The organism is Cognatiyoonia sp. IB215182 (genome assembly GCF_033963905.1).
Classification (GTDB): domain Bacteria; phylum Pseudomonadota; class Alphaproteobacteria; order Rhodobacterales; family Rhodobacteraceae; genus Yoonia.
Genome location: NZ_JAXBMB010000002.1, coordinates 1 through 223962 on the forward strand (window position 1 = coordinate 1; position 223962 = coordinate 223962).

General features: G+C 58.4%; 237 protein-coding genes, 3 tRNA genes, 1 other RNA gene and 1 pseudogene (1 of these 242 only partly in view). 122 read left to right on the plus strand and 120 right to left on the minus strand.

Going from position 1 to position 223962, the window contains the following annotated elements; all coding sequences use genetic code 11:
• Positions 1-1032: 1032 nt before the first annotated feature.
• Positions 1033-1106: transfer RNA gene (locus tag SLH47_RS03585), tRNA-Cys, on the minus strand.
• A gap of 163 nt (positions 1107-1269) precedes the next feature.
• On the opposite strand from SLH47_RS03585, the gene neuC reads away from it, so the two are divergent.
• From neuC to SLH47_RS03600, 3 genes are read left to right on the plus strand one after another with little or no spacing between them, the layout of a single operon-like run.
• Positions 1270-2397 (plus strand): UDP-N-acetylglucosamine 2-epimerase, encoded by a 1128-nt coding sequence (neuC, locus tag SLH47_RS03590; RefSeq protein ID WP_320237987.1) that lies wholly within the window; start codon positions 1270-1272, stop codon positions 2395-2397.
• The gene (locus tag SLH47_RS03595; RefSeq protein ID WP_320237988.1) at positions 2384-3649 is read left to right on the plus strand and encodes a 3-deoxy-D-manno-octulosonic acid transferase; all 1266 of its coding nucleotides are present in this window, start codon (positions 2384-2386) and stop codon (positions 3647-3649) included. The genes neuC and SLH47_RS03595 overlap by 14 nt, the downstream gene beginning before the upstream one ends.
• Positions 3646-4938 (plus strand): 3-deoxy-D-manno-octulosonic acid transferase, encoded by a 1293-nt coding sequence (locus SLH47_RS03600; RefSeq protein ID WP_320237989.1) that lies wholly within the window; start codon positions 3646-3648, stop codon positions 4936-4938. Before SLH47_RS03595 ends, SLH47_RS03600 begins: the two co-directional genes overlap by 4 nt.
• Here the strand turns inward: SLH47_RS03600 and modC are convergent.
• Genes modC through SLH47_RS03620 form a run of 4 tightly spaced genes read right to left on the minus strand, consistent with a single transcriptional unit; the run spans position 4935 to position 8624 of the window.
• The gene (gene modC / locus SLH47_RS03605; protein WP_320237990.1) at positions 4935-5996 is read right to left on the minus strand and encodes a molybdenum ABC transporter ATP-binding protein; all 1062 of its coding nucleotides are present in this window, start codon (positions 5994-5996) and stop codon (positions 4935-4937) included. The two genes, SLH47_RS03600 and modC, sit on opposite strands and share 4 nt — an antisense overlap.
• The gene (gene modB, locus SLH47_RS03610) at positions 5996-6691 is read right to left on the minus strand and encodes a molybdate ABC transporter permease subunit (protein ID WP_320237991.1); all 696 of its coding nucleotides are present in this window, start codon (positions 6689-6691) and stop codon (positions 5996-5998) included. The genes modC and modB overlap by 1 nt, the downstream gene beginning before the upstream one ends.
• Positions 6688-7428, minus strand: a complete 741-nt coding sequence (modA, locus tag SLH47_RS03615) for a molybdate ABC transporter substrate-binding protein (protein ID WP_320237992.1) — start codon at positions 7426-7428, stop codon at positions 6688-6690. Before modA ends, modB begins: the two co-directional genes overlap by 4 nt.
• A gap of 38 nt (positions 7429-7466) precedes the next feature.
• The gene (locus SLH47_RS03620; RefSeq protein ID WP_320237993.1) at positions 7467-8624 is read right to left on the minus strand and encodes an acetoin utilization protein AcuC; all 1158 of its coding nucleotides are present in this window, start codon (positions 8622-8624) and stop codon (positions 7467-7469) included.
• 100 nt (positions 8625-8724) lie between these two features.
• On the opposite strand from SLH47_RS03620, the gene SLH47_RS03625 reads away from it, so the two are divergent.
• The 5 genes from SLH47_RS03625 (at position 8725) to ptsP (ending at position 13852) form a co-directional block, all read left to right on the plus strand.
• Positions 8725-9132 (plus strand): NUDIX hydrolase, encoded by a 408-nt coding sequence (locus tag SLH47_RS03625; RefSeq protein ID WP_320237994.1) that lies wholly within the window; start codon positions 8725-8727, stop codon positions 9130-9132.
• Between the two features lie 62 nt (positions 9133-9194).
• Entirely contained in the window at positions 9195-9599 is a 405-nt protein-coding gene (locus tag SLH47_RS03630) for a DUF1178 family protein (RefSeq protein ID WP_320237995.1), read from the plus strand.
• Positions 9600-9610: 11 nt separating this feature from the next.
• Positions 9611-10261, plus strand: a complete 651-nt coding sequence (locus tag SLH47_RS03635; RefSeq protein WP_320237996.1) for an SDR family NAD(P)-dependent oxidoreductase — start codon at positions 9611-9613, stop codon at positions 10259-10261.
• Between the two features lie 72 nt (positions 10262-10333).
• Positions 10334-11572, plus strand: a complete 1239-nt coding sequence (locus SLH47_RS03640) for an aspartate kinase (protein ID WP_320237997.1) — start codon at positions 10334-10336, stop codon at positions 11570-11572.
• A gap of 36 nt (positions 11573-11608) precedes the next feature.
• The gene (gene ptsP, locus SLH47_RS03645; RefSeq protein WP_320237998.1) at positions 11609-13852 is read left to right on the plus strand and encodes a phosphoenolpyruvate--protein phosphotransferase; all 2244 of its coding nucleotides are present in this window, start codon (positions 11609-11611) and stop codon (positions 13850-13852) included.
• Here ptsP and SLH47_RS03650 read toward each other — a convergent pair.
• Positions 13843-14649, minus strand: a complete 807-nt coding sequence (locus tag SLH47_RS03650) for an EcsC family protein (protein WP_320237999.1) — start codon at positions 14647-14649, stop codon at positions 13843-13845. The genes ptsP and SLH47_RS03650 overlap by 10 nt on opposite strands.
• 35 nt (positions 14650-14684) lie before the next feature.
• The gene (locus SLH47_RS03655; RefSeq protein ID WP_320238000.1) at positions 14685-15182 is read right to left on the minus strand and encodes an N-acetyltransferase; all 498 of its coding nucleotides are present in this window, start codon (positions 15180-15182) and stop codon (positions 14685-14687) included.
• 70 nt (positions 15183-15252) lie between these two features.
• On the opposite strand from SLH47_RS03655, the gene SLH47_RS03660 reads away from it, so the two are divergent.
• Positions 15253-15861 (plus strand): flavin reductase family protein, encoded by a 609-nt coding sequence (locus SLH47_RS03660; protein WP_320238001.1) that lies wholly within the window; start codon positions 15253-15255, stop codon positions 15859-15861.
• A 97-nt stretch (positions 15862-15958) separates the two neighbouring features.
• Here SLH47_RS03660 and SLH47_RS03665 read toward each other — a convergent pair whose 3' ends face one another.
• Positions 15959-17584 carry a SulP family inorganic anion transporter gene (locus tag SLH47_RS03665; protein ID WP_320238544.1) on the minus strand — a complete coding sequence of 542 codons (1626 nt, stop codon included), beginning with the start codon at positions 17582-17584 and terminating at the stop codon, positions 15959-15961.
• Positions 17585-17752: 168 nt separating this feature from the next.
• Between SLH47_RS03665 and SLH47_RS03670 the strand changes: the two genes are divergently transcribed.
• Both SLH47_RS03670 and SLH47_RS03675 read left to right on the plus strand, forming a co-directional pair.
• Positions 17753-18622 (plus strand): S-methyl-5'-thioadenosine phosphorylase, encoded by an 870-nt coding sequence (locus SLH47_RS03670; protein ID WP_320238002.1) that lies wholly within the window; start codon positions 17753-17755, stop codon positions 18620-18622.
• 11 nt (positions 18623-18633) lie between these two features.
• Positions 18634-19164: an adenine phosphoribosyltransferase gene (locus tag SLH47_RS03675; protein ID WP_320238003.1), complete on the plus strand. Its 531-nt coding sequence runs from the start codon at positions 18634-18636 to the stop codon at positions 19162-19164.
• A gap of 188 nt (positions 19165-19352) precedes the next feature.
• On the opposite strand, the gene SLH47_RS03680 is transcribed toward SLH47_RS03675, so the two are convergent.
• The 10 genes from SLH47_RS03680 to SLH47_RS03725 all read right to left on the minus strand — a co-directional run bounded on the left by SLH47_RS03680 (position 19353) and on the right by SLH47_RS03725 (position 29329).
• A complete protein-coding gene (locus SLH47_RS03680; RefSeq protein ID WP_320238004.1) occupies positions 19353-20765 on the minus strand; it encodes an FAD-binding oxidoreductase in 1413 nt (470 codons plus the stop codon).
• 58 nt (positions 20766-20823) lie between these two features.
• Positions 20824-21948, minus strand: a complete 1125-nt coding sequence (locus tag SLH47_RS03685; protein WP_320238005.1) for a cobalamin-independent methionine synthase II family protein — start codon at positions 21946-21948, stop codon at positions 20824-20826.
• A 79-nt stretch (positions 21949-22027) separates the two neighbouring features.
• A complete protein-coding gene (locus SLH47_RS03690; RefSeq protein WP_320238006.1) occupies positions 22028-22993 on the minus strand; it encodes a cupin domain-containing protein in 966 nt (321 codons plus the stop codon).
• Positions 22990-23640 carry a pyridoxamine 5'-phosphate oxidase family protein gene (locus SLH47_RS03695; protein WP_320238007.1) on the minus strand — a complete coding sequence of 217 codons (651 nt, stop codon included), beginning with the start codon at positions 23638-23640 and terminating at the stop codon, positions 22990-22992. Before SLH47_RS03695 ends, SLH47_RS03690 begins: the two co-directional genes overlap by 4 nt.
• A complete protein-coding gene (locus tag SLH47_RS03700) occupies positions 23640-24623 on the minus strand; it encodes an ester cyclase (protein ID WP_320238008.1) in 984 nt (327 codons plus the stop codon). The genes SLH47_RS03695 and SLH47_RS03700 overlap by 1 nt, the downstream gene beginning before the upstream one ends.
• A complete protein-coding gene (locus SLH47_RS03705; protein WP_320238009.1) occupies positions 24620-25633 on the minus strand; it encodes a LacI family DNA-binding transcriptional regulator in 1014 nt (337 codons plus the stop codon). Before SLH47_RS03705 ends, SLH47_RS03700 begins: the two co-directional genes overlap by 4 nt.
• Positions 25633-26397, minus strand: coding sequence for an SDR family NAD(P)-dependent oxidoreductase (locus SLH47_RS03710; protein WP_320238010.1), 765 nt, complete (start codon positions 26395-26397; stop codon positions 25633-25635). The genes SLH47_RS03705 and SLH47_RS03710 overlap by 1 nt, the downstream gene beginning before the upstream one ends.
• Positions 26398-26464: 67 nt before the next feature.
• Positions 26465-27775, minus strand: coding sequence for a histidinol dehydrogenase (hisD, locus tag SLH47_RS03715; protein ID WP_320238011.1), 1311 nt, complete (start codon positions 27773-27775; stop codon positions 26465-26467).
• A 22-nt stretch (positions 27776-27797) separates the two neighbouring features.
• Positions 27798-28283: an ester cyclase gene (locus tag SLH47_RS03720; protein ID WP_320238012.1), complete on the minus strand. Its 486-nt coding sequence runs from the start codon at positions 28281-28283 to the stop codon at positions 27798-27800.
• Entirely contained in the window at positions 28280-29329 is a 1050-nt protein-coding gene (locus SLH47_RS03725) for a sn-glycerol-3-phosphate ABC transporter ATP-binding protein UgpC (RefSeq protein ID WP_320238013.1), read from the minus strand. The genes SLH47_RS03720 and SLH47_RS03725 overlap by 4 nt, the downstream gene beginning before the upstream one ends.
• A 252-nt stretch (positions 29330-29581) precedes the next feature.
• On the opposite strand from SLH47_RS03725, the gene SLH47_RS03730 reads away from it, so the two are divergent.
• From SLH47_RS03730 to SLH47_RS03745, 4 genes are all read left to right on the plus strand, one after another.
• A complete protein-coding gene (locus tag SLH47_RS03730) occupies positions 29582-30823 on the plus strand; it encodes an ABC transporter substrate-binding protein (protein ID WP_320238546.1) in 1242 nt (413 codons plus the stop codon).
• 72 nt (positions 30824-30895) lie between these two features.
• Positions 30896-31921 (plus strand): sugar ABC transporter permease, encoded by a 1026-nt coding sequence (locus SLH47_RS03735; RefSeq protein ID WP_320238014.1) that lies wholly within the window; start codon positions 30896-30898, stop codon positions 31919-31921.
• 10 nt (positions 31922-31931) lie between these two features.
• Positions 31932-32810 carry a carbohydrate ABC transporter permease gene (locus tag SLH47_RS03740; protein WP_320238015.1) on the plus strand — a complete coding sequence of 293 codons (879 nt, stop codon included), beginning with the start codon at positions 31932-31934 and terminating at the stop codon, positions 32808-32810.
• A gap of 3 nt (positions 32811-32813) precedes the next feature.
• Positions 32814-33803 carry a nuclear transport factor 2 family protein gene (locus tag SLH47_RS03745; protein WP_320238016.1) on the plus strand — a complete coding sequence of 330 codons (990 nt, stop codon included), beginning with the start codon at positions 32814-32816 and terminating at the stop codon, positions 33801-33803.
• 43 nt (positions 33804-33846) lie between these two features.
• On the opposite strand, the gene SLH47_RS03750 is transcribed toward SLH47_RS03745, so the two are convergent.
• The 9 genes from SLH47_RS03750 to coxB form a co-directional block, all read right to left on the minus strand.
• The gene (locus SLH47_RS03750; RefSeq protein WP_320238017.1) at positions 33847-34431 is read right to left on the minus strand and encodes a GNAT family protein; all 585 of its coding nucleotides are present in this window, start codon (positions 34429-34431) and stop codon (positions 33847-33849) included.
• Positions 34431-35699 carry a pitrilysin family protein gene (locus tag SLH47_RS03755; RefSeq protein ID WP_320238018.1) on the minus strand — a complete coding sequence of 423 codons (1269 nt, stop codon included), beginning with the start codon at positions 35697-35699 and terminating at the stop codon, positions 34431-34433. Before SLH47_RS03755 ends, SLH47_RS03750 begins: the two co-directional genes overlap by 1 nt.
• Positions 35696-37081 carry a threonine synthase gene (gene thrC / locus SLH47_RS03760; protein WP_320238019.1) on the minus strand — a complete coding sequence of 462 codons (1386 nt, stop codon included), beginning with the start codon at positions 37079-37081 and terminating at the stop codon, positions 35696-35698. The genes SLH47_RS03755 and thrC overlap by 4 nt, the downstream gene beginning before the upstream one ends.
• Before the next feature lie 4 nt (positions 37082-37085).
• On the minus strand, positions 37086-37763 hold the full coding sequence (locus tag SLH47_RS03765; protein ID WP_320238020.1) for an SURF1 family protein: 678 nt from the start codon (positions 37761-37763) through the stop codon (positions 37086-37088).
• 95 nt (positions 37764-37858) lie between these two features.
• Complete coding sequence (locus tag SLH47_RS03770; protein ID WP_320238021.1) at positions 37859-38662, minus strand: cytochrome c oxidase subunit 3; 804 nt, start codon at positions 38660-38662, stop codon at positions 37859-37861.
• A 28-nt stretch (positions 38663-38690) separates the two neighbouring features.
• Positions 38691-39302: a cytochrome c oxidase assembly protein gene (locus tag SLH47_RS03775; RefSeq protein WP_320238022.1), complete on the minus strand. Its 612-nt coding sequence runs from the start codon at positions 39300-39302 to the stop codon at positions 38691-38693.
• Positions 39302-39505 carry a hypothetical protein gene (locus SLH47_RS03780; protein WP_320238023.1) on the minus strand — a complete coding sequence of 68 codons (204 nt, stop codon included), beginning with the start codon at positions 39503-39505 and terminating at the stop codon, positions 39302-39304. The genes SLH47_RS03775 and SLH47_RS03780 overlap by 1 nt, the downstream gene beginning before the upstream one ends.
• Positions 39505-40437 carry a heme o synthase gene (gene cyoE / locus SLH47_RS03785; protein WP_320238024.1) on the minus strand — a complete coding sequence of 311 codons (933 nt, stop codon included), beginning with the start codon at positions 40435-40437 and terminating at the stop codon, positions 39505-39507. The genes SLH47_RS03780 and cyoE overlap by 1 nt, the downstream gene beginning before the upstream one ends.
• 66 nt (positions 40438-40503) lie before the next feature.
• Complete coding sequence (gene coxB / locus SLH47_RS03790) at positions 40504-41328, minus strand: cytochrome c oxidase subunit II (protein WP_320238025.1); 825 nt, start codon at positions 41326-41328, stop codon at positions 40504-40506.
• Between the two features lie 183 nt (positions 41329-41511).
• On the opposite strand from coxB, the gene tldD reads away from it, so the two are divergent.
• From tldD to SLH47_RS03825, 7 genes are all read left to right on the plus strand, one after another.
• The gene (gene tldD / locus SLH47_RS03795; protein ID WP_320238026.1) at positions 41512-42933 is read left to right on the plus strand and encodes a metalloprotease TldD; all 1422 of its coding nucleotides are present in this window, start codon (positions 41512-41514) and stop codon (positions 42931-42933) included.
• A gap of 304 nt (positions 42934-43237) precedes the next feature.
• Positions 43238-44371: a DNA-processing protein DprA gene (gene dprA / locus SLH47_RS03800; RefSeq protein WP_320238027.1), complete on the plus strand. Its 1134-nt coding sequence runs from the start codon at positions 43238-43240 to the stop codon at positions 44369-44371.
• Between the two features lie 103 nt (positions 44372-44474).
• On the plus strand, positions 44475-47057 hold the full coding sequence (gene topA, locus SLH47_RS03805; RefSeq protein ID WP_320238028.1) for a type I DNA topoisomerase: 2583 nt from the start codon (positions 44475-44477) through the stop codon (positions 47055-47057).
• A 490-nt stretch (positions 47058-47547) separates the two neighbouring features.
• The gene (locus SLH47_RS03810; protein ID WP_320238029.1) at positions 47548-48246 is read left to right on the plus strand and encodes a CoA transferase subunit A; all 699 of its coding nucleotides are present in this window, start codon (positions 47548-47550) and stop codon (positions 48244-48246) included.
• An 11-nt stretch (positions 48247-48257) separates the two neighbouring features.
• A complete protein-coding gene (locus SLH47_RS03815; protein WP_320238030.1) occupies positions 48258-48491 on the plus strand; it encodes a hypothetical protein in 234 nt (77 codons plus the stop codon).
• A 3-nt stretch (positions 48492-48494) separates the two neighbouring features.
• The gene (locus SLH47_RS03820) at positions 48495-49121 is read left to right on the plus strand and encodes a 3-oxoacid CoA-transferase subunit B (RefSeq protein ID WP_320238031.1); all 627 of its coding nucleotides are present in this window, start codon (positions 48495-48497) and stop codon (positions 49119-49121) included.
• On the plus strand, positions 49114-49404 hold the full coding sequence (locus SLH47_RS03825) for a GNAT family N-acetyltransferase (protein WP_320238032.1): 291 nt from the start codon (positions 49114-49116) through the stop codon (positions 49402-49404). The genes SLH47_RS03820 and SLH47_RS03825 overlap by 8 nt, the downstream gene beginning before the upstream one ends.
• A 27-nt stretch (positions 49405-49431) precedes the next feature.
• Here the strand turns inward: SLH47_RS03825 and SLH47_RS03830 are convergent, their stop codons facing one another.
• Positions 49432-50319, minus strand: coding sequence for a lytic transglycosylase domain-containing protein (locus SLH47_RS03830; RefSeq protein ID WP_320238033.1), 888 nt, complete (start codon positions 50317-50319; stop codon positions 49432-49434).
• A 350-nt stretch (positions 50320-50669) separates the two neighbouring features.
• On the opposite strand from SLH47_RS03830, the gene SLH47_RS03835 reads away from it, so the two are divergent.
• The 16 genes from SLH47_RS03835 (at position 50670) to pdeM (ending at position 67193) form a co-directional block, all read left to right on the plus strand.
• On the plus strand, positions 50670-50852 hold the full coding sequence (locus SLH47_RS03835; RefSeq protein WP_320238034.1) for a hypothetical protein: 183 nt from the start codon (positions 50670-50672) through the stop codon (positions 50850-50852).
• Positions 50853-51014: 162 nt separating this feature from the next.
• The gene (locus tag SLH47_RS03840) at positions 51015-51206 is read left to right on the plus strand and encodes a hypothetical protein (RefSeq protein WP_320238035.1); all 192 of its coding nucleotides are present in this window, start codon (positions 51015-51017) and stop codon (positions 51204-51206) included.
• Positions 51207-51659: 453 nt separating this feature from the next.
• On the plus strand, positions 51660-52493 hold the full coding sequence (gene cpaB, locus SLH47_RS03845; protein WP_320238036.1) for a Flp pilus assembly protein CpaB: 834 nt from the start codon (positions 51660-51662) through the stop codon (positions 52491-52493).
• 214 nt (positions 52494-52707) lie between these two features.
• On the plus strand, positions 52708-54159 hold the full coding sequence (locus SLH47_RS03850) for a type II and III secretion system protein family protein (protein ID WP_320238037.1): 1452 nt from the start codon (positions 52708-52710) through the stop codon (positions 54157-54159).
• 15 nt (positions 54160-54174) lie between these two features.
• On the plus strand, positions 54175-54831 hold the full coding sequence (locus SLH47_RS03855; RefSeq protein WP_320238038.1) for an OmpA family protein: 657 nt from the start codon (positions 54175-54177) through the stop codon (positions 54829-54831).
• Between the two features lie 248 nt (positions 54832-55079).
• Positions 55080-56327: an AAA family ATPase gene (locus SLH47_RS03860; RefSeq protein WP_320238039.1), complete on the plus strand. Its 1248-nt coding sequence runs from the start codon at positions 55080-55082 to the stop codon at positions 56325-56327.
• Positions 56328-56338: 11 nt separating this feature from the next.
• Entirely contained in the window at positions 56339-57802 is a 1464-nt protein-coding gene (locus SLH47_RS03865; protein ID WP_320238040.1) for a CpaF family protein, read from the plus strand.
• A 6-nt stretch (positions 57803-57808) separates the two neighbouring features.
• The gene (locus SLH47_RS03870) at positions 57809-58774 is read left to right on the plus strand and encodes a type II secretion system F family protein (protein ID WP_320238041.1); all 966 of its coding nucleotides are present in this window, start codon (positions 57809-57811) and stop codon (positions 58772-58774) included.
• Positions 58775-58784: 10 nt separating this feature from the next.
• Complete coding sequence (locus tag SLH47_RS03875) at positions 58785-59747, plus strand: type II secretion system F family protein (protein WP_320238042.1); 963 nt, start codon at positions 58785-58787, stop codon at positions 59745-59747.
• 12 nt (positions 59748-59759) lie between these two features.
• Positions 59760-60320, plus strand: a complete 561-nt coding sequence (locus tag SLH47_RS03880) for a tetratricopeptide repeat protein (protein WP_320238043.1) — start codon at positions 59760-59762, stop codon at positions 60318-60320.
• A gap of 27 nt (positions 60321-60347) precedes the next feature.
• Positions 60348-61199 carry a tetratricopeptide repeat protein gene (locus SLH47_RS03885; RefSeq protein ID WP_320238044.1) on the plus strand — a complete coding sequence of 284 codons (852 nt, stop codon included), beginning with the start codon at positions 60348-60350 and terminating at the stop codon, positions 61197-61199.
• Positions 61200-61208: 9 nt separating this feature from the next.
• Entirely contained in the window at positions 61209-61736 is a 528-nt protein-coding gene (locus SLH47_RS03890; protein WP_320238045.1) for a prepilin peptidase, read from the plus strand.
• A 126-nt stretch (positions 61737-61862) separates the two neighbouring features.
• Positions 61863-63173 carry an ATPase gene (locus SLH47_RS03895; protein ID WP_320238046.1) on the plus strand — a complete coding sequence of 437 codons (1311 nt, stop codon included), beginning with the start codon at positions 61863-61865 and terminating at the stop codon, positions 63171-63173.
• Between the two features lie 72 nt (positions 63174-63245).
• On the plus strand, positions 63246-64040 hold the full coding sequence (locus SLH47_RS03900; protein ID WP_320238047.1) for an NAD(P)-dependent oxidoreductase: 795 nt from the start codon (positions 63246-63248) through the stop codon (positions 64038-64040).
• 30 nt (positions 64041-64070) lie between these two features.
• On the plus strand, positions 64071-66470 hold the full coding sequence (locus SLH47_RS03905) for a ligase-associated DNA damage response DEXH box helicase (RefSeq protein WP_320238048.1): 2400 nt from the start codon (positions 64071-64073) through the stop codon (positions 66468-66470).
• 39 nt (positions 66471-66509) lie between these two features.
• Positions 66510-67193 carry a ligase-associated DNA damage response endonuclease PdeM gene (pdeM, locus tag SLH47_RS03910; protein WP_320238547.1) on the plus strand — a complete coding sequence of 228 codons (684 nt, stop codon included), beginning with the start codon at positions 66510-66512 and terminating at the stop codon, positions 67191-67193.
• Here pdeM and SLH47_RS03915 read toward each other — a convergent pair.
• From SLH47_RS03915 to ruvC, 17 genes are all read right to left on the minus strand, one after another.
• Complete coding sequence (locus tag SLH47_RS03915) at positions 67147-67890, minus strand: LytTR family DNA-binding domain-containing protein (protein WP_320238049.1); 744 nt, start codon at positions 67888-67890, stop codon at positions 67147-67149. The two genes, pdeM and SLH47_RS03915, sit on opposite strands and share 47 nt — an antisense overlap.
• 61 nt (positions 67891-67951) lie before the next feature.
• A complete protein-coding gene (gene folD / locus SLH47_RS03920; protein ID WP_320238050.1) occupies positions 67952-68845 on the minus strand; it encodes a bifunctional methylenetetrahydrofolate dehydrogenase/methenyltetrahydrofolate cyclohydrolase FolD in 894 nt (297 codons plus the stop codon).
• Positions 68846-68947: 102 nt separating this feature from the next.
• Positions 68948-70624 carry a formate--tetrahydrofolate ligase gene (locus tag SLH47_RS03925; RefSeq protein WP_320238052.1) on the minus strand — a complete coding sequence of 559 codons (1677 nt, stop codon included), beginning with the start codon at positions 70622-70624 and terminating at the stop codon, positions 68948-68950.
• 144 nt (positions 70625-70768) lie between these two features.
• A complete protein-coding gene (locus SLH47_RS03930; RefSeq protein ID WP_320238053.1) occupies positions 70769-71347 on the minus strand; it encodes an MOSC domain-containing protein in 579 nt (192 codons plus the stop codon).
• A gap of 207 nt (positions 71348-71554) precedes the next feature.
• On the minus strand, positions 71555-73456 hold the full coding sequence (ftsH, locus tag SLH47_RS03935) for an ATP-dependent zinc metalloprotease FtsH (protein WP_320238549.1): 1902 nt from the start codon (positions 73454-73456) through the stop codon (positions 71555-71557).
• A gap of 104 nt (positions 73457-73560) precedes the next feature.
• Positions 73561-74826: a tRNA lysidine(34) synthetase TilS gene (gene tilS / locus SLH47_RS03940; protein WP_320238054.1), complete on the minus strand. Its 1266-nt coding sequence runs from the start codon at positions 74824-74826 to the stop codon at positions 73561-73563.
• Positions 74817-75599 (minus strand): tol-pal system protein YbgF, encoded by a 783-nt coding sequence (ybgF, locus tag SLH47_RS03945; protein ID WP_320238055.1) that lies wholly within the window; start codon positions 75597-75599, stop codon positions 74817-74819. Before ybgF ends, tilS begins: the two co-directional genes overlap by 10 nt.
• 55 nt (positions 75600-75654) lie before the next feature.
• Complete coding sequence (gene pal / locus SLH47_RS03950; RefSeq protein WP_320238056.1) at positions 75655-76170, minus strand: peptidoglycan-associated lipoprotein Pal; 516 nt, start codon at positions 76168-76170, stop codon at positions 75655-75657.
• A 76-nt stretch (positions 76171-76246) separates the two neighbouring features.
• Complete coding sequence (gene tolB, locus SLH47_RS03955) at positions 76247-77563, minus strand: Tol-Pal system beta propeller repeat protein TolB (RefSeq protein ID WP_320238057.1); 1317 nt, start codon at positions 77561-77563, stop codon at positions 76247-76249.
• Between the two features lie 102 nt (positions 77564-77665).
• Entirely contained in the window at positions 77666-78772 is a 1107-nt protein-coding gene (locus SLH47_RS03960) for an energy transducer TonB (protein WP_320238058.1), read from the minus strand.
• A gap of 3 nt (positions 78773-78775) precedes the next feature.
• Entirely contained in the window at positions 78776-79246 is a 471-nt protein-coding gene (locus tag SLH47_RS03965; protein WP_320238059.1) for an ExbD/TolR family protein, read from the minus strand.
• A 1-nt stretch (position 79247) separates the two neighbouring features.
• Positions 79248-79922 (minus strand): protein TolQ, encoded by a 675-nt coding sequence (gene tolQ, locus SLH47_RS03970; protein WP_320238060.1) that lies wholly within the window; start codon positions 79920-79922, stop codon positions 79248-79250.
• A gap of 113 nt (positions 79923-80035) precedes the next feature.
• Complete coding sequence (gene ybgC, locus SLH47_RS03975) at positions 80036-80422, minus strand: tol-pal system-associated acyl-CoA thioesterase (RefSeq protein WP_320238061.1); 387 nt, start codon at positions 80420-80422, stop codon at positions 80036-80038.
• A complete protein-coding gene (locus SLH47_RS03980; protein WP_320238063.1) occupies positions 80419-81036 on the minus strand; it encodes a hypothetical protein in 618 nt (205 codons plus the stop codon). Before SLH47_RS03980 ends, ybgC begins: the two co-directional genes overlap by 4 nt.
• Positions 81037-81077: 41 nt before the next feature.
• Positions 81078-82097 (minus strand): Holliday junction branch migration DNA helicase RuvB, encoded by a 1020-nt coding sequence (gene ruvB / locus SLH47_RS03985; protein ID WP_320238064.1) that lies wholly within the window; start codon positions 82095-82097, stop codon positions 81078-81080.
• A gap of 48 nt (positions 82098-82145) precedes the next feature.
• Complete coding sequence (gene ruvA, locus SLH47_RS03990) at positions 82146-82796, minus strand: Holliday junction branch migration protein RuvA (RefSeq protein ID WP_320238065.1); 651 nt, start codon at positions 82794-82796, stop codon at positions 82146-82148.
• Positions 82793-83299, minus strand: coding sequence for a crossover junction endodeoxyribonuclease RuvC (gene ruvC / locus SLH47_RS03995; protein WP_320238067.1), 507 nt, complete (start codon positions 83297-83299; stop codon positions 82793-82795). Before ruvC ends, ruvA begins: the two co-directional genes overlap by 4 nt.
• A 197-nt stretch (positions 83300-83496) precedes the next feature.
• Here ruvC and SLH47_RS04000 point away from each other — a divergent pair, with 197 nt between their 5' ends.
• Together SLH47_RS04000 and SLH47_RS04005 are read left to right on the plus strand one after the other, a co-directional pair.
• Positions 83497-83622 (plus strand): hypothetical protein, encoded by a 126-nt coding sequence (locus SLH47_RS04000; protein WP_320238068.1) that lies wholly within the window; start codon positions 83497-83499, stop codon positions 83620-83622.
• Positions 83609-83818 carry a DUF1127 domain-containing protein gene (locus tag SLH47_RS04005; RefSeq protein WP_320238069.1) on the plus strand — a complete coding sequence of 70 codons (210 nt, stop codon included), beginning with the start codon at positions 83609-83611 and terminating at the stop codon, positions 83816-83818. The genes SLH47_RS04000 and SLH47_RS04005 overlap by 14 nt, the downstream gene beginning before the upstream one ends.
• Before the next feature lie 67 nt (positions 83819-83885).
• On the opposite strand, the gene SLH47_RS04010 is transcribed toward SLH47_RS04005, so the two are convergent.
• From SLH47_RS04010 to SLH47_RS04040, 7 genes are all read right to left on the minus strand, one after another.
• On the minus strand, positions 83886-84236 hold the full coding sequence (locus SLH47_RS04010) for a hypothetical protein (RefSeq protein WP_320238070.1): 351 nt from the start codon (positions 84234-84236) through the stop codon (positions 83886-83888).
• A gap of 97 nt (positions 84237-84333) precedes the next feature.
• The gene (locus SLH47_RS04015) at positions 84334-85212 is read right to left on the minus strand and encodes a 50S ribosomal protein L11 methyltransferase (protein WP_320238072.1); all 879 of its coding nucleotides are present in this window, start codon (positions 85210-85212) and stop codon (positions 84334-84336) included.
• A gap of 30 nt (positions 85213-85242) precedes the next feature.
• Positions 85243-85944, minus strand: a complete 702-nt coding sequence (locus SLH47_RS04020) for an SGNH/GDSL hydrolase family protein (RefSeq protein WP_320238073.1) — start codon at positions 85942-85944, stop codon at positions 85243-85245.
• A 29-nt stretch (positions 85945-85973) separates the two neighbouring features.
• Positions 85974-86807: a PhzF family phenazine biosynthesis protein gene (locus SLH47_RS04025; RefSeq protein ID WP_320238075.1), complete on the minus strand. Its 834-nt coding sequence runs from the start codon at positions 86805-86807 to the stop codon at positions 85974-85976.
• Entirely contained in the window at positions 86800-87450 is a 651-nt protein-coding gene (msrA, locus tag SLH47_RS04030; RefSeq protein ID WP_320238076.1) for a peptide-methionine (S)-S-oxide reductase MsrA, read from the minus strand. The genes SLH47_RS04025 and msrA overlap by 8 nt, the downstream gene beginning before the upstream one ends.
• A gap of 53 nt (positions 87451-87503) precedes the next feature.
• Positions 87504-88733, minus strand: a complete 1230-nt coding sequence (locus SLH47_RS04035) for an MFS transporter (RefSeq protein ID WP_320238077.1) — start codon at positions 88731-88733, stop codon at positions 87504-87506.
• Positions 88734-88763: 30 nt separating this feature from the next.
• A complete protein-coding gene (locus SLH47_RS04040; RefSeq protein WP_320238078.1) occupies positions 88764-91202 on the minus strand; it encodes an EAL domain-containing protein in 2439 nt (812 codons plus the stop codon).
• A 310-nt stretch (positions 91203-91512) separates the two neighbouring features.
• On the opposite strand from SLH47_RS04040, the gene ccoG reads away from it, so the two are divergent.
• The 4 genes from ccoG to ccoS are packed head-to-tail and all read left to right on the plus strand — an operon-like array spanning position 91513 to position 95670.
• On the plus strand, positions 91513-92925 hold the full coding sequence (gene ccoG / locus SLH47_RS04045) for a cytochrome c oxidase accessory protein CcoG (RefSeq protein WP_320238079.1): 1413 nt from the start codon (positions 91513-91515) through the stop codon (positions 92923-92925).
• Positions 92925-93377 (plus strand): FixH family protein, encoded by a 453-nt coding sequence (locus tag SLH47_RS04050; protein ID WP_320238080.1) that lies wholly within the window; start codon positions 92925-92927, stop codon positions 93375-93377. Before ccoG ends, SLH47_RS04050 begins: the two co-directional genes overlap by 1 nt.
• Positions 93374-95521 carry a heavy metal translocating P-type ATPase gene (locus SLH47_RS04055; protein WP_320238081.1) on the plus strand — a complete coding sequence of 716 codons (2148 nt, stop codon included), beginning with the start codon at positions 93374-93376 and terminating at the stop codon, positions 95519-95521. Before SLH47_RS04050 ends, SLH47_RS04055 begins: the two co-directional genes overlap by 4 nt.
• Positions 95518-95670, plus strand: a complete 153-nt coding sequence (gene ccoS / locus SLH47_RS04060) for a cbb3-type cytochrome oxidase assembly protein CcoS (protein WP_320238082.1) — start codon at positions 95518-95520, stop codon at positions 95668-95670. The genes SLH47_RS04055 and ccoS overlap by 4 nt, the downstream gene beginning before the upstream one ends.
• An 86-nt stretch (positions 95671-95756) precedes the next feature.
• On the opposite strand, the gene SLH47_RS04065 is transcribed toward ccoS, so the two are convergent.
• Positions 95757-97970, minus strand: a complete 2214-nt coding sequence (locus SLH47_RS04065) for a hypothetical protein (RefSeq protein WP_320238083.1) — start codon at positions 97968-97970, stop codon at positions 95757-95759.
• A gap of 378 nt (positions 97971-98348) precedes the next feature.
• Here SLH47_RS04065 and SLH47_RS04070 point away from each other — a divergent pair, with 378 nt between their 5' ends.
• The 6 genes from SLH47_RS04070 (at position 98349) to SLH47_RS04095 (ending at position 103942) form a co-directional block, all read left to right on the plus strand.
• Positions 98349-98633, plus strand: coding sequence for a co-chaperone GroES (locus SLH47_RS04070; RefSeq protein WP_320238085.1), 285 nt, complete (start codon positions 98349-98351; stop codon positions 98631-98633).
• A gap of 48 nt (positions 98634-98681) precedes the next feature.
• Complete coding sequence (groL, locus tag SLH47_RS04075) at positions 98682-100328, plus strand: chaperonin GroEL (RefSeq protein WP_320238086.1); 1647 nt, start codon at positions 98682-98684, stop codon at positions 100326-100328.
• Between the two features lie 139 nt (positions 100329-100467).
• Positions 100468-101217, plus strand: a complete 750-nt coding sequence (locus tag SLH47_RS04080; protein WP_320238088.1) for an outer membrane protein — start codon at positions 100468-100470, stop codon at positions 101215-101217.
• 21 nt (positions 101218-101238) lie between these two features.
• Positions 101239-102174, plus strand: a complete 936-nt coding sequence (locus SLH47_RS04085; protein WP_320238089.1) for an NAD(P)-dependent oxidoreductase — start codon at positions 101239-101241, stop codon at positions 102172-102174.
• Positions 102175-102326: 152 nt separating this feature from the next.
• On the plus strand, positions 102327-103163 hold the full coding sequence (locus SLH47_RS04090) for a DMT family transporter (protein WP_320238090.1): 837 nt from the start codon (positions 102327-102329) through the stop codon (positions 103161-103163).
• A gap of 53 nt (positions 103164-103216) precedes the next feature.
• Positions 103217-103942 carry an alpha/beta hydrolase gene (locus SLH47_RS04095; protein WP_320238091.1) on the plus strand — a complete coding sequence of 242 codons (726 nt, stop codon included), beginning with the start codon at positions 103217-103219 and terminating at the stop codon, positions 103940-103942.
• On the opposite strand, the gene SLH47_RS04100 is transcribed toward SLH47_RS04095, so the two are convergent.
• The 3 genes from SLH47_RS04100 to SLH47_RS04110 are packed head-to-tail and all read right to left on the minus strand — an operon-like array spanning position 103943 to position 105776.
• On the minus strand, positions 103943-105013 hold the full coding sequence (locus SLH47_RS04100; RefSeq protein WP_320238092.1) for a 5-(carboxyamino)imidazole ribonucleotide synthase: 1071 nt from the start codon (positions 105011-105013) through the stop codon (positions 103943-103945). It lies immediately after the preceding gene.
• Complete coding sequence (gene purE, locus SLH47_RS04105; RefSeq protein ID WP_320238093.1) at positions 105006-105497, minus strand: 5-(carboxyamino)imidazole ribonucleotide mutase; 492 nt, start codon at positions 105495-105497, stop codon at positions 105006-105008. Before purE ends, SLH47_RS04100 begins: the two co-directional genes overlap by 8 nt.
• Positions 105498-105557: 60 nt before the next feature.
• On the minus strand, positions 105558-105776 hold the full coding sequence (locus tag SLH47_RS04110; RefSeq protein ID WP_320238094.1) for a YdcH family protein: 219 nt from the start codon (positions 105774-105776) through the stop codon (positions 105558-105560).
• Between the two features lie 169 nt (positions 105777-105945).
• Between SLH47_RS04110 and SLH47_RS04115 the strand changes: the two genes are divergently transcribed.
• Positions 105946-106359 carry an Hsp20 family protein gene (locus tag SLH47_RS04115; protein WP_320238095.1) on the plus strand — a complete coding sequence of 138 codons (414 nt, stop codon included), beginning with the start codon at positions 105946-105948 and terminating at the stop codon, positions 106357-106359.
• Between the two features lie 3 nt (positions 106360-106362).
• Positions 106363-106587, plus strand: a complete 225-nt coding sequence (locus SLH47_RS04120) for a DUF1150 family protein (protein ID WP_320238096.1) — start codon at positions 106363-106365, stop codon at positions 106585-106587.
• A 26-nt stretch (positions 106588-106613) separates the two neighbouring features.
• Here SLH47_RS04120 and SLH47_RS04125 read toward each other — a convergent pair whose 3' ends face one another.
• From SLH47_RS04125 to trxB, 3 genes are all read right to left on the minus strand, one after another.
• Positions 106614-108323 (minus strand): bifunctional sulfate adenylyltransferase/adenylylsulfate kinase, encoded by a 1710-nt coding sequence (locus SLH47_RS04125; protein WP_320238097.1) that lies wholly within the window; start codon positions 108321-108323, stop codon positions 106614-106616.
• A 139-nt stretch (positions 108324-108462) separates the two neighbouring features.
• Positions 108463-108975: an RES family NAD+ phosphorylase gene (locus SLH47_RS04130; RefSeq protein ID WP_320238098.1), complete on the minus strand. Its 513-nt coding sequence runs from the start codon at positions 108973-108975 to the stop codon at positions 108463-108465.
• A gap of 3 nt (positions 108976-108978) precedes the next feature.
• On the minus strand, positions 108979-109944 hold the full coding sequence (gene trxB / locus SLH47_RS04135) for a thioredoxin-disulfide reductase (RefSeq protein ID WP_320238100.1): 966 nt from the start codon (positions 109942-109944) through the stop codon (positions 108979-108981).
• Positions 109945-109991: 47 nt separating this feature from the next.
• Here trxB and SLH47_RS04140 point away from each other — a divergent pair, with 47 nt between their 5' ends.
• Positions 109992-111107, plus strand: a complete 1116-nt coding sequence (locus tag SLH47_RS04140; protein WP_320238101.1) for a sterol desaturase family protein — start codon at positions 109992-109994, stop codon at positions 111105-111107.
• Positions 111108-111193: 86 nt separating this feature from the next.
• Complete coding sequence (locus SLH47_RS04145; protein WP_320238102.1) at positions 111194-111694, plus strand: Lrp/AsnC family transcriptional regulator; 501 nt, start codon at positions 111194-111196, stop codon at positions 111692-111694.
• Positions 111695-111706: 12 nt separating this feature from the next.
• On the opposite strand, the gene SLH47_RS04150 is transcribed toward SLH47_RS04145, so the two are convergent.
• The 8 genes from SLH47_RS04150 to ccoN all read right to left on the minus strand — a co-directional run bounded on the left by SLH47_RS04150 (position 111707) and on the right by ccoN (position 120798).
• Positions 111707-112909 (minus strand): DUF1501 domain-containing protein, encoded by a 1203-nt coding sequence (locus tag SLH47_RS04150; RefSeq protein WP_320238103.1) that lies wholly within the window; start codon positions 112907-112909, stop codon positions 111707-111709.
• A gap of 11 nt (positions 112910-112920) precedes the next feature.
• Positions 112921-114996 carry a DUF1800 domain-containing protein gene (locus SLH47_RS04155; RefSeq protein ID WP_320238104.1) on the minus strand — a complete coding sequence of 692 codons (2076 nt, stop codon included), beginning with the start codon at positions 114994-114996 and terminating at the stop codon, positions 112921-112923.
• Between the two features lie 97 nt (positions 114997-115093).
• Positions 115094-116485: an ATP-binding protein gene (locus tag SLH47_RS04160; protein WP_320238105.1), complete on the minus strand. Its 1392-nt coding sequence runs from the start codon at positions 116483-116485 to the stop codon at positions 115094-115096.
• Complete coding sequence (locus SLH47_RS04165) at positions 116466-117140, minus strand: response regulator transcription factor (RefSeq protein ID WP_320238106.1); 675 nt, start codon at positions 117138-117140, stop codon at positions 116466-116468. The genes SLH47_RS04160 and SLH47_RS04165 overlap by 20 nt, the downstream gene beginning before the upstream one ends.
• Before the next feature lie 211 nt (positions 117141-117351).
• Positions 117352-118224 carry a cytochrome-c oxidase, cbb3-type subunit III gene (ccoP, locus tag SLH47_RS04170; protein WP_320238107.1) on the minus strand — a complete coding sequence of 291 codons (873 nt, stop codon included), beginning with the start codon at positions 118222-118224 and terminating at the stop codon, positions 117352-117354.
• A complete protein-coding gene (locus SLH47_RS04175; protein ID WP_320238108.1) occupies positions 118221-118412 on the minus strand; it encodes a cbb3-type cytochrome c oxidase subunit 3 in 192 nt (63 codons plus the stop codon). Before SLH47_RS04175 ends, ccoP begins: the two co-directional genes overlap by 4 nt.
• 14 nt (positions 118413-118426) lie before the next feature.
• Positions 118427-119188, minus strand: a complete 762-nt coding sequence (gene ccoO / locus SLH47_RS04180; RefSeq protein WP_320238109.1) for a cytochrome-c oxidase, cbb3-type subunit II — start codon at positions 119186-119188, stop codon at positions 118427-118429.
• Between the two features lie 14 nt (positions 119189-119202).
• Entirely contained in the window at positions 119203-120798 is a 1596-nt protein-coding gene (ccoN, locus tag SLH47_RS04185; protein WP_320238110.1) for a cytochrome-c oxidase, cbb3-type subunit I, read from the minus strand.
• Between the two features lie 204 nt (positions 120799-121002).
• Between ccoN and SLH47_RS04190 the strand changes: the two genes are divergently transcribed.
• Together SLH47_RS04190 and SLH47_RS04195 are read left to right on the plus strand one after the other, a co-directional pair.
• Positions 121003-121854, plus strand: coding sequence for a universal stress protein (locus SLH47_RS04190; RefSeq protein WP_320238111.1), 852 nt, complete (start codon positions 121003-121005; stop codon positions 121852-121854).
• Between the two features lie 113 nt (positions 121855-121967).
• A complete protein-coding gene (locus SLH47_RS04195) occupies positions 121968-122411 on the plus strand; it encodes a universal stress protein (RefSeq protein ID WP_320238112.1) in 444 nt (147 codons plus the stop codon).
• A gap of 10 nt (positions 122412-122421) precedes the next feature.
• On the opposite strand, the gene SLH47_RS04200 is transcribed toward SLH47_RS04195, so the two are convergent.
• The 3 genes from SLH47_RS04200 to fnrL all read right to left on the minus strand — a co-directional run bounded on the left by SLH47_RS04200 (position 122422) and on the right by fnrL (position 124894).
• The gene (locus tag SLH47_RS04200; protein ID WP_320238113.1) at positions 122422-123342 is read right to left on the minus strand and encodes an OmpA family protein; all 921 of its coding nucleotides are present in this window, start codon (positions 123340-123342) and stop codon (positions 122422-122424) included.
• Positions 123343-123412: 70 nt separating this feature from the next.
• Positions 123413-123970, minus strand: a complete 558-nt coding sequence (locus SLH47_RS04205) for an outer membrane protein (RefSeq protein ID WP_320238114.1) — start codon at positions 123968-123970, stop codon at positions 123413-123415.
• A 204-nt stretch (positions 123971-124174) separates the two neighbouring features.
• Entirely contained in the window at positions 124175-124894 is a 720-nt protein-coding gene (gene fnrL / locus SLH47_RS04210) for a transcriptional regulator FnrL (protein WP_320238115.1), read from the minus strand.
• 248 nt (positions 124895-125142) lie between these two features.
• Between fnrL and SLH47_RS04215 the strand changes: the two genes are divergently transcribed.
• The 4 genes and pseudogenes from SLH47_RS04215 (at position 125143) to SLH47_RS04230 (ending at position 128068) form a co-directional block, all read left to right on the plus strand.
• The gene (locus SLH47_RS04215) at positions 125143-126543 is read left to right on the plus strand and encodes a selenium-binding protein SBP56-related protein (RefSeq protein ID WP_320238116.1); all 1401 of its coding nucleotides are present in this window, start codon (positions 125143-125145) and stop codon (positions 126541-126543) included.
• A 90-nt stretch (positions 126544-126633) separates the two neighbouring features.
• Positions 126634-127309, plus strand: a pseudogene (locus SLH47_RS04220) (hypothetical protein).
• 599 nt (positions 127310-127908) lie between these two features.
• Positions 127909-127983: transfer RNA gene (locus SLH47_RS04225), tRNA-Glu, on the plus strand.
• Between the two features lie 10 nt (positions 127984-127993).
• Positions 127994-128068: transfer RNA gene (locus SLH47_RS04230), tRNA-Asp, on the plus strand.
• A gap of 180 nt (positions 128069-128248) precedes the next feature.
• Here the strand turns inward: SLH47_RS04230 and SLH47_RS04235 are convergent.
• The 4 genes from SLH47_RS04235 to SLH47_RS04250 all read right to left on the minus strand — a co-directional run bounded on the left by SLH47_RS04235 (position 128249) and on the right by SLH47_RS04250 (position 132389).
• On the minus strand, positions 128249-129028 hold the full coding sequence (locus SLH47_RS04235; RefSeq protein WP_320238117.1) for an IclR family transcriptional regulator: 780 nt from the start codon (positions 129026-129028) through the stop codon (positions 128249-128251).
• A 9-nt stretch (positions 129029-129037) separates the two neighbouring features.
• Positions 129038-130396: a TRAP transporter large permease gene (locus tag SLH47_RS04240; protein WP_320238119.1), complete on the minus strand. Its 1359-nt coding sequence runs from the start codon at positions 130394-130396 to the stop codon at positions 129038-129040.
• A complete protein-coding gene (locus tag SLH47_RS04245; protein WP_320238120.1) occupies positions 130396-131058 on the minus strand; it encodes a TRAP transporter small permease in 663 nt (220 codons plus the stop codon). The genes SLH47_RS04240 and SLH47_RS04245 overlap by 1 nt, the downstream gene beginning before the upstream one ends.
• Positions 131059-131159: 101 nt before the next feature.
• Complete coding sequence (locus tag SLH47_RS04250) at positions 131160-132389, minus strand: TRAP transporter substrate-binding protein (protein WP_320238122.1); 1230 nt, start codon at positions 132387-132389, stop codon at positions 131160-131162.
• 91 nt (positions 132390-132480) lie between these two features.
• Between SLH47_RS04250 and SLH47_RS04255 the strand changes: the two genes are divergently transcribed.
• A complete protein-coding gene (locus tag SLH47_RS04255; RefSeq protein ID WP_320238124.1) occupies positions 132481-134091 on the plus strand; it encodes a choline dehydrogenase in 1611 nt (536 codons plus the stop codon).
• 6 nt (positions 134092-134097) lie between these two features.
• Here SLH47_RS04255 and SLH47_RS04260 read toward each other — a convergent pair whose 3' ends face one another.
• Both SLH47_RS04260 and nudC read right to left on the minus strand, forming a co-directional pair.
• Complete coding sequence (locus tag SLH47_RS04260) at positions 134098-134562, minus strand: SRPBCC family protein (RefSeq protein ID WP_320238125.1); 465 nt, start codon at positions 134560-134562, stop codon at positions 134098-134100.
• A 42-nt stretch (positions 134563-134604) separates the two neighbouring features.
• Entirely contained in the window at positions 134605-135555 is a 951-nt protein-coding gene (gene nudC, locus SLH47_RS04265) for an NAD(+) diphosphatase (protein ID WP_320238127.1), read from the minus strand.
• A gap of 90 nt (positions 135556-135645) precedes the next feature.
• Here nudC and SLH47_RS04270 point away from each other — a divergent pair, with 90 nt between their 5' ends.
• The 3 genes from SLH47_RS04270 (at position 135646) to rsgA (ending at position 138881) form a co-directional block, all read left to right on the plus strand.
• Positions 135646-137487 (plus strand): bifunctional 2',3'-cyclic-nucleotide 2'-phosphodiesterase/3'-nucleotidase, encoded by a 1842-nt coding sequence (locus SLH47_RS04270; protein WP_320238129.1) that lies wholly within the window; start codon positions 135646-135648, stop codon positions 137485-137487.
• Between the two features lie 39 nt (positions 137488-137526).
• Positions 137527-137624, plus strand: an RNA gene (gene ffs, locus SLH47_RS04275) — signal recognition particle sRNA small type.
• Between the two features lie 225 nt (positions 137625-137849).
• Positions 137850-138881, plus strand: a complete 1032-nt coding sequence (gene rsgA / locus SLH47_RS04280; protein ID WP_320238131.1) for a ribosome small subunit-dependent GTPase A — start codon at positions 137850-137852, stop codon at positions 138879-138881.
• Between the two features lie 13 nt (positions 138882-138894).
• On the opposite strand, the gene SLH47_RS04285 is transcribed toward rsgA, so the two are convergent.
• Positions 138895-139377 (minus strand): protein-tyrosine phosphatase family protein, encoded by a 483-nt coding sequence (locus SLH47_RS04285; RefSeq protein WP_320238133.1) that lies wholly within the window; start codon positions 139375-139377, stop codon positions 138895-138897.
• Positions 139364-140902, minus strand: a complete 1539-nt coding sequence (locus SLH47_RS04290; RefSeq protein ID WP_320238135.1) for an ankyrin repeat domain-containing protein — start codon at positions 140900-140902, stop codon at positions 139364-139366. The genes SLH47_RS04285 and SLH47_RS04290 overlap by 14 nt, the downstream gene beginning before the upstream one ends.
• 230 nt (positions 140903-141132) lie before the next feature.
• Here SLH47_RS04290 and SLH47_RS04295 point away from each other — a divergent pair, with 230 nt between their 5' ends.
• The 6 genes from SLH47_RS04295 (at position 141133) to SLH47_RS04320 (ending at position 146819) form a co-directional block, all read left to right on the plus strand.
• Positions 141133-142878, plus strand: a complete 1746-nt coding sequence (locus tag SLH47_RS04295; protein WP_413785618.1) for a DNA polymerase III subunit gamma/tau — start codon at positions 141133-141135, stop codon at positions 142876-142878.
• A 56-nt stretch (positions 142879-142934) separates the two neighbouring features.
• Entirely contained in the window at positions 142935-143492 is a 558-nt protein-coding gene (locus SLH47_RS04300) for a hypothetical protein (protein ID WP_320238137.1), read from the plus strand.
• A 91-nt stretch (positions 143493-143583) separates the two neighbouring features.
• The gene (locus SLH47_RS04305; RefSeq protein WP_320238551.1) at positions 143584-143928 is read left to right on the plus strand and encodes a YbaB/EbfC family nucleoid-associated protein; all 345 of its coding nucleotides are present in this window, start codon (positions 143584-143586) and stop codon (positions 143926-143928) included.
• Between the two features lie 24 nt (positions 143929-143952).
• Complete coding sequence (gene recR / locus SLH47_RS04310) at positions 143953-144546, plus strand: recombination mediator RecR (protein ID WP_320238139.1); 594 nt, start codon at positions 143953-143955, stop codon at positions 144544-144546.
• 132 nt (positions 144547-144678) lie between these two features.
• Entirely contained in the window at positions 144679-145983 is a 1305-nt protein-coding gene (locus SLH47_RS04315; protein WP_320238140.1) for a hypothetical protein, read from the plus strand.
• Positions 145980-146819, plus strand: a complete 840-nt coding sequence (locus SLH47_RS04320; RefSeq protein ID WP_320238142.1) for a hypothetical protein — start codon at positions 145980-145982, stop codon at positions 146817-146819. Before SLH47_RS04315 ends, SLH47_RS04320 begins: the two co-directional genes overlap by 4 nt.
• A 65-nt stretch (positions 146820-146884) precedes the next feature.
• On the opposite strand, the gene SLH47_RS04325 is transcribed toward SLH47_RS04320, so the two are convergent.
• Positions 146885-147643, minus strand: a complete 759-nt coding sequence (locus tag SLH47_RS04325) for a DUF1013 domain-containing protein (RefSeq protein WP_320238144.1) — start codon at positions 147641-147643, stop codon at positions 146885-146887.
• 133 nt (positions 147644-147776) lie between these two features.
• Between SLH47_RS04325 and SLH47_RS04330 the strand changes: the two genes are divergently transcribed.
• Positions 147777-148406, plus strand: coding sequence for a ribonuclease T2 (locus tag SLH47_RS04330; RefSeq protein ID WP_320238146.1), 630 nt, complete (start codon positions 147777-147779; stop codon positions 148404-148406).
• Between the two features lie 51 nt (positions 148407-148457).
• Here SLH47_RS04330 and SLH47_RS04335 read toward each other — a convergent pair whose 3' ends face one another.
• A complete protein-coding gene (locus SLH47_RS04335) occupies positions 148458-148772 on the minus strand; it encodes a hypothetical protein (RefSeq protein ID WP_320238148.1) in 315 nt (104 codons plus the stop codon).
• Positions 148773-148912: 140 nt separating this feature from the next.
• Here SLH47_RS04335 and SLH47_RS04340 point away from each other — a divergent pair, with 140 nt between their 5' ends.
• Positions 148913-149515, plus strand: a complete 603-nt coding sequence (locus SLH47_RS04340; RefSeq protein WP_320238150.1) for an HAD-IA family hydrolase — start codon at positions 148913-148915, stop codon at positions 149513-149515.
• Here the strand turns inward: SLH47_RS04340 and SLH47_RS04345 are convergent.
• Positions 149502-150275, minus strand: coding sequence for an alpha/beta hydrolase (locus tag SLH47_RS04345; protein WP_320238152.1), 774 nt, complete (start codon positions 150273-150275; stop codon positions 149502-149504). The genes SLH47_RS04340 and SLH47_RS04345 overlap by 14 nt on opposite strands.
• 65 nt (positions 150276-150340) lie before the next feature.
• Here SLH47_RS04345 and SLH47_RS04350 point away from each other — a divergent pair, with 65 nt between their 5' ends.
• A complete protein-coding gene (locus SLH47_RS04350; protein WP_320238153.1) occupies positions 150341-151819 on the plus strand; it encodes an NAD-dependent succinate-semialdehyde dehydrogenase in 1479 nt (492 codons plus the stop codon).
• A 1-nt stretch (position 151820) separates the two neighbouring features.
• A complete protein-coding gene (locus tag SLH47_RS04355; protein WP_320238154.1) occupies positions 151821-152279 on the plus strand; it encodes a GNAT family N-acetyltransferase in 459 nt (152 codons plus the stop codon).
• A gap of 29 nt (positions 152280-152308) precedes the next feature.
• On the opposite strand, the gene SLH47_RS04360 is transcribed toward SLH47_RS04355, so the two are convergent.
• On the minus strand, positions 152309-153496 hold the full coding sequence (locus tag SLH47_RS04360) for a Hint domain-containing protein (RefSeq protein ID WP_320238155.1): 1188 nt from the start codon (positions 153494-153496) through the stop codon (positions 152309-152311).
• A gap of 140 nt (positions 153497-153636) precedes the next feature.
• On the opposite strand from SLH47_RS04360, the gene SLH47_RS04365 reads away from it, so the two are divergent.
• Positions 153637-154173, plus strand: coding sequence for an RNA polymerase sigma factor (locus SLH47_RS04365; protein ID WP_320238552.1), 537 nt, complete (start codon positions 153637-153639; stop codon positions 154171-154173).
• Positions 154170-155507: a YfbK domain-containing protein gene (locus tag SLH47_RS04370; RefSeq protein WP_320238156.1), complete on the plus strand. Its 1338-nt coding sequence runs from the start codon at positions 154170-154172 to the stop codon at positions 155505-155507. The genes SLH47_RS04365 and SLH47_RS04370 overlap by 4 nt, the downstream gene beginning before the upstream one ends.
• A gap of 19 nt (positions 155508-155526) precedes the next feature.
• On the opposite strand, the gene SLH47_RS04375 is transcribed toward SLH47_RS04370, so the two are convergent.
• The 4 genes from SLH47_RS04375 to SLH47_RS04390 all read right to left on the minus strand — a co-directional run bounded on the left by SLH47_RS04375 (position 155527) and on the right by SLH47_RS04390 (position 158522).
• On the minus strand, positions 155527-156534 hold the full coding sequence (locus SLH47_RS04375) for a serine hydrolase (protein WP_320238157.1): 1008 nt from the start codon (positions 156532-156534) through the stop codon (positions 155527-155529).
• Positions 156535-156595: 61 nt separating this feature from the next.
• The gene (locus SLH47_RS04380) at positions 156596-157288 is read right to left on the minus strand and encodes a YafY family protein (RefSeq protein ID WP_320238158.1); all 693 of its coding nucleotides are present in this window, start codon (positions 157286-157288) and stop codon (positions 156596-156598) included.
• Positions 157289-157654 carry a VOC family protein gene (locus tag SLH47_RS04385; RefSeq protein ID WP_320238160.1) on the minus strand — a complete coding sequence of 122 codons (366 nt, stop codon included), beginning with the start codon at positions 157652-157654 and terminating at the stop codon, positions 157289-157291.
• A 118-nt stretch (positions 157655-157772) separates the two neighbouring features.
• Positions 157773-158522 carry a hydroxypyruvate isomerase family protein gene (locus SLH47_RS04390; RefSeq protein ID WP_320238162.1) on the minus strand — a complete coding sequence of 250 codons (750 nt, stop codon included), beginning with the start codon at positions 158520-158522 and terminating at the stop codon, positions 157773-157775.
• Positions 158523-158680: 158 nt separating this feature from the next.
• On the opposite strand from SLH47_RS04390, the gene SLH47_RS04395 reads away from it, so the two are divergent.
• Both SLH47_RS04395 and SLH47_RS04400 read left to right on the plus strand, forming a co-directional pair.
• Positions 158681-158872 carry a hypothetical protein gene (locus tag SLH47_RS04395; RefSeq protein ID WP_320238163.1) on the plus strand — a complete coding sequence of 64 codons (192 nt, stop codon included), beginning with the start codon at positions 158681-158683 and terminating at the stop codon, positions 158870-158872.
• A gap of 97 nt (positions 158873-158969) precedes the next feature.
• A complete protein-coding gene (locus tag SLH47_RS04400; protein WP_320238165.1) occupies positions 158970-159695 on the plus strand; it encodes a sterol desaturase family protein in 726 nt (241 codons plus the stop codon).
• Between the two features lie 71 nt (positions 159696-159766).
• On the opposite strand, the gene SLH47_RS04405 is transcribed toward SLH47_RS04400, so the two are convergent.
• From SLH47_RS04405 to SLH47_RS04415, 3 genes are all read right to left on the minus strand, one after another.
• On the minus strand, positions 159767-160363 hold the full coding sequence (locus SLH47_RS04405; protein ID WP_320238166.1) for a hypothetical protein: 597 nt from the start codon (positions 160361-160363) through the stop codon (positions 159767-159769).
• 93 nt (positions 160364-160456) lie between these two features.
• Entirely contained in the window at positions 160457-160717 is a 261-nt protein-coding gene (locus tag SLH47_RS04410; RefSeq protein ID WP_320238167.1) for a hypothetical protein, read from the minus strand.
• Positions 160718-160863: 146 nt separating this feature from the next.
• Positions 160864-161439, minus strand: coding sequence for a DUF1285 domain-containing protein (locus tag SLH47_RS04415; RefSeq protein ID WP_320238168.1), 576 nt, complete (start codon positions 161437-161439; stop codon positions 160864-160866).
• Positions 161440-161507: 68 nt separating this feature from the next.
• Here SLH47_RS04415 and SLH47_RS04420 point away from each other — a divergent pair, with 68 nt between their 5' ends.
• From SLH47_RS04420 to SLH47_RS04445, 6 genes are all read left to right on the plus strand, one after another.
• Complete coding sequence (locus SLH47_RS04420) at positions 161508-162515, plus strand: MoxR family ATPase (protein WP_320238169.1); 1008 nt, start codon at positions 161508-161510, stop codon at positions 162513-162515.
• Positions 162512-163381 carry a DUF58 domain-containing protein gene (locus tag SLH47_RS04425; protein ID WP_320238170.1) on the plus strand — a complete coding sequence of 290 codons (870 nt, stop codon included), beginning with the start codon at positions 162512-162514 and terminating at the stop codon, positions 163379-163381. Before SLH47_RS04420 ends, SLH47_RS04425 begins: the two co-directional genes overlap by 4 nt.
• Positions 163381-166143: a DUF4159 domain-containing protein gene (locus SLH47_RS04430; RefSeq protein WP_320238171.1), complete on the plus strand. Its 2763-nt coding sequence runs from the start codon at positions 163381-163383 to the stop codon at positions 166141-166143. Before SLH47_RS04425 ends, SLH47_RS04430 begins: the two co-directional genes overlap by 1 nt.
• Positions 166140-168206 (plus strand): hypothetical protein, encoded by a 2067-nt coding sequence (locus SLH47_RS04435; protein ID WP_320238172.1) that lies wholly within the window; start codon positions 166140-166142, stop codon positions 168204-168206. Before SLH47_RS04430 ends, SLH47_RS04435 begins: the two co-directional genes overlap by 4 nt.
• 6 nt (positions 168207-168212) lie before the next feature.
• Positions 168213-169124, plus strand: a complete 912-nt coding sequence (locus tag SLH47_RS04440) for an endonuclease/exonuclease/phosphatase family protein (RefSeq protein WP_320238173.1) — start codon at positions 168213-168215, stop codon at positions 169122-169124.
• Between the two features lie 274 nt (positions 169125-169398).
• A complete protein-coding gene (locus tag SLH47_RS04445) occupies positions 169399-169713 on the plus strand; it encodes a hypothetical protein (RefSeq protein WP_320238174.1) in 315 nt (104 codons plus the stop codon).
• A gap of 45 nt (positions 169714-169758) precedes the next feature.
• Here the strand turns inward: SLH47_RS04445 and SLH47_RS04450 are convergent, their stop codons facing one another.
• On the minus strand, positions 169759-170097 hold the full coding sequence (locus SLH47_RS04450) for a hypothetical protein (protein ID WP_320238175.1): 339 nt from the start codon (positions 170095-170097) through the stop codon (positions 169759-169761).
• Entirely contained in the window at positions 170094-170792 is a 699-nt protein-coding gene (locus SLH47_RS04455) for a DUF599 domain-containing protein (protein ID WP_320238176.1), read from the minus strand. The genes SLH47_RS04450 and SLH47_RS04455 overlap by 4 nt, the downstream gene beginning before the upstream one ends.
• 89 nt (positions 170793-170881) lie before the next feature.
• Here SLH47_RS04455 and SLH47_RS04460 point away from each other — a divergent pair, with 89 nt between their 5' ends.
• The 6 genes from SLH47_RS04460 to SLH47_RS04485 all read left to right on the plus strand — a co-directional run bounded on the left by SLH47_RS04460 (position 170882) and on the right by SLH47_RS04485 (position 177460).
• On the plus strand, positions 170882-172315 hold the full coding sequence (locus SLH47_RS04460; RefSeq protein ID WP_320238177.1) for an FAD-linked oxidase C-terminal domain-containing protein: 1434 nt from the start codon (positions 170882-170884) through the stop codon (positions 172313-172315).
• A gap of 60 nt (positions 172316-172375) precedes the next feature.
• Positions 172376-173473, plus strand: a complete 1098-nt coding sequence (locus SLH47_RS04465; RefSeq protein ID WP_320238178.1) for an FAD-binding protein — start codon at positions 172376-172378, stop codon at positions 173471-173473.
• Between the two features lie 11 nt (positions 173474-173484).
• Positions 173485-174651 (plus strand): hypothetical protein, encoded by a 1167-nt coding sequence (locus SLH47_RS04470; RefSeq protein WP_320238179.1) that lies wholly within the window; start codon positions 173485-173487, stop codon positions 174649-174651.
• A gap of 10 nt (positions 174652-174661) precedes the next feature.
• The gene (glcF, locus tag SLH47_RS04475; RefSeq protein WP_320238180.1) at positions 174662-175981 is read left to right on the plus strand and encodes a glycolate oxidase subunit GlcF; all 1320 of its coding nucleotides are present in this window, start codon (positions 174662-174664) and stop codon (positions 175979-175981) included.
• Between the two features lie 68 nt (positions 175982-176049).
• Positions 176050-176862 (plus strand): trypsin-like serine peptidase, encoded by an 813-nt coding sequence (locus SLH47_RS04480; RefSeq protein ID WP_320238181.1) that lies wholly within the window; start codon positions 176050-176052, stop codon positions 176860-176862.
• A 130-nt stretch (positions 176863-176992) separates the two neighbouring features.
• Positions 176993-177460, plus strand: a complete 468-nt coding sequence (locus SLH47_RS04485) for an Hsp20 family protein (protein ID WP_320238182.1) — start codon at positions 176993-176995, stop codon at positions 177458-177460.
• Positions 177461-177540: 80 nt separating this feature from the next.
• Here the strand turns inward: SLH47_RS04485 and polA are convergent, their stop codons facing one another.
• Positions 177541-180339, minus strand: a complete 2799-nt coding sequence (polA, locus tag SLH47_RS04490; RefSeq protein WP_320238183.1) for a DNA polymerase I — start codon at positions 180337-180339, stop codon at positions 177541-177543.
• Positions 180340-180399: 60 nt separating this feature from the next.
• Entirely contained in the window at positions 180400-180582 is a 183-nt protein-coding gene (locus SLH47_RS04495) for a zinc-finger domain-containing protein (RefSeq protein ID WP_320238184.1), read from the minus strand.
• 88 nt (positions 180583-180670) lie between these two features.
• Between SLH47_RS04495 and SLH47_RS04500 the strand changes: the two genes are divergently transcribed.
• Positions 180671-181600 (plus strand): ABC transporter ATP-binding protein, encoded by a 930-nt coding sequence (locus tag SLH47_RS04500; RefSeq protein WP_320238185.1) that lies wholly within the window; start codon positions 180671-180673, stop codon positions 181598-181600.
• Between the two features lie 6 nt (positions 181601-181606).
• Here the strand turns inward: SLH47_RS04500 and SLH47_RS04505 are convergent, their stop codons facing one another.
• Both SLH47_RS04505 and SLH47_RS04510 read right to left on the minus strand, forming a co-directional pair.
• Entirely contained in the window at positions 181607-181969 is a 363-nt protein-coding gene (locus SLH47_RS04505) for an HIT domain-containing protein (RefSeq protein WP_320238186.1), read from the minus strand.
• Positions 181970-181977: 8 nt separating this feature from the next.
• The gene (locus SLH47_RS04510; protein WP_320238187.1) at positions 181978-183555 is read right to left on the minus strand and encodes a DUF5928 domain-containing protein; all 1578 of its coding nucleotides are present in this window, start codon (positions 183553-183555) and stop codon (positions 181978-181980) included.
• Between the two features lie 126 nt (positions 183556-183681).
• Here SLH47_RS04510 and SLH47_RS04515 point away from each other — a divergent pair, with 126 nt between their 5' ends.
• Together SLH47_RS04515 and SLH47_RS04520 are read left to right on the plus strand one after the other, a co-directional pair.
• A complete protein-coding gene (locus SLH47_RS04515) occupies positions 183682-184479 on the plus strand; it encodes a sulfotransferase family protein (protein ID WP_320238553.1) in 798 nt (265 codons plus the stop codon).
• Between the two features lie 89 nt (positions 184480-184568).
• The gene (locus tag SLH47_RS04520) at positions 184569-185288 is read left to right on the plus strand and encodes a hypothetical protein (protein WP_320238188.1); all 720 of its coding nucleotides are present in this window, start codon (positions 184569-184571) and stop codon (positions 185286-185288) included.
• A gap of 56 nt (positions 185289-185344) precedes the next feature.
• Here the strand turns inward: SLH47_RS04520 and SLH47_RS04525 are convergent, their stop codons facing one another.
• From SLH47_RS04525 to nth, 3 genes are all read right to left on the minus strand, one after another.
• Positions 185345-186547, minus strand: a complete 1203-nt coding sequence (locus SLH47_RS04525; RefSeq protein ID WP_320238189.1) for a C4-dicarboxylate ABC transporter substrate-binding protein — start codon at positions 186545-186547, stop codon at positions 185345-185347.
• 208 nt (positions 186548-186755) lie between these two features.
• On the minus strand, positions 186756-187745 hold the full coding sequence (locus tag SLH47_RS04530) for an adenosine kinase (RefSeq protein ID WP_320238190.1): 990 nt from the start codon (positions 187743-187745) through the stop codon (positions 186756-186758).
• Complete coding sequence (gene nth / locus SLH47_RS04535; protein ID WP_320238191.1) at positions 187742-188386, minus strand: endonuclease III; 645 nt, start codon at positions 188384-188386, stop codon at positions 187742-187744. Before nth ends, SLH47_RS04530 begins: the two co-directional genes overlap by 4 nt.
• 93 nt (positions 188387-188479) lie before the next feature.
• Between nth and SLH47_RS04540 the strand changes: the two genes are divergently transcribed.
• The 3 genes from SLH47_RS04540 (at position 188480) to SLH47_RS04550 (ending at position 190977) form a co-directional block, all read left to right on the plus strand.
• Complete coding sequence (locus SLH47_RS04540) at positions 188480-189328, plus strand: bifunctional helix-turn-helix domain-containing protein/methylated-DNA--[protein]-cysteine S-methyltransferase (RefSeq protein ID WP_320238192.1); 849 nt, start codon at positions 188480-188482, stop codon at positions 189326-189328.
• Between the two features lie 117 nt (positions 189329-189445).
• Positions 189446-190102 (plus strand): OmpA family protein, encoded by a 657-nt coding sequence (locus tag SLH47_RS04545; RefSeq protein ID WP_320238193.1) that lies wholly within the window; start codon positions 189446-189448, stop codon positions 190100-190102.
• A gap of 104 nt (positions 190103-190206) precedes the next feature.
• Positions 190207-190977: a FadR/GntR family transcriptional regulator gene (locus tag SLH47_RS04550; RefSeq protein WP_320238194.1), complete on the plus strand. Its 771-nt coding sequence runs from the start codon at positions 190207-190209 to the stop codon at positions 190975-190977.
• A 64-nt stretch (positions 190978-191041) separates the two neighbouring features.
• Here the strand turns inward: SLH47_RS04550 and SLH47_RS04555 are convergent, their stop codons facing one another.
• From SLH47_RS04555 to SLH47_RS04580, 6 genes are all read right to left on the minus strand, one after another.
• Positions 191042-191599 carry a F0F1 ATP synthase subunit B gene (locus SLH47_RS04555; RefSeq protein WP_320238195.1) on the minus strand — a complete coding sequence of 186 codons (558 nt, stop codon included), beginning with the start codon at positions 191597-191599 and terminating at the stop codon, positions 191042-191044.
• Positions 191600-191604: 5 nt separating this feature from the next.
• Positions 191605-192150 (minus strand): F0F1 ATP synthase subunit B', encoded by a 546-nt coding sequence (locus SLH47_RS04560; RefSeq protein ID WP_320238196.1) that lies wholly within the window; start codon positions 192148-192150, stop codon positions 191605-191607.
• A gap of 78 nt (positions 192151-192228) precedes the next feature.
• Positions 192229-192453, minus strand: a complete 225-nt coding sequence (locus tag SLH47_RS04565) for a F0F1 ATP synthase subunit C (protein ID WP_008233394.1) — start codon at positions 192451-192453, stop codon at positions 192229-192231.
• 58 nt (positions 192454-192511) lie between these two features.
• Positions 192512-193264, minus strand: a complete 753-nt coding sequence (locus tag SLH47_RS04570; RefSeq protein WP_320238197.1) for a F0F1 ATP synthase subunit A — start codon at positions 193262-193264, stop codon at positions 192512-192514.
• Complete coding sequence (locus SLH47_RS04575) at positions 193254-193589, minus strand: AtpZ/AtpI family protein (protein ID WP_320238198.1); 336 nt, start codon at positions 193587-193589, stop codon at positions 193254-193256. The genes SLH47_RS04570 and SLH47_RS04575 overlap by 11 nt, the downstream gene beginning before the upstream one ends.
• A gap of 178 nt (positions 193590-193767) precedes the next feature.
• On the minus strand, positions 193768-194655 hold the full coding sequence (locus SLH47_RS04580; protein ID WP_320238199.1) for a LysR substrate-binding domain-containing protein: 888 nt from the start codon (positions 194653-194655) through the stop codon (positions 193768-193770).
• A gap of 104 nt (positions 194656-194759) precedes the next feature.
• Between SLH47_RS04580 and SLH47_RS04585 the strand changes: the two genes are divergently transcribed.
• Positions 194760-194951: a hypothetical protein gene (locus tag SLH47_RS04585; protein WP_320238200.1), complete on the plus strand. Its 192-nt coding sequence runs from the start codon at positions 194760-194762 to the stop codon at positions 194949-194951.
• A gap of 42 nt (positions 194952-194993) precedes the next feature.
• Complete coding sequence (locus tag SLH47_RS04590; protein ID WP_320238201.1) at positions 194994-195314, plus strand: metalloregulator ArsR/SmtB family transcription factor; 321 nt, start codon at positions 194994-194996, stop codon at positions 195312-195314.
• On the opposite strand, the gene SLH47_RS04595 is transcribed toward SLH47_RS04590, so the two are convergent.
• On the minus strand, positions 195311-196195 hold the full coding sequence (locus SLH47_RS04595) for a DMT family transporter (RefSeq protein ID WP_320238202.1): 885 nt from the start codon (positions 196193-196195) through the stop codon (positions 195311-195313). The genes SLH47_RS04590 and SLH47_RS04595 overlap by 4 nt on opposite strands.
• Positions 196192-197073, minus strand: coding sequence for a LysR family transcriptional regulator (locus SLH47_RS04600; protein ID WP_320238203.1), 882 nt, complete (start codon positions 197071-197073; stop codon positions 196192-196194). Before SLH47_RS04600 ends, SLH47_RS04595 begins: the two co-directional genes overlap by 4 nt.
• A 107-nt stretch (positions 197074-197180) precedes the next feature.
• On the opposite strand from SLH47_RS04600, the gene SLH47_RS04605 reads away from it, so the two are divergent.
• On the plus strand, positions 197181-197720 hold the full coding sequence (locus SLH47_RS04605) for an FMN-dependent NADH-azoreductase (protein WP_320238204.1): 540 nt from the start codon (positions 197181-197183) through the stop codon (positions 197718-197720).
• A gap of 129 nt (positions 197721-197849) precedes the next feature.
• A complete protein-coding gene (gene gltS, locus SLH47_RS04610; protein WP_320238205.1) occupies positions 197850-199055 on the plus strand; it encodes a sodium/glutamate symporter in 1206 nt (401 codons plus the stop codon).
• Here gltS and SLH47_RS04615 read toward each other — a convergent pair.
• Positions 199030-199776 (minus strand): class I SAM-dependent methyltransferase, encoded by a 747-nt coding sequence (locus SLH47_RS04615; protein ID WP_320238206.1) that lies wholly within the window; start codon positions 199774-199776, stop codon positions 199030-199032. The two genes, gltS and SLH47_RS04615, sit on opposite strands and share 26 nt — an antisense overlap.
• A gap of 91 nt (positions 199777-199867) precedes the next feature.
• Between SLH47_RS04615 and SLH47_RS04620 the strand changes: the two genes are divergently transcribed.
• From SLH47_RS04620 to rimM, 14 genes are all read left to right on the plus strand, one after another.
• A complete protein-coding gene (locus SLH47_RS04620; RefSeq protein ID WP_320238207.1) occupies positions 199868-200224 on the plus strand; it encodes a hypothetical protein in 357 nt (118 codons plus the stop codon).
• Positions 200225-200247: 23 nt separating this feature from the next.
• A complete protein-coding gene (locus SLH47_RS04625; RefSeq protein WP_320238208.1) occupies positions 200248-200718 on the plus strand; it encodes a hypothetical protein in 471 nt (156 codons plus the stop codon).
• A 92-nt stretch (positions 200719-200810) separates the two neighbouring features.
• Positions 200811-201293, plus strand: a complete 483-nt coding sequence (locus SLH47_RS04630) for a hypothetical protein (RefSeq protein ID WP_320238209.1) — start codon at positions 200811-200813, stop codon at positions 201291-201293.
• A gap of 155 nt (positions 201294-201448) precedes the next feature.
• Positions 201449-202942, plus strand: a complete 1494-nt coding sequence (gene ffh, locus SLH47_RS04635) for a signal recognition particle protein (RefSeq protein WP_320238210.1) — start codon at positions 201449-201451, stop codon at positions 202940-202942.
• A 102-nt stretch (positions 202943-203044) separates the two neighbouring features.
• Positions 203045-203593, plus strand: a complete 549-nt coding sequence (locus SLH47_RS04640) for a GNAT family N-acetyltransferase (RefSeq protein WP_320238211.1) — start codon at positions 203045-203047, stop codon at positions 203591-203593.
• Positions 203590-204099 carry a GNAT family N-acetyltransferase gene (locus tag SLH47_RS04645; RefSeq protein ID WP_320238212.1) on the plus strand — a complete coding sequence of 170 codons (510 nt, stop codon included), beginning with the start codon at positions 203590-203592 and terminating at the stop codon, positions 204097-204099. Before SLH47_RS04640 ends, SLH47_RS04645 begins: the two co-directional genes overlap by 4 nt.
• Entirely contained in the window at positions 204096-204599 is a 504-nt protein-coding gene (locus tag SLH47_RS04650) for a GNAT family N-acetyltransferase (RefSeq protein WP_320238213.1), read from the plus strand. The genes SLH47_RS04645 and SLH47_RS04650 overlap by 4 nt, the downstream gene beginning before the upstream one ends.
• A complete protein-coding gene (locus SLH47_RS04655; protein WP_320238214.1) occupies positions 204596-205108 on the plus strand; it encodes a GNAT family N-acetyltransferase in 513 nt (170 codons plus the stop codon). Before SLH47_RS04650 ends, SLH47_RS04655 begins: the two co-directional genes overlap by 4 nt.
• Positions 205105-205611 carry a GNAT family N-acetyltransferase gene (locus tag SLH47_RS04660; protein WP_320238215.1) on the plus strand — a complete coding sequence of 169 codons (507 nt, stop codon included), beginning with the start codon at positions 205105-205107 and terminating at the stop codon, positions 205609-205611. Before SLH47_RS04655 ends, SLH47_RS04660 begins: the two co-directional genes overlap by 4 nt.
• Positions 205608-206171: a GNAT family N-acetyltransferase gene (locus SLH47_RS04665; RefSeq protein WP_320238216.1), complete on the plus strand. Its 564-nt coding sequence runs from the start codon at positions 205608-205610 to the stop codon at positions 206169-206171. The genes SLH47_RS04660 and SLH47_RS04665 overlap by 4 nt, the downstream gene beginning before the upstream one ends.
• Complete coding sequence (locus SLH47_RS04670; protein WP_320238217.1) at positions 206168-206464, plus strand: chorismate mutase; 297 nt, start codon at positions 206168-206170, stop codon at positions 206462-206464. Before SLH47_RS04665 ends, SLH47_RS04670 begins: the two co-directional genes overlap by 4 nt.
• Positions 206465-206503: 39 nt before the next feature.
• On the plus strand, positions 206504-206908 hold the full coding sequence (rpsP, locus tag SLH47_RS04675) for a 30S ribosomal protein S16 (protein WP_320238218.1): 405 nt from the start codon (positions 206504-206506) through the stop codon (positions 206906-206908).
• Positions 206909-206964: 56 nt separating this feature from the next.
• Positions 206965-207111, plus strand: a complete 147-nt coding sequence (locus SLH47_RS04680) for a hypothetical protein (RefSeq protein WP_320238219.1) — start codon at positions 206965-206967, stop codon at positions 207109-207111.
• A gap of 8 nt (positions 207112-207119) precedes the next feature.
• Positions 207120-207623: a ribosome maturation factor RimM gene (gene rimM / locus SLH47_RS04685; protein WP_320238220.1), complete on the plus strand. Its 504-nt coding sequence runs from the start codon at positions 207120-207122 to the stop codon at positions 207621-207623.
• Between the two features lie 62 nt (positions 207624-207685).
• On the opposite strand, the gene SLH47_RS04690 is transcribed toward rimM, so the two are convergent.
• Positions 207686-208873: an elongation factor Tu gene (locus tag SLH47_RS04690; RefSeq protein WP_320238221.1), complete on the minus strand. Its 1188-nt coding sequence runs from the start codon at positions 208871-208873 to the stop codon at positions 207686-207688.
• Between the two features lie 390 nt (positions 208874-209263).
• Here SLH47_RS04690 and trmD point away from each other — a divergent pair, with 390 nt between their 5' ends.
• Positions 209264-210058, plus strand: coding sequence for a tRNA (guanosine(37)-N1)-methyltransferase TrmD (gene trmD / locus SLH47_RS04695; protein ID WP_320238554.1), 795 nt, complete (start codon positions 209264-209266; stop codon positions 210056-210058).
• On the opposite strand, the gene SLH47_RS04700 is transcribed toward trmD, so the two are convergent.
• Both SLH47_RS04700 and SLH47_RS04705 read right to left on the minus strand, forming a co-directional pair.
• Positions 210055-210783, minus strand: a complete 729-nt coding sequence (locus tag SLH47_RS04700) for a hypothetical protein (protein WP_320238222.1) — start codon at positions 210781-210783, stop codon at positions 210055-210057. The genes trmD and SLH47_RS04700 overlap by 4 nt on opposite strands.
• The gene (locus tag SLH47_RS04705; RefSeq protein ID WP_320238223.1) at positions 210776-211294 is read right to left on the minus strand and encodes an RNA polymerase sigma factor; all 519 of its coding nucleotides are present in this window, start codon (positions 211292-211294) and stop codon (positions 210776-210778) included. Before SLH47_RS04705 ends, SLH47_RS04700 begins: the two co-directional genes overlap by 8 nt.
• Before the next feature lie 87 nt (positions 211295-211381).
• Between SLH47_RS04705 and SLH47_RS04710 the strand changes: the two genes are divergently transcribed.
• The 3 genes from SLH47_RS04710 (at position 211382) to rpmE (ending at position 212913) form a co-directional block, all read left to right on the plus strand.
• Positions 211382-211984 (plus strand): YceI family protein, encoded by a 603-nt coding sequence (locus SLH47_RS04710; protein WP_320238224.1) that lies wholly within the window; start codon positions 211382-211384, stop codon positions 211982-211984.
• Between the two features lie 306 nt (positions 211985-212290).
• The gene (gene rplS, locus SLH47_RS04715) at positions 212291-212680 is read left to right on the plus strand and encodes a 50S ribosomal protein L19 (protein ID WP_320238225.1); all 390 of its coding nucleotides are present in this window, start codon (positions 212291-212293) and stop codon (positions 212678-212680) included.
• 11 nt (positions 212681-212691) lie between these two features.
• The gene (gene rpmE / locus SLH47_RS04720; RefSeq protein ID WP_320238226.1) at positions 212692-212913 is read left to right on the plus strand and encodes a 50S ribosomal protein L31; all 222 of its coding nucleotides are present in this window, start codon (positions 212692-212694) and stop codon (positions 212911-212913) included.
• A 111-nt stretch (positions 212914-213024) separates the two neighbouring features.
• Here rpmE and SLH47_RS04725 read toward each other — a convergent pair whose 3' ends face one another.
• From SLH47_RS04725 to SLH47_RS04755, 7 genes are all read right to left on the minus strand, one after another.
• Entirely contained in the window at positions 213025-214644 is a 1620-nt protein-coding gene (locus SLH47_RS04725; RefSeq protein WP_320238227.1) for an EAL domain-containing protein, read from the minus strand.
• A gap of 440 nt (positions 214645-215084) precedes the next feature.
• A complete protein-coding gene (locus SLH47_RS04730) occupies positions 215085-215246 on the minus strand; it encodes a helicase-related protein (protein WP_320238228.1) in 162 nt (53 codons plus the stop codon).
• A gap of 119 nt (positions 215247-215365) precedes the next feature.
• Entirely contained in the window at positions 215366-216061 is a 696-nt protein-coding gene (locus SLH47_RS04735; RefSeq protein WP_320238229.1) for a DNA alkylation repair protein, read from the minus strand.
• Positions 216061-216531: an SRPBCC family protein gene (locus tag SLH47_RS04740; RefSeq protein ID WP_320238230.1), complete on the minus strand. Its 471-nt coding sequence runs from the start codon at positions 216529-216531 to the stop codon at positions 216061-216063. Before SLH47_RS04740 ends, SLH47_RS04735 begins: the two co-directional genes overlap by 1 nt.
• Positions 216531-216857: a metalloregulator ArsR/SmtB family transcription factor gene (locus SLH47_RS04745; RefSeq protein WP_320238231.1), complete on the minus strand. Its 327-nt coding sequence runs from the start codon at positions 216855-216857 to the stop codon at positions 216531-216533. The genes SLH47_RS04740 and SLH47_RS04745 overlap by 1 nt, the downstream gene beginning before the upstream one ends.
• A gap of 140 nt (positions 216858-216997) precedes the next feature.
• On the minus strand, positions 216998-217381 hold the full coding sequence (locus tag SLH47_RS04750; RefSeq protein ID WP_320238232.1) for a hypothetical protein: 384 nt from the start codon (positions 217379-217381) through the stop codon (positions 216998-217000).
• A 226-nt stretch (positions 217382-217607) separates the two neighbouring features.
• Positions 217608-218081: an Lrp/AsnC family transcriptional regulator gene (locus SLH47_RS04755; protein WP_320238233.1), complete on the minus strand. Its 474-nt coding sequence runs from the start codon at positions 218079-218081 to the stop codon at positions 217608-217610.
• 129 nt (positions 218082-218210) lie between these two features.
• On the opposite strand from SLH47_RS04755, the gene SLH47_RS04760 reads away from it, so the two are divergent.
• Complete coding sequence (locus SLH47_RS04760; protein ID WP_320238234.1) at positions 218211-218618, plus strand: DUF2000 family protein; 408 nt, start codon at positions 218211-218213, stop codon at positions 218616-218618.
• A 129-nt stretch (positions 218619-218747) separates the two neighbouring features.
• Here the strand turns inward: SLH47_RS04760 and SLH47_RS04765 are convergent, their stop codons facing one another.
• Positions 218748-220016, minus strand: a complete 1269-nt coding sequence (locus tag SLH47_RS04765; protein WP_320238235.1) for a DEAD/DEAH box helicase — start codon at positions 220014-220016, stop codon at positions 218748-218750.
• Positions 220017-220058: 42 nt separating this feature from the next.
• Here SLH47_RS04765 and SLH47_RS04770 point away from each other — a divergent pair, with 42 nt between their 5' ends.
• The 3 genes from SLH47_RS04770 (at position 220059) to SLH47_RS04780 (ending at position 222883) form a co-directional block, all read left to right on the plus strand.
• Entirely contained in the window at positions 220059-220214 is a 156-nt protein-coding gene (locus SLH47_RS04770) for a hypothetical protein (protein ID WP_320238236.1), read from the plus strand.
• Positions 220215-220337: 123 nt separating this feature from the next.
• Positions 220338-221147, plus strand: coding sequence for a division plane positioning ATPase MipZ (locus SLH47_RS04775; protein ID WP_320238237.1), 810 nt, complete (start codon positions 220338-220340; stop codon positions 221145-221147).
• A gap of 101 nt (positions 221148-221248) precedes the next feature.
• On the plus strand, positions 221249-222883 hold the full coding sequence (locus SLH47_RS04780; protein ID WP_413785619.1) for an FMN-binding glutamate synthase family protein: 1635 nt from the start codon (positions 221249-221251) through the stop codon (positions 222881-222883).
• Positions 222884-222992: 109 nt separating this feature from the next.
• Here SLH47_RS04780 and SLH47_RS04785 read toward each other — a convergent pair whose 3' ends face one another.
• Both SLH47_RS04785 and leuB read right to left on the minus strand, forming a co-directional pair.
• A complete protein-coding gene (locus tag SLH47_RS04785) occupies positions 222993-223958 on the minus strand; it encodes a DMT family transporter (RefSeq protein WP_320238238.1) in 966 nt (321 codons plus the stop codon).
• 2 nt (positions 223959-223960) lie between these two features.
• Positions 223961-223962, minus strand: a 2-nt sliver of a protein-coding gene (gene leuB / locus SLH47_RS04790; RefSeq protein ID WP_320238239.1) for a 3-isopropylmalate dehydrogenase. It continues 1102 nt past the right edge of the window; just 2 of its 1104 coding nucleotides fall inside the window; its start codon lies beyond the right edge, outside the window; only part of the stop codon is in view: it crosses the right edge, with 2 bases visible at positions 223961-223962.

The window sequence follows — 223962 nt, forward strand, 5'->3', positions numbered from 1 at the left end:
CAGCTATCGCTCTCGCGGCCATCATCATCTACTGGCTTTGAAACTCAATGAGTCCAGACACTAGTCTGTCGAGAGAGAAGCGGACTTTCAGGTTTGCCGACTTAGTCCCTTGCCTTTCCGCCGTTTCTTTCAGCCCAATCAAGCCAGTTCTTTGGCCGGCGACTGCCAGGCCCCCATGCTCCAGATTGCAGTAGGTTTGGCAGCGCGCCAGCTTATTCTTGTCTTGCACTGTTGATAGCGGCTTCAAGAGAGAGAAAGAAAACCCGGTTCCGAAAATGGTGAGTGCTGATGCTCGACGATAAAAACCCATTCATCCGCGAACAAGTGGACAGAAGGCCTCATCGTAAGACGGGTTTCAAGGAATAGCTTGATAGAGCGCGAAGAGACTCTGGCGCACAAAAACCCCGAACGAAGCCAGTGATGCCGGACTTGCACTGTTCTTCTGGTATGCCACGACCAACCGGGCCCATGTGTGCGCAACGGTCTCTACGATACACCACGCAATGCCACACTCACGCCACATTTGCCGCTAACTTCCAACTAGTGACTCTTTCCAACAAAATATGGGGCACAGGCTGCGCTGCGGTTTCTCTCTTTTTCGGAACCTGCGCCTTATTCGGGTACTTTCCTGGGGAAAGCCTTGGCATCACGATGTTTGCTCAATTGTCCGAACGGTTCGGTGCCATTGAAACGGGCTTGGGCACCATCTTCGTTGGGCTGATCTTTTCCATCGTGGTCTTTTTTTGGCCTTACGGGGACGCATTTGATGGTAGTCCATGACGCAGTAGATTTTGATCTTTTTGGCGGCGACCAGTTGGATCACCACACCTCTGTGACGTTCGATGTGCCGAATTTGCACATCTGTGTTCTTGATCGAACACCAACAGCAAACTGGCTGAGTGGATAGGCCAGCGAAAGTAGAATATCCCATGTCTTGAGGGACTTAGATAAGATGACAGCTTCATAGGTGGTGTGTCCCACTTTGTGTCACGCCCGACTGATAAGCCGCCAACCCATTGATTTAGAAAGAAATGGAGGCGAGTACCGGAATCGAACCGGTGTACACGGATTTGCAATCCGCTGCGTCACCACTCCGCCAACTCGCCTCGTGACTACGCGTCAGTAAGGCGGCGCGTGAATGCAGTCAAGCGCATAAGAGAAACTCCCAACGCAGAAATCAAATCAACAGAGTTTGCTTTCACCTGTCCACTGGATAGGCTAGCAGTCATCATCCGGCGGGCTGGTCCGGCAACCATCTGATTTGGAACCATGAAACCTCGATCCATCCTTTTTGTGACCGGCACGCGTGCGGATTTTGGTAAGTTGGAACCTTTGGCCGTTGCAGCCCGTGATACAGGCTTTTCTGTCGCCTTTTTCGTCACTGGCATGCACATGCTCGCGCGCTACGGGCTTACAAAGCTTGAGGTACAACGCACTGCCGGCGTTGCGGTGCACGAGTTTCTCAACCAGCGGGATGATGATCCGCAGGATCTGATCCTTGCCAAGACACTGATTGGCTTTTCTGACTTCGTCAAAGAGCATGCACCTGACCTAGTCGTGATCCACGGCGACCGGGTCGAGGCGCTAGCCTGCGCGCTTGTCTGTGCAACCAACTATATCCGCTGCGCGCATATCGAAGGGGGCGAAGTTTCGGGCACGATTGACGAGATTTACCGCCATTGTAACAGCAAACTGGCGAGCCATCACTTTGTCTCCTCAGACGTCGCGGCCCGGCGTGTGATGGCCCTGGGGGAACCGTCGGACAAGATCCACGCGATCGGATCGCCAGAGCTCGATTTCCATGCGGGGCCATCGGGCGTCAGCATCGCAGAAGTCAAGGAACGATACGCCCTGCCTTTTGACACGTTCGGGATTTGCGTGTTCCACCCCGTGACGTCCGAAGCCGCAACTATGGGTGATCAGGCGCAAGCGCTATTTGGGGCCTTGGATGCCTCCGGCAAACATTTCGTTGTGATTGCCCCAAACAACGATCCGGGGACGAGTGAAATCTGGCGCGCCATCGATACATTGCCCAAAGAGCGGTTTCGTGTGCTTCCATCGATGCGCTTTGCGCATTTCTCGGAATTGATGAAACACGCAGCCGCGATGATCGGAAACTCTTCTGCGGGGGTCCGTGAGGCACCGTTTCTCGGCCTTCCATCACTAGATATCGGCACCCGCCAGACAAACCGGGCCCTGTCCCCTTCCGTGTCGTTTGCCGAAGCTTTTGAAACCAAAAAGATCGCGCGGTTCCTGCAAGACGAGTGGGGCAAATCCTATCCGCGGCACGACGCATTTGGTGGGGGAAGTGCGGCGTCCCGTTTTCTCGAAGTTTTGCAAGACGACGGATTCTGGGACGGGTCGCTGCAAAAAACGTTCCATGATGCCGCCCAATAAGATGCATCGTGGTCTATTGCTGCGGCTTTACCTGATCATCACAACTCTTGTTCCAATGATCGCGTCTGTCGTGCTGCGCCGCCGCCTGAGAAAAGGTAAAGAGGTTCCCAAGCGTTGGCGCGAAAAACTGGGGCGCGACCTTGCCCCGCGGCCCGCGGGCACGCTGATCTGGCTCCACGCGGTTGGTCTGGGCGAGGTGATGTCCTTGCGTGGACTGATTGCCCGCCTCACTGCTTTGCGGCCGGATGTGCAGGTATTGGTGACGTCAACCACCGCGATATCGGCAGAGGTGTTTGCAAAGAACCTGCCCTCGCAAACGCTGCACCAATTTCTACCGCTTGACGCCCCATCCTATCGCGCCCGTTTCTTGGACCATTTCCGACCGGACCTTTGCGTGTGGGTGGAACAGGACATCTGGCCCGGTTTCGTTCACGAGCTGAACAAGCGCAGCGTGCCCCAAGCAATGATTGCGACGCGGATGAATGTGGCCTCGTTTCAGTCGCATCAAAGGGCCGCTGGCCTCTATCGTGATCTTTATGGTGCGATGGCTCTCATCACCGCACAGGATGAAACTGCCGCCAAGCATCTGAGGGAGCTTGGCGCCCAACCTAGCGTCTCAGGGTCGCTCAAACCCGCTGCACCCGCTTTGGCTTGCGATGAGGACGCTTTGAGAGACTTGCAGCACATCCTGCAAAACCGACGGGTCTGGGCTGTCGCCCCTTCGCATCCTGATGACGAACGCGTTGCGATCGCTGCCCACGACATAGTCACCCAGGATGATCCCCTCGCCCTGCTGATGATCGCGCCGCGATATCCCGTGCGTCGGGATGAGATTGCGGCACAAATTGCCGAAAGCGTTCCACTTCGATCACGTGACGAAGTCCCGTCGGCTGATCATCGCTTTTGGCTGTGTGACACATTTGGCGAGATGGGCCTGATCTACCGGCTGGCGCAGGCCGTCCTGATTGGTGGCACCTTTGGACCCGTTGAAGGTCATAATCCGTGGGAAGCTGCCGCCCTTGATACTGCCATCCTCCACGGGCCTCGGACAGCGAATTTTTCAAATGATTTTGCGCAGCTGCACCAAGCCGGAGCCGCGCTGAAAGTCGAAAACGCGAAAGAGCTTGCCACTGCGCTTATGCAGCACGACCTGCCGCAACTAGCGCTGAATACACATCGCTGCATCGCTGAAGCAAGCACGCAAACGGATCAATTGGCGCAAGACCTGATCGCCCTGGTGAGGCCCGCATGAACGCGTCGTTTCCCAGCTTGAAAATGCGCATCGCCCTTATCGCCTATGGCGCGCTCTGGTGGGTCATGATGCCGGTCATCCTGCTCTACCTCTGGCGGCGCGGACGCAAGGACCCACTGTATTCAGAGCACATCGCCGAACGATTTGGCTGGTATCGCAATAGGCTCATGAATCCGGTCTGGGTTCATGCGGTCTCATTGGGCGAAATGCGATCGGCCACACCACTGATCCGCGCGCTCCTTGATCGGGGCGAGACAGTGCTGACCACGCATTTCACCCCAGCAGGCCGCCGCGAGGCTGAAAGCACCTTTGCGAGGGAAATCGCCGCCGGACAGGTCCAGACAATTTGGGTGCCATTCGAATACGGATTTTCTTATCGACGTTTTCTAAGTCATTTTGCCCCGAAATACGGGCTGGTCATGGAGATTGAGATCTGGCCGCGCATGATTGCCGCCTGTCATCGCCTTGGCACACCACTTTTCATGTGCAACGCGCAATATCCCAAGAAGAGCTACGATAAGGACACAAAAGGGCTCGGCTTGCGCGCGGGTCTCTTGGCCGGTCTTGCCGGTGGATTTGTCAAATCCGAAGGGCAGCGCGAGCGATTTGCATCCCTGAACATGCCCAATTTACATGTGACGGGAGAGTTGCGCTTTGACCAACCTATCCCGGCGGCGCATCTGGATGCCGCCGCACGTGTCCGTCAGCAGCTCACACGCGGGCGCCCGACATTTACTCTGACGAGCGTGGTGGAGGGTGAAGACCCAATCTACATCCGCATGATTAAAGCCATACCGGACGCATTCTTTGTCTACGTCCCCCGCGCGCCGGAGCGATTTGATGAGGTGGCAGAGATGCTGTCCGCCGCGGGTATTCGTTATGCCCGGAGGTCAGCGGTATTTGACGATGCGCTGGCTCTGCAAGGCGATATTGACGGCATTGATGTCTTGCTGGGCGATAGCATGGGCGAGATGTATTTCTACCTCTCCCTTTGTGACCGCGCCATCGTCGGCGGCGGTTTTGTGACCAAGGGCGCGCATAACGTGATCGAGCCACTCGCCTTGAAAAAGCCGGTCATCGTCGGGTCGCATATCTGGACCATTGAGTATCCCGCGACCGAGGCGATTGCAGCTGGAGTCTGTGCTCATGTGATGACCGAAGAGGCGCTGATCAGTACAGTTCAGAACCCGCCGCCAGTCAGCAGCGATCAGATCACAGCGTTCTATGACGCCCATGCTGGTGGGGTTGAGCGGACGATGGCGGCCATCGAAAAGGCACTGCCCCGCTAGACACCGACATCCTCAGGACCCACGGCAGTGGCCTTGATGATCGCGTAAATCTCTTGCCCCACCGCCAATTGCATGCGCTGCGCGCTGCGCTGGGTGACCCGCGCCAAGAGCCTGTCTTGCCCGGCCAATAATCCAACCGCAACGCCGGGACCGCGCCCGTCTTCCATGCCGGTGATCTGCACTGGCAGGATGTTCAAAGCGCTCAGACCGTTTGGCTTTTCACGGGAGAGGATCACATCTTGCGCTGGGATACGCAGGCGTACCTTCTGCCCAAGCTGCCCCAGATGACCGGGCATCATCAAACGCCCGCCCGAAAACGAAAGCTCCGTCAGGCCATCGTGCAAGAGCCTGCCCGCAACCCGCGTTTCAATGACGGCGCCCGCCGCCCTCACACCGACCAAAGACACGGCATCAGGCCGCGACAGCACGTCGCCAATTGGGCCAGCAATACTCACCTGCCCCGCATCCATGACGACAAGCGTGGTCGCCAGACGGGCGACCTCTGACACGTCATGGCTGACGTACAGAATGGGGATCTGCACCTCATCGCGCAGCTTCTCAATATAGGGCAAAATCTCTGCCTTGCGCCGCGCATCGAGGGCGGCCAACGGCTCGTCCATCAACAATATCTGCGGGTTGCACATCAACGCGCGCCCGAGCGCGACGCGTTGTTTTTCGCCCCCCGACAGCCCCGCCGGTCGGCGCGATAGCAAGTCTTCCAAACCCAGGAGGTCAATCAGATGATCTGCATCATGATCGCCGCCATATCTGAGGTTCTGCTCTACGCTCAGATGGGGGAAGAGCCGTGCATCCTGAAAGACATAACCAACGCGGCGCTGGTGTGTCGGTCGGTTAATCCGCGCGCCACTGTCGAACAGCACGGTCTCACCCACAACAATCCGCCCGGCATCTGGCGCGATCAAGCCAGCAACGGCATTAACCAATGACGTCTTGCCAGAGCCGGATGGACCGAAAATCGCAGTCAGCCCGGTAGGTGCGGAGACTTTTGCCTGCAGCGAAAACGCACCAAGGCTCTTGGTGACATCAATCTCCAGCATCAGGCCGCCATCTGTCGTGCAACCCGCCGTGCCAGCCACTCGGACACAAGCAACGCCCCCATTGCCAGAATGATCGAGACAATCACCAACCCCAGTACGGCAGGCTCGCTGCCGGGTAGCTGCAGCAAGCCGTAGATGGCCGATGGAATGGTTTGCGTCTCTCCGGGAATGGCGGCAACGAAAGTGATCGTAGCTCCGAACTCGCCCAGCGCCTTGGCAAAGCCAAGAATGGCACCGGCAAGGATACCGGGAAAGATCAGCGGCAGCGTGACGGTCGTCAGCACACGCCAACGCGAGGCGCCGAGGGTCGCTGCCGCATCCTCCAACCCTGGATCAACCGCCTCAAATCCCAATCGTATCGCCCGCACCATCAAGGGAAAGGCCATGATACCGGCGGCGAGTGCGGCACCGGTCCAGCGAAAGGCAAAGGTGATGCCGAGTGTGTTATCCAGAAACCCGCCAATCGGGCCCTGTTGCCCGAAGATGACCAGCAGAAGGTAACCAGTGACCACTGGCGGCAGAACCAGTGGCAGATGGACAATGCCGTTGAGCAATTGGCGTCCCAAAAAGTCTTTGCGCGCCAAGAGATACGCCACCCATATCGCCAGCGGCAGGGCGACCAGCGTGGCCACCACCGCAACGCGAAGCGACAGACGGATCGCCTGCCATTCGGCCGGACCCAGGAGATCGGTCATCCGCCCTCCGCGATCGGTGGCAAGAAACCTGACGCGGCCAGTTTTGCTTGGCCCTCATGGCCAATCAGCGCGGCGAGAAACATCTCGGCTCCGGGGTCCGCATCGCGCGTCAGCGCAGCCTGATAGCGGATTTGTGGATGGCTCTCGGCTGGCAGGATAGCCACTTGTCGAACCGTGTCCGTGATCCGCAGATCGGTGGCATAGACGATCCCCAAAGGCGCTTGCCCGCGTGATACAAGGGCCAACGCAGCGCGGACATTGTCGACCTCGGCCAGATGATCAGAAAGCGCCTGCCACATACCTAGCGATTGCAGCGCGGCCTTGGCATAAATGCCTGCGGGCACCGCCTCGGTCAGGCCGACAGCCAAGCGGCCACCGTCAAGCGCTTCTAGAATGGCGTCCGGGGCCAAGGCGACATCTTCGGCCTCGGCGCCCCCGATCAGCACCAGACGGTTGCTCGCAAAATCCACTACGCTGGGTGCCGCAACATGGCCACCATCCACCAGAAAATCCATCCAGTCTGTATTCGCCAGCAGAACGACATCTGCTGGCGCGCCCAGACTGATCTGGCGGGCCATCGTCCCGCTTCCGCCATAGGACACCACGACATCCTCGAACGCGGCTGCGATCTCGTCCACCGGTTCTTTCAGACTGGCGGCTGCAAAGACGAGCACGTCTGCCCGCGCCACAGCACCGCAAAGGCTAAACCAGATCAAGAATGCTATCCGCTGGATCATGGGGCGACTATCTGACCGATCAGAAAGGGGTGCAAGCCTTAGACCCACGCCACGCGACGACTTGCCAGAACTCTGACGCCGTCGCGGATATCAGGGTGTAGGGGGCCTTCTCGGGGGCGATCCCGTAAGGTGGTCACCCAATGCTCTTGCGGCATGATGCGCCGTTGCGGGCCATCCCAATGCAGGGCAGCGAGCACATGCCTTGCAGTCTCCGGCAATTCATCCGGGATGTCGTGGTCATTCAGCACGGCCCAGACGCCAGACCATAATCGGCCGACCGACCAGGGATTGTAGCCACCGCCACCCAGCACCAGATAGCGCGGCGCCAAAGGCCGTAACGCCGCAACAATCGCCCAATGCGCGTTGTTCGACAGGGTCAGGCGCGATTGCGGGTCTTCGGCGACCGCATCGGCGCCACATTGCAGGACAATGGCGTCGGGCTGGAACGCCGCGACGGTAGGTAAAAGCAATTCGTCCCGGACAAAGGCCATGTCGGTGTCGTTCATTCCTGCTGGCACAGGCAGATTATAGACCTGCCCAACGCCGTGGTCGGTCAGCGCGCCGGAACGCGGCCACCTGTTCACCTCATGCACGGAAATCAGCAATGTGTCGGGATCATCCTCAAATGCGAATTCAACCCCATCGGCATGATGCGCATCGATATCAACATAGGCGATACGCTGCGCCCCGTTGCGCCGCAGTGACTGGATCGCAAGCACGGGATCATTGAGATAGCAAAAGCCATTGGCGCGGTCGGGAAGCCCGTGATGCGTACCGCCAGCGGGCGAATAGATGATGCCGCCACGGGCCAAAAGCTCGCCCGCCAGCAAGGATGCACCCGCTGATGTGGCGGGCCTACGATACATCTCCGGGAAGACCGGATTGGATGGGGTGCCCAGCCCATGCCGCTGCCGGACATCGTCGCTGACCACCTGTGCGGTCTCTGCCGCTTGAAGCGCCGCGATGTAGGCCGGCGTATGAAAACCCGTCAAAGCCGCGGGCTTAGCGCGCGGACTGACAACGAACTGCGCGGGCGGCAGCCAACCCATCGCGCGACACAGATCCATCACCGTGGACACACGCGGCACCCGCAACGGATGCCAAGCACCGTAGCTCGAATGCCGATATATCTCGGAACCGATAAATCTCGGCGCGGGGGTTGCCGGACCAGCAGCGACGTGGGAAGTTTGCATCATAAGGGCGGATGTAACTTAAAGTGTAACGGGAACCACGGTGAATATGACTGTGCGACAACTTCCGCTGAAACTCCGTACCGGCCGGAAAACGGACGCGCGCGTGCAGTTTGCAGCACTTTGCTGGCGTCTCAAGAGCGGAAGGCTCGAAGTCTGCCTGATCACCAGCCGCACCCGCAAGCGCTGGATCATCCCCAAAGGCTGGCCGATGCACAAACAAACACCGGCTGCGGCTGCCGCGACAGAGGCTTTTGAAGAGGCGGGGTTAAGCGGTGACGCCGTGGATCAATGCCTTGGCGTCTATACCTACAGCAAGCCGCAGAAGGTCGATAACGCGCCGATTGTGACACTCGTCTACCCGCTACACGTCAAGAACGTGCACAGCAGCTGGCCCGAACAGCATGAGCGTCGTCGCAAATGGTTTACCCAACGTAAAGCGGCCAAGAAGCTGTCTGAACCGGAGTTGAAGCGGATCGTCGCCACGTTCAACCCGAAGAAAACGTTGCGTTAGCAAAACTTGCACCGGTTTTGAAAACGCTTAATTAGTTCAAAGCCGTTAAGAACCGGGATGCGATGATCAAATTTCACCTCAAATGCGACCAGGGTCATGACTTTGAAAGCTGGTTCCAGTCAGGCGACGCTTTTGACAAGCTGGTCGCGACTGGCATGGTGACGTGTACGACATGTGGTTCAGCTGACGTTGCGAAATCCATCATGGCGCCGGCCGTCAGCACGTCATCGCAGATTACCGCCCCCAAACAGGCCGAGGCTGCACTGGCCGAATTCCGCAAGAAGGTTGAAGAAAACTCCGACTATGTCGGGACCTCTTTCGCCAAGGAAGCGCGCGACATGCACGACGGGCTCACCCCGGAACGGCCTATCTACGGTGAGGCGAAGTTTGCGGATGCCAAGAAACTGGTTGATGACGGGATCCCTGTGATGCCCCTGCCCTTCGTTCCGACCAAAAAGACGAACTGAAAGGGTATCCAATGGCCGTTCTGATCACCGGCGCAAATCGTGGCATCGGCAAGGCCCTGTTCGATGGCTACGCAGCGCAAGGCGAAGACGTGATCGGAACGCATCGGCAAGCGGATGCGGGTGCAATGCGCGAACTGGATGTGACCGATCCCGCCGCACATGCGCGGCTTGCCAAGGCGCTGGACGGGACGGCGCTTGATCTACTGATCTGCAACGCCGGCATCTATCCCGATAAAGGCCAGTCGCTTGAGCAGGGATACAGTGCTGCGATGTGGGCCGAGGGGTTTGGCACAAATGTGACCGGCGTGTTTCTGACGATCCAGCATCTGCTGCCCCATCTGCGGGCTGCGCAAGCTGCGAAGATCGCGATCATCTCGTCGCAGATGGCATCGCATACACGCGCGCCAGGGGGCAGTTATATTTACCGTGCCAGCAAGGCCGCGGTGTTGAACCTCGGCCGCAACCTTGCCACCGATCTACGGCCCGAGGGGATCAGCGTGGGCATCTATCACCCCGGCTGGGTCCAAACCGACATGGGCGGCGCGGCAGCTGAGATTGATGCCGAGACCTGCAAACGCGGCCTGATGGCGCGCTTTGCGGCCCTGAACATCCAGACAACCGGTTGTTTTGAGACCTGGGATGGTCGGGCGCACGCCTACTAACCGTTTGCCCTTCACCACCGGCCTCTTTAAAGGAAGCGCGGATAAGTACCGCTGTTGCCTTTAGGATGACCCATGCCGACGCTTGTGATGAAATTTGGGGGCACCTCTGTTGCCAATCTCGACCGGATCGCACGGGCGGCAAAGCGCGTGGCCCGCGAGGTGGCCAACGGCTACGACGTCATCGTCATCGTCTCAGCCATGTCCGGCAAGACCAATGAACTGGTCGGTTGGGTTGAGGAAACCTCTCCCCTTTATGACGCCCGCGAATATGACGCGATTGTTTCGTCAGGCGAAAATGTCACTGCCGGTTTGATGGCGCTGCGATTGCAGGAAATGGATATTCCGGCGCGTTCCTGGCAGGGCTGGCAAGTGCCGCTGAAGACAACCTCCGCCCATTCCAGCGCACGGATCGAAGACATCCCGACCGACAACATCAACGCCAAATTCGCGGAAGGCATGCGTGTCGCAGTCGTGGCCGGTTTTCAGGGCATCAGTTCCGAAGGACGCATCTCAACCCTTGGACGCGGTGGATCGGACACAACTGCTGTTGCCTTTGCCGCCGCCTTTGGCGCGGAGCGCTGCGACATCTATACGGATGTCGATGGGGTCTACACCACCGACCCGCGCATCGCGAGCAAGGCACGCAAATTAGATCGCATTGCCTTTGAGGAAATGCTGGAGCTTGCTTCGCTAGGTGCAAAAGTCTTGCAAACCCGATCGGTCGAACTTGCCATGCGCTACAAGGTACGTCTGCGCGTCCTTTCATCATTCGAAGAACCATCAGAAAGCGCCGGAACGCTTGTCTGTGACGAGGAGGAAATCATGGAATCCAATGTCGTGGCCGGTGTGGCCTATTCCCGCGATGAGGCAAAGATGACCCTGATCTCGGTCGCCGACCGGCCCGGCATCGCTGCCGCTATTTTCGGGCCCCTCTCGGAGGCAGGCGTGAATGTGGACATGATTGTCCAGAACATCTCGGAAGAAGGGCGCACCGACATGACCTTCTCCTGCCCTGTCGATCAGGTCTTGCGCGCCGCACGCGCGATGGAAGAGGCGAAGTCATCAGGTCACATCAACTTCCATGATTTGGTCACAGATGATGCCGTCGCCAAGGTCTCGGTCGTGGGGATAGGCATGCGCAGCCATGCCGGTGTAGCAGCGCAAATGTTTAAGGCACTCCACGATGAGGGGATCAACATTAAGGTCATTACAACCTCTGAGATAAAGATTTCCGTTCTGATCGATCGAAAATACATGGAACTTGCGGTCCAAGCCCTTCATGATGCGTTCGAATTAGAAAAAGCGGCCTGATCCAAAAACGGGGTCTGGCCGCATGACGGGGGGCCAATGCCACATCGGTTCGAAAGCGAAAGCCGCAAGCTTTTGGGGCGTCTGCGTGCCGCCTTGGCAAGCGACACCGAAGGTCAGGCCCGTCTGAATAAAGTGGTCGAACTGATCGGCGATTCCATGCAGACCGAGGTCTGCTCGATCTATCTCTTCCGCGATGCTGAAACGCTTGAGCTTTGCGCGACCAAGGGCCTTCAGGAAGAGGCCGTGCACCAGACCCGCATGCGTCTTGGCGAGGGTCTGGTCGGGCGTACAGCCAAGAACCGGACCGTCATCAACACCGCCGACGCCCCCGCTGAAAAAGGGTTCCGCTACATGCCCGAGACCGGGGAAGAGCGGTTTTCGTCCTTCTGCGGCGTCCCGATCCAACGACTGGGAGAGGTGCTTGGCGTTCTCGTCGTCCAATCCAAGGCGGCACGCGAATACACGCCCGATGAGGTTTACGCGCTCGAGATCGTTGCGATGGTCATTGCCGAAATGACCGAACTTGGTGCCTTTGTGGGCGCGGGTGCTGCCCTTTCAGCCCGTCATCAGCAGCCGGTTCTGCTGCGGGGATCAATCGCGCAAGAAGGGGCGAGCGAGGGCCAGGTGTTCCTGCACGAACCTCGCGTTGTCGTCACAAACCCGATCTCGGACGACCCGGAGACTGAGCATAACCGCCTCGTCGGCGCGATTGACGAGTTGCGCCAATCGATCGATGACATGCTGAAAGGTGCCCGCAGCGTCGACCCCGAACAGGCCAAGGTGCTTGAAGCCTATCGGATGTTCGCCAATTCCGGCAGTTGGTTGCGGCGCATGAAGGCCGACATCGAAAACGGGCTTTCGGCAGAGGCAGCTGTCGAGAAAGAACAATCGCATGCCCGCGCTCGGATGGCACAGTCCGGCGATGCATACTTGCGCGAGCGCCTGCATGATCTTGATGATCTGTCCAACCGGCTACTGCGCATACTGACTGGCCAGGGCGTCGATCTAGAGGCGGATATGCCCGACAATCCGATTCTGGTGGCCCGCAATATCGGCCCCGGCGAGCTGTTGGAATATGGAAAGAAGATCAAAGGGATCGTGCTAGAGGAAGGCTCTGTCGGCAGCCACGCCACTATCGTGGCGCGCGCCTGGGCGATTCCGCTTGTCATCAATGCACGAGGTGTCACCCGTGAGGCGCTCAACGGCGATAAGATCCTTGTGGATGGAGAACAGGGGATCGCGCATTTGCGACCCGATGAGACGGTGCTCGGCGCCTTTCGCGACAAGATTGCGATGCAGACCCGCGCGCAAGAACGCTACGCCTCAATCCGCGATCTGAAGGCACAGGCGAAGTGCGGCAGCGTGGTGTCGCTCCACATGAATGCCGGACTGATCGCCGATCTGCCATCGCTCGAAGGGTCAGGCGCTGAGGGCGTGGGCCTCTTTCGTACGGAATTGCAGTTTCTGGTCCGCAACCAGATGCCGCGCAGGTCTGAATTGTCGGCGCTTTATGCGCGGGTCTTACGTGCAGCCAACGGCAAACGGGTGGCGTTCCGCACCCTTGATATTGGGTCGGACAAGGTCCTGCCTTACATGAAACCCAATGACGAACCCAACCCAGCCATGGGATGGCGGGCGATCCGCGTGGGTCTCGACAAACCGGGCGTGCTGCGGATGCAGTTGCAGGCGCTGTTGCGGGCGGCTGACGGTGCACCGCTAACGGTGATGTTCCCATTCATCACCCAACTCAGTGAGTTCCGCGCCGCGCGGGCCGAGATGGACAAGGCCATCGCCCGCGAAACCAAGCTTGGCCATTCCCTGCCCAGCACCCTTGAAGTTGGTGCAATGCTCGAAACACCGTCGCTTGCATTCGCACCAGAGGCGTTTTTCGAGGAGGTTGATTTCCTCTCCATCGGCGGCAATGACCTCAAACAATTCTTCTTTGCAGCAGACCGCGAGAATGAGCGGGTGCGCAAACGCTATGACACGCTTGATGTCAGCTTCCTTTCGCTGATCGAACAAGTTGTCAAGCGGTGCAAGGCCACCAACACGCATTTGTCTTTCTGTGGCGAGGATGCAGGGCGACCGGTGGAAGCGCTGTGCTTTGCGGCCCTTGGTTTGCGCACGCTGTCGATGCGCCCGGCCTCTATTGGGCCGGTCAAACACCTTTTGCGTCGTGTCAATCTGGATGAGGTCAGGGCAGTGATGGACGAAGCCATCGCCAAGGGCGATCAATCCGTGCGACGCGCCGTGGCGGATTGGCTCGTTTATCAGGTCTGAACAGGGACCTTAGCCGCGGCGAGAACGCGGTGGAATTCGTCCAACACGGCCTCTTCGCCATAGATGCGGGCCAGACTCCGCAGGCCAAAATGGACGTGTGCCATGGCGACGTAATAGTCGATGAACGCGTAGTTCGTGCCCGCACCCGCCGCCGCACCCAGCACAGGCACCGCCTGGCTGGCGAGCTTCTGTGAGAGAACTGCCGCAAAACGCGGCGCAACCCGCCCGATCAATCCGTTCACAGCAGCGCCAGTAATGCTGAGCCGCGCGCCGATAAGTGCCGTGTCAACCCCGTCATCCGCACTGCCAGGTCCACCGGCGCCAAAGACGGCGAGGCATTCCATACGTGTTTCAGGGGCGTCAGGGTCTTCACCATATTCTGTCGCCACATGATGAACGGCGCGGAAGATCACCGTTGTTGTGACCGGCAACTCAGCCAGAGCGGTCGGCAGCCCGCCAAGACCACCCACAGCACCCGACACAGTGCCTACGAGCTTGTGCAGCCTATCGGACCCGATATTGCTGCCAGCACCCTGCCGAGACGCATGTGCGACATCAAAGCTCTGCCGCAGTGCTTTGCGCGCCAGTTCGTCGACCTGCGCCCGTGTAGATTTCGGCAAAAGCTTGAGGCTGTCCTCAACCTGACCACCGACAAAGTTGATGGCCGACATCAGGATGCCATTTGCACGCTTTTGGCGTTGGGCGATTTCGGCAATCTCAGCCCGCGCATCGTCGGTCAAAGGTTGCGGCGGATTGGCCGGATTGACCTCTTTGAGAGTAAGATCAGCATCGCTCATGACACTGACATGGGGTCCAAAGGCTTGAATTTCAATCAACGAATGCGGGTTACCTGCCCTGTGATCCCGGTCCATGCCCCAGCCGCCAGGGCAAGACCCAGCACGCGATCGGGGTTGGTGGGCGGTGGCATGGTGACGCCGTTCAATTTCGTAAAGCCAAATCGGCCATAATACGGCGCATCCCCGACAAGAATAATGCGCTGCCAACCGGCTTGCCGTGCTTTGCTTAGACATTCCCACATCAGCAATGCGGCTAACCCCTCGCCCTGACGTGTGGGATGCACGGCAATCGGCCCAAGCAACACCGCTTCAGCAGAGCCAATACTCACGGGCCAGTTACGCACCGCGCCAGCCAAAATCCCCTCAGGATCGCGCGCTGTCAGACAAAGCGCGCTGATCGGATCAACCCCATCGCGCAGGCGATAGGACGAAAGTGCTGAACGGCCCGGCGCGAAGCACAGATCATAAAGAGCCTCCACTTCCCACCAATCCTCGGGCGTCTCCTCGGCCAACACCATCGCCGTCTGCTGCATCTTGTCTTTCGTCTGGCCAAAGGTCTGAACTGAGGCTACCCCTTGGCAAACCAGACGAAAAGACCGCACCATGTTCTACGAACCGAAAAACGGGCACGGCCTGCCGCACAATCCCTTCAACGCTGTGGTGGCCCCACGACCGATCGCTTGGGTCGCAACAAGAGGGAGCGACGGGCGCGACAACCTCGCACCCTATTCGTTCTTTAACGCCGTCGCCTATGTCCCGCCGCAGGTCATGTTCGCCTCAACCAGCGCCAAGCCGGATCGCGATGGCACCAAGGACAGTGTCGCCAATATTCGCGACACGGGTGCATTTGCGATCAATATTGTGGAATACGCAGCGCGCGATATCATGAACCAGACCTCTGGCCCGTGGGAGCGCGAGACGGATGAGTTCGCTCTGGCTGGTGTAGAAAAGGCAGAATGCGAGACCATTCCCTGCCCACGGGTCGCCAATGCACCCGCGACGCTGGAATGCAAGCTGACACAAATTGTTCAATTGCCGGGTGAGGCGAATTTCGTCGTCTTCGGCGAAGTGACCGGTGTGCATCTGCGCGATGACTGCATCATCGATGGGAAGTTCGATGTCACCACCTACAATCCGCTCACCCGGCTTGGCTATCGCGATTACTCCGTGATCCGCGAGGTGTTCAGCCTGCAAAGACCAGATGACAGCTAAGCCGCACAGCGTGATCCAATTCCTGGCACAGGAATTGGACAAAATCCTACGAAGGATTTTGCTCAGACTTTTCTGAAAAAGTCTGAGCCCACCCGCGTCAATGTCCGCCGATGATCCCTGTGCGCACGCCATAATCGACGGCCAGCGCATAATCGGGATCATCGTCGCTATCGACCATCAGATGCCCCGCCTTGGATAACAATTTGTGGCAATCACGGCTCAGATGGCGCAGTTGGATCGTCTTACCCGCATCTTCGTACTTTTGCGCAACGGCCTCAATCGCCTGCAAAGCTGACTGGTCAGCGACGCGGCTGGCGGCAAAGTCGATGATCACGACGTCCGGGTCACTTGCGACATCGAAGATTTCCATGAACCCATCCGATGAGCCAAAGAAGAGCGGCCCTTGGATTTCATAAACCTGTGCACCCGCCTCGGTTCGGCTTTCGCGCTTGATCGCGTGGATGCGCGTTGCGTTGCTCCATGCATAGGCCAGTGCAGAGACGATGACGCCGACCACAACCGCCGTGGCGAGGTCGGTTGCGACCGTCACGATGGTCACAAGGATCGTCACAAATGCATCTGTCCGGGGCACCTTGCGCAAGATGCGCAGAGAGTTCCAGGCGAAGGTGCCGATCACCACCATGAACATCACGCCGACCAGAGCCGCCAGCGGGATTTGCTCAATCAGGCTGCTGGCAAACAGGATAAAGGCCAGCAAAAACAAGGCCGCCGCAACACCCGCCACACGGGTTCGGCCACCGGATTTGACGTTGATCATCGACTGCCCGATCATCGCACAGCCACCCATGCCGCCGAAGAACCCCGTGACAGTATTCGCCGCCCCTTGAGCCAGACATTCCTGGCTGGCGCCGCCGCGCTTGCCCGTCATTTCACCCACAAGGTTCAGGGTCAGAAGACTCTCAATCAGGCCAATCGCGGCGAGGATCAGAGCATAAGGCAGGATGATCTCCAGCGTCTCCCAGGTCAGCGGGACTACGGGGATATGAAACGGCGGCAACCCGCCCTCAATACTCGCCAGATCGCCGACAAGCGGCGTATCAAGTCCGAAACCGATGACAATGGCCGCCACAACAGCGATCCCGGCTAGCGGGGCTGGCACGGCATTTGTCAGCTTTGGCATGACCCAGATGACCGCCATGGTCAGCGCCACCAGCGCCAGCATCAGATAAAGCGGCATGCCCGACAGCCATTCACCATTGGCCATTCCATGCCCGCCGCCTCCATGCGCCGTGCCCGGTACCTGAAACTGGCCCAATTGCGCAAGGAAAATCACGATGGCGAGGCCGTTCACAAAGCCCAGCATCACCGGATGCGGTACGAGCCGGATGAATTTTCCCCAACGCATGATGCCAACGAAAATCTGAATAAGCCCCATCAGCACCACAGTGGCAAAGAGGTACTCCACCCCGTGCTGCGCCACGAGGCTGACCATCACCACGGCAAGCGCACCCGTCGCGCCCGAGATCATGCCAGGCCGCCCCCCGAAAAGTGCCGTGATCAGCCCGACGATAAAGGCGGCATAGAGACCGACAAGCGGCTCAACACCCGCCACAAAGGCGAAGGCCACGGCTTCTGGCACCAGCGCCAAAGCGACGGTCAAACCTGACAATATCTCTACACGCCATTGCCCCGGCGTCAGCGGCGCATCCGGATCGGAAAGCGAAAGGTTATCGGCGAAACTCGCCAAAAGGGCGCGGGCCATCGGGCATCCTGTCAATTCGGGGATTGTTGCCGCCGCCGTAACCGAGGATGCCCGGTTTGTCACCCATCAATTGATCGGGCGACGCAATGTTGCGGCGCATGGGGCACGCGGGCTTCACATTTCATTCATTCCCATTCAGTGTCCTGCTGACAGGTGAATGCGAGAGGATTGATGCAAACCAAAATCGGAATTATTGGCGGCTCTGGCATTTACAATATGGATGGGTTGCAGAACGCGAACTGGACGCGTGTAGAAAGCCCTTGGGGTGCTCCATCTGATGATGTTCTGACCGGCGTGTTGGATGGTGTCGATATGGTGTTTCTGCCGCGGCACGGGCGCGGGCATGTCTATACGCCCACCACGGTGCCCTATCGCGCAAATATCGACGCGCTCAAGCGGTTGGGCGTCACCGATATCATCAGCGTCAGCGCTTGCGGGTCATTTCGCGAAGAAATGGCGCCGGGCGACTTTGTCATTGTTGACCAGTTCATCGACCGCACTTTCGCACGGGAAAAGTCCTTTTTCGGCACTGGGTGCGTTGCCCATGTCAGCGTCGCGCATCCCACCTGCCCCCGACTTTCCGATGCCTGCGAGAATGCCGCGCGCGACGCCGGGATCAACGTGCATCGCGGCGGCACATACCTCGCGATGGAGGGGCCGCAGTTTTCATCGCAGGCGGAAAGCAAGATGTACCGCGCTTGGGGTTGTGATGTGATCGGCATGACCAACATGCCGGAGGCCAAGCTCGCACGCGAGGCCGAGATTTGCTATGCCCCCGTCGCGATGGTCACCGACTACGACAGCTGGCACCCCGATCATGATGCCGTGGATGTCAACGAAGTTATCAAGACCCTGCAAGGCAACGGTACCAAGGCGCAAGACCTCGTCGGGCGGTTACCCGCCCTTCTCGGCCCCGACCGCGCGCCCTGTCCGCATGGCTGCGACCGCGCATTGGAATACGCCCTCATGACCGCCCCAGACAAACGGGATCCAGCACTTCTCGCTAAACTTGACGCTGTCGCCGGTCGCGTTCTGTAAAAGGTAACCTGATGAAAACTGTACAAGACTACATCCGCACGATCCCCGATTTTCCGCATGAAGGGATCATGTTCCGTGATGTCACAACCCTGTTCGCCGACCCGCGCGGCTTTCGCATCGCCATTGATCAACTACTGCACCCCTATGCCGGCCAACCCATCGTCAAGGTCGTGGGTCTCGAAGCGCGAGGCTTCATTCTAGGCGGCGCGATTGCCCACCAGCTCTCTGTTGGTTTTGTGCCGATCCGAAAGAAGGGTAAATTGCCCGGCAAGACGATCGAGCAAAGCTACACGCTCGAATACGGTGAGGCCATCATGGAAGTGCACGACGATGCCCTGCAGGCCGGTGAGAAAGTGCTGCTTGTGGACGACCTCCTTGCAACGGGAGGCACGGCAGAGGCGGGGATCAAGCTGATCGAACGGATGGGGGCCGAGGTGATTGGCTGCGCCTTTATCATCGACTTGCCCGATCTGGGTGGGCGGAAAAAACTTGAAGCACTGAACATGGATGTGCACGCGCTTTGCGCATTTGATGGCGATTAGGCGTACCCACCGACCATTCAGCGCTGAAAGACGCTTTCAGCATTACGAGCACATGCTTCACCCTCTTTTGGCCAAAAATATCCCCGCCGGAGGCAGCGCAACGGCACCTCACAACTGACGCCAAATCGAAACGCCGCCTCCGCCACCCTGCGTCAAAACATGTCTTGCGCCGAAGGCGCTCCTTTCAATCAGAGCTGCCGCAAAACAGCACCAGGGTTCATGATGCCCAGCGGATCAAGCGCGTCCTTTACCGCCCGCAGCATCGCGCGCTTCGCGGGGTCGGCATAGCGCTCCAGATCCTCCACCTTCAACCTCCCGACACCGTGTTCTGCGCTGACGGAACCCTCCATTTCGTGGACCAAATCGTGGATCACCCGTTTCACCAAAGGCCGCTCTGTCTCGTAATCGGCGCGGCTCAGTCCCCGCGTCGGGAACACGTTGTAATGGAGGTTTCCGTCGCCAAGGTGGCCGAAACAATTGATGCGAAACGCGCCAATCTCGGCAAGAAGCTGCGGCGCACGCTGAATGAAGGCGGGGATGGCGCTTAGGGGCACCGAGATATCGTGCGAACTGACCGACCCAATCCGGCGGTTCGCCTCGGGGATGCTTTCGCGGATATGCCAGAAATCATCACGCTGTCCCATGTTCTGGGCGATCACGCCGTCGTCGACAAGGCCTTGCTCCGACGCCTCCACAAACAGGTTTTCCAGCGCCTCTTCCGGTGCCAATCCGGCAGGCAAACCGACGTCAATCAGCACGCACCATTCTGGCGCGTCGTCGAAGGGCACCCGAACGTCCGGCCCGACTTCCGCAAGAAAATCAAAGCCTTGGCGATGCATGATCTCGAATGCCGAAATGCCCTCGCCAATCTGATCACCCGCCAATGCCAGCAGGTGCAATGCGGCCTCAGGTGATGGCGCGGCCATCATGGCGGAACCCACCCTCGCCGGGCGGGGGCTAAGCTTCAGAGCCGCACCCGTAATGATCCCGAGCGTACCCTCCGCCCCAATCATCAGGTTGCGCAGGTCATAGCCGGTATTGTCTTTGCGTAGCCGGGTCAGCCCATGCCAGATCGACGCGTCCGGGCGCACGACCTCCAACCCCAGACATTGCGTGCGGGCATTGCCGTAGCGCAGCACATTCACTCCGCCGGCATTGGTAGAAAGCAGCCCGCCGATCCGCGCAGACCCTTCCGAGGCAAGCGATAGCGGAAAGAGCCGACCAGCCTCATCAGCGGCCTTCTGTATGTCGGCAAGGATCACGCCTGCGTCACAAACCAGAACGTTTTCAACGGGATAGACCTCGCGAATCCGGTTCATGCGTTCCAGCGACAGGACCACCGGCGCAGGCCCATCCTGCAGCAGTTGGCCGCCGACAAGGCCTGTTCCGCCTCCATAAGGCACGATCCCGATGCGTGCGGCAGCGCAGGCTTTAACGACAGCCGCGACCTCCTCCGTGCTGCCGGGCGCCACGACGTGGCCCTGGCCCGCCCAGCGCCCGCGTGGTTCGCTCAGGTAGGGCGTGCTGTCCTCTTTGAACGCCGCTGCGGGCAGCAAGTCGCGCAGTTTCGCTGCAAAATCATCCGTGACGGGGTTGAGCATTTTCACTGTCCTTTCAACCCTCTACATGGGCCAAAAGAGACACCAGTCCAACCCGATTTCAGGCGGCTTTCGCGGCTCCTTCGGCCAGTGCGCCCAGCTTGGCATAGGCAATCTCAGGATCAACTGCGCCAAAGCCTGCAAAGGTGCCGAAACCACAATCAGAGCCTGCGATGACGCGATCCGCCCCCACGATTTCCGTAAACCTTTCAATACGTTGCGCGACAAGCTCTGGATGCTCGACGAAGTTCGTCGTCGTATCCACAACGCCCGGCACCAGAACCTTACCATCCGGTATATCGCCTGCGCGGTCGCGGAAAACGGTCCATTCGTGGCCGTGACGGGGGTTTGAGGTCTCAAACAGCACGTAACGCGATTTGGTGGACATCAGCGTGTCGAACATCTTGGCCATCGGAATGTCGCAGATATGCGGCCCTTCGTAATTGCCCCAGCAGATATGCACGCGCACCTTGTCTTCGGGTACATCGGCCAGCGCGTGGTTCAGCGCCTCGACGTGGCTGCCTGCGATTTTCAGGAATTCATCATCGGACAAATCGTTAAACAACATGTGACGCGACAGCGCGAGGTCTGGGCAGTCGAGTTGCAGATCAAGGCCAGAGGCGACGATGGTTTCATATTCCGCCTTCATCGCATCGGCCAAGGCAGCCAGATAGGCCTCGCGCGTTTTGTAGAAATCATTCTGCAAAAACAATGAGATCACTCCGGGCGAGGCGGCATTCATGAAGCCGCGTTCAACGCCATGCGCGGCCATCGCCGCCTTGAGATTGGCGATGTCCTTTTCGAGCTCGCCCTGGCCTTTTGATTTCACCTCACCCACACACATTGGCCGTGCATATTGCGGGGTGCCGCCGTCATCGGCCAAGCGCTTGAGAAAGCTGGGGAACTTCTTCAAGTCAGCGGGTGCATTGCGCGGGCTGTCGCCGTCGAAACCGGTATAGCGATCCTTCACGTAGGTCGCGTAGCTGATCTTGGAGGTCTCGCCATCGCTCACGATATCAATCCCCGCATCCACTTGTTTCTTCACGGTTTCTGAGACGGCTTCGGTCATTGTGGCATCGAAGTCGGCCTGATCATAAGGCTTGCCATGCTCACGGGCGAAGATGAAATCGACTACATCCTGTGTGCGCGGCAGAGAGCCCGTGTGAGTTGTTAAGACTTTGGCCATTTGCGGCGCCTCCCTTCGTATTCATTGCGTACAGAACCTGTACAGATGTTGTACGTACAGCTGTCAGACGGCTGCGCCGTTAACCTTTCCAAGTCGGCCCGGCCGGATCATCGGTGGCGATCACGTGAAAAAGGCTCGCCTCACCTGTCATCGCCGGAACGGCGGTGTGCATCAGGTTCTCCGGGACAGAGACTGTGTCGCCGGGGTTCAGCGTCGCCTCTCCCCCGTCCCAGAGCAGCCGCCAGTGCCCGCGCATGGGCATCAGGACGGAGGGGCGGTCATGCTGGTGCATCTTCGTGGTCGCGGACGCGCGGGTGAGAAAGCTGACCTCGAACCCAGGTTTGTCGGGCAGCATCCCGTCTGCGCCGATCACGCGCGCGGGTGCGCGGTCTGCCACGGCCACCATATCCCAATAGCGGGCCACGTGGCGCGGGATCACCTGGGCCGTTGTGGGTTCAGGGTAGGCTTGTAGCTCATCCTCTGTCAGCAGCGGCATGGGGCCGAGACCTGCGGGAAGGTCCTGCCCCTTTTTGCTGTCATAGAGCTTGCCGTTTTCGCAGAGGACCAGCCCGTGATCTCGCGCGTCTTCGATCACCTGCGGCGCCCAGATCACGCCGCCGCCGGCATCATCACCGCCCAGGATTGCCATGATCATCCCGTAGTCAGTGCCGATATTCTCAAACCCCCGAAAGATGCCGGTAGGGATGTTGAAGATATCGCCCTCTTCCAGCACAACCTCGCCCGCCGTGCCATGCCGGCCCCAGAAGAAGCGCCAGCGGCCCTTGAGGACAAAGAACACCTCTGCCGTGCGGTGACTGTGCAGCGAGTTGCGGCACTTTGGCGGCTGGCCTGCGGCGCCAATGTTGAAGCCATGCGGGATCGCGATATGGACATGCTGGTCAGGGCTTTCGGAGACGCCGCCGCCGATGATCGTGAAGTTCTCTTTCTGATCGGACCCCGGTGTATGCGCGTCGATAAAGGCCGTCTTGCAGGGGCGCAGATCGCCGTAACGCACGATGCGGTTTTCCATCTCGGCGGGCGTCATGACTTGTCCTTGGTGTCTTGCAGAAGGGCGGATGGGTCTTCGCCCAGTGCGGTCAGACGGTCCGCCAGAACGCCGATCTGGCGGTTGAGTTCGTTGAGACGGGGCCCCAGCAGGTCGGCGATTTCGGCTTCGGTGAAACGGGGCGTGATGTATTGCGGGCAGTTCCAGTCTTGCGCAACAAGGCGGATGGTCACTAGACGCTCGGCAGGCCCCTGCCCCTCTTGGGCAAGTTTCTGCGCCAGCTCAGGGTTCTCGTCCGCCGCGATCATGCTGGCATGCCCGATCAGCTTGAGCCGCGCCCGGCGTGGGTAATCCATCAGGATCAATGAGACCTTATCATTGGTCTGCAGGTTGCCTGACGTGATGAACTGCTGGTTGCCCCGGTAATCGGCAAAGCCGAGCGTGTCGGTGTCGATCACTTTCAGGAAACCGGCGGGGCCGCCGCGATGCTGGATATAGGGCCAACCGGTTTCGGCGATGCTGGCCATGTAGAAGGACGTGCGGCTTTCGATGAAGGCGATCGCGTCGGGCTGCAATCCATCGGTCAGCCGCGTTTCGTAGACCCGTTCATATTTGTCGCGCATGCCTGCCCCGGCCTGCGCCTGCTTGGCCGCGTCGCTGAAAAGGTGTTTCGCGTAACTGTCCATCATGTGCCCTGCATCAGGATCTGCTTCCAGATCGCCACCTCGTCGTAAAGCGCCCATTCGCGACGGAGGCCGATCCCGTCCGGCCCGTACGGCCCAAACTCTGCATGGGCCATCCCCATGACATGGACCTCGGCCCCCGTCGGCTCTCCAAACGCACCCCATCCGTCATGCGTTCCGTCCAGCGACCAGCGGATTGCAGCACGGGGCGGCATCATGTCGGCATCCATCCCGATCTGGTGATGGATCTTGAATTCGGCATGCGGAAAAGAGGACCGCAGACCGATCCAGAATGCGAGCACGCCATCCCAGCCCAAGGCGCGTGTTGCGCCCGCATATTCACCGATCACAGCACGGTCATAGCTGTCCCGGATATGGGCAAAGTCGTGATCCATAGTCCGGGTGAGCGTGTCGGCATAGCGCTGCCCCCAGGCATTGTCATTGCCTGTCCCATGATAGCCGCCATCGACATCCGCATCTGGCGTGAAGGGCCTGTTGGCTTTTTGCGCCCCGCCCTCTTTCGCGATCAGATCAGCGGCATAGTCACGCGGCGCCATGCCGAGTTGCCGGACGATGCCGCCGTAATCGCGCACCAGCCATTCATCGTAGATCGTGTCCTCTTTCGCGGCACAATCTGCGATGACATAGGCCTGCCAATGGCGCCCGGTGGCAGGGCCGAACTGACCGTCCTGCAGATGGGTCGCCTTGGTGATGATCCGGTGTGAGGAAAGATATCCGACCGCATCATCACCCGACCAGATCACATCTTCCCCCAGCAATTCCCGGTCAGGGAATTCGTTCACCGTGGCCATGGTGGAGGCAATGACGGCCTTGTTGCCACGGCTGACCCCCATTGGTGTCCGCACCGGAATGTCGGGCGCATAGTAATGTGTCAGCGTGCCGATCCCGCGCTCTTCCCAGATCTCTTTCGTGATGCCGATGATGTAATCGGGGAAGTCTTTCCAGCGGTTGGAAAAGCCTTTCATGGGCGCGGTCCTTTGCGTGGGCGGGTGCTGCCACGCTCGATCAGCGGGCTTTCGATTTCGATGTGCCGGGTGGGGCTGGACGGGTCTTCAATCCGGGTCAGAAGCGCCTCAACCGTCGCGTCGACCATGCGGTTCAGCGGCTGGCGCATCGTCGTGAGGTCATAGGCGGCCCAGGCGGCGAGCGGCACATCGTCATAGCCAATTACCGCGACATCATAGGGCACGCGAAGCCCCAGCTTGCCGCGCAGCGTGTCCATCACCGCAAAGGCCATGTGGTCGTTACCAGCGAAGATCGCATCGGGCGGATTGGGGCCTGTAATGAGCGTCTCAGTCGCGTTGGCGGCAACGTCGCGCCGGTACATTCCGTCGATGATCTGCGGTGTGATCCCGGCTTCTGCTAGCCGCGCACAAAAGCCCTGTTGCCGGTCGCGTCCGGTCGATGAGCCTTGCCAGCCGCTGATATGCGCGGGCCGCTGATGGCCGCAGGCGAGCAGGAAATCCGCCGCATCCCATCCGCCCTGCACATTGGCTGAAGTGACGCTGGAAACATCCGCGCCGTCCTGCCCGCGATTGAACATGACGACGGGGATGCCCGCCGCGTTGCAGCGGTCTGTCAGATCATTGGTCATAGCCACGGAGGCGGTGATGATCCCGTCCACCTGATAGTCCAGCAGCTGTTGCATCACCTCTTCGATATCCGCCCTGCTGTTTGCGGCGGTAAAGACCAGGATATGATAGCCCTGTTCTTGCAGCGCATTCGACAGCCGTTCGAGTGCATGCGGGTAGAATTGGTTATCGAGATACGCGACGACGAGCGCGATAATCCGGCTTTTGCCGGTGATCATCGCGCGGGCCATCATGTTGGGGCGGTAGCCGAGTTCCGCCGCCGCCTTGCGCACTTTCTCAATCGTTTTCGCGCTCGCCGACGCGCCGGGCGTGAAGACCCGGCTGACGGCTGACTGACTGACGCCCGCGCGTTCGGCAACTTGGAGGGAGGTGACTTTTTCCATCAATCCGCCGTCCAGCCGCCATCGATCAGCATATGCGTGCCTGTCATCATCGCGGATGCGTCTGAGGCGAGGTAGACCACTGGCCCCATGATATCACTCACCTCGCCCACGCGGCCCAGTTTGATCTTGTCCATGATCCAGGCGACGCGGTCGGGGTTCTGGAAGGTGGGTTCGGTCAGGGGCGTGCGGATGAAGGTGGGGCAGATCGTATTCACGCGAATGCCGTGCTTGCCCCATTCGATGGCCATCGCCTTCGTGAAGCCCTCAACTGCGTGTTTGGTGGCGCAATAGACAGCGCGGTCGATGCCGCCCACAAAGGCCATCTGGCTGGTGATGTTGATCAGGCTGCCGGGTTTGCCTGCATCCGCCAGGCCCTTGGCGACAGCACGGGTCAGAAAATATGCGCCTTTGAAGTTGAGGTTCGCGACGGCGTCGAAGTCAGGCTCCGTCGTCTCCAAGGCTGGCGTGTGGATGGCAAGACCCGCGGCGTTGACGAGGATATCGAAGGGGTCATTTGCAGCGACCGCCTCCTCGGTTGCCGGAATGTCCGCCACGTCGAGAGGAAGGACGTCGGCGGTCAGGCCGGCGTCAGTCATTTGGCTGGCGATGTCCTTGAGTTTATCCTCGCTGCGCGCGGCGAGCGTGACCGTGGCACCCGCCTGCCCCAAGGCCACGGCGCAGCCGAGGCCGATGCCCGAGGAGGCGCCTGTGACCAAGGCGCGTTTGCCGGTCAGGCTGAAGGACGGGGTTTGAGGAAGTGTCATGGGGTATTTCCTGTGGCCGGTGTCGGAGCCTCCGGCGGGAGTATTTTTGGCAAGATGATGATGAGAGCTATTCGGCGGCTGTGCCATAGGCCACGTTTTTGCCGCCATAGCGGCGGACGCGGATGTTGCATTGTTCAGCGTGGCCGACGAAGCCTTCGAGCATGCAGAGGCGGGAGCCGTATTCGCCGACAAGCGTTGCGGCTTCATCGGTCAGCACCTTCTGATAGCTGTGGGTTTTCAGGAACTTGCCGACCCAGAGACCACCCGTGTAGCGCCCGGCCTTTTTGGTGGGCAGGGTGTGGTTCGTGCCGATGACCTTGTCGCCGTTCGCCACATTCGTTCGGGGGCCGAGAAAGAGCGCGCCGTAGCAGGTCATGTTTTCGAGGAACCAATCGTCGCGGTCGGTCATGACCTGGACATGCTCTGACGCGATTTCATCGGCCATCTGCAGCATTTCGTCGTAAGTGCCACATAGGATGACCTCGCCGTAGTCCTCCCACGAGGTCCGCGCGGTTTCGGCGGTAGGCAGGATGTCGAGGATACGGTCGATCTCGGACATCGTGTCGCGCGCCAGTTTTTCGGAATTGGTGAGCAGAACGGCAGGGGAATTGTAGCCGTGTTCGGCCTGCCCCAGCAGATCGGTGGCGCAAAGCTCCGCATCAACCGTCTCATCGGCGATCACCATCGTCTCGGTCGGACCCGCGAAAAGGTCAATGCCGACGCGTCCGAAAAGCTGCCGTTTCGCCTCGGCCACAAAGGCATTACCGGGGCCGACGATCATGTGCACGGGGTCGATGGTCTCAGTGCCCAGCGCCATCGCGCCCACGGCCTGCATGCCACCCAACACGTAGATCTCATGCGCGCCGCCCAGATGCATCGCGGCCACGATAGCCGGATGCGGCGCGCCGTTTTGTGGTGGGGCGGAAGCGATGATGCGGGGGACTTCGGCCACGGATGCGGTCAGGACCGACATATGCGCGGACGCGACCATGGGGAACTTGCCGCCGGGCACATAGCAGCCCACGGATTGGACCGGGATGTTCTTGTGGCCGAGGATCACGCCGGGGAGCGTTTCGACCTCGATATCAGTCATTGAAGCCCGCTGCGCCAGCGCGAAGTTGCGGATCTGGTCCTGTGCGAATTTGATATCGTCCATGTCACGGGCAGAGACTTTGGACATCGCCGCCTCGATTTCGGATTGGGTCAGCCGGAAGCTGGGGGGCGAATACTTGTCGAATTTTTCCGACAATTCCCTCACCGCCGCATCGCCGCGTGTTTCGATGTCTTTCAGCGTGTCCTCGACGATCTTGCGGACCTTGGCGTCGTCCTCGGCGCGCTCAGCCTCTGGCTTGCCGGATTTGAGGTAGGTGATGGCCATCTCGTACGCTCCCTATACCGGATTACTCTGGTGCGGCAGGTGTCGCACTGCCGTTGTCGTAATTCTCCCAGCCGTGACCAGCGAAGACATCGACGCCAATCTGCGCCATTACCGCGGGGAAATCGACCGAGACGGGGTTGTCGGCAATCCGGCCATCTTCGACCCGCCAGAAATCCATATAGGGGATTTTCACCCGCTTGCCGGTGGCGGCCACGCCCATGAACGTACCGGAATGGGTCGCCTCAATATGGCCGAAACAGGCGGCCCAATCACCGTCGGCGAGGAACTTTTCCGTCTTGTAGTCGCGGTCAGTGAACGCGGCGCGTAGCGGCAATTGCCAGTTGCGGCGAAATTCCTCAACCCCTTTTTTGGTGCCGCAGCCCTGATTGCCGCGCCACAGAAAGTCGGGCGTGAAATAGGCGTACATGTCGTTCTCACCGGCGGCGAGCCCGTCTTCCATGCGTTTAACAGCGGCCAGGGTGGCGGCGGATTGGGCATCATGGCTCATGTCAGCCGCTCCCCCGTTTCGGCGTGGAAAAGGTGGCAAATCTCGGCAGGGATGTGTGCGCTGACCGCGTCGTCGATTTCGGCGCGATAATCCTTGGCTGACTTGACCGAGATGATCGTTCCGCCCGCACGCATTGTGACCATCGTCGCTTCGCCCAAGAGTTCCAGCGAATAGACGATGGAATTGACCTCTCCCCCCGCCGCGACCACGCTGGCATCTTCGGCGCGGAAGCCCAAGGTGACGGGGCCATTATGCTGGCTGGGCAGGCCGGGAATGCTGATGTTTTCGCCCATGAAGGTGCCGTTTTCCAACTGCCCGTCCATCAGGTTCATGGCGGGCGAGCCGATGAAACCGGCGACAAAGGTGTTGGACGGTCGGTCATAAATGTCGGTCGGTGTGCCGACCTGTTGGACAACGCCCTTGTTCATGACCACGACACGGTCGGCGAGCGTCATCGCCTCAATCTGGTCGTGGGTCACGTAGATGGTTGTCGTCTTGAGTTCATGGCTGAGGTTCTTGATCTGTGCGCGGGTTGAGACGCGCAGTTTGGCGTCCAAGTTCGACAGCGGCTCATCCATCAGGAAGACATTGGGTTCGCGCACCACGGCGCGGGCCAAGGCGACGCGCTGGCGCTGACCACCTGACAATTCCGCCGGTTTACGGTGCAGGAAATCATCCAGTTCCACCATGGCCGAGGCGCGTTTGACCCGCGCATCGTGCTCCGATTGCGGCACGCCGCGGACCTTTAGCGGAAAGCGGATATTGTCGTAGACGTTCATGTTCGGATAGAGCGCGTAGGATTGGAACACCATCGCCACATCGCGGTCCTTGGGGTCGAGATCGTTGATCCGGTTCCCGTCGACCAGAATGTCACCGCCCGACGCATCCTCGAGCCCCGCGATCATGCGCATGGTGGTGGTCTTGCCGCAGCCTGACGGACCAAGGAGCACGAGGAATTCCTGATCGGCAATGGTCAGGTTGAACTCCTTCACGCCGACGAAAGAGCCCCACCGTTTGGTGACATTGCGCAGTTCGATCTCTGCCATGTGCGACCCCTTGCATACGTTTGCAAAAAGCTTCGCCCGATTCCAGAGATCAGGCAAGCCCCTAATTATCTGTCTTGCGACAGAACAGATTTTTCGAAATGTTTCTTGCGTGCTTATACTATTTGCAGCTTAACTTGCAAACGTATGCAATGCTGCCGCGATTCGACGGCGATGGACAATAATGCGCCAAACGAAGGCGCGATACCGCGCGGGACGGGCCGCGCAGACCAACAACTGGGAGAGTATAAGCATATGACATTTATCAGGAATTTTGCGCTTGGCTCGGCACTTGCCGTACTGAGCACGACAACCGCCTTCGCAGGTGGGCATGCTGATTGTGGTGATGGCCGGCTGAGCATCATTGGCAACGAATTCCCCGCGATCCAGACCGTCGCGGCAGCCGCAGTGGCCTGTGCGGGCGACGGCGCGGAGTCGAATCTGACCGCTGACCACCAATCGCTGAACGTGCCCGGCATGACCGGCAATCCGGCCGAATATACCACGGCGATTGTCGCCAATTCGTCCATCGTTGCGCTGATCAATGAGGACGTGATCCGCCCGCTCGATGACCTCGTTGCCGCGTTCGGGCAGGACATTCCGCGCCAGCAATTGATCACGGTGGACGGCCAGATCATGGCTGTCGCCTTCATGGCGAACAGCCAGAACCTCGTCTACCGCGCGGATGTGCTGGAAGAGATCGGTGTGGACGTGCCCACATCTTACGAAGAGGTCCTGGAGGCCGCTGAAATGATCCGCGCGGCAGGCATTATGGAAAACCCTGTGGGGGGTGCCTATGCGGCGGGTTGGAACCTCGCGCAGGAATTCACCAACATGTATCTGGGCACCGGTGGCGCGTTCTTTGAACCCGGAACAGCTGAGGTCGGCATCAACAATGCCCAAGGTGTTGAGGCGCTGGAGATGATGAAGGCGCTGACCGAATACATGAACCCCGACTACCTGACCCATGACAGCAACGCGACCTCGGCTGAATGGGAAGCGGGCAATGTCGCCTTGATGAATATGTGGGGCAGCCGGACGGGTGTTTTGATGGATGCGGAAGGGTCGGCGCCAGAAGTGTACGAGAACACGATGACTTCCGGTCCGCTGACCGTTGGCGATAGCGGTCGGCCTGCGAACACGCTTTGGTGGGATGGCTGGACCGTGGCCAAGAATATCAGTGACGCCGATGCAGAGACAACATTCAAGGCCATGATGGCCGGTGTCTCACCGGATATCCTGACAGATGAGACGATGGATCAGGCGGTGTGGCTGATGCCGAACTTTGAACCGCAGCCGGTGAATACCGGGGTGCTGGCCTCGGTCGCCGCAGGCTCCACCCCCTACCCGATGGTGCCGTTTCAGGGTCTCTTGCACACGGCACTTGGCGATAACATCGCGGATTTTCTGCAGGGCAATGAAAGCGCGGAGCAGACCCTGGCGGATATCGAGGCTGCCTATACTGCTGCCGCGAGAGAAAAGGGCTTCCTTCAGTAAGCCGAGCTTGTCTGAAAGAGGGTATTTTGCGCCCTCTTTCACTTCTCTTGACCTCACCGGGGCGCTGGTTTGATGAAACACAAGACATTCTTTTGGTTTGTTTTTCCGTCCGTCCTGCTGATGGTCGCGTTCATCGCATTGCCCATCGTCTCGGTCGTCACGCAGTCGCTTTACTCTGAACATGAACAGGTTGTGGTGGTCGTAGAGAACTGCGGCCCGTTCGGCTGCACGGAATCGACCGCCGTCGATCAGGAGGCGACACAAGCCCTGCGCGAGGCAGAGCCGTTGGGGAAATGGGCAGGCCTTGATATCTACACAGACCGCAACCACCTGGCCGTGGCCGAAGTGGCGGGCGCCTGGGTGAATGCCGACGGCTTGCCGGATTTCTGGCGAACGCTGATGAACCTGCCGTTTTACAGCGCGATGGCCTTTACACTGACCTACACCGCCATTGTTACGCCAATGACGATCATCCTGGGGTTCTTTGTTGCTATTGCGGTCAACTCCGTCGCGCGGTCTTTGCGGGGCCCCACGATCTTCCTGTCGCTCTTGCCGATGATCGTCACGCCGCTTGTCGGCGCGCTGATCCTCTTTTGGATGGTCGATGCGCGCGGCATTCTGGGGGCGGGCCTGCAATGGCTTGCCAATGATCCGTCGTTATCGGTGAAGGCGTCGACGCCGCTGATGTGGATCATGCTGATGGTTTACGGCACGTGGAGTTCGATCCCCTTTGCCTTCATCGTCTATTACGCGGGGCTGCAAACCGTGAACACCGACACGCTGGAGGCCGCGATGATTGACGGCGCCAGCCGGTGGGAGCGGATCCGTTATGTCGTGATCCCGCATCTGATGCCGCTGACGACCTTCATCGCGCTGATCCAGCTGATGGACAATTTCCGGGTGTTTGAGCCCATCATCTCGTTTGAAGCGCAGGCGCATGCCCGGTCCCTGTCCATCGCGATCTTCAATGATCTGGGTGGTGAAACGCGGCTTTTGTCTTCGGCGGCGGCGACTTCGGTGCTGACGATTATTTTTGTGGCGATCCTATTGTCGCCGGTGCTGATCCGCACCTGGCGCGACTTTGGCACCCAGAAATAGGAGCGCGCTGATGTCTGTTGCCACACGCCGTTCGCCCAGCATCCGCCTTCTCGCCACCGGGTTTCTGGCCCTGTGGCTGATCATGGCGGCCTTCCCGTTTCTGTGGACACTCTGGGGCTCGTTTAAGGTTGAGGGCGATTTCTTTTCCAAGGCGAATTGGGCCAATTCCATCATTGGCACATTGACGATTGTGGAAACAGGCGCGCGCTTCACGGGCGACGGCTATTATGGTGCTTGGATCCAAGAAGAGTTCTGGCGTGCGGCCCTCAACACACTGATCGTCTGTGTCTGCGTGGTGACGATTTCGCTGACTTGCGGGACGCTTGCGGGCTATGCACTGTCGCGCTCGCCCTATCGCTACGCGTTTTGGCTGCTTCTCTTCGCCCTGATCTTCCGGGCAATGCCGCCGATCACGCTGGTCTCTGGCTATCTGCTACCGTTTTTCGAATGGAACCTGTGGGGGCATCTGTCGACCACGATCATCGTACTCGTGGCGATCAACCAGCCCTTCACCTTGTGGATGCTGCATTCATTCTTCAAGAACATACCCCAAGACCTGGATGAAAGCGCGATGGTCGATGGCTGCACCCGGTTTCAGGCGTTTCGCCATGTGATCATCCCGGTCATGTGGCCAGGCGTGATCACGACGGGGCTGTTTTCGTTCCTGCTGGCGTACAATGATTTTGCGGTGACATCGATGTTGCTGAGCAAGGAAAACCAGACGATGGTTCCGAAGCTGGCGAGCTTTCTGGGCACGACCCAGACGAAGGGGAATGTGATGTTTGCGGTGGCGGCGGTTGTGTCGGTCACGGCACCGCTTTTCCTGATGATCGTGTTCTTTCAGCGGCAGATCGTATCCGGCCTGACTGCAGGGGCCGTGAAGGGCTAGGCGATGAGTTTTCAAGACGAGAAGGCGCTGGTGCGCGCCCATTATGATGCGCTGACGCGGGCAACGTACGAAACGGTTGCAGAGATTCTTTCCGAACGCACCAGCCCCAACTGGCACTGGCGCGGCATGCATCCGTTTCATGAGCAATATGGGGCGGAGGCTGTGGCGGCGAGTTTCTGGTCCCCCTTCCTGCAGTCCATGTCGCGGGTGCAACGGCGGCAGGATATGTTCATCGCCGGGCGCAATGAGATTGACGGCTTTCAATCCGTCTGGGTGATTTCGATGGGCCACCTGATGGGGCTGTTTGATGCGCCGTTTCTTGGGATCAAGCCCAAGGGGCGCATCGCGATGTTGCGTTATGCGGAGTTCAACAAGGTGGAAGGCGGCAGGATTGTCGAGACCGCCTTGTTCTGCGATCTGTTGCACCTGATGCGGCAGGCGGGCCAGTATCCCCTGCCCCCACAGACCGGCATGCATCTGGTGCAGCCCGGCCCGGCAACGCATGACGGACTGCATTTTGACGATGCGGACCCAGCACAGGGCGCCAAGACCTTGGCACTCGTCAACCGAATGATCGGCGACATCAACACCCACCAGAGATACAGCACGCCGCAAGAGGAGCTGGCCCAGACCTGGCACGATGATTTCATCTGGTGGGGACCCGAGGGGATTGGTGCCACCTACACGATTGATCGCTATATCGCGCAGCACCAACAGCCCTTCCGTACGCAGATCAAGGACCGGGTCTATAACGGCCATGTTTGCAGACTGGCCGAGGGGAATTTCGGCGGTTTCTTTGGTTGGGCCAACCTGACGGTAACCAATGCCGGTGGCTATATGGGATTACCGGCTGGAACACCTGCCGAAATGCGCGTGGTCGATCTTTATAGACGCGATGGCGATAAACTTGCCGAGAATTGGATCTTCATCGACATGTTGCATTTCCTGAACCTGCAAGGTTTGGATGTATTGGGGCGCATGACAGATTTTTAGCTAAAAATCTGGCGTGGAAAAAATCTTCGTGACGAAGATTTTTCTACCCCACATCCGTTTTGCCGCGACGGTCGTGCCGCAGATTGGCGTAAAGCACATGGTTGCGCCAGCGCCCGTTGATCTGCAGATAGCTTTGGGCGACGCCTTCATATTTATAGCCGCATTGCTCCAAAAGGCGGCGCGAGGCTGTGTTTTCAGGCAGACAGCCCGCTTCGATCCGGCTGAGGTCCAGAACGGAAAAAGCATGATGGACCACCGCCTTGATCGCCTCGCGCATAAACCCTTGACGCGCATAGGGCGCACCGATCCAGTACCCCGTGATCCCCGATTGCGCGGGGCCGCGTTTGATGTGATCAAGCGTGATCGCCCCCACCAACGCTTCATCAGAACGGCGAAACATGAAGAGCGGCATTGCGGTGCCATTGGCGATAGAGCGTTGCGCCCAATAGACCCGGTTGGTGAAGGCCTTCCGGGTCAGATGATCACTGGCCCATGTGGGCTCCCACGGAACAAGAAAGTCACGGCTTTCCGCGCGCAACGTGCTCCACGCACGAAAATCGCTGTGCATCGGCGGGCGCAGGGTGAGCCGTTCGGCCTCAATCCGGACTTTCCGTTTGGCGCTCAGCATCACGCGGCCAATCTGGCCCGCAATGCATCCAGTGTGGGGGCCGCCTCGGCAGGGCCATAAAGCGCCATGGCAGTTCCGGCTTGGCCCGCCATCTGACCGGCAAAGTCCTTCACGTCGCCAGTTGTCACCGCATCGATCCGTTCAATCGTTTCGTCAAGGCTGGGCACCCTTTCCCAGATCGACAGCAACCGTGCCAGTCGCTCGGCACGGTTTGACGGGCTCTCCAGCCCCATCAGCAGCCCGGCTTTCATCTGCACCCTTGCGCGCGCAACCTCCGCTGCGGTCATATCAGAGGCGGCGCGCTTCATCTCATCCATCGTGATATGGGCAAGTTCGGCGATTTGTGCAGCACTTGTGCCTGCATAGATGGTTGTGAGGCCGGTATCCTCATACGCGCCAGCCTGCGCAAAGATCGTGTAACAGAGGCCGCGGTTTTCGCGCACCTCCTGGAACAGGCGCGAAGACATGCCGCCGCCCATCGCGCTGGCATAAATCTGCGCGGTGTAGATCGCGGGGTCGCGGTAGGTCGGCCCCTCGAGCGCCAAGGCAAAGTGCACCTGTTCCAACGGTTTCATCTCGCGCCGCTCACCGCCCGCAAAAGCGGCAGGTTGCAGCGTATGCGGCGCGCGGGTCACAGGCGCAAGGTGCCCGAACAACGCCTCGGCCTGCCTGACAATCGCGTCGTGATCGATTGCACCAGCCGCGGCAAGGATCATCTGGTTGGGACCGTAATGCTCTGCGACAAAGCTTTGCAGGTCATCGCGGCGGAACGCGCTCACCCGTTCGGAAGCGCCCAGGATCGTCCGTCCCAGCGCCTGATCGGGATAGGCGACCTCTTGCAGCCAGTCGAAGATGATGTCGTCGGGTGTGTCGAGTGCCTGACCGATTTCCTGCAGGATCACGCCACGCTCAATCTCGATCTCCGCAGGATCGAAAACCGGGTTGAGCAGGATATCGGCGATGACATCCAACCCCAGGGCCACGTCATCCTCCAGAACGCGGGCGTAATAGGCCGTCATCTCGCGGCTGGTATAAGCGTTGATATAGCCGCCTACATCCTCGATGGTCTCGGCGATTTGCAGTGCGCTGCGGGTCTTGGTGCCCTTGAACGCCATATGTTCAAGGAAATGCGCGATGCCGTTCTGATCCGCTCGTTCGTGCCGTCCACCGGCCTGCACCCAGATGCCAATGCTGGTCGATTTCAGCCCCGGCATGTCTTCGGTCACGATCCGAAAGCCGTTGGGCAAGGTATGAAGCTCAATCGTCAATGCACAATCCGATCCCTGATGACGGCCTGCAGCGCCGCCAGATCATTGGCCACCGGTGTCAGGCGTTCCGGCCGGTCATACAAATCGGCCATCCGCGGCGGAAGGGGTGCCGCAACGCCGCTTGCCGCCTTGACCGCATCGGGGAACTTGGCAGGGTGCGCGGTGGCGAGTGTCACCATCGGCGTCGCGCCAAGATGCGCCTCGGCCACATGCACACCCACAGCCGTATGCGGGCAGAGGAGTTCACCATGATTTGCCAGATAGCGCTGGATTGCAGCGCTCGTTTCTTCCTCGGAAGCGCGGCCGGATTTAAACGTGTCCTTAAGCATCTGATAGGCGCCCTGGCTGATCTCAAACCCACCTTTCTTGAGGTCATCCATCTGACCGGCGACCGCCATCCCATCACGCCCATAAGCGTCAAAAAGCGCGCGTTCGAAGTTGGAGCTCACCTGAATATCCATAGACGGGCTGATCGTCGGCACCACGCCTTCTTTGGTATAGGCGCCCGTCTGAAGCGTCCGGTGCAAGATGTCATTGCGGTTCGTGGCAACCACAAGGTCGGCAATCGGCAGGCCCATCTGTTTAGCGATGTAGCCTGCGAAGATGTCGCCAAAATTACCAGTGGGCACCGTAAAGCTGACCTCGCGATGTGGTGCGCCGAGGCTCACGGCAGAGGTAAAGTAATAAACCACCTGCGCCAGCACACGCCCCCAGTTGATGGAGTTCACACCGGCCAGCTTCACCTCTTCACGGAAGGCGAAATCGTTGAACATGTCTTTGACTGCCGCCTGGCAATCATCGAAATCGCCGTCAACAGCCAGCGCGTGCACATTCGTCTCAACCGGTGTCGTCATCTGGCGCCGCTGCACTTCGGAGACGCGGCCATTGGGGTAAAGGATGAAGACATCCACCGCCTCAAGCCCACGAAACGCCTCAATCGCGGCAGAGCCGGTATCGCCCGACGTGGCGCCGACAATGGTCACACGGCTGCCCGATCGGCCAAGCGCGGCCTGAAACATCTGGCCGATCAATTGCATCGCGAAGTCTTTGAAGGCGAGCGTAGGCCCGTGAAACAGCTCTAGCAGAAAGTGGTTGCTGTCGATCTGTACAAGTGGCGCGCGGGCGGCATGCCCAAATCCGGCATAGGCCTGATCGATCAACGCCTTGAATTCAGCCTCCGAGAATGTCGCGCCGATGAAGGGGCACATGACATCGAATGCGACTTCTTCATAGGACTTTCCGGCCATGGCCGCGATCTGCGCATGGGTCAGAACGGGAACCTCGGCAGGCACGTAAAGGCCGCCATCGCTAGCCAATCCGGTGAGCATCGCCTCTTCAAAACTGAGCGTGGGCGCTGCGCCGCGGGTAGAAATATAGCTCATCTGCCTAAGCGTCCTTTGCTGCAGTAGTGCGCCGTATCAAGAACAGGGTCATAATCCCCCAAACCAGAGCCAGCAAGAACCATGTGACGGCATATTCAAAATGATCGTTTCGGATATCTGCCGTGTCGACAGGCAAGGGGGTAAGCCGGGGATCAGTTGGCTGGGTTTCCGTGGCAACGACCATCAATGCTTGGGTTCCCAGATGGGCCGCCATGGCCTGGGTATTGCGGGCAAACCAGATGTTTTCGGCAAGATCCGGCTCCGGTGTGCTGCTGTTCTGGTCATCAGGCCATAGCAGGGTGCCCGTCATCTGCATCGGTGCAATCAACGGTGCGGCATCCTTGGCCTCTAGCGGTAACAAACCCTGATCCACAAGGATCGGGCCGAAGGCGGTCTCAACCTTCGAAATCACGCGATATCCGGTCCCCGCCGCAGTGCCCGAGACAAGCACGTGCAACTCATCACCTGTGGGTATACCCGTCAGGGTGACGCGGCTGTATTCATGATCAGCTTCGGTGACATCCAGCGAAAGCGGCGCTGGTGCCGCGGCCAGACGGGTGTTGATATCGGCCAGAATACTCTCTTTCCAGGCCAGACGTTCGACCTGCCAGAGCCCCAGACTGATCAGTACGCCGCAACCGGCGACACCGAGGATCAGCGGGAAAAGAATTTTACGCCACATGCTCTCCCCCTTCTTGGCGCAAAAAACGCGCGAGCAGGCTCGCGCGTTCTATTCTTTGGACCGGATGGCAGCGCCATCGCTAAAGGTCGCGGCAATCAGATGCCCCAGATATAGACGGCGAAGAACAGGAACAGCCACACTACGTCAACAAAGTGCCAGTACCATGCGGCGGCTTCGAATCCGACATGCTTTTCCGGTGTGAAATCCCCGGCCCGCGCGCGGAAGTAACAGACCAGCAGGAAGATCGTGCCGATGATCACATGCGCTCCGTGAAAGCCGGTGGCCATGAAGAAGTTCGAAAAGAACTTGTCGCCGCCAAATGTCCAATCCTGTTGGACAAGCAGATACCAGTATTCATAGCCCTGCAGCACTGTGAAAGCGATGCCGAGAACCACGGCAAGAAGCAGGCCATTTTCCAGATCCTTGCGATTGTTTTCATGCACAAGCGCGTGGTGCGCCCAGGTGACAGCCATGCCAGAGCACAACAGGATCAGCGTATTGATCAGCGGCAGGTGGAAGGCGTCGACCTGATAGAACTCTGCCGGGACATAAGTAGACCCGACATATTCGTCCATCGGGTACATGGCGTGTTTGAAGAACGACCAGAACCAGGCGGCAAAGAACATCACCTCGGACATGATGAACATGATAAAGCCATAGCGCAGCCCGATCCGCACCACGGGCGTATGATCGCCAACGCGGCTTTCGGCCACAACCTCAGCCCACCAGGCGAACATCACGTAGATGACCGCGACAAAGCCCATCAGGAACATCCAAGGACCCGAGCCATGCATCCACAAGACCGAGCCGAATAGCATGACGAATGCGCCAACGCCGCCTATGAACGGCCAGATCGATGGTGGCAGGATGTGATAATCGTGGTTCTTTACATGCGCCATCTGGTGCGTTCCCTCTTGGCTAATCGTCTTAGTACGTGCGTATGGCGTCTGCCGGTTGCGGTGTCAAAGTATCTGGCGCCAATGCCGCCTGCATGTCCTCTTCCGGGACATCGATTTGGTAGAATGTGTAGCTGAGCGTGATTGTATGGACATATTGCCCTTCACGGTCATCAACGATGGCGGGATCAACGAAAAAGCTGACCGGCATCATCACCGTTTCGCCCGGCATCAAGACCTGCTCAACAAAGCAGAAGCATTCGATCTTGTCGAAAAAGGCACCAGCTTCATAAGGCGTCACATTGTAAGCGGCTTGTCCGGCAATGGGGACGTCGAGCGGGTTATGCGCCTCATAAAAGGCCAGACCGGTCTCGCCGATCCGGATCTCCATCTCGCGCACTTCCGGCTTGAAGGTCCACGGCATGTCCCGTTCCAGCGACGCGTCAAAGCGGACCTTGATGGTCTGGTCAAGGATCACATCGCTGCCCGCGTCCGCTACGTTGGTTGCCCCGCCAAAGCCAGTGACGCGGCAGAACCAGTCGTAGAAGGGCACGGAAGCCCAGGCGAGCCCGCCCATCAGGAACACAACGCCAACTGTCTGAACGACCGTGCGCTTTGGCCCTTGAAGACTAGGAAACAGCATTATTCAGACGCCTCCTCTTGCGGGATCAGTTGCGGGCGGGCGACATGGTCAAAACGTTCGAATTGCCCGGCATCGCCCAGTTGAATGACTTTCACGACGGTAAGCCCAAACACAATACCGACGAAGCCCAAAAGTATCAGCCCCACACCGTAATTGCGGCCTTTGCGCCGCTCATGGACCTCATGCTCGACCCGGATCGCCATCACCAGCCTCCTAAGCCATATTGGCGCAAAGCCGCCTCAGCCAGAAGTGCGCCGAAATGGGCGAAGAGATAGTAAAGCGAGATTTTGAACACGCGGATCTCGGTCCGGTGCTTGTCAGCCTCACAGGCCGCATCATCGCGCCGCCAGATATCAAACGCGCCCTTGAGGAACCACGCATTCATCAGCATCGCTACTGCCAGGTAGAGCGGCCCACCGATGGAAGTGAACCCAAGACCAAGGGCCACGGGCACCAGCAGCAGCGTGTAGATCAGGATGTGATTGCGCGTGGCGTCACGGCCATGCGTTTCGGTCAGCATCGGGATGCCAGCGTTGCCGTAGTCCGACTTCACAAAGAGCGCGAGCGCCCAGAAATGCGGCGGTGTCCACATGAAGATCAGCGCAAACATCAAAGCGCTTTCAACGCTGACCCCGCCAGTTGCCACAGCCCAGCCGACCATCGGAGGGAAGGCGCCCGCAGCACCTCCGATCACGATGTTCTGCGGCGTTGCGCGCTTTAGCCACATTGAATAGATGACCGCGTAAAAGAAGATCGTGAAAGCCAAAAGAAACGCCGCGAAAAAGTTTGCAGCAAGCGCTAACATGATTACCGAGAAACCTGACAAGGCCAGACCGATACCCAGCGCCTCGTTCGGTTGTACGCGGCCTGCAGGGATCGGGCGGCCCGCCGTGCGCTTCATGCGCGCGTCTATGTCGGCATCCCACCACATGTTCAGCGCCCCCGAGGCGCCAGCCCCAACAGCGATGCACAGGATCGCCACAAAGCCGATGAACGGATGCACAGGCACCGGTGCAACCAACAGGCCCACCAACGCGGTAAACACCACCAATGACATCACACGCGGCTTCATCAGGGCGAAGTAATCGCCCATGCTGGCCTCTTGCGGGGTTTGGGTGGCAGTGAAATCGCTCATTCAGAACCTTGGCTTTTTTCCGAGTTGCTTACCCTAAGATATGATGCAGGCGATCGGCAGGACGGGTCAGGCTGTACCCTTTTGCTCGGCCAACCACTGGTCATAGACCTCCTGGCTGACCACCTTAACCGTAATCGGCATATAAGCGTGGTCCTTACCGCAGAGTTCGGAACACTGACCGAAATAGATACCCTCGCGCTCTGCCGCGAACCACAATTGCGCCAGACGGCCCGGCACCGCGTCTTGCTTCACGCCAAATGCGGGGATCGTCCAGGAATGGATCACGTCGGCCGCGGTCACCTGCATCACAACTGTGGCGCCAATTGGCACGATCACGGCCGTATCAGTCGCCAACAGGTATTCGGACTGGCTGTAGCCATATTCCTCAAGTTCATCCTCGGCCAGCATGTAGCTTTCGAACTGGATGCCCTCATCAACGTATTCATAGCCCCAATACCATTGATAGCCGGTCACCTTGATGTTGATGTCAGCCTCGGGAATTTCCTGTTGCTTGAACAAGACCGGCAGCGAAAAGGCCCCGATAAAGACAAGAATGACGATGGGCACAACGGTCCAGGCCACTTCGAGTGGTGAGTTGTGTGTAAACGTCGCCGGCGTTGGGTTCTTCTGGGCGTTGTAACGAATGATCACCCAGGCCAGCAGGCCCGTCACAAACAGGGTAATCAGCGTTATGATGATCAAAAGCATGTTGTCCAGCCAAACGACATCACGCGCCAACTCAGTTGCTGAAGGCTGAAATCCGGTCGCGCCGTCAACGGGGCGTCCGACAATCTCAAGATCCTGACCGACCTCTTGCGCGGTCGCGCGGGCCCCTGCCAGAACCAATCCAGTCGTCACCCAAAGCGAGGTTGCAACGCTTTTCAGTCCCATAATTATTCCTCACATCGTTGCACCTGATCTGGTGCTGCTCCCTGGTCCTCACGTCCAGGCTGCGGACGGAATCCCGTTGTATTCGACGCACCGTGTCCCATATCCTGCTTAACAACTCAAGAACCGCTGTTGCGTCAAACAGACGCTTTGCCACTAAATTCTGCCCGCGCAAAGGAAAATTACATGTCCAACGACCCGTTTCGCCCTTTTGAAACCAATCTGGATCAGGAGACTGCATTGCGTCTGCTGAGGGACGCTACGGATGGTGCGGATGATGGTGAATTGTTCCTCGAACGCCGAAAGTCTGAAACACTGTCATTCGATGATGGGCGCGTCAAAACGGCCAGCTTCAATGCATCTGAAGGATTTGGATTGCGGGCTGTCAAAGATGAAACGGCAGGATATGCCCATGCGACCACGATTGACGAGCATGCCCTGAAGCGGGCCGTTTCAACCGCACGCCTGGCCATCGGTGACGGCGGCGGCGTGATGGCCCCGGCCCCGTCCGGCACAAACCGCAGGCTTTACACCGATGCCGATCCGATGATGGAGGCGACGTTTCCGGCCAAGATCGACGTGTTGCGCGAAATCGACGCCTTTGCCCGTGCACTTGACCCGCGCGTTGTGCAGGTCACAGCCACACTTGCGGCATCGCATCAAGAGGTGGTGATCCTGCGGCCCGAAGGCACATTGGTCAGCGATATCAGACCCATGTCGCGCTTAAATATCAGCGTGATCGTTGAGCGGGACGGGCGGCGCGAAAGCGGGATGGCGGGCGGCGGCGGGCGCGCCGGATTGTCGGGGCTGATCGCCCGCGACAATTGGGAACCGGTCACGCGCGAGGCACTACGGATTGCACTGGTCAATCTCGACGCGGAACCTGCACCCGCAGGTGTGATGGATGTGGTCCTGGGGCCGGGATGGCCGGGTATTCTGCTGCATGAGGCGATTGGCCACGGGCTTGAGGGGGATTTCAACCGCAAGGGCTCAAGCGCCTTTGCAGGGCTCATGGGTCAGCAGATCGCCGCCAAGGGTGTCACCGTTCTGGATGACGGCACCATCCTGGATCGTCGCGGCTCAATCACCGTGGATGATGAGGGGACGCCAAGCGGGAAAAACACGCTGATCGAGGACGGCGTGCTCGTCGGATACATGCAGGATCGCCAGAATGCGCGGCTGATGGGTGTGGCACCTACCGGCAATGGACGGCGCGAAAGCTATGCGCATGCGCCGATGCCGCGTATGACCAACACCTATATGCTCTCCGGAGATGCGGACCCCGAGGCGCTTGTCGCTGACCTCAAGGATGGCATTTACGCGGTTGGATTTGGCGGCGGGCAGGTAGATATCACAAACGGCAAATTCGTTTTCAGCTGTACCGAGGCCTATCGCGTCCAGAACGGTGTCGTCGGCGCGCCGGTGAAAGGAGCCACACTGATTGGCGATGGGGCGACCGCACTCAAGCACATTCGCGGCATTGGCAACGACCTGAAGCTGGACCCCGGCATCGGCAACTGTGGCAAGGCTGGACAATGGGTGCCGGTTGGCGTGGGCCAGCCAAGCCTGATGATCGGTGGGCTGACCGTGGGCGGCGCGGCAGCATAATTGCAGTCGTCGCCCAATTGCGGTGCAAGTGATAGGCATATCCGGGCCTACAAATGGTCATGATACGATTCGTGATGAGGCAAAGGCCATTACACTACAATGACCCACTATTTATGGGGAGAGGTCGGACGCGACACCGACAAAACTATGGTTAGCTGAAAACTCTAGCGCACGATAATTAATATATATTATTCAATAGCTTATATTTCCACACCATCATTCCAGAGAATTCGCTGGAAGTTCTTCACACCTCATTAACCCAGTTTGCCTAGCTGTGGTCCGGCAATATGGCGGAGCATACGGGATGGCCGGAACACACATTTCTTCCACTCACCCCCCACTCCACCCCACCACGGAAGACGATGCGGTTAACCGGCTCCGCCTATTGCGCTCTCGCCGGGTCGGCGTGGCAACCTACCGAAGGCTAATGGCCGAGCACGGGGATGCGGGGGCGGCACTTAAGGCACTGCCAGAGATCGCCAAGGCCGCTGGTGTGAAGGGCTATGAGGTGTGCCCCGCTGGCATGGCGAAAGCCGAGATGCAGGCGGCAAAGGCCGCGGGCGCGCAGCTACTGAAAGATGACAGCCCAGATTATCCCTCAAACCTTGCCACGATAGATGATGCCCCGCCGCTCTTGTGGGCACTGGGTGACATTGCCTTGTTGCAAAAGCCGATGATCGCGATTGTCGGTGCGCGAAACGCATCGTCGTTGGGCACCCGCATGGCAAAGCGATTGGCGCAAGATCTGACCGCTCAGGGGTATGTCATCGTGTCGGGTCTTGCGCGCGGCATCGACACGGCGGCCCATCATGGGGCGTTGGATGGTGGCACGATTGCGGTGCAGGCTGGTGGTGTAGACGTCATCTACCCGGCGGAAAACGCTGGCCTTGCCAAAGACATCGCCACCAAGGGTCTGAGGCTTTCCGAGGCACCAATGGGATTGCAGCCACAGGCGCGACACTTTCCTGCGCGCAATCGTATTATCTCAGGTCTTGCCCGTGCGGTTGTGGTTGTCGAAGCGGCTGCCAAATCCGGCAGCCTGATCACTGCGCGCAACGCGCTAGACCAGGCGCGTGATGTGCTGGCCGTTCCGGGCCATCCATTTGATGCCCGTGCGGCGGGGTGCAACCTTCTTCTGCGCGATGGGGCAACGTTGGTCCGCAACGCCGATGATGTGATCGAGGCGCTGGATCCCATCGCCGCCGAAACTGCTGAATTGCCTCTTGTCCCACCACCGTCCTCATCGGCGAAGTTGCGCGACACTGCAGCTTTGCACAACATGATCCTGGCGCGCCTCGGCCCCGCACCCATTGCCGAGGATCAGTTGCTGCGGGATATTGAGGCGCCCGCAACCAGCGTCGCGCCGGTCCTCGTCGATCTGGAACTCGATGGAAAAATCACCCGGCAGGCAGGTGGCCTTTTGGCGCGCGTGGTCTGAAATCGCCCATTTTCACAGGTCTAGAATCGCTCCATTGACATTCTGATCACAGACGCCACATGTTCCGCGACTTAGGTCATTACCCTGCCAATGAAGGATTTCCATGCCAGTCGTCGTTGTCGAATCCCCTGCTAAAGCCAAGAAAATAAACGGCTATCTGGGCAAGGATTACACGGTTCTGGCGTCTTACGGCCATGTGCGTGACTTACCTCCCAAAGACGGCTCGGTCCTGCCGGACGAAGATTTCGACATGAAATGGGAAGTCGCTTCGGACAGCAAAAAGCATATCAAGGCGATTGTTGATGCGCTCAAAAACGACCCCGAACTGATCCTCGCCACCGACCCGGACCGCGAAGGTGAGGCGATCAGCTGGCACCTGACCGAGGCATTGACGGCGCGCAAGGCCATCAAGAAAGACACGCCTGTCAGCCGGGTGGTCTTCAACGCGATTACGAAAGCCGCGGTCACCGAAGCGATGGCCAATCCCCGGCAGGTCGATGCCCCTTTGGTTGAAGCCTATCTTGCGCGTCGCGCACTCGACTATCTTGTGGGCTTTAACCTGTCGCCGGTTTTGTGGCGGAAGTTGCCCGGCGCGAAATCAGCGGGCCGCGTCCAATCGGTCTGCCTGCGCCTGATCGTTGAACGCGAGATGGAGATCGAGGCGTTTCGCCCGCAGGAATACTGGACCGTCAAAGCGCTCTTGCAGTTACCCCGCGGCCAGACATTTGAGGCGCGGCTGACAACGCTCGCGGGCAAGAAGCTCGACAAGTTTGATCTGGGCAACGAAACCCAGGCCGAAATGGCCGTTCAAGCCATCAATTCGCGTGATCTGGTTATCAAATCAGTTGAGGCGAAACCGGCCACGCGCAACCCCTCCCCGCCTTTCATGACTTCGACGCTGCAGCAAGAGGCCAGCCGCAAATTCGGCATGGGCGCCAAGCAGACGATGAGTGTTGCACAACGCCTCTACGAGGCCGGGCTGATCACCTATATGCGGACCGACGGCATTGACATGGCGCCCGAAGCGGTGACCGGCGCGCGCGATGCGATCAAGGCGAAGTTTGGTGACAAATACCTGCCCGACCAGCCGCGCATGTACAAAAACAAGGCCAAAAACGCGCAGGAAGCCCACGAATGCATCCGCCCGACCGACATGGCCGTTAGCACCGAAGGTGCCAAGATTGCCGATGCCGATCAGCGCAAGCTTTATGACCTGATCTACAAACGGACCATGGCCAGCCAGATGGCCGCCGCCCGGCTGGAACGGACCGTTGTGGATATCACCAGTCCGGATGAACAGGTCGTGCTGCGCGCCAACGGACAGGTCATGGTCTTTGACGGTTTCATCGCCATCTATGAAGAAGGCAAGGATGACAGCGTCGTCGATGATGACGACAAGCGCTTGCCGCAACTGGCCGAAGGCGAGCCAGCTGAGAAGAAGAAGGTCGACCCCGCACAGCACTTTACCCAGCCGCCGCCCCGCTACACCGAGGCAACGCTTGTCAAACGGATGGAGGAATTGGGGATCGGGCGGCCATCAACCTACGCCTCAATCGTGACGACCATTCAGGATCGCGGTTACGTCGAAAAGGACAAGAACCGCCTGATCCCGCAGGATAAGGGTCGGCTGGTTACGGCATTCCTGACCAATTACTTCCGCAAATATATCGGGTATGACTTCACTGCCGACCTTGAAAACCAGTTGGACGAAGTCAGCGCGGGCGATGCGGATTACAAGACGGTACTCGGCCAGTTCTGGCGCGATTTCTCCGCAGCAATTGCCGAAACGGCAGATCTGCGGATCTCGGAAGTCCTTGAAAAGATTAACGAGGTGTTGGAGCCGCATCTGTTTCCGCCCAATGAGGATGGCAGCGACCCGCGACTTTGCCCCAATTGCGGTGCGGGGCGCTTGTCGATGCGCACGGCCCGTTCTGGCGGCGCGTTCATCGGTTGCTCGAACTACCCCGAGTGCCGCTATACCCGCCCATTCGGCCCGCCAGACCCGGAGGCCGAAGCGTCGGCGATCCCGCCTGATGGCAAACTCCTTGGCATTGATCAGGGCGACGAGATTCGCGTCTTCAAGGGTCGATTTGGGCCTTATGTGCAACGGGGCCAGGTTACGGACGAGAACAAAAAGCCACCGCGTACGGGTGTGCCCGAAGGCTGGAACCCCGAAGAGATTGGACTGCCCGAGGCCTTGCGTCTTCTGGAACTGCCACGTCTGATCGGCCAGCACCCCGAAGATGGCGTGAATGTTTGGTCCAATCTGGGCCGCTACGGCCCCTACCTGAAGCATGCCGAAAACACATCATTCAAAGGTGGCACCAACGCCAACCTGCCCGCGATCGAGGATGTGTGGACTGTGGGGATGAACCACGCCGTGCAACTTCTGGCAGAAAAGAAGGCACAACGCGGAGGCCGTGGCCGTACCGCAGTGCCGATCCGAGAATTGGGCGAGCATCCCGAAGCAGGCGGGCCGGTCAACATTTATGACGGCAAGTATGGCCCTTACGTAAAATGGGAAAAGATCAACGCCACGATCCCCGAGACTATTGAACCCGCTGACCTGACCATAGCACAGGCCGTTGATTTAATTGATGAACGCGCTGCGAAATCGGGCAAGAAAGTAACGAAGAAGAAAGCCCCAACAAAGAAACGGGCCGCGCCGAAGAAAAAGGCAAGCTAACCAGGCGCTGGTCTAACTCCGCGGCGCTGGTGGCGGCTTTGCCCAGAGGGTAGGTTAAACTGATCGCGCTCTTTGTCGGACCTCTTCGACGGCTACAATTGCATGTGATGCAATCCATGATTGTGTTTGTTTCTACCTGCGGTGATCCGGAATCTGTCGCCAAGGCGCCAGTGGCTGGGAAGCTCGCAAGGCAACTCCAACACAAGACGATGTCTCTGTCTCATTCGGCCGTAATCTGACGTCATCTATGGCCTTGGCGACAGCGAAACGGCCAACCGCCTTGCCCGGGCTCAAATGCGCTATCTCCGGCACGGGGGGGGGGCACGGTCCTATCTATCAGCTGGCATGACGATGACTCTTTTACGTTGTCGACTACCTGGCAACGACCCGCTGGCGCATCATCTCAAATGAACTCTGCTGCAATGCGGCAATTTGTTGACTCTCCTGCAACCGGGCGGCACAACTTCCGCAACGTGAGGGGAGAGTGCGTATGAAAAAAATTTATCCCAACGCAGCGGCGGCATTGGACGGTCTTTTACATGATGGGATGTTCATTGCGGCTGGAGGTTTCGGCTTGTGCGGCATCCCCGAATTGCTGTTGGGCGCCATCAAGGAGGCTGGCACGAAAGATCTGACCTTTGCATCCAACAATGCTGGCGTCGATGATTTTGGGATCGGCATCCTGCTGCAAACACGGCAGGTCAAAAAGATGATCAGCTCCTATGTCGGCGAAAATGCAGAGTTCATGCGTCAGTATCTGTCGGGGGAACTGGAGCTGGAGTTCAATCCCCAAGGCACTCTTGCCGAGCGTATGCGTGCCGGCGGCTGCGGCATCCCGGGCTTTTATACGAGAACAGGTGTGGGCACCGTGATCGCCGAGGGCAAGGACCACCGCGACTTCAATGGCGAGACTTACATCATGGAAGAAGGCATTTTTGCCGACCTCTCCATCGTCAAAGCGTGGAAGGCGGATGAGACCGGCAACCTTGTCTTCCGCAAGACCGCACGCAACTTTAACCCACCTGCGGCGATGTGTGGTCGAACTTGTGTCGTCGAGGTCGAAGAGATTGTGCCAACTGGCACGCTTGACCCTGACCACATTCACTTGCCCGGCATCTATGTCCACCGCCTGATCCAGGGCGAGCATGAAAAGCGGATCGAACAGCGCACAACGCGTCCCGCAGCTTGACAGAGGATGACATGACAGACCCCGCATTAGCGCATGATCGTCACAAACGTGTAGAGGCCGAGATGCACCATTGGATCGTCTCGGCCCGCAGGATGGTCCATGACGATTTTACGGGAAACGAGACTGAGCTACAGCGGCTGGTCATGCAGGCCGCGAGCGCGATGATGATGCAAGACAGGCTCGCCCAGATCCAAGACAGTCTGGACGAGATCAAAACGGCGCTGCACCAGCGCGACGGGAGATAGAGTATGCCTTGGGATCGCAATCAAATGGCCGCGCGGGCCGCGCAAGAACTGCAGGATGGCTGGTATGTCAATCTGGGCATCGGTATCCCGACGCTTGTCTCCAATTACATTCCCGATGGGATCGAGGTAACGTTGCAGTCCGAGAACGGCATGCTCGGCATGGGCCCCTTCCCCATCGAGGGTGAGGAGGATGCGGACCTCATCAACGCTGGCAAGCAAACGATCACCGAATTGCCGCAGACCGCCTATTTTGATTCTGCCACATCATTCGGCATGATCCGGGGCGGGAAGATCGCAATGGCGATCCTTGGCGCCATGGAAGTGGCCGAAAACGGTGATCTGGCCAACTGGACGATCCCCGGCAAACTGGTCAAGGGGATGGGCGGCGCGATGGACCTTGTTGCTGGCGTCGGTCGCGTTGTGGTTGTGATGGACCATACGAACAAGCATGGCGACAGCAAGATCCTAAGAGAATGCACTTTACCGCTAACTGGCAAGGGCGTGGTCGACCGGATCATTACAAATCTGGGCGTTCTGGACGTGACCCATAAGGGGCTGCACATCCAGGAACTTGCGCCAGACGTAACCCGTGAAGAGATGATTTCGGCGACGGAGGCAACCATTGTCTGATGTCACCGTTCACCACGAAAAGGGTGAAAGCAAGGGCCGCTACTTTGTTACGCACGCAGAGGGCGAAAGCGAGCTGACGTATTCCGTCATGTCACCAACGCTTGTGATCGCGGATCATACGAGCGTCGCCGCCGGGCAGGAGGGACAAGGGATCGGTTTGCTGATGCTAGAGCAGTTCATTGCGGACGCCCGCGAAAGCGGGTTTAAGATCATGCCGCTGTGCCCGTTTGTGAATGCCCAGCGGCGCAAACACCCGGACTGGGCCGATGTGTTCGCAACCTGATCATACACAGGCAATTGCTGCCGGCTGCTAGATACCACCGCTATTAAAGACGCATCCGTCGCTGATTAGCTGAGGTGGTGTTCGGCACAATCCCTTGGCCACATGCCACGCCGCGAGCACCTTTGGCACGTAATCGCGCGTTTCGGCAAAGGGCGGCACGCCCTGATGTTTGGCCACGTTGCCCTCACCGGCATTGTAGCCGGCAAGTGCCAGGATCGGATCATCGTCAAAGTGATCCAGCAACCATGTCAGATAGGCTACACCACCCTGAATGTTCTGTGCGGCATCCTTGCTATCTGTCACACCGAACCGGGCAGCGGTATCTGGCATAAGCTGCATGAGCCCCTCTGCCCCAGCCGAACTGACGGCATCAACACGCCCAGCACTCTCAACCGAGATGACGGCCAGCACCAGCGCGGGCGATATGGCGGTCCCAACGGTTTCACGCAGAATATCGGTGCCATAGGTGTTTGCGATGCTTTGTAAGCTTTGAAGACGTGGCATCGGCACACGCTGGCCCGCAGGCGGGTTGCTGATTTGCTCCATTGCATTGGCAAAGCGTGTGGGACCACGCCCGGTCAGATCAGATGAGACATTGCTCCAGAACCATGCCAGATCAGATGGCGGCGGCACCGCGACTGCTCCCCCCGCGGCGGGTACCGGCTCTGGCGCAGGGTCGGCATAGACCGGACCAAGTCGTGGTGCATCTGGGTCTATCTGAACTGTAATGCGCCCAACGGCATCTCCTGTCGGGGCGGCAACACGTTTGAAAGTGAAATCGGGTTGCAGACGCAGAACTTCACGTTCAACTTGCGCTGCCTCCGGCTCCACTGACTCTGTTTCGGGCTCAGCATGTGCTGTGGTCGCAACCAAGATCGCGACCACTGTCACGAGGGACGTTAACTTGCGATTCATTTATGACGGCCTGCTCGTTCTTTTTTCTAAGACCAGAATGGCAGAAATCCGCCAAAAAGCTAGTTTCGGTAAAACAATTACGCATTTTTCCAACGATTACAGGCGATTCCGCAACGAAATCCGGTTAATATTCATCTCGTGTTAAAAAAAATATCTTTTAAAATCATTAAGTTAAGGATTTTCGACTAAAAATCTCGGGTTCGACGAAAAAAGCGCCAAACACGCCAAACTCCCGCCCCATTCCACTGGCTATATAGCTTCATCCAAGACGGGGATCGAATGAGCCAAGCGGTTCTGGAGACCCAGCGAGGAACTAAAAATCTCTAGCGATACCCTGAGGAGGGAACACAATGCTTAACTTTATCAAGAACTTCCGCAACGACGAAGACGGTGCTGTGACTGTTGACTTCGTTGTTCTGACTGCCGCTATTGTTCTGCTCGGCCTGGCTGTTGGCTCTGCAATCGGCGGTGCCGCTCGGAACCTGGGCAACAACATCGCATCGAACATCGCAAGCGTGACGGTTGCACCTTAATCCGAATTCACGATTTGCTGCCGTATAACGCAGTATCGTAATTGACGATTGCGCGGCACCCAGTGCCGCGCAATTTTTTTGCACCGCGAAGACCTGAGATCATTATTCTTTCTTTAACAAGAATGACTTAGACAGACGGCCGGTGGTAGGAGGTTGATAGCAATGGACATAATCAAAACGAAGATAGCTGCGCTCTACGACAGCGAAGAAGGTGCAGTTACTTTGGATTTTGTCGTCCTTGTTGCGACGATTGTTCTTCTGGGCCTCGCCGTGGTCGGCGCGTTCGATGATGAAACACTTGATCTTGCCAACAATATTGCCAGTAACATCGCGTCAGTGCAGATCGCTCCGTAGTCCAATGTGATGATTATGTCTGTACGCGCTACGGACAGATCGCTTGTTACCCAAACTCCGCCTTGGTCACCGGTACAGGTTGATTTGCAAGGATGCCCGCAAGGCAGCATGATCACCTACCAAGGGAGTACGGCATTGGCTTACCAACTTCTCTTTAATAGAATTGATGTATCCGCACTTCTTAACTGCCTTCCGGGCCGGCAGAACGCTGCGGAACCCTTGTGTTCGTTACTTTGCTTTAACTGGCGGCAGTGCTAGGACTACTGCAATGAATGGTCCGGCTTGATGAAACGGTTTGGATCGGTGGCAAAGGTGAGATAGGGACGAAACGTTGAAAGAGACGTTCACCTTGCAACACAGTGACAACGATATCAGTCTCCTCTTTCACTTGTTGACGGTAGAAGCGTAAAATATCGATCACTCCTGACGAGACAAACAAAACGAGGTAAGGTAATGCGCGCAGTTTTTGGTTTGGTTCTCCTGGTTGGCATGGGGCTGGCAGGCTTCGCAGTCTACATGGTCAATCAATATCTTGATCAACAGGCTTTTGCGCTGGAACAAGAACGAGCTCGCGCAGCTAGCATCGTGGCAACCGTTGATGTGTATTCGCCATCCCGTGACATCTCTTATGGCGAGCGCCTTACAATCGACGACGTCAAAGTGATCAAGTATGCGAGCGACTTTTTACCGGAAGGCATCTTCAGGACTGAGGAAGAGTTGTTTCCCGAAGGCGTGAATGTGCCGCGTGTCGTTCGCATTCCGATGCGCGTGAATGAGCCTATCACAGAATCGAAGGTCACCCGTGCAGGTGCACCGCAGGGGATCACGGCACTTTTGGACCCAGGCATGCGCGCCTTCCCACTTCCTGACAGGATCACCGAGGCATTTAGCGGCGAACTGCGTATCGCAGACCTGATTGATCTTTATTGGGTCGGCAATGTCGGCGTTGATCAGGATATCTCTCGCCTCGTCAAAAGCCGCCTTGAAATCATCGCCATGGACGAACCAGATGAAAATGGTGAAGGCGGTGGCAACGGCGTTGTTGTCCAGGTATCGCAAGAGGATTTCGCTGACCTGCAAGCGCTTCAGGCGGCTGGTTCGCTGTCCCTCACACCTGTTGGCAGTAGTGATCTGGCCGCCGGTGACGTAACCATTCAAACCAATATTCGTGACGTTCTTGGCATTGTAGATGCGCCGGAGCCCATCGTCGAAGAAGCGCCCGAAGAGTGCTTCCGCACCGAACGCCGTGGGGTAGATATGGTGCAAATACCGGTCGCATGTAACTAATTGCGGTACAAGTTACCTCCCCAACCACTGATTGAAAGCATCCCGCCCCGGGATGCTTTTTTCGTTCAACACTTCATGTGTTGCGATTTATCCACATCCGGTTTGACCTGTAATGCATTGATTCTTGCAATAAATGCGCATCTGACGCATGGTCCGGAAATCATGGGCGGTTAAGACCCATTAAACGAGGCGTGATCGGAGAGGCAGGTCACTTATGAAGTATGATCGATTTTTGAAAGCCGTTTTAACCGGCTTGGCGTTGTCGCTAACCACAGCGGCACCGATAATGGCACCGGCCGAAACGTTGCGCGTCTTGCGCGGCGCGGCGTCCAGTGCCCTGAGCGTCCCGATGAATCGGGCCGTTGTCGTAGAGAGTGATGTTCCATTTACGGAATTGTCTATCGCAAACCCCGGCATTGCAGATATCTCATCGTTGTCCGACCGCACCATTTATGTGTTGGGCAAGGAACCCGGAAGAACCACGCTGACATTGCTGGGGGCTGATGGCCGCCTGATCACCAATGTCGAAGTTCATGTCTCACCAGACATGGCCGAGTTCAAGGAGCGTCTGACGCAGATCCTTCCGGGCGAAACCATCGAGGTGCGCACTGCCAACGACGGTATCGTGCTCTCGGGTACAGTCAGTTCAATCGCACGGCTCGACCGAGCACTGGATCTGGCCGAGCGCTATGCACCGGGCCGCGTGTCGAACCTGATGATGGTCGGTGGCACGCAGCAGGTTATGTTGAAAGTCCGCTTTGCCGAGATGCAACGCTCGGTTAGCAAGGCCTTGTCCACACAGCTTGGTTTCAACAGCGGTGGAACAATTAATGGCCTAAGCAGCTTAGGCGGGACAAATGGCGGCGGCGTCACCGCCGTTGAAAACCCTGACTTTCCGGGCACCTTCATAAACCTACCTCAGATCTTGACATCAGATGGCGAGAGCACAGGAGCGGTCCTGTTCGGCTTTGACGCCGGTGGTGTAGGTGTCGATGTGTTATTCGAAGCACTCGAATCTCGCGGCATGGTTCGCTCACTTGCAGAACCGAACCTGACCGCACTGAGCGGGCAGGAAGCCACGTTCCTCGCAGGCGGTGAGTATCCGGTACCGGTCAGCAACCTCAACAACGTGATCACCATTCAGTTCAAGCCATTTGGTATCGAACTGAACTTCACACCTCGCGTCATTGACGGTGACATCATCAATCTGGAACTGCTCGCCGCGGTTTCGGCGATTGACCCGGCAAATGGTATCAGCATTGATGACTTCGTCATTGACGCATTTACCCGCCGCGAAACGTCAACCACGGTCGAGATGCGTGACGGCGAAAGCTTCGCAATTGCGGGCCTGCTGACCGACGACTTCCGCGACCTGAACAATCAGGTGCCATGGGTTGGTGATGTGCCGGTTCTGGGGGCATTGTTCCGCAGCGCCGAGTATCAGCGCGAGCAAACAGAGCTTGTGATCATCGTCACACCGCATCTGGTGACACCGACCCGCGGCGATACGTTGGCCCTGCCAACCGACCGTGTGCGGCCACCAACCGAACAAGATCTGTTCTTGTTTGGTCGCGTAGCAGCAACAGACGCACCAACTTCGGGTGGTGCAGGCGAAGTAGCGCGGCAGGACTTCACCGGGTCCTACGGCTATGTCCTGGATGAATGATTGGAGCGCAGGTCAATGAAATACTATATGACAACGGCAATCGCCGCAGCCGCACTCGCAGGGTGCACATCGTCTGACCCAACGTTCTCGGGGTTCTACAACGAAGCAGGCGCAATCGTCGACTCGGGCGATTTCGGCAACTCGAGCATGAACAACTTCCTGGTTCAGACAGGTCAGCAGGATTATACGATCAATCTTGCGCGCCGTTTTGCATCGGATGTGAACTCGACAGTGAACTTTGCCTTTAACTCAACAGCGTTGGACGCAGAAGCACGGGCAACACTGATGCAGCAGGCAAACTGGATCCGTCAATTCCCAGAGGTTCGCTTCAAGGTCTTTGGTCACACTGACCTTGTGGGCAGCCAGGCTTACAACCGCAACCTCGGCCTGCGCCGCGCGCAAGCTGTGGTGTCGTTCCTTGCCTCGCAGGGGATTGAGCGCAGTCGCTTGGAAGCGGTCGTATCGTTCGGCGAAACACAGCCCCTGGTCGTGACTGAAGGGCGCGAGCGCCGCAACCGGCGGACGGTGACCGAGGTATCCGGCTTTGTCGAACGGCATCCGACCCTGCTGAACGGCAAATATGCGCAAGTGATCTTCCGCGAGTATATCACGAGCGCTGTGCCACGAACGCAGACTGTGGATACGGAAATTCAGACAGGTACCGGCGGCTAAATTCCGCCGACCCAATTGGCGCCGGATCATGCATCCGGCGTCAACACTCAACGAGTTTTGCCAAGATCGTCCTATTATATCGCACAATTACGATCTTTTGGTCCAAATCTCGACACGATTCCCCCCAATAAGTAACAAAGGCTGGTATGCTAGGCTCCTCTGGGCGCTAACTGGTGATTCACCGGATACACCTATGGTGCAGCTGTGTCATATTAGCAGAAGCGGCCAAATGATGAGGGCGTCTAACCATGAATACCAGTCCGGTCGTGCAGCACGATCCACCGCCAATTGTCGCCTGCACAATCAGCCGCGATGTGCAGATTTTCGATCTTTTGATCGAGGACATGGAAGCTGCGCTTGGGGATGCGTGGGGTGATCTCAGCTTTGAGGATGCTGCCGCGTTTCTTAGCCAGCCTGAAGCGCGCAGTCTGCAGTTCGTCACCATCGCAATGGACGCGAACGACGAAGACAATCTGAATGGCGTGTCAGAGGTCATCGCGGCAGCGAAGGCCGCCAAGATCAAGGTGATCTTGATCGCAGAGGATGTCAGCCCCTCGGCACTTCATCAGCTGCTGCGCGAAGGTGGCGACGAGTTTGTCCCCTACCCGCTTCCCGAGAACGAATTGGCCCGCGCGATCGAGCGTGTTTTGACCGCCGAAGAAACGCCTGCGGCGCCGGCCGATGGCGAAAAGAAATTCCGCGCAACCGGGACAAAGTCCGGCGTTGTCATTCCCGTCCACGGGCTTGCAGGTGGCACGGGCGCCACGATGATGGCCGTCAACCTTGCGTGGGAATTGGCCAATATTGACAAGGACAACCCGCAAAAGGTTTGCCTGATCGATCTCGACTTCCAGTTTGGTTCTGCATCCACCTATCTCGACCTGCCTCGTCGGGAAGCAGTGCTTGAGATGCTGACCGATACCGAGTCGATGGAGCCTGAGATGTTCATGCAGGCCCTGCTGACTTACGGCGAGAAACTGCATGTGCTGACCTCGCCCACCGATATGATCCCGCTCGATATGATCTCGCCCGAGGATATCGAGCGCGTGGTCGAAATGGCGCGCGTCAATTTCGATTATGTGATCATCGACATGCCATCGACCATGGTGGAATGGTCACAAACAGTGCTTGAGATGGCGCATGTCTATTTTGCGATGATCGAGCTCGACATGCGTTCCGCGCAGAATACGCTGCGCCTCAAGCGGGCACTGCAATCCGAAGACCTGCCTTTTGAAAAAATCCGCTTTGTCCTAAACCGGGCGCCGGGCTTCACCGATCTGAACGGGAAGGCCCGTGTGAAGCGGCTGTCGGAAAGCCTGGGCATCTCCGTCGAGGTTTTGTTGCCAGATGGGGGCAAACCGGTCGCACAGAGTGCCGATCACGGGACGCCCTTGGCGGAAGGTTTGGGAAAGAACCCATTGCGCAAAGAGATCATGAAACTTGCGAAATCAGTGCATGATGTCAATCAGGCCGACGCCGTAGAAGCACGAAGCTAGGAGTTAACTTCATGTTTTCGAAATACAAAAAACCAAGTGCCCCCAAGACACCAGCGGCGAACACAACCGCGCCCGGCGTGCCAAAGATCAATATCGCCCCAGTCGCAACGGCCCAGCCCGAGGAACAGCGTCAGTCTTTGATGAAGGCGATGCCCGCCAAAAAACCGGCAAGCGCGGGCCCAATGGACAAGGAAAAGCGGCGCAAGGAACGGCTGCAGGAAATCAAGCTGGAACTGCACAAATCCCTGCTGGACAACCTCAACCTTGCCGCGCTGGAAACCGCTTCCGAGCAGGAATTGCGGACAGAGATCAACGCGATTGCCAATGAGTCTCTTGAAGAGATGGGCATCGTCCTTAACCGCGAAGAACGTCAATCGCTCAGCCAGGACCTGTTTTTTGAGGTCACAGGCCTCGGGCCTCTTGAGACATTGCTGAAAGACGAAACCGTCAACGATATTCTGGTTAACGGCCCGCAACAGATCTTTGTGGAACGCAACGGTAAGCTGGAACTGACCGATATTACGTTCAAGGATGAGCGGCACCTCCTGCGGATCATTGACAAGATCGTTTCGGCTGTGGGCCGGCGTGTTGATGAATCCAACCCCTATGTTGACGCCCGTTTGGCTGACGGCTCGCGCTTTAACGCGATGGTGCCACCCATTGCGGTCGATGGCTCGCTCGTCTCGATTCGTAAATTCAAAAAAGACAAACTAGGAATTGAAGAGCTGATCAAGTTCGGCGCCTTCACCGAAGAAATGGCGGCCTATCTGCAGGCCGCGGTGTCCACACGTTTGAACGTCATTGTGTCAGGCGGTACGGGTTCAGGTAAGACGACGACGTTGAATGCGCTTTCAGGTTTCATCGACGACGCCGAACGCATCCTGACGATCGAGGATACGGCGGAACTCCAACTGCAACAGACCCATGTGGGCCGGATGGAAAGCCGGCCACCCAACGTGGAAGGCAAAGGTGGCGTTTCGCAGCGCGACTGTCTGAAAAACGCGCTGCGGATGCGCCCCGACCGCATCATTGTGGGGGAAACCCGTGGTGAAGAAGTCATCGACATGCTGCAAGCCATGAACACGGGCCACGACGGGTCGATGACCACAATCCACGCCAACTCTGCCCGCGATGGTATCTCACGTCTGGAGAACATGATCGCGATGGCCGGGATCGAAATGCCGATCAAAGCAATGCGCAGCCAGATTTCCTCGGCTGTGAACCTGATTGTGCAGGCGTCACGCCTCCAGGACGGTTCGCGCCGCATGGTTTCCGTGACCGAGATTACCGGCATGGAAGGCGACGTGATTTCGATGCAAGAAATCTTCCGCTATCAGCGTGTCGGCCTGACCCCTGATAACAAGATCATCGGCCATTTCACGGCAACGGGCGTGCGCAGCCACTTCTCGGAACGGTTTAAGCTTTGGGGATACGATCTGCCACCAGCGATCTTCGAACCCATGGTTGCGGAGTAACAACGGATGATATCTGCTGAACCACTCATCTACATTCTGATCTTCATCGCCGTTCTGGCGCTTGTCCAAGGTGCCTATCTGGTCATCTTTGGCAAATCGATCAGCATGGACGGCAAGGTGAACCGCCGTCTCGACATGCTTGAAAAGGGCGGCAGCCGCGAACAGGTTCTGGAGCAACTCCGCAAGGAGATGACCCAGCATATGCGGTCGCAAAGCATCCCGATCTATTCGATGCTGGCGAACAAGGCGCAGATGGCCAATATCGCCTTCACGCCGATGCAGATCATCCTGTTGATGTTTGTTGTCAGTGCTGCAGCCTTTGGCATGCTGACAATTCTGACCGCTGTCAGCCTCCCGATCCGGATACTTGTTTCCGTGTTGATGGGTGTTGGCGGCGTTTATGTGTGGATCAACAGCAAGGCCAACAAGCGGATGGCCATGATTGGCGAGCAGTTGCCAGAAGCCGTTGAACTTATGGTACGTTCGCTGCGGGTGGGCCACCCGTTCTCCAACGCGATTGCCATCGTAGCCAGGGAAGTACCTGACCCGCTGGGAACGGAAATGGGGATGGTGTCGGATGAAGCAGCCTATGGTCGCGACATGGGTGAAACACTGAAAGCGATGGCAGAGCGCCTCGACAACCAGGATTTGCGGTTTCTCGCGGTTGCTGTGAACATCCAGCAGACATCCGGTGGTAACCTTGCCGAGATCCTGGATGGTCTGGCCAAGGTGATCCGGGCGCGTTTCCGCCTCTTCCGGCGGGTTAAGGCCATCACTGCCGAGGCAAAATGGTCAGGCAACCTTTTGTCGGCCTTCCCGATCCTGGCGCTGATCGGCATTAACGTGGTGCAGCCAAACTACTTTGACGAGGTGATGGAAAGCCCGCTCTTTATTCCGGCCTGTTTTGTCATTGCGGCATTTCTGGTACTCAATATCATCGTCATGCGCTCACTTGTGAACATCAAGGTCTGAGGATAGGCAAATGGAAGCTATTCAAACCATGATAATCGACGTCCTGGGGCCTTTCGGCCCCTTGATGATCGTGGGTCTGCTCGGGGTATTCCTGATCCTGATCACCCTTCCCGTCCTCCTCAAGCGTGAAGTTGACCCGCTTGATAAGTTGCGCGCGTCCAACGCGGCAAGCGTGGGCAAAACGGCCAAGGGTGATAATCTGCGCGCGGCGAGCGGCCGGGACAAGCTGGAAAAGTACTCCAACTTCCTCGAACCACAGAACGAAGAAGAATACTCCGCGTCAAAACTGAACCTCATGCAGGCCGGTTATCGCAGCCCCAACGCGGTGCGTATCTTCCATTTCGTGCAGTTTGCACTGGGTATCTTCGGCCTCGTTGGCGGCACGATTTATGCATTGATCAAGATGTCGCAGGTGACGGTTGAGACGCAGCAACTTGTCATGATGATCGGCATCCCAGGCATTCTTGGATACTTCTTGCCGAAATACTGGGTCACCCGCCGCAAGGCGACGCGCCAGCAAGAAATTACGAACGGTTTTCCCGACAGCCTCGATATGTTGCTGGTCTGCGTGGAAGCCGGTCAGTCGCTGGACCAATCCATCGTGCGAGTCTCTAACGAATTGCGCGCCGGATTCCCGGACTTGTCGGACGAGTTCGAGATTGTCAGCCAAGAGGTCAAAGCCGGCAAGGACAAGAACACCGTCCTGCGGGATATGTCTGAACGTTGTGGCGTGCCTGACATCACCAGCTTTGTGACCGTGCTGGTCCAGTCGCAGCAGTTTGGTACGTCAATCGCCGATGCGTTGCGGGTCTATTCGTCGGAAATGCGCGACAAACGCGTGATGCGTGCCGAGGAAGCAGCAAACAAACTGCCGACCAAAATGACGCTGGCGACGATGATGCTGACCGTGCCGCCGCTTATGGTGATCCTGATTGGTCCATCGATCTATGCCATCGTTAAGAACCTGGCTTAAGCAAGACTGCCCATGCATCTAACACGGGCCATATGCGGCCTTTTCCTGGTCATCCTGGCCGCCTGTGAAACGGGCGGCCTTAATCGTTCGACAAATGGTGTCTTCGCGCCCGGTGTTGCCGGACCAAGTACCGAGGATAACCTGATCGTCGGCCATCGCCTGATGGATGCTGGCGAATATGAACTTGCCCTGAAAGCGTATAATCGGGCGGCTCTTCAGCAGGGGCTGAACGTCGATACAATGTCGGCCATCGGGTCGGCAAACCTGAACCTTGGACGTTTGGGACAAGCCGAGGAATGGTTGCGCCGCGCCGTTGCCGAAGACCCCACTTTTCCGCCAGCATGGAACAATCTGGGCGTGATCCTGATGGAAACGGGCCAAATCGCCGAAGCGAGCGAAGTTTTCCGACGCGCATTTGCCGCAGACAACGGAAATTCAGACGAAATTCGGGATAACTTGCGCTTAGCACTCGCAAAATTGGAAAATCCGGACAATAATGAGATACAACAAAATCAGAACTTCAATCTGATCCGACGTGGTCCTGGCGATTTCGCTCTCACGTCGGACTTATAGGCAAGAGCAGTAAAAGGACGCAGAAACATGCGCCACATGACCATCATGACGCTGAGCGCGGCAGCTCTGGGGCTGGCCGCATGCACACCCCCAAATACTGAGGCAGACGTTGAACGCGCGCTACAGGATCTGAACGTTGTTGATGAAAGCAACCTCAACGAGGTGATGCTCACAGTTGGTGACCCCAATGAGGCGGTCAACTATTTCGCTGGTGCCAACGCGAATGACCCCGGCCGCATCGATCTGCAACGTGGACTGGCGAAGTCACTTATCCGGGCCAAGCGACCGCAAGAAGGCATCGCAGCCTGGCAGGCGGTTGTCGCGCATGGTGAATCGACCAATGAAGATCGGGTTGAACTGGCTGACGCCTATATTCGTGCAAACGAATGGGACGACGCCGCGGCGACGCTGAACACAATCCCGCCCACCTACGAGACATTCAAGCGCTACCGGCTTGAGGCGATGGTGGCAGACAGCCGTCAACAATGGGACAAGGCCGACAGTTTTTATGAAATCGCCGTGGGTCTGACCACACGGCCAGCATCCGTTTACAACAACTGGGGTTATTCAAAGCTGACCCGAGGCGACTACGCGGGGGCAGAGCGGCTCTTCATCGATGCGCTACGCTTCAATGACAACATGTTCACCGCCAAGAATAATCTGGTCCTGGCACGCGGCGCACAGCGTGAATACACGCTGCCTGTGGTTCGGATGACGCAGATCGAGCGTGCCCAATTGATGCACACCATGGCACTGGCCGCGATCAAGCAAAACGACGTCACAATCGGCAAGTCGCTTCTGAACGAAGCGATTGAAACGCATCCCCAGTATTTTGAGCCTGCGGTACGCGCGCTCGAAGCGCTGGAAAACAACGCGTAAGACAAACAGATGGGTTTGACGGCAGCGGCAGCGTACTGGTTTCTTCCTGCCGTCATTCCGATTGCGATTTTCGTGTCGTGGAGCGACATGAAACGCATGAAGATCACTAACCAGTCGATGATGGTTCTGTTTGCGGCCTTTGTCGTGCTCGGTCCATTCGCACTGGGTTTTCCCGACTACTTCTGGCACCTGATACACGGCCCGATCGTACTGGTTATCGGCATGGCGCTTTGGGCGTTGCGGTTGATGGGCGGGGGTGACGCCAAGATGTATGCCGCCATGTCGCCCTATTTCGCTGTTGCCGATTGGCGTCTGATTTTGATCGTCTTCGCCGCCGCCAGCTTTGCCGGGATCATCACGCACAGCCTTTTTCGCTTCACCCCCCTGCGCAGTCTTGCGCCGGATTGGGAAAGCTGGACCGCACGGCGCAGCGACCTGCGCGGGGGGCTCTTCGGGCTTGATCTTGCCTTCCCCAAAGGACTTGTGCTGAGCATGACGCTCTTGTTCTATCTGCTTTTGGTGGCGGTATATCGCTGAGGCTGGAGCAATGCCTCATACTGGAACATCTTTATTCACTATTTGGCCACAATAGGCTGTATTGTGAGAATGTAACGCCGCAGCATGCCTCGGTACGTGATCATTTGATTGACAGGTGGGTCGATTATGAACGTTCAAACCTCCTCCGTGATGGCACCCCCAGCACCGCGTAGCCTTGAAGGGATGCTGTTGCCGATGGCGATGATGCGCGACATCCTGATCAAGACGATGTTCCGCATGAACCTTGACCTGGTATCGGTCATCAGCCGCGCCATCTGCCTGCCGATCCCCGTGACGCAAGAGCTTGTGGATATGGCGCGTGGTCAACGCTTGCTTGAGGCGACGGGTACGTTGAACGCCAATAGCGGCAACGAGATGGGTTATCAGCTGACCGATGCGGGCCGCGCCCGAGCCTTGGACGCGCTCGCCCAGTCCGAATACTACGGTGCGATGCCTGTCCCGCTTGAAATCTACCGCGAGCAGATCCAGCGCCAGTCGATCCGCAATATCCAGATCACCCGCGACCAGTTGCAGACGGCGATGGGGCATCTGGTTCTGCCCGATGACCTGCTATCCAACCTTGGTCCCGCGGTCAGCGCCGGGCGCTCGATCCTGATGTATGGCCCACCCGGTAACGGGAAATCCTCGATCTCGAACGGTATTCGTGACGCACTGGGTGATAAGATCTATGTACCACGTGCTATCGAGTATTCCGGTCAGGTGATCACGGTCTACGACCCGATTGTACACAGCGCTGCCGAAGAGGACGTGGACGACCCCAACAGTCTGCGCCGCACCTCTGGCCGGTTCGATACGCGCTATGTCCGCTGCGAACGGCCCACGGTGATTACCGGTGGTGAATTGTCACTTTCGATGCTCGATCTGGTCTACAACCCGACCGCGCGGACCTATCAGGCGCCGCTGCAGCTGAAATCCACCGGCGGCATCTTTATCGTGGACGACCTTGGCCGTCAGGCTGAACCGCCACAGACCCTTGTGAACCGCTGGATTGTTCCACTGGAAGAAAGCAAGGATATCCTTGCCCTGCAATCCGGTGAAAAGTTCGAGGTACCGTTTGATACTCTGGTCGTCTTCTCAACCAACTTCCACCCGAACGCGATCTTCGACAAGGCGGCCTTGCGCCGGATCTTTTACAAGATCAAGATCGACGGCCCGAACCAGGAAGACTTCCTCAAGATCTTTGCCATGGTCGCGCGCAAGCGCAAGATGCCTCTGGACGAGGAAACGCTCGTGCATCTCTTGAACGTACGCTACCCCGAGATCGACAGCGTCTATGCGAACTATCAGCCGATCTTCCTGATCGATCAGATGATCTCGATCTGCGAATTTGAGGGCATCCCCTACCAGATGTCACCCGAACTGATTGACCGCGCCTGGGCGAACATGTTCGTCAAGGAAGAGGATATCATCCACTAACCGGCTTCCGGACATTCCCAATTCAGAAACCTCCCCCTAATCTGGCGGGAGGTTTTTTGTTGGGGGAGCGGCATGGACGAGATTATCGGCGTTGCCGGTTGCGGACGGATGGGGACCGGCATGCTCGCCAATCTACGCAAGGCAGGGTTTGACGCGCGTGGCTATGATATCCGGCCTATTGACGGCGTGGGAACGGATATCGATGCATTTTGCGATGGGCTGACAATGCTGATCAGCGTTGTGCGCGATGCGGCGGAAACAGATGCTTTGCTTTTTGACGATCAGGCCGTGATCAGCCAGGCAAAGTCTCTACGACATGTCATCATCTGCTCTACGCTTTCGCCGAAATACGTCATCGGTCTAAGAGGGCGTATCCCCGATCACATCGCGCTGACAGACGCGCCCATGTCCGGGGCGCAGGTCAAAGCCGATGCCGGCACGCTGACCTTCATGACCGGTGGTGACATATCCAAGGTGCAGCCGCTGCTGCAGGCGATGGGGCAAGAGATCCATCAGATGGGTGACTATGGCGCAGGTATGACTGCAAAGGTGCTCAACAATCTGCTTGCGGCGTCTCATACCGCGATGACCCGGCTGGTGCTCGATTGGGCTGAAGAGGCGGGCCTTGATGAGGATCGATTGCTCAAACTCATTCACAAAGCCTCGGGCCAGAATTGGCTCGCATCGGGGTTTGATGAGATTGAGTTCGCGCGCGACGGCTATGCACCAGACAACACGATCGGCATTCTGGTCAAGGATGTCGCCGCAGCAATGGACCTGGCCCCGGATGACGCGGCCCTGCCCCAAGCGGTCCAGACCGCCATCCACAATCTCAAACCACGGTCGCGGCTTGCGAATGGGTCTTGACCCGCAGCGCCTGCAAAGCAGTTTAGCCCCATGACCGCCCTACCCCCGCATTTTGAAGACTGGTTTGCACGGCGCGGTTGGAGCATTCACCCTCATCAGCAAGCCATGCTCGATCAAGCGAGTGCGCCCGCCCTGTTGCTCATCGCGCCGACGGGCGGCGGCAAGACGCTCGCAGGTTTTCTCCCGTCGCTGATCGAACTGAGCGGGGGTGCGCATGACGGACTGCACACGCTCTACGTCTCGCCGCTCAAGGCGCTGGCGGCTGACATCCGGCGCAACCTGCGCACACCTGTTGATGAGATGGGTCTGCAAATCCGGATCGAAGACCGGACCGGCGATACCTCATACACGCAAAAGCGACGGCAGCGGGCGGACCCACCGCATATTCTTCTGACCACGCCAGAATCCCTCGCACTTTTGACGAGCTATGAAGACGCACCGCGCGTTTTCAAAGGGCTGGAGCGGATTATTGTCGACGAGATCCACGCGCTCAGCGAAAGTAAGCGGGGCGATCAATTGATGCTGGCGCTCAGCCGGTTGCAAACGCTCGCGCCTAATCTGCGGCGTGTGGGGCTGTCGGCCACGGTCGAAGATCCTGGCGCTATTGCCGCAGAACTCGCGCGCCAGCCCGATCCATGCGCGATTATCAACGCCGATCCGGGACCTGACCCGGACATTTCCATGCTGTTGACTGACGAGAAACCACCTTGGACCGGCGGAGGCGCAAAATACGCGATCGCGGCGGTTCTTGAGGAGGTCAAGAAGCACAAGATCACACTGATCTTCCACAACACGCGCGCACAGGCCGAGATTTTCTTTCACAATCTGTGGCTTGCCAATACGGACGATCTGCCCATCGGCATCCATCACGGCTCTCTCGCGCGGGAACAGCGTGAGCGTGTCGAGGCCGCGATGGTGAATGGTGACCTGCGTGCGGTTGTTTGCACCGGCAGCCTCGATCTGGGCATCGATTGGGGCGATGTCGATCTGGTGGTGCAGGTGGGTGCGCCGAAGAATGTGAAGCGACTCGTACAGCGGATCGGACGGGCCAACCACCGCTACAACGCGCCTTCAAAGGCGCTGTTGGTCCCGGCAAACCGGTTTGAGGTGGTCGAATGCGTCGCGGCCCTCGATGCGGTCAAGGCACACGATCTTGACGGCGATCCCAAGGGGCCGGGGCCGCGCGACGTACTGTGCCAACACATCCTGATCACCGCCTGCACGGGTCCATTTGACGCTGATCTGCTCTTTGCCGAGGTAAAGAGTGTCGGCAGCTTCCGCACCTTAACCCGCGCAGAATTTGACGATTGCCTCGAATTCTGCGCCACGGGCGGCTACGCCCTGCGCGCCTATGACAAATGGAAACGGCTGGTGCAAAACGCCGGTGGCATGTGGCAATTGCGCGACCCGCGTGCGGCGCAGCGCATTCGCATGAATATCGGCACGATCCAGGACACGGACACGTTGAAGGTCAGGATGAAGGGCAATTTCAAACCGCTGGGTGAGGTCGAAGAGAACTTTGCAGCGACGCTCACCCCTGGTGATACGTTCCTGATCGGCGGGCAAGTTGTGCGTTACGAAAGCATGAAGGAAATGACCGTGCAAGTCACGCGGCGCGGCGATAAGACGCCAAAGATTGCCACCTTCATGGGGACCAAGTTCGCCAATTCCACCCAATTGTCGCAGCGCATCTTAGCTATGTTCAAGCAGGATGCCTGGCCCGATCTGCCGGCGCATACAGCCGAATGGCTGCACCTGCACCGTGCGGTCTCAAAACTGCCCGAGGCGGACCGGATCCTTGTCGAGACCTTCCCGCATGAGGGCCGCCACCATGTTTGCGCCTATGGTTTTGCCGGGCGCAATGCGATGCAGACGCTCGGCATGTTACTGACCCAACGAATGGAGGAACTCGGGCTCGACCCGCTGGGTTTTGTTGCCAATGATTACGCCACGCTCGTCTGGGGGTTAGAGCCGGTACACGATCCTGCCCCGCTTTTTCAGGCGTCAAATCTGCGCGCTGATTTCGAAACATGGTTGTCAGGCAACGCGGTGATGAAAAAGACGTTCCGCGCCGCAGCCACCATTGCCGGTCTAATCGAACGGAACCTGCCACAAAGCCGCAAAACCGGACGACAGGCGACGTTTTCGTCGGACATCCTTTACGACACCCTGGCAAAGTACGACCCCGACCACCTTATGCTGCAGATAACGCGCGAAGAGGCGATGCGCGGCCTTGTCGATTTCGGGCGGATCGAGGAAATGCTGGCACGCACGGCAGGCCGCATTGACCATGTACAGCTTGACCGGGTGACGCCTCTCTCCTTGCCGATGTTCCTTGAACAGGGGCGCATCGCCTTGGCCGGTGCCGCGCAGGACCGCATGCTGGAAGAAGAGGCCGAACGCCTGCTAGCCGAGATCGGTGTCGAATAAGGCTTGATGGACGGCCTGCAATCGGCCAAAGAACAGATCATGAACGGCCACAACTTCATCCTTTGCGGCACGCGTTGCACCGCCCTGCCTACCGGCGCGCTCTATCTGCCTGATCAGCGGTGCTTGTGCGTTTCCGATCTTCACTTAGGCAAATCTGATCGGATTGCCCGGCGCAGCGGCTTCATGCTGCCCCCCTATGAAGTGCAGGAAACACTTGAAAAACTGCAGGACGACATTCGGCGCTTGAACCCGCAGACGGTCATTTGCCTTGGCGACAGTTTCGATGATCTGGATGCGGCCCAAAGCCTGCATGAGGACATGCGCTTTCTGTTGACGGGACTGCAGGCCGGTCGCGAATGGATCTGGATCGAGGGCAACCACGACCCCGGCCCGGTCGATCTGGGTGGTGCGCATCTGGCACAGATCAAAATCGGTACGCTGACCTTCCGGCATATCGCCACGCCGGAAAAGGCCGAGGTTTCCGGACATTACCACCCCAAACACCGGCTCACCGGGCGCAGCAGGCCCACCTTTGTTTACGATCAGAACCGGCTGATCCTTCCGGCCTATGGCGCCTATACCGGCGGGTTATCATGCAACGCGCCCGATTTGCGCAAGCTCTTTGGCCCCAAGGCCGTGGCCGTGCTGACCGGACGAAAGGCAATCGCCGTGCCGCTTACAGAAACCCCGCAGCGAGTACATCTTCGCGGTAGGTCTTACTGACAGGCACCTGCGTACCATCGGCCAAAACGACAAATTCGCGGTTCTTCTCTTTGACAGCGCTCGTGATATGCTCGGTCGACACCCAATGCGACCGATGCGTACAAAAACCCGGCGCGCCGTCCATCTCGCGGATTGCATCCGTCAGCCGCATCAGCACACGGTGCTGGGTACCGTCATCGAGATAAACATCGACATAGTGATCATCCACGGTCAGGCGCATGATGGATGCCTTGGTCGGCAACGGCAGACGGTCATAAAGCCGCGCACGGCTGCGCACCTCATCTTCCTTCGCGCCCCAAAAGAAGAACGTCAACACACCCATCGTGGCAGCAAGGCCCCCGATATTGCCTGCAAAGATCACGAACCCGGATAAATCCCACAACCCACCGTCGAAAAGGCTGCTCAGCGCCCATGCAGATGGTGAAAACAGGATGGTAAAACAGATTGCACATTGGGCCAAATGCCCTGCTCGACCACTCACCACACCATAACGCTCCACAATGCGGTGCGTGAGCCGAATGCAAACATCGGCCGCAGCCAGTAAGATAAACCAATAAACGAAGCGGCCCGCGAGGGTCAGAGCCTCATAGGTGCCAAACGGACCCAGTAGCGCAAAGATGATGGCAGCGCCCGTCAGAAGAAGCAGCCTTAATCCCCATGAAGTATATGTTTTCGATGGCGGAAATGCACCTTGCATACGTTTTCATAGCGAACCAAACCTCACCGAACAACGTTAGGGTGTATCGGTTGACGTTTGGTCAAGCAGTCAGGCCCTCGGGCTCGGGCAGCCCATGCGCGCGGCAGCAGGCGGTCACCGTATTCGCCAAAAGACAGGCGATTGTCATCGGTCCCACGCCACCCGGCACCGGTGTGATCGCGCCAGCACGCTCAGCGCAACTGTCGTAGTCCACATCGCCGACCAGTCGCGTACCGCCATCGGGTTTTGCAATACGGTTGATGCCCACATCGATCACAGTGGCACCTTCCTTAATCCAGTCGCCTGGGATCATCTGCGGGCGACCAACGGCCGCCACGACAATATCCGCCTGCCGGACCACGTCAGGCAAATCCGTGGTCCGCGAATGTGCAATCGTCACGGTACAACTGTCGCCCAATAGAAGCTGCGCCATCGGCTTGCCCACGATATTCGACCGGCCCACCACGACCGCATGCTTGCCCGAAAGCGACCCGTGAAGGTCCCGCAGCATCATCAGACATCCCAGTGGCGTACAAGGTACCATGCTCTTCTGACCGGTCCCCAACAGCCCCACATTCGAGATATGAAAGCCATCGACATCCTTGGCCGGATCAATGCGATTGATGACAAGATCGCTGTCCAAATGATCGGGGAGCGGCAATTGCACAAGAATGCCGTGCACCTTCGGATCGTTGTTCAACTGGTCAATGATCGCCAGCAAATCCGCTTCCGTGGTTCCGGCATCCAATCGATGCTCGAAAGAGGCCATCCCAACCTCAACGGTCATCTTCCCCTTGGAGCGAACATAGACTTGGCTTGCCGGATCTTCGCCCACCAGCACAACGGCCAAACCAGGTGTGATCCCATGTTCCTCTTTCAGGCGGGCCACATGTTCACCCACCTGCCCCCGCACCTTGGCCGCAAATGCTTTTCCGTCAATCACTGTCGCTGTCATCGCATTCTTCTCATGTTCAAAAATACCTCCGCCGGAGGCAAATGGGAGGGTGGGCGGGGCGATGTCCCGGGTCCACCCGGGACGAGCGTCGTCCCAACCGACCTAAAACAACCCTTCAATCTGGCCCGCATCATTCAGCATGATCGCCTCCGCCGAAGGCACGCGAGGCAGACCCGGCATCGTCATGATCTCCCCACAAATCGCAACAATGAAACCTGCCCCAGCGCTCAGGCGCACTTCACGGACCGGCACAGCATGGCCGGTTGGCGCCCCACGCAAATTCGGATCAGTAGTGAAACTATACTGGGTCTTGGCCATACAGACAGGCAGATCCCCATAACCCTGCTCTTCCCAGGCCTTCAACTGATCACGGATCTTGCTGTCGGCAATCACCTCATCGGCCCGGTAAATGCGTTTGGCAATCGTCTCGATCTTCTCAAAAAGACGCATGTCATCAGGATAGATCGGCGCAAAATTCGCCTCATCCGCATCGGCAATCTCGGCTACGCGGGTGGCCAGCGCCTTGGTGCCTTCAGACCCCAGTGCCCAATGCTTGCAGAGAATGGCCTCAGCCCCTTGGGTGGTCACATAGGCCTTCACCGCATCAATCTCTGAATCCGTATCGGTGACAAAATGGTTGATCGCGACCACAACCGGCACACCAAAGGATTTCACATTCTCAATATGGCGGCCCAGATTTGCACAACCTGCATTCACCGCATCAACATTCTCCGGCCCCAGATCAGCCTTTGCGACGCCACCATTCATCTTCATCGCCCGCACCGTCGCCACGACAACAACGCAGGATGGAGCGAGCCCGGCCTTGCGGCATTTGATGTTCATGAACTTCTCGGCACCCAGATCAGCGCCAAAACCCGCCTCCGTCACGACATAATCCGCAAGTTTCAGCGCCGTGGTCGTGGCCGTAACCGAGTTACAGCCATGCGCGATATTCGCAAACGGCCCGCCATGCACAAAGGCCGGGTTGTTCTCTAGAGTCTGCACCAGATTGGGTTGCATCGCGTCTTTCAAAAGCACCGTCATCGCGCCATCCGCCTTGATGTCCCGGCAATAGACCGGGCTGCGGTCACGGCGGTAGGCCACGATGATATCGCCGAGTCGCTTTTGCAGGTCTTCAAGATTGCGGGCGAGGCAGAGGATCGCCATGACCTCGGACGCAACGGTGATGTCAAACCCGGCTTCGCGTGGGAAGCCGTTGGCGACACCGCCCAGAGAGGTCGTGATCTGCCGCAAAGCACGGTCATTCATATCCAAGACACGCCGCCAGGTCACGCGACGGATATCGATCTCCAGCGCATTGCCCCAATAGATATGGTTGTCGATCATCGCCGAGAGCAGGTTATGCGCGCTCGTGATCGCGTGGAAGTCTCCTGTGAAGTGCAGGTTCATATCCTCCATCGGCACCACCTGCGCATAACCGCCACCAGCCGCACCGCCCTTCATGCCAAAGCAAGGGCCAAGAGAGGCCTCGCGAATACAAATCGCCGCCTTCTTGCCAATGGCATTCAGACCGTCGCCCAAGCCGACAGTCGTGGTCGTCTTGCCTTCGCCCGCAGGCGTTGGGTTGATCGCGGTCACAAGGATTAACTTACCATCAGGCCGGTCCTGCACGCTGTCGATCAGACGCTGGCTGACTTTGGCCTTGTCGTGGCCATAGGGCAGCAGATCATCGCTTTCGATGCCCAGCTTGGCGCCAATTTCCTGAATGGGCCGTTTTTGCGCCGAGCGCGCAATCTCGATATCGGACTTGTATTCCATGAAAGCCTTCCCTGACCTTGGGGCAAATGCCACGCCTCTCTTGTGGATGCTTCTATCCGTCGTGTGGGGTGACATGCACCGTGATTGCGACATTTTCGCTCCTGGAATCGGCGGGAAAACCCCAGGGCGTTTCGGATGGGAAACCTATGGGCGCCATGCGCGCTGGTCAGGTACGTGCAGCCGCACGCTATCGGCAACTTTCACTCCACCCTCGCGCTCGACCCAGGCGGTTACCCCGCGCTTACCCTTCGCTGCAGCCTTAAACCTGTCGCCAGCACCCGGATGATCAGCATTGATGACCTTTGCGGGCAAATGACATGGGCGGTTTTCCATATCAACAACGATGGTCGCGCCGGACACGAATTGCAGCCGTGAGGACGGAGGCACATGCGTGAAATCGGGGATGCCGCTGATGACCAACGATGCTCCGGCCATGGCCGGGTCAAGCGCGGCGAGGCCGCAGGCATCTGCAATCTCCGCCAGTTCTTCCGCTGACAAGACCGAAAGCTGCCGTACATTCCGAATCTCCGTCCCCTTCGGATATTGGCTGACCACACGTGAACATGATGGCCGGGTCAGGCCGCCATGAGCCTCACCCGGGATACCTGCAAATGTCAGTTGTGCCGACGTTATGGCCCGCGACTTGAGAGATGCATCGCGATCCGGCACCAAACCGATCCACGTGACTTCACCAATAATCTCGGTCGGCACGAGTGCGGGCATCACAAATCCTTTTGAAGCATCCGGCTTTGCGTATGCGCACCAGCCTGTTCGCGCCAGTCGTGCCAGCACCAATCCCGATAGGCAAGCAGTCGCGGCAACTTTGTGGATTTATCAAATCAGTCGGTGCTTCTCTCAATGCAAAGAAGGCGCCAAACGATGCTGATCGTCTCGAACGAAAACGCCGCCCTGTTGGGCGGCGTCTTATTGTTAGACTGATGGCTCTGGTTCGAGCCCCGCATCAGGTTCGCGCGGCGGCTTTTTCGGTTTGGTTTTCGGAATGGCCGTGACTGACGGTGTGCCACCAGATGGTGGTGTCTCATCGGCATCGTCGCCTGCTTGTGGTGGCTCACCACGGATTACACGCTCAATTTCGTCACCGGTCAGCGTTTCGTATTCCAACAGGCCTTGCGCCAAACGCTCGAACTCTTCGTTGCGCTCCAGAATGATCTCACGCGCACGTTCATAGCCCTGCTGAATAAAGCTGCGCACCTCGTCCTCAATCAGCTCCTTGGTGCTGGCAGAGACCGACAGACCTGCCGTATTGCCCTGATAACCTTCATGGGCCTCGGCGTAGTCGATATTGCCCACCTTCTCGGACATGCCCCAGCGCAAAACCATCGCGCGAGCCAGTTGGCTGGCCTGCTGAATGTCACCAGCCGGGCCGTTTGAGACTTCGTCCTCACCATATTTGATGATCTCGGCAGCCTTGCCGGCCATCATCATCGCAAGGCGCTGATGGCACTCATCCTTGAACATGTTCAGGCGGTCCATCTCAGGCAAGCTCATCACCATGCCCAGCGCACCGCCGCGCGGAATGATCGTCGCCTTATAGACCGGGTCGCATTTCGGCAATGTGATCCCGACAATGGCATGGCCTGCCTCGTGATAGGCCGTCATTTCCTTTTGTTCGGCGGTCATGACCATCGACCGACGTTCCGCACCCATCATGACCTTGTCTTTGGCCGCTTCGAAATCGACCATCGTGACAAATCGCCGCCCAACACGCGCCGCCATCAAGGCAGCTTCGTTTACAAGGTTGGCAAGGTCAGCGCCGGAGAAGCCGGGTGAGCCGCGTGCGATGATGCGCAGGTCGACATCGGGACCCAGAGGGATTTTGCGGGCATGCACGCCGAGGATCTTTTCACGCCCTTTGATGTCGGGGTTCGGCACGGTCACCTGACGGTCGAAACGACCGGGGCGCAGCAAAGCAGGGTCAAGAACGTCACGGCGGTTGGTCGCAGCGACGATGATCACACCTTCATTGGCTTCAAAACCATCCATCTCAACCAGAAGCTGGTTGAGCGTCTGTTCACGCTCATCATTGCCGCCGCCGTAGCCCGCACCGCGGGATCGACCCACAGCATCAATCTCATCGATAAAGACGATACATGGCGCGTTCTTTTTGGCCTGTTCGAACATGTCGCGGACACGTGACGCTCCGACACCCACAAACATTTCGACAAAGTCAGAACCGGAAATCGTAAAGAACGGCACACCCGCCTCGCCCGCAATCGCGCGTGCGAGCAGCGTTTTACCGGTACCTGGAGGGCCTACGAGCAGCGCGCCTTTCGGGATCTTGCCGCCCAAGCGGCTGAACTTCTGCGGGTTCCGCAGGAACTCAACAATCTCTTCGAGTTCTTCCTTGGCTTCATCAATACCCGCCACATCATCAAATGTGACGCGCCCATGCTTTTCGGTCAGCAATTTTGCCCGCGATTTGCCAAAGCCCATCGCGCCACCTTTGCCACCGCCTTGCATGCGGTTCATGAAGTAAATCCAGACACCAATCAGCAAGAGGAATGGCAACAGGCTGACGATAAAGGATTGGAAAACAGAGGTTTCCTGGCTACGGGCAGAAACCGGCACATCCGCCTCGATCAGCAGGTTTGTCACCTCCGCATCCTGCGGCATGATCGTTGAATAGGTGCGTCCGCCTTCCTCAAACCGCACATTTTCGCCGTCAATCACCACGTTGGTGACCCGGCCACCTTCCACGGCTTCGACAAATTCGGAATAGCTGCGAGCCTCTGAGTTGGCTGATCCGGGGGGGCTGCTGAAAAGGTTAAACAGCGCCAGCACCATCAGGAACAGGACGACCCAAAAGACCATGTTACGCGCGTTGCCCAAGGGAAAAACTCCTTTGATATCGGGAAATGAGGCGACAGAGTCGCCGCATAAGCGTTTCATCTAAAATAGAGGCAAAACGTTAATCTTCAATGCGCAAACGCATGTTGATGGAAATCCGCGGCAATCTGTGCGGACCATCCGTTACGTAAACCGGCAAAAGGGGCGGCGATCAGTTCATCTCCATGCCAAATGGCCGGTGTTGCGATCAGTGATGTGCGTGGCAAACCGACCTCGCGCCATTCAGTGCAATGATGGATGCCGTCACCAAGGGCCCGCACGACAAGCGTGTGGTCATGGGGTCCGTCGATGGTCCAACGACCATCCCAAAGCTCTGTCGTTTTGCACGCCAGATCGCGCACGGCACTATATTCGCGCGTGATCCGCCAATCATCCGCTTTGCGGGTGATCAGGCAGCCACCCATTGTGGCGCTTCCGTCGTTTTGCAGTGAGGCAACGATATCAAACAAGGTGCTTTGCCGCGGCGGGTAATCGGAACCGTTGATCCACGGGATTGCTGCGCGCCACAGGCGACGCTTGATCTCGGCTGGCAGAGGCCCCGTCAGGCCAAGACGCAGAACCAAATCACCCGCCTCTTGCACGATGTAGCGTCGCGCCTCGATCTGCGCATAGTGATCAAGCGCCAACCGCGCGCCGCGCATGGCATCGCTGACGCTGTTGAGCGCATCGACCGTTACTCCAAGATCAGACAGAATGCTCAGCGCCTTGCGTGCGCGGGCACGGTCAAAACTGTCATCGTCATTTGTTGGGTCCTCAGCCCAAGCAATACCGTGCCGCTGCAAATAGCTGCGCAATTCGGATCGGCTGTGGCCCAACAACGGTCTGGCCCAGGTGACGCCAAGACGATCAAACCGCGCATCCATCTTGGATAGCCCATCGGGGCCCGCTTTCCGGGTAAGGCGGATCAGGAAGTTTTCGGCCACGTCATCAGCCGTATGACCAAGCACAACGGCATCCACACCGCTTGTGGCGGCCCAATCGGCGATGAGGCGATATCGCGCATCGCGCGCCGCAGCCATGAGATTGCCTGCCCCAACCCAGCCGTCCCAGCGCAAGACATGGTGAGCGATGCCCAGATCGGCACATGTCCGGGCGACCAATGCAATCTCCGTTGCTGCTTCAGGGCGCAAGCCGTGATCAACGGTCACTGCTTCCAGCGCCAAGTCATCCGATTTCGTTAATTGGGCAAACACCTGTAAGAGCGCCATGGAGTCGCCGCCGCCAGAGGCGGCGACGGCCACGCGGGCGGGCAGAACAGGATCAAATGCCGCCCGCGCTGCGTTGAGCAAATCGTCATCGCGGATGTCGGATTGGGGGGTGTCGGCTACTGACATCCCAGATTTTGCATCGCAAGCTGCGCATCCGAGACGGCGGCATTGCCCGGAAAGCGGACGCCGACCTCTGCAAGGGTCAAACAGGCATCCTGTGTCTGTCCGATTGACCCCAATGTCGTGCCCAGCTTGAACAAGGCATCAGGCGCCGTGCCACCGGTCGGGTCACCCGAAAACGCCTCAAGATAAGCGCGGGCGGCGTCGGTGAGATTGCCCAGCCCCTCAAGCGCCTCGCCGCGCAGGTAATTCGCCTGCGCCATCAGCGGGCTGCCCGGGTAGGTCGTGCCAAAGGACGCAAGCTGGTCAACGGCGCTGCGAAAGTCACCGGCGGCGAGCGCCTCCTGCGCCCGCTCAAAATCGCCCTGTTCGCCAACGGCCAGGGCAGGACCGCCTGTTGCCGGTGGTAGGTTGGCGGCTGGCACGCCCGCGCCGTTGTCCACACCGCCCAGCGACGGTGTGTCACCCAATTGGCCAATGTCACAATCGCTTTCCAACTCGCAGAGACGGAATTCAAGATCACCAATCCGGTTGGTGCCATCGACAGTGATGCGGTTGATCCGAAACTCCAACTCTTCGGACTTCGATGTCAGGCGCTGCAACTCCGCCTCGATCGCGTTCAGCCGGTCGAGCGGCGTGTTCCCGACGACGCCGGAATTCAGCCCACCTGTGGTGGACAATTCCCGGCGCAACCGTTGCACATCCACATAAAGCACCGTCAATTGTTGTCGGATGTCGGCCAGTGTCTCATCCTGCGCCACGGCAGGAAATGGAGTCATCAGCAAAGCGCAGACAAGGACAAGGCGGTGCATATGGGGCTTCCTTTGGTCTTGATCAGCTTGTGATAGCCGAGAATGACAGCACCGTCACCGCGCGACGGTTCTGCGCATAGCAACTTTCGTTTGAACAGACCTCAATCGGGCGCTCTTTGCCGTAGCTCGTGACTTCCAGACGGCTGGAGGGCACGCCGCGCGACACCAGATATTCACGCACCGCATTCGCACGACGGAAGCCGAGGGCGAGGTTGTATTCACGCGTGCCTTGCTCATCGGCATGGCCCTCAATGACCGCGCGATAGTCGGTGTTCGTCATCAGCCACTGGGCCTGGCCATCGAGGATAGATTTGCCCTGATCGGTGATGGTCGATTGATCGACTGCAAAGAGGACGCGATCCCCAATTGTCTGATTGAAGAATTGCGGGCTTGCCGGGTCACTGGCCGATCCGGCCAGACCGCCATCAGCACCCGCGCCACCAGCACCACCTGCACCGCCGCCAAAACGGTCCGGGTTGGTACAGGCCGCCGTAGCCAGAACCAGAAGCAAAACCGCCACCTTTTTGAGAATGTTCATCCGTTTATGTCCTGTTGTTATCTGCTCGTTTTGGCGCACTATAGCATGGCTTTTGGGTATGGGTAATCACACATCGTTACGGCTGCAATGGCCCCCATGATGGGTCTGAGCCCCCGCCCTGGATTGGCACCGCTTTGAGGTTCCGTCCTGAAATGTCGACAGAGTAAAGCGTTGAAGTCCCACCGGCCCCTTGGGTTTCGCGGCTGAACATGATGACGCGACCGTTGGGCGACCATGTGGGCCCTTCATCAAGGAAGGATGAGGTCAGCAGACGCTCTTCGGATCCATCCGTGCGCATCACGCCAATATGGAACCTACCCGCATTCTGTTTGGTAAAAGCCACTAGATCACCGCGTGGCGACCAGACGGGCGTGCCGTAGCGGCCTTCGCCAAAGGAAATCCGCCGCGCCTCACCACCATTGGCGGACATGATATAAAGCTGCTGGGTACCGGAGCGGTCGCTTTCAAAGACGATCTGGCTGCCATCGGGTGACAGGCTGGGAGCGGTTTCAATGGACGGGGCCGAGGTCAGGCGCAGGCTCTGCCCCGAACCGAGATCGGTGCGGTAGATATCCGTATTTCCCCCATTGGACAGGCTGTAGATCACCGAACGGCCATCACGTGAAAATCGTGGGGAGAACGCCATCTCACCCGGTGCGGTCGTCAATTGCTGGCGGCCCACATTGGCAACGTCGAGCACGTTGATCCGGGGAAAGCCGGACTCAAAGCTGGTGTAAAGCACCCGGTCTCCGTTAGGAGAAAAACGCGGAGCGAGTACGATGCTGCTGCTGTCAGTCAAGAACTGCACATTGGCCCCGTCATAATCCATGACGGCCAGACGCTTGAGCCGGTTATCCTTGGGCCCGCTTTCCGAGACAAACACAACGCGGCTGTCGAAATAGCCACCTTCACCCGTGATCCGGCTATAGACGGCGTCTGCCACCTTGTGCCCCATGCGCCGCCAGCCCGCGATGGTGCCTGCAAACTGCAAACCCTCACCCAGTTCCTGGCCTGAGAACACATCATAAAGGCGGAATTTGACGACCAGTTGCTGTCCGCTGACAGTCACCGCCCCGGTGATCAGGGCCTGCGCGTTGATCGCGCGCCAATCAGGAAAGGCGATGGGCTGCGCGAAAGAGGACACCTGAGAGATAAAGGCCGTTGCTGGCACTTCGCGGAACAAACCAGTCCCCGCAAGGTCCTGCGCCACAAGGCGGGAGAGATCAGAGGCCACCTGCTGCGCCTGCGGGCTTTCCGCCTCGAAACTCGGCACCGCAAAGGTGATCGGTTCGATCACGCCGTCGGTGATCGTCAACCGCAGCGGTCCGTTTTGCGCCAAAGCGGGCCCCGCCAAGAGCAGCACCACCAGAAATGCCAGAATACGTTTCATCATCTTCGCCTCACTCCGCCTGTCCGGGTTCGTCCCGAAACGCGTTTACCTTTTCTTCTTAGCAGGCGGATGAAACGATTTCACCTCACCTACGCGTGTCTTTGCCTATCGTAGCCGCATGCCACTTGGATCAAACGTGATTATGACATCCTGCCATTGGTCATATTTATCCGCTGGCAGTTGATAGCCACCCGACTGGCAGCGCAGGATCGCCCGGCGAGCTGCTTCAAATGCCGTGTTCGTAGCACTTTGATCCCCATCAGACGAGAGAAGTCGCACCTCGTTACCACGCACCGTACCATCGCGTTCAAGACTGAAACCCACTTCGACAGTGACACGCGCGGCCACCGATCCAGGATCAACATTCCAGCACCGGTTCACTGCAATCCGGAAACTGTCGCGTTCCGCCCCTGTCATCGGCGGCCCAGCGGGAACGGCTGGGGCTTCAGCCGACTGATTAGAAAGCGCGTCTGCCAAGGCAGTGGCCACATCTTGGTCACTCGTTTCAGGCTCCGGCGCGGGATCGGTTTCTGCCGCTTGTGCAGGCTCCTCCGCAGACGGTGCCGGGCGGCTCGGGCGAGCAACAGGACGCAGAGAGGTTGTTGGTGCCAGATCGGCGATCCCGATTTGTGTTGCGGATTCGGGAGGTGCTGTTGGCTCTTGCTCATCCTCAACGACCTCTGCCTCCGCTGTATCGTCGGGCACAACTTCCTCGCGCACCACATCATCCACCCGCGCATCCGGCGGGGGCGGTTGGGATGGGGTTGATGTGATCCGCTCCGCCTGTGGCGGTGTCGGTTCATCGCTCACCTCAACGTCAGGCGTCGGCGGTGGCGCTGGTGGCGGTGCGGGAACTGCAGGAGGCGCATCGGCGACATCCGTCTCGACCGGCGCAGGCGGCTGAGGTGGTGGTGCCTCGCTGGGTGGCGGTTCGACCGGTTGGGGTGGCTGTGGTGGAGCGGGTGGCGTGTCTTCAACGGGCGGTGGTGGCAAAGTCTCATCAATCACAGGTGCCACGGGCGCGGTCGGCTCTGCCTCCCCCGGTTCGGGGGTCGATCCAGCGCGCAGTTGCTCAAACTCCTCACCGCTCAGGACCGACACAGAGATATCGTCAAACACCAGCGGCTCGGATTGAAACCCCCAGCCGAGGATAAAGAGCGTGATCAGCCCCGCGTGGCCAATGCCCGAAATATAGGTGCCGGGGCTCCACATCGCCTAGCCGTCAGCGCCGTCCACTGGGGCCACATCTGTCACAAGGCCGATATCCGAAAAGCCACCCGCATTCAGAAGGCCCATGATCTCGGCCACGCGGTTCCAGTCGTTGCGGCCATCGGCGCGCAGGAAGATCTTGTCGCTGGTCCGTTCCGCCGCGATTGCCTGCAGGCGCGCGACCAACTGTGCCTCTTCCACATCCGTTTCCTGGATCATGACGCGGCCATCATTGGTGATTGTCACGGTTAGCGGTTCTTCTTCATCACCGGGCAGCGCCGTTGCCGCCGTTTCGGGCAATTCCACCGGGACACCGACGACCGACAATGGCGCCGCCACCATGAAGATGATCAACAGCACCATCATCACGTCGACAAACGGGGTCACGTTGATCTCTGACATCGGCTTACCGCGGCGCGACCTGCGGCGACCACGTCTGCCCCCGTCCCCGCCTGAATTCATCACTCCCGCGCCCATGTCAGCTGTCCAACTGCCTGCTCAAAATCGTGGCGAACTCATCGGCGAAAGCCTCGTACCCGCTCACAATCGCATCACTATCAGAGCTGAGCTTGTTATAGTATATCACCGCCGGGATCGCGGCGAGCAGCCCAAGCCCCGTGGCCAAGAGCGCCTCGGCAATACCCGGAGCGACAACGGCCAGATTGGTGGTCTGCGCCTCCGCAATCTCGATAAACGCGTTCATGATGCCCCAGACCGTCCCGAACAGGCCCACGAAGGGCGCGGTCGATCCAACGGTCGCGAGAATAGGCAGGCTTTTCTGCAGACGCCCCGCTTCCTTTGCGATGGCCACATCCATAGATCGGTCAATCCGCGACGTCGCATTTGCGATCAACCCACCGTCATCAGTATGGGATCGCTCCCATTCTTGCATGCCCGCGACGAATATCTTCTCGGACGGTCCATCGGGATCGCGCCCAATCTTGGCGTAAAGGCCATCCAAAGGGTCACCCGACCAGAACGACCGGTCAAAGATATCCGCTTCGGCCCGGGCCTTGCGATACTGGATTGTCTTGTCGATGATCACGGCCCAGGTCCAGATGGACGCGACGACCAGCATGATCATGACGATTTTGACAGTGATCGTGGCGCGCGCGAAGAGCGCCCACATGGTGAATTCGTGTGCTGCTTCCATTGACCTGCTCTGCCTGTCGGCCTCGTTTGAGGCTCATATTGCGGCAAAGCGTACAGCATCGGCACGGGGAAATCCAACCAATCCCGCATCACATCTGCGAAAAAGCGGTGGGTTTAGTGGACCGAACGGCGGATCGCCGCTGGCAGGCGCGCAACTGCCCCCTGCGTGGTCAGGCAAACGACCGTCACATTGGCCGAGAAAAGCAGAATCTCGCCCCGCTTCACATCCTGGCGAAAGACCACGCGGGCACCGGTGATCGCATCCATCGTGCTTTCGACGACAAGCTGATCATCATAATGCGCGGGCGCGATATAGTCCGCCTCCACCCGGCGGACGGCGAAAACGAAGCCCTCCGCCTTCATCTCCACCTGATCGATCCCCATCTCCCGCACCCATTCGGAACGGGCGCGTTCGATGAATTTCAGGTAATTGGCATAGTAGACCAACCCGGCGAGGTCGGTGTCTTCATAGTAGACGCGGATGGGGAAAGTGTGGGTCATGATGGTTTTGTCACCCGTGCTTCTAGTCTCAGCGCATGGCTCGCGTCCTGCGCCATAGCTGGCATCACCGGGTCATAGGCCGCGCGGATCACATCGGCAATCTCTGGGCGCAAGACAGCCTTGCCGTCGATCATCGCAAGCGGCGGCATCTCATCGAAGGCCCTGTCGGACCAGAGCAGGATCGTCTGCACTGCTTGAGACAGGGCCAGCGTGTCCGCGCCAACGGCGCTCAGATGTTCGTCCATCCGCAGAAACACGAATGCAGCGCGAATGGCACCAGCCTCATCAAACCGAAAGATCCTGTATTGGTTCGCATCCGCCGCCTTGAGCCGCCCGACAAGCGGCACAAGGTCGGGCACAAGGCGATCCAGGTTCGGGACCGCTGCCAGTTCATCCCAATCGGTGCAGAAAAACACCATCAGATTGGCGCCCAGTTCCGGATCGGTTTCGGCCATCTGGTGGCTGGCAAGAGTCACAACGGCCTCAATCGCGCCCTTAAAGACGGCGAGGGTCGCATCATCGACACCAAAAACCACCGGCACGATCGGCCGACCCCAGCGGGCAAAGACGTACTCCCCGTCACCGCGGGTGAACAAAGGCGCTACATCTTTCATCATCTCGCCAAAAATACTCCCGCCGGAGGCTCCCCCACCTCTCAATCAAACAAATCCGTCTGCGACTTTGGTGGCGCGATCCCCAGATGCGCCCAAGCCGCCTGCGCCAGCATCCGACCCCGGGGCGTGCGCTGGATCAGACCCTTCTGTAGAAGGTAAGGCTCAATCACGTCCTCCAGACTGTCACGACTTTCCGAGAGGGCTGCTGACATCGTCTCTACCCCAACGGGCCCACCGCCATAGCTCTCCGCGATCAGGCGCAGATAGCGGCGGTCCGCATTGTCGAGACCCATATGATCTACGCCCAACCGGGTCAGCGCCCGGTCTGCGATCTCCTGCGTTACGGTCCCATCACCTTCGACAATTGCGAAGTCGACCACCCTGCGCAGCAAACGGCCCGCGATCCGGGGCGTGCCCCGCGCGCGTTTGGCTATCTCGGCGGCCCCATCATCAGAAGCGGGTGCGCCCATGAGACGCGCACCGCGTGTAACGATCTGATGGAGTTCATCGTTGGTGTAGAATTCCAGCCGTGTCGGGATGCCGAAACGGTCACGCAAAGGCGTGGTCAAAAGGCCCATCCGTGTGGTCGCCCCCACAAGCGTAAAGGGCTGCAACTCAATCCGCACGGTCCGCGCGGCAGGCCCTTCACCAATCACCAGATCCAGCTCAAAGTCTTCCAGCGCCGGATACAGCACCTCTTCCACTGCCGGGTTCAGCCGGTGAATCTCGTCGATGAAAAGCACGTCGCGCGCTTCAAGATTGGTCAGAATCGCCGCCAGATCGCCCGCTTTGGCCAGAACCGGCCCGGACGTCATACGGAAATTCACGCCGAGTTCCCGCGCCATGATCTGTGCCAGCGTCGTCTTGCCCAGCCCCGGCGGCCCGTGGAAGAGCGCGTGATCCATCGCCTCACCCCGCCGGCGCGCGCTTTCAATGAAAACCTTAAGATTGGCCCGTGCCTCGCGCTGCCCGATGAACTCATCCAGGCTTTGCGGCCGCAAAGCGCGGTCCGCATCATCCGGCTGCGGGCCGGGACGCAATGTGGGATCAGGTTGGGTCACAGCGTTCTCCAGCAAAGACGGCCTGAACGGCGGATGAGCACGTCATCCCTACCCTTTCGGCGCGAGCAGCTTCAAGGCCGCGCGGATCAAAGCAGGCGTGTCTGCTTCTGGTGCTGCGTTCAGCGCCTCGGCCACCGCCGCCGCCGCATCGCCTGGCGCGTAACCCAAATTCGCCAAGGCCGACAGCGCCTCGGCCTGCGCTGGGTTTGTTTGGGTCGGGCGCGTCGTTATCACCACATCAGCCTCAATCACATCACTCTGCACAGCCTCAACCGCTGCACCACCCATCGCCATTACCGCCGGTGCCTTGTCTTTGAGTTCAATCGCGACGCGCTGCGCCGTCTTCGGCCCGACACCCTTCGCCTTCGCAATGGCGTTCCAATCCCCCAACGCAATTGCGCGGCTCACACCCTCTGCACCAATTGTGCCCAAAATCGCCATCGATGCCTTCGCACCGATCCCCTGCACGGACATCAGCAAACGGTGCCACTCCTTTTCCACAAGCGTGGCGAAGCCAAAAAGCTGCAAATTGTCTTCCCGGACAAGAAGATCCGTGTAAAGCGCCACCGCCTCACCATTCCCTGGCAATCCTGCCATCACACGGTCGGACACGTAGACGACATAACCAACCCCGCGCACATCAATCAGCACATGGTCGGCACCACGATAATCCAATCGCCCCGAAATCTTGCCAATCATGCGCCCGCCTTCGCCAATGCTTGCGCGAGCGTTCCTGCCGATTGCAGATGATGCGCATGGCAGATCGCAATCGCCAAGGCGTCGGCCGCGTCAGGACCGGCGATCTGGGTACCCGGCAATTGCAGATTCACCATATGCATGATTTGCGTCTTATCCGCATGTCCGACCCCAACGACGGCTTTCTTGACCGCATTCGGTGCATATTCCCCAATAGTCAGCCCCGCCTGTGCCGGAACCAGCATCGCCACACCCCGCGCCTGGCCCAGCTTCAGCGTACCGGCCCCGTCCTTGTTGACGAAAGTCTGCTCAACTGCCGCTGCCTCGGGCGCATATGCGTCGACGATGTCGGACAGTTGCTGATGCAATGACAAAAGCCGCGCCGCCAGATCGTCACCCGAAGAGCGGCAGATTCCGTTTGCAACATGCGCAATCCGCGCACCGGACACCGCAATCACCCCCCAGCCCATGTTGCGAAGCCCAGGGTCGATCCCCAAAACACGCATCGCTCGCCTCTTTTGTTCTTTTCTTCAGAAATGGTTAGCACAAAAGGCGAACAAAAACCAAGGCACTTTCAAGGCACACGATATGCGACGGACCTGAGAAGCAGTGTCGAAACCGTCATCCGAACGTCGAAAAGCGACACGATTAACCCTTTGTAAATAATGACTTTACGGCCAAATACGCCCAAAAATGAGGCATGATGAAAACGCATATGACCCATGCTGAAATGTCACTGGTCGGCAGGAAAAAACGTACCTATTTGCGCCCTATCAAACAACGCAGCATTGCTGCACAGCACAAGGATGATGGCCATGGCCGCTTTTGACACAACCCGCCCCTCTGTTGGCCTCTCCGCAGGTCGTATTTCTTCCGTATTTCTCGCAGCGTTTGCAGCTATTGCCGCTTGGAACGATGCACGGATCACACGCAACTCGCTCACAAAACTGACAGAGCGTGAATTGGCAGATATTGGTCTGACCTACGGTGACATCGACGAGGTTGCGCGCCTCGCCCGGCGGTAGACGCTTCACGTAACACCAAAAAAAGCCGCGCAATCCTGCGCGGCTTCTTTTACGCCCTTGGCGTCAGTTACTCAGCGAAAACTGTGCCAAACCCCTCAGCAATAAACTTGGTAGCGGGGTCAGCCTGCATGATCCAGCCACCGGCCTGTTCCATCACGCTACCCTGCTGCAAGGCCACCACACGTTCTGCATATTCTTCTGTGCCAAGTGCTGCGTACACAGCCCCTTTGAACAGAAACCCAAGCACAATGATCGCCAGCAAGCCCTTCAGCGGAAACCGCGGGCGATAAACACGTGGGCGGGCGACGATCAATCCATCGGACGTCACTGTCTTTACAGCACCAGAGCTTTGCATACGATCGTGACGGCGGACGATCCGCTTGAGACGTTTATCGAATGGAACATGGGCTTGCGCCATGACATCCTCCACAACAAATGAAATAACTAATAGTTCTGTTGTTCACGAGATGATGTCACGAAACAAGTTATTTTCCTATTACACTAACCAAAAGAGCTTAGACTGGTGGGTTTTTGCCCATGAGGAGCGTTGTCCAATCAACAATTTCCTCTTTTTCGAGCAGATTGAACCCGTTTCGTTGATAAACACCAATCACATCCTCCGCCTGCTCGTTCAGAATACCAGAGAGAATCACATATCCGTCATCTGCCGTAAAACGTGCCATATCGGGGGCCAGATCAACCAAAGGCCCCTTTAAAATATTGGCAAAGACCAGATCGAATGGCGCGTGTTGCTGCAAGGCAGGTGCTCCAAAACCCGCGCCAGTCACACATTCCACGCGGCCCGCCAGCCCATTTGCTGCCACATTTGCCATCGCGACTTCGACCGCAACAGGGTCAATGTCGCTGGCCAGAACCGGATCGGGTAAGACCTTGGCCGCAGCCATGGCCAAAACGGCCGTGCCGCACCCAACATCCACGATCTGCCCTCCGCCAAAACCCTCATCCAGAAGCCAGTCGAACGCCCGTAGACAGCCAAGCGTCGTCCCATGATGCCCGGTCCCAAAAGCCATCGCAGCCTCGATCAGCAGGGCATGTTTGCCTGTGGGCACCTTGTCCGCATCATGCGCGCCATAGACGAAAAACCGCCCCGCCGAGACCGGTGGCAGATCGCGCTGGACCTTGGACACCCAATCCTGATCGGGAACCTCCGAGATCGTGAAGGGCTTTGCGTTGTGCAGTGCGCTCAGCACCGCCAGTGCCGCGGCATCGGGATGTTCTGAAAAATAAGCGCCAACCTCCCATAAGCCCGAGCCATCCTCGATCTCAAAGACACCAATACCCGTAGGTTCCGGCATGATCGCCTCCAGCGCATCTGACAGCGCATAGGCGGCGCTTTCGCCGGAAAGGGTGGTGAGCGCGGTAAATGTGGTCATCACGAATGATCCTTTGAGGTCAGCGACCCGTTAGGCATTGCGGTCTGCGCCGTCAAGCAGACCCTGGTGGTCAAGAACTTGCGCTACCACGGCATCGGCCCAAGCGGCGTAAACCAGTGGGCCAGGATGAAAGCCGTCCTCTGACATGTTGTCGCGATCCAATCGCATATCGATTGTGATCGACGTGGCATCAGGTCGCCCCGCCACCATCGCGTGCAATGCCTTGTCAAAGCGCGCAGCCTGTCGGCCCAGCACCCAGCGCAAGGGCTGCGGCAGCAGCGGAAAATCATGCATCGGCGGCAGGCCGGACACGATGACATATTTGACGCCAAAATCATGGACCAAACGATCCAGCAATGCCGATTGCTGTCGCAGCCACCGACGCAGGCTGACACCCTTGGTCACGTCATTGACGCCCAACGCAACCACGACCACATCAGCGTCGAATTCCGACATGTCCTGCAGCCAGCCTAGTACGTCACCGGTGCGTGACCCGGTCGCTGCCAAAAGCCGATAATCCACAGTGAAGCGTGATAGCAGCCTGTGGATCACCTGCCCCAGCAAAGCATCCTTCTGGTCAGCGACGCCGACACCGGCAGCCGAACTGTCACCCAGAATTGCCAACCGCAGAACCGGCCCTTGCCCCGTACGACCCGCGCGCGGTCCTTCGGGCTCGGGCAATCGTAACACCGTCATGCGCAGATAGATCGCCTGCAGCAAAAGTACTGGCATCAAAACGGTCCGTACTGTGGCGTCCAGGATCACAAATCCACTGTCCCGTCGATCAAGACATGCACATGTCCGCCAATTGTCACATCGCTCCCTGCGCTGGCCACAAATACCCGGCCTTCGCGGCCAAGGACCGTCCCTTGCGCCATGACCAGCGCACGATCCAGCCGTCCTTCAGCAAACATCCAGTGCGCAATTGCCGCATTGAGCGACCCGGTGATCGGATCCTCGGACATGCCACTTGACGGCGCGAGGTTGCGAACCTCGTAATCGATGTCGTTGCCGGCGGCATGGGCGCCGACCACGCCAACGCCGACATATTCAGGCCATCGGACCCTGTCAGCATCGATCGCCAGCACGGTGGCGGCATCCTTTAGTTCCAGCACCTGCCAAACCGGGCCATTGTTTAGATGCGCCGTGCGGATGACCTGTGACGCATCGAGGCCAAGCACAGTCATTAACCGCGACTGAGCGGCGGGCGCCAGCGGTGCAACATCAGTCGGTGGGGCAACGAAGGCTGGGACGTCGCCTGATGTATCAATCTCGACCAGACCAATCTGGCATTCCTGACGAACCAAGCCCGGCTCTTGCGGCTGACCGCCACAGTGCAACCACGCCGCACAACTGCCCAGGGTTGGATGGCCGGCAAACGGCATTTCGCGACCCGGCGTGAAGATGCGCACGGCGTAGTCGGCGCCCGCCCTTGTCGGCGGCAACAGAAACGTTGTCTCGGCCAGATTGGTCCAGGCGGCGAAGTCCTGCATCTGGGCAGTCGTCAGCCCATCGGCATCCACGACCACCGCAAGGCCGTTCCCTTTGGTGGGAACGGCGCTGAACACGTCACATTGCAGAAACCGTCTACGCACCGACCCCAATCGGGCAGGTCACGCCCGTACCGCCAAGCCCGCAATACCCGCCTGGGTTCTTCGCAAGATATTGCTGGTGATAGTCTTCCGCGAAGTAAAAGGGAGGCGCATCAACGATCTCGGTCGTGATTGCGCCATAGCCAGCGGTCGACAGGCGCGGTGCAAAGGCTTCTCTTGAAGTCTCCGCCGCCGCCTTTTGCGCGTCCGAATAAGTATAGATGCCCGACCGGTACTGCGTTCCCGTGTCATTGCCCTGACGCATGCCCTGAGTAGGATCATGCCCCTCCCAGAAGACCTGCAGCAACTGATCATAAGAGATCACGGCCGGATCAAAGACGACACGCACCACCTCATTATGGCCGGTCTTGCCGCTGCACACCTCTTCATAGGTCGGGTTGGGCGTGTAGCCTGCGGCATAACCCACCATCGTGGATTTCACGCCATCAAGCTTCCAGAACATCCGCTCCACACCCCAGAAACACCCCATGCCAAACATCGCCTCTTCCAGCCCCGCAGGCAGATCGGCGGTCAGCGGTGTGCCGTATACAAAATGTGTCTGTGCGGTTGGAATGGGTGACGCACGACCGGGCAAGGCCGCATCGGGGCTGATCATTTCAGACTTGGCGCGATTGAGAAAAAACATATCCGCAAAACTCCTCTCGATTAAGTCTGATATAGGATCGAAGTGGTTCGTTTCTACTCTGCCGCCGCGACCAAACGCCCTTGAAACACCGTCTCATGCCCAGGCTCAGGGTGGCGCGGGATCAGTAGTGACAACAGAAGCGAGACTATGGCCATCCCAGCCGCAATCAGGAACACAAGGCCCGGCGATTGTAGCCAGATATAGCCCAGCACTGCGGGTAGGAACACGGCGGCAATGTGATTGATGGTGAACGCCACAGCGGCGGTCGGCGCGATGTCCTGCGGATCAGCGATCTTCTGAAAATAGGTTTTGATCGCCAATGCCAGGCTGAAGAAAATGTGATTGATGATGTAAAGGGCTGTTGCCAGCATCACACCCCAGCCGAAGTAGTAGATGCCACCATAAGCGAAAAAGACCCCACAGAGGCCAACATATTCGAAGATCAGCGCGCGACGCTCGCCAAACACCTGCACCAGCCGCCCTAGAAGCGGGGCGGCGAGCATGTTAACCAGCAGCGTGACCATGAAAAGCTTGGTGATATCGTCGACGGCAAAGCCGAATTGCTCCACCATCATGAAGCCCGCGAAGACGACAAAGATCTGCCGGCGCGCGCCTGACATGAATTGCAGCGCATAATAAAGCCAATAGCGCTTGCGCAGGACCATCTTTTTGACCTGCGGGTGCGGTGCCTCAAACTGCGGATAGGCCAGCAGGCAGATCGTTGCGACCACAGCCGTAAAGCCGCCCGACAGCCAGTAGACGGCACTAAAGCTGAGCCCCAGCGGCTCCCACGTCAGAACGATCAAAAGATATACGATTAGTGTCGCCGCCGACCCGGCGGAGAGGATCCAGCCCAGGGTCTGTGGTGCCTTTTTCTTGTCGATCCACTGCAATTGCAGCGATTGGTTGACTGTCTCGTAGTAGTGAAACCCGATTGAGGACAGCATGGTCACAACCAGAATGCCCCCCATTTGCGGGAATTGCGCGGTCACAGCAGTCGCCGCGCCCAGCATAATCAGCGCGACGAGACCCAAAACCTGTTCGCGGATGAACATGATCAACGCAATCACACCGATGGCAAAGAAGCCCGGGATCTCGCGCACCGTGTGCAACCAGCCGATGTCCGAACCATCGAACCCTGCCACCTCAATGACGAAGTTGTTCAACAGCGCTGACCACGTAGCAAAGGCCACGGGCATCGCCATCGCCATCACAAACAAAAGTGATGTGGGCCTGCGCCAAAGCGGCAATTGGTGAGCATCTTCAAGGCGAACGATCTTCATGGCGTCAGCAATACGCCTGTCACGCGGCAATTACGAGAGGGGATGCAAAAGCGCCTCAAACTCCGCAACCGGCAAGGGTTTCGACAGCGCGAACCCTTGCAGAAGGTCACAATCAACGTCTGCAATGGCGTTCAGATGGCCGGCGGCATCCAACCCTTCGACCACAATCTGCAGATTTTCCAGGCGGGCCATTTGGGACAAAAGCTGTAATGTCTTAATCTGTTCCGGCCGCGCGGCGATCGGGGCAACAAGGCTTTGATCGATTTTGATCCGGTCAGGCCCAATCGCCTGCATGGCCGCTACTGATGAATGCCCCGATCCGAAATCATCAAGATCAATCCCGACCCCGAAGGTGCGAAGGTCGGTAAGGCGCCTTATCTGGTCCGGCGTCATCTCATCGAGAAAAGCCGTCTCAAGCAGTTCAAATGCAATCTTGTGGTGCGGCTTGATCAGGCTGCGCACATGATCCAGCATCAACGCATTGTTCAGCCGGTCGGGCGAGACATTCATTGCGATCAACGGAAATGGGAGCCCCTTCGCAACCCATTCTGATTGCAGGGCTATGACCTGCTCAAAGACATAGGCGTCGATGCGGTCTGCCACGCCCAGTTTGATGGCATCGGGCATAAACGCATCTGGCTTCAGCAAGCCGCGGCGCGGGCAATTCCAGCGCACCAACGCCTCTGCCCCCGCAAGCTCATTGGTCTTGGCATCGAATTGCGGCTGAAAGTAACACAGGATTTCACCGCGCATCAGGGCGTCAAGCAAGTCCTGCCGTGACTGCCCGTCAGGTGCAACCGACGGCTTGGTTTCATCGGAATAGAAGTGATAACGCCCGCGCCCCGCCTGTTTGGCCGCATAAAGCGCCGTATCGGCCTGAGCGAACATGTCAGAGCAGTCGGCATTTGATCCATCGCCAAATGCACAACCAATGCTGACGCCAAAGGCGCAGTGATGACCCTCAAAGTAAAATGGCTGCTCAAATGCAGTCATAATCGCCTTGCAAAGGGCGTGCATCCGCTCGGCATCTGGCGCCTCTTCGAAAAGAACCACAAACTCATCGCCGCCCGTGCGGCAAACCAGCCCCTCTTCATTGACCAGGCCCTGCAATGTCTCTGCGACATGGATCAGCACCGCATCGCCAGCCAGATGGCCCAGCGTGTCGTTGATCTGTTTGAAGAAATCCAAATCCAGATGCAGCACTGCGCAGCGACAATCAGAGGTCGCGCGCTGGCATAGCTGGTCCATACGTTCATCCAGGAGACGCCTGTTGGCCAAACCGGTCAGAGCGTCGTGGCGCGAGTCGTATTCAAGCTGCGCCCGCGCCGCCTCAAGCTGTGCGCTGCGTTCGTAGTCTTCGGTCACATCGATGTTGACACCGATCAGCTTGGCCTGATGCGCATCACGCGCCACATAACCGGCCAGGCTGCGAATATGACGAACCTCACCGTTTGGGCGCACGATGCGAAAGTCGCGCCGGAAATCGAGCCCGTGTTTCTGACAATGCGCGGAATAGGCACGGGCATCATCCAGATCATCGGGATGCAGATAGGTTTCCCACATATCGCCGCGCCGCAGGTTCTGGCCGTCAGTGATCCCGTAGATCTCAAGCATACGGTCGTCCCAATGGACTTCATCCTTGGCGCGATCATATTCCCAAACGCCGATCCCCGAGGCATCGATGGCCAGTTGCAGCTTATTCGTCAGTTGCTGCATATCGCTGTCGCGTTGACGCAGGATAGTGACATCGGTATCGGTGCCCACAATCCGCAGCGGTCTGCCGTTTTTGTCGTTTTCCACGACTTTGGCGCGGCACAAGACCCAGATCCAATGCCCCTGCATATGGCGATAGCGGTACCGGACGCTAATGCTGCGCCGCTCACCCCTGACCTGTTCGTCGAAGGTGTTTTGCAACGTGATCCGGTCAACTGAATGAGTGTTGTCCTTCCAGCGCCGACCTGGCGCGTTCAGATCAACATCCAGTCCAATCCCACGAATGTCGCGCCATTTCTTCGAAACGGTGATGGTTCCGGAAGGCACATCATAATCCCACACACCCTGGTCAAGATGTTCCATCAGGTACGCAAGACGTGCATCTTCCGGCCGAGTTGTCCTTTCAAGCTGACAGAGGAAACCCGCTGTGGGATCGGCAGGGCGCATGGGCGCCAGCGACATCTGCATCACCTGGCCAGCAATCCGGATTGTCGTCGTAAAGGGGGCGGCATCATGTTCCGCACACTTTCGAGGCCATTGACGCAGATATTCCAGGCAGTCCGACCACACATCTGGGGTCGTCAATTCCGCCAGAGGCGCCCCAAGTCCGTTTGTTTCAGGCAGGTCGACGCAATCACGAAAAGCCGGATTACAGGCGACGATCACGCCATAGCGATCAACCACAGCCACAGGCTGCGTCAGCAGGGAAAGCATCCTGCAATCGTCTTGCGAAAGCATCTCTGCGGTGTCGTACACGTCCCGTCCTGGTCATTGCAGCCTGCGCATTCGCAAACTTCTTCCGACCAAGGCTAGCATAGGGATGCATTACAAAGGTTAACGCGGCATCAAATTGCGGCAACAAATGCGCTCCCTGCCCCAAGGGCATCTTTGAACCGGCAGTGATGCCACAAATTTTCGGCGCTCCGCACAACTTTTGGACAACCCACCAACGACATCCTTCGCGCAAGGGTTCGGCAGAATTCAGTTTTGATCCACATCAAGGAAGGCATTGTCAGACCAGATAAAACCGATCCTGCGAACAGAGTGTCATCCTTGCAGGTCCCCGATGTCATCGACCGAGAACCAACCCCTTTACGCCCCGCGTGAGCCGATTTTCCCGCGCAGGGTCAAGGGCTTCTACCGAAACCTGAAATGGTGGGTGATGGTGGTGACGCTGGGCATCTATTACTTCACCCCCTGGATTCGCTGGGACCGTGGCCCGAACCTGCCTGATCAGGCGGTGCTGGTCGATCTGGCCAACCGGCGGTTCTACTTCTTCTGGATCGAGATCTGGCCGCACGAGTTCTACTTTGTCGCAGGCCTTCTGATCATGGCGGGCCTCGGCCTTTTCCTGTTCACATCCGCGCTTGGCCGGGTCTGGTGTGGCTATACCTGTCCACAGACGGTCTGGACCGATCTCTTCATCCTTGTCGAACGCTGGATTGAGGGCGACAGGAACGCGCGGGTTCGGCTTTGGAACGAAAAATGGACGCCGCGCAAGATCAGGTTGCGGGTGGTCAAATGGATCGTCTGGTTGCTGATCGCTGTGGCGACAGGCGGGGCCTGGGTGTTCTATTTTGCCGATGCACCAACGCTCGCCTACAACCTCGTGACTTTGCAGGCGCCCTACGTTGCCTGGGCAACAATCGGTATCCTGACCGCCACCACGTTCATTTTCGGCGGCTTCATGCGTGAACAGGTCTGCAACTACATGTGCCCCTGGCCGCGCATTCAGGCAGCGATGATGGATCCCGAAACGCTGACCGTCGCTTATCGCGAATGGCGGGGGGAGCCGCGCGGCAAGAAGCATGAAAACAAGGAAGGTGACTGCATCGATTGCATGGCCTGCGTGAATGTCTGCCCCGCCGGCATCGACATCCGCGACGGCCAACAGATGGAATGCATCACCTGCGCGCTTTGCATTGATGCCTGCGATGACGTGATGGAAAAGATCGGCAAGCCGCGCGGCCTGATCGACTACCTCGCCCTTTCGGATCAAGAGGCTGAGGCGAACGGCAAACCACCCAAGCCGATCTGGCAGCATGTTTTCCGTTTCCGCACCATGCTCTACACGACCTTGTGGGGTCTGATTGGAATTGGCCTCGTCTTCGCGCTCTTCATCCGGGCCGATATCGAAATGACCGTGGCCGCCGTGCGCAACCCGACATTTGTCACCCTGTCGGATGGCACGATCCGCAACATTTACGACATTCGCCTGCTTAACAAACATGGCGAAGATCGGGAATTCCACCTCTCGCTCCGCTCCGACGAAATCCTGCGCATCGACCTTGAGGGCACAGCCCTGCGCAGCATCAACGTGCCCGCCAATGAGACCTATCTGCAGCGCGTCTATGTCTCCGCCCGGCCCGGAGATCCGGCGGCAAGCATGGACCGGGTCGATCTGCGGTTCTGGGTCGAAGACCTCGTCTCGGGCGAGCGCGCGCACAAAGACGCCATTTTCAATGGGAGGGCCCAATAATGACCCGTGAGTTTACCGGCTGGCATATGCTGGCACTGATGCTGGGCGGTTTCGGCATTATCGTCGCCGTCAACCTAACCCTTGCCTACAACGCCGTGGCCACCTTTCCCGGGGTGGAAACGCGCAGCGCCTACCTCGCCAGCCAGCAGTTTGAAGCCAATCGTGCCGCGCAGGATGCGTTGGGCTGGGATGTTGCGGCCTCACTAACCGGTGGCATGCTGACCGTCGCCATCACTGACAGAGACGGCAATCCGGTGCAGGCCGAGGTCACGCGTGCCACTTTCGGGCGGGCCACCCATACAGGACAGGACACCGTTCCGGCCTTTACGTGGAACGGCCATGCGATGACAGCACCAGTGACTGCCGGTGATGGCTACTGGAACCTGCGCCTTGAACTCCTTGCCCCTGACGGCACCCAATTCCGCCGCCGCTTCCCGCTCACCGCCGAATGAGCGACAGTACCGCCTGTCCGGCCTGTATCGGCCTGCCCGAGGGCCAGCTTGAAAAAGCGGCCTCAAACGGGACGGATCAGGTGGTCCTGTCGCTCCCCGGTATCCACTGTGTGGCCTGTATCAATGGGGTTGAGCGCGCCTTGCGCGGTATGGAGGGTGTGGCCAATGCCCGCGTGAACCTGTCGATGAAGCGGGTCACGGTGGGGACTAATCAGCCCGTCTCACCAGAGGCGATGATCGACACGCTGGAGCTGGCTGGGTTCGAGGCGCGGCTGCTCGACACAAGCCTTCTGGGATCAGAAGCAGACGCCTATGGCCGCAATCTGCTGACGCGGCTGGCCGTATCGGGCTTTGCCAATATGAACATCATGCTCTTGTCGGTCGCGGTCTGGTCCGGTGCGGTGGGTGCAACGATGCATATGTTCCATTGGATCACGGCCTGCATCGCGATCCCGGCGCTGATCTATTCCGCCCAGCCCTTTTTCGAAAGCGGCTGGCGCGGGCTGAAAGCGGGCCGCCTAAACATGGATGTGCCGATTTCACTGGCGATCCTCCTAGCCTCCGGCATCTCACTTTATGAGACGCTTTATGGCGGGCGGCACTCCTACTTTGACGCTGCCGTCACGCTGACCTTCTTCCTGCTGATCGGGCGCTATCTGGACCATCGCAGCAGGAAGGCCGCCGCGTCTGCCGCCGCACAACTCTCCGCATTGGAAGCCCCGCGTGTGATGCGCCTGCGCGACGGTGTGCGGCAGATGGTGGATTTCGGCGATCTGGCCATTGGCGATCTCGTGCAGGTCCTGCCGGGCGGACGCATTCCGGTGGATGGCACGATCACAGAAGGCACGAGCGAGATCGACCGGTCCCTGCTGACCGGCGAAAGCCGCGCAATCCCGGCGCAGGTCGGCACACAGGTCACCGCAGGAGAGGTCAATGTGACAGGCCCGCTGACGATCCGCGCAGCGACCGTCGGCGCGGACACCACCTTGCGCAAAATGGTCACGATGGTCGATCAGGCCGAGGCCGTGCGCAACAAATACACCGCCGCAGCTGACCGAGCAGCCGCGATCTATGCACCGGTTGTGCATCTTCTGGCACTGGTCGCGTTCATCTTCTGGATCCTTTTTTCCGGCGATTTCCGCCTGTCACTGAACATCGCCGTCGCCGTCCTCATCATCACCTGCCCTTGCGCTATGGGCCTTGCCGTGCCTGCCGTCTCAACCACCGCCGCGGGGCGTCTGTTTCGCGCTGGGCTGCTTGTCAAAGACGGCACAGCGCTGGAACGCTTGGCCGAGGTCGACACGGTCGTCTTCGACAAGACCGGAACGCTGACCATGCCCGCTGCTGCACGCGATACGCTGGATGCACAGACGCAAGGCATCGCCTTGGCCCTCACCCAAAATGCGACCCACCCGGTCTCACAAGCCATCGCCGCGTCGCTCGACGGTGTCGCGCCAGCGCAGATCAGCGGACAACAAGAGCATCCCGGCAAAGGGATGAGCGCTGTCTATCAGGGCCAGAATGTCCGCCTCGGCTCGGGCGCGTGGCTCGGCGCGGGGCGCGGGACTTACATCCAGATCGGCGACAGGAAACCGCAGAAGATCACTCTGCGGTCTGAATTGCGGGAAGGTGCTGCAGAGCTTGTCCAAAATTGGCAAGAGATGGGACTGGCGGTGCATCTGGTCTCTGGCGATGACGCGGACGAGACAGGCACCATCGCCGCAGAACTGGGCATTGATAGTTGGAGGGCAGCGACAAAGCCCGAAGACAAAATCGCCTATATCAACGCCCTGACCGCCAAAGGCGCGCATGTGCTGATGGTGGGCGACGGGCTGAACGACACGGGTGCGCTGGCAGCGGCCTATGCCTCTGTCTCACCCGCCACGGCAGCGGACGCCTCGCGCGCGGCTTCGGATATCGTCCTCTTGAACGACAGCCTCGCCCCACTCATCGAGCTACCCGCCATCGCTCGCGCTGCCAAGGCACGCATTGTCGAGAACTTCACCATCTCGACCATCTATAATGTCATCGCGGTGCCTATCGCGCTGGTGGGTCTGGCCACGCCGCTCATCGCGTCAATTGCTATGTCAGCCTCGTCCATCACTGTTCTTTTGAACGCTTTGCGGCTAAAGGGACGGGTATGAACGTTCTTGTCCTGTTGATCCCTATATCGCTGATCCTCGGCGGGCTTGGCTTGGCTGCTTTTTTGTGGACGCTCAAGTCGAACCAGTACGAAGATCTCGAAGGTGATGCGTGGCGCATCCTTTCAGACGATGACGAACCGCCCAAGTAGCTACGTGCGCCGAGAATGAGACCTCCTACGTAGACCGATCCTATCCTATCCCAAAACCGTTTCAGGCGTCGCAAGAGCCAACGCATTCATGCGATTTCAAATAACGTGATGTTTGACCAAAGGCTGTCGGCAAGACCACCGGCATCCAGATCGGTCGCCAAGACGAGACTGTCGAAGTCACCTGTGAAATATTCACCAACCGGGATCTCGATACGCTCCGGACTACCATCAAGCAGAGACGGATCGAAGAAGTCACGGATGCCAAAGCCATCCTGCGTACCAAGCAGGGTGAAGTAAGTGTCGCTGTCGGGCCTTTCATCGTTGTCAAAACCGATCGCGTGTAACTCGCCTTCGTTGAACGCGGCGAAGTCGAATGACAGCACCGTGTTTTCGGTCACGGTGTAGTCGATATCGAGCTGCTTCCAGGAATTGGCATCCTGCACGACCGTGAACCCGTTGTCGAAGATCTCGACGCTGCCCCTGTCCTGTGGGGGTCCGTAAGACTGAATGTTCTCCAATTCGCCATTCAGTCTGACGCGCGGTCCGTCTTCAAACAGCTGGACACCCGACCAAAAACTGGCCGCTGCTTGTTGCCCGCCGGTGCTGGGCGTATCCTGATCGGTGACGAATACCAGACGGTCAAAGTCCCCCGTAAAGTATTCACCGACCGGGATACGGAACAACTGGGCGCCAGTGTTGCCATCCAGCCCGACATTGAAATCCCGGATGCCAAAGCCCTGCTGGGTGCCGCCAAGCTGGAAATAGGTGTCGGTGTCGGGTGTATCGTCATTGTCAAAGCCGATGCCGTAGATTTCGGCCTGTCCTTCAGTTGCCAGACTGAAGGTGAGAACCGTGTCTTCGGTCACTTCATAATCAACCAGAAGATGGTTCCAGGCATTTTCGGTCTGGATCAGCACGTTGCCAAAGCGGCCGATCTCGAATGTGCCCTGATCTTGCTTTCCACCGTAGCTGAGGACAGGCAGCACGGTTTCGTTGAAGACGAAGGTGTCCACCGGATCAAGCTGGAGTTCGAATGCACCCAGATCAACGGAACTCTCAGCAGCATCATCGACAAAGGGCAGGTCAAAGTCCCTTGTGAAACCCGCACCGCGTCCATCATTGGTTAGCGGGGCGCCGGTGGCATCAACAGCCAGCGCCCTGTCGCCCGCATCCAGGGCCGGGTTCAACTCAGACGAGCGGAGCGCAATCGTCGGCAACGCTCCACCGTTGTCTTCCAGAACCGGCCGCCCGTCGGCACCGATTGCGGCGAAGATATCCTCGGCACGCACCCGGTTGACCAACACGTCTTCGTCAAAGAGCGCTGTGCCGATGATGTTGTGGCCTTCTTTATTCACGATCCATCCGGGTGCTTCGGCGACGATACTGTTGATCAGGGTCACTTCGGCGCGGTTTTTGATCTCTCCACCGTCGTTCGCGGTGATGGTCGACTGGATGAAAGTCAGATCGCCGTTGTTCAATACAGCGTTTGGCGTGCCAAAAAAAGAATTGCCGTTGTTGCCGGCAATCGTTGCGCCGCTGACAATCATGTCGCCGAAATTACCAATGGCGGTGCCCTCAAACCCGAAATTCCCTGTGAAAACCACATTCGTGAGCAGCGCCGTTCCAGTGTTGTAAAGACCACCGCCGGGGCCGTTGATGCGCCCTGACGCACTGTTTTCACTGATCAGCGTATCCTCAATGATAATCATGCCGGTATTTGCAATTCCGCCACCGCTCGACGATTGACGGCTGAAGCCAGCGCTGTTTTCAAAGACCTCTGCATCCATTAGCCGCAATGTGCCTTCATTAAGAATGCCGCCGCCCAATGATCCGAAAAAATCGGATGCCTGATTGCGGTAGATGCGGACGTCTTCAAGTGTCAGGTCAGCCGCTTCAGCGATACGGACGCCGCCACCATTGCCGATGGGAAAACCGAAAATAGGGTCGGTGCCGCCGCGCGTCACATCGACATTTGAAATCACCGATGTGCCGACATCTACCTCCAGAACGCGGGTCCTTAAGCTGCCGTCAAGAACAATACGTCCTGTCCCGTCTCCTGCGGCGTCGCCGTCAATTGTAACGTCACTGGTGATCTGCAGCGCCTGACCGGACAGCGCGATCCGGCCATTGGCAAGATCGGGGTGAAAGATGATCTCATCTGCGCCGTCCAGCGCGTTTGCCAGCTCAATGGCCTCGCGCAGTGACAGACCCGTGCCGTCTTCGGCTTCGCGGACCGGGTCGATCGGTAATCCGGTTGCAATTGCTTCGTCTGATAGGGTGGTGACGGTGTACGTTGCCATGAATACCTCCGGCCATAATGCTAGCGTCATGCCCGGAGCGCACGCTTACAGCATTACTCCCGGCGTGAAGTAAACGTAATGGTTGATAAGTACGCAATTCCTACATGTTTAACGGTACAATCCCCGATTATCCCAGGCAAGCATGGCTTTTGCGAAGTGGCGTGATCCGCCCATAACCCGCTTCGCTGTCTCAAAACTGTTTCAGGGCTCGTTTGCCGGGCAGCTTCTACTGCGACATCGCCTACACGGCTGATTTCATAAATTCTTCGCATTGGGGCTGTTGACTCACAGCGCCGCGTTTCCTACCTACCCGCCATTAGCACTCGCATCTGGTGAGTGCTAACTGGGAGAAACTCGAAATATTGGAGACGTTCCGAGATGGCATTTACACCACTCCACGACCGTGTACTCGTCCGTCGCATTGAAAGCGACGAGAAGACAGCGGGCGGTCTGATCATTCCTGACAGCGCCAAAGAAAAACCAGCCGAAGGCGAGATCGTCAGCACTGGCGAAGGTGCCCGTAAGGACAGCGGCGAGCTGATCCCGATGGCCGTCAAAGCAGGTGACAAAATCCTATTCGGCAAATGGTCCGGCACAGAGGTCAAAATCGACGGCGAAGAACTGTTGATCATGAAGGAAAGCGACATCCTCGGCATCATGTAAGCCGATCTGTCGACCCTCATTTCTATCTAATTCAAGGAGCACATGAAAATGGCTGCTAAAGACGTCAAATTCGACACCGATGCACGCAACCGCATGCTGAAAGGTGTGAACACTCTTGCCGATGCGGTGAAAGTGACCCTAGGCCCCAAAGGCCGCAACGTGGTGCTGGACAAGTCCTTCGGCGCACCGCGCATCACCAAAGACGGTGTATCGGTTGCCAAGGAAATCGAACTGGAAGACAAGTTCGAAAACATGGGCGCACAAATGGTCAAGGAAGTGGCCCAGCGCACCAATGACGAAGCAGGTGACGGCACAACCACTGCAACTGTTCTGGCACAAGCGATTGTGCGCGAAGGCATGAAGTCGGTTGCCGCTGGCATGAACCCAATGGACCTCAAGCGCGGCATCGATCTGGCAACAACCAAGGTTGTCGAAGCCATCAAAGCCGCTGCACGCGAAGTCAAGGACAGCGACGAAGTGGCTCAGGTCGGTACAATCTCTGCCAACGGCGAAGCTGAAATCGGCAAGCAGATTTCTGACGCGATGCAGAAGGTTGGCAACGAAGGCGTTATCACGGTAGAAGAGAACAAAGGTCTCGAAACCGAAACCGACGTTGTGGAAGGCATGCAGTTCGACCGCGGTTACCTGTCGCCTTACTTTGTCACCAACGCTGACAAGATGACGACAGAGCTGGAAGACGCGATCATCCTGCTGCACGAAAAGAAACTGTCCTCGCTGCAGCCAATGGTTCCACTGCTCGAGTCGGTGATCCAGTCCGGTAAGCCTCTGCTGATCATCGCAGAAGACGTCGAAGGCGAAGCGCTGGCGACCCTCGTGGTCAACAAGCTGCGCGGTGGTCTGAAAATCGCTGCTGTGAAGGCTCCTGGCTTCGGCGACCGTCGCAAAGCCATGCTGCAGGACATCGCGATCCTGACCGGTGGTCAGGTCATCTCCGAAGACCTCGGCATGAAGCTTGAAAACGTCACCATCGACATGCTGGGCACCGCCAAGCGCGTCAACATCACCAAAGACGAAACCACAATCGTCGACGGTGCTGGCGACAAGGCCGAGATCGAAGCACGGGTCAACCAAATCCGCGGCCAGATCGAGGAAACAACTTCCGATTACGACCGTGAAAAGCTGCAGGAACGTGTGGCCAAGCTGGCTGGCGGTGTTGCCGTGATCCGCGTCGGCGGCATGTCCGAAGTGGAAGTGAAAGAGCGTAAGGACCGTGTCGATGACGCCCTGAACGCAACCCGTGCTGCTGTGCAGGAAGGTGTTGTTGTTGGTGGTGGTGTTGCCCTGGTCCAGGGTGGCAAAGCGCTGGACGGTCTGAGCGGTGAGAACTCCGATCAGGACGTTGGCATCAACATCATCCGCAAGGCCATCGAGGCTCCACTGCGCCAGATCGCTGAAAACTCCGGCGTTGACGGCTCGGTCGTGGCTGGCAAGATCCGCGAAAGCAGCGACGCGGCCTTTGGCTTCAACGCACAGACCGAAGAATATGGTGACATGTTCGCCTTCGGCGTGATCGATCCTGCCAAAGTTGTGCGCACGGCGCTGCAGGATGCTGCATCTGTTGCTGGTCTTCTAATCACAACCGAAGCCATGGTTGCTGACAAACCCGCCAAGGAAGGCGCAGGTGCTGCTGGCGGCGGCATGCCCGACATGGGCGGCATGGGCGGCATGATGTAAGACGTGGCTTGGGCTCCGCCCAAACACGTCCAGCGCGTGGCAGGCGTTTGCATCGCAAATGCCGAGAACGCGCCCATTCGAGAGTACTGAGGGCGGTGCAACCAGCACCGCCCTTCTTGTTTCCGGGTGACTTAAAGTAGTGCCATTAAAGAACCTCTCGCACGACTCAATTCGTTCGCTTTCTCGACAAATTTTTAGCTTCTACGGCATCATCTGTCTTAAAATAAGGAAAATTAGAATGAGTTTTGGTAAGTCCGTCGTCGTCGCTGCCGCTGTCGCAGTTTTGCCTGCTGCCGCCTTAGCGCAGGACTGGTCTGGTGCTTTCGCAGGTGGCTCGCTGTCTGTCGGTGCCGCTGAAACTGAGGTTTTCGACTCTGATGAAAACACCACCTACGGCTATAGTCGCGTTGACGGCTTGACCGGCATGGCCGCACTGCGGGGCGGTTACAACTTCCAGTCTGGTAATCTGGTCTTTGGTCCCGAAATCAGTGTTGGATTGTCGTCATTCGACGAGTCATATGAATTTGATTTCTGTAGCCCGACCACAATTTCAGCTGAGATTTCATCAATTGCGGCCCTTCGTGGTCGGATTGGCTTTGCGATCGACGACGTCCTGATTTACGGCGCGGTCGGTGTGGCCCAACTTGAAGGCGACCGGTCGGCGCAGTGCGATACCAGCTACACGGATTCCATCGATAGCTCGACAGCTCTTATTGCAGGGATCGGTGCCGAGTACCGCATCGCCGATAACTTAGCGGCTACTTTCGAATACACAGCCATCCGCGGTGATGATGAAGAGGTTGTTGCCGAAAACGACGAAGATGACATCTTCACCTTCAGCTCTGATGCCGACCTGTTTTCGGTTGGAGTAAACTACTACTTCAACTGATCAAGTTGAGAATTCAGTTTGGTGAGCTTTGAGAGGGCGGTCCGAAATGGGCCGCCCTTTTCATTTCTGCCGATCCGGTATCAACTCCGCCGAGACAAGACGGAGGATCACATGAACCGCATCGGCATCATCGGATTGGGCCGGATGGGCAGCGCCATGGCCCGGCGTTTCGCGACAGAGGGCCATGAAGTCCATGGCTGGACCCGCAGTGGCCGCGCCGTGGAGGGGGTGGAAAGCGTCGCAGATATCGCCGCGCTAGTCTCGGTCAGCGATACGCTGATCCTTAGCCTGCTTGACGACGCGGCTGTCGTCTCCGTTCTCGATGAGCTTCTGGAACACGATCTGGCAAGCAAGCAGATCATCGACACAAGCACAGTGATCCCGGATATCCTCAAGACCCGAATTGAAGCCATAGCCGCCAAAGGTGCCACGGCTGTCGATGCCCCGATCTCGGGCGGGCCGGAGCTTGTACTCGCAGGGTCTTGCGGCATCTTTATCGGGGGTACGGCGGATGCGGCGGCACGCGCGCAGACCACACTCACCGCCATTTCGAACCGCATCTTCCATGTGGGGCCGCTTGGCACAGGGCTCGTCATGAAGGTGATTAATAACGGGATGATCCAGGCCTATTTCGCAGGGCTGAACGATATGATGCCTCTGGCGAAACGCGCGGGATTACCCATGGAAACCGCCATGCGGATCCTATCTGGCGGGCCTGCGGGCATGCCAATGATCGCGGACCGTTTACCCAAGATTCTGGGAGAGGATCAAAGCGTCGGCTTTGCCATGTCAGCTGTGGCCAAGGATAACGATGTCTTTCAGCGCGTCGTCCGCTCATTCGGTCTTGAAGCGCCCATTTTGGAAATCGCGGGCAAGCAACAACGCGCGGTCGTTGCAGCAGGCCACGCGGACGCCGACCCCGCCGTGATGGTTCCCTTCGCCTATGACAATGGATGAGCGTTTTTGGCTCTGCAACGCATGGTCATTTTTACGTCATCATTCTTGCAAACAGGGGTCAGAGGCCGCTTATCTGGACGCTGAACTGGTTCAGGAGCATTGCGTGAAATCTCAATCCACCAATCGGCATCACACCGCTGGTCAGAAGTAGGATGCGCCTTTTCCTTCTCGTGGCGCTGACGATGACCGCTTTCGCATCGAATTCGCTCCTCAACCGTGTGGGCGTTGCGAATTACGGCATGGACCCCTTTGACTTTGCTGTCATCCGCACCGGGGCCGGTGCTGCGATGCTGTGGGGGCTGGTGGTCATACGCAGTCAGGCCAAACCAAACCTATTTGCCGCAAAGCGCATCGGTGGTGCGCTGGCGCTTGGCATCTATATGATCGGCTTCTCTTGGGCTTATCTGACGTTGGATGCAGGGCTGGGCGCACTGATCCTTTTTGGCGTGCTGCAAGTAGTTGTCTTTGGTTGGGCGGTGATTTCGGGCCAGCCCATTCCCATCTTTCGCTGGATCGGGGCCGTGATCGCATTGATTGGATTGGCCGTTTTGCTGTGGCCCACAGGCTCTGCAGCCGTCCCCGTTTTAGGTGCCCTCGCGATGGTTGCGGCAGGCGTCGCTTGGGCCGCCTACACCCTTCTGGGCCGGGCGGAGGCCGATCCATTGGGTGCGACAGCCACCAATTTTCTGTTGTGCCTCCCGCTCGTTGCCCTGACCCTGCTGGTCGGCGGAGATCACAGCATCAGCCTTGTTGGAGCGGCCACGGCCATCTTGGCCGGCGCGATCACATCCGGGCTGGGTTACGCGTTGTGGTACCGCGTCTTGCCCGAACTACCCACGACACTTGCTGGCATTGCCCAACTCAGTGTGCCAGTGATCGCGGTTGCGGGCGGCGTCATCTTACTGGGTGAAGAAATGACCATCCGCCTGCTCCTTGCAGGCGCGCTGGTTTTGGGCGGAATAGCCATATCATTAATCACCCGACGTTAGGTTCTTTTGCAGAGGGTCTTTTGCCGCCACAAACCGATGCTAAATCCAGAGACATGAAGCTTTTGCAAACGCTCATTCTATCGCTTTTTGCAGCCGCCCCCGCAGCAGCTGATGAGTGCGTTGTACTGTTTCATGGCCTTGCCCGTAGTGAGATTTCACTGACACCAATGCAATTGGTGCTTGAGAGCGAAGGCTACAAGGTGGTCAACCGTGGCTATCCATCGACAAGTGCGACAATTCAAGAACTGGTGGATCAGCACGTGGCCGAGGATGTAGCCGCCTGCGGTGACAGGCGCGTCAATTTCGTCACCCATTCCATGGGCGGTATCCTTGTGCGTGCGTGGCTGACCAATAACCGGCCCGAACAGATGGGCCGCGTGGTCATGCTGGGGCCGCCCAATGGCGGATCGGAACTCGTTGATCTTTTTGGTGATCTGGAACCGTTTCAATGGGTGAACGGGCCTGCGGGGCTGCAGCTAAGCACCGATGCGGACAGCCTGCCCAACACGCTTGAAAACATCCCATATGAGATTGGCATTATCGCAGGCGATCGGACACTGAACCCCTTCTATTCCAGCCTGATCGAAGGGCCTGATGACGGCAAAGTTTCGGTTGCGTCCGCACGACTTGAGGGGATGCAGGATTTCATTGTCCTACCTGTCACGCACACTTTCATGATGAACAACCCGCTGGTGATCCAGGAAACCCTCTTGTTTCTGCGGGATGGGCAGTTCAATCATGGACTGACGCTGCTCGACGTCATCTTTGATACCGACTGATCAGGCGGGCCGGATGATCCGGTTAACATGCCCCATCTTGCGGCCCGGGCGAGCCTCAGCTTTGCCGTAGAGATGGATAGCGGCGTCGCTGCCCGCAATGTCGGGGATGCGGTCGATATCGTCGCCGATCAGGTTCTCCATCACAACATCCGCGTGCCGGGTTCCATCCCCCAGAGGCCAGCCAGCCACGGCGCGGATATGCTGTTCGAACTGGCAGATCGTGCAGCCATTCTGCGTCCAATGGCCTGAATTATGCACACGCGGGGCGACCTCGTTCACGATCAGGCCCTTGGGTGTCACAAACAGCTCCACCCCCATCACACCCACATAATCGAGCGCGTTGAGGATCTTAGCCGCGATCAGCACCGCATCGGTCCGCTGCGCTGCGGATAACGTTGCGGGCACGGTGGTGGTGCGTAGGATACCGTCTTTGTGCACGTTTTCGCCGGGGTCGTAGCACGCAACTTCACCATCTGCATTGCGCGCGCCGATCACCGAGACCTCGTGGCTGAACTCGACAAAACCTTCGAGGATTGCAGGTGCCCCAGCCATGGCGGCAAAGGCTACCTCCGCATCTGCTAGGGACATGATCCGCGCCTGCCCCTTGCCGTCATAGCCCAGCCTGCGAGTCTTCAGGATCGCCGGGGTTCCGATATCCTTAACTGCGCAGTTCAAGTCATCCAGCGATGCCACATCCGCAAAGCGTGCGGTTTGCAGACCCAGATCTTGCAAGAAAATCTTCTCGGTCAGCCGGTCCTGACTGGTGGCAAGCGCGGGGCGGCCCGGATGGATGGGTGCCAGATCCTCCAAGAGATCAAGGGCGCTGGTGGGGATGTTTTCAAACTCATAAGTGATGACATCGACGGCTTGACCAAAAGCTTTGAGTGCATCGGTATCGTCGTAGCTGGCCGTCGTCACCTGATGCGCGACATCCGCGGCTGGAGCACCCGCGCCCGGTTCAAAGATATGCGTCTTCAGCCCCAGACGCGAAGCCGCGACCGACAGCATGCGCCCCAATTGGCCGCCACCCAAAATCCCAATCGTCGCCCCGACGGGCAAAGGCTCAGTCATCTTGCGGAACATCCGGGATTGAGGCCGATAGTGCAGCGCGCCACGCGTCAAGCCGGACGGCCACATCGCCATCCTGTAATGCCAATATGCCAGCGGCCATCAGTCCCGCATTCTTGGCACCCGCCGCGCCAATCGCCATTGTGGCGACCGGATAGCCGCGCGGCATCTGCAGGATGGAATAGAGGCTGTCGACGCCCGCTAGTGCCTTGGTCTGGACCGGGACTCCAATGACCGGGATACGCGTCTTTGACGCCATCATGCCCGGCAGATGCGCCGCCCCACCTGCACCTGCGATGATAACTTGCAGGCCCCGTTCAACAGCCGTCTTGCCGTAATCCCAGAGCCGGTCAGGTGTGCGATGGGCAGAGACGATCCGGCTCTCATAATCAATGCCGAGTTCCTGCAGAATATCTGCCGCTTCCCGCATTGTGGGCCAATCGGATTGGCTGCCCATAATGATGCCAACCGGCGGGGATTTGGTCATGCGCGTATCCACTTCAAAATGAAGCGGCACTATAGCCGCGCGCGGGCAGGCTGCAACGCCTTAGGCGATGATGTCTGGCAACAACCGATCTTCAAGTGCGACGATCCGGTCCTTCAGCACCAGCTTCTGTTTTTTGAGCCGTTTTATCGTCAGCATATCGGCAGAGCCACGGTCATGCAGGGCGTCAATCGCCTCATCCAAGTCGCGGTGCTCCCGGCGCAATACCTCCAGCTTCACACGAAGGACCTCGTCCTGTTCCATTCTCGCGGATTTGTTCATCTGCGGCGCGCTCGCTTCTGGTCACTTTGATATTCTTATAAATAGGGGCTTTAACGGCAAGTTCCTAATACTTCCTCTTGATCAGACCTCGTCAACGCCCCATATTTTCTATGAAGGTCGCCGAAACGGGGCCAAAATCGACAGTCGCTTATCAAGAAGGGCATGTCTTATGACGAAATTGGCTTTGGGAACGCATCCGTTCCTGTTGGGTTTTGAGCAGCTTGAACGCCTCGTTGAGCGGACCGCGAAAAGCGGGAATGACGGCTATCCACCCTATAACATCGAACAGACGTCCGAGAATTCGTACCGCATCACGCTGGCCGTGGCCGGGTTTTCCGAAGGTGATCTGTCAATCACCGTGGAAGACAGCTCTCTGGTGATCCGAGGGCGGCAGACGGACGACAGCGAAGGCCGCATCTTCCTGCATCGCGGCATTGCCGCACGGCAGTTCCAGCGTTCTTTCGTGCTGGCGGACGGCGTGGACGTGGGCGAGGCGATGATGGAAAACGGCCTTCTGCATGTGGACCTGACCCGCGCCGTTCCGGAACGGATCGTGCAAACAATAAACATCAAGAAAGGGTAACGTATGAACACGAAGATTGATCTTAAAACACTTGGTCAGGACATCGTCTACGTCAAACCCGTTCAGGTGTCTGACCTGCCCGCAGAGGTGCAGAGCGAGGTTGGTGACCTTGAAGAATTGTTCGCCGTACACAACGCAGAGGGTGAGCAATTGGCCCTGGTCGCAAATCGCAAACTGGCCTTTCATCTGGCCCGTGAAAACCAGATGCAGCCGGTGACGGTACACTAAGAAAAGTAAGGTGGGGTCAGCCCACCTTACGCCTTGATCAGACCCAGACTTTCCAGTTTCAGGATCACCTGATGCGCACAATTGTCGACCGGCACGCTTTCGGTCTCCAACCGCAATTCAGGGTTCTCCGGCACATCGTAAGGGTCTGAAATCCCCGTAAATTCTTTGATCTTGCCCGCCCGCGCGAGCTTATAGAGGCCCTTGCGGTCGCGTCGTTCGCATTCCTCGATCGAGGTGGCAACGTGGATCTCAATGAATGCGCCAAACTGCTCAATGTCTTCACGCACCGCACGACGGGTCGTGGCGTAGGGCGCAATTGGCGCGCAAATAGCAATCCCGCCGTTCTTGGTGATCTCTGAGGCAACATAGCCGATCCGGCGAATGTTCAGATCGCGGTGTTCCTTGCTGAACCCGAGCTCTGACGACAGGTTCTTGCGCACGATATCCCCGTCAAGCAGTGTCACAGGCCGCCCGCCCATCTCCATCAGCTTGACCATGAGTGCGTTGGCGATCGTGGATTTGCCCGAACCGGAAAAACCGGTGAAGAAAACCGTAAAACCCTGTTCCGCGCGCGGGGGGCGTGTCTTGCGCAGTTCCGCAACGACGGCTGGAAAGGAAAACCATTCGGGGATTTCCAGACCTTCGGCCAACCGACGCCGCAGCTCTGTACCCGAGATATTCAGGATCGTAACATTGTCCTTATCGTGGATTTCATCCGCAGGTTCGTATTGAGCCCGATCTTGCACATAGACCATGTGCTTAAAATCGACCATTTCGATGCCCATTTCTTCCTGATGCTTGCGAAACAGGTCCTGCGCATCGTAGGGGCCATAGAAATCCTCGCCCTGACTGTTCTTGCCCGGCCCCGCATGATCGCGCCCGACGATCATATGGGTGCAGCCATGGTTCTTTCGAATAAGACCATGCCAGACCGCCTCGCGAGGACCAGCCATGCGCATAGCGAGGTTCAGGAGCGACATTGTGGTGGTTGACGACGGATATTGGTCCAGCACCGCCTCATAACAGCGCACCCGCGTGAAATGGTCGATATCACCGGGCTTGGTCATGCCCACGACAGGATGGATCAACAGGTTTGCTTGGGCCTCCTTCGCGGCGCGGAATGTCAGTTCCTGATGCGCGCGGTGGAGCGGATTGCGGGTCTGGAAGGCCACAACCTTGCGCCAGCCCAGTTTGCGGAAATAGGCACGCAACTCGTTCGGCGTATCGCGACGCGCTCGGAAATCATAATGCACAGGCTGCTGAATGCCTGTGATCGGACCGCCCAGATAAACCGAACCCGCCTTATTGTGCAGATAATTGACCGCTGGATGGGCCTGATCATCCGCGCCAAAAACCTTTGCGGCTTCGTGGGACTTGTCAGGCGTCCATTTGTCAGTGACCGTCATGGTCGCCAGGATCACACCTTCCTGATCGCGCAGGGCGATGTCTTGGCCCATCTCAACCGTTTCGGCAAAGTCCGGATTCACATCAAGCGTGACCGGCATTGGCCACAACGTGCCGTCAGCCAAGCGCATATTGTCAACGACGCTGGTGTAATCCGCCTCTGACAGGAACCCTTTTAGCGGAAAGAACCCGCCATTCATCAAAAGCTCCAAATCGCAGATCTGCCGCGGGGTCAGATCGTGGCTGATCAAGTCCGCCGCTTCCAGCTTCAGCTTTTGCGCGCTGTCATAAGACACATAGAGTTCGGGGATCGGGGCGAGGTCTTGGGCCATACTCAACTCAATTCATAAAATCACTTTGGCTGGCTGATAGACCCGTGATGCGGCGAATGTCTAGCGGTCCCGACAAAAAAGGACCGCAACCTGAAAATTTCCGCGCATGGAGGAGGACTTACCGCGATGCGGGTCCGCTTTAGGATACCTTTGCAATCGCGATATGCGGGCCAGCACGCGCGACTGTCGCCTGGGTCCCGGTCTCATTCCACCGAAAGAGCGTCAAATGCGTTTTCCGCGGGTCGGTGCGTGAGGCATAGAGCATTCCGTCCAGCGCAAGTGCCCTGACCCGATCAGCCAATGCCCAGGTTGGTGAGGGCAATCCTTTTGCGCGGAGGCGTTGCCATTCTATCGCGCGGTGTGTGGTGTCGATGCCGAGCGCCTTCGTTGATGCCTCATCGCGCAAATCCACGATCCGGGCATCGCGTACATGCAACGGAAAGATGCCCCTCTCCGGTGTGTCTTCGTCGGTGTAGCGCGCTGTCGCGACGATGCAGCCTTCGGGGGACGCAGACAGATAAAGGGCGCGTTGTTCTTCACGGTGCGATCGACCTTCGGGCGCGTGCGCCGGGGCAAGGATATCCGCCGCTTCCGCCAGCGTCTTGATGCGGTAGTAGATGCCGTTCAGGGTCAGAACATGCCGATCTGCCACGCCCTATTCGGCTGCGGCAGCCGGCGCGGCTTCCAGCTCGGCCAGATACTTTTCCGCGTCCAATGCGGCCATGCAGCCCATGCCGGCACTTGTGACCGCCTGACGGTACACATGGTCAGTCAGGTCACCGGCAGCAAAAACACCGGGGATGGCGGTGCGTGTGGTGCCGGGCTCGACCTTCACATAACCGCCATGATGCGTCTCAAGCTGGTCCTTGACCAGTTCCGAAGCCGGTGCATGGCCGATTGCGATGAACACACCCTTGGCGGGAATCTCGGTGATTTCACCGGTTTTGGTGTGCTTCACCCGCACGCCTTCCACACCCAACGGACTGTCGGTGCCGTAAACCTCATCGACCTCATGAAACCAAAATGGCTCAATTTTTGGGTTCTGGAACAAACGGTTCTGCAGGATTTTCTCTGCCCGCAATTCATCGCGGCGGTGGATCAGGGTGACCTTCGAGGCGAAGTTGGTCAGAAACAGCGCCTCTTCCACAGCCGTATTGCCGCCGCCAACAACCGCGATCTCCTGCCCGCGATAGAAGAACCCGTCACAGGTCGCGCAGGCGCTGACACCAAAGCCCTTGAACTTATCCTCGGTCGGCAGCCCGAGCCACTTCGCGCGCGCACCCGTGCACAGAATAACGGCGTCTGCGGTGTAAACGGTGCCGCTGTCCGATTGCGCCGTGAAGGGGCGGTTCTGCAGATCAAGCGAGGTGATGATATCGCCCACAACATCACATCCCATCGCGCGGGCATGCGCCTCCATCCGCACCATCAGATCGGGGCCCTGCACCTCCGTGTCGCCGGGCCAATTCTCGACCTCAGTTGTGGTTGTCAATTGTCCACCGGGCTCAATGCCCTGCACCAGAACAGGCTCTAACATTGCGCGCGCTGCATAGACACCCGCGCTATAGCCGGCCGGGCCTGAGCCGATGATGAGCACTTTGGTATGACGGGTGGTGGACATGGGGGCAGCCTCGTTGCAGAATCTTTGGCCAAGCATAGTCCTTGAAAATGACATGGAAAAGCCATTGGGCCAACCTTATCGTCACGTTAGATATGACGGTCGAAGGGGCGGCTGGCGGCAAACAGAGGGTGTCTGGCATGGAGTGGTTTCAAAGGATCTTTCCAGATTTCTGGGGAACCTTCACGGTCGAGTACCTGCTGTCGCCGATGTACCTGGCCAGTACCGCAATCATTGCCTGGCTGGTTTGGTATTTTCGCACGGACAAGGAAACGCGCTTTCTCAGCTTTCTGTTTCCGAAAGAGGTATATCTCCACAAATCCACGTGGCTTGATATCAAACTCGCGGCCTTCAATACGTTCTTCCTAGCCACTGGCGCCATTGCAGCATTGGTCATCCTGCCTTGGGTCACGCTGACCGCCCACGGCATGCTGATGGATATCAGCGGCCATACCGCGACCGAACAAACGTTATTACGGAGCGTGTTTGCAGGTGTCGTGCTGTTCATGACCAAGGATTTCTGCCGGTATTGCAGCCATTACATCCACCACAAATACCGGTTCCTGTGGCCGTTTCATGCAGTGCATCACTCGGCCGAGGTGATGACACCCATCACCTTCATGCGGATGCATCCCGTCAGCATGGCAGTGCAAATGACAATCATTTCGGTCCTTGTCGGGATCGTTCAAGCCATTGTGCTGTTCGTGCTGGTTGGTCAGATCAATGCGGCCACGGTCTATATCGGGATCTACGCGTGGAGCATCTATGTTTTCTTCGGCGCGCATCTGCGGCACAGCCACATCTGGGTGAGCTACGGTCCGATTATGGAGCATATCCTGATCTCGCCCGCCCAACACCAAATCCATCACTCAACTGCGCCTATTCACCACGACAAGAACTTTGGTGAGGTCTTTGCGCTTTGGGATTGGATGTTTGGGACGCTCTACATCACTCACGGGAAGGAGGATGTAGTATACGGTATCGCGAATGGGAAAGGCGAATTGATCGACCAACCCTACAACAACCTGCGTGATGCGCTGTTCGGACCATTTGGAGAGGTTTGGGAGGAAGTCGCAAAAGGCACCACCTTTGACCCAAACCGTAACGCAGACGCACAACCAGACCCCGATCAGCCCCTGCCTGCACCCATCGCCAAAGACGGATAGAGCTTATTTTGTTACCCTGATACGAAACAATATTGCGCATCCAGAAGTGTCTGCGTAGTATTTGCAAAAGAATTGGGGAGCAGATGATGCCTGGCACAAAACTCGACGAAATCGACCGTATGATATTGGCCGAGTTGCAAGCCGATGGTCGTATGACAAATGTCGAATTGGCCAAACGTGTCGGCATCTCGGCCCCGCCGTGCCTGCGTCGTGTGCGGACGCTTGAGGATCAGGGTTTTATTCAAGGTTATCATGCCGATGTGAATGCGCGCGAACTTGGGTTTGAGGTGCAGGTCTTTGCAATGGTCGGCCTTGTCAGTCAGGCGGAGGTGGACCTGTCGGCGTTTGAGAAACTGTGCAAGGGCTGGCCCCTTGTGCGCGAATGCCACATGCTCAACGGCGAGGTGGATTTCATCCTCAAATGTGTCGCGCCGGATCTGCGCACATTTCAGCGCTTCCTGACGGAGGAACTGACGAGTGCGGACAACGTGGCCTCGGTGAAAACCTCACTTGTGATCCGCGGCGCAAAGGATGAGCCCGGCGTGCCATTTGACGTGCTGGAAGCGCGCTTGGCGCAAGAGGCCTGACAACCCGGCGCGTCAGCTGCGTAACAACGCCGGGCGCGGACCAATCCGGTCGAATGCGGCGTGGTTGATCCCCCAAAGATCATTCAGGATCGCCCCGTAGATGCGCCGGTAATCGGTCGTAAAGATCATCTCGCGATCCTCCAGCCGATCAAGGCTGGGCCGTTCGCCGGCCAAGCCTCCCGCAACGGCACCACCCGCCACAAAGACGGGCGCTGCCGTGCCATGGTCTGTGCCGCCTGAGGCATTCTCGCGCGCGGTGCGGCCAAACTCCGAATAAGTAACGATGGTCACTTGATCCCAAATCCCCATCTCGCGCAGCACGGTGGCAAATGCGTCAATTGCACCCGCAAGCTCTTCCAGCAGATAGCTGTGTCTCTCAGGCTGTGCTTCGTGCGTGTCGTATCCGTCTTGGACCACCTTCAGGACAGGAACCTGAACGCCAGCATCCAGTAGCCGCGCCGCCGTGCGCAATTGTTCACCGATCTCGCTATAGGGAAAATCCCAACGCTTCTCGCGCGTTGCTTCAAGCTTGGCCCTAATCGCATCGCCGGTGACCTGCGCGCTATCATAGGTCGCAAGCACGTCGTCGAGCGGTGAGACCGCGCGATCCGGGCGCACGGCATGTGGCCGCGCTTGCAGGTACGAAAGCGTTTCAAGAAACGTCTCGGTATCACGCATGGCCGAAAAACGACCATCGCCGTTCAGCGGACCCATCTCGCCACCCAGCACAAGGCCAGCCGCATCACTTGCATCGGCGGCACCCATGCCAAGGGCAAATGAGGACGAGACCCAGCCCTGTTGTGTTTTGACTTCCGCCCCCTGCCCCGCATTCCAGATCTCGATTGACCGGAAGTGGGACCGGTTGGGGTTCGGGTATCCGACGCCTTCGATGATCTGCAACTCCCCCCTGTCCCACAGGTTGGCGACACCGCGCAGCGACGGGTGCAGGCCGGTATCGACATCCAGCGACAGCAAGTCGCGCGTCGCCAACCCGATCTCGGGGCGTAAGTCGCGATAGCGGGGATCGGAGATGGGCACGACGGTATTCAGCCCGTCATTGCCGCCCGCAAGTTCGATCAACACCAGGGTGTTTACTTGCGGCGGCGTTTGCCCCGCCGCCCTGACAAAGCCCGGCAGCGACAAAAGCGGTAGCGTAGCAGCGGTGCCACCAAGGGCGAAAAGCAATTGGCGACGCGAAAGAGAAAGGCTTGTCATGACGATGCTCCTTAATTGACCTGGTATTCGGGAGAGAGGATCAGGTGGCGGAGCAACGCCTCCGGATCCCGCACAACCATTTCATGGCGCGTGCCCTGCCTCTGTTGCGGGACCGCGAGCAGAGCCTGGCTGACCCGTTTGCTTTCCATGATGGTGCCCGGCAGTGCATCTATCCAATCGCGTGTCGTCGGGTACACGACCTGCGGGATGGCGGCGTAGCCCACGGCATCTTCGCGCGCCTCGACATAATCGTTGATGTCATCAAGGTCGCGCACCGCATCGAGCCCCGTAAGGCCCAGAACACTGGGATGGCTGGGCACCAAAGCCAACGCCGTCTCCGCCCTGCCCAGCATGTTCGCGGACTTTGTCGCGAGCGCTTCGCTTGCCGCGATTAAGCCGCCAATCTCTGGTGGCATCCAGTCTTCATCCGCGTCAGGCTGCCAGACCGCATGGGCCGATGTTGTTTGCACAAGCGCCGGCAGGTGCTGCGTGATTGCGCCGATCAATGCCGCATCGTCAGGATGCAGGGGGGCATGCGCATTGAGGAAGCCACCCCATGTCTCAAACATAACCCAATCCGGATCATCTTCGCTTTGCGGTGCTGAGCGCAGGCAGATCGGGGCGCAGTCGCTGATGTTGATGTAAAGGCCCGTGAAATCCTCATCACGATCATGCGCGAGCCAAAGTGTCAGCGAACGCCAAGACTCGCCTTGAAAACCCAGATCGTAAAGGATGATCTCGGCGCCCAGCGTGTCGTCTTCCTCCTCGACATACGTCACAAAGGTTTGGCCAACACGCAGATCACCGACTGACGCCTGCAACGGCACCGGTTGTTGCGTGGCCATCATCATCGTGGGCGCGAAATCCGCCGCATCTTCCACATCCTCCAAGAGATAAGTCAGCATCGTGGCCCGGCCCGAGGCACTGGCATCATTGATCCATCCGACACCCTGCGGCCAGCCGCCGACATTGGGCGGCATGAACAAGGTTTGGCCGATGTCCCCGGCGGCCCAGACAAGGTTGCGCGCGTCGTCCACGGGCACGCCCAGCGAACGCACGGTCCCAGCGATCAACTCAACGGGGCTTTTCACCAGACGCCCGCGATTGGCGGGGTCCCAGAACGCGTCGCTGGTCAAGAGCCCCCGCAGAAGCGGTTTGAGCTCCAAATCGTGCGTGCGCCAAAGCGCGACAAGCCGGTCAACCTCTGCCGGATCAGGCTGGTCCGACACGAAGGTGAGCCACAGCTTTTCAACGACGAAAGGACCAAACTCCGGGTGAGCGAGCGCGAGATCCGCCAGATCCGTCGCCCCGAACCGGCCCTTCTGCCCGAACAGCGTTTTGACACCGCCATCATGCATCTCTTCGTAGAACGCATGAACCGGCGCGCCATGTTCGGCGATGGTCTGCCCCGTCAGCGCACGGGCTGCAGCCCGCACATCCGCCTGATCATAGCCGCGATTTTCGCCCAGCGTGAAGAGTTCCAGAAACTCGCGGGCCAGGTTTTCATTTGGCGCATCGACCACGTTTTCCACGTTGCTGAGGTAGTCCAGCATCGCCGGGTCGCGCAGAATGCCGTGGGCGAGATCGGTAAAGTCCCCGGCCGCATTGGCGCGAAAGAACCTATTCTGATTGGCCATCCACTGAGAATTCTCGGTCTGGTCAAAGGAGGTCGCGAAATGGTCATGCCAGAACAGCACCAGCCTTTCGGTCAGGGGCGACGGCGTTGCGATCATCTCGGCCATCCACCAAGCGCTGAGTTCCTCGATCTCAAACCAGCGATTGGTGAAGTAGAGTTCGCGTTTGGTCTGCCCCAATTGCCAGATCAGGTCTTGCGGGTAAGGCCACATATCGACCCAACCCGGCATGGGCTTGGCCGGTTGCGACTGCAAACCAGCCAGAATACGGTCCACACCTTCTTCATAGGATTGGCCCATGAAAGCCGTGATCTCATGCGGAGCTGCGCCAAAGCCTGTGCGACTGATCAGGTGGCGCGCCTCTTCAGCGGTCATTGCGTCGGGTCCTGCTATGGTCGGGCCACCATAGAGCCCCGTGGAAACCACCGCAAAAACGGCAAAGAGACGTCGCATCATCGCACCTCATCTGGCTATGCGATGAAAGGCTAACATGGCCGGAGAGAGGCGCCGGTTACATCTGGCGCTGCGGTTTCATACAAAACCGTAAACTTCAGTCGCGGTGCGGGAAGGCCAGATTGAAAACCGCGCCTTGCGCCTCAGCATCAAGGCTGATCGTGGTGCCATGCAGATCGGCGATCGCCTTCACGAGGCTCAGCCCCAGACCGTTGCCCTTCGTGGAGCGACTGGCATCCGCGCGATAGAACCGTTCAAAAATCCGTCCCCGGTTCGCGGGGGAGATCCCAGGGCCGTCATCGGCAACCGTCACGACGATGCTTTTGCCATCGACCTGCAGCGAGAGAACCACTTGTGCCGCGTCGCGGGTATGCTCCACCGCATTTTCCAGCAGGTTCGCCAGCAGTTGCTCCAGCAATTCGCGGTCGCCCGCGATCATCGCACCATCATCGATGTTCGCTTGAAAGGACTTGTTGGCATCCTCGAAAATGGGCGCATAGGCCTCGGCCATGTCTCGCGTCATTTGTGAGAGATCGACATCCTCGAAAGCAGCCTCACGTTGCCCTGCCTCAACCTCACCAAGACGCAAAAGCGCGTCGAAGATCCGCAGAATCTGGGCAAGATAGTCCTCGGCTGCTGCCAGATGCGCCTCAACAGCCTCTGGGTCATTGCGGTCGCGGCTGATCAGTTCCAGGCGCCCGCCGATATTGGTTAGCGGCGTACGCAGATCATGAGCTACACCAACCGACACCGCCTCGATATTGGCGTTCAGCGCCTCCAGCCGGTCGAGCATGCGGTTGATCCCGCCCGCAAGCCGATCAAACTCATCATATCGGTCCGATTCAGGGACCCGGCTGTTGATCTGCCCTGCGGCAACGGCTGCCGCGGTCTGCGATATGCCCTCGATGCGATTGAAAACCGAGCGGCTGAGCAGATAGCCCGTGAAAAGCGACAGGGGCAGCACGATCAGCACCAATGCAAATGACATTGCCATCGCGAATTCCAGCGTTGCCGCACGTCCCTCTGGCAAAAACTCCCCGATTGTGATCGTCTCGCCCCCGCGCAGCAGTGCCAGATGAGCGCGCACAGGCTCGTCAATTTCGGGATGGTCCAGATAGGTGATCTGCCACCCGACATCGGCGAAAAGGCCAGGGAATCCAGCGACAGGCTCGTAGTCGGCATCGCGCAGGACGATCAGTTGCGCCTCACGTTCCAGAACCTCGTAGATCAGATCATCATCCCACAAGGGTTCCCCGTCATCCACAATCTCTTCATCGATCAGCGCTTCGGACCCTCGGCCGTAATAGACCTCTTGTGCATAAGCGATGCTGTCCAGGATGCGGGTGCGCTGTTGCGCGTCCATGTGCCAGACCAGCGCGCCGCTGATGCTCCACAAAAGAACCAGCGCGATGATCACAAAGCCCGCACAGGCCCAGATCACGCGCCCAAAAACGGTTGAGCGCAGGATGCTATGGGGCGTCGATGACATAGCCTGCCCCTCTGACCGTGCGGATCAGTTCCACGTCAAAAGGCTTGTCTACCTTGGCACGCAGACGGCTCATATGGGTCTGGACGAGGCTCGTTTTGGGGTCAAAGCGATAGCCCCAGACCTGTTCCAGCAAGATCGTGCGCGTCATCACCTGACCAGGATGCAGCATCAGGCATTCCAGCAGTCGGTATTCAAGCGGCGAAAGATCCAAGGCGGCGTCACCGCGATGCACCAGACGCTGCAGCCGGTCCATGGTCAGGTCGTGCAGAACAATCGTCTCGGTCTTGACTGGCTGTTGCGGACGCCGCGCGATGATTTTGAGGCGGGCCATGAGTTCCGACAGGGCGAAGGGCTTGATCAGATAATCATCCGCTCCCGCCTCCAGCCCCTCGACCCGGTCAGCGATCCGCGTGCGGGCGGTCAGCATCAGGACGGGTGTCGTGATATTGGCCCCGCGCATCAAGCGCAGCGCATCAATCCCGTCCATACCCGGCAGCATCCGATCCAGTACGATAGCATCGAAGGCACGCCCCGACAAAGCGAGCATCGCGGCTTGTGGTGTGTCGTGCCAGACCACATCCCATCCCGCCTCACGCAGCCCCCTTTGCAGGTAAGTTCCGGTTTCGGTGTCATCTTCGATGATCAGGATATTCATTACGCGGATGCCAGTTTCGCCGGGACCGCATGCAATCTACCGTGTCGGATGCCTTTCGCAACCAGCGACGTTTCACCGCATTAGCGGGCAAAGGGGCGACTGACATATTGCCGCAATAAAGAAGGGCACCTGCGGTTGCAGATGCCCTCCCCCTCACGAAAGCCCCACCAATGCGCGAACAGACGGTCGGGGCAGCGTGACCTCTGATATCTTACTCGCCGCCACCAAGCTGGTGGACATAGGCCGTCACCGCTTTGACCTCGGCATCGGTCAGGCGCTCACCCCATGGGGGCATCACGCCAAAGCGCGCGTAGCGTACCGTTTCTTCGAGCGCTTCCGCGTCGCCGCCATAAAGCCAGATCGCATCGGTCAGGTTCGGCGCACCAAGGTCGTAATTGCCCATCCCATTGTCGCCATGGCAGGCGGCGCAATTGTCCAAGAACAGTCCTTCACCAATTGCAGCCAGTTCGGCGTCGTGCTCTTGCCCGGAGATCTGCAGGACATACTGCACCGAGGCATCCACCTCTTCATTGGTGAAGATCTCGTCATAGGCGGTCATCTCGGAATAGCGCGCATCCCAATCCTCTTCGTTCCGAATGCCGTGGCGGATCGTGTATTCGATGTTCTCGAAATCTCCGCCCCATAGCCAATCGTCATCCAGAAGGTTTGGGTAGCCGACAAAACCCGCAGCACCCGATCCGTGACATTGCGAACAATTGTTACGGAACACCGCAGCGCCCTTGGACGATGCGAAACGCTGCAGGTCCGGCATCTCGGACAGGGTGTTGAGGTCAGCGCTTGCCAATTGCGCGTTGATCTCGGCATTCGCCTCTTCAAAGCGCGCGATGTCTGCAGCGACTTCACCCCGTGTCGAATAGCCCAGCATGCCAGATGTCGCCGAGTTGATTAGCGGCCAGGCCGGGAAGGCAATGGTGTAGCCGATGCCCCAGATGATGGTCAGGTAAAAGCACCAGAGCCACCAGCGCGGGAGCGGATTGTTGAGTTCCTTGATCCCGTCCCAGGCATGACCTGTCGTGTCGATGCCTGTGATGTCGTCGATGTCTTTGTCTTCATGGCTGCTCATGATTGCAGCTCCTCGATTTCGGATGAACCGGGGTGGTCCTCGTTACGGAAAGGGATGATGGCGGTCTCTTGATGCACGGCGCGGCTACCGGGGCGGATGGCCCAAAGGATCGCCCCGATAAAGAGCGTGAACATCGCCAGAAGCATCCAATTGTCGGCCATCTGCGAAAGGAGAGATGTGTTTTCCATGGGTCTTTCCGTCCTTAGCGGCTTGCGTCTGGCGTGAAGGTCGAGAAATCGACCGTCGTGCCCAGCATCTGCATATAGGCGATCAGGGCATCCATTTCGGACACGCCCGGTTCACCATCAAAGTTGCGGATTTGCGCGCCGGGATAGCGTTCCAGCAGATCGTCATAGGCGTCCGTATCCGGATCGGCCTGCGCCAGAACGTCCGCGGCCGCCACCTCGATCATCTCTTCGGTGTAGGGCACACCGACGAAACGATGCGTGCGCACCAGATCGGCCGTGTATTCTGCATTCACTGGGTTATCGAGCAGATAGGCATAGCCCGGCATGATCGATTCCGGCACGACGGATTGCGGCTTGATCAGGTGATCCACATGCCAGTCATCGGAATACTTGCCGCCCACGCGGGCAAGGTCCGGCCCGGTCCGTTTGGACCCCCATTGGAACGGATGGTCATACATCGACTCCGCCGCCAATGAGTAGTGCCCATAGCGCTCAACCTCGTCCCGCATGGGGCGGATCATCTGGCTATGACAGACATAACAGCCTTCGCGGATATAGACCTCGCGCCCGGCCAGCTCGAGCGGGGAATAGGGTCGCACCCCTTCGACCTCTTCAATGGTGTTTTCGAGCCAGAAAAGGGGTGCGATTTCCACGATCCCGCCCACCGTCACCACCAGTAGGGAGGAGACCAGTAGCAACGTCGGGCTACGTTCGAGGATCGCGTGTTTACCAAGGATACCTTTGGCAGGGCCGCTGTTTGGTGTTGTGTCAGACATGTCTCAGCCCTCCTTTACTCTGCAGGTACGCCAACCGGTGCGGCCACGCGCTGGCCCCCCCGGATGGTCATGTACATGTTCCAGGCCATGATCAGCGCACCGGTGAGGTAGAGCACCCCGCCAAGCCCACGCACCACATACATCGGGAACTTGGCGCTCACGGTGTCGGCAAAGCTGTTGACAAGGAACCCGTTGGCGTCGACTTCACGCCACATCAGGCCTTCCATGATGCCGGTCACCCACATCGATGCCGCGTAGAGGATGATGCCAATCGTGGCCAGCCAGAAGTGCCAGTTGATTGCGGACAGCGAATACATCTGCGCCCGGCCCCACAGCTTGGGTGTCAGGAAGTAAAGGGCGGCGAATGTGATCATGCCGTTCCAACCCAGCGCACCGGAATGCACGTGCCCGATAGTCCAGTCTGTGTAATGTGACAGGCTGTTGACCGCGCGGATCGACATCATCGGCCCTTCAAAGGTGGACATGCCGTAGAAGGCGAGGCTGATCACCATCATCCGGATAATCGGATCGGTGCGCAGCTTGTCCCAGGCCCCTTGCAGGGTCATCAGGCCGTTGATCATACCACCCCAGCTGGGCATCCACAGGATGATCGAGAAAACCATGCCCAGCGTGGACGCCCAGTCGGGGAGAGCGGTGTAGTGCAGGTGGTGTGGACCCGCCCAGATATAAAGAAAAATCAGCGCCCAAAAGTGGATGATCGACAACTTGTAGCTGAAGACCGGGCGCCCGGCCTGCTTGGGCACGAAGTAGTACATCATGCCCAGAAACCCGGCGGTCAGGAAGAAGCCAACGGCGTTGTGCCCGTACCACCACTGCACCATCGCGTCCTGCACGCCGCTGAAGACCTGCACGGATTTGCTGCCCCAGATCGAGACAGGGATCGAGATATTGTTGACGATATGCAGCATCGCCACGGTGATGATGAAGCTCAGAAGGAACCAGTTGGCGACATAGATATGCTTTTCGGTCCGCTTGAAGATCGTGCCCAGATAGACGGCGAGGAAGGCCACCCAGACGATGGTCAGCCACAGGTCCACATACCATTCAGGCTCGGCGTATTCCTTGGATTGAGTGGCCCCGAGCAAGTAGCCGGTGGCGGCAAGCACGATGAACAGATTGTAGCCCCAGAACACGAACCACGCCAGGTTACCGCCCCACAAGCGCGCCCCGCAGGTGCGCTGTACGATGTAGAAGGACGACATGATCAGGGCGTTACCCCCGAATGCAAAAATGACCGCTGATGTGTGCAGCGGACGCAGGCGACCAAAGTTGCCGTAAGGCTGGAGAGCTTCGAAATTCAGCTGGGGAAACGCCAGTTGGAAGGCGATGACAACACCAACCAGAAAACCGACAACACCCCAGAACCCGGTGGCGATCACCCCGGCGCGGATCACGTCATCCATGTATCCTTCCGGCGTGGCTTTGACCGGTTCATCAATCTGGCGCAAGACCCGGATGAACATGAAACCAGACACGCCGAGAATGATGATCGCATGTACGACATACGCCGTATCACGCCCCCAATTCGCGCCGATCGCTGCAAAAAGGGCGACACAGCCCAACGCGATCAACTTGATATAGTTCCCCATAAGAGATCCCCTTCCTTCGCCGTCCCGAAACAAGGGGCGACAGACTTTTGGTGATTTTGCTTATGGAATGCCGGCCCGCGGCCTGCCTTGATGTGGATCAAGACTTCATTTGACATGGATCAAGACACGCGCCCCACGACCGCGCCATAGTGATACCAAGGAGCGGTTTTGCGCGAACGATCGCCCCCCAACGTGAGAACCGATATGGGGAAAACTGGGCCAATGTCTTACAAGATCATTGCGACGATACTGACCGATACGGATCAGTCGACCGAAGGCCTGGATGCCGCTATTTCGCTCGCCGACCGGATGAGCGCGCATCTAGACATCTATGTGGTGACAATCAGCCATACGGAGACCAACAACTATTATCTTGGTGCCGAGGCGCTAATGGTTGCCGAACAAACGCGTGATGCAATTGACGAGCGGCAAAAACTCGAAGCCTGGTTGGAAGACCGCATGCATGGTGAGTTAATCCGCTGGTCAATGGAAGCAGCGACCGTACAGGGCCCTGCACTGACTGGGTATCTGGCGCGCAAGCTGCGCTTTTCCGACTTGGTCGTTCTGCCGCGCCCTTATCAGAACAACCCCGAGGCTGCGAATCTGGTTGAAGCATGCCTTTTTGCGGCAGAGCGCCCGGTCTTGATGATCCCGCAAGGCTGCAAAGCGCCCGAGGCGGGCGGGCATGTCCTGATGGGCTGGAACGACGGGGCCGAGGCACTGGCTGCGGCCAGAGCTGCGTTGCCGCTGCTGCAAGAGGCGGATATCGCCGACATCTGCATCATCGATCCGCCCCAACATGCGGCTGACCGGTCCGATCCCGGTGGTGCGATGGCACAATACCTGATGCGCCACGGCACCAAATCAGAGGTGGCCGTTCTGGCAAAGACAGAGCCGCAGGTTGGCGATATCCTCTTGCGGCGCGCCAAAGAGGTCGGCGCGCAGATGATTGTGAGTGGCGCCTATGGACATTCGCGTCTGCGCGAGGCTGTCTTTGGCGGTGCGACACGCAGTCTGCTGGAACTGGCGGACCGGCCGATCCTGATGTCACGCTAAAGCGCCCGCGACAACGACAGGACACAGATTGCCAGTGGGGTTCGGCGATCCGCCAACGCGACGGTGCGCGTTAGCCGAATGGCGGTTTCCGGGAAAGAAGGAGGAGGAGTAACATGTTTAAAACAATCGTGGTTGCGGTGGACGGGTCCGACTGTTCAAAAAAGGCCGTCACAACCGCCTGTGACATCGCTGCTGCAAACGGTGCAAAGATGGTCATCGTGCATGCTCCGCAGGCCGAGACGACGGCGTTCATCGTCGGCGGGCCCGTGGGTTATCACGAATTGCTCACCGCCCCATCCCATGCCGAATTGGAGGAAACTGGCAACAAAATCGTCGCCGAAGCAGCAGAACTGGCCAAGGAAAAGGGCTGCACGGTCGAGACGGACATGCATATCGGTGATCCGGTGCGACAAGTGCTCAAGGTCGCCAAGGACAAGGACGCGGACCTAATTGTAATGGGGCGACGCGGTCTCGGATCGGTTGCAAGTCTGTTTCTGGGCAGCACATCACAAAAGATCCAGCACCACGCGACCTGTGCCTGTCTGACGGTAGTCTGAGCGCCCTGCCCTATCGGGCGATGATCTCGACCCGACGGTTGAGCGCGCGACCGGCGGCCGTCGTGTTGGTCGCGACCGGGGCCAGGAAACCGGCCCCGGCATGGCTCATGCGATCAGCTGAGATGCCGTAATCCGACACTAATGCATTCCTTACGGCCTCTGCCCGGCGGTTGGAGAGGCCCAGATTGTATTCCATCGATCCCTGATTGTCGGTATGCCCGACAATCACGACAGCAAGATCGGGATTGGCCGAAAGAAACGCCGCCATCTCTGCCAGTGTGTCGGCGCTGTCTGGCCGGATGGTCGCCTCATCCGTGTCGAATTGGATGCCGTAAAGCGCAACACGTCCGGTCTCAAGTACATCCGCCTCCATCGCGGCGGCATCGACCATCTTGAACGCGATCTCGTCTGTCTCAACCACGGTCACCTGAACACGCACCCGGTCATCATTGTCGACGCTGAAAAGGATCGCGGCATAAACCTCACCGGTCTCGCCCGTCTGTTTCACACCCAAGTAGCGGTAGTTGAACGGATCGACGATCATCCGTGGCAGCGGAAATTGCTCTATCTCGTAAGCCAGCGCGGTACCGCCACAGGTGCCGTCCGCACACTGAAAAACGGTTTCGAACCCGGCCTCACCCAGCGCCATTTCATAGTTTCGCTCAACCTCGACCAATGAGGCGGCTGAAGGCAGAATATAGGCTATGCTGGTCTTCGCCCCTTCGATGGGCTGAAAGCTGTCGTCACCCGCGCTGCGAAGTTCTGCCACGGGAAAGAGATATTCGTCGAAATCCCGCCGTTCATATGCCGTGATCGCCGCACCTTCAAAGCGGCCAATCAACGGGTGATCACTGCTGCCTTCCACATCCTGCGCCAATAGAGTTCCAGCACTCATCACAGCCATGCAAGCTGCCAACAAAACCTTTTTCATCATCATCTCTTCCAAACCTGTCGCTTCAGCTTTCCACCAAGTTAACACAGATTCGGGTCATGACATTATGTCAGAAATGCAAAGACAGCCGTGCGCCCGTGGCACTTATGTCAAAGTCATCGCCCGTACCCGCAAAATCGTCGTAGCGGTAATGGGTGTATTGGCCGCCAACGCTGAGGTTCTCTGTCAGGCGATAGTCAATGCCCACGCGCGCAAAGGTGCCGTTATCTGTCTCATCGACATCACCTGCCAATCGTGCCTGCGAGACACCGACAGCGACATATGGCAGGAAACTACCAAGATCGTAACCTGCGCGAACGTGCCCAGCGGCAATGGTTGAAAGCGGGAAGTCATCGCTCCAGCTTTCGATGGCGGTCAGGCTCACCTCAACTTCAGCACCAATAACAAGCTGCCCGACGTCCTGCAGATATCCGCCATGAACACCCATCGCGATCCCATCGCCAATGTCCTCAAGGCTGCGTGCGTCGACCTTGGGCAAGCTGGCCTGGCCGCCCAGATACAGACCGCTCCAATCAACATCATCCGTGTTCGCTGGCGGGGTTTCGATTGCAGGTTCAATAATGGTGGATAATCCACCTGCCATGGTCTGGCTTCCAAGTGACAGCATTGTCATGGCAAGCAATGGTTTGGCAAAACTTCTGGCTCTCGTCAGCACGCGTAATCTCCATCTTAAAAATGCTTTTGGGATGGGTTGTGCTGTTTCACCAAAACGGGAACCACACCAGTGCGGGCGCTGCAAATACCACGCATGCACACGCAAAAACCACGCGTGCTGCCACGGTAGGATGCGTCGTGTCAGTGCCTTTGGAGATTAGGCGTCTTCACCCGTTTCGGCCTTCAGGGCGTGAAGATCGGGAACACTGATATCGCGACGATCGCTGAAGGCAATCAGGCCGTCCTTTTTCAGGGCAGACATCTGACGGCTAACCGTTTCAATCGTCAGGCCCAGATAATTGGCCATCGTCTCGCGCGTTATCGGCAGGGTGAATGACGTTTGCGCGGTCTCTCCCGGCTTAAGCGAGGCCATCCGCGTCGCAATCATGTGCAACAAGGATGCGATTTTCTCGCGCGCTGTCTTGCGCCCCAAAACCAGCATCCATTCGCGTGCCGCATCCAACTCATCCAGCGTCATCTCAAGCAGGCGCTGGCCTACATGCGACGTCTCGTCGATCAATGTCTCGAAAGGACGACGGCGAAAGCAGCACAGCATAACGTCCGTCTCACCAACCACATCACAATCAATGGTGTTGCGGTGCGGTCTCCCCAGAAAATCCCCCGGCAGCAAAAGCCCCACCATCTGCACGCGGCCGTCTGGCATAGTGCGCGTCAAACTGGCCACACCAGACACGATGGAGCCGACGAATTCCAGCGGATCGCCGGAAAAAAAGATCGGCTGGCCAGCAGAGTAAGAGCGGTAATACTTGATCTCTTCCAGGCGTGCTAATTCATCGCCGTCACAGCGTGAACAGACAGCGTTGTACCGGATTGGGCAATCGGAACAGGACGACATTTTTGGGACGGTCAAAGTCATCTGAAGGGGTCCCCGGCAATGTTGGCTTCATCCACTATTACTCAAAAGCACCGCGCATTCCACCTGAAATTCCGCCGCAGGGCGGGCGGCAAACTGACACCCCATTATTTTCTTGATCGCAAGCAGGGGTCGCATGCATAGTCAATTTAATTGTCTGACAATTGATGCCGTTCATTCTCGGCATAAGGCCCCATAGGCCCAATAAGCCGACAAACCGGCATTTTCATCAAATCTGGGAGGAGATTGACATGAACCTAAGACCTGATCCGACGTTCTATCCAACGGCCAAAATCGCGATGGAGGCACCGGCAGAGACGCTGGCTTTCACCCTGATGCTCAGTCCCGATGGCAGCCAACCTGACGGCCTTGCGGTTGTCGACGTCGATCCCACATCTGACACCTATGGCCAGATCGTGCACAGCCTGTTCATGCCCAATAAGGGTGATGAGTTTCACCATTTCGGCTGGAACGCCTGTTCGTCGGCCCTGTCGCCCCTGACCGGCCACGCCTTTCTGGAACGTCGCTATCTGATCATCCCCGGCATCCGGTCCAGCCGGATTTACGTCATCGACGTGAAAGAGCCGCTGAAGGCCAAGATCCACAAGATCATCGAACCCGAAGAACTGTTTGAGAAGACGGGCTATTCCCGCCCCCATACCATCCATTGCGGGCCAGAGGGCATCTATGTCTCGACCTTGGGTGGTGGCGGCGAGGATGGAACAGATGGCCCACCCGGCATCTTCATCATGGATTGCGAGACCTTCGAGATACTGGGCCGGTACGAGATGGACCGGGGTATTCAGGACAAGCATTACGATTTCTGGTGGAACCTGCCGCGCGACTACATGGTCAGTTCCGAATGGGGTCTGCCGCCGCAGTTTGAGAACGGGATCGTGCCGGAGGACCTGCTGAGCAACAAATACGGCCACACGATCCATTTCTGGGATCTGCGGGCGCGCAAGGTTACAAAGTCGATTGATCTGGGTGAAAACCATCAGATGGCGCTCGAAATCCGTCCTGCCCATGATCCGGTCAAGGAGTATGGGTTCTGCGGTGTCGTCGTCGATACCACGAACCTCCAAGGTGCGATCTTCACCTGGTGGCGGGACGAGAATGGCGAGTGGCAGGCCAAGAAGACGATCACGATTGATCCGGTTCCGGCGGATGCGGATGATCTGCCCGAGCTATTGAAGGGTTTTGGCGCCTGCCCGCCATTGGTGACGGATATCGACCTCAGCCTTGATGACCGCTTCCTTTATGTCGCCTGTTGGGGTCTGGGCGAGATGCATCAATATGATGTCTCGGACCCGATGAACCCGAAACTTGCGGGCAAGGTCGAGATTGGCGGGATCGTGAAAAAGACGCCACATCCCAATGGCAAGGACTTTGGCTACGGCCCGCAGATGGTTGAAATCAGCCGCGATGGAAAGCGGGTCTACTGGACCAATTCGCTTTACTCCACGTGGGATGACCAGTTCTATCCCGGCGAGCGTGGTGCCGCGATGGTCTGTGCCGATGTGGGCGAAAACGGCGGGCTGACCTTGAACAAAGACTTTTGGGTGGAATTTCCCGAAGGCTATCGCAGCCACCAGATCCGTCTGGAAGGCGGCGATTGCTCGACGGACAGCTTCTGCTACCCGAACGTCTGATGCAAGCACTAAGGTACCCCGGACCTGAGCCGGGGCGCCCTTCGCTCTGGCAGAAACAAGCAGGATCGGACATGCCCCGGGCCACCTGTCATGGCTGAACTGATCACACCCGCCGCCCTGTGGTGGGCGGTCATCGTCTCGGGCCTCTATCACGGGCTGAACCCCGGCATGGGGTGGCCGCTGGCCGTCTCCGCGGCGTTGATGGAGCGGAAAACCTCTGCCTTGCCCAGCGCGCTTGTGGCGCTGGCGGGCGGGCATTTCATCGCCATGTGTGCGATCCTGTTGCCGTTTTCGCTGATGGTGACACTGGTCTATTACGAGGGCCAGATCCGCATGGGCGCAGGGCTCTTGGTGATCGGGCTGGGCATCTACCTGCTGATCAACCGCAGACATCCGCGGTTCCTCGCCCGCGTGCCACCCTCCAGGCTGGCGCTGTGGTCGTTTCTTGCGGCCATGGCCCATGGTGCGGGCCTGATGCTGGTGCCGATCTTTCTGGGGCTCTGCACGCCAGGCACGCTTGATGCAGGACATCAGGCCGCCGAGGACCTTATGACCAACAATGTTGGCATGGCGTTCATCGTGGCGGCCATCCACACCGCAGCCATGACATTTGCGGGCGGTCTACTGGCCGTCGTGATGTATTTCTGGCTTGGCCCTGAAATTCCTGTCACGCACCTGGTTCAATCTGGATGTCGTCTGGGCCCTAAGCCTAATCGCTGTGGGTAGTTTCGGGATCATGACCGCGTCGCACACGACCATAGTTTAGAGCGGCACCTCCACAGCACGAGGGTCTCGCAGATCACTTCCGTTCCATTTGTTCAGCAAGTTGAGCGCCTTCAACGCCTTGGATAGGTCGGCTTTGCAGGACAGAACGGACTTTCACATCATTGGACCGAAGGTCCGCTATCGAGAATCCTTGCAAATTATCTCCTTGTCCGTTCACGCGCTTCTTTGATAGGTGATTCAGCAATTGGAGTGCATGATGAAACTACAGTTTACAGAACGAGATACCTGGACCAACGCCCTAGCGGGGTGCGTGGACTAGTTAAGCGCATCCTAAAAGGTTAGGTTCGCAAGAGCCTTTCTGTCAGGGCGGCACCATCCGGTGGCCGCCTTTTTTGTTTCAAAAACACAAGGAGATCAAAGCTGTGTCAAATCAGCAGTTGGAAGAACCTGACGATACGGAGGAGACTTCGCACATCTGCGCGGCCTCCCTGATCTCATCCTCACGCATACGACACCAGCGTTCTGTTTTGACATTGTCTCCTTCGGCGATGAACAGAGAAGATTTACCTTAAGTATTTGATTTAAATTAATAATTTGACGGACCCGCTCACCAGATGTATGAAGCTCTCATCTGCTTTTGGGGCGTTAGTCTAGTGGTCAGGACATTCGTCTTTCTAACGGAGAACACGGGTTCGAATCCCGTACGCCCTACCAAGCAGGTTGCGGTCGCGTAGCTCAATGGGAGAGCACCGGATTGTCTATCCGGGTGTTGCGGGTTCGAGTCCCGTCGCGACCGCCACGCGCCCTGAACCTTTGTCGAAGCCAGCTTTGACGGCAACTTGTTGTTTGGACACCGAGACCAGACATTCATGCATTGCGTAGGAATAAACTCGTCGCGGGACATTACCCCGAAACAAATCGCACCATCTCCGGGTCCGCGCAGAAGCCATCTCGTCAGACCTAACCGGAACAATAAAACCTAACGCCCGACAATCTCTGTCAGCTCTGCTGCCGCGCGCTGCAGTTCGGGCAGGTGATCGACCAGCTCATCGACATCGCGTCGCTGCTCCGGGGCGTGGATCGACAATGTCGACAAAAGCCGCCCGCGGTCATCCAGAATGGGGACGGCGATGGCCGTCATGCCAGCCATGAACTCCTGATCGTCGGTTGCATAACCGCGGTCGCGAATCTTCGACAACTCGTCATAAAGATCGTCTACCGCCGTGATGGTATGTACCGTCTGCCGCTCCAGCACATAGTTGCGCAGGAACCGCTCCAGATAATCGGTGCGTAAGGTGGACAGATACATCTTGCCGCTTGCCGTGCAGTGAAATGGCACCTGCGTGCCGACAGGAAGCTGAATGCGCAGGGGCCAATGCGTTTCGACGCGGTCGAGGTAGAACATCCCGTCCCGTTCGGGGATGGCGATATTGCAGGTCTCGCCCACTGACATAGCCAGCGCCTTAAGTACCGCCAAGCGGACCGTACGCACACGCTCGGACGAGAGCGTGTTGGTGGCCAGAATGCGCATCCGGCGCCCCGGACTATAGGATCGTCCGTCAATGTCGCGCTGCAGGAAACCCTCGGCCTCGGCCGTGGCAAAAAGCCGGTGGATCGTCGGTTTCGGCAAACCGAGATTTTCATTCACCACAGATGGTGTCACGGGAACACCGGCCTTCGCCACCTCCTCCAGCAGAATCAAAAGCCGGAGGTTGGTGGGGATTTGCGCCGTGCTTCCCGCAACATCATTCTCTGCCATTGCCATCTTTTACCTGTTCGGCAGAAGCGCCAATGCTGTTGCAGGCACCATTGCCACAATAAACCAAACCGTGATCAATGCGATCAGATAGGGCACAATGTAGCGAAGCAACCGGAAATACGGAACGCCCGTCACGCCGGACGCCACATAAAGGTTCAGACCATAAGGTGGCGTGATGAACCCGATGGATGCGCCCACAAGGAAGATCACAGCAAAGTGGATCGGATCGACGCCTGCGGAAACAGCGATAGGTGCCAAAATCGGCGCCAGAATGATCGTCACCGGCAGGCTTTCAAGGATCATGCCAGAGAAGAAGACGATCACCATCGCCGTCAGCAACACGGCATAATAGCCCCCCATCGATGTCACGAAATCCCCGATCACGGCCTGCGCACCCAAGAGCGACAGGATCTGCTGCATCACGACCGAAATGGCAATCAGCGGCGCGAGGATACCTGAAATCTGGGCCGACCGGACAACGATTGACGGAATCTCCCAGACCTTGAATCCCTCGACCACGAACATCTCGGACCAGCCTTTTTGTTCGACCGGCTTTTCCTTATCGCTACCAAGGATCTTGTTCAGCGGATAGCTGACAAGCCCTGCGATGATGCAGAAACCAACCGTCACGCCTGCGGCCTCGGTTGGTGAAAACTTGCCTGTGTAGATGCCCCAGAGAACCAGACCGATGGCAAAAAATCCAAGCCAGGCACCAAATGCAGTCTTCAGGACCCGGTTCAGTTGCAGTGGGATCAGATAACCCCAACCGTTGATGCGGCAGATGATCCAGCATGCAAATTGCATGCCAAAGACCATCAACGCGCCCGGCAGAATGCCGGAAATGAACAGATCCGAGATCGGCAGGTTCATCAGGAAGCCGTAGACGATGAAGATGATGGACGGTGGGATGATGATCCCGACAGTACCACCTGCCGCTGCCGTCGCAGCAGAGAAGCGTTCGTCATAGCCGCCTTTTGTCATTTCGGGATGCAACATCGACCCGATTGTGGCTGTCGTGGCCGAGTTCGATCCCGAGATTGCGGCGAACAGGCCGCAGGCCCCGATCGATGCCATCGCCAAACCACCACGCAGCCAGCCCAGGCAGGAATAGGCAAAGTCCGACAACCGCCGCGCGATACCCGACCGGTTGATGAGGTCACCGGTCAGAATGAAAAGCGGCATCGCCAGCAAGGCAAAGCCTTTGTTAAAGACGTTGAGGAGCTCTGACCCCATATTGTCGAGTGTCAGGCCCAGCACAAACGAACAGCCGATAACCCAATAAGCGATGACCAGCAGCACCGGCACGCCCATCATGAAAAAGAACGTGACCCCAAGTGAAATCAGCGTGACCCAGGTTCCGGTATCCATCACACATCCCCCCCGATTACGGCCTGTTCAATCAACGGCTCATCATTGCGCCAGCGGCGGAAATCATCTGACAGGTTCTCGAAGACGCGACCCGCGAGAAGGACAAAGGCCACGGGAATCGTTGCGATAAACCACCATTGCATGGTGTCGTCCGTTCCCAGAACAATCTGGAAGTTCGCCGCCGAATTGGCGGTAAGACGCAATGTCGTTGTCACCACAATAACAGCCAGGCCCAGCCACAGGATCGCATCAAGCAGCAGACACATCATCTGGCCCACGCGCGGCATTCTGCTGCGGAATTCGCTGAAACTCAGATGCGTGCGCAGCCGTACGTTGTAGGCCGCACCAAACCACGCCATGATCATGAACAAGAACGGAGGTATCGTCGTTGACCAGGGCTGTTGATCATTGAAAATGAAGCGGTCAATCACACCCATGAAGATGATGTAGGCAATCGCCAGATAGCTCCACACCATGATCGTCTTTTCAAGATGGCGGTCGATAAACGGCACCGTCTTGTAGACAAACATGACGATCAGGCCGCCAACAACAGTAAGGAATCCACCAAACAACCAGGCGCCATCACTGCGCAAGGCGGTGCGGATCATAAAGGCATCCTGATCCGCCAAGGCACTGAAGATGCCGAAAAATTCGCTGAGCATGGATATGGCCTCCCCCGTCCATATCGGGCCGGGTCAACCGGCGTGGTGACAAAAAGCCAGCCCAGAGTTTCCGGGCTGGCTTGTCCCAGACTAGAACAGGATCAGGCTTTCCACCAACGGCGTGGTTCAACATTTTCCGCAAGTGTGTGCGGATTGGTCCGAACCTCGTCATAGATTTCCTGATAGGTGTCGATGCCACCGGCCCAGCCGTTGATCCGCTCACGCCACTGCTCCCACAGCGCAGGCTGGTATTCGGGAGAGCACATTTCCTCGGCCTTCTTGATCTCAGCATCTGACAGATTGGCGATGCGCACGTTGTTTTGTGCAAAGATCGTGTCCGGCAGTTGCGGCGTTGAGAATCCGACCGTGTTCACCAGTGCCGCCTCGTTGGCCGCCTGTACGTGAACCTGCGCCAGATAAGCCGATTCCATGATCGCGTCCTGCAGATAGCCTTCCATGCTGTCAAAGACAGATGCTGACATCGCGGTATGCTCTGTCCCGCAGAAGAAACGCAGGTCGACACATTGCGACACAACGGGTGACATGTTGGCGTAAGCCACCGCCGACGCCCATGTTTCCGCGCCGTCGATCAGACCCTGCTTGAGACCGTCAAGCGTTTCCTCCCACGCAATCGGTACCGGGTTGAGGTTGAGCGCCTGCATGGCAATGCGGCCCAGCTGCGTGCCCGTCACCCGGTTCTTTGTCCCGGCCAACTGCTCGATACTGGTGACGGTCTCACGATCCTGCCAGGACAGACCCAGCTGGATGCCACGCAGTTCGGCGTGGCTGAACAGGAACTTCAGCCCGTGCATCTTTTCAAACGGGTCGCGCAGCACTTCCTGGCTCTTTGGGCTGTAAAGGAAGTAATACTGGTCAGCCCGGCTACGGAACATATACGCGTAGTCGAGCACGTTCAGATAGGGCGCACCACCGGCCGAGTTCTGTGTGGAGGCTGCATACATGTCCACGATGCCCTGCTGGGTCTTTTCAACGCAGGACAGCTGATTGCAGATCTGGTTGTCACCGATGAATTCCACCCGGATCTCCCCATCCGTGCGGCTTTCAAGGTCGCGCAGAAACTCCAGCACGCCCGCCCGTTCGACCAGCAGGTTGCGCTGGTTGAAACCAGCCGCACCCATCTTGAGCGTATATTTCGGCTCATTCGCGAAACGCTTCTCGTAGGACGATTCCGCCGCTGCGGCAAGGTTGGCCACGCTCATCGCGCCACCAAAGGTTCCTGCAGCAAGCAAGGTCGAGCTCATCCCGTACTGACCAGCGACCTTGAACAGATCCCTGCGCGAAATATGGCTCAGCTTATCTCCAATTTTCATGTGTTCCTCCCATATTGAAAATTATTGAGACTTTTCGTTTCAAAAAAGCCTAGTATAGTCTTTCCATTCTGCATAGTATTTTTTCACTTTGATGGAGAAACGTGCAGTGGAAGCTGATTTTATCGTTGTTGGTGCGGGGTCTGCGGGATGCGTTGTGGCCAACAGGCTCAGCGCCAATCCGGCTCACAAGGTCATTTTACTTGAGGCTGGCGGCAAGGATACGAATCCGTGGATCCATATTCCGGTCGGGTATTTCAAGACGATCCATAATCCATCCGTCGATTGGTGCTACAAGACCGAGCCTGATCCCGGGCTCAATGGCCGCTCCATCGAATGGCCGCGTGGCAAGGTGCTTGGCGGGTCTTCGTCACTCAATGGTCTGCTTTATGTGCGTGGCCAGCCGCAGGATTACGATCGCTGGCGGCAGATGGGAAATACCGGCTGGGGTTGGGATGATGTGCTGCCGCTGTTCAAGCGCGCTGAAAACAATGAACGCGGTGCTGATGATTATCATGGCAATGCAGGGCCGCTTTCTGTCTCCAACATGCGAATCCAGCGGCCGATCACGGATGCATGGGTGGCCGCAGCGCAGGCCGCTGGTTACAAATTCAACCCTGACTACAACGGTGCCGATCAGGAAGGCGTGGGTTTTTTCCAACTCACGGCAAGGAACGGGCGGCGCTGCAGCGCTGCCGTCGCCTACCTCAACCCTGTGAAATCGCGTGAGAACCTGCAGATCATCACCCACGCGCTGGTCGAAAAAGTGGTCATCAAGGACAAGAAGGCAACTGCAGTGACTTACACCGATCGCCAGGGTCGCCAGCAGACGATCACGGCGCGCAAGGAAATCATTCTGTCAGGCGGTGCGATCAACTCGCCCCAGATCATGATGCTGTCCGGTCTGGGCGAGGCCGCACATCTGGCCGAACATGGGATTGATGTGGTCAATGACCTGTCCGGCGTGGGCCAGAACCTGCAGGACCATCTGCAAGCGCGACTGGTCTACAAATGCAACGAACCCACGTTGAACGACGAAGTATCATCGCTTTACGGGAAGGCGCGCATCGGGCTGAAATACCTGATGTTCCGTGCGGGCCCCATGACCATGGCGGCCAGCCTTGCCACGGGCTTTATGAAGACCAGACCGGACGTGGCAACCCCGGATATTCAGTTCCATGTTCAACCGCTTTCGGCCGAGAACCCCGGCAAAGGCGCTGACAAGTTTTCGGCCTTCACGATGTCGGTTTGCCAACTACGCCCCGAAAGCAAAGGCGAGATTCGGCTGCAAAACAACGCGCCACGGACCTATCCGAAGATTATCCCCAATTATCTGTCGACCGAGACAGACTGCCAAACCATCGTCGCCGGTGTGAATATCGCACGCAAAATCGCGCGACATGCGCCGCTCAGCTCAAAGATATCCGAGGAGTTCCGCCCCAACCCGTCCCTCGACATGGAAGATTACGAAGGAACGCTGGATTGGGCGCGCAACAACACCGCGTCCATCTATCATCCCACCGGTACCTGTAAAATGGGCCAGGGCAAGGATGCAGTCGTTGATGAACGGCTACGGGTTCACGGGGTCGCAGGTTTGCGGGTGGCGGATTGCTCCATCATGCCTGAGATCGTGTCGGGAAATACAAACGCCCCGGCCATCATGATCGGTGAAAAAGCGTCTGATATGATCCTCGAAGATCTTTAGACGCGCTCAGCTCTGGACGCGATAAGCTTCCTCAATGTCTTCAGCATAGTCACGCACGCGCGCCTTGAACCGCTTGGTCAGCTTCGTCTTTGCCAGCTTCATCGATTGTAGAAGCAGCCGCGCCGTCAAGGTATGCGCGCGCAGATCGATCCCAACGGCAAGACGCGTCCGGCTGGGTGAGAGCGATACCAATGTCACATCTGAGACCGCCGTCAGACCGTTCATTTCGGTTTCGAAGACGTAAGTTTCAGGCGGATTGAACTGCGTCAGTTTCACCTGCATCTGCCGGTTGCGCCCGCGGAATTCGAACGCGGCATCCCAGGTCATCCCAACTTGCGCTGGCCCATCACCGTTGCGCGTGATCTCGGCGCCATATTGGCGTGCCCGCCTTTCCAGGGCATCGAAATCACTTGCACGGTCGAAGACAAAGGCAATCGGGGCTTCGATGTCTTCGCGCGTACTGAATTTCATACGAACCGTCTTTTAGTTAGAGTAATGATGACCGCGTGCCCGTCACTCATCCAGCCTATCGGCCAACCATGTGCGCAGCAAGAAATGCGCGATGGCGCCCTTGCGGGCAGGAAGGATGGTGGGATGCGTGCCAGCAAAGGCCTTTGCCATATCTTCGCGGCTAACCCACAGCGCATCCTCAATCTCGTTGGGGTCAAGCGTTAACTCCGTGCTGAGCGCTTCACCCGCGCAGCCCAGCATCAGGGATGCCGGGAAGGGCCATGGCTGGCTGGCGAGATAGCGGACAGGGCCCACGCGCACGCCCACCTCTTCAAAGACCTCCCGACGCACTGCAGCCTCGACCGTCTCCCCCGGTTCCACGAACCCGGCCAGAAGCGAATACATCCCCCCTGGCCAACCGGGAGAGCGCCCGACCAGCACCGCGTTGCCATGCGTGATCAACATGATGACAACCGGGTCCGTGCGGGGAAAGTGGTGATGACCGCAAGCCGGACAATCGCGCTGCCAGCCGGCCATGGCCATGACGCTTTCATGTCCGCAGCGCGCGCAGAAACGGTGGGTCTGATGCCAGCCGAGCACGGCTTTTGCGGTTGCCGCAAGCTCTGCATCCGCCGGTGAAAGCTGCGTCATGATCCCGCGCAGTTCGGCAAATGCAGCGTTTGGAACGGATGGATGATGTTGCTGGGTCCGATCAAGGAAACTGTCGATTTCAGACGGATCGCCATCAGGCGGCGCACAATCTGACATATCCGTCGCAAGAACCGGCTCGGTGCCATCGTAGCACAGCAAAACCCGCTCATCGCCGGCGTCGTCTAGCACCGCATGATCAAGAGGCACCCGTACCAGCGCGCCGCCTGCAACCATCGGTTTACCGCGCCAAAGCAGGATTGTTGTAGCTGACGGTTCTGCAATGACCTGCTTGATATCTGCACGACGTTCTGTCGCACGATTAAGCGCCGCACCACCAAAAGTAACCAATTCTGCAATCTTCATGAGGTTGCAATGGCACGGTAACTGCCGGGATTCAAACGCTTCTGCTAAAGGACAGGTGGTTCCCGGCGAAATTCTCGTTATGGTTGCGACATGTTTGCAAATCACCCCGACCTATTGGGCGTCGGACCATCGGATAGCGCGACTACTGCACGGCTTCGTATTCTGGAGACGACAGATTTGCACATGCATCTGCTCGATTATGACTACTTTGCCGCACGCACCGATCAGCATTACGGGCTGATCCGGCTGATTGAACAGATCGAAAGCCAACGGCGCGACGAAGGGGTGACGACGCTTCTATTCGACAATGGTGACTTCGCCCAAGGGAACCCACTTGCCGATTATTTGGCGGCGCATCCCGACATGGATCGTACGCATCCGATGATCAACGCGTTTAATACGCTTTCCTACGATGCGATCACGCTTGGAAATCATGAGTTCAACTATGGCCTTGATTTCTTGCGGCGCATCCTTGCAGGGGCACAATTTCCGGTCGTGTGCGCCAATATCGATCTTTTGCAGGCCCCACCGCTGTCCGAGGATTTCACTATCCTCAAAAGGACATTGCAATGCAGCGATGGGCAAGCACGTACTATCAACATCGGAGTCACTGGTTTTGTAACGCCACAAATCACCGAATGGGACCGCGATACGCTTGCCGGTAAGGTAGAAACCGAAGATATCGTGGCCTGCGCGAAACGGATTGTGCCACAGATCAAGGCCGCCGGGGCAGATTTGATTGTGGCGCTTTGCCATTCAGGCATTGGCCCTGAAAACCATCATGACGGGATGGAGAATGCCGCCATTCCGCTTGCTGCTATTGATGGCATAGATGTCTTGCTAACCGGACACACGCATGAGGTGTTTCCAGACCCCACCTGGCCATCATCAGAGCCTGTTGATCCGGTTGCCGGAACGTTGCATGGCAAGCCTGCCGTTAAGGCTGGATTCTATGGCAACCACCTTGGCGTGATTGATCTCGACCTTGATTCTGACGGAACCAAGTGGCGCATTGACGCGCATCGCGTGTCGCTGGCCACTGGGGCCACACCAACCGAAGCGACCGGCAAACTGCACACACCTTTCCTTGATGGATTGCGAAAAAGTCATGCGGCAACCGTGGCCTATATTCAGCAACCCATTGCCACCACAACGGCCCCAATCCACACCTATTTCACAACAATCGTGCCTGATCTGAGCCAACAGCTTTTGGCAGATGCACAACGCGAACACGTGAAGGCCGCACTTGCCGATACTGCAAATGCCACGCTGCCGATCATCAGCGCAACGGCACCTTTTTTGTTCGGCGGACAGGCCGGGCCGGGACACTACATCGATCTTGACCCAGGCCCGATCACTTTGCGTGATGCTGCTGCGATTTATCCGTTTGAAAATGCGATTTGCGCGATCAAATGTCAGGGGCGCGATTTGCGGGCATGGTTGGAACCGGCCGCCGCTCATTTCACGCAACTCACGCCGGGGCAAAGCGGCCAGATGCTGATCGCCCCCCACAGCCCGGGGTACAACTACGACACGCTCGATGGCCTTTATTATGAAATCGATCTCAGCCAACCGGCCGAAACGGGGCGGATAACCGATCTGAATTGTCAGGGGCGACCCGTCGCAGATGACGACGTCTTCATTCTTGTCGCCAACAGCTATCGGACGTTCGGCGGTGGCAACTACCCGACTGTGCGGGAGGATGCTATTGTCTACCGATCGACAGAATCCGCGCGTGATATTCTGATTGCTGACCTGCAGCGGCGCAAAACGATCACACCGCAGCACCGACCGACTTGGACGTTCAAACCCCTGCCGGGCACCGAGGCGATGTTTCTGTCCTCGCCCAAAGCGCGAGGGTTTATGACCGACAAGATGCGTCATCTCGGCCCCGGGCGGGATGGCTTTGACCGTTTCGCGCTTATTTTGTGACGTCTTGCACTGCTTCGCAGCGCCGCTTATATGTCGGATTGAGAGGTTGGCGCGGGCGAGCGCCTCGCCAACCTGGTCAGGTCCGGAAGGAAGCAGCCATAACGAGCCCCGCTTGGGTCGTTGTCAGCCTCTCACCTCAGGCGCATTTGCCGCAAGCAAATCGCCGACAAGGACAGAGCGAAACGGCAACGCCGTTTTGCGGAGTCCGATCACACCGCAGCCCTTCGGAAAAAGGAGGACAAAGATGATTGTGCGTTTTTTCCTCCCGGTCCGGGTGCGCTGAAGGCTTTTCCGTTACCTCGTCCGGTCGACACTGACATGAATGTGTCAGCCACCCCATCGCCTTTGACGAGGACACCTCATTGACAGACCTGACACGCGACGCCCTTGGCTGGTCGCCCTTTTATATGTCCCAGCTTGAGATTGAAGAGCTGGAGACCCTCACCCCCGCCCGGATCACAACCGTTCACCGTGACCGGGTGAATGCGCTTTCCGAAGTCGGGCCTCTGGTCCTGACGCTCGATCCCGGCATCACCACCGCGGCAGTGGCCGTTGGTGACTGGGTGCTAGCGGCCCCTGAACAACACAGGTTGGTGCGGGTGCTGGACCGCAAGACGGAACTCAGCCGCGGCACCGAGTACCACACCGGCGAAAAGCAACTGATTGCCGCGAATATCGACACGCTTTTCATCACCTCCTCCTGCAACAACGACTTCAATGTCGCGCGGCTTGAGCGGTATCTGGCACTTGCCCATGATGCGATGATCACGCCGGTCATCGTGTTGACCAAAGCGGATAAATGCGATGACCCTGATCACTATATCGACGAGGCGCGCAAACTTGGGCGCGATCTGGAGGTGCTGGCGATCAATGCGAAAGGTGATGATGTTGCTAAGGCGCTTGCCCCGTGGAGCGGCAAGGGCCAAACCATCGCCTTTGCCGGGTCATCAGGTGTTGGCAAGACGACCATCGCCAATGCGCTGACCGGTGGGCAGGCGCTGACCCAGGATATCCGTGAGGATGATGCGCGCGGACGGCACACGACAACGGGCCGGTCGCTGCACCAGATCCCCGCGGGCGGCTGGCTGATTGATACACCCGGCATGCGTGGCTTGGGTGTGGCAGAGGTAGAGTTTGGCATTGACGCGACTTTCCCGGAGATCACCGAACTGGCGCAACACTGCAAATTCCGCGATTGCCAGCACGAAAGCGAGCCGGGCTGCGCCGTGCAAGCGGCCATCGCAAGGGGTGAGATTGATCCGGAGCGCCTGAGGCGGTTCAAAAAGCTCAAGCGCGAAAATGCCTATGCGACGGAGACGATTGCCCAGTCGCGGGACCGTCACCGCAAGTTCGGGAAGATGGTGAAATCAGCGATGGCCAAGAAGAAAAGGTAAGGCTGCGCTCACCTTAGCCCTGCTGCGCCCAGGCCAGTTGCGCCGGGGTTTCCACGGCACAAGGCCGCGTTTCACGCAGTCGGGCGAGGGCCGCATCCGGCTCCTCGCCCGCTGCAATCATCAGGCGTAAACACATCATGCCCGACCGCCCGCAACCGCCGAAACAATGGACGAGGACGCGCTCGCCACGCCCAAGCGTCGCGAGCGCGTCGGCTCGCACCGCGTCCCAATCCCAGGTACCATCCGGCACGTTGAAATCGGGAACGGGGCAATGCCACCACGTGACACCTTCATTGACCAAATCAGTCCCCAGCGTTCCGGCACCCTTGCGGTCCAGTTCGGCCTGCGCGGTCATCGAGATCACCAGCGCGGGCCGCCAATCGATCAGGTGCAGCCAGTCGGTGTAGTAATGCCGCGTGCGCCCGGGGATGGGGGTGATCGCCAACTCACCCCCGCCCACCGGCAGGCTGTTGATGACGAACTCAGACAACACCATGTTCAACAACCTGCCCCGGATGTGCCACCGCCCAGTCTGCAAGAAAGTCCGCGATCTCCGGCTCTCCGGCCAGTTCTGCGGCACGTTTTGGCAAGGCCACCCCGTGTTCCAACACCAGTTTCAGACAGGTCAGATAATCGCGTTCCGCCCGGTCCGGACAGTTCTCTGACCCGTGAATGATGGTGCTGAGCAGCGTGCCACCGAACCCATTCATATGGCTCAAATCCGGGCCAAGTTTCAGAAAATAGGCGACCATTTCCGGAAAACCCTCCCAGCCTGCGACCTGCACGGGTGTCAGCCCTTCGGTATCAGGCGCATCCCAGGGTACACCCACCGCAATCAGCGCCTCAACATGCGCCTGCCGCCCCGGCAGCCACAACACTTCGCGGAGCACTTGCGCAAAGGCAGGCGGCACCTTGTCCATGTCCAGATAACGCCCCGCTTCGACATGGCCGCGGGCGCAATCTGCCAACACCTGCTCAGCTTCCGTGAGCGCTGGCATAGGTCCAAGTTCTTCAAGCCTGCGCCGCAGGACATCATTGCCAAAGACACAAGCCGCCGCATAAGCGCTCGCCCCACGCCAACGACGTGCCGGATCAGCGCCAACTTCGAGCAACAAGTCAATCATTTCGGCGCGCGCATGACGGCGGGCGGCCTGAAACAACGCCGGAACGACCCAAGGCGCTTCGCCTCCAACCTCGTCAGCGGCAAATTCGTTGGGGTCCGCACCCGCATCTAGCAGCATGCGCACCGCACCCACATCGTGAAAGTCCATCGCGCGCAGCAGCGCATTTGTCCCCTTCGGAGCAGCACCATGGGCGAGCAGCAGTTTCAGCCCCTCATGATGGCCAAGCTCGGTCGCGTGATAGAGGCTTTCATTGTCGTTGGGGTCGGCACCATGCTCCAACAGCCAGCGGCCCAAAGCGATGTTCCCCGCATGGCCAATCGCACCGTAAAGCGCCGAGAGCTTATGATCGCTCCCCGGCTCATGTGGGAAGCCATCGTTCACATCGGCACCGTGGCTGAGCAGCAGCTCCGCGATGGCCAGCATGTCACCCTCACGGTCCGGCCAGGCCTGCAACATCTTGGAGAAAGCAAGATGCAGGATCGGGCGGCGCGGACCATAGGCGCGCGTTGCTGCGGCAGGATCAGCAGCTAGCGTGGCGCGGACCGCTTCAACATCGAACAGCGCCACCTGCAGCCCGAAATTCCCGTCAGCGAGATCAGGGGTGTCCCACATCAATTGCTGCACCACCTGAATCTGACCGTGAAAGATCGCGATCTTGAGCCGCTGTTGCTTAGCCGCGCGATCCATGCCTTGGGTCTCAACAGCGATCTTCATCTGGGGCCAGCTAGCAAAGCTGTTTTCGCGCGCGATCACATTCAGAAAATCGGCCCGTTTCAGCGGACCGGACTTACGCGGCCTGACAGAATCAACACGCGCAATCGCCGCACGGTCACCAGATTCGTAGTGTTTATGAAGGGTTTTCGCCTGCCTGCGCAGGGCATCCAAAGGATCAGTCATCGGCTTCCTCACCATGCACGCCCGCCGGTTCGCTGATCCGGGCAAATGAGAAAGACCATCAATGGGTCTGTCAGGGTCGTCATTGGGTGCATCACGCTTTCCGCGAACCTGGGTGCCGCCCAACACGGCCCGATCAGCTTATGCCAGCTCCGATCCTGGTGCAAGCAGTGGACCATCAGAGACGCGCGGCTTAGGCTCAACCGGTAACCGAATCTCGCGCCAAGGCCCTTATGTCCGACCAGCCAAGCTACCAAGTGCTCGCCCGCAAATACCGGCCCGAAACCTTTGCTGATCTGGTTGGGCAGGACGCGATGGTGCGGACGCTGAAGAATGCGTTCGCGGCTGACCGGATTGCCCAAGCCTTTATGATGACGGGCATCCGGGGGACTGGCAAAACCACGACCGCCCGGATCATCGCGAAGGGAATGAACTGCATCGGCCCGGACGGTACAGGCGGGCCGACGACGGAGCCGTGCGGCGTCTGCGAGCATTGCGTCGCGATCATGGAAGGCCGCCATGTGGATGTGATGGAGATGGATGCGGCCTCGCGCACCGGCGTCGGCGATATTCGTGAGATCATCGACAGCGTGCATTACCGTGCGGCCTCGGCCCGCTACAAGATCTATATCATCGACGAAGTGCATATGCTGTCGAAGAACGCGTTCAACGCGCTTTTGAAGACCTTGGAAGAGCCACCCGAACACGTCAAATTCATCTTCGCGACAACCGAAATCCGGCAGGTGCCGGTCACCGTGCTTTCCCGCTGTCAGAGGTTTGACCTGCGGCGGATCGAACCAGAGGCGCAGATGGGCCTTTTGCGCAAGATCGCGGATGCTGAAGGGGCGCAGATTACGGACGAGGCGCTGGCGCTGATCACCCGAGCCGCCGAAGGCTCCGCCCGTGATGCGCAGTCGCTCCTCGATCAGGCGATCAGCCATGGCGCGGGTGAGACGACCGCTGAACAGGTGCGTGCAATGCTGGGGCTGGCCGACCGGGGCCGCGTGCTGGACCTTTTTGACATGATCCTGCGCGGTCAGGCGGCAGAGGCGCTGACCGAACTGAGTGCCCAATATGCAGATGGGGCCGATCCGATGGCCGTGCTGCGGGATCTGGCCGAGGTCTGTCATTGGGTCAGCGTCGTCAAGATCACGCCAGAAGCGGCAGAGGATCCGACGATCAGCCCCGATGAACGCACGCGCGGTCAGGCAATGGCCGCTGACCTGCCCATGCGGGTGCTGTCACGCATGTGGCAGATGCTGCTGAAGGCGCTGGAAGAGGTCGCGATGGCGCCCAACGCGATGATGGCCGCAGAAATGGCGGTGATCCGGCTGACCCATGTGGCTGACCTGCCCAGCCCCGACGAGTTGGTGAAGAAACTGCAGGACGCCACTCCGCCCCCCATTACAGCCGCCGCGGCACGTCCCGCACCTTCGGGAAACGGTGCCGGCGCCGTGTCCGCCGCCCACGCTCCAACCCATGCAGGTCCCTCCGGTCCAACCGCTTCGGGCACGCAGACGGCCGTGGCGGTTGCAACAGAGGCGCTCCAACACTATGCGAGGTTCGAAGATGTGGTCGAGCTGATCCGCGCGCACCGCGACGTGAAGCTGTTGGTTGAGGTCGAAAACGGTCTGCGCCTTGTCAGCTACCAGCCTGGCCGAATCGAGGTGAACCCGACGCCGGACGCAGCGCCCGATCTGATCGGGCGGCTGGGGTCACGGCTACAAGCCTGGACCGGCAATCGCTGGGCGATTAGCGTCGCCGAAGGCGGGGCACCCACCATCGCAGAAGTTCGCGACGCGAAGGAGAACGCTGCGCGGGCAGAAGTCGCGGCCCATCCCCTTGTCCAGGCCGTGATCACCGCGTTCCCCAAGGCCCGGATCACCGAAATACGCACCGAGGCGGATATCGCTGAAGAGGCGTTGTCAGACGCGCTGCCCGAGGTTGACGACGAATGGGACCCGTTTGACGACGATTAGGGTGAAGTGCCGACACCGGTTACTGAAGGCAAGACTGCGTGCTGGAGCAGACGAGGATGAAGGGAAAACCACTTGTTCTGGACCTCATCAGCGGTAAGGGCGCCTTGCCGCTTCGATTGGGCGCTACCCGCCAAGAGCTTGTGGCAGAGATGGCCGCGCTGGGTCACCAACCTTCGTCCGAGTTGGATCACAACGCCATTCTGCAGGCAGCGCTAGTTGCCACCTTGGGTGAGGAAGGCGCCAAGGAATTCTTGCCAGATGAGCCACCGGATCGCAGCAACACGCTCTATTTCGTGGAAAATGCCATCGAGATCACGTTTGGCGCAGATGAAACGGCCAATTTCATCGGTGTTTCTCAGCATCCACAGATCTCGCTTTGCCTCGATGGTGCTAACCTGATGCAGCGACCTGCGCGGAAGGTCTTCGATCTTCTCGCCGCACGCGAAAAGATCGCACCGCCGTATACCTCCACCGAGGTACTGTTTCAAAGTCAGATCATCACCCTTTGGAATGCAAATCCACAGTATGACATACAGGATCCCAACGTCCCGGTCTGGGCACAGATCGGCCTGGGCAACGCAGAATACCTGTCCGCGATCAAAAGCGCCCAATGACTTGACCGAAAGCTGAGGTGACCAAGACTTGCGCTGTCCCCCTCGGGTCCGTATCTCGGAGAAAGGTGAACAGCAGATTGAGAGGATCGGGATGCTCAAAGGATTAGGCGGCCTTGGCGATATGGCCAAGATGATGAAGCAGGCGCAGGAAGTGCAGGCCAAGATGGCGCAGATGCAGGATGAGCTTGACACGATCACGGTCGAAGGCGTCAGCGGGGCCGGTCTGGTAAAGGCGACCGCGACCGCTAAGGGCGAACTCAAGGGTCTTGATATCGACCCATCCATCTTCAACGGCGATGACAAAGAGGTCGTTGAAGACCTGATCCTGGCCGCGATCAAAGACGCTCAATCGAAAGCCAATGAACGCTCACAACAGGAAATGGCCAAAATCACCGAAGGCCTTGGCCTGCCACCCGGTGTGAACCTGCCATTCTAGGGCCCCAGGCGACACCGACCAGAAATGAGTAACGGGACCGAAGACCTCGACAACCTGATCGCGCTGATGGCAAAACTGCCCGGTCTGGGTCCCCGTTCGGCCCGGCGAGCCGTGCTGCATTTGATCAAGAAACGCGCACTGGTTCTGATGCCGCTGGCAGAGGCGATGCACAAGGTCGGCTCAACCGTGCGCGAATGCCTCAATTGCGGTAATGTCACGACCTCTGACCTTTGCGACATCTGCCAATCAGAGAAACGCGCGAATGGGCAGATTGCGGTGGTCGAGGATGTGGCCGATTTGTGGGCCATGGAACGCGCGGGTGTGTTCAAGGGGCGTTATCATGTCCTTGGTGGCACGTTATCCGCACTTGACGCAATCGGCCCCGACGAATTGCGCATCCCAAAACTCATCGACCGGATCATTTCTGAGAACGTGACAGAAGTGATCCTGGCCCTTGGCGCCACCATCGATGGCCAGACAACGGCCCACTACATTGCTGACCAATTACCGAATGTGACCGTCACATCCCTTGCCCAAGGGGTGCCGGTCGGCGGTGAGCTCGACTATCTCGACGATGGTACGATCAGCGCCGCGTTGAATGCGCGCAAGGCGCTCTAAGATCGGGCACAAAACGCAGACGCCTTCTCCGCTCATCCTGCGTTCATCTTAATTCAAGATATTGTCACAACTTCGCGCATCAACCGCCCAACTTTGCAGCGAGTGGTATAACAAACGACCAATGTGATTTCCATGACGCGTGACAGTAGACCCAACGATTTCTCGGAACGCTTACAGCGCATCGAAGACGCCCGACAATCCCGCCCCGCTGTCACAGCTGATGATCTCGGGATAGCGCCACAACCGTCACCCTATGATCGCCCTCAGGAAGATCACACGATCCGTAACGGCCTGATCTGGATGGTCATTGCAGTCATGGTCGCCTTTGGCGGTTACCATGCGGTCATGGCCCTGCCCGATGATCTGAAGGCGTTCGTCGGGCAGCCCGTGGAAGAAACCGAAATTGCATCAACTGATGCGCCCGAAGCCGCCCCGGTGACCGAACCCGAAGACGCTTCCCACCTTGGCGACATCCTGCCATCGCCCAACGTTGCCAGCCTCGAAACTGATCCCTTGGCCTTGGTGGACATCACCTTCAACGTGGCATTGCCCACCGCAGATACGGTTTTGGGCGACATCATTCCGTTTGATCGCAACATCTCTTGCCGGTTGCGGCGGCCCATGGGGGATGAGCGGGTTGTCAACGTACGTATCGAAGATGGGCTATTGCCCGCGCCGCTGCAGGCAATTTCGCATGCTCAGCTTGCCGACCAGCTCTTGCAAAACGTCAGGGCCGTCACCCAAGACCGCAGGCCTGCGGACAGCGATGGGCGTGTGACGGGCGCATTTGACAGTGTCGACGTTTTTGTCACCGACACGTCGGCCCCGCTCTACATGGTCTTGCAGGACATGGGCGGCAACACATTGTGGAACCTGCATCTGGCCCCCGAGGTCCGCGTTGCCCATGTTGCACTGATCTCCGAGGGTTTTCCCGCCGTGGTCAATCTGCCTGATGGTGCCACTGTGGAGGGACTGCATGTCGGCGATTTTGTGGAACCGCACCGGTTTGGCGCCGACGACAGCGTGCGCGATTGCATGATCCGGCCCTGGCGCAAGCCGACCGCGGACTGGACCGCACAGCAGAAAGCGGCTGAGGGCAATGTGCTGCTCCAGAACCAGATCACATCCTACACCAAGGGACATGCAGCCTTTAACGCCTGGTACACACAAGCGCTTGGTGTCGACGCGTCAGCGTATGTGGTCGCGCCACGCAGGGCAGCGCATGCCCTTATCGGCCTAGTGCCGGGCGCGCCAATTCCTTATCAGTCCATGGCCGGACGCGACGTGCATATCATGCGCACGGATACGATTATTGCAGGGGACAGTGCTGCGCGCGCGGCCCAGATCGAAGCCTTGCACCAAGACATGCTGCGTTCGGCAATCGGAGACGAATTTGCAGCACTTGATCCACCCGCAATGGAAAGGAGCGTGCCATGATGGGCCTGCGCATTCTCGCGTTCTCCATCGGTCTGGTCGTGATCTTATCGATGGTCGCGTTAAACCTCCAGGGCACGCAAACGTCCCTATTGGTTGGCAACGAGGTCGCGCCCGATGACGCGATGCTGAGCGACGCGGCGGAGGCTCCGGCGACGTCCCGCATATCAACAAACGGCGCCGCCATTATGCGCAGGCAGTTGGAACTCCATGCGCTGTTCACGCATGAAGAAACCAATGCGCAACGCGTTGTGACGGTAAGCGAGATCATCGAACCCACCGATCTGCTTGACCCGGGTGAACCCGCCCCGGACCCAGTCTTTCTGCCGCTTTATGCCGAAGCCCGGGCGCCTGCGCGTCTGATCCGCTACTGCGCGGATGTGTTGGCAGCGCTCGGTACCCAATGCGACATTCTGCACAGCAGCGCCGAGTTGAACCGCGAAGGAAAGCTGGTGCTGACAGGACGATTGGGGTTTCGGCCCGATGCGGAATTGGGTGACCCGTCATTGGTCACGGACGGCCGACTGATCGCTGCCAGTATCGCGCTGCCCCATACGGGCGATTTGCACCCACCGAATGATCCGGCAGCACGCATCGCGGCGATGCAACAAGCGCAGGCATTCTGCGATATGTTGCGCGCAGAATACGGCAATTGCGTCCTGACGCGCACCGATCTTGCCATCGAAGAGTTGTGGATTACGGATCTGGAGGTGTTGCCCGCTGGGACCAACCCGCAGCGCCTGATCGCTTCGGCCACTTTCAGGGTCTACGCCAATCCCGCAACTCTGGATCGCGTAGGACTTAGAAAGCGGCTCGAGGACCTCACCGCAGGGCTGTAACATCCCTTACACAAAAGGCGCGCTGCCTTTCAGCTGCGCGCCTCCTTTGCAGATGATCGACTTGATCAGTCTTTGCTGCCTTCATCATCGTCGGGCAGGTTGAAGAAGCTGTCCGCGTCCGCCAGATCGCGTTCGTCGGTCGTTTCTTCCTCATCCTCGTCGCGTGGATCAGACAGACTGAATGTTTCGAGGCCCGCCATCGCACTAGGCATCTTTGGCTCTGCCGGCATGCCAAGCGATTGTTCGGTGCTGACCAACTTGCGCCGCTCATCATCTGACATCACGGTGCCTTCTTTCGCCTTCTTGGCATTGGCTTTCTGTACAGCCGCATCAAGCTCCGACTGCTTGCAAAGGCCCAAAGCGACAGGATCAATCGGATCGATGTTGTTGATATTCCAATGGGTGCGTTCGCGGATCGCCTGGATCGTCGGCTTCGTCGTGCCAACGAGTTTCGAGATCTGACCATCCGTCAATTCCGGATGGAACTTGACCAGCCAATAGATCGACGCCGGACGATCCTGACGCTTCGAGAGCGGTGTGTAGCGCGGGCCGCGTCGCTTTTCCTCACCCGCAGAGGCAGGGTTGTAAAGCAGCTTGAGCTTGTGCAGCGGGTTCGCCTCACCCTTTTCGATCTCTTCCTGGGTCAGCTGTTTATTGGCGATCGGGTCAAAGCCCTTCACGCCAGTCGCAACATCACCGTCTGCGATGCCCTGCACTTCAAGCTCATGAAAGCCACAGAAATCCGCGATCTGCTTGAAGGTCAGCGTTGTGTTGTCGCAAAGCCAGACTGCCGTCGCCTTGGCCATAATCGGTTTATCAGACATCCCTTGTCTCCTGATCTGTCAGACAAGCGTCACCCGCGCCCTTACTTGGGCAGACTGCGCTGGCAGCCGGGTTCGCATTGTCGAGGAACTTGAACCGTATATAGTGAGGTGCGTGGCGATAGAAAAGGTCAAAATGCGTCTCAATTTCGTCCTGTTTTGCCTGTTTGCCGCACCTTTGCGGGCAGAGGACCGCGCGGGAGAGTTTGACTATTATGTTTTGTCGCTGTCGTGGTCGGCCAATTGGTGCGCCATCGAAGGCGATGCGCGCAACTCTCCCCAATGCGATGCGAGTGAGGATTTCGGCTGGATCCTGCATGGCCTGTGGCCGCAATATGAGCGGGGCTATCCCGAATTCTGCAGCACCATAGCGCGCCCGCCCAGCCGGTCGGACACGGCCTCAATGGCCGATATCATGGGCACATCCGGCCTTGCCTGGCATCAGTGGCGCAAACATGGCGTCTGCACCGGCTTGTCATCGGACGACTACTACGCCTTGTCACGCGAGGCCTATGCGCAGGTTGTGCGACCATCGGTCTTTCGTCGGTTGGAGAGCACCGTCACATTGCCAGCTAGTGTTGTTGAAGAGGCGTTCTTGCAAGACAATCCCGATCTGGCCGCCGATCAGATCACTATCACGTGCAAGGCAGGTTACATTCAGGAGGCGCGCATCTGCATGACGCGCGACCTGCAGTTTCGAACCTGCGGGGCCGATGTGATACGGGATTGCGCCATGCGCGACGCGCAGTTTGATCCGATCCGCTAAATCTATTACGCGAGGACAGATGCTATATTTGTCCGCTTGGAGGTGGATGAGTCAGGATGCTATGTTGACGGGCTCTTGCTCTGTCTGAACAACAGTCCCATCCTTGAGCGTGACCGATCCGCGGGTATCCTGGCATCGCGGCGTGCCGTCACGATTCAGGCGTGGCGTCATGAAACCCTCGATACCGTCGTCGATGTACCAATGCTGGCACCCATCGGGATCAACCCAGACATTGGCGACACCATCCTTGAGCGGACCACCATCAACAATGCCGCTATCGACGACATCATCGGAACCACCGCTTCGCTCGCACGCTGCCAACGCCGCGAGAACCGCGGTCATCGTGATAACCCGCAAAATACTCATGTCTGTCTCACTATCCCTGCCAAAGCGATTCGCTCATTACGCTAGGGACAATAGGTTGAGAATGGGTATAGGTCTAGCGCAGCGCCAAACCGCCATTGGAATCGGCAAACCCAAGCAACACTACTACATCAGGCAGAGCAATGAAGAGCAGCACGCTATATCTAGTCGATGTGGACGGTGTGATTGTTACAGGGCGTCCGGGCGACCAGGCGCCATGGTGGACCGACCTGCAGACGCATTTTGGCTTTACCAAGGCTGACCTGCAAAAGCATTTCTTTCAGCCATATTGGCAAGACATTGTCTGCGGCCGCGACAGGCTACTGCCGCGTCTGGAACAGGCCTTGTGGAAGATGAAAACGGATGTCGCGGCGGAAGAGCTGCGCGATTTCTGGTTCCACAATGATGCGCATGTCAATCTGGAGGTTTGCAGCTGGATGGATCGACAGCGCGCAGCCGCGCATCGGGTCATGCTGGCGACAAACCAGGACCACAGCCGGGCCGCCTTTCTGTTGGAAGAATTGCGGCTGAAGGATCATTGCGACGGCGCATACACCTCTGCCGCTTTGGGCGTGGCGAAGCCGGACAGCGCCTTCTTTGATGCAATTGCCAAATCAGAACGGCGTGCCGCCGCAAACCTTGTTTTGATCGATGACAGCGCTTCAAATATCGCCGCCGCGCAAAGATGCGGATGGCGCGCACATCACTATACTGGCCAATCGCTAGAGGTACTCACCCAGCAATAGTCTGGGCTAGCGCACTGCCCGGATCGGCCAAATCCTCGACCACATTGAAATGATGCTGGCCTAGCACAACCTCATGCGCACAGCCCCACGCATCGCTAAGCGCCTGTGCCTGCTTTAGGAACGCAGGCCGCTCCTCGGCGCCGACCCAAACGGTCACAGAGGCTGACGGACGCGGCAGATGCACCGGGCTTTCCGCCTGCGCCTCCTCCGCGTCAATGCGTAGCGTTTCGTTCATGCTGGTCTTCATGAGCGGTGCGAGGTCCGCGACGGGGGAGATCGGGACGACCTTCTCCACCCTCTCCTGCCATCTGGCACCGAGGCGCGGCGCGGTCATACGGGCCACCAATTGCCCGCCAGCGGAATGGCCCGCCAGTCGGATCGGGCCAAGGACGCGGGACGCCGCCAGCGCAATTGCGGCAGCCACCTGATCGCCAATCTGCCCGATCCGCACATCGGGGCAGAGATCATAAGACGGCATCGCCACAGCCCAGCCATGCGCCAACGGACCTGCCGCCAAATGCGACCAAAAGGATTTGTCAAAGCGCAGCCAGTAGCCGCCATGCACGAACACAATCAGCCCCTTGGCCAGTCGGTCGGGATGGAAAAAGTCAAGACGCTGGCGCGGCGACTCTCCGTAAATCACATCGCATTCGCACATCGATGTGGTGCGAAAGGCGGCTGCCTCGCGTTCCCATTTGTCGGGGTAGTCGTCTGCCCCCGGTACATAGGCCGCATTCGCATAGGCATCATCCAATTCCATGTGTCCCCCCTTTACGCCGCGACGCCGCGCTGATCAGATAATGCCAAGCCAAAGCGGAGGACACCATGCTTGATGACACAACCAACCTGAAATCGATGCTGTCGCGGCCTGACCTTGTCTGCAGCGAGGCTTATGTGGCGGGCGACTGGATCGCAGCCGATGGCGGGAAGACCTTTGAGGTCACAAACCCCGCGCGGGGCGATGTGATTGCCCATGTCGCTGATCTTGGGCGAGCCGAAACAGCGCGCGCCGTCACGGCTGCCCAGGCGGCACAGAAAGCATGGGCCGTGCGTACCGCCAAGGACCGCGCCGTCATCCTGCGCAGGTGGTTCGATCTGATGATGCAGCATCAGGAAGACCTCGCCATCATCATGACCGCCGAACAGGGCAAACCTCTGGCCGAAGCAAGGGGAGAGATCGGCTACGGCGCCTCGTTCCTCGAATGGTTCGCCGAAGAAGGGCGGCGCATTTATGGCGAAACGATCCCTGCGCATATGGCTGACAAGCGGATCACTGTCCTAAAACAGCCCGTTGGCGTCGCGGCAGGCATCACCCCCTGGAACTTTCCGAACGCCATGATCACACGCAAGGCGGCCCCGGCGCTTGCCGCCGGCTGCGCCTTTGTGATCAAGCCCTCAGAACTCACCCCGCTTTCCGCGCTCGCCATGGCGAAACTCGCCGAAGAGGCTGGCGTGCCAGAGGGGCTTTTCTCGGTCATCACCAGCACCGACAGCAGCGCCATTGGCCAGGAGTTCTGCGAAAATCCCATCGTCCGCAAACTGACGTTTACCGGCTCAACGCAGGTCGGCCGCATCCTTCTGGCGCAGGCAGCAGATCAGGTCATGAAATGCTCGATGGAGCTTGGCGGCAACGCGCCCTTCATCGTTTTTGACGATGCCGATCTGGATGAGGCGGTCACGGGGGCCATCGCGTGCAAGTTCCGCAATAATGGGCAGACCTGTGTTTGTGCGAACCGGATCTATGTGCAGGCCGGTGTTTATGATGCCTTCGCAGCGAGGTTCAAAGCAGCGGTCGATGCCTTACGGGTGGGTGACGGGTTCGACGAAGACACAACACTCGGGCCGTTGATCGAGCCAAAAGCGGTCGACAAGGTGCAGCGCCACCTTGAGGACGCATTGGCCAAGGGCGGGCAGATCCTGACGGGTGGCAAGCCGCACGACCTTGGCGCACAGTTCTTCGAACCGACAATCGTCACTCAGGCAACCAAAGACATGCTGGTCAGCACCGAAGAGACCTTTGGCCCCTTTGCGCCGCTCTTCAAATTCGATGACGAGGACGATGTGATCGCCCAGGCCAATGACACGATCTTTGGCCTTGCCGCCTATTTCTATGCCAAGGATATCAGCCGGGTCACCAAGGTGTCTGAAGCGTTGGAATACGGCATCGTGGGCGTGAACACCGGTATCATCTCAACCGAAGTGGCCCCCTTTGGCGGCGTGAAGCAATCCGGCCTGGGCCGCGAAGGATCGCACCACGGGATCGAGGAGTTTCTTGAGATGAAATACATCTGCACAAGCGTCTAACATGATCATCCGCGAAGCGACGGTTGAGGATGTGCCGCAGATGGGCGCGTTCCTGGGCCGGATCGCTGAAATGGGCCGACGCGTCAGCCCGTGGGACGAGGATTTTGTCCTGCGTCATTACGTCAATGCCGCCGACAAGATCCAATGCGCCCTGGCCGATGACAACGGCGCGGTGCTGGGTTTTCAATCGCTCAAACTGGCAACAGAAGGTAACATCTATGGTGTGACCCCAGGTTGGGGTGTTATCGGGACGCATGTGAACCCAAAGTCTGCGCGCCGTGGGGTTGGTCGCGCCTTGTTTGTCGCGACCCTGAAAGCTGCCAAGCAAAGCGGGTTGGAAAAAATCGACGCGAGTATCAGTGCAGAGAACCCCGAAGGCCTGGCTTATTATGAGGCGATGGGTTTTCGTACCTATCGCACACCTGACGACCTGATCTGTAAGTCTTTTGAGGTTTCATGACCATCGCAACGAGCGCAACAACACATGACTCAGGCGGCGACTGAATAGCTTGCGTGTTCCAAGCCAAGGACGCGCAATAGCTGGCCCGCCTCATAGCCCTTTAGCACTGTTCGAGCCGTGCAACGATGGGTGCAATCACTCAAGACCCAACCTGATTGTACACGCCACCCGCTTGCTGCCGTGATTGCCCAGTGGGCCGTGTCACCCAGAAACAAGCTTTCTGACCAGCAGCCATTGGCCCGAATGATCTGGTGGTCGTCAAAAAGCAAATGGTGGTAATGAGCCGGTGCCTGGGTTTCACTCACATTTGCCAGACCGCAACGTGCAAGTTGACGTGCAGACACAAGCACCTCCGGCGTTCCGAAATACAATTCTGCGAGTGCCGCGCGGATCAGCACACGATGGGCCGGAGACACATTCAGGCCACGGTTGTTCCCCACAACACCAAGCGGAATATGGACGGGCCGCGCATCCGGGTGCAGCCGCAACACCTGACGCCCCAAAGGTGCTGCACGCAGCGCGCGCAAGGGCACCAACCCATGATCCTTGGTCAGAATCCGCGCACCGGGCATCAGATGTTCAACCGCGATGTCCCCCTGTTCCGTCGTAATCCGCGTCCCCGCACAAAAGCAGACCGGCCCTGCGTTGCCTGGATCGGGCGAACCAGTCACAAACTCCCCGTTTGCGTCACGGACGAAGGCAGTTGAATTTGGCGCGCCATTAACAAATACCTCTCCATCAACCTCATTGGTACCGGGAAAGCCGGGCGGTGGCGAAACTGTCAGTGGGTTGCTGCCATAGGACAGAAAGATGTAATCTCCGGTGGTTGCGTTCACCAGATAGATGACATCTGCACGGTTCTGACTGCCAACCGTTTCACCGTCAGGGATGAAGTTTTGTCCGTTGTTATCGCCGGAATCGAAGAAACCAGAGGGTGGCGTGCCGGAATACTCACCCACAACAGTTGCTGTTTCTCCGGGGGCAACGGTGGGCGTCGGGTCGGGCGGACTGACGGATGCGAAATCAAAAAGCAAACCATTGGTCTGCGACCACAATTGATAGTTGCTCAGGTCAATGGTGCTGCCCGTCGCATTCTGGATTTCAATGTATTCATCGGATTTGTTCGAGCCGCCATCACCGTCAGTGTCGAAGCCGCTGCCACCCACATTATCCGCGAGGATCTCGCTGATAAACAAGCCATCCAGAAACGCCGGCATCGCACCCCCGCTGCTCAACTATGGTTTCACGCTAGTCGGGTGGCATCGGGGCGAGCCAGCTTTTCCGACCGCTTGCACAAAAAAAGCTGTAAACCGCCCAAGGATTGACCATTGGCGCCCGTCAAACCACCGTGATGCGGATGATAACGAGCGATGAGGACCTCGCGGCGGCTGCCGCTATGGGCGACGCGGATGCGTTTGCGAGCCTGCTAGAGCGGCATTACGACCGCTTATTTGGCTTGTGCTTTCGCCTGACAGGTAGTCGGTCCGAGGCTGAGGACCTGACACAGGATATCTGCGCCGCTTTGCCGACGAAACTGTCCGGCTATGCCCGGCGGGCCAAGGTCACGACCTGGCTTTATCGCGTCGCGGTGAATGCGGCCCATGACCGGCGGCGCAAGCGCGCATCTTATGTCAGGGCGCGCGATGGTTGGGGCGCATGGGAGGTTAATCGCAAGGCCAGCGACGAGGCCACCAATGCACAGATCGATTGGCTCACCCATGCGATGAACCAGCTCAGCACTGATCTGCGCGACACGCTCGCGCTGATCCTTGACGACATGACCCATGCAGAGGCTGCCGACATCATTGGTGTCAGCGAAGGCACCGTCAGCTGGCGTGTGTCCGAGGCCAAGAAACGGCTGCGCGAAATCAAGGAAAAGGAGGACGTGGCATGAACGATGATCTGGGCGACCTCAAGGCCACGTTCGACGCGGTCACACCCCAAGCTGATGCCGCGCGGCGGGCCGAGAACCTTGCTCTGGCTGAAAGGAATTTCCGCGATTTGCAAAGAGTGCAGTCGCAAGAGCGCCCCAAATCTGCGCGTCCGCTCAAGCAGTTTTCGACCGGCATTCGCGCCGCACTCACCAGCCTATCCAGCAAGAAAGCCTTGACGACAACGACCGCCGTGATTGCCGGGGGCTTCTTGCTGATTATGCCGCAAATGCAGGACAGCATTTCCTTGCCGCCGTCACCACAAATCACGACCTTGGATTTTGACGGAGAAGTCACGGAGCCGCAGATTGAAAGCGGCCCCATGCTGACCGATGATTTGACCCCGGACCTGTTGCAACGCGAACCTTTGACTGAGCCATTTGGCGAAGTCTTACGTGGACCCGTTGTCGAACCACCAGAGTTGCAGGCAGACAAACCGGAAAGATTTGCACCGGAAGGCGACGATCAGTTGGGTGACGGCGTGCCGATGCGTTTTGCTACCACCTCAGCCGACATGGCCGTTCCGGAAAATGAGGCACTGGCCTCATTGTCCGCGACCGACTTAGGGCAATCCTCCTACGCACTTGTTCGCGCAGCCCTTATGCGGGGCGAGTTGCCGCCGCCAGATGCCGTGCATGTCGCTGAGATGGTCAGCCACTTCGCCGCTGATAGCATCGTGATCGACACGACGGGACCCGTCACCGGTCCGATCATCCGCACCATTCAGACACCCTGGAACGCCAATACATCGCTCGTGCATATTACTGTGCAGGGCCGAGAGGAAAGTCTGGGCGTGAACACTTTGGCTGGAGAAAGCTCCGACAACATCCGTCTCGAGGTGATGTTCAACCCCGTCCAAGTCGCCGCGTTCGGCCGGGTTGGAGATGACATGCGCAGCCTTGACGATAGCGATCGGGTCGGTGCCGCCAGCTTTGATGCGGAACAGGGTATCTCAGTCCTTTACGAGATTTCGCCGGGGGTCGGTCGTCTGATAGAAACGGGGGCAGGCCAGCCAGATCCGCTGGGTCAGGTCGTTCTGCATTTCAGAGTGCCAGACGGAGACCGGGACCACGAGATTGAAACGCCAATAATTGGTCAATCGCGGTCAAACACCGACGCCTTTTTTGCCGCCGCGGTTGCCGGTTTTGCATTGTTGTTGCGCGAGGATCCGTCAGTGGCTGGTTGGAGCTATGATGAGGCGATTTCCCTCGCCGAGGCCAATCGGGGCGCAGACCCCTTTGGCCACCGCACCGAGGCGTTGCAATTGATGCGGCTGGCGCAGGGCTTGGCGGAATAAACGCCTGGGCGCGGTCGGATCAGCCCAACTGCGCGCGGGCGGCAGGCAGGATGCGGCGCTCGATGAGGCGCATCAGGTCGCCGAAGTATCCTCCGCTGCGCGCTGGCAGGGTCGGATCGGAAGTCAACGCAAGTGTCAACTCAAGCTCGGGGGCCACACAGATGATCTGGCCGCCGTACCCTCTGGCCAATGCATAGCCGATCCCGCCAGTTTCACCCAGAAACCACCCATATCCATAGTCCAGGCCCGAAAAGAACGACCGGGTTCTGGGGGCAAAAGACTGGGCAACCCAAGAAGGGCTCAGCACCTGTTGGCCGCCGAACCAGCCCACCTGTCGGTACATCTCTCCAAACCGGACCATCGCGTCCAGCGTCAGCGCCATCTCATTGCCGCCCATGTACCGGCCTTGCGGATCGCGGGTCCAGGCAGGGACATCGATCCCAAGCGGGTCTCCCAAGCGTCGGCGCGCCAGGGTCAAGAGGCTCTGGCCCGATATCTCGGCCAGCACCGCGCCAAGGATATGAAACGACCCCGTTGAATAGAGCATCCGCTGGCCGGGTTCGGCAACGAACGGGCGCGACAAGGCGTCGGCGACCCAATTGCGGCTGCTGACCCAGGCCCCGTAATTGGCGCCCGATGTGCGTTCGAGCCCGGCTTGCATTGTCACGAGATCTGCGACGCTGATCCCAGCCACGCGGGGATCTGCCTCCCACGGGATCAGGCGCGGTGCGACCTCGCCAAGCGTCGCGTCGATTGACGCAAGCTCTCCGCGATCAAGTGCTGCACCGGTAAGCGCCGCCACGATGGTTTTTGAAACTGACTTGATCGGCACGGGCCGGTTGATGGACGGACCGCGAAAGACACGCGCCAAAACAGGTTGGCCCGACTGCCGGATCGATAGGGCACGGCATTGCGACAAGTCCTGCGCGGCTGCAGCAATACTTTCCCACATATCGGTCTGCGCCAGCGCAGGCGCTGCAAGGGCAGATGCAGCCCCGGCCAGAAATGTACGTCGGTCGAATGTCATTCAGCAGCCGATTAGTAGTCAAAACCACCATAACCTCTGCAGCTCAAACGACTACCCACATTTACGTGCGTTTGTCGCAATAGGCCTCGGTTTCAATGAAGGTCTTCAACGTCTGGTGTTTTTCCAAACGGAACCGATCACCCTCGCGGAGAGTCAGTATCCTGTCGAGCCGGAACATCCGAAATGCATTGCGCAATTCGCACCAGCAAACGGCTGTCCAAACCTGCCCCCAGAACCACACGCCCAAGGGGCGGACAACGCGTTCCGTGCGCGTTCCACGCTCGTCGATATAGCTGATCTCAAGACTGATCTGCGCCTCTGACGCGGCCTCGAACCGGTCGAGGAAATCGCGCCAGAGCCCGTTTTCGCGTGGCGTACCAATTGCGTGAACGCTGACCTGGCCGACCTTCGCGCGCGCCTCTTCAGGCAGAACCGTATCAATCTTGACCATGGCCTCTTGCGCGGCAGCGGCCATCTTGGTGCCGCCCCAGACCTGCAAGAGGCGTGCGCCTGAAACCAGCGCCACAATCTCATCATGAGTAAACATCAGCGGCGGCAGATCATAGCCGTCGCGCATGACGTAACCTACACCGGCCTCACCCTCGACCGGCACACCTGACCCGATCAGATGCGCCACGTCGCGGTAGATCGTCCGCGGCGTGACTTCGAGCTTTTCGGCCAGTTGTGCCGCCGTGATCAGGCGACCGCCCCGCAGATACTGCAGGATCTGAAAAAGGCGGTCAGCACGGCGCATTTATTCGGTCGACTCGTAAAGGCCAATCGAATTGCCATCGAGGTCCTTGGCATAGACGAACCGGCCCGAGGGAATGGAAATCGGTGGGCTGACAACCTCACCCCCAGCGGCCTTGCACCGCTCGATCCCGGCCTCAAGTGTGTCAGGAAGGTCAATATGGATCGTGTTGCCACCATCTGCAGCAGGCTTGCCGGGATAAAGATGCGCGCCAGCCGTTTCCATGACACCGCCCAGCATTGCCATCGGATTGGGGCCGGAATTGTCGATGGTCATCTCATACCCGAAGACCTTGTTATAGAACGCCACGGACTTTTCCATGTCCGTGACCGGGATCTCACCCCAAACCATGATGTTGCGTGCAGCCATCTCTCATCTCCTTTGTGCTGGTTGATGAGACAAGGTTAATCATACCCCTCCTGACAGCGTTGTGTCAGTATGTTTCAGGAGCGATGAGAAATTTCAGAATGACTAATCCGCGCCGGCGCTAGCCCAGCCAGCCAAGCCCCTCAGTCGTCGTTGCGCGAGGCTTGTATTCCCCGGCGACCCAGCCGGAGTAACCTTCGGCGTCCAGCCGTTCAAAGAAGGCGGGGTAGTCGATCTCACCCTGATCCGGTTCCCCGCGATCAGGCATTTGCGCGACCTGAAGGTGGACGCTGATGTCGCGCATGGTCTCCCACGTCTTGAACACATCGCCGGTGATTTTGGCCGCATGGAAAGCATCGAATTGCAGCCGCACATTGGACGCATCGACCGTTTCGACGATACGCCGCCCCAGATCAAAATCGTTCAGGAAATAGCCCGGCATCGTCTCGTTGTTGATCGGCTCGATTGTCAGGCTCTGCCCAGGCGCCTCCGCCGCCGCCCAACGCAGATTGTCAACAAAGACAGCTTCGGCTTCATCGCCTTCTGCAACACCCGACATGATATGCAGATGTGCTGCACCAAGGGTCCGGGCATAGCGCACCGCACGCTTGAAATCGCGACGAAACCGCTCCTCTAAACCGGGCACGGCGGCAAAGCCTTGATCACCACCAGTATAGTTGGGTGGCGGGCAGTTGATCAGCGCCATCTGCAATTCGTACCGCGCCAATTTGTTGACGATATCCTGCGCGTTCACATCGTAGGGAAACAACACCTCGACCGCCTCAAACCCCGCCTCCTTGGCCGCTTCAAAACGCTCCAAAAACGGCAATTCGGTAAAAAGCCAGGTCAGGTTGGCACAGAATTTTGGCATCAGGCGCGCCTCTTATTGGTCTCAGCCGATCTATAGCTTCAACTCCTTCCCGCCAAGCCGGAAATGGGGCGATGACTAGGCCTGCAAACCTGAAACTTGAAAGCAAAGCGCTTGATGGCCACATTCTATATGTTAGCGATGAGAAGGATTAGTCAGTCATGGCCGCACTTATTCGATTTTTTCTGAGTTTGTTCATGCCCGTCATCCTGATTGGCGGCGGCGGTGCATTGGTCGGTTGGGGATTGAACAACACCTGGTCAATTATGATCTACGCCGGACTTGCCATGATCGCCGCAGGCGTTCTCTGGGGCCTTGTCCTGTGGTTGTGGGTGAGCGACGGCGGACTATAGCAAAGGCAGGTATTGCATCCTCGCTTGACGTAGCGTCGCGCTTGAGCAGCATGGTCGTCAAAAGCATGCTCGGAACATCGCTGAAAGGAGCTTTGCCATGATCCCGACCCTGCGTGTTCTCATCCACATGGGCAGCTTGCAACGTCTTTTGCCGTTCTGGCTGGGTGCCGTGGCATTGTTGGTCACCTTCTCTTCTGGTTGGTTGCTGCTTGCGCTGCTTTACGGCTTCTTCCTGCAGTTTTTCGTCGAATACGCGATGCATCGGTTCCTGCTGCACCGCGAACCACCCACTGAGCAAGGCATCTTCAATCAGCTCTACCGCAGCCATATCGGCCATCATGAGTTTCCGTCAGATGCGGAGTTCTTCACCGGGGACGATCATTGGTATCCCGTCCGGTTCGGCCTCATCTCGGCCGCGCTGCACACGCTCGTCCTGACACTCGTTGTCGGATTGGCTCCGGCAGCTTTGTGGTCTTTTGTTGCGATCTTTGCGGGTTCGGTCAGTGCCTTTGCATTCTATGAGTACTGCCACACCCTTGCGCATCTGAACGTTAAAAAAGGCTGGTTCGGACAAAGGATCACGCGCTCGCATCTGGCACATCACTTCCAGGATCATCACGCGACATTTCATGTCAGTTTCGGGATGGGCTGGATCGACCGGCTTTTTGGCACGGCGCACGACCCCGAAACCGCCCGTGCCCGCTATGATCGCGACACGATCTTGTCGATGGGTATGGACCCAGAGGATCTGCGACTTGTCACAGCGCGCAAAGCCTACGGTGTGACAAAAATGCCAAGAGGCGCCAAGCGGGCGCCCTCGTAAGTTTGTCTGACGGCAATACAAAAAAGGCCCGCACTAGATGCGGGCCATTTGTCGTCAATCAGCTCTGACGTTTAGAAGTCAAGCGTCAATGCAGATGCAGCCCCAGTCGCGATATCGTCTTCCAAACGCTGTTCTACGCTGTTATCGAGACGCTGGCGATCACCAAACTCATATGTCAGCGCGAAGGTGAAAACCGTCGCTTCATCAATCCCGAGATCGTCGCCATCGACATATCCGACATTCAGATCAGCCGAGAAACCCTCGGTAAACTCGTATGCGCCGCCAAAGGTGATCGAGTAAAGATCGGGCGCGTCGTCGCCCAAGTACGATGCGAAATCCACTTGCGCGCTCAACTGTTGTGTCAAGCCATAGCTGCCACCAAGACCAAACAACGTTACATCGGTGTCAGAATTGCCCAGGAAGAAGCCGTTCGCCTGAAACGGTGCTACGTCAAGACTGCCCGAACCGTAATAGGTCGTGCCGTCAAATTCGCTGTCGTCCTGCAGGAAACCGGCCAGCGTCGCATCAGGCGTTGGTGAGACCTCGCCAAGTAAAGTGGTTGTGACGTTGTCTTCATCCAGATCAAATTGCGAAACGTTGACACCTACACCGAACTGCGATGTGCGGTATTGGCCAAAGAACTCGGCACCGTTGGCATCACCGTCCACGCTGGTGACGCCGTCATCCAGTTCAATTTCGATGCCCGTCGCACCGACCCCGACCAGGATCTCTGGCGTGACGAGGAAGCCCGCACCGAAGGCCTATCCGAATGTCGTGGTTTCAATCGTTTCCGGATCGGTGCTCACGACACTCCTTGCCAGATCGCCCGACAGCAGGATTTGACCCACCGTATATTCCAGCTCCCCCTGCAACAGACCACTGTCGATGTCGAGCGAGTCGCTACCTTCCTCAAGCTGTAATCCGGTCGCATCGTAGCTAAATCGGCTGTAATTTACACCATCGGCCATTGCTGGTGCGGTCAGCAGCGCAACGATTGCCGTGCTGGTCAAAATGAATTTCATCTTATCCTCACAAGTTTTGTTATGCGGCGCATATGTGTGGCGTCGCGGCGGCCAACAAGAACCGGCTGCACACGCTTTGCGGGTATGATGCATTTTGGCATCAGCTCAGCCTGCGGCTGAGAAATCGACGCGACGGTCTGCTGACTTCAGTTGAGTTCGACCGATGGGATAACCGGGAAGAAATGGCCCGACGAACGCACGCCAAACCAGTCTTCCCCGTCGTGTTCGGCATGCTCACCGATCTCAACGAGCCGGTAAAAAGACTTGCGGTCGATCAACGCTTCCAGATTTGCGCGGACCAGCACATAGGGGCTGGGCTCGCCCGTCTCAGGGTCCCGCTCCACGCGGATCGGATGATCTGGCCCCGCCACCATGCGGTCGCCCACATTCGTCTCAAATTCCAGCTCGTCACCCTTCCGGTTGAAATCAACCGCGACAAAGGGTGCGTCATCCACCGTGATCCCCACCTTCTCAACCGGGGTCACCAGCACGTACTCATCCTCGTCTTTCCGCAGAATCGTCGAAAAGAGCCGGACCAATTCCGGTCTGCCAATCGGCGTGCCCATGTAGAACCACGTTCCATCCCTTGCGATGCGCATGTCAATCGCGCCGCAATGGGGCGGATTCCACAAATGGACCGGCGGTAAACCGCCCTTTTGGACGGCACGCGCGCTACTGGCGAGGCTTTCGGCTGACGGTGTCACAATCTTTTGTGTGCTCATTGCTTTTGCCATTGGGGTTTGCGGGATTATCTGTACCAATAACAGTATAGTTCAACTGGAGGATTGTCATGGCCAACGACGCCGATCTTGTCGCCCATATCGAACATCTGGGCGCAAAGCTGGGCGATGCCCGCACCAGCATTTCGGCCCGTTTCATTGGCCAGCAAAGGGTCGTGGACCTGACGCTCACAGCACTTATCTGCGGCGGTCACGCGGTGCTGATCGGTTTGCCGGGTCTGGGCAAGACCCGCCTTGTCGATACGCTCTCCACCGTGATGGGCCTTGATGGCAATCGCATTCAGTTCACGCCCGACCTGATGCCTGCCGATATCCTTGGCTCGGAAGTGCTGGAGACGACCGATGACGGCTCGCGTTCCTTCCGCTTCATCGAAGGTCCGATCTTTTGTCAGCTTCTGATGGCTGATGAGATCAACCGTGCCTCGCCGCGTACCCAATCGGCGCTTTTGCAGGCCATGCAGGAAAAAGAGGTAACCATCGCAGGTCAACACCGCCCGCTTGGTGTACCGTTCCATGTGCTGGCCACGCAGAACCCGATTGAGCAGGAAGGCACCTATCCCCTGCCAGAGGCGCAGCTTGACCGTTTCCTGGTGCAAATTGATGTCCCCTACCCCGACCGCGCGACCGAAAAGGACATCCTGATCGCCACGACCGGCGTAGAAGAGGCGCAATCGAGCGCCGTTTTCACAGCGCAGCAATTGCTTGACGCACAGACCGTCCTGCGGCGGATGCCGGTGGGCGATAACATTGTGGAGATGATCCTCGATCTCGTCCGCGCTTGCCGTCCGGATGATGCGACTGCACCTGATACCATCAGACAAAGTATCTCATGGGGCCCCGGCCCGCGCGCCGCACAGGCACTGATGCTGACGGTCCGGGCAGCCGCCTTGCTTGACGGCAGGCTTGCGCCATCGGCTGAGGATATTCGGACCATGGCGGTGCCTGTTCTTGAACACCGGATGGCGCTGTCTTTTGCAGCTCGTGCCCGTGGTGAGAGTATTCAGGACATCATCAATCAGGTCGCAGTACAGATCACGGAAGTGTCTGCCGCCGCATGACCGAACCGCTCGCCCTTCGCTCGCAAGCTGAAACGCTTGCAGCACCCCTCCCTGCGCTTTTGGCCGAGGCAGAGCATCTGGCGTCGACAGTCCTGCTTGGCGATCACGGGCGCAGACGTGCAGGCACGGGCGATACGTTCTGGCAATACCGCCCCGCACAACCCCATGACGAAGCGCGCAGCATCGATTGGCGCCGCTCTGCGCGGTCCGACAGCAATTTCGTGCAGGACAAGGAATGGCAGATCGCGCAATCGATCATCCTGTGGGTCGATCAGGCTGCGTCGATGTCCTTTGCATCCGACAATCACCCAACCAAGGGCACCCGCGCGCGGACACTCGCTCTGGCTCTGGCGATCCTGCTGATCCGGGGCGGCGAACGGGTGGGGCTCACGGGCGTGCGGCTGCCACCGCGCAGGGGCGAAGTGCAGATCATGCGCATGGCTGAGCTGCTGAGCGAGGATCATCAGACCGATTACGGCGCCCCCGAGGCGCAAGGCATGCTCGCCCATTCTCGCGCGCTATTTGTCAGTGATTTCCTCGGCGATATCGGTCCGGTGGAGGACGCGCTCTTGCGCGCCGCGGACCGCGATGTACGCGGCACGCTTCTGCAAGTGCTCGACCCGCAGGAAGAGGCGTTTCCCTTCGACGGGCGCACGATTTTCCAATCCATGACCGGGGCGCTGCAGCATGAAACGCTGAAAGCCGGCGATCTGAAGCAACGCTATCTCGACCGGCTCGCTGAGCGCAAAGACCGGCTAGCGCATCTGGCCCGCATCACTGGCTGGCAATTCAGCACCCACCATACCGGCGAAAGCGCAACAAATGCGCTTCTCTGGCTTTACGGCGCGATGGAGCGGCACGCTTGATGTGGTCCATCGGTCCCATAGGATTTGCTGCGCCCTGGCTGCTTTTGGGTCTCATTGCCTTGCCGATCCTGTGGCTGCTTTTGCGGGCAGTGCCGCCCGCGCCGATCCGGCGGCGTTTCCCTGGGGTCGCGCTACTCTTGGGCTTAACCGATGACGAGACCCAATCGGACCGCACGCCCTGGTGGCTCTTGCTGCTCAGGCTGCTCGCGGTCGCGGCCATCATCGTGGGCTTTGCGGGTCCGGTCCTGAACCCGCAACAGGCGCGTGAGGGCACCGGCGATCTTGTGATCGTGCTCGACGGGTCATGGGCTGGTGCACCGACATGGGGCGCCAAGATGGACCGGGTCGACACGCTCCTGACCGAAGCGGCGGTTGCCAACCGGCGGGTCGCCATCGTCAACCTCACCGATCTGCCGAATGAAGCACTGCCTTTTGCCGCCCCCACTGACTGGCAGAACCGCCTGCCCAATCTGATGCCAAGCCCGTGGCAACCGACCGATCCAGCGGCCTATTTCGCTGACCAGTCGGGTAGTTTCGAGACCTACTGGATTTCGGACGGGCTGGATTACGAGGGCCGCGACGCCTTGCTCAGCGCACTCGAAAACTTCGGTGCGGTCACGGCCTTCCAATCGCCGCGGCAGGTCCTTGGCTTGCGTCCTGCGCGTTTCGAAGACGGTCAAGTGAAGGTCTCAGCGACCCGCACGCCGGTCGGCAACGTGACAGAAACGACAATCAACGCCATCGGCCTTGACCCTGCCGGGGTGGAGCGGCAGTTGGCCACTGTGCCCCTCATCTTCGAGCCGGGCGAGGCTGTCGCCGAAACCGCAATGGTTCTGCCGCCCGAGTTACGCAACCGCATCACCCGCTTTGAAATCAGCGGCGCGCGCTCGGCAGGGGCCGTCAGCCTGACAGATGATGCGCTGAAACGACGCGAAGTCGCCCTGATCGCTGGCCGCGACGACCGTGAAGGTCTCGAACTACTCTCGCCGCTTTACTACCTGCGTGAGGCGTTGGAGCCGACCGCCGATATCATCGACGGCCCACTCGAAGACATCCTGCTCGCCAATCCTGATGTTATCGTCCTGGCCGATGTGGCGATCCTGACGGATATTGAAGCGCAGGGCATCGAGGATTGGGTGGACAATGGCGGCATGCTTTTGCGCTTTGCCGGGCCGCGCCTCGCCGCGTCTGACCTTGGCCGCTCTGAAGAGGATCCGCTGTTGCCGGTCCGCCTGCGGTCCGGCGGGCGGAGTGTCGGCGGCGCGATGAGCTGGGGTGAGCCCAAATCGCTCGCGCCCTTCGCCGAAACCTCACCGTTTTTCGGGCTACCCGTCCCCGATGATGTCACCGTCACCAGTCAGGTTATGGCGCAACCGGACCCAACATTGGCGGACCGTGTGATCGCGCAACTCGCTGACGGCACTCCACTGGTGACACGCAAGGTCATGGGCGAAGGCCAGGTCGTGCTTGTCCATGTCACCGCCAATGCCGAATGGTCGACGCTGCCGCTGTCGGGGCTTTTCGTGCAAATGCTGGAACGGCTGGCTGTTTCAACCCGCCCCGTCACCCCGGATACGGCAGAGCTGGAAGGAACCACCTGGCTGCCAAACCGTGTGCTGGATGCATATGGTCGCCTGACAGACGGCACCGACTTGCCCGGTATCGACGGCACTCTACTGGCCGAGGGCACCCCCGGGCCAGATGTGCCACCCGGCCTTTATGCAGGCGGCGACCGCCAACTTGCCATTAACGTCATCGGAAAGGACACCATGCTCAGCACCGCGCAATGGCCCGCAAGCATCACCGTCGAAGGCATGGCTGTCACCCGTGAGACTGCGCTGAAAGGCTGGCTCTTGAGTGCGGCCTTGATGATGCTTCTGATGGACGTCATTGCCTCCCTCGCCGTCGGTGGGCGGCTGCGTGGGCCGCGCGCGGATGTTGCGGTTGCGTTCGCACTTGCCATCGTGCTTTTCGGCCAACCCGCAAAGGCGCAGGACCTGTCCGGCGATGATTTTGCCCTGCAGGCAACAACCGAAGTTGTGCTGGGCCATATCCTGACCGGTGATCGCGAAACCGATGAGGTCGCGGCAGCCGGCCTAACAGGCATTTCGCAAACCCTGTACCGCCGCACGGCCATTGAACCCGCCACCCCCATGGGTGTGAATATCGAGACGGATGAGCTTGCTTTCTTCCCGTTCCTCTACTGGCCGATCACCGCCGAACAGCAACTGCCAAGCCGTGAGGCTTACGGCAAACTCAACCGCTACCTGCGGTCCGGCGGGATGATCATGTTTGACACGCGCGACGCGGATACGGCGCGATTCGGGTCGGGCTCGCCCGAAGGGCGGATGCTGCAGGCGATTGCGCGGTCTCTTGACATTCCACCGCTGGAGCCGATCCCTTCCGATCACGTGCTCACCCGCACGTTTTATCTGTTGCAGGATTTCCCCGGTCGCTATGCCAGCCGCGATGTCTGGGTTGAGGCCGCTCCGCCAGACGCCGAGCAGATCGAAGGCATGCCGTTTCGCAACCTCAACGACGGGGTCACTCCTGTGATCATTGGCGGCAACGATTGGGCGCGGGCCTGGGCGGTGAACGACAATGGCCAGCGGATGTTCCCGGTCGGGCGCGGTATGGCCGGCGAGCGGCAGCGCGAAATTGCGCTGCGCTTTGGCGTGAACGTGATCATGCATGTGCTGACCGGCAATTACAAATCCGACCAGGTGCACGTGCCCGACCTTCTCGACAGGCTCGGCCAATGACAGGAACGCTGATCTTCGATCCGCTGATCCCGCTCGTGATGCTCTATGCCGTCGCGGGGCTGGTCGCTGCAGCAATTGCTTTGGCCGTCTGGCGCCGATTGCCCGGCTGGTGGCTCCGCGGGCTGGCGGGATTGGCACTGCTCGCCGCGCTTGCCAACCCGGCGATCCAGCAGGAAGACCGCGAACCACTGAGCGACATCGTGATGCTGGTGGTCGATGAAAGCGCCAGCCAGCGGATCGGCGACCGACCCGCGCAGAATGCCGCCGCCATTGCGAATATCGAGGCGCAGGTGGCGCGGCAGACCAACACCGAACTGCGCATCGTCACACTCGGTGACGGCGAAGGTGACACGGGCACAACGCTGATGACGGCCTTGTCAGAGGCTCTGGCCGAAGAGCCGCAAGGACGCATTGCCGGTATCATCCTGCTGACCGATGGGCGGTTGCACGATCTCGACCGCGCCCCACGTTTGCCCGCGCCGATGCACACGTTGCTGACCGGAGAGCCTGACGACTGGGATCGGCGGCTCATCGTCTCAAACGCCCCAGCATTCGCCATCCTGGGCGAAGAGGTGACGCTGACACTCAGGATCGAAGATCAGGGTGCAGCGCCGGCGGAAGACAACGTGGCCCTATCGATCTCAATCGATGGTGAGGCCCCGATCACCGTACCCGCCCCGATTGGTCAGGATATCGAACTGCCCCTCGAACTGCCCCACGGCGGCATGAATGTCCTCCAGTTCACGATCCCCGATGCGCCCGGCGAGTTGACCAATCGCAACAACAGTGCCGTGGTCCAGATCAACGGGGTCCGCGACAGGCTGCGGGTGCTTTTGGTTTCGGGAGAGCCGCATCCCGGCGAGCGCACGTGGCGCAACCTGCTGAAATCCGATTCCGCCGTCGATCTGGTGCATTTCACCATCCTGCGCCCGCCGGAAAAGCAGGACGGCGTGCCGGTCAATGAACTGTCGCTGATCGCCTTTCCGACGCGCGAGCTTTTCCTTGAGAAGATCAACGATTTCGACCTGATCATCTTTGACCGTTACCGGCGCCGTGGCATCCTGCCCAGCGCCTATATCGACAATATCCGCGAATATGTGGAACAGGGCGGTGCGGTACTGGTCTCATCCGGGCCGGAATACGGCTCTGCGGAAAGCATCTATCGTTCGCCTTTGGGTCCAATCCTGCCCGGTGCGCCCACCGCGCGGGTATTCGAGGAGCCTTTCAAACCGCAGATCACCGATATCGGGCAGCGGCATCCGGTCACCGAAGGCCTTGATGAAATCAGTGAAGGCGCGCCGGAGGAAGGGCCGAGTTGGGGCCGTTGGTTCCGCCTGATCGATGTGCTGGTGCCTGAACAGGCGACCACCGTGATGTCGGGTCTTGATGATAGGCCGCTCCTAATCCTCAACCGGATTGGTGAGGGGCGCGTGTCGCTGATCGCATCGGACCATTCCTGGCTGTGGGATCGCGGCTATGAAGGTGGCGGACCTCAACTGGAGCTTCTCCGCCGTCTCGCCCATTGGATGATGAAGGAACCGGAACTGGAGGAAGAGGCGCTCTGGGTCGAACCGGCGGGCCAGACCATGCGGATCATCCGGCGCACGTTGGATCTGGAAACGGGCGAGGTGACCGTCACCCATCCGGATGGCACCGAAACGGTGCTGACCCTCGACGAGGTATCGCCCGGCCGGTTTGAAACACTCTGGGATGCACCCGAAATCGGGCTTTACCGGCTCGATGATGGCGAGCAAACGGCCGTCATCGCCCTTGGGCCCGCCGCACCGCGCGAATTTGAACAGACCATTGCGTCAGGAGACCTGCTCGACCCGCTGGTGACGGGCACCGGCGGCGGGATCAAACTAGTGTCGGACGGTGATGTCAGCATCCGCGCTGTGCGCGAAGGAAGACCCGCAAACGGGCGCGGCTGGATCGGGATCACCCCGCGCGGCGCGTTTCAAACCGCTGACGTCAGCATCAACCCCCTTCTTCCTGCCTGGGTGTTTTTGCTGCTCGCATCACTTCTGATGGTCGGGGCGTGGTTGCGCGAAGGACGGCGGTAACCTCCGGTGTTGCTGACATTCGCCAAAGCCTTTGCAGTTGTTCTTCTTGTTCTGCTGACGATGGTCGGCTGTCAGACAATCCGCAATTCCGGGAACACTCCACTTGGGGCGGCACCGCCCGAGACGCTGCGGGTCGCAACCTACAACGTGCACTACATCGTTCTGGACCGGGAAACAGGCCCATGGTCGGTGGGTGATTGGGAGCGCCGCAAAGGACCGATGGACAGCGCCTTCAAGGCGATCGGGGCGGACGTCATCGGCTTTCAGGAAATGGAAAGCTTTTCGTTTCGGACCAACCAGATCAACCTGACCCTGGACTGGCTGCTTGCCAACAACCCGGATTACGCCGCTGCAGCCGTAGGTGATCCGGCCGCATTCCCATCAACGCAGCCGATCTTTTATCGCACTGACAGATTGGAGATGCTGGACGAAGGATGGTTTTTCTTCTCCGATACACCGGATGTCATCTATTCACGCACCTTCAACGGCTCTTACCCCGCGTTCGCCTCGTGGGCGCAGTTCCGCGACAAGGACAGCGGCGGGGACTTCCGAGTTATCAATATCCATACCGACTTCGCGAGCCGTTCAAACCGAATCCAGTCTGTCGAGCTCGTAGTTGAACGTATCACCCCGTGGATCGAGGCAGATGAAACGCTTTTTGTTGTTGGAGACCTGAACGGCCGCCTTGGCGATCGAATTGTCAATATTCTCGCTGATACGGGCGTGCGCTTTGCCCCCGTAAGGGGCGCCACCTATCACTTTAACCGGGGTCTCAATCTTTTCGGCGCCATCGACCATATCGCGGTAAGTGGCAACGCCACAGGGGTTGGGGAGCCCATTATCCTACGCCAAAGATTTGGTGGGGAATGGCCCACTGACCATTACCCCGTGATCGCCGATTATCGACTTAGCCCCTAAGCTGACGGGCGCAAAGGCTATTTTTTTGACCGGTTGAAACACCCATCGGGCCGAAGATCGCAAGGCGCATATCGGCTTTGGTCAAAGATATCTCGCTGACATCGCGCCATTAACCTTGGGTAACTTTTAGTACAATTAACTGTAAATATGCCTTGATTTTGATCGGGCGGCGGCTGAGCCTTCAATTGCGGCAACCCAGAATTGTCGCAGTTAGGGGATGTGGCTGTGTTTTGGCCTCTTGTTCCCAAGTTTAATGAGTGTGGAGTGAATTGTGATGAAACCGTATCGCAAAATGGTCGGGACAAGAGCATCCGCGGCCCTATTGATCGCAGCGCTGATCGTGCCCACAGGGGCTGCAGCAGCCGAGGTTGCGCTAAAATCCTATGACGGCTCGACCCGCATTGTTGGTAAGCTTCTGGCCTATGGCGACGGCTTTTATCGGGTCGAGACAGCGCTTGGCGATTTGCTGATATCCACGAATGTGGTGGCCTGTGAGGGAAGCAACTGCCCGCGGCATGTCGATATGGCTGATGCAAGCGAACTGAATGATTTGCCAGCAATACAGGCGGCGCTGACGTCTTCGAACTAGAGACAGAGCGGACAGGCAAAGGGTAAACCGCCCGGCGTCGACCCTTCAATCTGTGAGGCGGACCTCGTAAAGCTCATCGGACCATCCGTCCACGTTACAGCGGGCGCGGATGAACAGCGAGGTCGTGCCATCGGGGATCTGCACCCCGGACAGTGACCGTGTGAACGGCATCTCGTTCACATGGGGATGGGCCAGCTCGCGGATGCCCAGGCTATTGCCATCCGCGTCGAGCACCTCCCACCCGTCGGCATAGTGATCCCAACCGGTATCAGGGTGGTCAAGCGTCACGCTGATCCTATCCCCTTGCACTGTCACGTCCAAAACTGTGGGCGGCTCCGCAAAGGCGGGCGTAGCGAGAAGGGTCAGAAAAGCTGCATATTTCATGAGGTGTCTTTTAGCAGGATTTGCCGGGGCAGCGACGCAAATTCCCGTGACCAAACGATCCAGACAACGGCAACAGTCGCAACAATCAGCGCCACGGCGCCCAATAGCCATGCCAGAGCGCCAAGCGCGAAATACATACCGTGCAGGCCCCGGTTGAAATTGACCGCAGCCCGGATATTCAATTCTGCCGCCTGCGCCGCACGCGGATAGGCAACCGGATCATTGGGGTCATTGGGAACCGCTGCCATGAGGACCGCACAATAGCCAAAGACCCGGTTCGCCCAGACGAATTTCAAAAACGCATTGGCCAGAAAAAGGGCGACCAGCCCCAGTTTCAATTGCCAGACCAATACCGGCACCGGCATGTCGACGACCTCAGCCGCGACTCCCTGCAAAGGGGCAGTATTGCCAACCAAGGCCAGCACGCCACCAATTGCCAAAAGGCAGGTTGAGGCGAAGAATGCCGTGCCCTGCCGCAGCCCGCCCAGAATCTGGCTGTCAAATATGCGTGGATCACGCGTGACAAAAACCTTCATCCAATCGCGCCGCCGTTCGGCCATCAGGATCGTGACGGATGGACGTTTGGCGCCGGGATGCTCGATCAACCAACCAATGCCCAGCCAGCACAATACAATGGCGCCTGCGGCCACCCAATCCAGCGGTGACAGTGCTGCGATATGATCCATGATTTGCATCAATGTTTATGTAACTCCCTTCGTTCAGACTTGCCATGATGCAAAATTGGTAATATATTTTTACCAATAAGAGACGGAGGAGTCGATTGATGGAAATGCCAGCCCCAGATGCCAGCGTGCTGTCGCGCAAGGATATCATTGTCGAACGGCTCCGCGAGGTTTTGCCGCAAGGCGCTGTGATTTCTGACGTTTCCGAGACGCGCGCCTACGAATGCGATGCGCTGACAGCCTACAAATGCCCACCTCTCTGCGCAGTCCTGCCTGCCAATACCGAAGAAGTCGCGGCGGTCATGAAGGTCTGCCATGAACTTGAGGTCCCCGTCGTGCCGCGTGGGTCCGGCACCTCGCTGGCCGGTGGCGCCTTGCCCACAGCCGACAGTGTCATCCTGGGCGTGGCGCGGATGAACCAGGTGATCGAAACCAATTACGACGACCGCTACATCAAGGTGCAGACGGGCCGCACGAACCTCTCGGTCACCGGCGCAGTTGAGGCGAATGGCTTTTTCTATGCGCCTGATCCCTCCAGCCAGCTGGCCTGCGCCATCGCTGGTAACATTGCGATGAATTCCGGCGGAGCGCATTGTTTGAAGTACGGGGTGACAACCAATAACCTGATGGGCGTCACGATGGTCATGATGGATGGCACCGTGGTTGAGATTGGCGGGGCGCATCTGGATTCCGGCGGGCTCGATCTGCTGGGCCTGATCTGCGGGTCGGAGGGGCAGCTTGGCGTTGTGACCGAGGCAACCTTGCGCATCCTGCACAAACCCGAAGGCGCGCGGCCGGTTCTGATGGGTTATGACAGTTCGGAAGTGGCCGGGCAGGTGGTCACCGACATCATCAAGGCGGGTATCCTGCCGGTGGCAATCGAGTTCATGGATCGCCCCTGTATCGAAGCGACGGAAGCCTTTGCGAAGGCAGGCTACCCCATGTGTGAAGCGCTGCTGATCGTTGAGGTGGAAGGATCAGAGGCGGAAATCGACGCACAACTCAAACTGATCATGGAGATTGCCGCCAAGCACAAACCGGTGGAACTGCGCGAGGCGAAAGACGCGGACGAGGCCGGGCGCATCTGGCTGGGCCGCAAATCGGCCTTTGGCGCGATGGGTCAGATCAACGACTACATGTGCCTTGATGGCACGATCCCCGTCTCGTCCCTGCCATTCGTGCTGAAGCGCATAGGCGAGATGTCGAAGGAGTTTGGATTGGATGTGGCCAATGTTTTCCACGCGGGCGACGGCAACATGCATCCATTGATTCTGTTTGATGCCAACAAACCGGGCGACCTGGAGCTTTGCGAACGGTTCGGTGGTGAGATCCTGAAACTTTGTGTTGAGGTGGGCGGATGCCTGACCGGCGAGCATGGCGTAGGCATCGAAAAACGCGATCTGATGAATGTGCAGTTTGACCCGGTTGATCTGGAGGCGCAGATGGCCGTCAAGGATGTGTTTGATCCGAAATGGCTGCTGAACGCGGCGAAGGTGTTCCCACTCGATACATCCACTGAACGTCGTGCTGCTTAGGGGCTTTGCCCCTCGGGCTGGCGCCCTCACCCCAGGATACTTTTGGCCAAAAGAGGTTCAATGACACCGACAAGCGAAGAAGAATTGTCCGAGATCATCGCGGGCAGCAATGGCCCGTTGCGGGTCAAGGGCGGCGGGACGCGGCCAATCGGGAAGACCGACGGGGCGGAGCTGTCACTGGCTGGCATGTCGGGCATTACACTCTACGAGCCGGGCGCGCTGACCATTGTTGCAAAGGCGGGCACGCCCATCTCGGAGATTGAAGCGGAACTCACCAAGGAAAATCAGCGGCTTGCCTTTGAGCCGATGGACCACCGTGCGTTGCTGGGCAGCAAGGGTGAGCCGACGATTGGCGGTGTCGTCTCGGCAAATGTCTCCGGCCCGCGGCGCATATCAGTGGGGGCCTGCCGGGACTTCATGCTGGGCATTCGGATGGTCGATGGGTCCGGCAATATCGTCAAGAACGGTGGCCGTGTGATGAAAAACGTCACCGGATATGACCTTGTGAAGCTGATGACCGGTGCATACGGCACGTTGGGCGTGCTGACGGAAGTGTCCATGAAAGTGCTGCCCGATGTGGCGGCGCAGGCCATGCTGGTACTGGATGGGCTGGATGATACACAGGCGGTCGCTGCAATGTCTGCAGCGTTGTCATCGCCTTATGAGGTCACAGGCGTGGCGCACGACCCGCAAACAGCCAAGACCCTGTTCCGGCTCGAAGGATTTCCGGATTCCATTGCCTATCGTGCAGAGGCGCTGACAAAGCACCTCGCCAAATTCGGTGCTGCCGAAACGATTGACGACACGGAAAACGTGAAAATGGCATGGGCCGACATTCGCGATGTCCGCGGCTTTGCGGGTCAGGACGGGGATGTCTGGCGGATCTCGACCAAGCCATCCGATGCACCGGGCCTTGTCACTAAGATCGGCGCAAAAGTGGTGCAATATGATTGGGGCGGCGGTTTGATCTGGGCGCTGACGGATACAGGGCGCGACATTCGGCCCGCATTGAATAGCTTTGACGGGCACGCCACGCTGATCCGCGGGGATGCAGCACCCACCTTCCACCCCGAACCCGCACCACTGGCCGCAATCTCGGCCGGCTTACGGGACAAATTCGACCCACGCGGCATCCTCAACCCCGGAATGATGGGATGACGGCGGTGCCGATGGACCCATACAGCTACGTTGCCGGTCGTTTGCCAACCGATCAGCGCAAAGCGATCCGCGCGTTTTGGTCGCATTTTGAAGCCAATGCAGATGCTCTGGATCAATATTTCAGTTCCAAAATGACCGAGATAACAACGGACCCATCCGAGGTGATGGCCGCTCTAGGATCGGTGTCGCCCGAACTGATGTGGGAGTTCGGACCATCGGACCGCGGTCATGCGCTGACGGTCACGGCAGAGTGGCATGACGACAATCGTCCCCTTGCCCGGGCCGTGCATGACATGGCACCTGACCTGCCACGCTGGCGGTTCCACGAGGTGCGATCAGGCGAAAGTGACAGCCGGGTAACGGCAGACTACTTCGCCGCCAGATTCGGCAAACCGCTTGCACTGACCCATATCGATACAGCACTTGGCCGCGATGGGCGGATTGACCTGACGGCCCGTGGGCAAGGCAACGCAAAGACGCTGGCCGATCAGGCGCTGCAGGCCGCCAGCATTGTTCTGGGCGAAGAGGTGGATCGCGACTGGTTGGGGTTTATCGATGGCGCACCGACCGCGAAGGCTGGTATATTCGGGCGGCTGCGTCAGCAACCGGCGGAACCGTTTGATGCGGCGGGCTTTGCCGAACGTTTTCGGGCCACAATCGCAGACGCAAAGTCACAGATGCCGCAACAACCCTACTCCGCTGTCCCACCAGACAATCGCGAAGCCATACTATTTAAGGCTAACAAGATACATTCTGATCACCGACGCTGCGATCTCATGACTTTTACGACATCCAGCGAGACTTACGGTCATGCGGTCCTGTCAGGTGGGCGGTTTTCCTCACGCTGTCACAGCCTGCATGATGAGTGGTTTTTATACCTCCGCATCCCGCGCACCTCGGACACACCTTTTGACGATGTCAGCGAGCGTGGCGCAATAGAAGACCGCTTGCACGACGCGCTGTCGGCGGATGGGCTCGGCGGCATGGTAGCCGCAGGACATGGTCAGGAAGCTGTCTATATCGATCTGGCTGTCACTGACGTTGCTCTGGCGGTAGAGCGGGTTGCGCAAACACTGGGCGGTGAAATTTATGCTGATGCCGCAACCCTTCATTTCCTGGACCAGGGGTTGCAGCGACTGATCATTCCGGCAGCGCCGGACCTTTTGACACTCAACTGATGGCAGGCTGATGCAGACGACATTCACACCCGAACAGCTCAAAGATCCTGGCATCCAAAGGTCGAACGAGATCCTGCGCACATGTGTGCATTGCGGGTTTTGCACGGCGACCTGCCCAACATATCAAGTGCTGGGCGATGAGCTCGACAGCCCACGCGGGCGGATTTACCTGATCAAGGACATGCTCGAAAATGAGCGAAAACCGGATGAGAAGACAGTCAAGCATATCGACCGCTGTCTGTCTTGCCTCGCCTGTATGACGACCTGTCCATCGGGTGTGCACTACATGCATCTGGTCGATCATGCGCGCTCCTATATCGAAAAGAACTATGACAGGCCCTGGTCCGACCGTGTGCTGCGCTGGCTGCTCGCGCGCATTCTGCCTTATCCAACGCGGTTTCGCCTCGCCTTGTTGGGCGCAAAGATCGGGCGGCCCTTTGCGGGGCTGATGCCCGATGCAAGGCTGCGCGCGATGCTGGAGATGGCCCCGAAAGTGATCCCACCTGTCAGCCGCAATGACGACCCGCAGACCTTTCCGGCGGCAAACAAGAAGATGCGCGTGGCACTCATGACCGGCTGCGCGCAAAAGGCGCTGAACACGGATATCAACGACGCGACCATCCGCCTGCTCACCCGTCTGGGGGCAGAGGTGGTGGTGGCCGAAGGCGCCGGGTGCTGCGGGGCCTTGACCCATCACATGGGCAAGGAAGATGAAAGCCACGCGACGGCGGCCAAAAACATCCGCGCCTGGGCGCGTGAGATGGATGGCGATGGCTTGGATGCCATCGTCATCAACACCTCTGGCTGCGGGACCACGGTGAAGGACTACGGCCATATGTTCCGCAACGACCCGCTCGCCGCAGATGCCGCACGCGTCGCTGATATCGCGATGGATGTGTCCGAACTCCTGATGAAACTCGATCTGCCGGAGGGCGCTGATAAGGGCACCAAGGTCGCTTATCACGCCGCTTGTTCGCTTCAGCATGGGCAGCAGATCAAGACCTATCCCAAGGATTTGCTGAAAAAGGTCGGTTTCACTGTGCTTGAGCCTGCCGACAGCCATCTCTGCTGTGGCTCAGCCGGGACCTACAACCTGATGCAGCCGGAAATCTCTAAACAGCTGAAAGACCGTAAAGTGCAGACGCTTGAGGCGCTGACGCCAGATATGATCGCAGCAGGCAATATCGGCTGCATGATGCAAATCGGCGGCGCGACGGAGGTGCCGATTGTGCACACCGTCGAGTTGCTGGATTGGGCAACAGGTGGCCCGCAACCCCCGGCACTGACAGCACCCGGGAAACGTGAACCGGCCATTCCCATCCTGCGTTAGATCTCGCGACGTTTGTGCCATAAATCTGCCGTAACTCTCGCCCATCTTGCTGCGAAAGGATGGTGGACATGACGCGGCGATTTCTTTTTGGTTTTGTATTCATGATGATAGGTGCCGTGATGGCACCCGCGCAGGAATCGGACCTGATCTCGCTTGAAACGCGGCAGGACAGCCAGGGCTGGGAGGCGGTCGGGCGGCTCGACATTCGTGGCAAGGGGTTTTGCACGGCCGCACTGATACGCGATCGGTTGATCCTGACCGCCGCGCATTGCCTTTTTGACGACGATGGCAGCCTGATACCGGCAGAGCGTTTCGAATTTCGCGCCGGCCTGCGTGACGGGCGTGCCGCCGCCACACGCAACATCACCCGCGCCATCGCCCACCCCGATTACAGCCATAATGGTGAGGCAACACGCCCCGCAGAGGTTGCCAAGGACATCGCCGTGCTGGAGCTTGATCGCCCCATTCGCGCTGTCAGGATGCGCCCCTATCTGATTGCGGAGCAACCGTTGACCGGCGATCAGGTCGGCGTCGTTTCCTATGGCCGGGGCCGCGAGGATGCGCCAAGCTTGCAAGAGGTTTGTCAGGTCCTGGGGCGTCAGACCGGCGTGATCGTGATGACATGCGATGTCGAATATGGCTCGAGCGGGTCACCCGTTTTCATGATGCGCGATGGGCAGACCAAGATCGCATCCGTTGTCTCGGCCATGGCACAGGTTGACGGGCGCAAGGTTGCCTTGGGCACGTCGCTGCAAGGCCCGCTGACCAGCCTGCTCGCGCACTTTGCCGCGATGGGGCCAGCGCGCCCCGGCGGCACGCAGCGCCTGATCAGCACTGGCGAACGCAATGACACAGGTGCGAAATTCATCAGCGCCGACTAGGGTCTTGAAAGCGCAATCATCCCTTCCCAAGTACTTATCAGCAGGGCGCCAAAGATGGGCTCTGCAATCAACCGGTTTGTCCCGGATGGGAAAACCAAAAACTGTTATCGCTTGATAGAGGATGACCCAAATGCGCAGTCTTGATCTTACACCGCTTTACCGTGCCACCGTTGGCTTTGACCAAATCGCTGATCTGATGGATCGCGCCCTTGCCAGTGACGTCGGCCAGAACAGCTACCCCCCCTACAATATCGAAAAGACCGATGACGATGCCTGGCGGATTTCCATCGCTGTGGCCGGTTTTTCCGAAAACGACCTCGCGATTGAAGTCAAAGACCGTGCGCTGCTTGTGACGGCACGCAAGGCCGAGGATGGCGCAGATCGCAAATACCTGCATCGCGGCATCGCCACCCGCGCGTTTGAGCGGCGTTTCCACCTCGCCGATCACGTAAAGGTCACAGGTGCGAGCCACGAAAATGGTATGTTGCATATCGATCTGGTGCGTGAAGTGCCCGAGGCGCTGAAACCCCGCCGGATTGAGATCGCCTCGTCTGGCAAGACAGATGCCAACCTGGTGGAAGCCAAGTCAGTTAACTAAGGCTTAGACCTTTTTCGTGATCGCAAAATCCTTCGAAGGATTTTGTTCAGAGTTTTCGATAATTCTGGCGGGCCGCGGCGCTAATGCGCTGCGGCCCAATTTGCTCCCTGTCCTGCATCCACCGCGAGCTTGACGTCAAGTTTCACGGCCGGGTCGCTCGCTCCTTCCATTACATCGCGGGCGACACCGATCAGATCATCGACTGCCCCTTCTTCGACTTCGAAAAGCAGTTCGTCGTGGACCTGCAGAAGCATTTTCGCAGGCACGCCTTTGATCGCTGCGGGCATACGGATCATCGCACGGCGGATCACATCGGCGGCCGTACCCTGAATCGGCGCGTTGATCGCGGCACGCCGGGCAAAGCCCGCATGTGGCCCTTTCGCATTGATCTCCGGCGTGTTGATCTTCCGCCCGAAGAGCGTCTCCACATAGGTGTTGTCTTTCGCAAAGGCGATTGTGTCGTCCATGTATTTGCGAATGCCGGGGAACCGCTCAAAATACCGGTCGATGAAGCCTTGCGCCTCACCGCGTGGAATACGCAGGTTGCGCGCCAAGCCAAAACCGGAAATCCCATAGATCACACCGAAATTGATCGCCTTGGCCTGACGCCTGATTTCCGGTGTCATCTCATCAAGCGGGACGTCGAACATCTCGGAGGCTGTCATTGCGTGAATGTCGATCCCATCCAGAAAGGCCTGTTTCAGCGCGTCGATTCCGGCGATATGCGCCAGAATCCGCAGCTCGATCTGGCTGTAGTCCAGACTGACGATCACCTTGCCATCTTCGGCCACAAAAGCCTCTCTGATCCGGCGCCCTTCTTCGGTCCGCACCGGGATATTCTGCAGGTTCGGATCGGTTGAGGCGAGTCGTCCGGTATTGGCCCCGGCAATAGAATACGAGGTATGGACACGCCCAGTATCGGGATTGATATGGTTTTGCAGCGCGTCGGTATAGGTTGATTTCAGCTTGGATAATTGCCGCCAATCCAGGATCAGCCCGGGCAATTCATGCTCGGTCGCCAGATCCTCCAGCACATCAGCCCCGGTGCCATATGCACCCGTTTTGCCCTTTTTGCCGCCCGGCAGACCGAGTTCATCAAACAGGATTTCACCCAATTGCTTGGGTGAGCCCACATTAAATTGCCGCCCCGCCTTTTCCTGGATCTCATCCTCCAGCCCCGCCATTTTCTGGGCAAAGGCGTTGGACATGCGGCTCAACGTGTCGCGATCCACCTTGATCCCGTCACGCTCCATCCGCGCAAGAACCGGGATCAGGGGCCGCTCCAGCGTCTCGTAAACGGTCGTGACTCGTTTGACATGCAATTGCGGCTTGAAATGCTGCCACAAGCGCAGGGTGATATCCGCGTCCTCGGCGGCATAGGCGGTGGCTTTGTCAATAGGCACGCGGTCAAAGGTAATGGCCGATTTCCCGCTGCCCAGAAGTGGTTTGATGGGGATCGGCGTGTGGCCCAGATACCGTTCCGACAGGATGTCCATGCCATGATTGTGTAGACCGCCATGCATCGCATAGGACATCAGCATCGTGTCATCGATCGGGGCCACATCCACGCCATAACGCGCAAAGATCTTGGCATCGTATTTCATGTTCTGCCCGATCTTGAGGATCGCGGGATCCTCCAGAACCGGTTTTAATGCCTCCAGACAGGCCTCCATCGGCATCTGCCCCTCAGCGATGTCGTCAGAACCGAAAAGATCGTCCGATGCGGCGGCCTTGTGCGTCAGCGGGATGTAGCACGCCTCCCCCGGTTCGACGCAAAGCGAGATGCCGACGAGGTCGGCAATCATCTCGTTCAGACCCGTCGTCTCCGTATCAACCGCCACATAGCCACGCTCGCGAATACGGGCGACCCAGTCCTGCAAGGCGGTTTCATCGGTGACAGAAGTGTATTTCTCGGCGTCGAACGGCACCGCTTCGGGTGTTGCCGTTTGGGTTTCCGGTGCCGGCGCCTCAATCACCGGTGCCTCAACGCCCAGCCTGTCGGCGATACGCTTGGTGACAGTTCGAAACTCCATTTCGGCCAGAAAGCCCATCAGAACCTCTGCGTCGGGCTCCTTGACCTCCAGATCATCCAAACCGAAATCCAAGGTCATCTCGCAATCGAGCTGGACCAGCTTCTTCGACAGCTCAATCTGCGCGCGGTGATCAATCAGCGTCTGACGGCGCTTTGGCTGCTTGATCTCTTCCGCGCGGTCGAGCAGGCTTTCCAGATCGCCAAATTCGTTGATCAAAAGCGCCGCCGTCTTGATCCCGATCCCCGGCGCACCGGGGACGTTGTCGACACTGTCGCCTGCAAGCGCCTGCACATCCACGACACGCTCTGGCCCCACGCCGAATTTCTCGAACACACCGTCGCGGTCGATCCGCTTGTTCTTCATCGGGTCGAGCATCTCGACACCATCACCCACCAACTGCATCAAATCCTTGTCCGACGACACAATTGTCACCCGCCCACCGGCATCGCGCGCCTGATGGGCGAGGGTGCCGATGATATCATCGGCCTCAAACCCTTCCATCTCTTCACAGGCGATGTTGAAGGCTTTGGTCGCGGCCCGGGTCAGGGGGATTTGCGGACGCAAATCCTCGGGCATTTCATCGCGATTTGCTTTGTACTGATCATACATTTCGTTACGAAATGTATGACTGCCTTTGTCAAAAATGACCGCAACATGGGTGGCGGCGTCGGGGCCGTTATTCGCCTCCACATAGCGCTGCAGCATGTTCACGAAACCGCTGACCGCGCCCACAGGCAAGCCATCCGATTTGCGCGTCAGCGGTGGCAGGGCGTGATAGGCGCGAAAGATGAATGCAGAGCCATCGATCAGATGCAGATGACAGCCTTTGCCGAATTGGGTTGTCATGACAGGCTCCTTTACGTGGCAACCCTTTCGTTTTGCCACGATCAGGACGAGGCTGCCAGATCAGACTTCACCCTCGAAGTCCCGATGAATGATCTTGGCGTCGCAATAGGGGCATTCGACCCAGCCGCGATCCTGCGGGATTTGCAGCCAGACCCGTGGATGGCCCAGCGCGCCTTCGCCGCCGTCGCAGGCCACGCGCCACTCATCCACAATGCGGGTCTCTGGGGCGGGTGTTGTCGTCATCGCGCGTCCTGTCTGCTTGCGGCGGGTCGCGGCCCGCTTTAGATCATCGCGGGTATAGCGCAGCCCAATCCTTGGGGGAAGTACCCGTATGACCGACAATGCCATCGAAATTCAGGGTCTGAAAAAGACTTATGCGAGTACCGGCAAAGCGCCCGCAAAAGAGGCGCTGAAAGGCATTGACCTGACCATCCCGCGCGGGTCGATTTTCGGGCTGTTGGGCCCGAATGGCGCAGGAAAGTCTACGCTGATCAACATCCTTGCCGGGTTGGTGGTGAAGACGGCGGGCACAGTGAAAATCTGGGGCTTTGATCAGGACAAGAACCCGCGCCAGTCGCGTGCTGCAATCGGGGTGATGCCGCAGGAGCCCAATCTTGATCCGTTCTTTACACCAGCTGGATCACTTGATGTTCAAGCGGGGCTTTATGGTGTACCCAAGGCGCAGCGCCGGACCGCAGAAATCCTCGACCTGATCGGTCTGACCGACAAGGCCGATGCCTATGCACGGTCGCTCTCGGGCGGCATGCGGCGGCGGCTCTTGTTGGGCAAGGCACTGGTCCATTCGCCGCAAATCCTCGTTCTGGATGAACCAACGGCCGGAGTGGATATCGAGTTACGCAACATGCTTTGGCAGAATGTGCGCAATCTCAATGAACAGGGCATGACGATTATTCTGACGACCCATTACCTCGAAGAGGCGGAAGAGATGTGTGATGACATCGCCATCATCAATCATGGCGAGGTGATTATCCGCGATTCGACCCAAAACCTGCTGGGGCGCTTGGACAGCAAAACGCTGGTGATTACACCGGCCCATGCAGCGGACTTGCCCGCCCTGCCGGAAGAGATCAAAGGCGATAAAGCAGCCGACGGGACGCTGAGCTTTACGTATCAAAGCGAGAAGACGCCCGCCGATCAGATCCTGTCGCTCGTCCGTGATGCGGGCATCATGATCAAGGATGTCCGCACGCAAGAGGCTGATCTGGAGGACGTTTTCCTGTCACTCACAAGGGCGCAATAGGCGCGCCTAACCCTGTAGCATGCGCCCCAATTGGCGCCCGCCGATGATGTGCATGTGGTAATGCGGCACGTCCTGCACGCCATGGGTGCGCGTATTGCTGATCGCGCGAAACCCGCCATCGGTGTCGGTCAAGCGGCATACCTCGGCCACGGCTTGCATAAAACCCACCTGTTCATCGGGCGAGGCATCGCGGGCGAAGTGATCAAGACTGACATAAGGCCCCTTCGGGATCACCAGCACATGAACGGGCGCCTGCGGATTGATGTCATTGAAGGCCAAAGCGTGATCGTTTTCGTAGACCGTCTGGTTGGGGATTTCCCCGCGCAGGATTTTGGCAAAGATGTTCTGATCGTCATAGCTATAGTCCATCGGGATCCTCAATCAACAAAGAGATGCGGGGTTTCGGCCAGTGTCTTGGCGACATCGCGATTGACGCTTAGAAATTGCACCAAGGCATCGGCATTTTCGTCAACCGATGCAGTATCGGACATGCGGCTGGCATTCGGAAAATCGACATCCCGGATGCTGTCGCGTTCAAAGATCATGTCATGCCTGATCGTCGGCAAAAGGCGCGCCATCGTCGCCTCGCTCGTGTTCTCGCCAGCAAGTCCCACGCGTTTGGCGTGACCGATGAGATAGTCATCATCAAAGCGACATTCGATCTCAAGCAGACGCACCACGGCCCGGTCGGTAAAGAAGTCCTGCATCAGATCAAGGCTGGACGTATCAAGGCAAATGACCAACCGGTCGCTTTCGTAATGGTCGAACACCATCCGCATCAATGCGCGACGATGGCGGCTGCGTTTTTCCAGCGTCGTCTCGATACCGCCGAGATCAGGAAGTGGCGTGTCCTCTTCATTGAAGAGATAGGCAACGGCAGGGATGTTTGTGTGGTGTTCAATGGCGGCCACAAGTCGTTTGGCCACATGCCATTTCTTGCAGGCGATCATCAAAAGCTCACGCCCGCGGCCCAGCGTTGTCTCACGCTCCCAAAAGCGCGGCGCAAACCGGCGACCCACGCGGCCCCGGCCGGTCAGAAACTCAAACAGACGCCGCCCCTCGTTAGAGATCACAAAGTCCATCTGATCGCTGGCATAAAGATCGCCAAGCCGTTTCTGCAGATCATGTGCTTCGCTACTGATCTTGCGCGCAAAAAGGCCGTCCTGACCCAGCAGCAGATCGTAGTGGTCGTTGTAGAAGGTCACCGGCATGCCGTAATCGGTGAACATCAGGAATGTCAGTGTGCGGCTGTCAATCTCGCGCCCAGGCACAAGATGGCGGGTGAAGGTCTGAAAAAACGTCTCATCCGGGATCCAGGTGGTGCGGAAAAAACGGATCACATCGGGACGTTCTTTGATGAAAGCCAGGATCGCCTCAATCGTGTGGCGGCGCAGGCACCACCATTGGCTGCCAATCATGATATCGAGGTCAGCGGGGATAGGCCGTGTCAGCTTGAGCTTTTGCTGAAGCTCCAGCGCGGTGTAGAATCTCCGTTTCTGCGTGCGCTCGTTAAAGAAATGCCGGTAGATCAGCCGCTCTTCCCGAAAACCGGTTTTGATCCAGTTGCTGTCGAAGAAATCAAAGCTTTCAACAAAATCCATGTCATGCGCGTCAAGAAAACGATGGGCATAGCCCGCCGATTTGATCGGCATGCAATCGCCCGACACCATGTAAAAATGCGTGGCCTTGGGAAACGCATCGACAGCGGCGTAGACGGCGTAGAGCGTGGCTTGCACAAGGCTCCATTCGCCCCAGCCGCATTTGGCCCGTTTGGTGGCAAAGACGACATTCGGATCATCGGCCAGTGCTGAACGGATCGTCGCATAATCCTCGGCGCGCGCGGATGCATCAAAATGCACGGCGATGTAGTCGCCTGCGGCAGTCAACCGTTTCGCCTGGCGAATGATCGCCTCGGGGTTCTTGTGACACAGAAGGATATAAGCGATCTGAGCCATTTTTCCTCGTCGCGGGGTCCGTCCCGCTTCATAACGCGAAGAGACGTTGAAATAACAGGGTTTCTTTGATTTGTAGTGTCAACAGTTGAAAGGGTGAGGCAGGTGGCGAATTTTCCCGGAACATGGATGACGACCAGCGAAAGCGTCGTTTATCGGGTTGTCCCGAAATGCGCCTGCTCGACCATTGGCCAGATCATGTATTATTCGGATCATGGCGAGTTCTTCGACGGCGATATCCATGACGCCAAATCCGGTATTCACAAATGGGCGCTTGACGACAGCCAGGACAGAATTCGCGCCAATGTCAAAGACCACACGAGCTATGCGTTCACCTGCGTGCGCAACCCCTATACCCGGATCCTGTCGTCATTCTTCGACAAGATCTGCGGGATCCAGCGCAACGGCCAGTATTATCGCGGGAACCTTGTGCCGCTGCTGATCCAGAAATACGGGATCGAAGTGGGCGACCCGGAAAACGGCTTCGCGTTCGACCAGATCAAGAGTTTTCGCCGTTTTCTTCTATTCGCGCGTGACACGATCCGCTGGCGCCGCCCGATGGAGCCTGACATCCACTGGTCTGCCATGTCAGGCCATATCGCGACCTTCATCGTGAATGGCGGGCGCTACGATCACATCTTTTGGACCGAGAAGTTCAACGATGGGATGCAGCACGTCCTGAACGGGATCGAAACCCAGCATCAGGTGACGCTGGCCGACATCCCGCGCTTTAACGAAAGCGAGGGGCACGGGCCCAAGCGCGCCCATCCCGTTGAGGATTACTTTGACGACCTCTCGATGCACATTGTTTATGAGATGTACAAAAAGGACTTCCGCATCTTCAAATACGATTTCGAAAATCCGTCCAACAAGATGCCCGTTGGCGAGATTGATCTGGATGAGGTGCACGCAAAGCTGGGGCAATAGCGGTTAACGGGTTGAGTTTTTGGACCTTTTGCGCCTAGACGCCTTCCAAAACTGAATTACATCGCAGCGCGATCAGCAAAGGTTCACCCATGTCCGTTGTGCTCATCCTTGGCAGTGGCCCGAATGTCGTGGAATGTCGCGACTGGTCGCGCGATCCATTTGACCGGATCGTGGCCATCAACAATGCCTGGGCCGTGCGTCCGGATTGGGATGACCTTATCCACCCGGAGGATTTTCCAAAAGACAAATGCCCGGTTGATATTGCGGCCCACCAGCGGATCATTACAGCGGCCGACTACGTCCCCTTACAAAACACCCTTGGTGGCTTCGTCTATGCAGGCGGCACGATGGCCTTCACCGCCGCCTACTGGGCGCTCGCCGCGCTGAAACCGCGTGTCATTGCGATGTTGGGATGCGACATGGTCTATCCTACGGGACAGAACACCCATTTCTACGGCAAGGGTGAGGCAGACCCTTTGCGGATCGATGTCTCGCTCAGATCGCTTGAGGCGAAATCCGCGCGGCTGATGGCGATGGCGGCGCGCCAGAATTGCGCGATGGTGAATCTCTCCAAGGACGAAAGTCGCCTGCTTCTGCCGCGCGCCACGCCGAAAACCCTAGGCGAAGCCGCGATCAGCCCCGTTGACCAAAGCGTCGTCAAAGCTGCTTTGGCGGAAGAGACGCGGCTGAACTATTACGTCCCGTCAGGCCGTTATTGGCTTGAGGAGGCACGGTTTGACACCGCAGCCGTCGACGCGCTGGATGCGCTTTGGCTGAAGGCCGTCGACGCAACGCAAACGGTGCAGTGAAAAAGGGGCCGAAACATGTTCGGCCCCAACGTCTTGTTTTCTGCTTTGCCGCTAACCTAGAAGTTTTGCGCCACGGTCTGCACAACCAGATTGTAAAGCTCTTGTGCAGGCACGCCTTCCACGCTGTTTTCGGCGATCCACCGTGCAGCGCTCGGTGCAGCAACCAGACTGTTGATGCGCGACTTGATTTCATCACCAAATGTCAGCTGAATGATGCTGCGGTCTTCGAGGGCAGGGAACCATGCCTGCATCGTCACATTTGTGTAGTGATCTACATAATGCTCCAACGCGGGCTCAACCGAGGACATCAACGCCTCACGGTGTTCGTCACTAAGGGCCTCAAACGCCGGTGTATTCATCACAACCGGGCAATTCGTCGTCCCCGGGTTCAGGTTTGTCGTCCACCATGAGCCACTTTCAATCACGCCAAACGCCATATGCGCATGTGGGGCAAAGCTTACCGCCGCAATCTCGCCTGAGCGCAGCGCGTCTGCCACGGCAGGTGCGGGGAGCGTCACGGCTGTGGCGCCGAGCGATTCAACCGCGTCGCCAATCCCGCCGGGGGCACGGATCGTCATCCGCGCAAAATCAGCAAGCGACGTGGGCGGCTGACCGGACCCCAAGAGGTTCTGCTGTGGCTGTGGCGACGGCATCAGCAATGTCGCATTCCAGCGGGCCATGTCAGCAATGGTGTAGGGATGCTCGTAAACAGCGACGGAGACCGCAACCTCTTGCTCAAGCGTCGAGACGCCAAGGAACGGCAATTCCAGCACATTGAGAGACGGGTTCTTTTCGGGGTTATAACCAGCGCAGAACTGCGCCATCTCAAACCGCCCTTGCGAAATGCCGTCGAGGTTTTCCACGCTGGGGGACAGCTCACCACCATAAACAAGGTTCAGGGTGAAATCGCCCTCGGTCTTTTCGTCAACCAGTTCAGCGAGCTTTTCGAGATGCTCGGTAAACGCACGGCGCTGCCCCCATAACGAAACGTTCCAGACCACCGGCCCGGCATTCAAGTCAGGGCATGCATCGCCAAAGCACTCGACCTGGTCAGCGCGCACGTTCAGCCGGCCCAGGATCGAATCGATCACGTAATTGCCATTGTTAAACTCAACCAGTTCGCCGGAGATGGTGTTCCCATCTGCCGTCTGCAAGGTAATTTCCTGTGCGGCGACCAAGCCTGGCAAACACAGGGCGGTCAAGGAGACGCAAAGTCCTGACTTGATCGATTGCCGGGCGTGTCGGACGAATGTGAACATACCGCTTTCCCTATCTGACATTTCAACTTCCAAACGTGTCGTCACCATGGGGCCACAATCAGCGATACATCGTCATATCGCTATCAATTTCCCCAGCAACGCCACTCTTCAGGTACCCTTGTTGAGTACCAATACGACAAAAATCAGCCGAAATATGGTTTATTGTTGGCTAAACAACTGCCTAACGCAAGGCGGCCAGTGTTCAAAACTAGATGAGGCCTTCTGCGGCAAATACCGTCTTAAGATCGGATTTGGGGCGCGGACCAATATGCCCGATGACCTCTGCCGCGGCGATGACGCCCATGCGCCCGCATGTCTCAAGCGGTTGACCTGTGGCAAAACCATAAAGAAATCCGGCGGCAAACTGGTCGCCAGCACCGGTGGCATCAACAGGCACAACCTTCCGCACGGGCACCTCAACCTGCATATCGCCCTGGCGCAGGATCACAGGATCGCCTGAACATGTGCAGACAACCGTTTCGCAAACCGCACTCGCCTGATCCAATGCAGCTTTCAGATCATCCGTTTCGTAAAGCGTTGTCCATTCGGCCGCATTGCCGACAACAAAATCCATATCCTCTGCGACGAGGCGCTGAAAATCGGCACGATGCCTGTCGGCGCAAAATGGATCCGAGAGGGTGATGCCAGACCTTCCGCCAGCGGCCCGCATGGATTGCGCCGCAGCCGTGAATGCGGTTTTTCCGTCATCCTTGTCAAAAAGATAGCCTTCGAGAAACAGGATCTTGCTGTCATCAAAAAGCGCTTCGGAAACGTCTGCCTGCCCCAAGTCAGCACCAGCCCCTAGATACGTGTTCATCGACCGCTCGCCATCAGGCGAAACAAAGATCATGGAACGTGATGTTGGCGCCTCAGCGTCTGCAGAGGGTGGATTCGGAAAAGCGGTTCCCGCCTCCTCCATACCCTTTGCATAAAAACGGCCCAATGCGTCATCCTTCACCTTGCCGATAAAGGCCGTTGAAAGCCCCAGACTGCCCAAACCGGCGACAGTATTGGCGACCGAGCCGCCCGGAGTTTCTGTGCGGTCCGTCATTGCGGCGTAAAGCACCTCGGCCCGGTCACGCTCGACCAATTGCATGATGCCCTTCTCAATCCCCATATGGTCGAGGAACGTATCCGCGGCATGGCCAATCACATCAACAATCGCATTGCCGATGCCGATCACGTCATAGTTGCTCATAAATTCTTGTCCTCAAACATACATAGATCACGGATCAGACAGGCCGCGCATTTCGGTTTTCTTGCGACACAGACATAGCGCCCGTGCAATATCATCCAATGATGAGCATGAAGTTGATAATCGGCAGGAATATGATCCTCGATGGCGCGCTCAACGGCACTTACGTCCTTGCCAACGGCCACACCGCTCCGGTTCCCAAAACGAAAGATATGGGTGTCAACTGCCTGCGCCGGTTGACGCCACCACATGTTCAGAACGACATTGGCTGTCTTGCGCCCCACACCGGGCAATGATTGCAAGGCGGCACGTGAGTTGGGCACCTCGCCGCCATAATCGTCGACGAGGATCTGGCTCATCTTCATGACATTCTTGGCCTTTTGCCGGAAAAGGCCAATTGTCTTGATATGCTCGGTGAGCCCATCAAGCCCCAGATCCAGCATCTTCTGCGGTGTGTCCGCCACTTTGAATAACGCCCGCGTAGCCTTGTTCACACCCGCATCGGTTGCCTGGGCCGATAGCGCAACTGCCACAACGAGGGTGTAGACATTCACATGTTCCAACTCACCCTTCGGTTCAGGTTCTGCGGCCTGAAAACGGGAAAAAATCTCGCGGATCGTGTGGTAATCAAGCTGCTTTGCCATTGCGCCGGTATGCCTTGGCCCTTCTCGGGGAGCAAGCGCAAGATGCGCAATTTCCGGGTCGCACCAGCCCGCCGCAATGCCTAATTTGGCGGTATGGAACAGACTGACACATATCACTATCAGGTCATGCGCCGCGCCATCGAAGCGATTGATGCGGCGGGAGAAACACAAATCACACTCGCTGATCTGGCGGCAGAAATGAACATGAGCCCGGCGCATTTTCAGCGGCTCTTTTCCTCATGGGTCGGCGTCTCACCGAAACGATATCAGCAATACCTGACCCTGGCCCATGCCAAGACGCTACTGAAAGAGCGGTTCACGACGCTGGAAACCGCCCATGCGGTGGGCCTCTCCGGATCGGGCAGGCTGCACGACCTTTTCGTCAGATGGGAGGCGATGAGCCCCGGCGACTATGCCCGCGACGGCGCTGATCTGACGATCTATTGGGGCTGGTTTGAAAGTCATTTTGGCCCCGCTTTAGTGATGGGAACAGATCGCGGCATCTGCGGTATCGCCTTCGCCGCAGAGGCGGGGCCGGAACCAGCCATGGCCGACCTGAAATCACGCTGGCCCAAGGCCACCTTCGTCGAAGACCCGACCTTTCTGCAGCCCTGGGCAACAGCCGCACTTGGGATGAGCGGCGAGACCAAGCTGCACATGATCGGCGCGCCTTTCCAATTGAAGGTATGGGAGGCCTTGCTAGCCATCCCGTCAGGTCATGTCACGACATATTCCGAGATCGCGCAAGCCATTGGACGCCCCAAAGCCGTCCGCGCGGTGGGCACTGCCGTTGGGCGCAATCCGGTCAGTTGGCTGATCCCCTGCCACAGAGCCTTACGCAAATCAGGGGGTTTGGGTGGCTATCATTGGGGGCTGCCGGTCAAGCGGGCAATGCTCGCATGGGAAGGCGCGCGTGCGGATGTGTCGGCGGGTGTGAGCTAAAACTGGCTAAAGCCCGCCAATCACCGCGCCGTTATTGGATATCACTGCCAAATTGCGCATAAGCTGTGCTATCCAAATCGCGCATTTTGCGCACCCATATCGACTGGAACCATAACCATGACCTTTACGAAATTCCCACTCATGCTGGCGGCGGCGTCGCTGACCTTTGTTGCTGCATGTGACCCGACGGGACCAAACGCGAACCAGAACACCCAGCAAGGCGCTTTGATCGGCGCGGCAGGCGGTGCATTGGTTGGCGCCTTGGCCAACAATGACGGCTCGATCCGTGAGCGCAATCAGGCGGCTCTGATCGGGGCGGCCCTTGGTGCTGGCGTTGGCGCCGGTGTTGGCAACAGCCTTGACCGTCAGGCCGAGGATTTGCGTCGCGCCCTGCGTCAGGATGTGGGCGTTTCCAACAACGGTCGCGACCTGCGCGTTGTGCTGTCGCAGGACCTGCTTTTCGCGACGAACAGCACGCAGATTTCCAGCGTCTCGCAGCGTGAACTCCTGATCGTGGCGCGGTCGCTGAACGACTATCCGAACACAACTGTCAACGTGATTGGCCATACCGACAGCGACGGCTCTGCCGCGTTCAACCAGGATCTGTCGCAGCGGCGCGCACAAGCTGTCGCCTCTGTCCTGCTCAGCGGTGGTGTCTCGCCAAGCCGCGTCCGTTCGCTGGGTGCCGGTGAAAGCCAGCCTGTGGCGTCGAACCAGACGGCCGCCGGCAAGCAGGCTAACCGCCGCGTTGAGATTGTGATCACACCGAACTAAGCGATTTAAAATCCGCAGAAGGGGTGGCAGATTTGCGGCCCCTTTTTTGTTGTCGACCTCCCGAATTGGTCATATCCTTTGACCAATAACGCAAGGTAAGACAGATGCCCTTTGAGCCAGTCCAACAGGAAAAACTATCACATGGGGTCATCCGGCAGATTGAAGGGCTGATCCTGCGGGGCATCCTGCGGCCCGGCGAAAGGCTGCCCTCTGAACGGGAACTGGCCGAGCGCATGCATGTCTCGCGCCCCTCCCTGCGCGAGGCTTTGGGTGATCTGCAGGAACGCGGGCTTCTGACCACCAAGGCGGGTGCGGGCGTCTATGTGGCTGATGTGCTAGGATCTGCCTTTGCCCCCGCGCTCGTAAAACTGTTCTCAACACATGAGCAGGCCGTTTCTGACTACATCAGCTTTCGCCGTGATATGGAGGGGCTCGCGGCAGAGCGTGCGGCGAAGCTTTCCAGCGATACCGACCTGAAGGTGATCGACACGATCTTTCAGAAGATGGAAGCGGCCCACCAAAAGCGTAATCCGGCGGATGAGGCGCATCTGGACGCCGATTTTCACCTGTCGATTATCGAAGCCAGCCACAACATCATCATGCTGCACATGATGCGCTCGATGTACGAATTGCTGCGTGAAGGCGTGTTTTACAACCGTTCGATCATGTTCAAACAGCGCACGACCCGCGACATGCTGCTCGACCAGCACCGGCAGATCAACATCGCGCTGCAGGCACGCGATCCGGCGGCCGCACGACGTGCGGTCGAAAAGCACCTCGATTTCGTTGACGAGGCGCTGAACCAGCAAAGAAAAGCGGACCAAAACGAGGTCTATTCGCAAAAGCGGTTCGAACACGAACTCAGACGCTCATAGTGCGCCTAACAAAAAACCCGCATGCCGAGTGGCATGCGGGCGTTCTAGCTGTTCTTGAAGCCGCCTAGTGCAGGCGTTCCGCAACAACGGCGATGGAATCGTCGATCAATGCACCGGCTGATTTTGCATCCATCTGCTTGGCCATCACGTCCTTGGCAGCGCCAACGGCAACCGCAATAGCCCGATCGCGCACTTCCTTCACGGCAGACGATTGCGCGCTCGTGATCTGTTCTTCGGCGGCAGCAAGACGGCGGGTGATCGACGCAGCGTTCTCATCCTTGGCTGCGGCTGCGGCATTGGTCGCCTCTTCCTTGGCCGATGCCACGATGCGCTCCGCCTGTTCCTGAACTTCTTTCTGCTTGCGCTCGTAAGAGGCTAGCAACGATTGCGCCTCTTCACGGAGGGCTTTTGCCTCATCAAGCTCTGCCTTGATGCTTTCGGCCCGCTTGTCCAGCAAGCCGCCGACCAGGCCCGGCACCTTGAAATACAGCAGGATGCCGATGAAGACGAGAAAACCAATCGTGACGACAAAGTCGGTATTCGCCAGCGAGAAGAACGGTTTGTCAGCCGCGAGTGCGGGCGATGCAGCGAGGACGAGCAGGGTCGAGAGTGTCAATCGCATGGCGCTTACCCCTTCATCCGTGCCGTGACGGCATCTGAAATGGACTTGGCATCAGCTGATCCGCCCATAGCCGCGACCAATTCCTTTGCCGTATCCATCGCAACTTCCGTCACGCTTTTCACAGCACCGTCGCGGATTTCTGCAATCGCGGCTTCGCTCTCGGCGGTTTTTGCGGCGATTTCTGCGTCAGCCTTCTGCATTTCGACATCAAGCTCTGCCTGAATCTCGGCCTTGGCTTCAGCGACAATCTTGGCCGCCTCGGTGCGGGCATCGACCAGTGCCTTTTCGTAAGCCGCTTCCGCCTCTTGCGCCTTTAGCTTCAGTTCTTCCGCCGCAGCGATGTCATTGGTGATCGTGCCTGAGCGTTCCGCAAGAACCGCGCCGATGCGGGGCAATGCAATGCGCGACATCACGAAATAGATGGCTGCGAGCGTGACAAGCAGCCAGAAAATCTGGTTGGGCATCCAGTCCGCGCAAAGTTGCGGCATGCCAAGGGCGGATCCCCCTGCATCAACGCAAACTCCTGCGGCGTCTGTTGTTTCTGTTGCCATGATGGCCCCCGAATACCTTGGGAATTTACCGGCTGATATTTAACACATCAGCCGGTCGTAAGGATATGGGTCGCTGTCTTAAACGGCGAACATCAAGAGAAGCGAGACAAGGAACGCGAAGATCCCCAGCGCTTCAGCAAAGGCCAGACCGATGAAAAGTGTCGCTGTCTGACCGGCAGCAGCGGATGGGTTGCGCAAAGCACCTGCGAGGTAGTTACCAGCCACGGTGCCCACACCGATAGCAGCGGCACCAGAACCGATTGCAGCCAGACCAGCGCCGATATGTGCGAGTTCGCCTTCCATTGTGAATTCTCCTTACGATTGGAAGTTGCGTAGGGCGGGTGATGTCACCCGCCAAACCTTAGTGATGCGGGTGAAGTGCGTCCTTGAGGTAGACGCATGTGAGAATGGTGAAAACGTAAGCCTGAATGCCGCAGACCAGCATCTCAAGCCCGTAAATGGCCACGATCCCGAAGATCGCGAGGGGGCTGACCAGTGTCAGTGCGGCAAAGCCCGCAAACACTTTCAGCACTGCGTGACCAGCCATGATGTTGCCTGCCAGACGAATGGAATGGCTGACAGGGCGCACGAAGTAGGAAATCACCTCAATTACCGCGATGATCGGGCGCAAGATCGCTGGTGCGTCCGACATCCAGAAGAGCCCCAGAAAGGATGCGCCGTTCTTCACAAAGCCCAGGATCGTCACCGCGATGAACACCCCGAAACCCAGGACGGCCGTGACCGCGATCATCGAGGTCGGGCTGTAGGAGGTCGGGATCAGCGCCAGATAGTTGGCAAACAGGATGAAGAGGAACAGCGTGATGATGTACGGGAAGTATTTAACACCATCCTTGCCCGCGACATCCTCAACCATCTTGTAGATGAAGCCGTAGATCAGCTCACCAATGGATTGCAGGCGCGTCGGCACGATGGCCCGGCCACGGCTGCCCAAGACGAATACACCGATGATCGCCAGCAGTGAGATCGCCATCCACAGCGTCACATTTGTTGGCGTATACCAGGCGACAGGGCCGTCGCTAAAGAGCGGTTTGACGATAAACTGATCCAGCGGATGAAAGACCAGACCACCAGCTTCACTATCTTCAGTCGCCACGCGCGTCACCCTCTTCTTCAGCAGCCGCCTGCTGCTTCATCTGCACCTCTTTGGCGGACCGCATCATGGTGAGGACACCGGCGGCAAGGCCAAAGAATATGAACAGCACCATCAAAAACGGTTGGGTCCCAAACAGGCTATCCAACCCATATCCGATGCCAAATCCGATCCCCAGACCGGACACAAGCTCTATCACCATGCGCCAGGCCAATTGCGCCTGGGAATAGTGTTCTTCCGAATGATCCTTGACCGTTTCCGGCTCTTTCAGCGCGGCTATTTTCGCCTCAAGTGCTTTCAGGCGGTCGGCTTCATCGCCATCGACCATGTGTCAGGACCCTTTGAAAGGTTGGGGATGGTCTAGGTGGCGGACTACAGAGAGTCAAGCGTCGGACATATGCAAATAAGTTGTTGATTTTGGTATGTATTTTTTGCCGCCTTTGATGCATAAGACCAGCACAAACAAGGCCTGCCCCGCGCCACCCAATATTCAACTGATCAGTTGACTATTGCTTGCCTGAGCGCAGCGCCGCACTCTGATCCAACAGCCAATCGCGGAACAGCCGCACGGCGCTGCGCCGCAACACACCCTCGGCCAGCACCAGATGATAACTGCCCATGCGAAAGCCGATGTCAGAGCATTGCACAAGCCGCCCTTCGGCCAAATCGGTCTGCGCCAACTCGCTGGATGCGAGAATGACGCCATGGCCCGCAAGCGCGGATTCGTAAGCCAACCGCGCCCGCATGCGCCAATCTGAGGCCGCCGCCGCTGGCGGAGGACACCCAGCAAGCTTTGCCCAATGGCGCCAGGTATCTTCGCGCCGGTCACGCAACAGCGGCAATTTCAACAATTCCTCTGGCGGTAGAGGTGTGGGCACAAGTTTGGGCGCGGCAAAGGGATAAAGCGGCGCATCGCTCAAAAGCGGTGCCGCCTGGTTTGCCGGCCCCGCATGGAAAAAGCGCAGCGCTACATCCGCCTCATAACGGCTCAGATCCGCAAGCTCGCTGTTGGCCTGCAGCCGTAATTCAACATCCGGGAAACGGGTATAGAAATCGCCAAGCCGCGGGACCAGCCATTTCATCGTGAAAAGCGGTTCCGCATCCACCGTCACCTGCCCCGCGGGGCGTTGATGAAAGACCTCTGTGGCTTCGGCGATGCGATCCAGCGCAGGCGTGATCGCTGCCAGATAACGTGCACCGGCCTGCGTGAGCGCCACACCGCGCGGCAGATCGCGGAACAATTGCGCGCCCAGACGATCCTCAAGCCCACGCACATGGCGACTGATGGCCGAGTGATTGACGTTCAGTTCTTCGGCGGCGCCAGAAAAGCTTTCGTGGCGCCCCGCCGCCTCAAAGGCGCGGAGAGCATTTAGCGGGGGAAGGGAACGCGGCATAACATTATGTGCCTTTTTGGCACATGTCTTGTCAAGAAACGGCTTTTGATCGGAACAGCGATTCGACCGATATTCGTTGGCGAACCTACTTGAAAGCTGAAGAGATGCTGAGAAAAACAACGGCTTCATTGGCAGCCGCATGGCAACGCTTTGTCATCTGGGTCCACCCGGATCGGACGGTACTCCCCAAGGCAATCAGTGACAAAACCGCACGCGACATCGGCCTGTCGGGGGCAGAACTGGAACGCCATCGCTTTGTCTGGCCGTCCGAAAGCCGCGACCGTCCGCTGATATGAAATGCTGGTCTGGCCCGGCTTTGGCTGATAGCACATCGGGTCATGGCCGAACCGCTTGACATCATCTTTGCCGCCCTCGCCGACCCGACGCGCCGCACGATCCTTGCGATGCTGCTTGAGGACGACATGGCCGTGACAGACGTGGCCGAACCGTTTGAGATGTCTTTGGCGGCAATATCAAAGCATTTGGGGGTTTTGACGGCGGCGGGCCTGATCTCTCAGGAAAAGCGGGGCCGCGTGAAGTGGTGCAAACTGGAACCGGACGCGCTGCGCGAGGCATCAGTCTGGATGCAGGCCTTTGGTCAGATGGATGCGATTGACCTTGACGCGTTTGAGGCGTTTCTGGCCAAAGAAATCGGTTAGTCCTGCTCATTCTTTAACAGCAGGATCAACGCGATCACTGTCAACCCAACGCCAGCGAGCACAAGCGCGGGCGGCGCAGTGCTGCCCAGCAAAAGCGTCCAGACAATGACCCAGCTTGGCGTCAGATAGGTATAGGCCATCACCTTCGCGCTCGGCAGCCGAAGGGTCGCAAATTGCAGCAAGACAAAGGTCGCGGCACTGGCAAAGATGGCGGTGTAGAGGATCGTTATCCAGACCAGTGCGGGAAGATTGCCCCAATCGGTGCTCTGCAGATCACGCCAGCCAATGAACGTCAGCATCACCGCCCCTGCAAGCAGCACGCCAAAGGTAAAGACAATCGCAGGCTCGCCCCGGTTCAGCTTGCGGACAAGCGGTGTGTAGATCGCGTGCGCCACGCAGCCCCAGAAATAGATGACCTCCCCCTGCCCGACCCGAAACTGCAAGATTGCCTGCAAGTCAGCACGAAAGATCACCCAGACAGCACCTGCCGCCCCGATGGCCAGTGCAAGGCCCATGCGCGGCGTCAAAACCTGACGGAGGATCAGCCAGCCAAAGCCGGCCGACAGGATCGGGGTCAGGGTAAAGACAGCGGCCGCACTCACCGGCGGCGCAGTCTTCAACCCCTCGAACATCAAAACGAAATATGTGGTGAAGAACCCCGCCAACACGATGTAGCGCCAGGGCGCCTTGGCTGCCCCCGCAGGCAACCCGGTTGTCAAAAACACCGCTACCCCAATGACCGCCGCCGCAATCCAGAAGCGCACCGCGTTCAGGGCCAGCGGCGCAATCTCATTTGCCACCAGTGCCCCCAAGGCAAAGGACCCCGCGACCAGAAGCGAGAACAGAAGCATCGCCAGATGCCCCAATTGTGCAGGTGTCATGCGGCCGCGTTCTGTTTGAAATGCGCTTTGAGGAACTTCAGAAACGCCTGAACCTTGGTTGTACGATGCAGATCCACATGGGTGACAAGCCAGAGTGGCGCTGACCAGCCATCATCGCTCGGGACCACCTCGACCAGTTCGGGGTGATGATCCAACTCTTGCGAGATCACAAAGCCCAGACCAGCACCGGCAAGGATCGCATCAAGCATGTTGCGGTTGTCGGTGGCGCGGTAGGTGAACTTTTCCTCCGGAACGCGTTCGCGCAGCCATATCCCGAAGGGCGCACGCGACTTTTCGTTATCGAACACTACGAATTTGTGGTTGGGCAAGTCCTCAAGACCTTCGGGGCGGCCATGGCGCGCGATATAAGCTTCAGACGCGACAAGCGACATACGCTGCGACATAAAGGGTTGCACCACATTGTCAGGCTCTTCGGGCATGGAGCCCGCGCGGATCGCCACATGTGCCTCACCATATTCCAGCCGAAACACTCGGTCTCCGGTGCGATAACGGATATTCACCTCCGGGTTTTCATTCTGAAACGCCACCATGATAGGCGTCAGCATGCCAGAGAAAAGGTCAAGCGATGTGATGACAAGGTCACCCGACACGCCCTCGCCCTGTCCGCGGATGCGGCCAGCGAGCTGCGTGAACTGATCATCAGTGGCTTGCGCAACCTGCAAAAGGTCCTGGCCTGCCTCAGTTGCGGTGTACCCACGTGCATGCCGCTGAAACAGTTTGACGCCAAGGCGTTGTTCTAATGCGTCAATATGGCGAATGACGGTCGCATGGTGCACGCCCAGCATCTCTGCAGCACCACTGACGGTTCCCTTGCGCGCGACCTGATACGCGGTGCGGATTTCATCCCAGTTTTCCATGGATTCTCTGTGCGCCTGCAAACATCTGATGTTGAAATTCGGCTATTTTGTTCGCGAATGCAATAGCTACCTTTCCGGTCATGTTCACATCCTCAGGAGCAACCGCAATGACTGGAACTATCCTTCACATCGATGCGTCAGGCACAACCGATGCATCCGTCAGCCGGGCCGCAACTGCGCAGCTCTTGGCTGATCTTGCACCGACCCGCGTCATCCGCCGCGATCTGGCAACAACTCCCCTGCCCCAGGTCGACGACACCTGGATCAAGGCCCGCCTGGTGCCGGAAGCTGATCGCACCGATGTCGAAGCCGCTTCCTTGACGCTGTCCGACGAACTGATCGCCGAATTGCAGGAGGCTGATACGATCATCATCGGCATGCCCATGTACAATTTCGGTATGCCCGCATCGCTGAAAGCGTGGATCGATCTGGTCGCACGCCCCGGCGTGACCTTCCGCTATACGGAGAACGGCCCGATTGGTTTGCTGGACGGCAAACGTGCGGTTGTCGCTGTCGCCTCTGGCGGCGTTCCCGTTGACAGCAGCCTGGACTTTGCGACACCGCATTTGCGGCAAGTGCTGCGCTTTATCGGTATCGACGATATCACCGTACACGTGGCCAAGGAATTGGTGGCCGAAGCCGCCTAGAAATCTGTTCCCACGACCTTATCGCTCGGGCCCCACAGGGGCCCTTGCGGTCATATCCTGCATCCCCCTTGTCTTGCGCGGACCGCTACGTCATGAGCCGGTCAAACAGGACTGACAGGATAGCGAGATATGGATATCGTTGTTCCGGCCTTTATCGCCGTCACCTTGGGCATGATCGTGTTCTTCCTTGGCGCGTTCCTGACCCGCGCCGTTGGATTTCTGAAGAATTACAACATCCCGGAACCTGTATCTGGCGGGATTGCTGTTGCGCTGATCACCTGGGGTTTCTTCGCGCTGACCGGGCGGCAGATCACCTTTGACCTCGCCGTGCGCGACTACCTTTTGGTTCTGTTTTTCTCGACCATCGGGCTGAATGCGCGCATTGCGGATTTGTTCAAGGGCGGCAGGCTGCTGGTTATCCTCTTGTGCCTGACGCTGGGCTTTATGGTGCTGCAGAATCTGGTGGGGCTGGCGGGAGTGTTGCTGTTCGATCTGCCGACACCGCTGGCCGTTCTTCTGGGATCGGCATCACTCATCGGCGGACACGGCACGGCGATTGCCTGGGGGCCGCAAATCGAGGCGACGACCGGTTTTGCCGCCGCCGATGAGGTCGGGATCGCCGTTGCAACATTAGGTCTGGTGATGGCGGCCCTGATTGGCGGTCCGATTGCCAAGCAGTTGATCGACAAGAACGGGCTGGAAGGGCCGCATGACGTCGACCCTGTTGTCGGGCTGGAATTCGAGGAAGAAGGCGAGCCTGCGGACGTCGTCAACCATATCAGCCTGATGCGCGCCACACTGGCCGCGCATATCGCGATCTTTCTAGGGTTCATCACGCATCAGATCATTCTTGAGATGGGCCTGCAATTGCCCCTTTTTGTGCCCTGCCTGTTGGTGGGCATCATCATGTCAAACACTGTGCCCTACGTCGTACCGTGGATCACCTGGCCCACGGGCAGCCGGGCACTGGCGGTCCTGTCCGATTACAGCCTGTCGATCTTTCTGGCCATGTCGCTGATGAGCATGCAGCTTTGGTCGCTGGCCGATCTGGGAGGCACATTGCTGGTTGTGTTGGGGCTTCAGGTGATCATGACGGTCACGTTCATCCTGTTGATTGTTTTCCGAGCAATTGGCCGAACTTACACGGCCGCCGTGCTGAGTTCAGGCTTTGCGGGGTTTGCGCTTGGGGCCACGCCCACGGCGATTGCAAACATGTCCGCAGTGACAAAACGCTACGGCGCGGCACCGCTTGCCTTTATTGTGTTGCCGCTGGTCTCGGCCTTCTTTGTCGACCTCGCAAACGCGTTCATCATTCGATATTTTGTGGGGCTTTAGGGGGCTTCTGCCACTCCATCATCATCAGGTACGGCATTTCTTGATAGGATGCGATGCGCTCCGCCGGGCCAGTTGTTGGTTGCGGCTCATCGAAATGGGTCAGCATTAGACCCTGCGCGATGAACCATTGCATGTAATGCGAAAGCGGTCGGTGCCAGTTCTGGACGCGCAGCCCATCCCATGCGAACCACATCTTCTCGGTGCGCAAGTAATGTCCAAGCGGGCGTAATTGCTCACCTGTTTCCGCACAACGGCGCTTTCCGAACATGTAACTGGACGTAGCAAAGCTGGACAGATTGGCCACAAGGATCCGCCCGCCGGGACGTAGCGCGCGGGCCATTTCAGCAATCGCGGTCTCTGCATCGTCGATATCGATCAGCGACAGGTAACTCATAACCAAATCAAAGCTGGCATCGGAAAAAGGCAATGCTTCGGCAAACCCCTGCACATAGGTGCCATCTGGATCCTGCTGTTGCGCGGCGCTCACCATTGCGGGAACGGGATCAAGCCCAGTCGTCTGAAAACCCAAGGGCTGGAGCATCCGGCAAAACCGCCCCTCCCCACATCCAATATCAAGCGCGTCACCGCCGCCCAACGCCTCAGCCCGTGCCAGCATTGGGGTGTCGAGCACATGACGGCGCGAGAAATCTCCGCCATCCGCGCTGCGGGTGATCCAGGCCTCAGCCGAACTGACCCAACCATTTTCATCTGCATCGCGCATAGTCGCCCCCTTCCGGCTGGGTATAGGTGCCATGCCCGAAGATGCGCAACGCATCGGCTGGACATTTATGATGTCACGCTATCTCAGCGCCATGACACGAATTTCACCGCTCACCGCTTTGCGCGCCGCCCTGACTGTCGCATTCCTTTATTTCGGCCTGCGCAAGCTTTTCGGCTACCATGTGGATGTGGGCATTTACGAGGCCATCGGATTTGGCCAGTTTCCCCGCTACATCACAGGCTCCGTCGAGGTCGTGGGCGCCGGCCTCCTCTGGCTTCGCGGTGCGGAGGGATATGCAGGACTGCTATTGCTGGCAACAATGCTGATCGGCTTGAGTGCACTTCTGATCTGGGTCGGCCCACCCTATTGGCACATGTTAGTATTGATAGTCGCGACCGCGGCAGTGGCTTGGGCGTATCGCGCGCAGCCGTTGCAGCTGATCCGGTAAGTGGCGATCCACACGTCAGCAAGTTGAAGGTTATCAAAAATACGCCGCAACGACTGGTCCTCAGATCGCTTCCGCATATCGGGATCATCTTTTTGGGTCTCTTGTTTTTGATAATCTTCGGCGCTGCCTCGCTTGGCGTTTATCACGGCGATTTTGTCGGTGCTGTTTTCGGCTACCTCATTGCGGCTTGGCTCGGGTACAAGTTGAACCGCGAAGCGCAGATTGACGAGGTGGCGCTGGACCGCGACGCCGGATTGCTTGAGATCAAGCGCTATTCCCTGAAAGGCCGCGAACGGGTGCGGCATCCCCTGAGCGATCTGAGCTACGCAGATCTCGATATGCGTCCTTACAAGCTCAATTTGACAGAGCGCCGGGTCGCCCTTGTGCTGGACCGCGGTATGGATGCCGGACGGCACCCGCTGACGACGAATTTCTACACCAGCAACACGACAATCCAAGCCGCTGACGCGATCAATGCGTGGTTGCAGCAATAATCCCGCGCCGCTATTCGGCTTGTCATGAGATACGTGAGTGTCAAAGAAGTGCAGCGGGCCGTGAATGCGATGTATGACGGGTTGAAAAGGCGGTGAGGGTCACCTCAAAAAACCCTTTCAGATTGGTCATCTCTGGCACTCCGGAAGTTGGGGCCGCGCCATTCATTGTCTTCGTGATCTTTGCGGTGCTTTTTGGTCTCCTTTCCGGATCAACGCTGGTGTGGCTGATCATTCTTGGGATCGCGGTTTTTTGCGTGGTCGTCTATCTGGCTTTTCAGCAATCGGACACTTTGATCTTTGACGCGCATTTCGGCACTGTGGAGCACCACATTCAGTGGCCATTTGGCAAGAAACGCGTCATCCATCAGCTTAGAGAGGTTTTCGGCGCCCATGTTGCGAAGCATGGTGGGGCGGATGAAACGTCGAGATACCAGATGGCCTTGATTCTGACCGGGATGGATGAGGGGCTTTATCACTTTGGGGCAGCCTGGGGTGACAAGAACAAAATTGAGCAGTTGGTGGAGGTGATCAACACCTGGCTGCGAGATGTTGACTTGCGCCAAGCAGAGGCGTAAACGCGCCGCAATATCCGGTGAGCATCAGCTTTCCGGTCCCCGATGATCAGGGGATCGCCCTCCGTCAGCGCGTCGCGCCCACGGGGGAGCTACTGCTTTTTGCTTTGCCATCTTATATTGGCAGGGCAACCGAAACGACGTGAGGGCCTTGGCCGATGTTTGAAAATCTCTCTGAACGCCTGTCTGGTGTTTTTGACCGGCTCACCAAGCAGGGTGCGCTGTCCGAGGATGACGTCAAGACCGCCCTGCGTGAGGTGCGGGTGGCCTTGCTGGAGGCGGACGTCTCGCTGCCCGTCGCGCGGGATTTCGTCAAAGCCGTGCAGGAAAAGGCGACCGGTCAGGCGGTGACGAAGTCGATCACGCCCGGGCAGCAAGTCGTCAAGATCGTCCATGATGAGTTGAAGCATGTCTTGACTGGGGATGACGATCCCGGTGCGTTAAAGATTGATAACCCGCCTGCGCCGATCCTGATGGTCGGGCTGCAGGGGTCTGGTAAGACGACAACGACGGCAAAGTTGGCTAAGCGCCTGAAGGATCGTGAGGGAAAGCGGGTGCTGATGGCGTCACTCGACACCAACCGCCCTGCGGCGATGGAGCAATTGGCGATCCTCGGTGGCCAGATTGGCGTGGATACGCTGCCGATTGTGCCGGGCGAGACGCCGGTGCAGATCGCAAAGCGCGCGAAGACTCAGGCGTCTTTGGGTGGTTATGACGTCTATATGCTCGATACGGCGGGGCGCTTGCATATTGATCAGGAACTGATCGCACAGGCCGCTGAGGTGCGCGATGTCGCCAACCCGCGCGAGACGCTGTTGGTCGTTGACGGTCTGACCGGTCAGGACGCGGTGAATGTCGCGCAGGAATTTGACGACAAGATCGGCGTCTCTGGCGTTGTCCTGACCCGGATGGATGGGGACGGGCGCGGTGGTGCGGCGCTATCGATGCGGGCGATCACTGGCAAGCCCATCCGCTTTGTCGGCCTCGGCGAGAAGATGGACGCGATTGAGACGTTCGAGCCGGAACGGATCGCGGGTCGCATCCTGGGCATGGGCGACATCGTAGCCCTCGTTGAGAAGGCCCAGGAAACCATCGAGGCCGAGCAGGCCGAAAAGATGATGCGCCGGTTCCAGAAGGGCCGGTTCAACATGAACGACCTGAAAATGCAGCTGGAACAGATGATGAAGATGGGCGGCATGGAAGGGATGATGGGCATGATGCCGGGCATGGGCAAAATGGCCAAGCAGATGGATCAGGCGGGGTTCGATGACGGGATCCTGAAACGCCAGATCGCGCTGATCAATTCGATGACAAAGGCTGAGCGGGCGAACCCCGACCTGCTCGCCGCCAGCCGCAAGAAACGGATCGCCAAGGGTGCGGGGCTTGAGGTCTCGGAACTGAACCGGCTTGTGAAACAGCACAAACAGATGGCCGGGATGATGAAAAAGATGGGCAAAGGCGGCATGCTGAAACAGGCCATGAAGGGCATGTTCGGCAAAGGCGGTGGCATGCCCGATATGAACGATCCGGAAGCGATGGCGAAGGCGGCCAAGGAATTGCAGAGCAAGATGCCCGCTGGCGGCTTGCCAGGTCTTGGCGGAGGCGGGATGCAATTGCCACCCGGCCTGTCCGGTTTTGGGAAAAAGAAGTAGGCTGATGCGATTATCTGCCCCGAAAGACTGCCGCTGGTGTGCTCAAAATTCTAGAATTTTGAGAACCGCGCCGTATGCCGCAAGCATGAGGGCTGCAGCCTGATGACCCCTGCCCCGACCCTCACAACAGCGCGCCTTGAGTTGCGCGGGCCAGAGAAGCGGGACCTTGCGGCCTTTACCGCTTGGGTCACGCGGTCTGAGCGAATGGAGGTCGTGGGCGGCAAAGGGAGTGAGCGCGACGCGTGGCGCGGGTTTATCGCGGGGATCGGGCATTGGCACTGGCATGGCTATGGGTTCTTTACTGTCACAGAACGCAAGACCGGTGTTGCCGCGGGCCGTGTGGGCATCATCAACCACATCGAGTGGCCGCAGCCGGAGCTTGCCTGGCACATGTTCGACGGGTTCGAAGGCAAATCTTACGCGTTCGAGGCCGCCTGTGCGGTGCGGGAATGGGCGGGGCGGTCTTTGGGATTGGAACCACTGATCTCGCTCATCGCGCCTGACAACCTGCGCTCTCTCCGCCTCGCATCGCGATTGGGCGCGATGGAGGAACGGCGCGATGTGGTGGATGGCGAAAAGGTCATCTTTTTCCGACATCTGTCGCATGACGATCCGCGCGCAATAAAACAGGCGGCGGAGGCGATTGCATGATCCCGACGCTGACAACAGACCGGCTGACACTCGGCCCCTTCAGCATGGCGCAATATGAGGCTTTCCATGCGTTTTGCGCGACGGAGCGGTCCCGCTTTCTGGGTGGCCCAACGCAGGATCCGCGCGACAGTTGGGACAGCTGCATGCAGGGTCTGGGGCAATGGATCGCGCGCGGCTATGGCGCGTTTTTCCTGACGGAAACGGCAACGACCAAGCCCGTAGGTCGCGTCCAGTTGCGGCACCCGATTGATCTGGACGAACCAGAGCTGGCCTGGGTCGTTTATGAAGACTTTGAGGGCAAGGGATTTGCCCATGAGGCTGTTCTTGCGGTGCGCGACTATGCCTATCAGAAGCTCAGCTTTGCGCCGCTCATGTCGTTGATCGCCCCGGACAACACGCGATCTGTTGCCTTGGCTGCGAAGCTGGGCTGCGCCCCTGACGGCGAGAAGGCCTATGACAGTGGCGCCAGCGTGACTATCTATCGCCACCCGGGGGTCAGCGCATGACCACGTTACGGACAGAGCGCCTGATCCTGCGTCGACCGAAGGCCGGTGATTGGCCCGTCTATCGCGATTTCATGATGTCGGACCGCGCACGCTATTTCAGCAGCAGCGGCGACCTGGGGGCAACCTGGAAAGCCTTCGCAGCAGAGCTTGGCCATTGGCAGATGTATGATGCGGGACTTTGGGCTGTGACTTTGCGCGACAGCGACACCATCATCGGCCTTATCGGGCCGTGGCATCCACCGCATTGGCCCGAGAAAGAGATCGGCTGGATGATGCTTTCAACGGATGTCGAAGGCAAAGGTTTTGCCACAGAAGCCGCCCGCGCGAGCCTGACCCATGCCTTTGATGTTTTGGGCTGGGCGACGGCCGTCAGCTACATTGACCCGACCAATGCTCGTTCGATCCGCTTGGCGGAGAAGCTGGGCGCTGTCTTGGACAAGGCGGCGACGTCCCCCATGCCGAACACGCTCGTCTATCGCCATGAAAGGGCTGCCGCATGATCCCTGTTCTGCACACCGAACGGCTGACCCTTCGCGCGCCGACATGGGATGACTTTGACGCCTATGCGGCCTTTCGCGGCTCGGATCGCGCGACATTCCTCGGCGGGCCGTTTACGCGGGCGCAGGCTTTTGATCAGCTCTGTGCGATCATCGGCCATTGGACCTTGCGCGGTTATGGCCGCTGGATGGTGGCCGACCGCGAAACGGATGCGCCGCTTGGCGTCGTGGGGCTGCTTTACCCCGAAGACTGGCCAGAGCCTGAAATTGCCTGGTCAGTTTTTGAAGCGGGCGAAGGGCGCGGGATCGCTTATGAGGCCGCGTCAGCCTCCCGCGATTACGCCTATAACACGCTCGGCTGGACGACCGCGATCAGTCTGATTGATCCGGCAAATACGCGCTCGGTCGCGCTGGGTGAGCGGATGGGCTGCACGTTCGAGAAGACCTTCCAGCATGAGACGCTGGGCACCATGCATATCTGGCGGCATCCGGCGCAGGAGGATCTGCGATGATCCCAACCCTGCAGACCGAACGCCTGACCTTGCGCCCCTTTGCGCGGCGCGATTTTGACGCCTATGAAGCCCTGATGGCCTCCGAGCGAGCTGCCTATATGGGCGGCCCTTTTGATCGCCAGAAGGCCTGGGCCTGGTTCACGAATGACATAGCCGGATGGTCGCTTTATGGGTTTGGGACCTTGGCGATGGTCTATAACGGCAGATTTGCGGGCGGGGTCGGTCTTGTCCATCCGCCCCACTTCCCCGAACCCGAATGCGGCTGGTTTGTGCTTGATGGATTCACCGGGTTAGGTCTGGCAACTGAAGGCGGGCGCGCGATGCTGGATCATGCATTTGCGACAACCGATCTGGCGTCAATCGTCAGCTATATCGATGTCGAGAACTCCGCATCGATCCGTGTGGCTGAGAAACTGGGCGGCACGCTTGATCCGGATGCCGCCAAGCCCGACGGGGACGGCGACGATACCTGCGTCTTTCGGCATATGCGAGGTCCGGCATGAGACCTTGGCTGACCCCGCCGACAGGTGAAGCAGCGGCGCTTTCGATGCGCTTTGCCGAACTTGCCCCGGTTGTCCAGACAGAGCGGCTGACGCTCCGCCTGCCCCGCATCAGCGATTGGGACGTGCTGGAACCCATCTGGACCACGGAACGCGCCGTGCATATCGGTGGGCCAATGTCCGCAGAAGATGCGTGGCTCGACTTCAATCAACTGGTTGCAGGTTGGGTCCTGCGCGGACACGGCGCGCTGACCATCTGCGACAAGGCAGGCGCGGTTCTGGGGCTGGTCCTGTTGGGCCATGAATTTGGCGACCCGCAACCGGAATTGGGTTGGCTTCTGACGGAAGAGGCAGAGGGCAGGGGTTTTGCAACTGAGGCTGCAAAAGCACTCCTGCCCATGTGCCGCGCGGTATATGGCGATGGCTTCGCAAGTTACATCACGGATGGGAATGACGCATCTGTCCGCGTGGCGACAAAGCTGGGCGCGCGAAAAACCGGCACGCATCCCTTGGGCGCGCATGTTGCCGTTTACCACTACAAAGATGAAGGAGCCGCACAATGACTGATACCGTCACCCGTGCCGCTGAAATCCTCAAAGGTCATCGCGAAAGCATTGACCGGCTTGATGCCATCCTCGTCTACACATTGGGCGAGCGGTTCAAGCATACGCAGGCCGTGGGTGCCCTGAAGGCCGAGCACGACCTGCCCCCGTCCGACCCCGCGCGTGAAGAAACGCAGATCGCGCGGCTCACCGATCTTGCGAAACGGGCCGATCTTGACCCGGAATTCGCCAAGAAATTCCTGAACTTCATCATTCAGGAAGTCATCCAACACCACAAACAACACCAATCCTGAGGGCATCGCCCTCACACCCATCTTTAAGGAGAAAATCTGATGGCTATGAAAATCCGTTTGGCCCGTGGCGGCTCAAAAAAACGTCCCTTCTACGCAATTGTGGCTGCTGACAGCCGCATGCCGCGCGATGGCCGTTTTATTGAGAAGCTCGGCACCTATAACCCGATGCTGCCCAAAGACAGCGAAGAGCGCGTCAAGATGAACATGGAGCGCGTGAAATACTGGTTGGGTGAAGGCGCGCAGCCAACCGACCGTGTGGCGCGTATGCTGGAAGCGGCTGGCGAGATGCCCAAGAAAGAGCGCAGCAACCCCAAGAAGGGCACACCCGGCAAGGCCGCTCAGGCGCGTGCTGAGGAGAAGGCCGAGAAGGCCAAGGCTGCTGAAGAAGCGGCCAACGCCCCTGCTGAGGAAGCCCCGGCAGAAGAAGCTGCGGCTGACGAGTAAGACCAGTGGGTCGCCCGTTTTGACCGGGCGGCCCATCCCCCTTCACAGGCGCCCACATGTTCCGCTTGTTGCGCACGATCATCTTGGTGATGCTGGCCTTTGTCGCCGGCATGCTGTTTGAACGCGGCAATGCGCGGGAGGCCTGCGAGGCCATCGGCAGCCTGTGGATCATGGATGTGTGCGTCGGGATGGAGCCTGAATGAGTGCCCGAATGAACGATCGTGTTGTCGTGGGGAGCTTGAGTGGCGCCTTTGGCGTCCATGGCGAGGTGCGCTTGAAGTCGTTCTGTGCCGACCCTGCCGCGATTGCCGATTACGTACCGCTTTATACCGAGGATGGCCGCAGCTTCGCGCAAATCATCCTGACCGGGCAGACCAAGAACGGGTTTACCGCGCGCATCGACGGGATCGTTAGCAAGGAAGAGGCTGATGCGCTGCGCAACACGTCTCTTTATGCGGATCGGGCAAACATGCCTGCGCTGCCGGATGATGAGTTCTACTATGCCGATCTGATTGGCCTGACCGTGCTGGATACGGGCGGCGCCACACTGGGTGTTGTCCGCAACGTGGTTGATCACGGGGCAGGTGATCTTCTCGAAATCGCGGCACCCGGCGCGTCTGACACGGTGCTTTTGCCCTTCACCCAGGCGATTGTCCCGACAGTCGATCTTGGCGCGGGCCGGATCATCGCCGATCCGCCTGACGGGTTGTTTTAGCCCATCACGGAGACCATGGCCCCAGCCGGAACCGGGGCCATGACATTGTTTTTGAGATGCTTTCAGGCCGTCACCTCAGTGACGACACCGGCGCCGACGGTGCGGCCACCTTCGCGCAGGGCGAAGCGGATGCCAGGCTCGATACCCACGGGCTTGTGCAGGACGAACCCGACCTCGGCGCGGTCACCGGGCATGACGGGCAGGTCGTCCGTCACGTTCACCACGCCGCTCACATCGGTCACGCCGAAGTAGAATTGCGGCGCGTAGCCTGTGGAAAAGGGCGTGTGACGGCCCCCTTCATCGGCGTTCAGCACGAAGATCTCGGCCCGGCCTTGCGTGAACGGTTTGATCACGCCCGGCGCGGACAGGATCTGGCCGCGCTGGACCTCGTCCCGCTTGAGACCCCGGAGGAGCAGGCCGACATTCATGCCGGCCCGTGCTTCCGGGATGTCCTTGCGGAAGGCTTGCGTGCCGGTCACGACAACCTCGGCCCCGTCATTGGAAAGACCGATGATCTCCACCGGTTCACCGACCTTGATCGACCCGCGCTCGACCCGGCCAGAGACGACGGTGCCGCGGCCTGGGATCGTGTGCACTGCCTCAATCGGCATCATGAACGGGCTGTCATAATCCCGGACGGGGTCGGGGAAATGATTGTCCATGGCGTCGACCAGCTGCTTCACGCACTCCACCTCTGGGGCGTCGACGTTGCCCGCGAGGGCAGCCTCGAGCGCTTGCAAGGCAGAGCCGAAGACAAAGGGCGTGTTTTCATAGCCCTGCGCTTCGAGCAATGCGCCGGTTTCCATCTCGATCAGTTCGGCCATGTCGGCCCGTTCGGCCTCACCCAGCATGTCCATCTTGTTCACGAAAACCACCATGTGGCCGACGTTCACCTGACGGGCGAGCAGGATATGCTCGATCGTTTGCTTGGCTGCACCTTCCGTGCCGTCCACGAGCAGGATCGCCCCGTCCATCTGGGACGCGCCTGTGATCATGTTTTTCACATAATCGGCGTGGCCCGGACAATCGATATGGGCGTAGATCCGGCCATCGGATTCGTACTCCACATGGGAGGTGTTGATCGTGATGCCGCGCGCCTTTTCCTCGGGTGCCTTGTCGATCTGGTCGAACGACATGGCCTGTCCGCCAAGGCGGGCGGCCTGGACTTGCGTCAGGGCCGAGGTCAGGGTCGTTTTCCCATGGTCGACGTGACCGATGGTGCCGACATTCATGTTCAGTTTCGTAGCCATTTTACTGTCTCCTTCTTCGCTACGAGCGCCACCCGCACCCTGCTGGCCAAGCGGGACACGAGCGGCCATTGGCATCTGGCGCGCCAAATTCTGGGTTCGGGTTTGTCAGGCCCGAAATGAAAAACCCCGGCGGGCTTTGGGCCATCCGGGGTCACATTGCGGAACCGTGTCGGAGGCCATCAGCCTCCGGGAATGTCATTCACAGAGGCGGTTGGATTTTCCATGCGTCTTCGCTTGCAGCAGCCGGGGCTGATGCAGCGCGCAGGGTCAGATTTTCCAAGACCGTTTGCATGGTCGTTTCCTCTTGTGTGAGATTGCGCAGGTAAGATGTCGACTTTCGCATTGCAAGAGAAAGTTTTCATCCGCGCCGCAATCCCCTATCAGGGCCACATGACAGAGAAGGCCCCAAAATCGGCCGGTCGTATCGCGGTGCGCCCGACCCTGAAACCGCGTGAACTGATGACCGATAAGCCGGACCTGGCAGGATCATGGACGGCGCAGATCATCACGCTCTTCCCGCAGGCCTTTCCCGGTGTGCTTGGCGAAAGCCTGACCGGGAAGGCGTTGCAGGACGGTTTGTGGCGGTTGGAGACCTATGATCTGCGGGAACATGGGATCGGCAAGCATCGCAATGTCGATGACACACCTGCCGGGGGTGGTGCGGGTATGGTCCTGCGCGCCGATGTACTGGAAAGCGCGATTGTGGCGGCGCGTGCTGCCGCGAAGGGGGCGATGCCTTTGGTCTACCTCTCGCCGCGTGGGCGCCCGTTCGATCAGGTGATGGCCCGCGACTGGGCGCGGCAGGATGGTGTGACGCTGCTCTGCGGGCGGTTTGAAGGTGTGGATGAGCGGGTGTTGCAGCACTTTGGCATCGCCGAAGTCTCGTTGGGGGATTTTGTGATGACGGGAGGCGAAATCGCTGCACAGGCGATGATCGACGCGACTGTGCGCCTGCTACCGGGCGTTTTGGGCAACGCGGAGAGTGCTGTCGAGGAGAGCTTTTCCACCGGTCTGCTGGAGCATCCGCAATATACCAGGCCCGCCGAATGGCAGGGGCATGCGATCCCGGATGTCCTGCTCTCAGGCAATCACGCCAAGATCGCGGCTTGGCGGCGCCAGATGGCCGAGAAACTGACCCGCGAACGCAGGCCCGACCTTTGGGCTAAGGTGGAGGAAAAGGATTAGAGCTGGCGCTGCAACACCAATGACAAATCCGACACACGTGCGATGTCGCCGCCGCCTACCAAGACATAGCCGACCCCATCCGTCACCCAGCTATTGGTGGCAACGTCATGCGACATGCGTTGTAGGTCATCGCGGTCCGCGTCACCTGGTAGTGTCACGCAAAAGGCGAATGGCAGGCCACCCTCATCAAGATAGGCCATCTGTAAAAGCGGCTGACCGTTGATCGACAGGATCTGCGCCCGCTTGAAGGTGAGCCCTGGCAGGGATGTGGCCGGGCGCAGATCGACGCCCAGCATCTCTTGCGCCGATTGCAGGACCGCATCGGATACCTGCGGCGACTGGTCGGCACCGCTAAGCGTCTCGGTCACGTAGAGGGCGTGATAGGAGGCGATCGTGTCGACCCATGTGGGTGCCGGGCGTAACAGCGACATCACCACCATGCCGATGACGAATGACGCCGCGATGGCCAGTGGTATCAGCGCCGCGGCAAGTCGTCGGGGCGCGGGTTCTAAGCCTGCGGACGCGAAGGCTGGCGCATTGAGGCCGTTCAGGTCAAACGCCGTCTTGATCACATCGCCCGCCCCGGCCAAGGCTTCAAAACGCTGCGCCAATGCTGCATCGACCGCCAGGGCCGCATCGATGCGGGCGGTCACGGCAGCATCCGCCTCTCCATCCAGATAGGCGGTCAGTTCGGCATCTGTGATCTGACCCTGATCGTCACTCACCTGTCTTTTCCTGTCCTTCGACCACCTGTGTCACCGCCTTACGGGCGCTTGCCAGGCGGCTCATGATCGTCCCAATCGGCACATCCAGTATCTCTGCCGCTTCACGGTATGTATGCCCTTCGACATAAACAAGCAGTGTTGTGAGACGCTGTGCCTCAGGCAGGGCCTGTATAATGTCAAACACTTCACGGGCGAGAATATTCGCTTCGATATCGGGTTTTTCGTCCGTCAGACCGCTTTGCTCAACCGGCACGGTGCCCGTCCCGCGCCTGACATTGGCAGCGCGGATGTCATTCAGCCACAGATTGCGCGCCATGGTGAAAAGCCATGAAGCAAGATCCGAGCCGGGCGTGAACTTGTCGGCGTGGATGAGCGCGCGTTCGCAGGTCATCTGGGCCAGATCCTCGGCCATCGCGCGATCGCGTGTCAGGACCAGACAGAACCGCCAGAGCCGGGGATAGATTGCAGGCAGACCACCGGCCACCGCATCCCGCGCAGATTTTTTGCGCAACCAGCGAATAATCTCCCCTCCCCGCGTGTTCACATACCAACCGCTGATGATGGCGGGGTATTTTGTTTCCTATGGGAGGAGTAAGACATGCGCAATTTCAAACTACCGGCTGCCGCAATCGTGATTGGTCTCGGCACTGCGGCTTTTGCAGACGGACATGCGGGCGGATGGGTTCTGAACGGTGAACAGTCGGTCGTCAGCTTTGGATCAATCAAGAATGATGATACGGGCGAGGCGCATACGTTTTCCGGTCTGACGGGTTCGGTCAGCCCTGACGGGATGGCCAGTGTTGAGATCGACCTCAACAGTCTTGAGACGAATATCGATATTCGCAATGAGCGGATGATCGAGCATGTGTTCAAGAACGCCCCCAGTGCCACGCTGAAAGCGCAGGTCGATATGGCTGATTTCGACGGGCTGGCCGTTGGCGAAAGCACCGTGACCGAGATTGATGGCGATGTGGTCTTTCTGGGGGTCGAAGCGCCGGTCTATATGGACGTCTTCGTGATGCGGCTCGATGCGGAAAATGTGATGGTGACAACTCAAAGTATGATGTTCATCAGCACTGATGAGCTTGAGATCAATGAAGGGATCGACATGCTGCAAGAGCTCGCGAGCCTCGATTCAATTACCCGCACTGCACCGGTGTCGTTTCGCCTGATGTTTAGCGCAGGCGCGACACAGTCCTGAAGATTGTCCCAAGGTGGCCCAGGTGCAAGCCGGGCCATCTTTGGGCTTGATTGACAACGCCCAAGGGCCTATTGAGCGGCATTCCTGGGGCGGGTAACCGATTCCGGGTATTGATCTATGGCAGCACCGGATATCGGGTCACCACTGCGTTGTGGCACACACCCCCGGACGGACCGGACGGTCAGATAACAGAAATGATGACGGCATCTGCGGCGGGCAGTGACACTGGACCCGGAAACGACACGCAGCTCTGACGGCGCAAGACACGTTGCGGGATATACCCGTGCCAGACATAGGAGCGGATCAATGGATTTGATCGCACAACTCGAAGCGGAGCAGATCGCTGCGCTGGGGAAGGATATCCCCGACTTCAAAGCGGGTGACACCATCCGCGTCGGTTACAAAGTGACCGAAGGTACACGGACACGTGTGCAGAACTATGAGGGCGTGTGCATCGCCCGCAAGAACGGATCGGGCATTGCCGGGTCGTTCACCGTGCGCAAGATTTCTTTTGGTGAGGGTGTGGAGCGTGTGTTCCCGCTGCATTCCACCAATATCGATAGCATCACCGTCGTCCGCCGCGGTCGCGTGCGTCGTGCGAAGCTTTACTACCTGCGTTCGCGCCGCGGTAAATCCGCGCGGATTGCAGAGGTCACCAACTACAAGGCGCCCAAAAGCGCCGAAGCCGAAGCATAAGGACGCCGGATATGAAAAAAGATATTCACCCCGATTATCACATCATCGACGTCAAGATGACCGATGGCACTGTGGTGCAGATGAAATCCACCTGGGGCAAGGAAGGCGATACGATGTCGCTGGATATCGACCCCTCCGTCCACCCCGCATGGACCGGCGGTGGCACCCGTCTGATGGATGCTGGTGGCCGTGTGTCGAAGTTCAAGAACAAATACGCGGGTCTGGGCTTCTAAAGCCCGCTTGGGTTTCACCCACCCTGAATTTGCTGCGCCGCTCTATCAAGGGCGGCGTTTTGCATTCTGGTGTTGTCGATATCGGGCGAAGTCAGGACGAAAGCAATGCGATCATGCTGTCCGTCTCGTGACGTCTTCGACTTCTGTCGCAGTGCTGTTGTTGATCAAACGCGACGAACCTTCCCAAATTGAATCGAGCGCGACCAGGAACTCCTTCGCGGGAACTGGCCTTGAGTAGTAGTATCCCTGAATGGCATCTATACCGGCCAACTTCAGCGCATTTGCCTGCGCCGCAGTCTCAACACCCTCGGCAATTGTTTTCATTCCGTATTGACGGGCCACGGACACAAACATCTCAATCATGACCTTTGCGCGCGGCTCATCGGGGATTTGATCGACAAAGAACTTGTCGATCTTGAGCGTCGTTGCCTTGAGAGTTTGGAGGGCGGAGAGACCGTTGTGCCCTGTTCCCGCATCGTCGATTGCAATCCGAAAGCCTGACGAAGAAAGCCTGTCAACCGTGTCAGCCACGATGCTCTGGGAGTTGGCCGCCTGTCGCTCCGTAATCTCGATGCAGATTTGGTCCGGCCGCAGGCGATGCAGACGTGACAATGAAAGAAGTGTGTCCGCAAAATCTGGACTTTCGAACTCTTCGGGCGTGGCGTTGAAACCGATGTAGAAGCCGCGATGTTCATCCAACGCGTATCGGAGACTGTCCGCTGCTTGCCTCAGAAGTGCTTCCAACAGAAGGTGATTGTGGCCGCTCCTTTCAAGAATGGGAATGAATTTGCCCGGCGGAACAGTCTCACCGCTCGGCTTGATCCAGCGCGCCAGCGCCTCGCACCCAACGACCGCGCCCGTGTTGACATCCACGATGGGTTGGAAGTGTGGCACGATCTCCTGATTGTCGAGCGCATCTAGCACCGCATCCAGTGACGCATCTCTCCTGCGAGTCACTGCTGCCACCGCCAAACCCGCGACGAGAACGCCGAACGCACTCCATAAAGCCACGACGAGCGATGGAACATCGCGCCGCCAGGTTGCAAGGACGTTGGGATCGATCTGGATTTCGCTCTGCAAGGGATAGCGCTCTCCTGTTGCTGCAAATGTCCGCCAAGCAGGTCTGTCGGACATGGCGGCCTCGTCACCGAAAAACTCCGCAATAACATCGCGGTCGGTTCGAAGAGATACGTAGCCACCACTCCGAAGCTCAAATTGCAAGACGTCAAACAACTGCGCTGCAAGGTCCAACGCAACAACCAGTTCAAGGTCAGTGCCGTATCCCCAAGATACGCCAAGCAGTTTTCCGCGCGGCCCCTCGATCGGGCCAAAGCGAAAGTCGGGGTTCCGGCCAACTGCCCATCCGGCCCGCACGTCATCTGCAGGCAATGCGACATCGTAGTTTTCGAAGCTGACACATTGGAAGTCTTGCGAAATCAGAAAAATGTTCGGCGTATTTGCCGTATCAAGCGCGAGGTTACGCAAGTATTTCTGCGTGGCACTGCCGCATCCACTTACATTTGACGTGAGAATATCGGTACTTGCGATCACGACAAAGTCGACGGTTTTCTCGATCCGCCGCATAAGCTGAGCCGAAAGCTCTTCCAGACGCGCCAGATTGCTCTGATGCGTCATGAACCCTTGAAGAGCCACACCCGTTGCGGACCAAAACGCAAAAGTCACGCCGAAGACCACGCCAATGATGGCCCGAGAACGTCCCTTGCGTGTCATCGTCGATCCTCCTGCGCACGAGTAAACACGGAACGATTAATCGAGCATGAAATTCTGGGAAAAACGCCTTTCCATTCGGCCTGCGAAAGAGCTCTCTCTTGCACTGGAGCATGGATCAAGATGGGCAACACCTCGGCCCATTGCTTCATCCGCGTTTTTCTAACCGGCTGCGCACTATAAGAATGCACGAAGGACGCTTGCTGATTGATGCGTTGGACCCTTTGGTTTCAGGCAGAAATCGGGTCAGACCTTTTGGATAACGCTTCAAGCCGCAGATTTCTCGCGTGATCTGCTACAACAACGACCCCCGCTAAGGGTCGTCCAGGCTCCACCGCCAGATTTGCCCCGTCGTGCGCCGCCGCTTCTGCCATCAGCACGGCCCACGGGGTGCGTCTGATCCGGTGGACGTAGGTTTCGGCCACCTTGGGCAGGTCTTAATTCTAGACAAACCACACATCCGGGATGTGGATGCCGTACCCGGCCACATCCGTTGCGACCAGCACGTGCACGTTACCTTGCTTGGCGGCTTTCGGCGTACGATCATATTGACCTTGCGGTTTGTTGCCGTGGATCGCGTCGGCAGCAAGACCATTCTTCTCCAAAGCCCTAGACAGGGTTTCACCGACCTTTGGGGGAAATGGCGCCGCTCTAAGCGGAGCAGCGTTCTTTTGCGGCGCGATCTGATGGCTGGACGAAGCGGCGGTTCATCAATAGACAGCCTTCAGCGATGACGAATTCGTCTTTTGATCTCTTCAGGCAAGAGTTTTGCTGCGGCCGTGATTGTCTTGCGCGGCAGGCGATCAGCATTCGCCGTCAGAAACGCAACCAACGCAGCCTCATCGCGCTTTCCAGCTTCGCGGACCCATGATCCAATAGCCTTCTGCACATAATCGTCGGTGTCATCTGCGAGGGTTGCAGCGATCCGGAAAGTGTCGGCAACCTCCCCTCGCTTGATGAAGGCATACGTTGCCACAAGGGCCGTCCGTCGCTCATGCGGATCATCCGAACGCGCCAATTGGTCCAGGATTGAGCGGTCTCTGCCCACGAGATGTTCGCCGATCACATGCGGCGCTGCCCGGTCAACGAAGTCCCAGTTGTTCAATCTGTCATGGCGGCTCAGATAAAGGTTGAACAACGCCTGGCGCTGCGCCGCGTCCAGTTTCTTTTGCCGTGCCTGAAAGTCCATGATGGCGACGGCAGCCATTCTGACCTCGTACCTGTTATCGTCCAGAAGGCATTCAACGCCATCCAGCGAGAGCGACACGAATTTCTTGGCGATGGGAAAGACTTTCGGCATGCGGACCCCCATCACCTCGGTTGAAGGATCGCCACCATTGTAAAAGCGCGCAACGTAGTCGATGTCCGCCGGGTCTGCAGCGGCCTCCAAAGCCGTGATGACATCTGCCGGCGTGGGCATCACACGGTCTCTGAGATCAACGCATCAAGGCTGCAATAACTGGCCTCCAGACCTTCATCCATTGGGCTTTGCAGGACACCATCCCGGGTTGCTTGGCTATCGTAATGCAGGCTCATCGTCACTGTTGTCTGACCATCGGCCTCGCTGAAGACCTGCTCGACCAGTGTCTCGTTATCGGGAAAGATATCGAATGTTTCCGTCAGCAACAGCCGACACTCCGGCACAATCTCGCGGAATGTCCCGTAAGCTGACATGCGCCCATCGCTCCACTCCCAAACATAACGATAGGCGCCGCCGACGGAGAGATCGATCTCGCATACCGGCATGGTGTGGCCAGAAGGGCCTGTCAGCCAACGCTTGACCAGATCAGGTTCGGTATGGGCGCGCCAGACCATTGAAACGGGGGCATCAAAGCTACGGGTGATTTCGATGGTCGTGTCGGTCGGGGTCGTCATGTGAAGGGGTTTCATCACGGATCCTCCTCTTTGAGTTCCTTCAATACGTCATCAAGCCGGGCATAGTTTGCTTGCCAGACGGCACGATACTGCTTCAGCCAATCTTCAATCGCCGCGAATGCTGCCGGTTCAATGCGGCGGGGTCTCGATGTGCCGTCAATGCGTGTCGCGATCAAACCCGCCTGTTCCAACACCTTGAGATGACGTGAAATGGACGGCTGAGACATCGCAAACGGCTCGCGAAGCTCATCAACCGTCGCTTCCCCCTCTATAAGCCGTGCCAGGATGGCGCGACGTGTGGGGTCGGATAGGGCTTGAAACACTGAGTCGAGATTTGTCATGAAATCATTATATAGCTTACGCGCTATATAGCAATATTAGACTAGAAGACACGGATGTCGTCGGCTGTGCCAAGAAACTTGGAAGGTCAGGATCATAGCAGACCTTAATGCCGCCAATCGGTTGGCCCAGACGAGCGGCCTTAGAAAAGTGCTGTAAGAACAATCCCCTGCACTACCAACATCGACGCCCAGATCGCGGTAGCCAGCTGTTGTCCGTAGCGCAAACCCTCAAACGAGCCTCGCCTTTCATCCGGTAAACGCAAGTAAACCCAATAATACTCGTACCAGAACCAGATCGGAGGGAGAACGGCCCAGAAAGCCGCCAACCCAACCATTTGCCTGTAATGCCTGGGCAGCTCTGGTGTTGCCCCGTCATCTGCATTGGTGAATGCCAATACTTCCGGGAGGGAAATGCCGTAGATGACAATCGTGTAGATGGCGACGACACTTGCTATGGTCCCTGCGATTCTCACGATCACCGGGGTGCCAGCAGCACTTATGTAAGGGTGGACTGGCTTCTCCATTGTCAGGCCTTTCGAACCGGGCAGTTATCTATGTGTACACGAGCAATACTATGTTTCGAGCACCTTGGTTTCCCCAATTCTTCCGTCGCCGCTCTGAAGCAACTGGGGTCAATGTCACCGCGCAATAGGTGTGCACCACCCCGTGTCACGTCTGCTTTGCAGACGAAACGCACGTTGGTCCAACGTCCCCATTCAGCCTTTTGAAACCTGTTTCACTTCCAACAGTCTAGGAGTTCAACTGCAACAATGCAGACAGGTCTCGTTGCTCGGCACCATCAAAGACAATCGATGTCTCAATCCGATGAACCTCATCCCGCGACGAGAACTTTTCGACCACGACCCGGTGCAAATGCTTCGTATCCTGCGTGACCAGTTCGACAATTGCGTCGAATCTGCCGCTAATCATCCACGCCGAACGGACCTCGGCGAACTTCAGCACGTCTTGCACAAAAGTATCGAGGTTCGACTTCTCATGTTCCGACAACTGGATAAACAGGAGCGCTTTCATAGAGAAGCCCAGTTGGCCAATGTCCACGTCAAGATGTGCGCCCGAGATCATCCCGCTGTTGAAGAGCCGCTTGGTTCGTTCATGGACGCTGGATGGCGACAAATCGACCGCATCAGCCAGCTCTTTATTGGTTATCCGAGCATTCTTCGACAGGAGCGAGAGAATACGTCGATCGGTTCGGTCCAATTCCAACTTAAACCCTTTCTACCGAAAATGCTTCGTTTGCTGGCAGCCCAGCCCATCATTATCCTGATGATTATGCCTCCAGCCATACCTTCTTCGGCTCGGGATTACATTCTTAGGATAATATAGGGAAATCGCATGTTTGAAACGAAGATTGCAATAGTCGTGCGGAATGATCTGCTGGACTGGCAGAAACTGAATGTCACCGCATTCTTGACAAGCGGCATTCTCGGCGCGGACTCCGATCTTCTTGGCGAGCGTTATGAGGATGCGGACGGGCAAACGTATCGATCCTTGATCGTTCAACCGATGATCGTGCTTGTGGCGGATGAAATAAGACTGAAAAAGATCCATTCGCGCGCGCTGACCCGAGGCGTCGATATGTCAATCTATATCGAGGACATGTTCAAAACTGGCCATGACGTCGCCAACCGGGCCGCAGTCAGAGAATATGGAACGAACGAACTAAACCTCGTCGGGCTTGCCATCCGAGAGGAACGAAGGATGGTCGACAAGATAACAAAGGGCGCAAAGATGCACCCATGAAAACGCCTCGACGCAATTTCAAACCGGCATTCGCCGTGTGCTGGCGAACGGGCAATTTAGCGTAAGAAACACGCATTAATCGCCTTCAGTACATTTGTCTGGAGGCTTCTGAAGCGGCGCCTCAACCACTTATGCCGCTGACTTTCCACGCGATCTGCCGCCGCGCCTGCGTCCGCCTCCGGGCTTGCCGGAACCAGTGCCGGGTTTGGCTGGCCGCCCGCCGCCGCGGCGCGGGCCGCCATTGGGGCGCTTTTTCTGACCCGGCTGGATCTCCCACCGCCTGCCGGAGGCTGTGGGGATTGTCTCTTTCATCGTCTTTTCGATGTCCTGCAGCTCGATCATCTCGTCCGGTGCGACGAGGGCGACGGCCGAGCCATCAGCGCCTGCTCGCGCGGTCCGTCCAATCCGATGCACGTAATTCTCAGCCACGTTGGGCAGGTCGTAGTTGTAGACGAACCGCACATCAGGAATGTCGATCCCGCGTGCGGCAACATCAGTTGCCACCAAAACGCGTACTTTGCCTTCCTTGAAGGCTCTCAGCGCGCGGTCCCGTTGACCCTGCGATTTGTTGCCGTGGATCGAGTCGGCGGCAAAGCCCTTTTTCTCCAACACCTTCGACAGTTTCTCACACCCGTGTTTGGTGCGGCCAAAGACGATGGCGCGGTCATCACGGTGCGCGTCAAGCAGTTCGACCAGCAGGTCAAGTTTGGCCGCCTGTGCGACGAAATGGGCGCTCTGATTGATCTTGCGCGCGGCTTGTCCGGGCGGGTTCACCTGCACGCGGACGGGGTCAGTCAGGTAGGTTTGCGCCAACTCGTTCATCAGTTTCGGCATCGTGGCCGAGAACATCATCGTCTGGCGATCTTTGGACAAGAGCGGTGCGATCTGCCGCAGCGCGTGGATAAAGCCCATATCGAGCATCTGGTCGGCCTCATCCAGCACCAGATAGATCGTCTGGTCCAGCCGAACCGCGCGCCGGTCGAGAAGGTCGATCAGACGGCCGGGCGTGGCGACAAGCAGGTCAACACCGCCGGCAAGCCGCTTGGTTTGCCCCACGATCCCTGCACCGCCCACGACCAGCGCCACTTTCAGGTGGCTGCCTTTGGTATAGGCGGTCAGGTTTTCAGAGATCTGTTTCGCCAACTCGCGCGTCGGGGCGAGGATCAGGCCACGCGCCGTTTTGGCCTGCGGCTTCACGCCTGCTTTCAAGAGCGCGTGGATCATCGGCAGGCCAAAGGCCGCCGTCTTGCCCGTCCCGGTCTGGGCGAGCCCCATCACGTCACGCCCGTTCATCGCATGCGGAATCGCTTGTTTCTGGATCGGGGTTGGGTCGGTAATGCCTTGTGCTTTCAAGGTCTTGGTTAGTCGGGGCGCAAGGCCCAGCATGTCAAAATCCATAATGGATATCCTGTTCTTGCGGGCAAAGCGCCCACAGCAAAAATGACCCATCTGTCGATGGGTGGTGGCAAGGGTGCGCCCGGTCTCTGCCCGGCGCGGCGCCCTCGCGTGATGATGGGAACCTCAGTGGTCGATGTGGTGCGGATGACGGTGACGTCCCGCGCTGCTCACGCGGCAGCCTGCATCGGTTGGGGATGACATGATGGGCCTGCCGCCCCATGTCAAGGCAAACGCAGCGCAATTTCCTGATGCTGGCGCTTCCATGCCGCAATCAGAGGCCATATAGAGCTTTTCGGCAAACCAGATCACAAGGACATTGGCGTGGCGCATATCATCGTTGTCGGCAACGAAAAGGGCGGGGCTGGCAAATCGACCGTGTCGATGCATGTGGCCACGGCGCTAGCGCGAATGGGCCATAGGATCGGCACGCTGGATCTGGATTTGCGGCAGCAGACCTTGGGGCGGTATATCGCCAATAGGCGGGAGTTTCTGACGAAGGAGAGGCTTGATCTGCCCACGCCGGACTACGCGGAACTGCCCGCCATTGCGCCGGGCGATTTGCAGCCCGGCCAGAATGCGGATGATCAGGCTCTGGGCCGCGCGGTTGAGGCGATGCATGAGGCTTGTGACTTCATCCTGATCGATTGTCCGGGCTCGCATACCCGGCTGAGCCAGCTCGCCCATGCGATGTCCGATACGCTGATCACCCCGCTTAATGACAGCTTCATCGATTTCGACCTGCTCGCCCATGTGGATGGCGAGGGGGAAGAAATTATCGGGCCGTCGGTTTACTCCGAAATGGTCTGGAGCGCCCGCCAGATGCGGTCAGAGGCGGGCATGAACCCGATTGACTGGGTTGTGGTGCGCAACCGCCTGGGTACCACGGCGATGATCAACAAGGAAAAGATGCAGCGCGCGATTGACAAACTCGCCAAGCGGATTGGGTTCCGCCCGGCCCCCGGATTTTCCGAGCGCGTGGTCTTTCGCGAACTGTTCCCGCGCGGGCTGACCCTGCTTGATCTGCGCGATATCGGGGTGACGAGCCTCAGCATGTCAAACCTCGCCGCGCGTCAGGAATTGCGCGAGTTGATCAAGGCGCTCAACCTGCCCGGCGTCAGCCCGGATTTCTAGCACGACATCATCGCGTCGGCCTCCTTCACATTCGCTGTGAACCACCTTTCGTTAAGCATATCGCGGTTCTAATGTAGCGTCAGGCAGGGGAGGATTCTGTTGTGCGTGCATTGATCTCATTACAGCGCTACGCGACTTTTGTGTTTGTGGCGTTCATGACGCTCATTTGTTTCGTCATCGGGTTCTGGGTGCCGTGGGTCTTCATTTTGGCAGCCATCTTTGCGGTACTGACGGCGATCGGCATTCATGACGTGACCCAAACCCGTCACGCGGTTCTGTGGAACTACCCTGTCTTGGGTAACATCCGGTTTCTGTTCGAAAAAATCCGCCCTGAGATAAGGCAATACCTGATTGAAAGCGATCAGGAAGAGCAGCCCTTTAGCCGCGAACAACGCTCACTTGTCTATCAGCGCGCCAAGGGCGCCGAAGACAAACGGCCTTTTGGCAGCCATGAAATGATTTACGAAGCGGGCTATTCCTGGCTGACCCATTCGGTTGTGCCCACGCATTTTGAGACGAGTGACTTCCGGGTCAAAGTCGGCGGGTCGAAATGTAAGAAGCCTTATATGGCGTCACTCTATAACATCTCGGCGATGAGTTTCGGGGCGCTGTCGGCCAATGCCATTCTGGCGCTGAACAAGGGCGCCAAGATGGGTGGATTTGCCCATGATACCGGCGAAGGCGGGATCAGTCGCTATCACCGCGAAGGTGGTGGCGATCTGATATATGAGATCGGGTCAGGCTATTTCGGTTGCCGCAATGATGATGGCACATTCAACCCCGACAAATTCGCCAAACAGGCGGGCCATGATCAGGTCAAAATGATTGAGCTCAAGCTCAGCCAGGGGGCGAAACCCGGCCATGGCGGCATGTTGCCAGCGGCCAAGATCACACCCGAAATTGCCGAGGCGCGCGACATTCCGATGGGGGTTGATTGCATCTCACCCGCCGCCCACTCTGCATTCTCCAATCCGATGGAGCTGATGCAGTTCATTGGCCGGTTGCGTGATCTGTCAGGGGGCAAGCCGGTAGGCTTCAAGCTTTGCATCGGGCACAGGCGGGAATTCATGTGTACCGTTAAGGCGATGCTGGAAACGGGGATCATCCCCGATTTCATCGTCGTCGATGGCAGTGAAGGCGGCACCGGGGCCGCTCCGCTCGAATTTGCCAATCACGTGGGCATGCCAATGGTGGAGGGGCTGACATTTGTCCACAACACGCTGCGCGGTGCCGGCATCCGGGATGAGGTCAAGATCGGCGCGGCGGGCAAAATCGTCAGCGCCTTTGACATCGCGCGCGCCCTCTCACTGGGGGCCGATTGGTGCAATTCGGCGCGCGGTTACATGTTTGCTATCGGCTGCATTCAGGCGCAGGCCTGTCACACGAACCACTGTCCGGTCGGCGTGACCACACAAGACCCTTTGCGCCAGAAGGCGTTGAATGTTGATAACAAGTACAAGCGTGTCGCCAGGTTTCATAACAATACGCTCAAAGCATTGGGTGAGATGGCTGGTGCAGCCGGGCTTGATGATCCCTGCGGGTTCCTGCCCTATCATTTCATGACGCGGCGCGGCGACGGGCAGATGACCGAGGCGGCGGACGTCTATAGCTATCTCCGCGAAGGGTTCCTCTTGGATGATGGCGACGACAATCCGATCTATCGCGAGCGCTGGGCACGGGCGAACCCGCACAGCTTTGCCCCGCCAGAGGCACAACAGCAGATGGCGGCGCAATAGTGCCACGGATACAAAATCTGCGTGACGCAGATTTTGACGAGAGCGCGACAGCGCTTTCGTTATTTGAGCGGGTCGGACAGAAAAATCTGCGTCACGCAGATTTTTCCCCTCAATCCTTGCGCGGTGGTGTCTTGCCGGCAATCCTCATGAACAATGATACGCGCGGCGTCGTCGCCGTCTCGGATCGTGAGCGGGTGCGCAAGACAGGCGTGTTCTCGGATGCGCCACTGCGGCTTTCGCGCAGCACGATGTAGAGACCGCTCGCGATGATGATTGCAGCCCCCACCCCCGTGGCCGTATCGACCACCTCATCAAAGAAGAAAAATCCAAAGAGCGTGGCCCAGACGATCTGACTATATTGCATCGGCGCGATAATGGCCGCCTCTCCCGACTGATAGGCAGCGATGACAAGGCGGCTTGCGGTCCAAGCAAAGACCGCGATGACGCCCAAAAGCCCCAGATGCTCAATTGGCATCGGCTGATAGACAAACGGCAAGGCGCAGGCCATCAGCACGAAATTCACGACCATCGGATAGAGCAACATCACCGCAGGCCGCTCATCTGCACCGATCTTGCGGACGATAATTGACGCGACCGATCCCCCCACGGCGGCGCTGAGGGCCGCGAGATGGCCAAGTGAGAGCTCCGTTTGCCCAGGACGCAGCACGACGAGCACACCCACCAGGCCCACAATGACCGCGAGCCAACGGCGTAGCCGGACAGTTTCCCCCAGAACGGGAATGGCCAGAACCGTAATCAGCAAAGGTGACGCGAAGAGGATCGCATAGGTCTGCGCCAGCGGCAGAACCGAAAAGGCGTAAAACGCGGAGACGCCCGTAATCACCGCTGCAACTGTGCGCAGGGCCAGCCACCAAGGATGGACGGGCACCAGCGTCCCGGGCTTGGCATCTCGCATCAGCATGATCGTGGCGAGCGGAAAGCTCAGGAGCACGCTGAAGAAGACAATCTGGATCGGTGAATAGGTGCCACCGAGCACTTTGACCACCACGTCGTGGGTCGAAAAGACGCCAAAGGCGAGAAGCGCGAGAACGGCACCTTTGGCGTTGGGGGACATGATC

Bases quoted from the DNA above. Each gene is read 5' to 3' on its own strand.
- SLH47_RS04190 (WP_320238111.1), top strand. From the start codon at position 121,003: ATGGGGAAAACTGGGCCAATGTCTTACAAGATCATTGCGACGATACTG.
- ybgC (WP_320238061.1), bottom strand. From the start codon at position 80,422: ATGACCCACACTTTCCCCATCCGCGTCTACTATGAAGACACCGACCTC.
- SLH47_RS04480 (WP_320238181.1), top strand. From the start codon at position 176,050: ATGACGCGGCGATTTCTTTTTGGTTTTGTATTCATGATGATAGGTGCC.
- SLH47_RS03595 (WP_320237988.1), top strand. From the start codon at position 2,384: ATGCCGCCCAATAAGATGCATCGTGGTCTATTGCTGCGGCTTTACCTG.
- SLH47_RS03770 (WP_320238021.1), bottom strand. From the start codon at position 38,662: ATGGCGCATGTAAAGAACCACGATTATCACATCCTGCCACCATCGATC.
- SLH47_RS04425 (WP_320238170.1), top strand. From the start codon at position 162,512: ATGACCGAACCGCTCGCCCTTCGCTCGCAAGCTGAAACGCTTGCAGCA.
- SLH47_RS04255 (WP_320238124.1), top strand. From the start codon at position 132,481: ATGGAGAAACGTGCAGTGGAAGCTGATTTTATCGTTGTTGGTGCGGGG.
- ccoN (WP_320238110.1), bottom strand. From the start codon at position 120,798: ATGGGGAACTATATCAAGTTGATCGCGTTGGGCTGTGTCGCCCTTTTT.
- SLH47_RS04765 (WP_320238235.1), bottom strand. From the start codon at position 220,016: ATGGATTTTGACATGCTGGGCCTTGCGCCCCGACTAACCAAGACCTTG.
- trxB (WP_320238100.1), bottom strand. From the start codon at position 109,944: ATGTCCACCACCCGTCATACCAAAGTGCTCATCATCGGCTCAGGCCCG.
- SLH47_RS04300 (WP_320238137.1), top strand. From the start codon at position 142,935: ATGAAGGGAAAACCACTTGTTCTGGACCTCATCAGCGGTAAGGGCGCC.
- SLH47_RS03840 (WP_320238035.1), top strand. From the start codon at position 51,015: ATGGACATAATCAAAACGAAGATAGCTGCGCTCTACGACAGCGAAGAA.
- SLH47_RS03705 (WP_320238009.1), bottom strand. From the start codon at position 25,633: ATGGAAAAAGTCACCTCCCTCCAAGTTGCCGAACGCGCGGGCGTCAGT.
- SLH47_RS03865 (WP_320238040.1), top strand. From the start codon at position 56,339: ATGTTTTCGAAATACAAAAAACCAAGTGCCCCCAAGACACCAGCGGCG.
- polA (WP_320238183.1), bottom strand. From the start codon at position 180,339: ATGACAACCCAATTCGGCAAAGGCTGTCATCTGCATCTGATCGATGGC.
- SLH47_RS03930 (WP_320238053.1), bottom strand. From the start codon at position 71,347: ATGCCCGCACTCGTGCCGACCGAGATTATTGGTGAAGTCACGTGGATC.
- ccoG (WP_320238079.1), top strand. From the start codon at position 91,513: ATGTCATCGACCGAGAACCAACCCCTTTACGCCCCGCGTGAGCCGATT.
- ruvA (WP_320238065.1), bottom strand. From the start codon at position 82,796: ATGATTGGCAAGATTTCGGGGCGATTGGATTATCGTGGTGCCGACCAT.
- SLH47_RS04150 (WP_320238103.1), bottom strand. From the start codon at position 112,909: ATGACAAGCCTTTCTCTTTCGCGTCGCCAATTGCTTTTCGCCCTTGGT.
- SLH47_RS03660 (WP_320238001.1), top strand. From the start codon at position 15,253: ATGTTCTACGAACCGAAAAACGGGCACGGCCTGCCGCACAATCCCTTC.
- SLH47_RS04205 (WP_320238114.1), bottom strand. From the start codon at position 123,970: ATGCTGTCACTTGGAAGCCAGACCATGGCAGGTGGATTATCCACCATT.
- SLH47_RS04360 (WP_320238155.1), bottom strand. From the start codon at position 153,496: ATGCCGGCGTTTCTGGATGGCTTGTTTATCAGCGAGATCCTCGCGGAT.
- SLH47_RS04530 (WP_320238190.1), bottom strand. From the start codon at position 187,745: ATGAGCAACTATGACGTGATCGGCATCGGCAATGCGATTGTTGATGTG.
- SLH47_RS04100 (WP_320238092.1), bottom strand. From the start codon at position 105,013: ATGACTGAGCCTTTGCCCGTCGGGGCGACGATTGGGATTTTGGGTGGC.
- SLH47_RS03620 (WP_320237993.1), bottom strand. From the start codon at position 8,624: ATGATGCAAACTTCCCACGTCGCTGCTGGTCCGGCAACCCCCGCGCCG.
- SLH47_RS04215 (WP_320238116.1), top strand. From the start codon at position 125,143: ATGAACCTAAGACCTGATCCGACGTTCTATCCAACGGCCAAAATCGCG.
- thrC (WP_320238019.1), bottom strand. From the start codon at position 37,081: ATGAGCTATATTTCTACCCGCGGCGCAGCGCCCACGCTCAGTTTTGAA.
- nudC (WP_320238127.1), bottom strand. From the start codon at position 135,555: ATGAAGATTGCAGAATTGGTTACTTTTGGTGGTGCGGCGCTTAATCGT.
- SLH47_RS04580 (WP_320238199.1), bottom strand. From the start codon at position 194,655: ATGCCGCGTTCCCTTCCCCCGCTAAATGCTCTCCGCGCCTTTGAGGCG.
- SLH47_RS03890 (WP_320238045.1), top strand. From the start codon at position 61,209: ATGGGTTTGACGGCAGCGGCAGCGTACTGGTTTCTTCCTGCCGTCATT.
- SLH47_RS04340 (WP_320238150.1), top strand. From the start codon at position 148,913: ATGAAGAGCAGCACGCTATATCTAGTCGATGTGGACGGTGTGATTGTT.
- SLH47_RS04160 (WP_320238105.1), bottom strand. From the start codon at position 116,485: ATGTCATCGACGCCCCATAGCATCCTGCGCTCAACCGTTTTTGGGCGC.
- SLH47_RS03710 (WP_320238010.1), bottom strand. From the start codon at position 26,397: ATGACACTTCCTCAAACCCCGTCCTTCAGCCTGACCGGCAAACGCGCC.
- SLH47_RS03925 (WP_320238052.1), bottom strand. From the start codon at position 70,624: ATGGAATACAAGTCCGATATCGAGATTGCGCGCTCGGCGCAAAAACGG.
- SLH47_RS04195 (WP_320238112.1), top strand. From the start codon at position 121,968: ATGTTTAAAACAATCGTGGTTGCGGTGGACGGGTCCGACTGTTCAAAA.
- cpaB (WP_320238036.1), top strand. From the start codon at position 51,660: ATGCGCGCAGTTTTTGGTTTGGTTCTCCTGGTTGGCATGGGGCTGGCA.
- SLH47_RS04235 (WP_320238117.1), bottom strand. From the start codon at position 129,028: ATGGCAGAGAATGATGTTGCGGGAAGCACGGCGCAAATCCCCACCAAC.
- SLH47_RS04005 (WP_320238069.1), top strand. From the start codon at position 83,609: ATGGCCGCTTTTGACACAACCCGCCCCTCTGTTGGCCTCTCCGCAGGT.
- SLH47_RS04450 (WP_320238175.1), bottom strand. From the start codon at position 170,097: ATGAAATATGCAGCTTTTCTGACCCTTCTCGCTACGCCCGCCTTTGCG.
- recR (WP_320238139.1), top strand. From the start codon at position 143,953: ATGAGTAACGGGACCGAAGACCTCGACAACCTGATCGCGCTGATGGCA.
- SLH47_RS03820 (WP_320238031.1), top strand. From the start codon at position 48,495: ATGCCTTGGGATCGCAATCAAATGGCCGCGCGGGCCGCGCAAGAACTG.
- topA (WP_320238028.1), top strand. From the start codon at position 44,475: ATGCCAGTCGTCGTTGTCGAATCCCCTGCTAAAGCCAAGAAAATAAAC.
- SLH47_RS03980 (WP_320238063.1), bottom strand. From the start codon at position 81,036: ATGAAAGATGTAGCGCCTTTGTTCACCCGCGGTGACGGGGAGTACGTC.
- SLH47_RS04650 (WP_320238213.1), top strand. From the start codon at position 204,096: ATGACCACGTTACGGACAGAGCGCCTGATCCTGCGTCGACCGAAGGCC.
- SLH47_RS04155 (WP_320238104.1), bottom strand. From the start codon at position 114,996: ATGCGACGTCTCTTTGCCGTTTTTGCGGTGGTTTCCACGGGGCTCTAT.
- SLH47_RS04525 (WP_320238189.1), bottom strand. From the start codon at position 186,547: ATGTTCACATTCGTCCGACACGCCCGGCAATCGATCAAGTCAGGACTT.
- SLH47_RS04420 (WP_320238169.1), top strand. From the start codon at position 161,508: ATGGCCAACGACGCCGATCTTGTCGCCCATATCGAACATCTGGGCGCA.
- SLH47_RS03745 (WP_320238016.1), top strand. From the start codon at position 32,814: ATGAGTTTTCAAGACGAGAAGGCGCTGGTGCGCGCCCATTATGATGCG.
- SLH47_RS04595 (WP_320238202.1), bottom strand. From the start codon at position 196,195: ATGACACCTGCACAATTGGGGCATCTGGCGATGCTTCTGTTCTCGCTT.
- SLH47_RS03680 (WP_320238004.1), bottom strand. From the start codon at position 20,765: ATGCTCAACCCCGTCACGGATGATTTTGCAGCGAAACTGCGCGACTTG.
- SLH47_RS04540 (WP_320238192.1), top strand. From the start codon at position 188,480: ATGGAACAGACTGACACATATCACTATCAGGTCATGCGCCGCGCCATC.
- SLH47_RS04415 (WP_320238168.1), bottom strand. From the start codon at position 161,439: ATGAGCACACAAAAGATTGTGACACCGTCAGCCGAAAGCCTCGCCAGT.
- SLH47_RS03750 (WP_320238017.1), bottom strand. From the start codon at position 34,431: ATGCTGAGCGCCAAACGGAAAGTCCGGATTGAGGCCGAACGGCTCACC.
- SLH47_RS04120 (WP_320238096.1), top strand. From the start codon at position 106,363: ATGAACACGAAGATTGATCTTAAAACACTTGGTCAGGACATCGTCTAC.
- SLH47_RS04400 (WP_320238165.1), top strand. From the start codon at position 158,970: ATGATCCCGACCCTGCGTGTTCTCATCCACATGGGCAGCTTGCAACGT.
- SLH47_RS04785 (WP_320238238.1), bottom strand. From the start codon at position 223,958: ATGTCCCCCAACGCCAAAGGTGCCGTTCTCGCGCTTCTCGCCTTTGGC.
- SLH47_RS03900 (WP_320238047.1), top strand. From the start codon at position 63,246: ATGGACGAGATTATCGGCGTTGCCGGTTGCGGACGGATGGGGACCGGC.
- SLH47_RS04560 (WP_320238196.1), bottom strand. From the start codon at position 192,150: ATGGCAACAGAAACAACAGACGCCGCAGGAGTTTGCGTTGATGCAGGG.
- ffh (WP_320238210.1), top strand. From the start codon at position 201,449: ATGTTTGAAAATCTCTCTGAACGCCTGTCTGGTGTTTTTGACCGGCTC.
- modA (WP_320237992.1), bottom strand. From the start codon at position 7,428: ATGATCCAGCGGATAGCATTCTTGATCTGGTTTAGCCTTTGCGGTGCT.
- SLH47_RS04600 (WP_320238203.1), bottom strand. From the start codon at position 197,073: ATGGAAAACTGGGATGAAATCCGCACCGCGTATCAGGTCGCGCGCAAG.
- SLH47_RS04640 (WP_320238211.1), top strand. From the start codon at position 203,045: ATGACCCCTGCCCCGACCCTCACAACAGCGCGCCTTGAGTTGCGCGGG.
- SLH47_RS03640 (WP_320237997.1), top strand. From the start codon at position 10,334: ATGCCGACGCTTGTGATGAAATTTGGGGGCACCTCTGTTGCCAATCTC.
- SLH47_RS04320 (WP_320238142.1), top strand. From the start codon at position 145,980: ATGATGGGCCTGCGCATTCTCGCGTTCTCCATCGGTCTGGTCGTGATC.
- neuC (WP_320237987.1), top strand. From the start codon at position 1,270: ATGAAACCTCGATCCATCCTTTTTGTGACCGGCACGCGTGCGGATTTT.
- SLH47_RS04470 (WP_320238179.1), top strand. From the start codon at position 173,485: ATGGACCCATACAGCTACGTTGCCGGTCGTTTGCCAACCGATCAGCGC.
- SLH47_RS03895 (WP_320238046.1), top strand. From the start codon at position 61,863: ATGAACGTTCAAACCTCCTCCGTGATGGCACCCCCAGCACCGCGTAGC.
- SLH47_RS04350 (WP_320238153.1), top strand. From the start codon at position 150,341: ATGCTTGATGACACAACCAACCTGAAATCGATGCTGTCGCGGCCTGAC.
- ftsH (WP_320238549.1), bottom strand. From the start codon at position 73,456: ATGGTCTTTTGGGTCGTCCTGTTCCTGATGGTGCTGGCGCTGTTTAAC.
- SLH47_RS04145 (WP_320238102.1), top strand. From the start codon at position 111,194: ATGCCTGGCACAAAACTCGACGAAATCGACCGTATGATATTGGCCGAG.
- SLH47_RS04410 (WP_320238167.1), bottom strand. From the start codon at position 160,717: ATGAAATTCATTTTGACCAGCACGGCAATCGTTGCGCTGCTGACCGCA.
- SLH47_RS04680 (WP_320238219.1), top strand. From the start codon at position 206,965: ATGTTCCGCTTGTTGCGCACGATCATCTTGGTGATGCTGGCCTTTGTC.
- SLH47_RS04395 (WP_320238163.1), top strand. From the start codon at position 158,681: ATGGCCGCACTTATTCGATTTTTTCTGAGTTTGTTCATGCCCGTCATC.
- tldD (WP_320238026.1), top strand. From the start codon at position 41,512: ATGTCCAACGACCCGTTTCGCCCTTTTGAAACCAATCTGGATCAGGAG.
- rpmE (WP_320238226.1), top strand. From the start codon at position 212,692: ATGAAAAAAGATATTCACCCCGATTATCACATCATCGACGTCAAGATG.
- SLH47_RS03630 (WP_320237995.1), top strand. From the start codon at position 9,195: ATGATCAAATTTCACCTCAAATGCGACCAGGGTCATGACTTTGAAAGC.
- SLH47_RS04290 (WP_320238135.1), bottom strand. From the start codon at position 140,902: ATGACTGATCCTTTGGATGCCCTGCGCAGGCAGGCGAAAACCCTTCAT.
- SLH47_RS04455 (WP_320238176.1), bottom strand. From the start codon at position 170,792: ATGCAAATCATGGATCATATCGCAGCACTGTCACCGCTGGATTGGGTG.
- SLH47_RS04555 (WP_320238195.1), bottom strand. From the start codon at position 191,599: ATGCGATTGACACTCTCGACCCTGCTCGTCCTCGCTGCATCGCCCGCA.
- tolB (WP_320238057.1), bottom strand. From the start codon at position 77,563: ATGATGAAACGTATTCTGGCATTTCTGGTGGTGCTGCTCTTGGCGGGG.
- tolQ (WP_320238060.1), bottom strand. From the start codon at position 79,922: ATGGAAGCAGCACACGAATTCACCATGTGGGCGCTCTTCGCGCGCGCC.
- glcF (WP_320238180.1), top strand. From the start codon at position 174,662: ATGCAGACGACATTCACACCCGAACAGCTCAAAGATCCTGGCATCCAA.
- SLH47_RS04270 (WP_320238129.1), top strand. From the start codon at position 135,646: ATGTTTGCAAATCACCCCGACCTATTGGGCGTCGGACCATCGGATAGC.
- SLH47_RS03730 (WP_320238546.1), top strand. From the start codon at position 29,582: ATGACATTTATCAGGAATTTTGCGCTTGGCTCGGCACTTGCCGTACTG.
- SLH47_RS03700 (WP_320238008.1), bottom strand. From the start codon at position 24,623: ATGAAAGGCTTTTCCAACCGCTGGAAAGACTTCCCCGATTACATCATC.
- ybgF (WP_320238055.1), bottom strand. From the start codon at position 75,599: ATGACTCCATTTCCTGCCGTGGCGCAGGATGAGACACTGGCCGACATC.
- SLH47_RS04335 (WP_320238148.1), bottom strand. From the start codon at position 148,772: ATGAGTATTTTGCGGGTTATCACGATGACCGCGGTTCTCGCGGCGTTG.
- SLH47_RS04065 (WP_320238083.1), bottom strand. From the start codon at position 97,970: ATGGCAACGTACACCGTCACCACCCTATCAGACGAAGCAATTGCAACC.
- SLH47_RS04430 (WP_320238171.1), top strand. From the start codon at position 163,381: ATGTGGTCCATCGGTCCCATAGGATTTGCTGCGCCCTGGCTGCTTTTG.
- hisD (WP_320238011.1), bottom strand. From the start codon at position 27,775: ATGGCCATCACCTACCTCAAATCCGGCAAGCCAGAGGCTGAGCGCGCC.
- SLH47_RS04575 (WP_320238198.1), bottom strand. From the start codon at position 193,589: ATGGTCGATGGCGATGAAGCCGACCGCCTGAAAGCACTTGAGGCGAAA.
- ccoP (WP_320238107.1), bottom strand. From the start codon at position 118,224: ATGAGCAGCCATGAAGACAAAGACATCGACGACATCACAGGCATCGAC.
- rpsP (WP_320238218.1), top strand. From the start codon at position 206,504: ATGGCTATGAAAATCCGTTTGGCCCGTGGCGGCTCAAAAAAACGTCCC.
- tilS (WP_320238054.1), bottom strand. From the start codon at position 74,826: ATGTCAGTAGCCGACACCCCCCAATCCGACATCCGCGATGACGATTTG.
- SLH47_RS03650 (WP_320237999.1), bottom strand. From the start codon at position 14,649: ATGAGCGATGCTGATCTTACTCTCAAAGAGGTCAATCCGGCCAATCCG.
- SLH47_RS04445 (WP_320238174.1), top strand. From the start codon at position 169,399: ATGAAACCGTATCGCAAAATGGTCGGGACAAGAGCATCCGCGGCCCTA.
- SLH47_RS04355 (WP_320238154.1), top strand. From the start codon at position 151,821: ATGATCATCCGCGAAGCGACGGTTGAGGATGTGCCGCAGATGGGCGCG.
- SLH47_RS04325 (WP_320238144.1), bottom strand. From the start codon at position 147,643: ATGTCTGATAAACCGATTATGGCCAAGGCGACGGCAGTCTGGCTTTGC.
- SLH47_RS04770 (WP_320238236.1), top strand. From the start codon at position 220,059: ATGACCCATCTGTCGATGGGTGGTGGCAAGGGTGCGCCCGGTCTCTGC.
- gltS (WP_320238205.1), top strand. From the start codon at position 197,850: ATGGATATCGTTGTTCCGGCCTTTATCGCCGTCACCTTGGGCATGATC.
- modC (WP_320237990.1), bottom strand. From the start codon at position 5,996: ATGCTGGAGATTGATGTCACCAAGAGCCTTGGTGCGTTTTCGCTGCAG.
- SLH47_RS04505 (WP_320238186.1), bottom strand. From the start codon at position 181,969: ATGGACTATAGCTATGACGATCAGAACATCTTTGCCAAAATCCTGCGC.
- SLH47_RS04710 (WP_320238224.1), top strand. From the start codon at position 211,382: ATGCGCAATTTCAAACTACCGGCTGCCGCAATCGTGATTGGTCTCGGC.
- SLH47_RS04565 (WP_008233394.1), bottom strand. From the start codon at position 192,453: ATGGAAGGCGAACTCGCACATATCGGCGCTGGTCTGGCTGCAATCGGT.
- folD (WP_320238050.1), bottom strand. From the start codon at position 68,845: ATGACAGCGACAGTGATTGACGGAAAAGCATTTGCGGCCAAGGTGCGG.
- SLH47_RS03665 (WP_320238544.1), bottom strand. From the start codon at position 17,584: ATGGCCCGCGCCCTTTTGGCGAGTTTCGCCGATAACCTTTCGCTTTCC.
- SLH47_RS03855 (WP_320238038.1), top strand. From the start codon at position 54,175: ATGAAATACTATATGACAACGGCAATCGCCGCAGCCGCACTCGCAGGG.
- SLH47_RS03690 (WP_320238006.1), bottom strand. From the start codon at position 22,993: ATGACGCCCGCCGAGATGGAAAACCGCATCGTGCGTTACGGCGATCTG.
- ptsP (WP_320237998.1), top strand. From the start codon at position 11,609: ATGCCACATCGGTTCGAAAGCGAAAGCCGCAAGCTTTTGGGGCGTCTG.
- SLH47_RS04390 (WP_320238162.1), bottom strand. From the start codon at position 158,522: ATGCCAAAATTCTGTGCCAACCTGACCTGGCTTTTTACCGAATTGCCG.
- SLH47_RS03695 (WP_320238007.1), bottom strand. From the start codon at position 23,640: ATGGACAGTTACGCGAAACACCTTTTCAGCGACGCGGCCAAGCAGGCG.
- SLH47_RS04435 (WP_320238172.1), top strand. From the start codon at position 166,140: ATGACAGGAACGCTGATCTTCGATCCGCTGATCCCGCTCGTGATGCTC.
- SLH47_RS04295 (WP_413785618.1), top strand. From the start codon at position 141,133: ATGTCCGACCAGCCAAGCTACCAAGTGCTCGCCCGCAAATACCGGCCC.
- SLH47_RS04510 (WP_320238187.1), bottom strand. From the start codon at position 183,555: ATGGCTCAGATCGCTTATATCCTTCTGTGTCACAAGAACCCCGAGGCG.
- SLH47_RS04070 (WP_320238085.1), top strand. From the start codon at position 98,349: ATGGCATTTACACCACTCCACGACCGTGTACTCGTCCGTCGCATTGAA.
- SLH47_RS04125 (WP_320238097.1), bottom strand. From the start codon at position 108,323: ATGGCCCAAGACCTCGCCCCGATCCCCGAACTCTATGTGTCTTATGAC.
- SLH47_RS04515 (WP_320238553.1), top strand. From the start codon at position 183,682: ATGACGACCAGCGAAAGCGTCGTTTATCGGGTTGTCCCGAAATGCGCC.
- SLH47_RS04240 (WP_320238119.1), bottom strand. From the start codon at position 130,396: ATGGATACCGGAACCTGGGTCACGCTGATTTCACTTGGGGTCACGTTC.
- SLH47_RS04615 (WP_320238206.1), bottom strand. From the start codon at position 199,776: ATGCGCGATGCAGATGAAAATGGTTGGGTCAGTTCGGCTGAGGCCTGG.
- SLH47_RS04020 (WP_320238073.1), bottom strand. From the start codon at position 85,944: ATGCCAGTACTTTTGCTGCAGGCGATCTATCTGCGCATGACGGTGTTA.
- SLH47_RS03810 (WP_320238029.1), top strand. From the start codon at position 47,548: ATGAAAAAAATTTATCCCAACGCAGCGGCGGCATTGGACGGTCTTTTA.
- SLH47_RS04140 (WP_320238101.1), top strand. From the start codon at position 109,992: ATGACATGGAAAAGCCATTGGGCCAACCTTATCGTCACGTTAGATATG.
- SLH47_RS03655 (WP_320238000.1), bottom strand. From the start codon at position 15,182: ATGCAGCAGACGGCGATGGTGTTGGCCGAGGAGACGCCCGAGGATTGG.
- SLH47_RS04370 (WP_320238156.1), top strand. From the start codon at position 154,170: ATGAACGATGATCTGGGCGACCTCAAGGCCACGTTCGACGCGGTCACA.
- nth (WP_320238191.1), bottom strand. From the start codon at position 188,386: ATGGCAAAGCAGCTTGATTACCACACGATCCGCGAGATTTTTTCCCGT.
- SLH47_RS04095 (WP_320238091.1), top strand. From the start codon at position 103,217: ATGAAGCTTTTGCAAACGCTCATTCTATCGCTTTTTGCAGCCGCCCCC.
- SLH47_RS04050 (WP_320238080.1), top strand. From the start codon at position 92,925: ATGACCCGTGAGTTTACCGGCTGGCATATGCTGGCACTGATGCTGGGC.
- SLH47_RS04655 (WP_320238214.1), top strand. From the start codon at position 204,596: ATGATCCCTGTTCTGCACACCGAACGGCTGACCCTTCGCGCGCCGACA.
- SLH47_RS04385 (WP_320238160.1), bottom strand. From the start codon at position 157,654: ATGGCTGCACGCAACATCATGGTTTGGGGTGAGATCCCGGTCACGGAC.
- SLH47_RS04690 (WP_320238221.1), bottom strand. From the start codon at position 208,873: ATGGCTACGAAACTGAACATGAATGTCGGCACCATCGGTCACGTCGAC.
- SLH47_RS03685 (WP_320238005.1), bottom strand. From the start codon at position 21,948: ATGGCCAAAGTCTTAACAACTCACACGGGCTCTCTGCCGCGCACACAG.
- SLH47_RS03720 (WP_320238012.1), bottom strand. From the start codon at position 28,283: ATGAGCCATGATGCCCAATCCGCCGCCACCCTGGCCGCTGTTAAACGC.
- SLH47_RS04110 (WP_320238094.1), bottom strand. From the start codon at position 105,776: ATGAACAAATCCGCGAGAATGGAACAGGACGAGGTCCTTCGTGTGAAG.
- SLH47_RS04380 (WP_320238158.1), bottom strand. From the start codon at position 157,288: ATGCGCCGTGCTGACCGCCTTTTTCAGATCCTGCAGTATCTGCGGGGC.
- SLH47_RS04760 (WP_320238234.1), top strand. From the start codon at position 218,211: ATGTTTGAAACGAAGATTGCAATAGTCGTGCGGAATGATCTGCTGGAC.
- SLH47_RS04665 (WP_320238216.1), top strand. From the start codon at position 205,608: ATGAGACCTTGGCTGACCCCGCCGACAGGTGAAGCAGCGGCGCTTTCG.
- SLH47_RS04260 (WP_320238125.1), bottom strand. From the start codon at position 134,562: ATGAAATTCAGTACGCGCGAAGACATCGAAGCCCCGATTGCCTTTGTC.
- fnrL (WP_320238115.1), bottom strand. From the start codon at position 124,894: ATGACTTTGACCGTCCCAAAAATGTCGTCCTGTTCCGATTGCCCAATC.
- SLH47_RS04115 (WP_320238095.1), top strand. From the start codon at position 105,946: ATGACGAAATTGGCTTTGGGAACGCATCCGTTCCTGTTGGGTTTTGAG.
- msrA (WP_320238076.1), bottom strand. From the start codon at position 87,450: ATGTTTTTTCTCAATCGCGCCAAGTCTGAAATGATCAGCCCCGATGCG.
- SLH47_RS04175 (WP_320238108.1), bottom strand. From the start codon at position 118,412: ATGGAAAACACATCTCTCCTTTCGCAGATGGCCGACAATTGGATGCTT.
- ccoO (WP_320238109.1), bottom strand. From the start codon at position 119,188: ATGTCTGACACAACACCAAACAGCGGCCCTGCCAAAGGTATCCTTGGT.
- SLH47_RS04670 (WP_320238217.1), top strand. From the start codon at position 206,168: ATGACTGATACCGTCACCCGTGCCGCTGAAATCCTCAAAGGTCATCGC.
- pdeM (WP_320238547.1), top strand. From the start codon at position 66,510: ATGAACGGCCACAACTTCATCCTTTGCGGCACGCGTTGCACCGCCCTG.
- SLH47_RS04090 (WP_320238090.1), top strand. From the start codon at position 102,327: ATGCGCCTTTTCCTTCTCGTGGCGCTGACGATGACCGCTTTCGCATCG.
- dprA (WP_320238027.1), top strand. From the start codon at position 43,238: ATGGCCGGAACACACATTTCTTCCACTCACCCCCCACTCCACCCCACC.
- SLH47_RS03875 (WP_320238042.1), top strand. From the start codon at position 58,785: ATGGAAGCTATTCAAACCATGATAATCGACGTCCTGGGGCCTTTCGGC.
- groL (WP_320238086.1), top strand. From the start codon at position 98,682: ATGGCTGCTAAAGACGTCAAATTCGACACCGATGCACGCAACCGCATG.
- SLH47_RS03850 (WP_320238037.1), top strand. From the start codon at position 52,708: ATGAAGTATGATCGATTTTTGAAAGCCGTTTTAACCGGCTTGGCGTTG.
- SLH47_RS03600 (WP_320237989.1), top strand. From the start codon at position 3,646: ATGAACGCGTCGTTTCCCAGCTTGAAAATGCGCATCGCCCTTATCGCC.
- SLH47_RS04015 (WP_320238072.1), bottom strand. From the start codon at position 85,212: ATGACCACATTTACCGCGCTCACCACCCTTTCCGGCGAAAGCGCCGCC.
- SLH47_RS03960 (WP_320238058.1), bottom strand. From the start codon at position 78,772: ATGTGGAGCCCCGGCACCTATATTTCGGGCATTGGCCACGCGGGGCTG.
- modB (WP_320237991.1), bottom strand. From the start codon at position 6,691: ATGACCGATCTCCTGGGTCCGGCCGAATGGCAGGCGATCCGTCTGTCG.
- SLH47_RS04500 (WP_320238185.1), top strand. From the start codon at position 180,671: ATGACCGACAATGCCATCGAAATTCAGGGTCTGAAAAAGACTTATGCG.
- SLH47_RS04520 (WP_320238188.1), top strand. From the start codon at position 184,569: ATGTCCGTTGTGCTCATCCTTGGCAGTGGCCCGAATGTCGTGGAATGT.
- SLH47_RS04495 (WP_320238184.1), bottom strand. From the start codon at position 180,582: ATGACGACAACACCCGCCCCAGAGACCCGCATTGTGGATGAGTGGCGC.
- SLH47_RS04740 (WP_320238230.1), bottom strand. From the start codon at position 216,531: ATGAAACCCCTTCACATGACGACCCCGACCGACACGACCATCGAAATC.
- SLH47_RS04035 (WP_320238077.1), bottom strand. From the start codon at position 88,733: ATGAAGATCGTTCGCCTTGAAGATGCTCACCAATTGCCGCTTTGGCGC.
- SLH47_RS04285 (WP_320238133.1), bottom strand. From the start codon at position 139,377: ATGGTGTTGTCTGAGTTCGTCATCAACAGCCTGCCGGTGGGCGGGGGT.
- SLH47_RS04365 (WP_320238552.1), top strand. From the start codon at position 153,637: ATGATAACGAGCGATGAGGACCTCGCGGCGGCTGCCGCTATGGGCGAC.
- SLH47_RS04200 (WP_320238113.1), bottom strand. From the start codon at position 123,342: ATGAAAAAGGTTTTGTTGGCAGCTTGCATGGCTGTGATGAGTGCTGGA.
- SLH47_RS04165 (WP_320238106.1), bottom strand. From the start codon at position 117,140: ATGAATATCCTGATCATCGAAGATGACACCGAAACCGGAACTTACCTG.
- SLH47_RS03775 (WP_320238022.1), bottom strand. From the start codon at position 39,302: ATGCTGTTTCCTAGTCTTCAAGGGCCAAAGCGCACGGTCGTTCAGACA.
- SLH47_RS04645 (WP_320238212.1), top strand. From the start codon at position 203,590: ATGATCCCGACGCTGACAACAGACCGGCTGACACTCGGCCCCTTCAGC.
- SLH47_RS04460 (WP_320238177.1), top strand. From the start codon at position 170,882: ATGGAAATGCCAGCCCCAGATGCCAGCGTGCTGTCGCGCAAGGATATC.
- SLH47_RS03815 (WP_320238030.1), top strand. From the start codon at position 48,258: ATGACAGACCCCGCATTAGCGCATGATCGTCACAAACGTGTAGAGGCC.
- SLH47_RS04750 (WP_320238232.1), bottom strand. From the start codon at position 217,381: ATGGAGAAGCCAGTCCACCCTTACATAAGTGCTGCTGGCACCCCGGTG.
- SLH47_RS04550 (WP_320238194.1), top strand. From the start codon at position 190,207: ATGCCCTTTGAGCCAGTCCAACAGGAAAAACTATCACATGGGGTCATC.
- SLH47_RS04315 (WP_320238140.1), top strand. From the start codon at position 144,679: ATGACGCGTGACAGTAGACCCAACGATTTCTCGGAACGCTTACAGCGC.
- SLH47_RS03735 (WP_320238014.1), top strand. From the start codon at position 30,896: ATGAAACACAAGACATTCTTTTGGTTTGTTTTTCCGTCCGTCCTGCTG.
- SLH47_RS04465 (WP_320238178.1), top strand. From the start codon at position 172,376: ATGACACCGACAAGCGAAGAAGAATTGTCCGAGATCATCGCGGGCAGC.
- SLH47_RS03830 (WP_320238033.1), bottom strand. From the start codon at position 50,319: ATGAATCGCAAGTTAACGTCCCTCGTGACAGTGGTCGCGATCTTGGTT.
- SLH47_RS03740 (WP_320238015.1), top strand. From the start codon at position 31,932: ATGTCTGTTGCCACACGCCGTTCGCCCAGCATCCGCCTTCTCGCCACC.
- SLH47_RS03725 (WP_320238013.1), bottom strand. From the start codon at position 29,329: ATGGCAGAGATCGAACTGCGCAATGTCACCAAACGGTGGGGCTCTTTC.
- SLH47_RS04055 (WP_320238081.1), top strand. From the start codon at position 93,374: ATGAGCGACAGTACCGCCTGTCCGGCCTGTATCGGCCTGCCCGAGGGC.
- coxB (WP_320238025.1), bottom strand. From the start codon at position 41,328: ATGGGACTGAAAAGCGTTGCAACCTCGCTTTGGGTGACGACTGGATTG.
- SLH47_RS04735 (WP_320238229.1), bottom strand. From the start codon at position 216,061: ATGCCCACGCCGGCAGATGTCATCACGGCTTTGGAGGCCGCTGCAGAC.
- SLH47_RS04375 (WP_320238157.1), bottom strand. From the start codon at position 156,534: ATGACATTCGACCGACGTACATTTCTGGCCGGGGCTGCATCTGCCCTT.
- SLH47_RS03780 (WP_320238023.1), bottom strand. From the start codon at position 39,505: ATGGCGATCCGGGTCGAGCATGAGGTCCATGAGCGGCGCAAAGGCCGC.
- SLH47_RS03835 (WP_320238034.1), top strand. From the start codon at position 50,670: ATGCTTAACTTTATCAAGAACTTCCGCAACGACGAAGACGGTGCTGTG.
- SLH47_RS04590 (WP_320238201.1), top strand. From the start codon at position 194,994: ATGGCCGAACCGCTTGACATCATCTTTGCCGCCCTCGCCGACCCGACG.
- SLH47_RS04245 (WP_320238120.1), bottom strand. From the start codon at position 131,058: ATGCTCAGCGAATTTTTCGGCATCTTCAGTGCCTTGGCGGATCAGGAT.
- ccoS (WP_320238082.1), top strand. From the start codon at position 95,518: ATGAACGTTCTTGTCCTGTTGATCCCTATATCGCTGATCCTCGGCGGG.
- SLH47_RS04000 (WP_320238068.1), top strand. From the start codon at position 83,497: ATGAAAACGCATATGACCCATGCTGAAATGTCACTGGTCGGCAGGAAA.
- SLH47_RS03885 (WP_320238044.1), top strand. From the start codon at position 60,348: ATGCGCCACATGACCATCATGACGCTGAGCGCGGCAGCTCTGGGGCTG.
- SLH47_RS03765 (WP_320238020.1), bottom strand. From the start codon at position 37,763: ATGTGGCGTAAAATTCTTTTCCCGCTGATCCTCGGTGTCGCCGGTTGC.
- rimM (WP_320238220.1), top strand. From the start codon at position 207,120: ATGAACGATCGTGTTGTCGTGGGGAGCTTGAGTGGCGCCTTTGGCGTC.
- SLH47_RS04010 (WP_320238070.1), bottom strand. From the start codon at position 84,236: ATGGCGCAAGCCCATGTTCCATTCGATAAACGTCTCAAGCGGATCGTC.
- SLH47_RS04330 (WP_320238146.1), top strand. From the start codon at position 147,777: ATGCGTCTCAATTTCGTCCTGTTTTGCCTGTTTGCCGCACCTTTGCGG.
- rplS (WP_320238225.1), top strand. From the start codon at position 212,291: ATGGATTTGATCGCACAACTCGAAGCGGAGCAGATCGCTGCGCTGGGG.
- SLH47_RS03915 (WP_320238049.1), bottom strand. From the start codon at position 67,890: ATGCAAGGTGCATTTCCGCCATCGAAAACATATACTTCATGGGGATTA.
- SLH47_RS03675 (WP_320238003.1), top strand. From the start codon at position 18,634: ATGAAAACTGTACAAGACTACATCCGCACGATCCCCGATTTTCCGCAT.
- SLH47_RS04345 (WP_320238152.1), bottom strand. From the start codon at position 150,275: ATGGAATTGGATGATGCCTATGCGAATGCGGCCTATGTACCGGGGGCA.
- SLH47_RS04305 (WP_320238551.1), top strand. From the start codon at position 143,584: ATGCTCAAAGGATTAGGCGGCCTTGGCGATATGGCCAAGATGATGAAG.
- cyoE (WP_320238024.1), bottom strand. From the start codon at position 40,437: ATGAGCGATTTCACTGCCACCCAAACCCCGCAAGAGGCCAGCATGGGC.
- SLH47_RS03635 (WP_320237996.1), top strand. From the start codon at position 9,611: ATGGCCGTTCTGATCACCGGCGCAAATCGTGGCATCGGCAAGGCCCTG.
- purE (WP_320238093.1), bottom strand. From the start codon at position 105,497: ATGACCAAATCCCCGCCGGTTGGCATCATTATGGGCAGCCAATCCGAT.
- trmD (WP_320238554.1), top strand. From the start codon at position 209,264: ATGACAGAGAAGGCCCCAAAATCGGCCGGTCGTATCGCGGTGCGCCCG.
- SLH47_RS04605 (WP_320238204.1), top strand. From the start codon at position 197,181: ATGACTGGAACTATCCTTCACATCGATGCGTCAGGCACAACCGATGCA.
- SLH47_RS04660 (WP_320238215.1), top strand. From the start codon at position 205,105: ATGATCCCAACCCTGCAGACCGAACGCCTGACCTTGCGCCCCTTTGCG.
- SLH47_RS03965 (WP_320238059.1), bottom strand. From the start codon at position 79,246: ATGGGCGCGGGAGTGATGAATTCAGGCGGGGACGGGGGCAGACGTGGT.
- SLH47_RS03905 (WP_320238048.1), top strand. From the start codon at position 64,071: ATGACCGCCCTACCCCCGCATTTTGAAGACTGGTTTGCACGGCGCGGT.
- SLH47_RS03870 (WP_320238041.1), top strand. From the start codon at position 57,809: ATGATATCTGCTGAACCACTCATCTACATTCTGATCTTCATCGCCGTT.
- pal (WP_320238056.1), bottom strand. From the start codon at position 76,170: ATGAACATTCTCAAAAAGGTGGCGGTTTTGCTTCTGGTTCTGGCTACG.
- SLH47_RS04725 (WP_320238227.1), bottom strand. From the start codon at position 214,644: ATGACACGCAAGGGACGTTCTCGGGCCATCATTGGCGTGGTCTTCGGC.
- SLH47_RS04585 (WP_320238200.1), top strand. From the start codon at position 194,760: ATGCTGAGAAAAACAACGGCTTCATTGGCAGCCGCATGGCAACGCTTT.
- ruvC (WP_320238067.1), bottom strand. From the start codon at position 83,299: ATGCGTGTTTTGGGGATCGACCCTGGGCTTCGCAACATGGGCTGGGGG.
- SLH47_RS04745 (WP_320238231.1), bottom strand. From the start codon at position 216,857: ATGACAAATCTCGACTCAGTGTTTCAAGCCCTATCCGACCCCACACGT.
- SLH47_RS04250 (WP_320238122.1), bottom strand. From the start codon at position 132,389: ATGAAAATTGGAGATAAGCTGAGCCATATTTCGCGCAGGGATCTGTTC.
- SLH47_RS04545 (WP_320238193.1), top strand. From the start codon at position 189,446: ATGACCTTTACGAAATTCCCACTCATGCTGGCGGCGGCGTCGCTGACC.
- SLH47_RS04620 (WP_320238207.1), top strand. From the start codon at position 199,868: ATGACACGAATTTCACCGCTCACCGCTTTGCGCGCCGCCCTGACTGTC.
- SLH47_RS03880 (WP_320238043.1), top strand. From the start codon at position 59,760: ATGCATCTAACACGGGCCATATGCGGCCTTTTCCTGGTCATCCTGGCC.
- SLH47_RS03860 (WP_320238039.1), top strand. From the start codon at position 55,080: ATGAATACCAGTCCGGTCGTGCAGCACGATCCACCGCCAATTGTCGCC.
- SLH47_RS04485 (WP_320238182.1), top strand. From the start codon at position 176,993: ATGCGCAGTCTTGATCTTACACCGCTTTACCGTGCCACCGTTGGCTTT.